Source organism: Halomonas sp. HP20-15 (assembly GCF_033446685.1).
In the GTDB taxonomy this organism is placed as follows: domain Bacteria; phylum Pseudomonadota; class Gammaproteobacteria; order Pseudomonadales; family Halomonadaceae; genus Modicisalibacter.
Genome location: NZ_JAWQLY010000001.1, coordinates 57,086 through 283,948, shown reverse-complemented (window position 1 = coordinate 283,948; position 226,863 = coordinate 57,086). Strand labels below are relative to the sequence as shown.

General features: G+C 62.3%; 221 protein-coding genes, 1 tRNA gene and 1 pseudogene (1 of these 223 running past the window's edge). 81 read left to right on the top strand and 142 right to left on the bottom strand.

Features of this window, described 5'->3' with window-relative positions:
* Nucleotides 1–825 carry the 5' portion of a Glu/Leu/Phe/Val family dehydrogenase gene (locus R6258_RS01385; protein WP_318446494.1) on the bottom strand. It extends 237 nt beyond the left edge of the window, so the window shows 825 of its 1,062 coding nt (coding positions 1–825); the start codon lies at nt 823–825; the stop codon falls past the left edge of the window.
* A 236-nt stretch (nt 826–1,061) separates the two neighbouring features.
* On the opposite strand from R6258_RS01385, the gene R6258_RS01380 reads away from it, so the two are divergent.
* Nucleotides 1,062–1,337, top strand: a complete 276-nt coding sequence (locus tag R6258_RS01380; protein ID WP_318446492.1) for an acylphosphatase — start codon at nt 1,062–1,064, stop codon at nt 1,335–1,337.
* A gap of 28 nt (nt 1,338–1,365) precedes the next feature.
* Here the strand turns inward: R6258_RS01380 and R6258_RS01375 are convergent, their stop codons facing one another.
* From R6258_RS01375 to R6258_RS01365, 3 genes are all read right to left on the bottom strand, one after another.
* Entirely contained in the window at nt 1,366–2,307 is a 942-nt protein-coding gene (locus R6258_RS01375) for a nucleoside hydrolase (protein WP_318446490.1), read from the bottom strand.
* 38 nt (nt 2,308–2,345) lie between these two features.
* Nucleotides 2,346–3,266 (bottom strand): ribokinase, encoded by a 921-nt coding sequence (locus R6258_RS01370; RefSeq protein ID WP_318446488.1) that lies wholly within the window; start codon nt 3,264–3,266, stop codon nt 2,346–2,348.
* A 191-nt stretch (nt 3,267–3,457) separates the two neighbouring features.
* Nucleotides 3,458–4,396 carry a D-2-hydroxyacid dehydrogenase gene (locus tag R6258_RS01365; protein WP_318446486.1) on the bottom strand — a complete coding sequence of 313 codons (939 nt, stop codon included), beginning with the start codon at nt 4,394–4,396 and terminating at the stop codon, nt 3,458–3,460.
* Nucleotides 4,397–4,622: 226 nt separating this feature from the next.
* On the opposite strand from R6258_RS01365, the gene R6258_RS01360 reads away from it, so the two are divergent.
* The 14 genes from R6258_RS01360 (at nt 4,623) to R6258_RS01295 (ending at nt 16,021) form a co-directional block, all read left to right on the top strand.
* The gene (locus R6258_RS01360) at nt 4,623–4,913 is read left to right on the top strand and encodes a zinc ribbon domain-containing protein (protein ID WP_318446484.1); all 291 of its coding nucleotides are present in this window, start codon (nt 4,623–4,625) and stop codon (nt 4,911–4,913) included.
* A 59-nt stretch (nt 4,914–4,972) separates the two neighbouring features.
* Entirely contained in the window at nt 4,973–6,754 is a 1,782-nt protein-coding gene (gene aspS, locus R6258_RS01355; RefSeq protein WP_318446482.1) for an aspartate--tRNA ligase, read from the top strand.
* A gap of 105 nt (nt 6,755–6,859) precedes the next feature.
* Nucleotides 6,860–7,609: a YebC/PmpR family DNA-binding transcriptional regulator gene (locus R6258_RS01350; protein WP_318446480.1), complete on the top strand. Its 750-nt coding sequence runs from the start codon at nt 6,860–6,862 to the stop codon at nt 7,607–7,609.
* Between the two features lie 37 nt (nt 7,610–7,646).
* Nucleotides 7,647–8,186 carry a crossover junction endodeoxyribonuclease RuvC gene (gene ruvC / locus R6258_RS01345; protein WP_318446479.1) on the top strand — a complete coding sequence of 180 codons (540 nt, stop codon included), beginning with the start codon at nt 7,647–7,649 and terminating at the stop codon, nt 8,184–8,186.
* A gap of 78 nt (nt 8,187–8,264) precedes the next feature.
* Nucleotides 8,265–8,870 (top strand): Holliday junction branch migration protein RuvA, encoded by a 606-nt coding sequence (gene ruvA, locus R6258_RS01340; protein WP_318446478.1) that lies wholly within the window; start codon nt 8,265–8,267, stop codon nt 8,868–8,870.
* A 6-nt stretch (nt 8,871–8,876) separates the two neighbouring features.
* Nucleotides 8,877–9,914, top strand: coding sequence for a Holliday junction branch migration DNA helicase RuvB (gene ruvB, locus R6258_RS01335; RefSeq protein WP_318446477.1), 1,038 nt, complete (start codon nt 8,877–8,879; stop codon nt 9,912–9,914).
* Nucleotides 9,911–10,306 (top strand): tol-pal system-associated acyl-CoA thioesterase, encoded by a 396-nt coding sequence (gene ybgC / locus R6258_RS01330; RefSeq protein ID WP_318446476.1) that lies wholly within the window; start codon nt 9,911–9,913, stop codon nt 10,304–10,306. The genes ruvB and ybgC overlap by 4 nt, the downstream gene beginning before the upstream one ends.
* 24 nt (nt 10,307–10,330) lie before the next feature.
* The gene (tolQ, locus tag R6258_RS01325; RefSeq protein ID WP_318446475.1) at nt 10,331–11,020 is read left to right on the top strand and encodes a protein TolQ; all 690 of its coding nucleotides are present in this window, start codon (nt 10,331–10,333) and stop codon (nt 11,018–11,020) included.
* A gap of 15 nt (nt 11,021–11,035) precedes the next feature.
* Nucleotides 11,036–11,476: a protein TolR gene (tolR, locus tag R6258_RS01320; RefSeq protein WP_318446891.1), complete on the top strand. Its 441-nt coding sequence runs from the start codon at nt 11,036–11,038 to the stop codon at nt 11,474–11,476.
* Between the two features lie 9 nt (nt 11,477–11,485).
* Entirely contained in the window at nt 11,486–12,583 is a 1,098-nt protein-coding gene (tolA, locus tag R6258_RS01315) for a cell envelope integrity protein TolA (protein ID WP_318446473.1), read from the top strand.
* Entirely contained in the window at nt 12,580–13,863 is a 1,284-nt protein-coding gene (gene tolB, locus R6258_RS01310) for a Tol-Pal system beta propeller repeat protein TolB (RefSeq protein ID WP_318446472.1), read from the top strand. Before tolA ends, tolB begins: the two co-directional genes overlap by 4 nt.
* Before the next feature lie 54 nt (nt 13,864–13,917).
* On the top strand, nt 13,918–14,451 hold the full coding sequence (pal, locus tag R6258_RS01305; protein ID WP_318446470.1) for a peptidoglycan-associated lipoprotein Pal: 534 nt from the start codon (nt 13,918–13,920) through the stop codon (nt 14,449–14,451).
* 18 nt (nt 14,452–14,469) lie between these two features.
* A complete protein-coding gene (ybgF, locus tag R6258_RS01300; RefSeq protein ID WP_318446467.1) occupies nt 14,470–15,240 on the top strand; it encodes a tol-pal system protein YbgF in 771 nt (256 codons plus the stop codon).
* A 19-nt stretch (nt 15,241–15,259) separates the two neighbouring features.
* Nucleotides 15,260–16,021, top strand: coding sequence for a YciK family oxidoreductase (locus R6258_RS01295; RefSeq protein WP_318446466.1), 762 nt, complete (start codon nt 15,260–15,262; stop codon nt 16,019–16,021).
* 39 nt (nt 16,022–16,060) lie between these two features.
* On the opposite strand, the gene R6258_RS01290 is transcribed toward R6258_RS01295, so the two are convergent.
* Genes R6258_RS01290 through R6258_RS01280 form a run of 3 tightly spaced genes read right to left on the bottom strand, consistent with a single transcriptional unit; the run spans nt 16,061 to nt 18,812 of the window.
* A complete protein-coding gene (locus R6258_RS01290) occupies nt 16,061–16,735 on the bottom strand; it encodes an HAD-IA family hydrolase (protein ID WP_318446464.1) in 675 nt (224 codons plus the stop codon).
* On the bottom strand, nt 16,732–17,463 hold the full coding sequence (ubiG, locus tag R6258_RS01285; protein ID WP_318446462.1) for a bifunctional 2-polyprenyl-6-hydroxyphenol methylase/3-demethylubiquinol 3-O-methyltransferase UbiG: 732 nt from the start codon (nt 17,461–17,463) through the stop codon (nt 16,732–16,734). The genes R6258_RS01290 and ubiG overlap by 4 nt, the downstream gene beginning before the upstream one ends.
* Nucleotides 17,460–18,812 carry a TRZ/ATZ family hydrolase gene (locus R6258_RS01280; RefSeq protein WP_318446460.1) on the bottom strand — a complete coding sequence of 451 codons (1,353 nt, stop codon included), beginning with the start codon at nt 18,810–18,812 and terminating at the stop codon, nt 17,460–17,462. Before R6258_RS01280 ends, ubiG begins: the two co-directional genes overlap by 4 nt.
* A 240-nt stretch (nt 18,813–19,052) precedes the next feature.
* Between R6258_RS01280 and galU the strand changes: the two genes are divergently transcribed.
* Nucleotides 19,053–19,943, top strand: a complete 891-nt coding sequence (galU, locus tag R6258_RS01275; RefSeq protein WP_318446458.1) for a UTP--glucose-1-phosphate uridylyltransferase GalU — start codon at nt 19,053–19,055, stop codon at nt 19,941–19,943.
* A 5-nt stretch (nt 19,944–19,948) separates the two neighbouring features.
* Nucleotides 19,949–21,241, top strand: coding sequence for a nucleotide sugar dehydrogenase (locus R6258_RS01270; RefSeq protein WP_318446456.1), 1,293 nt, complete (start codon nt 19,949–19,951; stop codon nt 21,239–21,241).
* A 128-nt stretch (nt 21,242–21,369) separates the two neighbouring features.
* On the opposite strand, the gene R6258_RS01265 is transcribed toward R6258_RS01270, so the two are convergent.
* On the bottom strand, nt 21,370–21,948 hold the full coding sequence (locus R6258_RS01265; RefSeq protein WP_318446454.1) for a superoxide dismutase: 579 nt from the start codon (nt 21,946–21,948) through the stop codon (nt 21,370–21,372).
* 224 nt (nt 21,949–22,172) lie between these two features.
* On the opposite strand from R6258_RS01265, the gene R6258_RS01260 reads away from it, so the two are divergent.
* From R6258_RS01260 to R6258_RS01250, 3 genes are all read left to right on the top strand, one after another.
* Nucleotides 22,173–23,021 (top strand): hypothetical protein, encoded by an 849-nt coding sequence (locus tag R6258_RS01260; protein ID WP_318446452.1) that lies wholly within the window; start codon nt 22,173–22,175, stop codon nt 23,019–23,021.
* A 114-nt stretch (nt 23,022–23,135) separates the two neighbouring features.
* Complete coding sequence (locus R6258_RS01255; RefSeq protein ID WP_318446450.1) at nt 23,136–25,010, top strand: autotransporter assembly complex family protein; 1,875 nt, start codon at nt 23,136–23,138, stop codon at nt 25,008–25,010.
* The gene (locus R6258_RS01250) at nt 24,974–29,059 is read left to right on the top strand and encodes a translocation/assembly module TamB domain-containing protein (protein ID WP_318446448.1); all 4,086 of its coding nucleotides are present in this window, start codon (nt 24,974–24,976) and stop codon (nt 29,057–29,059) included. The genes R6258_RS01255 and R6258_RS01250 overlap by 37 nt, the downstream gene beginning before the upstream one ends.
* Here R6258_RS01250 and R6258_RS01245 read toward each other — a convergent pair.
* Nucleotides 29,028–29,510 carry a YchJ family protein gene (locus R6258_RS01245; RefSeq protein WP_318446446.1) on the bottom strand — a complete coding sequence of 161 codons (483 nt, stop codon included), beginning with the start codon at nt 29,508–29,510 and terminating at the stop codon, nt 29,028–29,030. The genes R6258_RS01250 and R6258_RS01245 overlap by 32 nt on opposite strands.
* A gap of 18 nt (nt 29,511–29,528) precedes the next feature.
* Here R6258_RS01245 and msrA point away from each other — a divergent pair, with 18 nt between their 5' ends.
* The gene (msrA, locus tag R6258_RS01240; RefSeq protein ID WP_318446444.1) at nt 29,529–30,164 is read left to right on the top strand and encodes a peptide-methionine (S)-S-oxide reductase MsrA; all 636 of its coding nucleotides are present in this window, start codon (nt 29,529–29,531) and stop codon (nt 30,162–30,164) included.
* 15 nt (nt 30,165–30,179) lie between these two features.
* Here msrA and R6258_RS01235 read toward each other — a convergent pair whose 3' ends face one another.
* The 9 genes from R6258_RS01235 to can all read right to left on the bottom strand — a co-directional run bounded on the left by R6258_RS01235 (nt 30,180) and on the right by can (nt 40,383).
* Nucleotides 30,180–31,202, bottom strand: a complete 1,023-nt coding sequence (locus R6258_RS01235; protein WP_318446442.1) for a hydrolase — start codon at nt 31,200–31,202, stop codon at nt 30,180–30,182.
* Nucleotides 31,203–31,360: 158 nt separating this feature from the next.
* Nucleotides 31,361–32,665, bottom strand: coding sequence for a Xaa-Pro dipeptidase (gene pepQ, locus R6258_RS01230; protein WP_318446441.1), 1,305 nt, complete (start codon nt 32,663–32,665; stop codon nt 31,361–31,363).
* Nucleotides 32,662–33,573, bottom strand: a complete 912-nt coding sequence (locus R6258_RS01225; RefSeq protein WP_318446439.1) for a LysR family transcriptional regulator — start codon at nt 33,571–33,573, stop codon at nt 32,662–32,664. Before R6258_RS01225 ends, pepQ begins: the two co-directional genes overlap by 4 nt.
* A 142-nt stretch (nt 33,574–33,715) precedes the next feature.
* On the bottom strand, nt 33,716–34,774 hold the full coding sequence (locus R6258_RS01220; protein WP_318446437.1) for an oligopeptide/dipeptide ABC transporter ATP-binding protein: 1,059 nt from the start codon (nt 34,772–34,774) through the stop codon (nt 33,716–33,718).
* A complete protein-coding gene (locus R6258_RS01215) occupies nt 34,771–35,820 on the bottom strand; it encodes an ABC transporter ATP-binding protein (protein ID WP_318446435.1) in 1,050 nt (349 codons plus the stop codon). The genes R6258_RS01220 and R6258_RS01215 overlap by 4 nt, the downstream gene beginning before the upstream one ends.
* Before the next feature lie 4 nt (nt 35,821–35,824).
* A complete protein-coding gene (locus R6258_RS01210) occupies nt 35,825–36,772 on the bottom strand; it encodes an ABC transporter permease (RefSeq protein WP_318446433.1) in 948 nt (315 codons plus the stop codon).
* The gene (locus R6258_RS01205) at nt 36,769–37,815 is read right to left on the bottom strand and encodes an ABC transporter permease (RefSeq protein WP_318446431.1); all 1,047 of its coding nucleotides are present in this window, start codon (nt 37,813–37,815) and stop codon (nt 36,769–36,771) included. Before R6258_RS01205 ends, R6258_RS01210 begins: the two co-directional genes overlap by 4 nt.
* Nucleotides 37,816–37,948: 133 nt before the next feature.
* A complete protein-coding gene (locus R6258_RS01200; RefSeq protein WP_318446429.1) occupies nt 37,949–39,538 on the bottom strand; it encodes an ABC transporter substrate-binding protein in 1,590 nt (529 codons plus the stop codon).
* Nucleotides 39,539–39,726: 188 nt separating this feature from the next.
* On the bottom strand, nt 39,727–40,383 hold the full coding sequence (can, locus tag R6258_RS01195) for a carbonate dehydratase (RefSeq protein WP_318446427.1): 657 nt from the start codon (nt 40,381–40,383) through the stop codon (nt 39,727–39,729).
* Nucleotides 40,384–40,524: 141 nt separating this feature from the next.
* On the opposite strand from can, the gene gorA reads away from it, so the two are divergent.
* The 9 genes from gorA to yidD all read left to right on the top strand — a co-directional run bounded on the left by gorA (nt 40,525) and on the right by yidD (nt 50,553).
* A complete protein-coding gene (gorA, locus tag R6258_RS01190) occupies nt 40,525–41,886 on the top strand; it encodes a glutathione-disulfide reductase (RefSeq protein ID WP_318446425.1) in 1,362 nt (453 codons plus the stop codon).
* Between the two features lie 313 nt (nt 41,887–42,199).
* On the top strand, nt 42,200–42,778 hold the full coding sequence (gene ectA, locus R6258_RS01185; RefSeq protein ID WP_318446423.1) for a diaminobutyrate acetyltransferase: 579 nt from the start codon (nt 42,200–42,202) through the stop codon (nt 42,776–42,778).
* A 104-nt stretch (nt 42,779–42,882) separates the two neighbouring features.
* Complete coding sequence (gene ectB, locus R6258_RS01180) at nt 42,883–44,148, top strand: diaminobutyrate--2-oxoglutarate transaminase (protein WP_318446421.1); 1,266 nt, start codon at nt 42,883–42,885, stop codon at nt 44,146–44,148.
* A gap of 99 nt (nt 44,149–44,247) precedes the next feature.
* Nucleotides 44,248–44,643, top strand: coding sequence for an ectoine synthase (locus R6258_RS01175; RefSeq protein WP_318446415.1), 396 nt, complete (start codon nt 44,248–44,250; stop codon nt 44,641–44,643).
* Between the two features lie 313 nt (nt 44,644–44,956).
* Nucleotides 44,957–46,099 (top strand): efflux RND transporter periplasmic adaptor subunit, encoded by a 1,143-nt coding sequence (locus R6258_RS01170; RefSeq protein ID WP_318446413.1) that lies wholly within the window; start codon nt 44,957–44,959, stop codon nt 46,097–46,099.
* Nucleotides 46,099–49,164: an efflux RND transporter permease subunit gene (locus tag R6258_RS01165; protein WP_318446411.1), complete on the top strand. Its 3,066-nt coding sequence runs from the start codon at nt 46,099–46,101 to the stop codon at nt 49,162–49,164. The genes R6258_RS01170 and R6258_RS01165 overlap by 1 nt, the downstream gene beginning before the upstream one ends.
* A gap of 120 nt (nt 49,165–49,284) precedes the next feature.
* Nucleotides 49,285–49,737, top strand: a complete 453-nt coding sequence (locus R6258_RS01160) for a Fur family transcriptional regulator (RefSeq protein ID WP_318446409.1) — start codon at nt 49,285–49,287, stop codon at nt 49,735–49,737.
* Between the two features lie 65 nt (nt 49,738–49,802).
* A complete protein-coding gene (hisI, locus tag R6258_RS01155; protein WP_318446407.1) occupies nt 49,803–50,252 on the top strand; it encodes a phosphoribosyl-AMP cyclohydrolase in 450 nt (149 codons plus the stop codon).
* 4 nt (nt 50,253–50,256) lie between these two features.
* Nucleotides 50,257–50,553, top strand: coding sequence for a membrane protein insertion efficiency factor YidD (gene yidD, locus R6258_RS01150; protein ID WP_318446405.1), 297 nt, complete (start codon nt 50,257–50,259; stop codon nt 50,551–50,553).
* 42 nt (nt 50,554–50,595) lie between these two features.
* Here yidD and R6258_RS01145 read toward each other — a convergent pair whose 3' ends face one another.
* Together R6258_RS01145 and R6258_RS01140 are read right to left on the bottom strand one after the other, a co-directional pair.
* Nucleotides 50,596–51,015, bottom strand: a complete 420-nt coding sequence (locus tag R6258_RS01145) for a SufE family protein (RefSeq protein ID WP_318446403.1) — start codon at nt 51,013–51,015, stop codon at nt 50,596–50,598.
* Nucleotides 51,016–51,082: 67 nt separating this feature from the next.
* Nucleotides 51,083–52,165 (bottom strand): tyrosine-type recombinase/integrase, encoded by a 1,083-nt coding sequence (locus tag R6258_RS01140; RefSeq protein ID WP_318446401.1) that lies wholly within the window; start codon nt 52,163–52,165, stop codon nt 51,083–51,085.
* Nucleotides 52,166–52,550: 385 nt separating this feature from the next.
* Between R6258_RS01140 and R6258_RS01135 the strand changes: the two genes are divergently transcribed.
* A complete protein-coding gene (locus R6258_RS01135) occupies nt 52,551–53,516 on the top strand; it encodes a DNA-binding protein (RefSeq protein ID WP_318446399.1) in 966 nt (321 codons plus the stop codon).
* Between the two features lie 143 nt (nt 53,517–53,659).
* Here the strand turns inward: R6258_RS01135 and nfuA are convergent, their stop codons facing one another.
* Nucleotides 53,660–54,247 (bottom strand): Fe-S biogenesis protein NfuA, encoded by a 588-nt coding sequence (gene nfuA, locus R6258_RS01130; protein ID WP_318446397.1) that lies wholly within the window; start codon nt 54,245–54,247, stop codon nt 53,660–53,662.
* A 270-nt stretch (nt 54,248–54,517) separates the two neighbouring features.
* Between nfuA and metH the strand changes: the two genes are divergently transcribed.
* The 4 genes from metH to R6258_RS01110 all read left to right on the top strand — a co-directional run bounded on the left by metH (nt 54,518) and on the right by R6258_RS01110 (nt 61,900).
* Nucleotides 54,518–58,249 carry a methionine synthase gene (metH, locus tag R6258_RS01125; RefSeq protein WP_318446395.1) on the top strand — a complete coding sequence of 1,244 codons (3,732 nt, stop codon included), beginning with the start codon at nt 54,518–54,520 and terminating at the stop codon, nt 58,247–58,249.
* A 2-nt stretch (nt 58,250–58,251) separates the two neighbouring features.
* A complete protein-coding gene (locus R6258_RS01120; RefSeq protein ID WP_318446393.1) occupies nt 58,252–59,580 on the top strand; it encodes an MATE family efflux transporter in 1,329 nt (442 codons plus the stop codon).
* A 180-nt stretch (nt 59,581–59,760) separates the two neighbouring features.
* Nucleotides 59,761–61,413 (top strand): nitrite/sulfite reductase, encoded by a 1,653-nt coding sequence (locus R6258_RS01115; protein ID WP_318446392.1) that lies wholly within the window; start codon nt 59,761–59,763, stop codon nt 61,411–61,413.
* Nucleotides 61,406–61,900 carry a DUF934 domain-containing protein gene (locus R6258_RS01110; RefSeq protein ID WP_318446390.1) on the top strand — a complete coding sequence of 165 codons (495 nt, stop codon included), beginning with the start codon at nt 61,406–61,408 and terminating at the stop codon, nt 61,898–61,900. Before R6258_RS01115 ends, R6258_RS01110 begins: the two co-directional genes overlap by 8 nt.
* A gap of 91 nt (nt 61,901–61,991) precedes the next feature.
* Here the strand turns inward: R6258_RS01110 and smrA are convergent, their stop codons facing one another.
* Nucleotides 61,992–62,588, bottom strand: coding sequence for a DNA endonuclease SmrA (smrA, locus tag R6258_RS01105; protein WP_318446388.1), 597 nt, complete (start codon nt 62,586–62,588; stop codon nt 61,992–61,994).
* Between the two features lie 135 nt (nt 62,589–62,723).
* Between smrA and R6258_RS01100 the strand changes: the two genes are divergently transcribed.
* From R6258_RS01100 to pdxH, 6 genes are all read left to right on the top strand, one after another.
* Complete coding sequence (locus tag R6258_RS01100; protein WP_318446386.1) at nt 62,724–63,146, top strand: gamma-glutamylcyclotransferase family protein; 423 nt, start codon at nt 62,724–62,726, stop codon at nt 63,144–63,146.
* Nucleotides 63,147–63,236: 90 nt separating this feature from the next.
* On the top strand, nt 63,237–63,590 hold the full coding sequence (gene arsC, locus R6258_RS01095; RefSeq protein ID WP_318446384.1) for an arsenate reductase (glutaredoxin): 354 nt from the start codon (nt 63,237–63,239) through the stop codon (nt 63,588–63,590).
* A 30-nt stretch (nt 63,591–63,620) separates the two neighbouring features.
* Nucleotides 63,621–64,244 carry an NAD(P)H:quinone oxidoreductase gene (wrbA, locus tag R6258_RS01090; RefSeq protein ID WP_318446382.1) on the top strand — a complete coding sequence of 208 codons (624 nt, stop codon included), beginning with the start codon at nt 63,621–63,623 and terminating at the stop codon, nt 64,242–64,244.
* Nucleotides 64,241–64,630 (top strand): DUF2069 domain-containing protein, encoded by a 390-nt coding sequence (locus R6258_RS01085; protein WP_318446380.1) that lies wholly within the window; start codon nt 64,241–64,243, stop codon nt 64,628–64,630. Before wrbA ends, R6258_RS01085 begins: the two co-directional genes overlap by 4 nt.
* A 44-nt stretch (nt 64,631–64,674) precedes the next feature.
* On the top strand, nt 64,675–65,880 hold the full coding sequence (locus R6258_RS01080) for a hypothetical protein (RefSeq protein WP_318446378.1): 1,206 nt from the start codon (nt 64,675–64,677) through the stop codon (nt 65,878–65,880).
* Between the two features lie 166 nt (nt 65,881–66,046).
* The gene (pdxH, locus tag R6258_RS01075) at nt 66,047–66,688 is read left to right on the top strand and encodes a pyridoxamine 5'-phosphate oxidase (RefSeq protein WP_318446376.1); all 642 of its coding nucleotides are present in this window, start codon (nt 66,047–66,049) and stop codon (nt 66,686–66,688) included.
* 81 nt (nt 66,689–66,769) lie between these two features.
* On the opposite strand, the gene R6258_RS01070 is transcribed toward pdxH, so the two are convergent.
* From R6258_RS01070 to R6258_RS01055, 4 genes are all read right to left on the bottom strand, one after another.
* Nucleotides 66,770–67,654: a glycine betaine ABC transporter substrate-binding protein gene (locus R6258_RS01070; RefSeq protein ID WP_318446374.1), complete on the bottom strand. Its 885-nt coding sequence runs from the start codon at nt 67,652–67,654 to the stop codon at nt 66,770–66,772.
* Between the two features lie 95 nt (nt 67,655–67,749).
* Complete coding sequence (locus R6258_RS01065) at nt 67,750–68,592, bottom strand: proline/glycine betaine ABC transporter permease (RefSeq protein WP_318446372.1); 843 nt, start codon at nt 68,590–68,592, stop codon at nt 67,750–67,752.
* On the bottom strand, nt 68,593–69,795 hold the full coding sequence (locus R6258_RS01060) for a glycine betaine/L-proline ABC transporter ATP-binding protein (RefSeq protein WP_318446371.1): 1,203 nt from the start codon (nt 69,793–69,795) through the stop codon (nt 68,593–68,595).
* A 211-nt stretch (nt 69,796–70,006) separates the two neighbouring features.
* Nucleotides 70,007–72,754 (bottom strand): bifunctional acetate--CoA ligase family protein/GNAT family N-acetyltransferase, encoded by a 2,748-nt coding sequence (locus R6258_RS01055; RefSeq protein ID WP_318446369.1) that lies wholly within the window; start codon nt 72,752–72,754, stop codon nt 70,007–70,009.
* A gap of 107 nt (nt 72,755–72,861) precedes the next feature.
* On the opposite strand from R6258_RS01055, the gene R6258_RS01050 reads away from it, so the two are divergent.
* From R6258_RS01050 to glp, 5 genes are all read left to right on the top strand, one after another.
* Entirely contained in the window at nt 72,862–73,812 is a 951-nt protein-coding gene (locus tag R6258_RS01050; RefSeq protein ID WP_318446367.1) for a histone deacetylase family protein, read from the top strand.
* A gap of 140 nt (nt 73,813–73,952) precedes the next feature.
* Nucleotides 73,953–74,582 (top strand): XRE family transcriptional regulator, encoded by a 630-nt coding sequence (locus tag R6258_RS01045; protein ID WP_318446365.1) that lies wholly within the window; start codon nt 73,953–73,955, stop codon nt 74,580–74,582.
* Nucleotides 74,583–74,657: 75 nt separating this feature from the next.
* A complete protein-coding gene (locus R6258_RS01040; RefSeq protein ID WP_318446363.1) occupies nt 74,658–74,972 on the top strand; it encodes a DUF1244 domain-containing protein in 315 nt (104 codons plus the stop codon).
* Entirely contained in the window at nt 74,969–75,499 is a 531-nt protein-coding gene (gene moaB, locus R6258_RS01035; RefSeq protein WP_318446361.1) for a molybdenum cofactor biosynthesis protein B, read from the top strand. Before R6258_RS01040 ends, moaB begins: the two co-directional genes overlap by 4 nt.
* On the top strand, nt 75,492–76,709 hold the full coding sequence (gene glp, locus R6258_RS01030) for a gephyrin-like molybdotransferase Glp (protein ID WP_318446359.1): 1,218 nt from the start codon (nt 75,492–75,494) through the stop codon (nt 76,707–76,709). Before moaB ends, glp begins: the two co-directional genes overlap by 8 nt.
* Here glp and R6258_RS01025 read toward each other — a convergent pair whose 3' ends face one another.
* The 9 genes from R6258_RS01025 to R6258_RS00985 form a co-directional block, all read right to left on the bottom strand.
* Nucleotides 76,710–77,270, bottom strand: coding sequence for an ACP phosphodiesterase (locus R6258_RS01025; RefSeq protein ID WP_318446358.1), 561 nt, complete (start codon nt 77,268–77,270; stop codon nt 76,710–76,712).
* Nucleotides 77,271–77,280: 10 nt separating this feature from the next.
* Entirely contained in the window at nt 77,281–77,634 is a 354-nt protein-coding gene (locus tag R6258_RS01020) for a TusE/DsrC/DsvC family sulfur relay protein (RefSeq protein ID WP_318446356.1), read from the bottom strand.
* Nucleotides 77,634–77,924: a sulfurtransferase complex subunit TusB gene (tusB, locus tag R6258_RS01015; protein ID WP_318446354.1), complete on the bottom strand. Its 291-nt coding sequence runs from the start codon at nt 77,922–77,924 to the stop codon at nt 77,634–77,636. Before tusB ends, R6258_RS01020 begins: the two co-directional genes overlap by 1 nt.
* A gap of 27 nt (nt 77,925–77,951) precedes the next feature.
* Nucleotides 77,952–78,317 carry a sulfurtransferase complex subunit TusC gene (gene tusC / locus R6258_RS01010; protein WP_318446352.1) on the bottom strand — a complete coding sequence of 122 codons (366 nt, stop codon included), beginning with the start codon at nt 78,315–78,317 and terminating at the stop codon, nt 77,952–77,954.
* 12 nt (nt 78,318–78,329) lie between these two features.
* Entirely contained in the window at nt 78,330–78,722 is a 393-nt protein-coding gene (gene tusD, locus R6258_RS01005) for a sulfurtransferase complex subunit TusD (RefSeq protein WP_318446350.1), read from the bottom strand.
* Nucleotides 78,723–78,885: 163 nt separating this feature from the next.
* On the bottom strand, nt 78,886–79,554 hold the full coding sequence (locus R6258_RS01000; RefSeq protein WP_318446349.1) for a Bax inhibitor-1/YccA family protein: 669 nt from the start codon (nt 79,552–79,554) through the stop codon (nt 78,886–78,888).
* A gap of 131 nt (nt 79,555–79,685) precedes the next feature.
* Nucleotides 79,686–80,360 (bottom strand): metallophosphoesterase, encoded by a 675-nt coding sequence (locus tag R6258_RS00995; protein ID WP_318446347.1) that lies wholly within the window; start codon nt 80,358–80,360, stop codon nt 79,686–79,688.
* A gap of 137 nt (nt 80,361–80,497) precedes the next feature.
* Entirely contained in the window at nt 80,498–80,773 is a 276-nt protein-coding gene (locus R6258_RS00990; RefSeq protein WP_318446345.1) for a hypothetical protein, read from the bottom strand.
* Between the two features lie 46 nt (nt 80,774–80,819).
* The gene (locus tag R6258_RS00985; protein WP_318446344.1) at nt 80,820–81,017 is read right to left on the bottom strand and encodes a CsbD family protein; all 198 of its coding nucleotides are present in this window, start codon (nt 81,015–81,017) and stop codon (nt 80,820–80,822) included.
* A gap of 215 nt (nt 81,018–81,232) precedes the next feature.
* On the opposite strand from R6258_RS00985, the gene R6258_RS00980 reads away from it, so the two are divergent.
* Both R6258_RS00980 and R6258_RS00975 read left to right on the top strand, forming a co-directional pair.
* A tRNA-Ser gene (locus R6258_RS00980) sits at nt 81,233–81,323 on the top strand.
* A gap of 378 nt (nt 81,324–81,701) precedes the next feature.
* The gene (locus tag R6258_RS00975; protein ID WP_318446342.1) at nt 81,702–81,971 is read left to right on the top strand and encodes a hypothetical protein; all 270 of its coding nucleotides are present in this window, start codon (nt 81,702–81,704) and stop codon (nt 81,969–81,971) included.
* Between the two features lie 145 nt (nt 81,972–82,116).
* Here R6258_RS00975 and R6258_RS00970 read toward each other — a convergent pair whose 3' ends face one another.
* Nucleotides 82,117–83,823 carry a potassium/proton antiporter gene (locus R6258_RS00970; RefSeq protein ID WP_318446888.1) on the bottom strand — a complete coding sequence of 569 codons (1,707 nt, stop codon included), beginning with the start codon at nt 83,821–83,823 and terminating at the stop codon, nt 82,117–82,119.
* Between the two features lie 217 nt (nt 83,824–84,040).
* Here R6258_RS00970 and R6258_RS00965 point away from each other — a divergent pair, with 217 nt between their 5' ends.
* Nucleotides 84,041–85,198, top strand: coding sequence for an ABC transporter substrate-binding protein (locus R6258_RS00965; RefSeq protein WP_318446340.1), 1,158 nt, complete (start codon nt 84,041–84,043; stop codon nt 85,196–85,198).
* A 28-nt stretch (nt 85,199–85,226) separates the two neighbouring features.
* Here R6258_RS00965 and R6258_RS00960 read toward each other — a convergent pair whose 3' ends face one another.
* The 6 genes from R6258_RS00960 to R6258_RS00935 all read right to left on the bottom strand — a co-directional run bounded on the left by R6258_RS00960 (nt 85,227) and on the right by R6258_RS00935 (nt 89,477).
* A complete protein-coding gene (locus R6258_RS00960) occupies nt 85,227–86,024 on the bottom strand; it encodes an alpha/beta fold hydrolase (protein WP_318446338.1) in 798 nt (265 codons plus the stop codon).
* Nucleotides 86,025–86,077: 53 nt separating this feature from the next.
* Nucleotides 86,078–86,743, bottom strand: coding sequence for a 7-cyano-7-deazaguanine/7-aminomethyl-7-deazaguanine transporter (locus R6258_RS00955; protein ID WP_318446336.1), 666 nt, complete (start codon nt 86,741–86,743; stop codon nt 86,078–86,080).
* Between the two features lie 109 nt (nt 86,744–86,852).
* Nucleotides 86,853–87,629 (bottom strand): NAD(+) diphosphatase, encoded by a 777-nt coding sequence (nudC, locus tag R6258_RS00950; protein ID WP_318446335.1) that lies wholly within the window; start codon nt 87,627–87,629, stop codon nt 86,853–86,855.
* The gene (dnaQ, locus tag R6258_RS00945) at nt 87,629–88,387 is read right to left on the bottom strand and encodes a DNA polymerase III subunit epsilon (protein WP_318446333.1); all 759 of its coding nucleotides are present in this window, start codon (nt 88,385–88,387) and stop codon (nt 87,629–87,631) included. Before dnaQ ends, nudC begins: the two co-directional genes overlap by 1 nt.
* 39 nt (nt 88,388–88,426) lie before the next feature.
* On the bottom strand, nt 88,427–88,885 hold the full coding sequence (rnhA, locus tag R6258_RS00940; protein WP_318446332.1) for a ribonuclease HI: 459 nt from the start codon (nt 88,883–88,885) through the stop codon (nt 88,427–88,429).
* Complete coding sequence (locus R6258_RS00935) at nt 88,878–89,477, bottom strand: class I SAM-dependent methyltransferase (RefSeq protein WP_318446330.1); 600 nt, start codon at nt 89,475–89,477, stop codon at nt 88,878–88,880. Before R6258_RS00935 ends, rnhA begins: the two co-directional genes overlap by 8 nt.
* Before the next feature lie 301 nt (nt 89,478–89,778).
* On the opposite strand from R6258_RS00935, the gene gloB reads away from it, so the two are divergent.
* From gloB to R6258_RS00905, 6 genes are all read left to right on the top strand, one after another.
* Nucleotides 89,779–90,546, top strand: coding sequence for a hydroxyacylglutathione hydrolase (gloB, locus tag R6258_RS00930; protein ID WP_318446328.1), 768 nt, complete (start codon nt 89,779–89,781; stop codon nt 90,544–90,546).
* 94 nt (nt 90,547–90,640) lie between these two features.
* Nucleotides 90,641–91,879, top strand: coding sequence for a LysM peptidoglycan-binding domain-containing protein (locus tag R6258_RS00925; RefSeq protein ID WP_318446326.1), 1,239 nt, complete (start codon nt 90,641–90,643; stop codon nt 91,877–91,879).
* Between the two features lie 132 nt (nt 91,880–92,011).
* Nucleotides 92,012–93,847, top strand: coding sequence for an extracellular solute-binding protein (locus R6258_RS00920; protein ID WP_318446324.1), 1,836 nt, complete (start codon nt 92,012–92,014; stop codon nt 93,845–93,847).
* Nucleotides 93,848–93,856: 9 nt separating this feature from the next.
* On the top strand, nt 93,857–94,933 hold the full coding sequence (locus R6258_RS00915) for a microcin C ABC transporter permease YejB (RefSeq protein ID WP_318446323.1): 1,077 nt from the start codon (nt 93,857–93,859) through the stop codon (nt 94,931–94,933).
* Nucleotides 94,934–94,938: 5 nt separating this feature from the next.
* On the top strand, nt 94,939–96,057 hold the full coding sequence (locus R6258_RS00910; RefSeq protein ID WP_318446322.1) for an ABC transporter permease: 1,119 nt from the start codon (nt 94,939–94,941) through the stop codon (nt 96,055–96,057).
* On the top strand, nt 96,054–97,637 hold the full coding sequence (locus tag R6258_RS00905) for a dipeptide ABC transporter ATP-binding protein (protein WP_318446320.1): 1,584 nt from the start codon (nt 96,054–96,056) through the stop codon (nt 97,635–97,637). Before R6258_RS00910 ends, R6258_RS00905 begins: the two co-directional genes overlap by 4 nt.
* 3 nt (nt 97,638–97,640) lie before the next feature.
* Here R6258_RS00905 and R6258_RS00900 read toward each other — a convergent pair whose 3' ends face one another.
* The 3 genes from R6258_RS00900 to R6258_RS00890 all read right to left on the bottom strand — a co-directional run bounded on the left by R6258_RS00900 (nt 97,641) and on the right by R6258_RS00890 (nt 99,865).
* Entirely contained in the window at nt 97,641–98,294 is a 654-nt protein-coding gene (locus R6258_RS00900) for a hypothetical protein (RefSeq protein ID WP_318446318.1), read from the bottom strand.
* A gap of 66 nt (nt 98,295–98,360) precedes the next feature.
* Entirely contained in the window at nt 98,361–99,062 is a 702-nt protein-coding gene (locus R6258_RS00895; protein WP_318446316.1) for a pseudouridine synthase, read from the bottom strand.
* Nucleotides 99,062–99,865 carry an amidohydrolase gene (locus R6258_RS00890; protein WP_318446314.1) on the bottom strand — a complete coding sequence of 268 codons (804 nt, stop codon included), beginning with the start codon at nt 99,863–99,865 and terminating at the stop codon, nt 99,062–99,064. Before R6258_RS00890 ends, R6258_RS00895 begins: the two co-directional genes overlap by 1 nt.
* A 196-nt stretch (nt 99,866–100,061) precedes the next feature.
* Here R6258_RS00890 and rarD point away from each other — a divergent pair, with 196 nt between their 5' ends.
* Nucleotides 100,062–100,970, top strand: a complete 909-nt coding sequence (gene rarD / locus R6258_RS00885) for an EamA family transporter RarD (protein WP_318446312.1) — start codon at nt 100,062–100,064, stop codon at nt 100,968–100,970.
* Nucleotides 100,971–100,988: 18 nt separating this feature from the next.
* Here the strand turns inward: rarD and R6258_RS00880 are convergent, their stop codons facing one another.
* The 8 genes from R6258_RS00880 to R6258_RS00845 form a co-directional block, all read right to left on the bottom strand.
* Nucleotides 100,989–102,032: a hypothetical protein gene (locus R6258_RS00880; RefSeq protein ID WP_318446310.1), complete on the bottom strand. Its 1,044-nt coding sequence runs from the start codon at nt 102,030–102,032 to the stop codon at nt 100,989–100,991.
* A gap of 167 nt (nt 102,033–102,199) precedes the next feature.
* A complete protein-coding gene (locus R6258_RS00875) occupies nt 102,200–103,792 on the bottom strand; it encodes a methyl-accepting chemotaxis protein (RefSeq protein WP_318446309.1) in 1,593 nt (530 codons plus the stop codon).
* A gap of 153 nt (nt 103,793–103,945) precedes the next feature.
* Nucleotides 103,946–105,445: a CoA-acylating methylmalonate-semialdehyde dehydrogenase gene (locus R6258_RS00870; RefSeq protein ID WP_318446307.1), complete on the bottom strand. Its 1,500-nt coding sequence runs from the start codon at nt 105,443–105,445 to the stop codon at nt 103,946–103,948.
* Nucleotides 105,446–105,529: 84 nt separating this feature from the next.
* Nucleotides 105,530–106,810: an aspartate aminotransferase family protein gene (locus R6258_RS00865; RefSeq protein WP_412176346.1), complete on the bottom strand. Its 1,281-nt coding sequence runs from the start codon at nt 106,808–106,810 to the stop codon at nt 105,530–105,532.
* Nucleotides 106,811–107,053: 243 nt separating this feature from the next.
* Complete coding sequence (locus R6258_RS00860; protein ID WP_318446304.1) at nt 107,054–108,196, bottom strand: sulfotransferase; 1,143 nt, start codon at nt 108,194–108,196, stop codon at nt 107,054–107,056.
* Nucleotides 108,193–108,912 (bottom strand): hypothetical protein, encoded by a 720-nt coding sequence (locus R6258_RS00855; protein ID WP_318446303.1) that lies wholly within the window; start codon nt 108,910–108,912, stop codon nt 108,193–108,195. The genes R6258_RS00860 and R6258_RS00855 overlap by 4 nt, the downstream gene beginning before the upstream one ends.
* An 85-nt stretch (nt 108,913–108,997) precedes the next feature.
* Nucleotides 108,998–109,342 carry a hypothetical protein gene (locus tag R6258_RS00850; RefSeq protein WP_318446301.1) on the bottom strand — a complete coding sequence of 115 codons (345 nt, stop codon included), beginning with the start codon at nt 109,340–109,342 and terminating at the stop codon, nt 108,998–109,000.
* A 4-nt stretch (nt 109,343–109,346) separates the two neighbouring features.
* Nucleotides 109,347–110,684 carry an arylsulfotransferase family protein gene (locus R6258_RS00845; RefSeq protein ID WP_318446299.1) on the bottom strand — a complete coding sequence of 446 codons (1,338 nt, stop codon included), beginning with the start codon at nt 110,682–110,684 and terminating at the stop codon, nt 109,347–109,349.
* Nucleotides 110,685–110,980: 296 nt separating this feature from the next.
* On the opposite strand from R6258_RS00845, the gene R6258_RS00840 reads away from it, so the two are divergent.
* Entirely contained in the window at nt 110,981–112,723 is a 1,743-nt protein-coding gene (locus tag R6258_RS00840) for a sulfate permease (RefSeq protein ID WP_318446297.1), read from the top strand.
* 3 nt (nt 112,724–112,726) lie between these two features.
* Here the strand turns inward: R6258_RS00840 and R6258_RS00835 are convergent, their stop codons facing one another.
* The 7 genes from R6258_RS00835 to R6258_RS00805 form a co-directional block, all read right to left on the bottom strand.
* Nucleotides 112,727–113,848: an ABC transporter ATP-binding protein gene (locus tag R6258_RS00835; RefSeq protein WP_318446295.1), complete on the bottom strand. Its 1,122-nt coding sequence runs from the start codon at nt 113,846–113,848 to the stop codon at nt 112,727–112,729.
* A gap of 21 nt (nt 113,849–113,869) precedes the next feature.
* Nucleotides 113,870–114,748 carry a carbohydrate ABC transporter permease gene (locus R6258_RS00830; RefSeq protein ID WP_318446294.1) on the bottom strand — a complete coding sequence of 293 codons (879 nt, stop codon included), beginning with the start codon at nt 114,746–114,748 and terminating at the stop codon, nt 113,870–113,872.
* The gene (locus R6258_RS00825) at nt 114,741–115,670 is read right to left on the bottom strand and encodes a sugar ABC transporter permease (RefSeq protein WP_318446292.1); all 930 of its coding nucleotides are present in this window, start codon (nt 115,668–115,670) and stop codon (nt 114,741–114,743) included. The genes R6258_RS00830 and R6258_RS00825 overlap by 8 nt, the downstream gene beginning before the upstream one ends.
* Nucleotides 115,671–115,734: 64 nt before the next feature.
* Nucleotides 115,735–116,988 carry an ABC transporter substrate-binding protein gene (locus R6258_RS00820; protein ID WP_318446290.1) on the bottom strand — a complete coding sequence of 418 codons (1,254 nt, stop codon included), beginning with the start codon at nt 116,986–116,988 and terminating at the stop codon, nt 115,735–115,737.
* Between the two features lie 339 nt (nt 116,989–117,327).
* Nucleotides 117,328–118,761, bottom strand: coding sequence for an ATP-binding protein (locus tag R6258_RS00815; RefSeq protein WP_318446289.1), 1,434 nt, complete (start codon nt 118,759–118,761; stop codon nt 117,328–117,330).
* A complete protein-coding gene (locus R6258_RS00810; protein ID WP_318446288.1) occupies nt 118,758–119,471 on the bottom strand; it encodes a response regulator in 714 nt (237 codons plus the stop codon). The genes R6258_RS00815 and R6258_RS00810 overlap by 4 nt, the downstream gene beginning before the upstream one ends.
* 201 nt (nt 119,472–119,672) lie before the next feature.
* Nucleotides 119,673–120,236, bottom strand: coding sequence for a fasciclin domain-containing protein (locus R6258_RS00805; RefSeq protein WP_318446286.1), 564 nt, complete (start codon nt 120,234–120,236; stop codon nt 119,673–119,675).
* Nucleotides 120,237–120,415: 179 nt separating this feature from the next.
* Here R6258_RS00805 and R6258_RS00800 point away from each other — a divergent pair, with 179 nt between their 5' ends.
* Nucleotides 120,416–120,970, top strand: coding sequence for a sigma-70 family RNA polymerase sigma factor (locus tag R6258_RS00800; RefSeq protein WP_318446285.1), 555 nt, complete (start codon nt 120,416–120,418; stop codon nt 120,968–120,970).
* On the top strand, nt 120,949–121,659 hold the full coding sequence (locus R6258_RS00795) for an anti-sigma factor domain-containing protein (RefSeq protein WP_318446283.1): 711 nt from the start codon (nt 120,949–120,951) through the stop codon (nt 121,657–121,659). The genes R6258_RS00800 and R6258_RS00795 overlap by 22 nt, the downstream gene beginning before the upstream one ends.
* Nucleotides 121,660–121,671: 12 nt before the next feature.
* Here the strand turns inward: R6258_RS00795 and lhgO are convergent, their stop codons facing one another.
* A complete protein-coding gene (lhgO, locus tag R6258_RS00790; RefSeq protein WP_318446281.1) occupies nt 121,672–122,868 on the bottom strand; it encodes an L-2-hydroxyglutarate oxidase in 1,197 nt (398 codons plus the stop codon).
* 221 nt (nt 122,869–123,089) lie between these two features.
* On the opposite strand from lhgO, the gene R6258_RS00785 reads away from it, so the two are divergent.
* Nucleotides 123,090–123,809 (top strand): hypothetical protein, encoded by a 720-nt coding sequence (locus R6258_RS00785; protein WP_318446278.1) that lies wholly within the window; start codon nt 123,090–123,092, stop codon nt 123,807–123,809.
* The gene (locus tag R6258_RS00780) at nt 123,806–124,879 is read left to right on the top strand and encodes a glycosyltransferase (protein ID WP_318446276.1); all 1,074 of its coding nucleotides are present in this window, start codon (nt 123,806–123,808) and stop codon (nt 124,877–124,879) included. The genes R6258_RS00785 and R6258_RS00780 overlap by 4 nt, the downstream gene beginning before the upstream one ends.
* An 80-nt stretch (nt 124,880–124,959) precedes the next feature.
* Here the strand turns inward: R6258_RS00780 and R6258_RS00775 are convergent, their stop codons facing one another.
* The 6 genes from R6258_RS00775 to R6258_RS00750 form a co-directional block, all read right to left on the bottom strand.
* Complete coding sequence (locus R6258_RS00775) at nt 124,960–126,378, bottom strand: mannose-1-phosphate guanylyltransferase/mannose-6-phosphate isomerase (RefSeq protein WP_318446274.1); 1,419 nt, start codon at nt 126,376–126,378, stop codon at nt 124,960–124,962.
* Between the two features lie 81 nt (nt 126,379–126,459).
* The gene (locus R6258_RS00770; protein ID WP_318446273.1) at nt 126,460–127,470 is read right to left on the bottom strand and encodes an Ldh family oxidoreductase; all 1,011 of its coding nucleotides are present in this window, start codon (nt 127,468–127,470) and stop codon (nt 126,460–126,462) included.
* Nucleotides 127,467–128,396: a hydroxyacid dehydrogenase gene (locus R6258_RS00765; protein WP_318446271.1), complete on the bottom strand. Its 930-nt coding sequence runs from the start codon at nt 128,394–128,396 to the stop codon at nt 127,467–127,469. Before R6258_RS00765 ends, R6258_RS00770 begins: the two co-directional genes overlap by 4 nt.
* 19 nt (nt 128,397–128,415) lie before the next feature.
* On the bottom strand, nt 128,416–128,901 hold the full coding sequence (locus R6258_RS00760; protein ID WP_318446269.1) for a tripartite tricarboxylate transporter TctB family protein: 486 nt from the start codon (nt 128,899–128,901) through the stop codon (nt 128,416–128,418).
* Complete coding sequence (locus R6258_RS00755) at nt 128,898–130,415, bottom strand: tripartite tricarboxylate transporter permease (protein WP_318446267.1); 1,518 nt, start codon at nt 130,413–130,415, stop codon at nt 128,898–128,900. The genes R6258_RS00760 and R6258_RS00755 overlap by 4 nt, the downstream gene beginning before the upstream one ends.
* Before the next feature lie 53 nt (nt 130,416–130,468).
* Nucleotides 130,469–131,455 (bottom strand): tripartite tricarboxylate transporter substrate binding protein, encoded by a 987-nt coding sequence (locus R6258_RS00750; protein ID WP_318446265.1) that lies wholly within the window; start codon nt 131,453–131,455, stop codon nt 130,469–130,471.
* Nucleotides 131,456–131,686: 231 nt separating this feature from the next.
* On the opposite strand from R6258_RS00750, the gene R6258_RS00745 reads away from it, so the two are divergent.
* On the top strand, nt 131,687–132,412 hold the full coding sequence (locus R6258_RS00745; RefSeq protein WP_318446263.1) for a GntR family transcriptional regulator: 726 nt from the start codon (nt 131,687–131,689) through the stop codon (nt 132,410–132,412).
* 39 nt (nt 132,413–132,451) lie between these two features.
* Here the strand turns inward: R6258_RS00745 and R6258_RS00740 are convergent, their stop codons facing one another.
* The 7 genes from R6258_RS00740 to R6258_RS00710 form a co-directional block, all read right to left on the bottom strand.
* The gene (locus R6258_RS00740) at nt 132,452–133,441 is read right to left on the bottom strand and encodes an alcohol dehydrogenase catalytic domain-containing protein (RefSeq protein WP_318446261.1); all 990 of its coding nucleotides are present in this window, start codon (nt 133,439–133,441) and stop codon (nt 132,452–132,454) included.
* A 37-nt stretch (nt 133,442–133,478) separates the two neighbouring features.
* Nucleotides 133,479–134,240 carry an SDR family NAD(P)-dependent oxidoreductase gene (locus R6258_RS00735; protein ID WP_318446259.1) on the bottom strand — a complete coding sequence of 254 codons (762 nt, stop codon included), beginning with the start codon at nt 134,238–134,240 and terminating at the stop codon, nt 133,479–133,481.
* Entirely contained in the window at nt 134,241–135,554 is a 1,314-nt protein-coding gene (gene hisD / locus R6258_RS00730) for a histidinol dehydrogenase (RefSeq protein WP_318446257.1), read from the bottom strand.
* A 140-nt stretch (nt 135,555–135,694) separates the two neighbouring features.
* Complete coding sequence (locus R6258_RS00725) at nt 135,695–137,002, bottom strand: TRAP transporter large permease (RefSeq protein ID WP_318446256.1); 1,308 nt, start codon at nt 137,000–137,002, stop codon at nt 135,695–135,697.
* 27 nt (nt 137,003–137,029) lie between these two features.
* Nucleotides 137,030–137,575, bottom strand: a complete 546-nt coding sequence (locus tag R6258_RS00720) for a TRAP transporter small permease (protein WP_318446254.1) — start codon at nt 137,573–137,575, stop codon at nt 137,030–137,032.
* A complete protein-coding gene (locus R6258_RS00715; protein WP_318446252.1) occupies nt 137,568–138,752 on the bottom strand; it encodes a TRAP transporter substrate-binding protein in 1,185 nt (394 codons plus the stop codon). The genes R6258_RS00720 and R6258_RS00715 overlap by 8 nt, the downstream gene beginning before the upstream one ends.
* 71 nt (nt 138,753–138,823) lie before the next feature.
* On the bottom strand, nt 138,824–139,021 hold the full coding sequence (locus R6258_RS00710; protein WP_318446250.1) for a hypothetical protein: 198 nt from the start codon (nt 139,019–139,021) through the stop codon (nt 138,824–138,826).
* A 200-nt stretch (nt 139,022–139,221) separates the two neighbouring features.
* Between R6258_RS00710 and R6258_RS00705 the strand changes: the two genes are divergently transcribed.
* The gene (locus R6258_RS00705) at nt 139,222–140,253 is read left to right on the top strand and encodes a LacI family DNA-binding transcriptional regulator (protein ID WP_318446248.1); all 1,032 of its coding nucleotides are present in this window, start codon (nt 139,222–139,224) and stop codon (nt 140,251–140,253) included.
* Nucleotides 140,254–140,299: 46 nt separating this feature from the next.
* Here the strand turns inward: R6258_RS00705 and suyB are convergent, their stop codons facing one another.
* The 3 genes from suyB to R6258_RS00690 all read right to left on the bottom strand — a co-directional run bounded on the left by suyB (nt 140,300) and on the right by R6258_RS00690 (nt 142,916).
* Entirely contained in the window at nt 140,300–141,469 is a 1,170-nt protein-coding gene (gene suyB / locus R6258_RS00700; RefSeq protein ID WP_318446246.1) for a (2R)-sulfolactate sulfo-lyase subunit beta, read from the bottom strand.
* Nucleotides 141,470–141,471: 2 nt separating this feature from the next.
* Nucleotides 141,472–141,756 carry a UxaA family hydrolase gene (locus R6258_RS00695; protein WP_318446245.1) on the bottom strand — a complete coding sequence of 95 codons (285 nt, stop codon included), beginning with the start codon at nt 141,754–141,756 and terminating at the stop codon, nt 141,472–141,474.
* A gap of 269 nt (nt 141,757–142,025) precedes the next feature.
* Nucleotides 142,026–142,916: a LysR substrate-binding domain-containing protein gene (locus R6258_RS00690; protein WP_318446243.1), complete on the bottom strand. Its 891-nt coding sequence runs from the start codon at nt 142,914–142,916 to the stop codon at nt 142,026–142,028.
* A 108-nt stretch (nt 142,917–143,024) separates the two neighbouring features.
* On the opposite strand from R6258_RS00690, the gene R6258_RS00685 reads away from it, so the two are divergent.
* Nucleotides 143,025–144,023, top strand: a complete 999-nt coding sequence (locus R6258_RS00685; RefSeq protein ID WP_318446241.1) for a YeiH family protein — start codon at nt 143,025–143,027, stop codon at nt 144,021–144,023.
* A gap of 100 nt (nt 144,024–144,123) precedes the next feature.
* Here R6258_RS00685 and R6258_RS00680 read toward each other — a convergent pair whose 3' ends face one another.
* The 6 genes from R6258_RS00680 to R6258_RS00655 form a co-directional block, all read right to left on the bottom strand.
* Nucleotides 144,124–145,467, bottom strand: coding sequence for a UDP-glucose/GDP-mannose dehydrogenase family protein (locus R6258_RS00680; protein ID WP_318446240.1), 1,344 nt, complete (start codon nt 145,465–145,467; stop codon nt 144,124–144,126).
* Nucleotides 145,468–145,490: 23 nt separating this feature from the next.
* Entirely contained in the window at nt 145,491–146,498 is a 1,008-nt protein-coding gene (locus tag R6258_RS00675; RefSeq protein ID WP_318446238.1) for an NAD-dependent epimerase, read from the bottom strand.
* Between the two features lie 80 nt (nt 146,499–146,578).
* Nucleotides 146,579–147,070, bottom strand: a complete 492-nt coding sequence (locus R6258_RS00670; RefSeq protein ID WP_318446236.1) for a hypothetical protein — start codon at nt 147,068–147,070, stop codon at nt 146,579–146,581.
* A gap of 329 nt (nt 147,071–147,399) precedes the next feature.
* Nucleotides 147,400–147,966 (bottom strand): hypothetical protein, encoded by a 567-nt coding sequence (locus R6258_RS00665; RefSeq protein WP_318446234.1) that lies wholly within the window; start codon nt 147,964–147,966, stop codon nt 147,400–147,402.
* Nucleotides 147,967–148,157: 191 nt separating this feature from the next.
* Nucleotides 148,158–148,955: an HAD-IIB family hydrolase gene (locus R6258_RS00660; protein WP_318446232.1), complete on the bottom strand. Its 798-nt coding sequence runs from the start codon at nt 148,953–148,955 to the stop codon at nt 148,158–148,160.
* Nucleotides 148,956–149,008: 53 nt separating this feature from the next.
* Nucleotides 149,009–149,815, bottom strand: a complete 807-nt coding sequence (locus R6258_RS00655) for a DeoR/GlpR family DNA-binding transcription regulator (RefSeq protein ID WP_318446230.1) — start codon at nt 149,813–149,815, stop codon at nt 149,009–149,011.
* 172 nt (nt 149,816–149,987) lie between these two features.
* Here R6258_RS00655 and phnD point away from each other — a divergent pair, with 172 nt between their 5' ends.
* The 4 genes from phnD (at nt 149,988) to phnE (R6258_RS00635) (ending at nt 153,482) form a co-directional block, all read left to right on the top strand.
* Nucleotides 149,988–151,010, top strand: coding sequence for a phosphate/phosphite/phosphonate ABC transporter substrate-binding protein (gene phnD, locus R6258_RS00650; RefSeq protein WP_318446228.1), 1,023 nt, complete (start codon nt 149,988–149,990; stop codon nt 151,008–151,010).
* Nucleotides 151,011–151,090: 80 nt separating this feature from the next.
* Complete coding sequence (gene phnC / locus R6258_RS00645) at nt 151,091–151,885, top strand: phosphonate ABC transporter ATP-binding protein (RefSeq protein ID WP_318446226.1); 795 nt, start codon at nt 151,091–151,093, stop codon at nt 151,883–151,885.
* Nucleotides 151,882–152,685 (top strand): phosphonate ABC transporter, permease protein PhnE, encoded by an 804-nt coding sequence (phnE, locus tag R6258_RS00640; protein WP_318446224.1) that lies wholly within the window; start codon nt 151,882–151,884, stop codon nt 152,683–152,685. Before phnC ends, phnE (R6258_RS00640) begins: the two co-directional genes overlap by 4 nt.
* Entirely contained in the window at nt 152,682–153,482 is an 801-nt protein-coding gene (phnE, locus tag R6258_RS00635) for a phosphonate ABC transporter, permease protein PhnE (protein WP_318446222.1), read from the top strand. Before phnE (R6258_RS00640) ends, phnE (R6258_RS00635) begins: the two co-directional genes overlap by 4 nt.
* A 117-nt stretch (nt 153,483–153,599) precedes the next feature.
* Here phnE (R6258_RS00635) and R6258_RS00630 read toward each other — a convergent pair whose 3' ends face one another.
* The 4 genes from R6258_RS00630 to R6258_RS00615 form a co-directional block, all read right to left on the bottom strand.
* Entirely contained in the window at nt 153,600–153,833 is a 234-nt protein-coding gene (locus R6258_RS00630; protein WP_318446220.1) for a hypothetical protein, read from the bottom strand.
* Between the two features lie 110 nt (nt 153,834–153,943).
* Nucleotides 153,944–154,900, bottom strand: a complete 957-nt coding sequence (locus R6258_RS00625) for an OmpA family protein (protein ID WP_318446218.1) — start codon at nt 154,898–154,900, stop codon at nt 153,944–153,946.
* Nucleotides 154,893–155,714 carry a motility protein A gene (locus R6258_RS00620; RefSeq protein WP_318446216.1) on the bottom strand — a complete coding sequence of 274 codons (822 nt, stop codon included), beginning with the start codon at nt 155,712–155,714 and terminating at the stop codon, nt 154,893–154,895. Before R6258_RS00620 ends, R6258_RS00625 begins: the two co-directional genes overlap by 8 nt.
* A gap of 176 nt (nt 155,715–155,890) precedes the next feature.
* Entirely contained in the window at nt 155,891–156,229 is a 339-nt protein-coding gene (locus tag R6258_RS00615; RefSeq protein ID WP_318446214.1) for a hypothetical protein, read from the bottom strand.
* Nucleotides 156,230–156,510: 281 nt separating this feature from the next.
* Here R6258_RS00615 and R6258_RS00610 point away from each other — a divergent pair, with 281 nt between their 5' ends.
* Nucleotides 156,511–157,491, top strand: coding sequence for an isoaspartyl peptidase/L-asparaginase (locus tag R6258_RS00610; protein ID WP_318446212.1), 981 nt, complete (start codon nt 156,511–156,513; stop codon nt 157,489–157,491).
* Between the two features lie 50 nt (nt 157,492–157,541).
* Here R6258_RS00610 and R6258_RS00605 read toward each other — a convergent pair whose 3' ends face one another.
* From R6258_RS00605 to R6258_RS00575, 7 genes are all read right to left on the bottom strand, one after another.
* A complete protein-coding gene (locus R6258_RS00605) occupies nt 157,542–157,937 on the bottom strand; it encodes a hypothetical protein (RefSeq protein WP_318446210.1) in 396 nt (131 codons plus the stop codon).
* A 188-nt stretch (nt 157,938–158,125) separates the two neighbouring features.
* Entirely contained in the window at nt 158,126–159,088 is a 963-nt protein-coding gene (locus tag R6258_RS00600) for a C-terminal binding protein (RefSeq protein WP_318446209.1), read from the bottom strand.
* 12 nt (nt 159,089–159,100) lie between these two features.
* Nucleotides 159,101–159,859 (bottom strand): SDR family NAD(P)-dependent oxidoreductase, encoded by a 759-nt coding sequence (locus R6258_RS00595; RefSeq protein WP_318446206.1) that lies wholly within the window; start codon nt 159,857–159,859, stop codon nt 159,101–159,103.
* Nucleotides 159,856–160,875, bottom strand: coding sequence for a zinc-dependent alcohol dehydrogenase (locus R6258_RS00590; protein WP_412176341.1), 1,020 nt, complete (start codon nt 160,873–160,875; stop codon nt 159,856–159,858). Before R6258_RS00590 ends, R6258_RS00595 begins: the two co-directional genes overlap by 4 nt.
* A 254-nt stretch (nt 160,876–161,129) precedes the next feature.
* Nucleotides 161,130–162,365 (bottom strand): nucleoside permease, encoded by a 1,236-nt coding sequence (locus R6258_RS00585; RefSeq protein WP_318446202.1) that lies wholly within the window; start codon nt 162,363–162,365, stop codon nt 161,130–161,132.
* An 86-nt stretch (nt 162,366–162,451) separates the two neighbouring features.
* On the bottom strand, nt 162,452–163,522 hold the full coding sequence (locus R6258_RS00580) for a sugar phosphate isomerase/epimerase (RefSeq protein ID WP_318446200.1): 1,071 nt from the start codon (nt 163,520–163,522) through the stop codon (nt 162,452–162,454).
* 2 nt (nt 163,523–163,524) lie between these two features.
* Entirely contained in the window at nt 163,525–164,709 is a 1,185-nt protein-coding gene (locus R6258_RS00575) for a Gfo/Idh/MocA family oxidoreductase (RefSeq protein WP_318446198.1), read from the bottom strand.
* A gap of 211 nt (nt 164,710–164,920) precedes the next feature.
* Here R6258_RS00575 and R6258_RS00570 point away from each other — a divergent pair, with 211 nt between their 5' ends.
* Nucleotides 164,921–165,916: a LacI family DNA-binding transcriptional regulator gene (locus tag R6258_RS00570; RefSeq protein WP_318446196.1), complete on the top strand. Its 996-nt coding sequence runs from the start codon at nt 164,921–164,923 to the stop codon at nt 165,914–165,916.
* Nucleotides 165,917–165,998: 82 nt separating this feature from the next.
* Here the strand turns inward: R6258_RS00570 and R6258_RS00565 are convergent, their stop codons facing one another.
* The 17 genes from R6258_RS00565 to R6258_RS00485 all read right to left on the bottom strand — a co-directional run bounded on the left by R6258_RS00565 (nt 165,999) and on the right by R6258_RS00485 (nt 182,060).
* Nucleotides 165,999–166,214: a hypothetical protein gene (locus R6258_RS00565; RefSeq protein ID WP_318446194.1), complete on the bottom strand. Its 216-nt coding sequence runs from the start codon at nt 166,212–166,214 to the stop codon at nt 165,999–166,001.
* 265 nt (nt 166,215–166,479) lie between these two features.
* Nucleotides 166,480–166,863: a histone-like nucleoid-structuring protein, MvaT/MvaU family gene (locus R6258_RS00560; protein ID WP_318446192.1), complete on the bottom strand. Its 384-nt coding sequence runs from the start codon at nt 166,861–166,863 to the stop codon at nt 166,480–166,482.
* 139 nt (nt 166,864–167,002) lie between these two features.
* Complete coding sequence (locus tag R6258_RS00555; protein ID WP_318446191.1) at nt 167,003–168,388, bottom strand: Na+/H+ antiporter family protein; 1,386 nt, start codon at nt 168,386–168,388, stop codon at nt 167,003–167,005.
* Nucleotides 168,389–168,795: 407 nt separating this feature from the next.
* On the bottom strand, nt 168,796–169,734 hold the full coding sequence (locus tag R6258_RS00550) for a branched-chain amino acid transaminase (protein WP_318446189.1): 939 nt from the start codon (nt 169,732–169,734) through the stop codon (nt 168,796–168,798).
* A 39-nt stretch (nt 169,735–169,773) separates the two neighbouring features.
* Complete coding sequence (locus R6258_RS00545) at nt 169,774–171,057, bottom strand: D-amino acid dehydrogenase (protein WP_318446187.1); 1,284 nt, start codon at nt 171,055–171,057, stop codon at nt 169,774–169,776.
* Nucleotides 171,058–171,117: 60 nt separating this feature from the next.
* The gene (locus tag R6258_RS00540) at nt 171,118–172,281 is read right to left on the bottom strand and encodes a class II histone deacetylase (RefSeq protein WP_318446185.1); all 1,164 of its coding nucleotides are present in this window, start codon (nt 172,279–172,281) and stop codon (nt 171,118–171,120) included.
* Nucleotides 172,278–173,228, bottom strand: a complete 951-nt coding sequence (locus R6258_RS00535; protein WP_318446183.1) for an ornithine cyclodeaminase family protein — start codon at nt 173,226–173,228, stop codon at nt 172,278–172,280. Before R6258_RS00535 ends, R6258_RS00540 begins: the two co-directional genes overlap by 4 nt.
* Nucleotide 173,229: 1 nt before the next feature.
* Complete coding sequence (locus R6258_RS00530; protein WP_318446181.1) at nt 173,230–173,586, bottom strand: RidA family protein; 357 nt, start codon at nt 173,584–173,586, stop codon at nt 173,230–173,232.
* 67 nt (nt 173,587–173,653) lie between these two features.
* A complete protein-coding gene (locus tag R6258_RS00525) occupies nt 173,654–174,688 on the bottom strand; it encodes a histone deacetylase family protein (RefSeq protein WP_318446179.1) in 1,035 nt (344 codons plus the stop codon).
* Between the two features lie 2 nt (nt 174,689–174,690).
* A complete protein-coding gene (locus R6258_RS00520; RefSeq protein ID WP_318446175.1) occupies nt 174,691–176,118 on the bottom strand; it encodes an APC family permease in 1,428 nt (475 codons plus the stop codon).
* A 93-nt stretch (nt 176,119–176,211) separates the two neighbouring features.
* Entirely contained in the window at nt 176,212–177,489 is a 1,278-nt protein-coding gene (locus R6258_RS00515) for a TRAP transporter large permease (protein WP_318446173.1), read from the bottom strand.
* Nucleotides 177,486–178,043, bottom strand: a complete 558-nt coding sequence (locus R6258_RS00510; RefSeq protein ID WP_318446171.1) for a TRAP transporter small permease — start codon at nt 178,041–178,043, stop codon at nt 177,486–177,488. Before R6258_RS00510 ends, R6258_RS00515 begins: the two co-directional genes overlap by 4 nt.
* A gap of 80 nt (nt 178,044–178,123) precedes the next feature.
* Nucleotides 178,124–179,206, bottom strand: a complete 1,083-nt coding sequence (dctP, locus tag R6258_RS00505; RefSeq protein WP_318446169.1) for a TRAP transporter substrate-binding protein DctP — start codon at nt 179,204–179,206, stop codon at nt 178,124–178,126.
* Between the two features lie 186 nt (nt 179,207–179,392).
* A complete protein-coding gene (locus R6258_RS00500; protein ID WP_318446167.1) occupies nt 179,393–180,160 on the bottom strand; it encodes an AraC family transcriptional regulator in 768 nt (255 codons plus the stop codon).
* A 115-nt stretch (nt 180,161–180,275) separates the two neighbouring features.
* The gene (locus R6258_RS00495; RefSeq protein ID WP_318446164.1) at nt 180,276–180,464 is read right to left on the bottom strand and encodes a hypothetical protein; all 189 of its coding nucleotides are present in this window, start codon (nt 180,462–180,464) and stop codon (nt 180,276–180,278) included.
* Nucleotides 180,465–180,636: 172 nt separating this feature from the next.
* Nucleotides 180,637–181,410 carry a DUF2182 domain-containing protein gene (locus tag R6258_RS00490; protein WP_318446163.1) on the bottom strand — a complete coding sequence of 258 codons (774 nt, stop codon included), beginning with the start codon at nt 181,408–181,410 and terminating at the stop codon, nt 180,637–180,639.
* Between the two features lie 17 nt (nt 181,411–181,427).
* Nucleotides 181,428–182,060 (bottom strand): DUF1326 domain-containing protein, encoded by a 633-nt coding sequence (locus tag R6258_RS00485; protein WP_318446161.1) that lies wholly within the window; start codon nt 182,058–182,060, stop codon nt 181,428–181,430.
* 276 nt (nt 182,061–182,336) lie between these two features.
* On the opposite strand from R6258_RS00485, the gene R6258_RS00480 reads away from it, so the two are divergent.
* The 5 genes from R6258_RS00480 to R6258_RS00460 all read left to right on the top strand — a co-directional run bounded on the left by R6258_RS00480 (nt 182,337) and on the right by R6258_RS00460 (nt 189,278).
* Nucleotides 182,337–183,506 carry an isovaleryl-CoA dehydrogenase gene (locus R6258_RS00480; RefSeq protein WP_318446159.1) on the top strand — a complete coding sequence of 390 codons (1,170 nt, stop codon included), beginning with the start codon at nt 182,337–182,339 and terminating at the stop codon, nt 183,504–183,506.
* 104 nt (nt 183,507–183,610) lie between these two features.
* Complete coding sequence (locus tag R6258_RS00475) at nt 183,611–185,218, top strand: carboxyl transferase domain-containing protein (RefSeq protein WP_318446157.1); 1,608 nt, start codon at nt 183,611–183,613, stop codon at nt 185,216–185,218.
* 97 nt (nt 185,219–185,315) lie between these two features.
* A complete protein-coding gene (locus tag R6258_RS00470; protein ID WP_318446155.1) occupies nt 185,316–186,200 on the top strand; it encodes an enoyl-CoA hydratase-related protein in 885 nt (294 codons plus the stop codon).
* On the top strand, nt 186,197–188,254 hold the full coding sequence (locus tag R6258_RS00465; RefSeq protein WP_318446154.1) for an acetyl/propionyl/methylcrotonyl-CoA carboxylase subunit alpha: 2,058 nt from the start codon (nt 186,197–186,199) through the stop codon (nt 188,252–188,254). Before R6258_RS00470 ends, R6258_RS00465 begins: the two co-directional genes overlap by 4 nt.
* 124 nt (nt 188,255–188,378) lie before the next feature.
* Nucleotides 188,379–189,278, top strand: coding sequence for a hydroxymethylglutaryl-CoA lyase (locus R6258_RS00460; protein ID WP_318446153.1), 900 nt, complete (start codon nt 188,379–188,381; stop codon nt 189,276–189,278).
* 164 nt (nt 189,279–189,442) lie between these two features.
* Here the strand turns inward: R6258_RS00460 and R6258_RS00455 are convergent, their stop codons facing one another.
* The 3 genes from R6258_RS00455 to R6258_RS00445 form a co-directional block, all read right to left on the bottom strand.
* The gene (locus tag R6258_RS00455) at nt 189,443–190,180 is read right to left on the bottom strand and encodes a DUF4336 domain-containing protein (RefSeq protein ID WP_318446152.1); all 738 of its coding nucleotides are present in this window, start codon (nt 190,178–190,180) and stop codon (nt 189,443–189,445) included.
* Nucleotides 190,181–190,205: 25 nt separating this feature from the next.
* Nucleotides 190,206–191,198, bottom strand: a complete 993-nt coding sequence (locus R6258_RS00450) for an IS30 family transposase (RefSeq protein ID WP_318446150.1) — start codon at nt 191,196–191,198, stop codon at nt 190,206–190,208.
* Nucleotides 191,199–191,693: 495 nt separating this feature from the next.
* A complete protein-coding gene (locus tag R6258_RS00445; RefSeq protein WP_318446148.1) occupies nt 191,694–192,527 on the bottom strand; it encodes an oxidoreductase in 834 nt (277 codons plus the stop codon).
* A 114-nt stretch (nt 192,528–192,641) separates the two neighbouring features.
* On the opposite strand from R6258_RS00445, the gene R6258_RS00440 reads away from it, so the two are divergent.
* Nucleotides 192,642–193,598: an AraC family transcriptional regulator gene (locus R6258_RS00440; protein ID WP_318446146.1), complete on the top strand. Its 957-nt coding sequence runs from the start codon at nt 192,642–192,644 to the stop codon at nt 193,596–193,598.
* Nucleotides 193,599–193,734: 136 nt separating this feature from the next.
* Here R6258_RS00440 and R6258_RS00435 read toward each other — a convergent pair whose 3' ends face one another.
* The 10 genes from R6258_RS00435 to R6258_RS00390 form a co-directional block, all read right to left on the bottom strand.
* On the bottom strand, nt 193,735–193,959 hold the full coding sequence (locus tag R6258_RS00435) for a BrnA antitoxin family protein (RefSeq protein WP_084649498.1): 225 nt from the start codon (nt 193,957–193,959) through the stop codon (nt 193,735–193,737).
* The gene (locus R6258_RS00430) at nt 193,937–194,230 is read right to left on the bottom strand and encodes a BrnT family toxin (RefSeq protein ID WP_318446142.1); all 294 of its coding nucleotides are present in this window, start codon (nt 194,228–194,230) and stop codon (nt 193,937–193,939) included. Before R6258_RS00430 ends, R6258_RS00435 begins: the two co-directional genes overlap by 23 nt.
* A 66-nt stretch (nt 194,231–194,296) precedes the next feature.
* Nucleotides 194,297–194,890, bottom strand: a complete 594-nt coding sequence (locus R6258_RS00425; protein WP_318446141.1) for a GNAT family N-acetyltransferase — start codon at nt 194,888–194,890, stop codon at nt 194,297–194,299.
* A complete protein-coding gene (locus R6258_RS00420; RefSeq protein ID WP_318446139.1) occupies nt 194,856–195,149 on the bottom strand; it encodes a HigA family addiction module antitoxin in 294 nt (97 codons plus the stop codon). The genes R6258_RS00425 and R6258_RS00420 overlap by 35 nt, the downstream gene beginning before the upstream one ends.
* On the bottom strand, nt 195,149–195,427 hold the full coding sequence (locus R6258_RS00415) for a type II toxin-antitoxin system RelE/ParE family toxin (protein ID WP_318446137.1): 279 nt from the start codon (nt 195,425–195,427) through the stop codon (nt 195,149–195,151). The genes R6258_RS00420 and R6258_RS00415 overlap by 1 nt, the downstream gene beginning before the upstream one ends.
* A gap of 104 nt (nt 195,428–195,531) precedes the next feature.
* Nucleotides 195,532–195,810, bottom strand: coding sequence for a helix-turn-helix domain-containing protein (locus R6258_RS00410; RefSeq protein WP_412176345.1), 279 nt, complete (start codon nt 195,808–195,810; stop codon nt 195,532–195,534).
* A gap of 267 nt (nt 195,811–196,077) precedes the next feature.
* Nucleotides 196,078–196,416 (bottom strand): SH3 domain-containing protein, encoded by a 339-nt coding sequence (locus R6258_RS00405; RefSeq protein WP_318446133.1) that lies wholly within the window; start codon nt 196,414–196,416, stop codon nt 196,078–196,080.
* A gap of 84 nt (nt 196,417–196,500) precedes the next feature.
* Entirely contained in the window at nt 196,501–197,049 is a 549-nt protein-coding gene (locus R6258_RS00400; protein WP_318446131.1) for a hypothetical protein, read from the bottom strand.
* A 604-nt stretch (nt 197,050–197,653) separates the two neighbouring features.
* Nucleotides 197,654–203,320, bottom strand: a complete 5,667-nt coding sequence (locus R6258_RS00395; RefSeq protein WP_318446130.1) for an AAA family ATPase — start codon at nt 203,318–203,320, stop codon at nt 197,654–197,656.
* 681 nt (nt 203,321–204,001) lie between these two features.
* The gene (locus tag R6258_RS00390) at nt 204,002–204,715 is read right to left on the bottom strand and encodes a hypothetical protein (RefSeq protein ID WP_318446128.1); all 714 of its coding nucleotides are present in this window, start codon (nt 204,713–204,715) and stop codon (nt 204,002–204,004) included.
* 232 nt (nt 204,716–204,947) lie between these two features.
* Between R6258_RS00390 and R6258_RS00385 the strand changes: the two are divergent.
* A pseudogene (locus R6258_RS00385) lies at nt 204,948–205,849 on the top strand (integron integrase).
* A gap of 413 nt (nt 205,850–206,262) precedes the next feature.
* A complete protein-coding gene (locus R6258_RS00375; RefSeq protein WP_318446124.1) occupies nt 206,263–206,661 on the top strand; it encodes a GFA family protein in 399 nt (132 codons plus the stop codon).
* A gap of 131 nt (nt 206,662–206,792) precedes the next feature.
* Here R6258_RS00375 and R6258_RS00370 read toward each other — a convergent pair whose 3' ends face one another.
* From R6258_RS00370 to R6258_RS00345, 6 genes are all read right to left on the bottom strand, one after another.
* Entirely contained in the window at nt 206,793–207,344 is a 552-nt protein-coding gene (locus R6258_RS00370; protein ID WP_318446122.1) for a YdeI/OmpD-associated family protein, read from the bottom strand.
* Nucleotides 207,345–207,591: 247 nt separating this feature from the next.
* Nucleotides 207,592–207,936, bottom strand: coding sequence for a GFA family protein (locus R6258_RS00365; protein ID WP_318446120.1), 345 nt, complete (start codon nt 207,934–207,936; stop codon nt 207,592–207,594).
* 180 nt (nt 207,937–208,116) lie between these two features.
* A complete protein-coding gene (gene katG / locus R6258_RS00360) occupies nt 208,117–210,315 on the bottom strand; it encodes a catalase/peroxidase HPI (protein WP_318446117.1) in 2,199 nt (732 codons plus the stop codon).
* A gap of 406 nt (nt 210,316–210,721) precedes the next feature.
* Nucleotides 210,722–211,405 (bottom strand): DNA-3-methyladenine glycosylase I, encoded by a 684-nt coding sequence (locus tag R6258_RS00355; protein WP_318446115.1) that lies wholly within the window; start codon nt 211,403–211,405, stop codon nt 210,722–210,724.
* A gap of 300 nt (nt 211,406–211,705) precedes the next feature.
* Complete coding sequence (locus R6258_RS00350) at nt 211,706–212,347, bottom strand: DUF2268 domain-containing putative Zn-dependent protease (protein WP_318446111.1); 642 nt, start codon at nt 212,345–212,347, stop codon at nt 211,706–211,708.
* 45 nt (nt 212,348–212,392) lie between these two features.
* Nucleotides 212,393–213,055, bottom strand: a complete 663-nt coding sequence (locus tag R6258_RS00345) for a TetR/AcrR family transcriptional regulator (RefSeq protein WP_318446109.1) — start codon at nt 213,053–213,055, stop codon at nt 212,393–212,395.
* 92 nt (nt 213,056–213,147) lie between these two features.
* Between R6258_RS00345 and fabF the strand changes: the two genes are divergently transcribed.
* Nucleotides 213,148–214,413 carry a beta-ketoacyl-ACP synthase II gene (fabF, locus tag R6258_RS00340; protein WP_318446107.1) on the top strand — a complete coding sequence of 422 codons (1,266 nt, stop codon included), beginning with the start codon at nt 213,148–213,150 and terminating at the stop codon, nt 214,411–214,413.
* 145 nt (nt 214,414–214,558) lie between these two features.
* Here the strand turns inward: fabF and R6258_RS00335 are convergent, their stop codons facing one another.
* A complete protein-coding gene (locus R6258_RS00335; RefSeq protein WP_318446105.1) occupies nt 214,559–215,128 on the bottom strand; it encodes a polymer-forming cytoskeletal protein in 570 nt (189 codons plus the stop codon).
* Between the two features lie 190 nt (nt 215,129–215,318).
* Between R6258_RS00335 and R6258_RS00330 the strand changes: the two genes are divergently transcribed.
* Nucleotides 215,319–215,861, top strand: coding sequence for a polymer-forming cytoskeletal protein (locus R6258_RS00330; protein ID WP_318446104.1), 543 nt, complete (start codon nt 215,319–215,321; stop codon nt 215,859–215,861).
* A 109-nt stretch (nt 215,862–215,970) separates the two neighbouring features.
* On the opposite strand, the gene R6258_RS00325 is transcribed toward R6258_RS00330, so the two are convergent.
* From R6258_RS00325 to R6258_RS00315, 3 genes are all read right to left on the bottom strand, one after another.
* Nucleotides 215,971–216,609 (bottom strand): glutathione S-transferase family protein, encoded by a 639-nt coding sequence (locus R6258_RS00325; protein WP_318446102.1) that lies wholly within the window; start codon nt 216,607–216,609, stop codon nt 215,971–215,973.
* Between the two features lie 197 nt (nt 216,610–216,806).
* The gene (locus R6258_RS00320) at nt 216,807–217,178 is read right to left on the bottom strand and encodes a VOC family protein (protein WP_318446098.1); all 372 of its coding nucleotides are present in this window, start codon (nt 217,176–217,178) and stop codon (nt 216,807–216,809) included.
* 111 nt (nt 217,179–217,289) lie between these two features.
* On the bottom strand, nt 217,290–217,928 hold the full coding sequence (locus R6258_RS00315) for a class I SAM-dependent methyltransferase (RefSeq protein ID WP_318446093.1): 639 nt from the start codon (nt 217,926–217,928) through the stop codon (nt 217,290–217,292).
* A gap of 148 nt (nt 217,929–218,076) precedes the next feature.
* Between R6258_RS00315 and R6258_RS00310 the strand changes: the two genes are divergently transcribed.
* A complete protein-coding gene (locus R6258_RS00310) occupies nt 218,077–219,669 on the top strand; it encodes an ArnT family glycosyltransferase (protein ID WP_318446090.1) in 1,593 nt (530 codons plus the stop codon).
* Between the two features lie 74 nt (nt 219,670–219,743).
* Here the strand turns inward: R6258_RS00310 and R6258_RS00305 are convergent, their stop codons facing one another.
* From R6258_RS00305 to R6258_RS00275, 8 genes are all read right to left on the bottom strand, one after another.
* A complete protein-coding gene (locus R6258_RS00305; RefSeq protein ID WP_318446089.1) occupies nt 219,744–220,295 on the bottom strand; it encodes a cytochrome b/b6 domain-containing protein in 552 nt (183 codons plus the stop codon).
* A 3-nt stretch (nt 220,296–220,298) separates the two neighbouring features.
* The gene (locus R6258_RS00300) at nt 220,299–220,565 is read right to left on the bottom strand and encodes a PepSY domain-containing protein (protein ID WP_318446086.1); all 267 of its coding nucleotides are present in this window, start codon (nt 220,563–220,565) and stop codon (nt 220,299–220,301) included.
* A 187-nt stretch (nt 220,566–220,752) separates the two neighbouring features.
* Nucleotides 220,753–222,954: an OsmC domain/YcaO domain-containing protein gene (locus tag R6258_RS00295; RefSeq protein ID WP_318446084.1), complete on the bottom strand. Its 2,202-nt coding sequence runs from the start codon at nt 222,952–222,954 to the stop codon at nt 220,753–220,755.
* 426 nt (nt 222,955–223,380) lie between these two features.
* Nucleotides 223,381–223,872, bottom strand: a complete 492-nt coding sequence (locus R6258_RS00290; protein WP_318446082.1) for a DUF2269 family protein — start codon at nt 223,870–223,872, stop codon at nt 223,381–223,383.
* Between the two features lie 78 nt (nt 223,873–223,950).
* Nucleotides 223,951–224,619 carry a glutathione S-transferase family protein gene (locus tag R6258_RS00285; protein WP_318446080.1) on the bottom strand — a complete coding sequence of 223 codons (669 nt, stop codon included), beginning with the start codon at nt 224,617–224,619 and terminating at the stop codon, nt 223,951–223,953.
* Nucleotides 224,620–224,854: 235 nt separating this feature from the next.
* Nucleotides 224,855–225,193: a GFA family protein gene (locus R6258_RS18845; protein WP_412176344.1), complete on the bottom strand. Its 339-nt coding sequence runs from the start codon at nt 225,191–225,193 to the stop codon at nt 224,855–224,857.
* A gap of 391 nt (nt 225,194–225,584) precedes the next feature.
* Nucleotides 225,585–226,037, bottom strand: a complete 453-nt coding sequence (locus R6258_RS00280) for a hypothetical protein (RefSeq protein WP_318446078.1) — start codon at nt 226,035–226,037, stop codon at nt 225,585–225,587.
* 312 nt (nt 226,038–226,349) lie between these two features.
* Entirely contained in the window at nt 226,350–226,835 is a 486-nt protein-coding gene (locus R6258_RS00275; RefSeq protein WP_318446076.1) for a VOC family protein, read from the bottom strand.
* Between the last annotated feature and the right edge of the window lie 28 nt (nt 226,836–226,863).

Sequence of the window (226,863 nt, the reverse complement as noted above, 5' to 3'; positions counted from 1 at the left end):
CGCGAGCAGTTGCTCGGCGCAGGCCGGCTCCGCGAGCTGATCGTTGGCGGCGCCGACCACGATTCGCGCCTGCAGGCGGCGGCAGACCTCGGCGTTGAGGACCGCGCCCATCGCACAGGGCGCGAAGATATCCGCTTCGACATCGAAGATCGTCTTGGGGGCGACTACCCGGGCGTCGAGGTGGCGGGCCAGGCTGTTGACGGCATGGCTGTCGACATCGCTGAGCACCAGCCGCGCTCCGGCCTCGTGCAGATAGCGGGCGAGCCGGGCGCCGACGTGCCCGACGCCCTGGATCGCCACCCGCAAGCCGCAAAGCTCCGTCTTCCCCAGCGTATGGCGGACCGCGCCGCGCATGGCATTGAAGACGCCCCAGGCCGTATAGGGTGACGGGTCGCCGCCGGCGCCGGCGGGGTTCCTCAAACCCACGACATGCGGCGTGACCCGCGCCAGTGCCTGCATGTCCGCTGCATCGCTGCCCTGATCCTCGGCGGTGATGTAGCGGCCGTCCAGTGAATCTATCAGGCGCCCCATGGCCTCGAGCAACGACGGTGTCTTGTCGTAACGCGGGTCAGCGATGACAACCGCCTTGCCGCCGCCGTGGGGTAGATTGGCCAGCGCTGTCTTGTAGGTCATGCCTCGCGAGGATTTCAGTGCTTCGCCCAGCGCCTGAGCGTCGTTGCGGTAGGAGTGTATGTGCAGGCCGCCGAGCGCCGGACCACGGTAACTATTGTGAATGGCGATGATGGCCTTGAGTCCGCTGACCGGGTCGTTGGCGAAGATGACTTGTTCATGGTCGGAAAACTCGGCGTGATCGAAGATCGACATTATTGTTGTCCCTCTCTCATGGAGGTTTTTGCCTGGGACCGGTGATGGCAAGGGTAGTTGCCTTTACGCCCGCCTGCTCAATCAAGCCTAGGGCAGCGGCGGCCTTCTGTCCCGGTTTGGGCCGATAGTGGCGGCGATGCTACAACTATCGGCTATAAGTCCGCATCGATGCCGGATCGTTGGCAGTGAGCGAAGCAAGGAAGAGAGCCAAGGCAAGTCAGTCACGGGAGACCGCCATGGAGTCGAGCTGTTGTGTAAAGGCCTATGTCAGTGGCCAGGTGCAAGGGGTGAGCTATCGGGCGGCGGTTCAGGAGCGCGCGCTCACCACGAAGGTGACGGGCTACGCCCGGAACCTGCCCGATGGGCGCGTGGAAGTGCTGTTGTGTGGAGATCGTGATGCGGTCAACGCGCTCACGCAATGGCTCTGGCAGGGGCCACCGGCGGCGCGGGTGGCCCATGTCGAATTGCAGCGCGTGGAATGGCGGGATCGAACCGGTTTCGTGACCCGCTAGCCGCGGGGATGTCGCTTCAGCTCACTTTTCAGCTCAGAGTCTCGACGATCCAGTCGATGACCGCCGGGCCGTCGGCATTCAGGCATACCTGTGCCTTCGGCGTGCGCGACCAGTGCTCGGCAATGAACGGGCGATCCGCCGGCGCGAAGATCGTCTGGCCCTCGGCATCGCCCTCGGTGACGACCGTGAGATGCCCGTCGACCGTAGTGAACAGTTCGGGCTTCATCAACCAGGCCAGTGCGCAGCTGTCGTGGGGGCAGCAGCCGTCGATACCCAGCGCCTGCTGATAGAACGCCTTGTAGAAATCGTAGCTACCGGCGAGCACTTCACCGAGTTTGCCCTGGCCGGCGGCGATCCTGGTCATGGCATCGGGGTCGAGCACACACCGATGCGTGGCATCCAGCCCTACCAGCGTCAATGGCCAGCCGGCGGTCAGCACGCGTTGCCCGGCGTGAGGGTCGTTGAACAGGTTGGCTTCGGCGACCGGCGTGACGTTGCCGCCTTCGCGGATCGAGCCACCCATCACCACCACCCGCTTGACGCGCTCGACGATGCTCGGATCGAGTTGCAGGGCCGCGGCCAGGTTGCCCAGCGGACCGACCGCGACCAGCGTGATCTCGCCGGGACGGGCGTTGACCTGATCGACGATGAACTGTGCGGCGCTGACGGCTTCGGCATGGCCCTGGACGGCGGGCAGGTCGATGTTGCCCAGGCCGTTGGCGCCATGGATGTGCTTGGGCGGCGGAAAGCGCGTCTTGACCATGGGAGCGGCCGCGCCCTGGGCCACCGGGATGCGTTGTCCGGCCAGTTCGGCAAGCAGCAGGGCGTTATGGGTCGCCGTGGTGACATCGACGTTGCCGTAGGTGGTGGTCATCCCGAGTAGTTCGATATCCGGATGGGCGAGGGCGAGAGCGATGGCCTGGGCGTCGTCGACCCCCGGGTCGGTATCGAAGATGATCGGTGTTGCCATGTCGGAATCCTTTGATGGAAGTGTCGCGGTACTCGTGCTTAGTCGGTATCTATCGTCAGCTCATCCCAGTGGCTGGCGGCGTCCTTGACCTCGCTGAGCACGGGAATGCTGGGCGCGGCGCCCTCACGCTGCACGCACAGCGCCGCGGCGGCACTCGCCAGCCGCAAGGCGGCGCCAGTGTCATGAGCGTGCTGAAGGGCGGCCATGAAATAGCCGATGAAGGTGTCACCGGCGGCGGTGGTGTCGCGCGCCTCGACCTTGTGAGCCGCGAGTCTCAGGCGCTGGCCATCGCTCTGATAACAGACCCCGTCACCGCCCAGCGTGAGCACTATCTCGCTGCCCGGCAATTTTCGCTGAAGCGCATCGAGCAGGCGCTCGACGTCATCGTGTTCGTCGAGTTCGACCAGCGCGGCCGCTTCGCCGCGGTTGAGAAACAGCAGTCGGCAGCGGTCGAGGGGCAGACGCAGCACATTGGCGGCCATGGGGGCGGGGTTGAAGGCGATCCGCATGCCCTTGTCGGCGGCGTTCGCCATCAGTTTGCCGAGTGCGTTGCACTCGTTCTGCAGCAGCAGCCAGTCGTCTTCGGCGACCGAGGCGAGCAGGGCCCCATGCTGGGCATCGGTAAAGCCATGATTGGCGCCGGGATGGAGGATGATCGAGTTCTCGCCCTGATCGTCGACCTGGATCAGCGCATGGCCGCTCGGCTCGGCGGTCAACTCGATGTGTGCGGTGTTGACGCCGGCCGAGGAGAGCGTTTCCAGGGCCCAGCGATCGGTCTGGCCGAGCCGGCCCCAATGGGTGATGTCACCACCGGCGCGGGCGACGGCCAACGACTGGTTGGCGCCCTTGCCGCCCAGTACCTGGCGATAGCCGTGGCTGGTCAGGGTTTCTCCCGGGCGAACCAGGTGAGGGACGCGATAGACATGGTCGATATTGATCGAACCATAGTTGTAGAGCATGGATCCTCCAGATAAAGACCAAGCGTGCGGTGACGGGTAAGGCGTTGATGCAACTGTTTGTCGAACAGGGATCGAAAGCCTGGCCTGCCGCTGTGCCAAGAGTATTGGCATTCGTTTCGATGGATGCAACTGTCGTTTTTATACCGTTATCTTTCTTATACCAACAAATTAAATAACGCCCAATTTGGTTTTCAAGTCTCGATTTTCCAGCGCTTCAGGTTCTCGACCGTCAGTTTGACGACGTTGGCCCGAGCCTCGGGACTGATCCAGGCATTGTGTGGGGTGACGATCAGATTGAGCGGCTCGCCGAGCGCATCGAGTAGCGGGTGACCATCGCGCGGGGGCTCGGAAGGCAGTACATCGACGCCCAGCCCGCCGATCCTACTGGCCCGCAGGGCATCGAGAGCGGCCCGTTCATCGATGACTCCGCCGCGCGCGCAGTTGATCAGCAGGGCTTCGGGCTTGAAACGAGCCAGCATCGGCGCGTCGATCAGGTGTCGGGTTGCCTCGGTCAATGGGCAATGCAGACTGACGATATCGGCGCTGCCGGCCAGCTCGACGAGCGGGGGGCGCGTATCCAAGGCCTCGTTCCCGGGGCGGGCGGCAAACATTACTTCGACGTCGAAGGCTTCGGCGAGTCTGGCCACGGCCCGTCCGAGTTCACCGCTGCCGACGATCACCAGGCGCTTGCCGGCGAGCTGCAGGGTGCGGTGACCGAGCAGGCAGAACAGCGGACTACGCTGCCACTCGCCGCTGGCGACGTCCCGCTGATAGCGGGGCAGGCGGTTGGCCAGGGCCAGCATTAGCATCAAGGTGTGTTGAGCCACGCTGGCGGTGCCGTAGGCGCTGACGTTGCGAACGGTGATACCCTGGCGCTCGGCGGCCGCCATGTCGATGTTGTTGGTGCCCGTGGCCAGCACGCAGATCAGCCTGAGTTCGGGCAGGCTGGCAAGCAACTCGGCATCGAGCATCACCTTGTTGACGATCGCCACCTCGGCCCCGGCAAGCCGCGGCTGGCGTTGCTCGCTCGCCGTGGTCGCGTGGACATCGAGCGTATCGACTTCGCATCGGATCGGTTCCAGGTCGGTGTCGTCGCCCAGCGTGGCGGCATCCAGAATCACGGCTTTCATACAGGGCTCCTTGGTCGGAGAAAGGGTGAGCGGCGACCGCCGGAATCCAAGAAGCGGATAAGCTCGCCCGGGCGCGCTGACAACTTGCCCGCGAGGGGCCGCTACACGCTATAATATGCGGCTTTCATGGCAGGCTTGGAAAGCGCGTCGCGTGGCCACATATCGTTATCGCCGCACATTGCCAAGATGCCTGCGGACGCCGTTCAGTCACAGAGTGATAAAAACCATGCCCATCTATGAATATGAGTGCAAGGCTTGTGGCCATCGTCTGGAAAAGCTCCAGAAAGTCAGCGCGGCACCGTTAAGCGAGTGCCCGGCGTGCCAGACCGAGTCACTGTCGCGGTTGATTTCGGCGGCCGGTTTCCGGCTAGCGGGGGGCGGCTGGTACGAGACCGATTTCAAATCGGGCGGTACCAAGCGCAACCTGGCCGGAGATGGCAATAGCAAGGCGCCCGCCAGCGGCGACAAGCCCGCGCCGTCTTCGACTCCGGCATCCGACGCCAAGGCGTCCGCCTGATACCGCTGCCGGCGCGGGCCGGCAGCGTTACCTTTTACAGCAACGAAACAGGATGTGACATGCGCAGCCATTATTGCGGCCAGTTGAACGAGACCCTGGTGGATCAGGAGGTCACGCTTTGCGGATGGGTGCATCGTCGCCGTGACCACGGGGGCGTCATTTTCCTCGACATGCGCGATCGCGACGGCATCGCTCAGGTCGTGGTCGACCCCGATACCCAGGACGCGTTCGCCACCGCCGATCGTGCGCGCAGCGAGTTCGTGCTGCGCATCCGCGGTCGCATCCGGTTGCGCCCCGAAGGCACCCAAAACCCCAACATGCCCACCGGCATGATCGAGGTGCTGGCCAAGGACGTCGAAGTCCTGAACACGGCGGCCACGCCGCCGTTCCAGCTTGACGAACATGGCAAGGTCGGCGAGGAGGTGCGGCTCAAGCACCGCTATATCGACCTGCGCCGTCCCGAAATGATCGACAAGCTGCGGCTGCGCTCGCGGATCACCCACAGCGTGCGCGCCTACCTCGAGAGCCAGGGTTTTCTGGATATCGAGACGCCGATCCTGACCCGCGCAACGCCTGAAGGCGCCCGCGATTACCTGGTGCCCAGCCGTACCCATGAAGGCCACTTCTTCGCCTTGCCGCAGTCGCCGCAGCTATTCAAGCAGCTGCTGATGGTGGCCGGGCTGGACCGTTACTACCAGATCGCCAAGTGCTTTCGCGACGAGGACCTGCGCGCCGACCGTCAGCCGGAATTCACCCAGATCGACCTCGAGGCCTCGTTCATCGACGAGGATGCGATCATGGGTATCACCGAGCGCATGATCCGCCAGCTGTTCCAGGAGGTGCTCGAGGTCGAGTTGCCCGAGTTCCCGCGCATGCCCTATGCCGAGGCGATGCAGCGCTACGGCTCCGACAAGCCGGACCTGCGTATTCCGCTGGAACTGGTCGATGTCGACGACCTGATGAAGGATGTCGATTTCAAGGTGTTCTCCGGCCCGGCCAACGCCGACGACGGTCGCGTCGCGGCGCTCAAGGTCAGCGGCGGTGCCAAGCTGACCCGCAAGGAGATCGACGAGTACACGCGTTTCGTCGGCATCTACGGGGCCAAGGGGCTGGCCTGGATCAAGGTCAACGAGCGCGCCAAGGGCCTCGAAGGCCTGCAGTCGCCGATCGTCAAGTTCATGGACGGCATCGTCGAGACGCTGCTGGACCGGCTGGGCGCCGAGGACGGCGACATCATCTTCTTCGGGGCCGACAAGACGCGCATCGTCAACGAGGCGATCGGCGCGCTGCGCGTGCGGCTGGGTGAGGATCTCGACCTGTACACGCAGGCCTGGGCGCCGCTGTGGGTGGTCGACTTCCCGATGTTCGAAGCCGACGACGCCGGGCGGCTGTCGGCGCTGCACCATCCGTTCACCGCGCCCTCGTGCAGCCCGGAAGCGCTCAAGGCCGACCCGGCCAGCGCCCTGTCGCGCGCCTACGACATGGTGCTCAACGGTACCGAACTCGGCGGCGGCTCGATCCGTATTCACGATCAGGGCATGCAGCGCACGGTGTTCGAGGTGCTGGGCATCGGCGAGGCCGAAGCCGAGGAAAAGTTCGGTTTCCTGCTCGATGCGCTGCGTTTCGGTGCGCCGCCGCATGGCGGCCTGGCCTTCGGCCTCGACCGTCTGGTGATGCTGATGACCGGCGCGCGAACCATTCGCGAAGTGATCGCTTTTCCCAAGACCCAGAGCGCCGCTGACCTGATGACCGACGCCCCAGGCGAGGTCAGTGCCGATCAGCTCAAGGAGCTCAACATTCGGCTGCGCCAGAAGGCCAAGGTGGCGACGGGCGACGAGTGACGCGACACCTGGCGTCGTTGCGCCAGGTGTGCGGGACAATCCGCTTTTCAATGAACCCGGCGGCGCTCTCAGCGCCGCCGGTTTTGCTGAACGAGGAGGCTTTCGATGGCAGGCCACAGCAAATGGGCGAACATCAAGCACCGCAAGGCGGCCCAGGACGCCCGGAAGGGCAAGGTCTTCACCAAGCTGATTCGTGAGCTGAGCGTGGCCGCGCGTCAGGGTGGCGACGAGCCCAACGATAATCCGCGGCTGCGCGCGGCGATCGACAAGGCGCTGGCCAACAACATGACCAAGGACACCATCCAGCGCGCCATCGATCGCGGTGCCGGCAATGCCGACGGCGATGCGATGGAGGAGACCGTCTACGAAGGCTACGGCCCGGACGGCGTCGCGGTGCTCGTCGAGTGCATGACCGACAATCGTAACCGCACCGTCTCCGACGTGCGTCATGCCTTCACCAAGCACGGCGGCAACCTGGGCACGTCCGGGTCGGTGGCCTTCCTGTTCAGCCAGCAGGGACGCTTGAGCTTTGCCGCGGACTGCGACGAGGAAGCGATCATGGACGTCGCCCTCGATGCCGGTGCCGAGGATATCGTCACGCTCGACGACGGCGCCATCGAGGTGGTGACCACGCCCAAGGCATTCGGCGGCGTCAAGGATGCGCTGGACGCGGCCGAGCTGGCTCCCGAGCGCAGCGAGGTCGGCATGTTTCCGGACAGCTATGCACCGGTCGAGGACGTCGAGGTGGCGCGCAAGATCGTCAAGCTGTTCGATAGACTCGAGGATCTCGACGACGTGCAGAACGTCTACTCCAACGCCGACTTCGCCGATGCGGTGCTGGCCGAACTCGAATGAAACCACTCAGCGTATCCGGGCGAACCGGGGAGGCCACTTGATCATCCTGGGCATCGATCCCGGCTCGCGCATCACCGGCTACGGGGTGCTCGACGTCAGTACGCTGCGACCGCGCTACATCGCCAGCGGCTGCATTCGCATCCGAGCCGATGACCTGGCCCAGAAGCTGGCCCAGGTCTATGCCGGGGTCGCCGAGCTGATCATTCAATACCGCCCTCAGGAACTGGCCATCGAACAGGTGTTCATGGCGCGCAACCCCGATTCGGCGCTCAAGCTGGGCCAGGCCCGCGGCACGGCGATCGTCTGCGCCGCCAATCACGGTCTTCCGGTGCACGAATACGCGGCGCGGCAGATCAAGCAGGCGGTGACCGGCACCGGCGCCGCCGACAAGACCCAGGTGCAGCATATGGTCACCGCGCTGTTGTCGCTCAATGCGCGGCCACCGGCGGATGCCGCCGATGCACTGGCGATTGCGCTCACGCATGCCCACGCCCGAGCCGGGTTGCTCGGCCAGAAGGACAGCCGCCGGCGGCGCTCGCGGGGTGCGGGTTGGCGCGACTTTCGGCCCGAGTCCTGACGCCGCAAGGTGGGCGCTGGTCAGTCGAACGGGTGATGAGTATAGTGACTACCCAGTCAGCCCGAGGAACGTAACTGCATGATTGGACGCCTGCGTGGCACCTTGCTGGAAAAACAGCCTCCATGGCTGGTGATTGACGTCGGCGGCGTCGGCTACGAGCTCGAAGCCTCGATGAACACGCTGCTGGCCCTGCCCGGTATCGGCGAAACCGTGCAGCTCTATACCCACCTGAGTATCCGTGACGACGCGCATCTGCTCTATGGCTTTGTCCGTGAAGCCGAGCGCGCGCTGTTCCGAGCGCTGATCCGGGTCAATGGCGTGGGCCCCAAGCTGGCACTGGCGATTCTTTCGGGAATGGAACAGGACCAGTTCATTCGCTGTGTGATGGACAGCGACGTCAAGGCCCTGACGCGGCTGCCGGGTGTGGGGCGCAAGACCGCCGAGCGGCTGATCGTCGAAATGCACGATCGTTTCCCGCATTGGGCCGGCGAGCAGGCCGATGGCCAGGCGAGCGCGCCGCCTTCGACCGCACGAGCGCACGACCCGCTGGTCGATGCCGAAGCGGCCCTGGTGTCGCTCGGCTACAAGCCGACCGAGGCGGCACGCATGCTCAGCGGACATGACGAAGGGCTGTCCACCGAGGCGCTGATCAAGGCCGCACTCACTCGCAAGCTGGCAGGGTAGCGACGAATGATCGAAAGTGACCGACTGATTGCCGCCGAGCCGCAGCAGGGCGAGGTGCACCATGATCATGCGATCCGCCCCAAGACCCTGGCCGATTACATCGGCCAGCCACGCGTCCGCGAGCAGTTGGATATCTTCATCGCCGCGGCGCGGGGGCGCGGCGACAGCCTCGACCATACCCTGGTCTTCGGCCCTCCGGGACTCGGCAAGACCACACTCGCCAACATCATCGCCGCCGAGATGGAGGTCGACATCAAGTCGACCTCCGGTCCGGTGCTGGAACGCGCCGGCGACCTGGCGGCGATGCTGACCAATCTGCAGCCGGGCGACGTGCTGTTCATCGACGAGATACACCGTCTGCCGGCCGCGGTCGAGGAAGTGCTCTATCCGGCCATGGAGGATTTCCAGCTCGACATCATGATCGGCGAGGGACCCGCGGCGCGCTCAATCAAGCTCGACCTGCCGCGCTTTACTCTGGTCGGCGCGACCACCCGCGCGGGGTTGCTGACTGCGCCGCTGCGCGATCGTTTCGGAATCGTCCAGCGTCTGGAGTTCTATGCGGTCGACGAACTCACCGAGATCGTCACGCGCTCGGCGCGGTTGCTGGGTGTCGAGGCCGAGGTCGAGGGTGCCGCCGAAGTGGCGCGCAGGGCTCGCGGCACGCCGCGCATCGCCAATCGCCTGCTGCGCCGGGTGCGCGACTATGCCGAGGTGCGCGCCGACGGCCGGCTGACCAAGGATATCGCCGACCAGGCGCTCAACATGTTGCACGTCGACCGTCACGGCCTCGACCATATGGATCGCCGGTTGCTGTTGGCGATGATCGAGAAGTTCGATGGCGGGCCGGTGGGGGTCGACAGCCTGGCGGCGGCGATCAGCGAGGAGCGCGACACCATCGAGGACGTGATCGAGCCCTACCTGATTCAACAGGGCTTCATGCTGCGCACCGCGCGGGGACGCATGGTCACCCGGCAGGCCTATCTGCATTTCGGCTTCGCCGCCGGCGACGCCACACCCGAAGCCAGCGGCGAGGGGCGGCCATGAGCGGCTTCACGATTCCCGTGCGGGTCTACATCGAAGACACCGATGCCGGCGGCATCGTCTACTACGTCAATTACCTCAAGTTCATGGAGCGGGCGCGCAGCGAGTGGCTGCGCGCCAGCGGCCTCGATCAGCGCGCATTGCTCGAGGCCGGCATCCAGTTGGTAGTGCATAGGCTCGATTGCCGCTATGCCAAGCCAGCACGTCTTGACGACGAGCTTTCGGTCAGTGCCGAGGTCGTCGAGCATTCGGCCTGCCGGATGCGTTTCAGGCAACAAGTGAGCGCAGCAAAGGAACCCTTGTGCGAAGCCAGCGTCGATATCGCCTGTGTCGACGCTGACCGGCTTCGTCCAATACGCTGGCCGGCGGCGATTGCCTCGGCTCTGAACGGATAATCTGAACCACTGACGAGGACACCCGTGAACGAATCCCTGTCCATTCCTCACCTGATCATGAACGCGAGCCTGGTGGTACAACTGGTGATGCTGTTGCTGATCGTGGCTTCCATCGCCTCTTGGGTGGTGATCTTCCAGCGCAGTTTCGTGCTGCGCCGGGCTCACAAGGCGCACCGCACGTTCGAGGATCGCTTCTGGTCGGGCGTCGATCTCAACGAGCTCTACCGCGAGACGCCGGCCGAGCAGGACGTGCTCGGCGCCGAACACATCTTTCGTTCCGGCTTTCGCGAGTTCAACCGGCTGCTGCCCAAGACCCGCAGCAACCAGGCGATCCTCGACGGCGTGCAGCGTGCCATGCGCGTGGCCTGGTCGCGCGAGGAAGAGCGCCTCAACCAGCACCTGATCTTCCTCGCCACGGTCGCCTCGTCGAGCCCTTATATCGGCTTGTTCGGCACCGTCTGGGGCATCATGGGCTCGTTCATGAGCCTGTCCATGGCCCAGCAGGCGACACTGTCGACCGTCGCGCCATGGATCGCCGAGGCGCTGATCGCCACCGCCATGGGGCTTTTCGCGGCGATTCCCGCGGTGATCTTCTATAACCGCCTATCCGCGCAGTCCAACCGCTTGCTCGGTCAGTACGAGGATTTCGCCGAGGAATTTCACTCCATTCTGCACCGCAACCTGCAAGGGCGCGGTGACCGGGAAGCAGCCTGAGGAGGCGCCTTTATGATGCATGGCCCCTTCAATCGCGGCCCACATCGCAAGCCGATGGCCGAGATCAACGTCGTGCCGTTCATCGACGTCATGTTGGTGCTGCTGGTTATCTTCATGATCACCGCGCCGATGATGACCCAGGGCGTACAGGTCGAATTGCCCAAGGTCGCCTCCGAGCCCATCGATGTGCCCGAGGACAGCGAGCCGTTGGTCGCCTCGATCAACGGCGATGGCGAGTACTTTCTTTCCATCGGCGATGGCGAGACGCCGCTGAGCCTCGATGAGCTCAGCAACAAGGTCATCGCGGTACTGCAGCGCAAGCCGCAGACGCCGGTGATGGTCAAGGGCGACCGGAATGTGCCCTATGGCCAGGTCGTGACCCTGATGAGCACCCTGCAGGTCGCGGGCGTGCCCAATGTCGGCTTGATTTCCGACCCGCCTTCCCGGGAGCAGTGAGGACGCACGATGGCGAAACAGGAAAGGCGGGTCGGCTACGGGCTTCCCGTAGTGCTGGCGGTAGGCCTGCACGTCGGTATATTGCTGTTGAGCGTGCTGCGCTGGCCGGTCAGCGAGCCCGAGGAGACATCCTCGGCGATCGTCCAGGCGACGCTGGTGAGCACTGAAACGGCCACCGACCAGGCTCAGCGGGCCAAGGAAGCCCAGGCCCGCGCCGCCGAAAGCCAGGCCGACGAACGGCAAGAGCAGCAACAGGCCGAGCAAGAGGCCCAGCAACAGGCCGAACAGCAGCGCCAACAAGCCGAAGTGCAGGCGCGAGAGCAGCGCGAGGCCGAGCAGCAGGCATTGCAGGAGGCCCGGCGACAGGCCGAGCAGGAAGCTCAGCGGCGTGCCGAGCAGGCCGAAGCGGCCGAAAATCAGCGTCAGCAAGAAGCCGAGAAGCAGCGCAAGGCCGAGGAGGCTCGCAAGCAGGCCGAAGCCGAGAAGCAGCGCAAGGCCGAGGAAGCCCGCAAGCAGGCCGAAGCCGAGAAGCAGCGCAAGGCCGAGGAAGCTCGCAAGCAAGCCGAAGCCGAGAAGCAGCGCAAGGCCGAGGAAGCCCGCAAGCAGGCCGAAGCCGAGAAACAGCGCAAGGCCGAGGAGGCTCGCAAGCAGGCCGAAGCCGAGAAGCAACGCAAGGCCGAGGAGGCTCGCAAGCAGGCCGAAGCCGCCGCCAAACGTGCTGCCGAAGCCGCTCGGCGTGCCTCGGAGCAGGCCCTGGCGAGCTCGATCGCCGGCGAAGAGCAGGCGATTGCCAATGCCAAGCAGGCGGCTCAAGCGGCGAACGGCTTCAAGAATCTGGTCAAGCGGGCGGTCGAGCAGGCTTGGAACATTCCGCCCGGGGCCACTAATCAGATGCGTGCCGTGGTCAGCCTCGAGTTGCTGCCGACCGGTGAACTGGTCAATGCTTCAATTCGCAACAGTAGCGGTAACGCCAGCTTTGACCGCTCGGTCCTCCAGGCCGTCGAACGTGCCGCGCCGTTTCGCGAAATGCGCGAACTGCCAGCCGCCGCGCAGCGGCAATTCCGTGAATTCAACCTGGATTTCAATCCTGAGGATGTGCGCCGATGAAACGACTAGCTCCGTTCATGCTCGGCTGGCTGATGTTGCTGGTTGGCAACCTGGCCAGTGCGGACCTGACCATCGAGATCACCAAGGGCAGCGATGAGGCGATTCCGATCGCCGTCGTGCCCTTCGGCGGGCAGCAGTTGCCCGAGGATATCGCCCAGATCGTCAGCGACGACCTGGCCCACAGCGGTCAGTTCGATCCGCTGTCGCGCAGCACGCTGATCGCCTCGCCGACTACCAGCGACGAGGTTCGCTATCGTGACTGGCGCGCCGTCGACAGCAATTACCTGGTCGTCGGCCAGGTCAGCCAGACCGGCCAGGGCTATCGCATCCAGTTCGAGCTGATGGATATCTACGGCGAGCGGCGCATGCTCGGCGAGGCCGTCAACGTCAGCGCCAACCAGCTGCGTTCCGGCGCCCATTACATCAGCGACAAGGTCTACGAGGCGATCACCGGGGTACGCGGTGCCTTCTCGACGCGCATCGCCTACGTCACCGCCGAGGGCGCCGCCGATAACCGGCGTTTCGCCTTGCACGTCGCCGATGCCGACGGGCACAACAGCCAGCAGATCCTGACCTCGCGTGAGCCGATCATGTCGCCGGCCTGGTCGCCGGACGGCAACAAGCTCGCCTACGTGTCTTTCGAATCGGGAAACTCGGCGATCTACATCCAGAACCTGGCGACCAGCCAGCGCGTCCAGGTGACCTCGTTTTCGGGCATCAATGGCGCTCCGGCCTGGTCGCCGGACGGTCGCAAATTGGCGATGTCATTGTCGAAGGATGGTCAGCCGGAAATCTACGTCATGGATATCGGCTCGCGCAGTTTTCAGCGTCTGACCCGTAACGAGTCGATCGACACCGAGCCTTCCTGGGCACCGGACGGCAACAGCCTGGTCTTCACATCGGATCGCAGCGGCGGACCGCAGCTTTACAGCTATTCGCTGGGCAGTGGCGAAAGTCAGCGGCTGACCTTTACCGGCAATTACAATTCGCGTGGACGCTACTCGCCGGACGGCGAAACTCTGTTTATGATCCACCGTGGCAACAGTGGTTTCAGTGTCGCCAAGCAAAACCTGAGCAACGACCGGCTGACGATACTCACCGACTCGCAGTGGGATGAGTCGCCTAGTGTTGCGCCGAACGGGAGCATGGTAATCTTCGCCACCCAGCAGGGAAACAGCGGGGTGCTGAGCGTGGTGTCGGCCGATGGCAATGCCTCGTACCGCCTGCCCTCAGCCGAAGGCGATGTGCGGGAGCCCGCGTGGTCGCCGTTCATGAACTAAGCCTGAACATACAGTAACAACTGTGTCATTCGCATTTTGAGCAAGGAGTTGACGATGAAGTTTAAACCGTACGCCAAAAGCCTGGCCGTCGCTGTGTCCCTCGCTGTCATGGCTGGCTGTTCCAGCAGCGGTGGCACACAGGACGGCAGCATGGATGGCGCGACAGCCGGCGGCCAGGGTCAGGGCGGTGTGACCACCGGCCAGGGCCTGGGTGGGCAGGCCAACGGCTCTCAGATGGGTGCCGACCAGCTTGCCGGCGTGCCCGATGTGCGTACCATCTATTTCGACTACGACAAGGACACCATTCGTCCCGAGTTCGAGTCCGTGCTGAACGAGCACGCTGCCTACCTGCGCAATCACTCCAATGCTCAGATCGTCCTGCAGGGCCATGCCGACGAGCGCGGTACCCGCGAGTACAACCTGGGTCTGGGCGAGCGTCGTGCGCAGTCGGTGGAGCGCTACCTGAGCGTTCAGGGAGTCTCGTCATCGCAGGTCGATGTCGTCAGCTACGGTGAAGAGCGTCCGGCCGTGCAAGGTCACTCCGAACAGTCCTACGCGAAGAATCGTCGCGTGGTCATCGCTTACTAAGCTTCGGCGGAGTCAAGCATGAAACACAGTCTGAAAGGACTGTGCGGCGCGGGGGCCCTGGTGCTCCCGCTGTCCGTATGGGCCGCCCCCGTGGTCGAAGATCTATCGGCCAACCAGCAGAGCAATCTCTACCAACAGACCCAGGTTCGTCCGGAAGCTGGCGGCAACTTGGTGCTGTTCAATCAGTTGCAGGACAATCAGCGTCAGATTCAGGAATTGCGAGGGCAGATCGAAGAGCTGCGCTATCAACTCGAGCAGCAGAAAAATTTCGCCCAGGAGCGTTATCTGGAACTGGAAAAGCGTATCAGTGGCTTTGCCGCGTCCGGTGGCGGCAATACCGCCCAGGGCGGCGGCACTCCCAGTTCGGCCGAACAGGGCGACAATAGCGATGCGGCGGTGGCTGCCGCCGACCAGGAAGATCGCCAGGCCTACCAGGCCGCTTTCCAGAAGGTTCAGGCGCGCGACTTCGATGCCGCACTCACGGCGTTCGAGTCCTTCGTCAAGAATCATCCCGATTCGCCACTGCGTGCCAATGGCTATTATTGGTTAGGAGAGCTCTATTCGGCGCGCTCCGAGCTGGAACCGGCCGCCCAGGCGTTCACCACCGTGATCGAGGACTATCCGCAAAGCAACAAGGTCCCCGATGCGCTCTACAAGCTGGGACTGCTCAAGGCGCGCCAAGGCCAGCCGGAGGCCAGCAAGCAATTGCTGAATCGCGTTCAGCAGGAGTATCCGGATAGCAATGCGGCCAGCATGGCCGGCGATTTCCTCAACCAGTCCGGGCTCTGACCGGCAACGAGGAGTCACGATGAGTTGCAAGATCGATTACCAGGCTCCCGCGGATCTGCTGGCGGGGCGGGTGATCCTGGTAACCGGCGCCGGTGAAGGCATTGGCCGCACCGCCGCCAAGTGTTATGCCCGCCACGGCGCCACGGTGATACTGCTGGGGCGCACGATCGCCAAGCTCGAGACCGTCTACGACGAGATCGAGGCCGATGGCGGACCGCAGCCGGCGATCTTCCCGCTCAACTTCGAAGGCGCTACGCTCAAGGATTATCAGGACATGGCGGCGACGCTGAGCAAGGAGTTCGCTTGCCTCGATGGCATTCTGCACAATGCCGGCCTGCTGGGACGGATCACTCCGTTCGAGCAGTACGATCCTGAGCTCTGGGAACAGGTCATGCAGGTCAACATCAATGGGCCGGTATGGATGACCCAGGCGCTGCTGCCGCTGCTCAAGGCATCCGACGACGCCTCGGTGGTCTTCACCTCGTCCAGCGTAGGCCGCAAGGGGCGGGCATTCTGGGGCGCCTATGCGGTCTCCAAGTTCGCCACCGAGGGCTTCGTGCAGGTGCTAGCCGACGAGCTCGAGAATCTTTCCTCGGTGCGCGTCAATAGCCTCAACCCCGGCGCCACGCGGACGCGGATGCGCCAGGCTGCCTTCCCCGGTGAAGATCCGGCGACGCTGCGTACCGCCGACGAGATCATGCCGACCTATCTATGGCTGATGGGCGCCGATAGTCAGGGCCATACCGGCGAGCGTTTCGACGCCCAGCCGGCCCGTAGCTAGGCAATACTGACGACTTGGTTCTCCCCGTCGAGCCTCGGCTCAGCGGGGCCGATCGATCAATCCGACAAGCGCAGCGGTAAGGTCCTGGGGTTTCTCGAACCAGCGATCCGCTCGCCAGCTGTGCCGATCCTCGGCCTCGTCGATATACCCGTAACCGACCGCGATCGCGGTCATGCCGGCGGCGTGGGCGGCCTGCATGTCGCGCACGTGATCGCCAATGTACCAGCACTGGGCGGCATTCAACCCCAGGCGCTGCGCCGCTGCCCATAGCGGTTCGGGGTCGGGCTTTCTCACCGGCAAGTCATCGGCGCACAGCAAGGCGCCTGGCTCGAGGCCCAGCGCCTCGATCAGCGGCGCGGCGTATGCGCGCGGCTTGTTGGTGACGATGCCCCAGGCCCGCGGCGGCTGCGACCAGGTTGCGAGTAGCGGCTCCAACCCCGGGAAAACCCGGCTCTCGGCCGCGACGTCGCGGGCATAGCTGTCGAGCAGGAAAGCGCGTGCCGCGGCGTGTTCGGGGTGCGTGGCCTCGAGTCCCAGCGCCAGCGTCACCAGGGCGCTCCCCCCGTTGGAGACCTGGGTGCGTATTACCTCGAAGGGCAGCGCGTCGAGACCGTGATGCGCGCGCAGGGCATTGGTCGCGCGGGCCAGATCCGGTGCGGTGTCGACCAGCGTGCCGTCGAGGTCGAACAGCAGGCCGAGCGGCGCATGGCTCACGGCGCCTCCATCGAACAGTGCATCATGTAGTTGACCGAAACGTCGCGCGGCGCCAGGCGGTAGGTGCGGGTCAGCGGATTGTAGGTCAGTCCGCTCTGTTCGCGTACGCGCAGGCCGGTGGCCCGGCACCAGTTGGAAAGCTCCGAGGGCCGGATGAACTTGCGATAGTCGTGGGTGCCGCGCGGCAGCAGGCTGAGCACGTATTCCGCACCGATGATGGCAAAGGCATAGGCCTTGGGGTTGCGGTTGATGGTCGAGAAGAAGACATGGCCGCCGGGGCGTACCAGCGTCGCGCAGGCGCGCACCACCGCGGCCGGATCGGGTACGTGCTCGAGCATCTCCAGGCAGGTGACGACGTCGTACTCGCCGGGCTGCTCGGCGGCCATCTCTTCGGCACTGATCTGACGGTAGTCGACCGTCACGCCGCTCTCCTGCTGATGCATGCGCGCGACTTCCAGTGGCGTCGCCCCCAGATCAATACCGGTCACTTCGGCGCCGCGGTGCGCCATTGCTTCGCTCAGGATGCCGCCGCCGCAGCCGACGTCGAGCACGCGCTTGCCGGCGAGCCCGGCCCGCGCGTCGATGAAGTCCAGGCGCAGCGGATTGATCTCGTGGAGCGGCTTGAATTCGCTGTCAGGGTCCCACCAGCGGCTCGCCAAGGCCTCGAATTTGGCGATCTCGCTGGGATCGACATTGCCGCGCTGGGTATCGCGTTGTGCCGGGTTCATTGCGCCTCTCCCTGTTGGCGGGTGTGAGACATGGCACGCTGACGAGCCGCGGCCATGCGCTTGAGTTCCTGGACGTCGATGTCGCACAGTTCGCCCTCGACGAGCTTGGGCCGGCCGGCGACCCAGACATGACTGACCTGGCGGCTGTTCATGGCGTAGACGATCGCCGAGGCCGGGTGATGGACCGGCTGGGTATTCAACTCATCCAGGTCGACGGCGATCAGGTCGGCCTCGTAGCCTTCACGGAGTTGACCGACGCGCTTGCCGAGCCCCAGCGCATGGGCGCCGTCGCGGGTGGCCATGGCCAGTGTCGCCATCGCCGGCAAGGCCGCCGCATCGCCACTGACGCCCTTGGCGAGCAGCGCGGCGCAACGCATCTCGTCGAACATGTCGAGGTCATTGTTGCTGGCCGCACCGTCGGTACCCAGCGCGATGTTGACGCCCATTGCGCGTAGTCGTTCGACCGGACAGAAGCCGCTGGCCAGCTTGAGGTTCGACTGGGGACAGTGCACGAGCTGGATGCCGGTCTCGGCGATGATCGCCAGGTCCTCGTCGTCGATCTGAGTCATGTGCACCGCCTGGAAGCGTGCGTCGAGCAGTCCGGCTTCGAACAGCCGACGCAGCGGCCGCTTGCCGTGTTCGCGCAGGCTCTGTTCGACTTCGTCGGCCGTCTCATGGACATGCATCTGGATCGGCAAGTCGAGGCGTTCGCGCGCCTCACGCAGCCGCTTCAGGCTGTCGTCGCCGACCGTGTAGGGCGCGTGCGGGCCGAAGGCCAGGCCAATCAGCGGATGATCCTGGCAACGCGCCACCAGCGCCTCGGTGCGTGCCAGTCCTGTGCCGAAGTCCTCGGCCCAGGGGGTGGGGAAATCGATCAGCGGCGTGCACAGCTGGCTGCGGATGCCGGTCTCGCCGATGACGTCGGCGGCGGCCTCGGGAGCCAGGTACATATCCGCGAAGGTGGTGGTGCCCGAGCGCAGCATCTCGGCGATCGCCAGCCGCGTGCCATCGGCGACGAATCCGGGGTTGATATGAGCGGCTTCGGCCGGCCAGATATGCTCGTTGAGCCAGGTCATCAATGGCAGGTCGTCGGCGAAGCCTCGCATCAGGCTCATGCCGGCATGGTTGTGCGCGTTGACGAGCCCCGGCAGCAGGGCGTGGTGATCGAGGCGCAGCACGCGCTGGGCGTTGACCCGCTGGCGGGCGATGGCGATCGGCCAGGGGCCGAGCAGGCGTCCCGCCCGTATCGCCACGGCATGATCGGCCAGGGTCGGCAAATCCTCGCTCATCGGCAGCACCCAGCGGGCTTCGATCAGCAACTCGACGTCGAAAGGGGCGTCGGGTGGCATGGCGCATCTCCTCCGGTAAGATGCCCGCATTCTACTCTTTCTCGACAGGCTTTGGGCAAAGATGCCACCGTAGCACCCGATGGCCTGGGCCGGCAGGGCCCAGCATGCCCGAGCGGCGGCGGCGTGCCGGCGGATGATGCTCGTAGTGGGCATGCAGCTATTACACTTGGCCATGGCGGGGCTCACTTCGGGGCCTCTCTATGGCATACTTATTGTTACATTCATGCAGGAGGGACCCCCATGATTCGTAAGGCCGTACTACCCGTTGCCGGCCTCGGCACCCGTTGTCTGCCGGCCTCCAAGGCCATTCCCAAGGAAATGATCACCATCGTCGACAAGCCGGTGATCCAGTACGTGGTCGAGGAAGCGGTGGCCGCCGGGATCAAGGAGATCGTGCTGGTCACGCACTCGAGCAAGGGCGCCATCGAGAATCACTTCGACAAGCACTTCGAGCTCGAAACGATGCTCGAGGCCAAGGGCAAGGACGAGATGCTCGCCGAGGTACGCAAGATCGTTCCCGCCGACGTCAGTATCATTGCGGTACGCCAGCCCGAAGCGCTGGGCCTCGGCCATGCCGTGCTCTGCGCGCGCTCGGTGATCGGCCAGGACGAACCCTTCGCGGTGCTGCTGCCCGACGTGCTGGTCGATGGCGAAGGTCTGCCGCGCAACGACCTGGCCGGAATGATCGATGCCTACCAGCGTACCGGCGATGCCCAGATCATGGTCGAGAACGTGCCCCGGGACATGGTCCACAAGTATGGCATCGTCGCCCTCGAGGGCGATGTCCCCGAGCCCGGCAAGAGCGCCCTGATCAGCGACATGGTCGAGAAGCCCAAGGTCGAGGAAGCGCCCTCGACGCTGGCGGTCATCGGTCGTTACCTGCTGCCCGGCTCGATCTTCGAACTGCTGGCCAAGACCAAGCCCGGCGCCGGCAACGAGATCCAATTGACCGATGCCATCGATGCGCTGCGCGCGCAGCAGGGCGTGGCCGCCTACCGCATGCAGGGCGAGACCTATGACTGCGGTCACCAGCTGGGCTACCTGGAAGCCACGCTGGCCTTCGGCAAACGCCATCCCAAGTTCGGCGAAGGCTTCAATGCCTTGCTCAAGCGTTACGCCAACGAGGGGTAAAGCCGATGCGAATCATCGTACACGGCAGTGAGTTGGCCGCGGCAACTGCCGCCGCGGCACTGGCCTCGGTCGGCCACCGGGTCGACTGGTACCCGCATCCCGACGCCAGCTGGGCGCAGCTCGCATCGGCCGACTGGCTGAGTGGCGAACCCTTCGTCGCCGACGAGCTGACGAAGAGCAGTGAATCGGGCGCCTTGCGCATTCACGATGCACCAGACCTCGATACGCAGGCGGAGACGGATATCGTCTGGCTGGCCCTGGCGCCCGACCAGCGTGACGCCGCCGAGCAGTTCGTCGATGCCGTCGCCGGCGTACAGAGTTCGCCGCTGGTGGTGGTCAACAATTCGACGTTCCCGGTGGGCCAGACCGAGGCGCTGGAAGCGCTGCTGCGCCATGCCTCGCAGGTGGCCGTGGTACTGCCGGACATGCTCGAGGAGGGGCGTGCCTGGCAGGTGTTCACGCGCCCCACGCGATGGCTACTGGGCTGCGAGGACGACTGGGCGGCCGATCAGGTTCGTGAATTGCTGCGCGCCTTCAACCGCCGGGCCGAGGTCTTCCAGCGCATGCCGCGCCGCGCCGCCGAGCTGACCAAGCTGGCGATCAACGGCATGCTGGCGACGCGCATCAGCTACATGAACGAGGTCGCCGGACTGGCCGATTCGCTGGGCGTCGATGTCGAGCATGTCCGTCAGGGCATGGGCGCCGACACCCGTATCGGTTACGAGTACCTGTATCCGGGGATCGGCTTCGGCGGGCCCAATTTCTCCCGCGATCTGATGCGTCTGGCCGACGTCCAGCACCAGACGGGGCGCGAATCGCAGCTGCTCGAGCAGGTGCTCGACATCAACGAGGGCAAGAAGGAAACCCTGTTCCGCAAGTTGTGGAATCACTTCCATGGCAAGCTGGAAGGGCGCACGGTGGCCATCTGGGGCGCCGCCTTCAAACCCGGCACCACGCGCATCGATCACGCGCCCGTGTTGACGCTGCTGCGCGCGCTGTGGGCCCAGGGCGTCCATGTGCGCCTGCACGACCCGGCGGCACTACCGGCGCTGCGCAAGGAACTGGGCGACCATCCGCTACTCAGCCTGCACGAGGATGATCCTTACGCCGCCTGCGAGGGCGCCGATGCCTTGATGCTGGTCACCGAGTGGAAGTGCTACTGGAATCCGGATTGGCGCCGTCTTGCCGAAACGCTCGGCGAGCGGCTGATCCTCGACGGTCGCAATATCTACGATCCGGTCTATGTCGCGGCTCGCGGGCTGGTCTATCGGGGCATCGGGCGTCGCGCCGATCCCTGACACGGCTGTGCCCGACGTAGACACGACAACGCCCCGCTTTCGAGCGGGGCGTTGTCGTTACAGGCTGGCGACGGCTGCGCACGGCAGCTAAGCGTCGCGCTCAGTTGAAGCTCTTCAACTCAAGCTCTTCAACAGAAGTTCTGGGCGACGAAGTCCCAGTTTATGACGTTCCACACCGCATCCAGGTACTTGGGGCGCGCGTTGCGATAATCGATGTAATAGGCGTGTTCCCACACGTCGATGGTCAGCAAGGGCGTCTGGCCATGGGCGATCGGAGTGTCGGCATCGTCGGTATTGACGATATCGACTCCGCCATCGGCGGTCTTGATCAGCCAGGTCCAGCCCGCGCCGAAATTGCCTGCGGCCTTGGCGCTGAACGCGTCCTTGAACGCATCGAAGGAGCCGAACTTGACGTCGATGGCCTCGGCCAAGGCGCCTGAAGGCTGGCCACCACCGCTGGGCGACAGGCAGTGCCAGTAGAAGGTGTGGTTCCATACCTGAGCCGCCTGGTTGAACAGGCCGCCGGAAGCCGACTTGATGATCTCCTCGAGCGACCTGTTCTCGTCGTCGGTGCCCTGGACCAACTCATTGAGCTTGGTTACGTAAGCCTGGTGGTGCTTGCCGTAATGGTACTCGAGTGTTTCCGCGGAAATGTGCGGCTCCAGGGCATTCCGTTCATAGGGAAGCGCGGGCAATTCGAACGCCATTGGTTAAGCTCCTGTGCTTTTTTCTTCTGTCCGGTAACCAGCGTGGAATACAGAGCGAGTAAAAAAACCTTACAATACCAAGCATCTGCGTTAGCTGAGGTCGCATCATATTATCAGCCTGGGGTATGCTCGCCAATTCCGTCCGCTGCTGCTCGGCGCGGTCGGGAGCGTAGCGAAGCAACGATGGCGAACCCGCTAACGCCAGGCATAGACGAGGAGAACCCATGGTGGATCGCGCTGACGAACCACGCCTGACAACCCCGATCGTCCCGGGGCCTGGCGATGAACTGACCACGCATCGCCCGCCGGGTAACAATGCCCGGGGAGCGCGCGTCTGGCCGCTATGGCTGTTGGTCTGCCTGTTGCTGGCCGGGCTGACGGCGCTGGCCTGGCTCTACTGGATGGATCGTCAGAGCTGGCAGACGACCCAGCGTGAGCTCGAAGGCCAGGTATCCAACATGCATGCCAGGCTGGATGGCCTCGACGACGGTCGCAGCATGTCGCCCGAGCAACTATCGAACAAGCTTGGCGCCCTCAACGAGGACCAGCAATCGCTGGCCCAGCAGCTCGGCGAGCTGCGCTCGACCCTCGAAGGCCTCGAGGAGAGCACGGCCGACAGCGCGCGAATCGACGACCTGGTCCAGCGACTCGACGGTCTCGAAGCGCAGGGCGACACACTGGTCGCCACCCTCGATGCAACCCGCCGTTCACTGACGGCCCTCGAGAAGCAGGGGAACGAAGCCCGCCAGGGGTTGTCCGACCGCCTGTCACGTCTCGCTTCCGAACAACAGCAGGCGGCCCAGCGCCGCGAGGCGCTGGCGGAACGCACCGAGGAACTGGCCCAGGCTCAGCGCACCACGCAGCAGCAGCTCGAGGCGCTGGGCGAACTGGAAACGCGCATCGCGACCCTCGATGAGCGTGTCGGCTCGTTGAACGAGACTAGCCAGTCACGCCAGGGTCAGCAGGAGCAGCTCCAGGCGCGGATCGACGAAATCCACACCGCAATCACCGAATTGCGCCAAAATCAATTGGCGATCAATGCCAGTCTGGAGAGCTTGAGCGCGGGCAACTGATCACCAGTGATGTTTTTCAGGGAGCTAGAGACACGAATGGACGCAGGCCTATTCAATCGCCGGGGTGACCGCGCTCTTGCCGACACCTACCCGCGGCCTGGCGAGCGCTAACCCATGCAGCGGCGCTATCTCGTTCCCCTGTTGGCCGCCCTGCTGGCCGCCACTGGCGGTCGGGCATGGGCTATCGAGACCCGTGTCGAGGGGCTCGAAGGGCCGGTGGCCAACAACGTCGTCAATTACCTGGCAGAGCTGGAGGCGGCGGATTACGGCAGGGCGCGCCTGGAATCGGAAATCCGCCGACGCAGCCGCGAAGCGCTCAAGGCCTATGGTTATTACGACCCCACGATCGACGTGAGTCTGGAAACCGGGGACGACGCGGAAGCCATCGAGCGCGCCGTCGTCACCATCGAGCCTGGCCCGCGGGTCACCATCGAAACCCTGGATATTCAGTTGGTGGGCGATGCGAGCGACGATCGTCATTTCCTGGATGCCATCGACGCCATGCCGCTCAAGGAGGGCGAGCCGCTCCTGCACGCGCCCTACGAGGGACTGCGCAGCCAGCTTTCGACATTGGCGGCTGAGCGCGGCTATTTCGACGCGGCATTTCCCCGCCATCGTATCGAAGTGCGCCCCTGGCAACAGAGCGCTCGAATCTACCTGACGCTGGATAGCGGCGAGCGCTATCGCTTCGGTCGGGTCAGCTATTCAGGCAGCCAGATCGACGTCGCCAAGTTGCGTAACATGTTGCCGTTCGACGAAGGCGACCCCTACCTGGCCGGGCAACTGGCCGAATACAACCAGCGGCTCGGCCAGACCGACTGGTTTCGTGGCATTAGCATCAGGCCGCGTATCGAAACCGGCGCCTCGCTGGCCCAGGCCCAGCTCAATTGGTGGCAGGCCGTCGATCACCGCCCGGCCGGCACCGGCCCGGCGGAATCAAGCGGCCAACAAGCGCAGCCGGTGCTCAGTGCGCTGGCTCTCGACGCGGCACGCAACGTTGCCACCCCGGGGCCACCGCGGGTCCCTGTGGACGTCAGCCTAATTCCCGCCGATCGCCATCAATTCGAAGTGGGTATCGGCTACGCGACCGACGTCGGCCCGCGCACCCAGTTCACCTGGGATCAGCCATGGCTCAACGAGGACGGCGACAGCCTCTACCATGAATTGTACCTGTCCGCCCCGGAGCAGCAATTCAGTGGCACCTACCGCATGCCGCTAGCCGATCCGCTGCGCGACAGCTACGAGTTGCAATACGGCCTCAGGAACCTCGACAACGAAGACACCCAGAGCCTGGAAGCCTCGGTGGAGCTGGCCCGGGAATGGGTCTTCGACAACGGCTGGACCCAGCGACTCTACGTGCGCTCCACCTACGAGGACTTCAAGCAGGCCGATCAGAACGAGCAGGTGCTGCTCTACTACCCGGGCATCAGCTGGTCTCGCACGCGTACCCGCAACCCGCGCTTTCCCTCCTGGGGAGATAGCCAGCGACTGTCGCTGGCCGTCTCGGATACCCTCTGGGGCTCGGACGCCACCTTCGTGCGGGGCACGCTGGATTCGCAGTGGATTCGCATGCTCGGCAGCGATTACCGTTTCATCGGCCGTACCAGCGTCGGCGCGATGAGTACCGACGATTTTGACAAGATCCCGCCGTCGTTGCGCTTCTTTACCGGCGGCGATCGCAGTGTCCGCGGTTACAGCTACGAGAGCCTCGCACCGAGGAACGAAGACGGCGAACTGCTGGGCGGACAGCAGAAATTCGTCGCCAGCATCGAGGCCCAGCGTCGCTTGACCGGCGACTGGTGGGGCGCGGCCTTCGTCGATACCGGTAATGCCTTCAATGACTGGTGGCCGCAGGATCTAGCGACCGGCGCCGGCCTGGGGGTTCGCTGGGTCTCTCCGGTCGGCCCCATTCGGCTGGACATCGCGCACCCCTTCGACAGCGAGGAGGACTCGTGGCGGCTGCATTTCGCCATAGGGCCCGAATTTTGATCATTCCCTTTCTACGCTTGCTGCTCTGGTTACCGTTCTGGTTGCTCGGGCTGATTTTCCTGCTGGTGGGCCTGGGGCTCTCGCCCTGGGGAACCGCCTGGTTGGCCGAGCAGGGCGAGCAGCGCGGCTTATTCGAGTTCGAACGCATCAGCGGCTCGCCGCTGGAGGCCTTCACGCTCGAGGGCTTCGTCATGCAGGCCGGCCCGGCGCACGTGCGCGTCGGGCGCCTGCACTTGGCCTGGGCCGAGGATTGCCTGCTCGATGGCCGTCTGTGCCTGGATGCGCTCGAACTCGAGAACGTCGACGTCAGGCTCGCGCAATCCACCCCCGCGCCGGCCGAAGAGCAAGCCCCCGCCGAGTCGGGCGGTCTGCCGTCGATCGTCGTGCCGTTTCCGGTCGAAGTGCGCGCGCTGTCGGTCAACGACGTGGCGATACGGCTCGCCGACGGCACGCATCTCGAGTGGCAGCGCTTCACCAGCGGGGCGCGGATAGCCGGCAACGAACTCACGCTGTTGCCGACCCGTCTGGCGCATGTCCGCTTGCGGTTGCCGCAATCGCCCGGCCAGCAACTCGGCGCGCCGGATGGCGAAGGGGCGAGCGGTGATCGGACAATCGGCGCCGCAGCGATCGACGCAAGCATTGCGCTCACGACAGCCGATTCCGCCGCGTCGGTTGACGACAGGGCCACCGCGGATTCGCTGGCGTCGGACGATTCGACGTCCCCCCTCGAGGCGCAGCCGCGGCGTTCGTTACCCGCGATCGAACTGCCGCTGGCGATACGCGTTCCGAGCCTGATCGTCAGCGATTTCCGGCTTGCAGGGCCCACACCGCGGCGCATCGATCGCCTGGCCCTCAGCCTGGAGGGCGAAGGGCATGACGTGCGCCTGCACAGCCTGGCCCTGACGGCGCCGGACGCCGACGCGCAACTCTCGGCATCGGTTACCTTGCGCGATGACTACCCCCTGACGGCCAGTCTCGAGGGTGTCATCCACCAGTCGCCACTCGCCGGGCAGCGACTGAATCTAGACGTTTCCGGCTCGTTGGCCGACCTGGCCGCCGATATCGAGGCCAGCGGGCCGGTCAGCGCCTCGCTCAGCGCCCAGGCCGACCTTCTTGCGCCCACCGTGCCCTTCGAAGTCACCGTCGATGCCGAGCGGCTGGCCTGGCCGCTGACTCCCGCCGTCAATGTCGATGTCGAAGCCGCACTGGCCGTGAGTGGCGTCACGCTAAAGTCAGGCGATACCAAACAGGCGGCGTTGATCACCGCGCCCGAGTATCGCGTGGACGCCCTCCAATTGCGCGCCGAAGGCGATCTCACCGGCTATCGCGTGGCGCTGCAGGGCCGGGCCTCGGGGCAGGCGCTGCCCGCCAGCGTCGAGATCGGCCTGGTGGGTAACGGCGATCTCGAACACTTCGCCTGGCTGCCATTGTCGCTCTCCGCCGCCGAGGGTGCGCTGATCAGCCGCGGGGAGGTGCATTGGGCGCCGGCCCTGACGGTCGACGCCACCATCAATCTCGAGAACTTCGCGTTGGGCGCCGTCACCCAGGCGGTCGACGGGACGCTCAACGGCGACGCCCGGGTGCGTTTCACCCAGCGAGAACAGGGCTGGCGGCTAGCGGTACCGACGCTGGCGATCGATGGCACGTTGCAGGGGCGGCCGCTCTCGCTGCAGGCCAAGCTCAGCGGCAATAGCGACATGCGCTGGCAGATCGACACGCTGGATCTACGCCAGGGCCGCAATCGCCTGACCGCACAGGGCAAGATGGCCGATACCCTCGATCTTTCCGGGCGCCTCGACGCCCCCGCGCTGGATTCGCTACTGCCTGCGCTCGGCGGCTCGGTCAATGGGCGCTTCAGTCTGGGCGGGACGCTTGAGGCGCCGCAGATCGCCGCAGCTTTGCAGGGCAGTGATCTGCGTTATGCCGACAATAGCATCGGCTCGCTGAGGCTGGATGCCGACGTCGCCGGTCTTGATGATCCGAAGCTCGACATCGACCTGGGCCTCGAGGAGGTCCTGGCGGGCGGGCAGCGTCTCAGCCAACTGGATCTCGGAGTCGATGGGCGGCTCTCGCAGCATCGTCTGAACCTATCGCTGCAGGCCGGCGAGAACATGCCGCTATCGCGCGCCTCGCTGCGCATCGACGGTGGCCTGAATGCCGAGCGGAGTCGTTATCGCGGTCGGCTGGCGGCGCTCGAGATCGATAGCGAGCAGACCGAGCTGCGGCTTGCCGAAGCGACGCCATTCGCCGTCGACCTGGCCGCCAGTCGGCTCACCATGCAGCCGTTCTGCCTGGTGCGCCGGCAGGGCGGGCGGCTGTGCGCCACGCAGGAACTGCAAGCCTCGCCCGGCCAGGGCCGCGTGGTCATGGCCTTGCAACAGGTGCCTATGGACCTGCTGGGGCTGGTACTGCCCGAGGACTGGAGCGCCGCCGGTAAGAGCGACGGCCAGTTCGAATTCTCGTGGTCGGCCGGGGCCAGCCGTTGGCAGGCCAACGCCGAGCTGCAGAGTCAGCTCGACCTGGAGGGGCTCGACGCCTACGGCAAGCCCTGGAGCCTGCCGACGACGCAACTCGAACTGAGTCTGGACGCCAATCCCTCCCAGGCAAGCGTCGACGCCCGGGTGGGCGTCGACGGGGCCGGGGCTATTCGCCTGCAGGCGGATATCGACGACCCCACCGGCAAGGCGGCACTGGATGGCCAATTGAGCATCGCCGAATTGGACCTGGCGCCCTACCAGGCGCTGGTGGCGGGCGTCGACACGCTCGAGGGCACGCTCGACGGAGACATCGCCCTGGCCGGTGCGCTGGCCAACCCCGAACTCGACGGCCAACTCGTCCTCGATGGGCTGCGCGCCCAGGGCGGCGAAGTCCCCGTCGAGGTGCGCGACGGCCGGCTGACGGTCGCGCTGAGTGGACACCAAGCGGATATCCAAGGCTTCGTCGCCGCCGAACGGGGCCGCTTGGAGTTGTCCGGCGACGCGCGCTGGCCCGAGCCCGGCCAGTGGCAGGCCGACTTGGCGCTCGAGGGCGTCGAGGAGCCGCTGGAACTGACGCTGCCCGAGTTCGGCCGCTTGCGGGTAGCGCCGGACTTGCAGATCTCCGCCTCGCCGGACCTGTTGCGTATCCGCGGCCGGGTCGATGTCCCGTGGGGACGCCTGGAAGTCGGCCAGTTGCCGGCCTCGGCGGTATCGCCGAGCAGCGATGAGGTGATCATCACCCGGCGCGACGAGCAGCGCGCCCAGCGCGAGGCGGCCAAGGCCGTCGATGAAGCGGCCAAGGGCGCCGACGAAGCGACCGCTCAGGCGCTGTCGGAAGCCGGCATGCGCCTCGATGTGCGCATCGACCTGAGTATCGGTCCCGATGTACGCATCGCGGCCTATGGACTGGAGGCCGAACTGACCGGCAACCTGCAAGTGCGTCAGGGCAGCGGCCCGGTACAGCTGTTCGGCGACGTCAATCTGGTCAACGGCGAGTACAGTGCGTTCGGGCAGGACCTGCTGATCCGCAAGGGGCAGGTATTGTTCAGCGGTCCGGCATCGCAGCCGCGCCTGCAATTCGAGGCGATCCGCAACCCGGAAGCCACCGAGGATGGCGTGATCGCCGGGTTGCGTGTCAGCGGGCCGGCGGAACAGCCCAACCTGAAGGTGTTTTCCGAGCCGGCGATGGCCGAGAGTCGTGCGCTGTCCTACCTGCTGCGCGGACGCGCGCCGGACGACAGCGGCGGCGACGGGGCGCTGACGTCGGCATTGATCGGCCTGTCGCTGTCGCGTACCGGCAACGCGGTCGGCCGCCTGGGGCAGACCTTCGGCGTGCAGGACCTGACGCTGGACACCGCCGGTAGCGGTGAGGATAGCCAGGTGGTGGTCAGCGGCCAGCTGTTCGAGGATCTCGAGGTCAGTTACGGCGTCGGAGTGTTTTCACCGATCGCCGAACTGACGCTACGCTACAAGCTGATGCAGAACCTCTATCTGGAGGCGGTGACCGGGGCGGCCCAGGCCGTGGACCTGATCTACAGTTTCAGCCTCGGGCGCAGCAGCGCTTCGCCTTGAGCCCGCTGCCGCACGGGCAGGGCGCGTTGCGGCCCACGCGGAGCCGTTGCCAGTCGGCATCGCCGTCGAGATAGAACCACTGTCCATCGATGCGACGAAAACGGCTGGTTTCCTCGAGCGCGAGCCAGCCATCCGCTTGCTGGGCAAGCGCCCGGAAGCGCACCCAGCCGTGATCATCGTCGTTCTCGCTGGCCGCGACGATCAGCCGCCGCCAGCGCGGCCCGGAGTCTTCGCCAGAGCCTTCGAGTTCGGCGCGCATCGGTCGGGTGTCCGGGGCCCAGCTGGCGATAAGAAAATCACTGTCGGCGAGCACGAAGGCGCTGAACCGGGCACGCATCAGCGCTTCGGGCGTCGAGGCGCGGGCCGGAGCGGCATGAATCGGCGCACAGCAGGTTGCGTAGGATGACTGGCTGCCGCAGGGGCAGACGGTGGTCGGATCAATTTCCATCATTCAAGAGAGATAGACGTCATGTGGAGTCGAGACAAACAGCGCATGCCTACGCCGGACCAGGCCCTGCCGGGGCGCGACCAGGCGATGGCGATCAGTGGCGTTCACGCCGTCACGCAGCACTCGATGCTACCGCCTTTCCCGGCCGGTCACGAGGAGATCGTGCTCGGCCTGGGCTGCTTCTGGGGCGCCGAGCAACTGTTCTGGGAGTTGCCCGGGGTCCATGTCACGGCGGTGGGCTATGCCGGGGGCTACACGCCCAACCCGAGCTATGAGGAGACCTGCACCGGCATGACCGGGCATGCCGAAGTGGTCAGGGTGGTCTTCGAGCCGACCGTGATCGGCCTGCCCGAATTGCTGCAGGTGTTCTGGGAGGCCCACGATCCCACCCAGGGGCTGCGTCAGGGCAACGACATCGGCAGTCAGTATCGCTCGGCGATCTACACCACCGACGCTGATCAGCAGGCGATCGCCGAGCAGAGCCGGGCGCGTTATCAGCAGGCCCTGGATAGCGAGAACATGGGGCCGATCACCACCGAGATCGCGCCGCTCAAGGCGTTCTACTATGCCGAGGAGTACCACCAGCAATACCTGATGAAGAATCCCGGTGGCTACTGCGGGCTCAAGGGGACTGGGGTGAGCTGTCCGATCGGCTGACAGGCAAAGAGACGGTTACGAGCGGCTGGCCTCGGTCCTGGCGGGGGCCGGAAGGCTCGCCCAATCCTTGAGCTGGCGACCCACGCGATCGGTCAGCCAGGGATTCAGCCGACCATTGCGCATTTCGATGAAACCGACGTGGCCGCCCTGGCGGGCGAGTTCGATACGCACGGCATCGCTGGCTGCCGGTAGCCGCGAGAACAGATCGCCCGGCATGAAGGGGTCGTCGTCGGCGTGCAGGATCAGCATCGGTAGCTCGATATCACCGAGCAACCGACCGGCCGAGGCGCGGCGATAGTAGTCGCTGGCCGAAGCGAATCCATGCAGTGGGGCGGTGACTTCGTTGTCGTAGGCCCAGAAGCTGTCGAGGCGTTCGAGCTGATGGGCGGCGAGACGGATCGGCAGCGGACCGCTGGCCATCTTGGTGGCGATCTTGTTCTTGAGCGTCTTTAGCAGGTGACGCTGGTAGAACCGGGCAAAGCCGCAGTTCAGGGCATCGGCGCTGGCGGCCAGGTCGAGCGGCGCGCTGATGACGATGGCACCGGCCAGGTCGAGCCCGTCGCCGCCCTGTTCGGCGACCAGCTTGGCCAGCATGTTGCCGCCCAGCGAAACGCCGGCGGCGACCTTGATGGCGCGTGGATAGCGCAGCGCCAGTTGGCCGATCAACCAGTAGGCATCGGCGGTATCGCCGGAATGGTAGGCCCGCGGCAGGCGATTGGGTGCCTGCCCGCAGCCGCGATAGTGCATGAGCAGCGCCCGCCAGCCAAGGCGGCTGGCCATGCCCAGCAGATCGCGGGCGTAGGGGGAGTCGAACGAGCCCTCGAGGCCATGGAACAGGATGAACAGCGGTGCGTCGTCGGCGAGCGGGGCAGGGCGAGCCCACGCCAGTTCGACGAAATCGCCGTCGGGCAGGTTGAGAATCTCGATGTCGCGTTCCAGCGCCGCAAGCGGCCGCATGCGCGGCAGCAGAGTCTGGACGTGGCGGTTGCCCAGACCGCGCGCGGCGGTAAAAGTGGCTGGAACGATGGTGCGTGCCATGATGACCGCTTCCCTAGGATCGCTTCTCCAGCATATCCCGACCACGGCTGCTTACAAGCCGTCGATAGCAGGCCTTTAGACTTTTTTGTGCCCGCCATCCCCGGCGGGCACCTTCGGCCGTCGCCGGGGCGACGTCAAAAATCGTTCCCGACGATTTTCTAATCGCGCGTCAGATTGATCGGCCCACCATGGCCGATGGCGATGTTGTCCTCGATGCGAATGCCGCCATGCGGCGCCAACCGCGCGATACCGGTCCAATCGATGCTGCGTCCTGCCGGTCGGTCGCGCAGCGGTTCCAGCAGCATGGGGATCACGTAGAGCCCGGGTTCCATGGTGACCACCATGCCGGCTTCCAGGGTGCGTGTCAGGCGCAGCGCCGGGTCGCGCTCGGGAGCGGGCAGCGGCCCGCCGCTGGAATCTCGCCGCCCGGCGACGTCGTGCACCTGCAGACCCAGCGAATGGCCCAGTCCGTGGGGGCAGAAAGCCCGAGTAATGCCGCTTTCGACTGCCGCCTCGGGGGAGCACTCGATCAGCGCCTGCGCGTTCAGCAGGCGACCCAGTTCGAGATGCATCTGCTCGTGCAGGGCGACGTAGTCCAGCCCCGGACGCAACTCGGCGATCAGCCGTTGCTGAAACTGCTCGACGCCTTCGATCAACGCCGCGAACTGGGGATCGGCGTCACTACCGGCCCAGGTACGGGTGATGTCCGAGGCATAGCCGGCGACGCGTCGTCCGGCGTCGAGGAGCAGGCTATGACGACGCGGTGCCGCCTCGATGTCGTAATGCTGATAGTGCAGCACTCCGGCATGCTCATTGAGACCAACGATGTTCTGATACGGCACTTGCGACTCGCGCTGACGGCTGGCCTTGAGGTAGGCAAGCTGGATGTCGAGCTCGGCGGCGCCGGCGTCGAAGGCCTGGCGGGCCGCTTCATGGCCGGCCAGCGCCAGCCGATTGGCCTCGCGCAGGCAGGCGATCTCGTAATCGCTCTTGCGAACGCGCAACTCATCGAGCGCCTGGCAGAGCGCCGGCGGGTTGAGCGCCGCTCCCAGCCGTTCGGCGGTGTCGGCGTCGACCTCGCCGACGATGGCCAGCCGACCCCGGGGGAGCTGCGGCGGCGCAGTCTCGGCGGTGGTCTCGATGGCGAAGCGCCGGCTCCAGGCGGCCTCCGGCAGCGACGGAGTGAGGTGCCAGAAGTCGGCCGGGGCATGAAAGCGCAGCAACGGCCGCTGTCCAGGACGGATCAGCAGCCAGCTGTGCTCGATGCCGGCGAGCGGCACCCAGTGCAGGAAGTGCGCGAAGGTCGCGAAGCTGGCTTGCTGGTCGTCGCCGAAGAAGTGCCGTGGTGCGCCGCTATAAAGCAATACGCCATCGTAGCCCTGGGCCTCGAGCAGTCGGGCGTAGGCGTTTTCCAGGCCCTCGAGATGGGCATCGTGCTGGGCGTCGAGACGCGTAGCGTTCATGACGGAGTCTCCTGTAGTTGTTGCCACAATTCATCGAGGCCGGGATGGCGGTGTGCTCGGCGCCGATAGAGGCGAACCTCGAGCGGAACGTTCCAGCGCGCGGGCCCGGCTAGAACCAGCTCGCCGGAATCCAAGGCGCGTTGGGCGACGCGCTGGGGCAACCAGCCGAGCCCATAGCCCTGTATCACCAGCTCCTTGATGTTGGCGGTCTGCACGTTCTCGTTGAGCGTGCTCAGATAGCATTGTTGAGTGAGGCGCATCAGGTGCGCTTCGATGACCTTCTGGATCAGCCCGCGCGGGTGATAAGCGATGCACGGCAACGGCTGGCGGCGCTGGCCGGGCAGCGCGAAGCGCGGCTGGCCGCTGTCGTCGGGCGCGCAGACCGGCACCAGTATCTCCGTGTCGATGGGCAGGTATTCGAAGCCGCTGGTATCGACATCCAGCGCTACCGTCTGGCGAGGCCAGTAGCACAGCGCAAGATCGCACTCGTCGCGATCCAGGGCCTGGAAGTAATCGCTCAGCAGCCAGCTGGTGGCGCGCAGGTAGGGCTCGACACGCTGTTGCAGACCATGCTGGTTCAGCCAGTTGGGCAGGATGTAGGACAGCACGCTCTGGGGGGCGGCGATCACGATACGCCGAGCCTGGTCGTCGACGATCTGGCCGATACGCTCGCGAGTCAGCCGCACCCGCTCGGTGATCTGCTCGCACAGGCGCAGAAACTCCTCACCGGCCGGGGTCAGCGTGAGCGGCAGGGTCTGGCGGTCGACGAGCGTGGTGCCCATCTCTTCTTCGAGCAGTTTGATGCGTCGCGAAAAGGTCGGCTGGGTGACGTTCTGTGCTTCGGCGGCCCGCGAGAAATGACGCGTCTTGGCCAACGTGATGAAGTCTTCCAACCAGCGAATCTCCATCGATTACCTCGTTTGCTAGCACGCGTGTTGAGTCGACGGGACAGGGCAGGCAGGGACCTGCGCTAATGACAGCGCCTGTCCCGAGCGAGCCGGGGCAGGCGCTGATTGTGCCATGTCGACACGCGTTGCCATAGCGAACGGCTTATATACGTCCCTCTTCGACACCATGACAAGCCACTTGGCTGCCCTGGGACTCGATCAGTTGCGGTATTTCGCGCCGGCAACGTTCGTTGGCGTGCGGGCAGCGGCCGTGGAATACGCAGCCCGACGGCAGGTTGACCGGCGTCGGCACTTCGCCGGAAAGCTTGATGTGATCGGGGCCGTCGTCCTCGAGGCGCGGTATCGCCGACAGCAGCGCCTGGGTGTAGGGGTGACGCGGACTGTCGAACAGCGAGCGGGTTTCGGCCACTTCGCAGACGCGCCCCAGGTACATCACCACCACGCGGGTACCGAAGTGCTCGACCACCGCCAGGTCATGGGTGATGAACAGGTAGGTGAGGTGATGGGCTTCCTGGGCGTCCATCAGCAGGTTGAGCACCTGCGCCTGGATCGACACGTCGAGCGCCGAGATCGGTTCGTCGGCGACGATGAACTCGGGCTCCACTGCCAGCGCCCGGGCGATGGCGATGCGCTGACGCTGGCCGCCCGAAAACTCGTGGCCGAAGCGCTTGCCCCATTCCGGATCGATGCCTACCGAAGCCATCACCTCGCCGATCTTGTCGAGGATCTGCTGGCGACTCCAGTCGGGATGGTGAAAGCGCAGCGGTTCCTCGAGCGTCTGCTGGATGCTCATGCGCGGGTTCAGCGAGGCATAGGGGTTCTGGAAGATCATCTGCATGCGCCGACGATAGGGCAGCAGCTGGCGTGGGCTGAGATCGTCGATGCGCTGGCCGTCGTAGCGGATCTCGCCGGCGCTGGGATGCAACAGCCCCATCACCATGCGCGCCACCGTGGACTTGCCGCAGCCGGACTCGCCGACCACGCACAACGTCTCGCCACGCTTGACGTCGATGTCGACGCCATTGATGGCGTGCACGAATTCCTGTCGACGCTTCAGCTTGCCGCCCTCGAAACGCAACTGCTCGAGGAAGTCGCCGGATAGCGGAAAGTGCTTTTCGAGACCGCGAATCTGGAGCAGCGTTTCGCCGGCCTGCGCCGAGTCAGCGGTGGGACGCTGGGATGGTTGCATGACCTCGCTCATAGGGCCTCCCGTTGTTCGCTGGGGCCGTTTTCGCTCGCGTCACGCTCAGCCGGACGCGGCTCGACCAGTTCACGCACCATGTGGCAGGCGACGTCACAATTGCCCGACCGCACGAACGCCGGGATCACCTCGCGACAATCGCGCCGGCGTTCGCCGCTGGCGTCGACCGAAAAGCTGCAGCGCGGGTGAAAGGCGCAGCCGGGCGGGGTATTGGCCAGGCTGGGCATCGAGCCGGGGATCTGGTTGAGCCGCTGCCCGGGGGTGGCCATCTGCGGCAGGGCATTGATCAGCCCCTGGGTGTAGGGGTGCTGCGCGTCGTTGATGATCTCGCGGGTCGGCCCCTGCTCGATCACTCGGCCGGCGTACATCACCAGCGTGCGCTGGGTGACCTGGCTGACCACGCCCAGGTCGTGGGTGATCAGGATCAGCGCCACGTTGTGCTTCTCGCACAATTCCAGCAGCAGTTCCATGATCTCCGCCTGGATGGTCACGTCGAGTGCGGTGGTCGGCTCGTCGGCAACGATCACGTCGGGATCGAGCAGCAGGGCGATGGCGATGATGATGCGTTGCCGCATGCCGCCGGAAAGCTCGTGCGGGTACTGGTCCAGACGCCGCTCCGGCGAGGGAATGTAGACCTGGCGCAGCTTGTTGAGCGCGATCTCGCGGGCATCGCGACTGCGGATGCGGCGGTGGGCCTTGAGGCATTCGATCATCTGCTCGCCGATGGTCAGCACCGGATTGAGCGTCATCATCGGATCCTGGAAGATCATCGAGATCTGATTGCCGCGAACCTGCTGCAGCTGCCGCGGCTTCATGGTGGTCAGCTCGCGACCGTCGAAACGGATGCTGCCGCCGGCGATGTAGCCCGGCTTGGCGATCAGGTTGAGAATGGTGAACGCGGCCACCGACTTGCCGGCGCCGGACTCGCCGACGATCCCCAGGCGCTCACCGCGATCCAGCGAGAAGCTGACGCCGCGTAGTGCCTTGACTTCGCCCTGGCGCAGGGCGAAGCGCACATCGAGATTGGAAACTTCGAGTAAAGCCATGCGATCAGCCCTTGTAGAGTCGCGGATTCATGACGTCGCGCAGCCAGTCGCCGAGCAGGTTGATCACTAGCACCAGCACCACCAGCACGGCACCGGGTATCAGCGTGATCCACCAGGATCCCGACTGCAGGTAGTCGAAGCCGGACTTGATCAGCGAGCCCAGCGACGGCTGGGTTTCGGGCATGCCCAGGCCGAGGAACGACAGCGCGGCTTCCGAGATGATGGCGTTGGCGATCTGCACGGTCGAGATGACGAAGATCGGCGACAGGGTATTGGGCAGGATGTGCCGGAACATGATGCGCTTGGCGCGAAAACCCATCACCCGTGCGGCATCGACGTACTCCTTGCTGCGCTCGGCGAGCACCGAGGCGCGTACCGTGCGCGCATATTGCGGCCATTCGGCGAGACCGATGATCAACACCAGAATGAACACTGCGTACTCACTGTAGATGGCGCCGCCGAAACTGGCCTTGATTACCGCACCGACGATGATCGCCACCATCAGCGTGGAAAACGACAGCTGGATATCGGCCATGCGCATTAGGAAGGCATCGACGCGTCCGCCGAGGTAGCCCGCGAGCAGACCGAAAGTCACTCCGAGCAGGGCCTGCATGATCACCGCGCCGAAGCCGATGATCAGCGATACGCGGGCACCGTAGAGGATCGTCGAGAGCAGGTCACGGCCCTGGGCGTCGGTGCCCAGCAGGTATTGGGGATCGCTGCCATCGATCCAGAACGGTGGCAGCTCGGAGGCGAGAATGTCGATCTGCGCCAGGTCGTAGGGGTTCATCGGCGAAAGCCACGGCGCCAGGATCGCTGCCGCCACTAGCAGAACGAAGACGACGAAGCAGACCTGGGCGATCCAGTCCCGCTTGAAACTGTAGAGCAGATAGGAACTGCGAAAGCGCGCCCAGCGAGAGGGGGCCGGGGACGAAGTCGAGGCGGTAGTCATGCGGGCTTCCCTGTGAGTTTCACGGTGGGATTGACCAGGCCGTAGATCAGGTCGACCAACGTATTGGTGATCACGAAAATCAGCCCGACGATCATCAGGTAGGTGACGATCAGCGGGATGTCGGAGCGCTCGATGGCATCGAGGAACATCAGCCCCACACCCGGCCATTGGAAGACCGTTTCGGTGAGGATGGTGTAGGCGACCAGCGTACCGATCTGCACGCCGCCCACGGTGATCACCGGCAGCATGGTGTTCTTCAACGCATGCAGGAAGTAGATGCGGCGCATGCTGATGCCCTTGGCCTTGGCGAACTTGACGTACTCGGACTGCAGTACCTCGAGCATTTCGGCACGGATCAGGCGAATGAACAGCGGCAGCATGATCGAGGCCAGCGATATCGCCGGCAATACCAGATAGGTCAAGCCCTCCAGCGAGGCGAAATTGGTATTCCAGGTGCCGATCACGTGAACCACGTCGCCGCGCCCATAGGCGGGCATGCCACCGTCGGTCGACAGGACACCGTTGAGCCAACTGCCCCAACCGGTATCGGCTGGAAAGGGCGTAACCTGCACGCCGATGGCAAATATCTGGATCAGCACGATGGCGGTCAGGAACACCGGAATCGAAATGCCGACGATCGAAATTCCCATGAACAACCGCGATAACGGCGAGCGTGGTTTGATGGCGCTGTAGACACCGATCGGCACCGACAGCAGCATGATGAGCAGCGTCGTGGCGAACACCAGCTCAAGCGTCGCCGGCAGGTGGCGCAGAACGACGTCGATGGTCGGCTCGCCATAAAAGTAGGAGTAGCCGAAGTCGAAGTGCGTGGCATTCTTGGCGAAGCGCAGGTATTGCACCATGAACGGGTCGTTGAGGCCCAGTTCCTCGCGTAATTCGGCGCGTTCACTCTCGGGCACCGACTGACCGACCATCTGCTGGATGGGGTCGCCGAGGTTGTCCTGGATGGCGAAGCTGATCACGCTGATGATGAACATCACCAGGAAGGCGTGAAACAGGCGCTTGATCAGAAAGGCAATCATGGATTGCGGGTCCTGTCGGCAGACGAAAGGCGCCCGCGCGGTCATCGACCGTCAGGACGCGCTTCCTTGGCATGAGTTTCGAAACGGCTGCCCCTCGCCGACTTGGCACCGGCGAGGGGCGGGTGGGTACGGCTTATTCCGGCTTGACGACCACGTCACCCAGGTAGGGGAAGTTCATGACGTTGAGAACCGGTTCGATCTGAACGTTTGTATCGGCGGCCCAGGCCAGATCCTGCCAGTGCAGCGGGATAAAGGCGGCATCGTCGTAGAGTCCCTTTTCCACCGCCTGGAGCATCTTGGCGCGCTTCTCGCGATCGGTCTCGAGGTTGGCCTCGGCGACCTTCTCGTCGAGTTCGGGGTTGCAGTAGTTGCCGGAGTTGTACTGGCCGGCGCCGGTGTCGGCGTTGGGACATTCGGTCAGGTACTGGAAGAAGTTCGCCGAGTCCTCGGTGTCGGCGTGCCAGCCGATCAGCATCATATCCGCGGCACGGTCGTCGAACTCGGACCAGTACTGCGCCTTGGGCAGCGTCTTCAGATCCACCTTGACGTTGATCCGCGCCAGCATGGCCGATACGGCCTGAGCGATCTGCGCGTCGTTCACGTAGCGGTTGTTGGGCGCCATCATGGTGATGCTGAAACCGTCCTCGTAGCCGGCTTCCTTCATCAACTGCTTGGCTTTCTCCAGGTCGTAACGCGGCTTCAGATCCGGGTTATGACCGTCGTAGCCTTCCGGCGAGAGCTGCGCGGCCGGCGTGGCGAAGCCTTTCATCAGGCGATCGGCGATCGCTTCCTGATTGACGGCATAGGCGAAGGCCTGGCGGACCTTGGGATCCTTGAAGGCTTCGACGCGCTTCTGGTTCATCTGCATCATGATGATGCGGGTACCCGACATGGTTACCAGCTTGACGTCGTCGGCCGCGCGGACCCGCTCCAGATCGTTGGGCGGCACCGGGGCGATGAAGTCGACGTCGCCGGAGAGCAGGGCGGCCACGCGGGTAGCGTTCTCGCTGATCGGGGTCATCACGATGTGATCGACGTTGCCCGGCGACTGCTTATCCCAGTAGTCGTCGAAGCGCTCGAAATCGATCTTGACGCCCTGCTGCCTTTCGGTGACCTGGTAGGGGCCGGTGCCCGATACGTTGCGAGAGGCGAAGGAGTTGCCGTTCTTGACGATCTCGCTCTTGTCCTTGCCATTGTCGGTCTTGCCGGAATAAAACTCGCTATCCATCGGGAAGATGTAGGTCGCGAGGTTGAGCAGCAGCGGATAGGGCTTCTTGGTGTGGAACTTGACGGTGTGCTCGTCGACCACTTCGACGCTGTCGATCGGCTCGAAGATCGCCTTGAAGTCGGCACTGCGCTTCAGGCGCTCGACGGTCCAGGCGACATCCTTGGCGGTGAAGGGGTTGCCGCTATGGAACTTGACGCCTTCGCGAAGCTTGATCTGCAGCGTGGTGTCGTCGAGCTGTTCCCATTCGGTGGCCAGGCGCGGCTCGAATTCAAAATCCTGCGTCCAGCGGACCAGGGGATCGAAAACCAGATGGGAGAGTTGCAGCATGCCGCCGGAAAGCTGCTCGTGAATGTCCAGCGACACCGGATCGGCATCGTAGGCGACGCGCAATGTGACGTCTTTGCCGTCACCAGTCACGTCTTGGGCGATTGCCGCCATGGGCAGGCTCAGCGAGGCACCCACCAGGGTGGCAAGCAGTGTTTTCTTGAAAATCATGTCAAAACCCGAAATGGTTGATTGTTCGTTGTATGACCCTTGGGTCCCCGTATCACCATAGAGAGCGGGGCGGGGCGGGACAATCGAAAAACTGACAGGCGCCATACGCGTCGCGTATGGCGCCTATGTTCGATGTTGCCCGCCACCCCGCTCGGCGATGCTTTAGCGTCCGCCTGAGTATGGCCTGCTCAGTCAGTCGACGGCGCCGGCTCGACGCGGTCGACCCGGTATAGTTGCGAGACCTGGTTGAGGCCCTCGATCGTGCATTCGAGATCGGTGACGCGCCCATCGCTGAGACCGTAGACCCAGCCATGAACGGCGAGCGATTGGCCACGCAGCCAGGCGCGCTGAATGATCTTGGTCTGGCACAGGTTGGCGACCTGGGCGCGAACGTTGAGCTCGCACATGCGATCGACCTGGGTATCGAGCGGCAGCTCCTTGAGGTTGTCGCGATGGCGGCTGTAGAGCTCGCGTATCGAGTGCAGCCAATAGTCGACCATGCCGAATTCACCGCCGGTAATCGCCGCCTTGACGCCGCCGCAACCGTAGTGGCCGACCACCATGATATGCCTGACCTCGAGTACGTCGACGGCGAACTGGACCACCGACAAGGCGTTCATGTCATTGTGCTGGAGAAGGTTGGCTACGTTACGGTGGACGAAGACTTCGCCGGGGGGGAGATCGATGATCTGGTTGGCGGGGACCCGGCTGTCCGAGCAGCCGATCCATAGATAGTCCGGGTTCTGCTGTTGCGACAGGCGTGCGAAGAAATCCGGGTCCTGGCGACGCACGTTCTCTGCCCACTCGCGGTTGCGTTCCAGCAGACGCTTCATTTCGGTTTTCATATAGGGGACTCCTTATGGTCAGACCGCTCGGCGACTAGCATTCTTTATCAACGACATAGAGAGGGTCAATGGCAAGGGCCTCCCGGCAGGCCGACACGGCTGTTATCATCGCCGCCAATAAGTAAACAGGAGAGGAAGCAAGTGGCTGAGTTCGATTACGATCTGTTCGTCATCGGCGCCGGCTCGGGGGGCGTACGTGCCGCACGTACCGCCGCCGCGACCGGTGCCCGAGTTGCCATCGCCGAGGACCGCTATCTCGGGGGCACCTGCGTCAACGTGGGTTGCGTACCCAAGAAGCTCTATTCTTACGCCGCGCACTTTCATGAAGCCTTCGAGGACAGTGCCGGTTTCGGTTGGCAATTGCCCGGGGCGCCGCGCTTCGATTGGGCCACCCTGCGTGACAACAAGATCGACGAAATCAAGCGCCTCAACGGCATCTACAACCGGCTGCTCGATAACGCCGGAGTGACGCTGATCAATGCACGCGCCAAGGTCGTCGACGGCCACCGCGTCGAGGTCAACGGCGAGACGGTGAGTGCCGAGAAGATCCTGGTTGCGGTCGGCGGCTGGCCGTGGATTCCCGACTTTCCCGGCAACGAGCACGTGCTCGATTCCAACCGGGTATTCGATCTCGACGAATTTCCCAAGCGTTTCCTGGTCTTGGGCGGCGGTTACATCGCCGTCGAGTTCGCCAGCATCTTCAATGGCCTGGGCAGCGAATCGCACCTGGTCTATCGCGGTGCGCTGTTCCTGCGCGGCTTCGATCATGAAGTCCGCGAATTCACCCGCGACGAGATGGCCAAGAAGGGCGTCAACCTGCATTTCGAAACCACCATCGAGGCCATCGAGAAGCAGGGCGAGGTGTTGCAGGTGACGCTGACCAACGGCGAGACCCTGGAAGTCGACGCCGTGCTCGCGGCGACCGGTCGCCGCCCGCATTTGGCCGGCCTGGGGCTGGACGCACTCGATGTCGCCCTCAACCCCGATGGTACGCTCAAGGTCAACGAACGCTACGAGACGTCGGTTCCTTCGATACTCGCGCTCGGCGACGTCACCGGTGGCCCCGAACTGACCCCCGTGGCGCTGGCCGAGGCCATGCACATGGTTCAGCACCATTTCACCTCGAATCCGCCGGGACCGCTGGACTATCGCAACATTGCCACGGCGGTGTTCTGCCACCCCAACATCGGCACCGTGGGACTCAGCGAGGAGGAGGCGCGCGCCGAGTTCGACGAGGTACGCATCTATACCGCCGACTTCCGTCCCATGAAGCACACGCTCTCGGGAAGCGATGAGCGCTGCCTGATGAAACTGGTCGTCGACGACACCAGCGACCGTGTCGTGGGCGCGCACATGGTCGGCGAGGAAGCGGGCGAGGTCATCCAAGGCATCGCCATCGCCGTGCGCGCCGGATTGAGCAAGACCGATTTCGACGCCACGGTCGGTATTCATCCGACCGGCGCCGAGGAGTTCGTCACCATGCGCACCCCCAGCCGGCGCTGATGCGAAGACGGGCGCGAAGTGTGAAGGCGCCTGTCGGCTAAAGAACCGGTTAAAGACGTATGTTCAAGCACAGGCCACCCACGGGTGGCCTGTGCTTTTTGCAGCATCGTCAATTCCGCATGAGGCGTTCGGAGCACTCGCTGGATTCATCGACCGATAACAGCGCGTGATTGGTCTAGACTTGCAGTAGCGAATTATTTGACCAATTAATAACTATCCATTATGGAGTGCGCCCCAAGTAATAACCGGTTCTTTGATTTATCCCTAAGTGCCTGTTAAAATTCTTCCAAATTCGCAACGGCGAACCGAACTCATGAACATGACAACGCAGCCTTTCATCCCCTCGGCCGACCTGGCGAAACCCAGTGTTGCCGATGCCATAGTGGGTCATGATCACAACCCGTTGTTCATTCGCAAACCCACCACTGACGATGGCTGGGGTATCTACGAACTCGTCAAGTCCTGCCCGCCGCTCGACGTCAATTCCGCCTACGCCTATCTGCTGTTGGCGACCCAGTTTCGTGATAGCTGTGCCGTTGCCACGGATGAAGAGGGCGAGGTGGTCGGCTTCGTCTCGGGTTACCCCAAGCGCAACGCGCCGGATACCTATTTCCTGTGGCAGGTCGCCGTCGGTGAGAAGGCGCGTGGCACGGGCCTGGCCCGGCGCCTAGTCGAGGCCGTGATGCGCCGCCCGCAAATGGCTCAGGTGCGGCACATGGAAACCACCATCACGCCGGATAATCAGGCATCGTGGGGATTGTTCAAACGCCTCGCCGATCGCTGGCAGGCGCCGCTGAACAGCCGAGAGTACTTTTCCACCGACCAGCTCGGTGGCGAGCACGATCCGGAAAACCTCGTGCGTATCGGGCCCTTCGATCCTGAACGCATCTAATCGCGCCCGGTTGCCGACGGGCCATGTTTCTACTGACGTCACCGCTCTAGACGCCATGTCATCGCGCGTCGCTCTTCCTATTCTCTATCGACCCGGAGGTCGTAATGCAGACACAGATTCTCGAACGCATGGAATCCGAAGTCAGGACCTATTCGCGCTCTTTCCCGGTGGTTTTCACCAAGGCGCAGAATGCCCGCCTGACCGATGAAAGCGGCCGTGAATACATCGATTTCCTGGCCGGTGCCGGCACGCTCAATTATGGGCACAACAACCCGCACATCAAGCAGGCGTTGGTCGACTACCTGGCCTCAGACGGCATCGTCCATGGCCTGGATTTCTGGACCGCCGCCAAGCGCGACTACCTCGAGACCCTCGAGGAGGTGATCCTCAAGCCCCGCGGGCTCGACTACAAGGTGCATCTCCCGGGACCGACCGGCACCAACGCCGTCGAGGCGGCGATCCGTCTGGCACGGGTGGCCAAAGGACGTCACAACATCGTCACCTTCACCAACGGCTTCCACGGCGTGACCATGGGCGCGCTGGCCACTACCGGTAACCGCAAGTTCCGCGAGGCGACCGGCGGCATTCCCACGCAAGGCGCTTCCTTCCTGCCATTCGACGGTTACATGGGCGAGGCGACCGATACGCTGGATTACTTCGAGAAGCTGCTGGGCGACAAGTCCGGGGGTCTCGATACGCCGGCAGGCGTGATCATCGAGACGGTGCAGGGCGAGGGCGGCATCAACGTTGCCGGCCTCGAGTGGCTAAAGCGTCTGGAGAGCATCTGCCGAGCCAACGATATCCTACTGATCATCGACGACATCCAGGCGGGTTGCGGGCGTACCGGCAAGTTCTTCAGCTTCGAGCATGCCGGCATCAAGCCCGACATCGTCACCAATTCCAAATCGCTGTCCGGCTATGGCTTGCCGTTCGCGCATGTGCTGATGCGCCCCGAGCTCGACAAGTGGAAGCCCGGCCAGTACAACGGCACGTTCCGCGGCTTCAATCTGGCCTTCACGACCGCCGCCGCCGCCATGCGCAAGTATTGGAGCGACGACGTCTTCGAGCGTGACGTTCAGCGCAAGGGTCGGATCGTCGAAGAGCGCTTCCAGAAAATCGCCGCCTGGCTGGGCGAGCAGGGCATCGAGGCCAGCGAGCGTGGCCGCGGCCTGATGCGCGGCATCGATGTGGGCAGCGGCGACATCGCCGACAAGATCACCCACAAGGCGTTCGAGAACGGTCTTATCATCGAAACCAGTGGCCAGGATGGCGAAGTGGTCAAGTGCCTGTGCCCGCTGACGATTACCGACGAGGATCTGCTCGAAGGTCTGGATATTCTGGAATCAAGTACCCACCAGGCCTTCAGCTGATACTCTGGAGTCACCATCGCGCCGCTCGCAGCGAGTTGGCGAATGGTGACTCAGTCACCCGTCGACACCCAGTCGGCTTGTCATACCAAGGAGATCACTATGATCGTTCGCAATCTCGAGGAAGCGCGCCAGACCGACCGGCTGGTTACCGCAGCGAATGGCAACTGGGACAGCACGCGGTTGTCGCTGGCCGATGACGGCGGCAAATGCTCATTCCACATCACACGGATCTTCGGTGGCACCGAGACCCATATCCACTACAAGCATCACTTCGAAGCGGTCTATTGCATCGAAGGCAAGGGTGAAGTCGAGACGCTGGCCGACGGCAAGATCTGGCCGATCGGTCCGGGCGACATATACATTCTCGACCAGCACGACGATCACATGCTGCGCGCATCGGAAACATTGGTGCTGGCCTGTGTCTTCACTCCGGGCTTGACCGGCAAGGAAGACCATCGTCCCGATGGCTCCTATGCGCCGTCCGAAGAGCTCTGAACCTGGCTCGCCAACGGTTATAGACGATAGCTACACGAGACGGCTCCGTAACAGACGGGGCCGTCTTGTTTCGTACCTGCAGCCATCTCATGAGCGCAAGCCTGAATTCGCATAATATATATTATGTTAAATCAGTGATGCGGATCATTCGATTCGTTCGTTATCACGCCTTTTGCCGCTCTTGTCGTGCAGTCGTCTCCTTCCCTGTTTGATCTTATGCGCGTTGATACTTGCGACTTCCGACTACTGGCTTTCGGGATGCGTTACTCGCATGATACGCGGTTACCCGCTCAGCTTGATTCGGAAATCGCGCATGAAAACCGCCGTACGCATGATCGTCGTCCTGGCACTGCTGGCCGTGATCCTCGGAGGGATCTTTGGCTGGAAGTTTCTGCAGATGCAGAAAATGGGCGAACAGATGTCACAAGCCCAACCACCGACGCCGGTCGATAGCGTCACCCTGGACGCCAAAGCTTGGCGGCCGGAGATCAAGTCGGTCGGTTCGCTGCGTGCGATCAACGGCGTGGCGGTTTCCAACGAAGTCGCCGGTGTGGTCAGCGAGATCGCCTTCGAATCCGGCCAACGGGTTGCACGTGGCGATATCCTCATCAAGCTCGAGGACAGCGTCGATCGGGCCGCGTTGGCGGCCCTGGAAGCCCAGGCCCGTCTGGCCAACGAGACGTTCCGCCGTTACTCCGACCTGTTGCCGCGCAACGCCATCTCGCAATCGCAATACGACGAGGCCCAGGCCAACTACCAGGCCGCCCGGGCTGATGTTGCACAGCAACAAGCGCAGCTCGACAAGAAGACCATCCGTGCGCCGTTCGATGGCGTGGTCGGGCTGCGTCAGGTCGACCTGGGGGAATACATTGCCGTCGGCACGCCGATCGTCGAGCTGAACATGCTCGACCCGATCTACGTCGACTACAGCGTGGCCGAAAAACAGCTCGACCAGGTGCAGGCCGGTCGCCAGGTACAGATCCATGTGGCGGCGTTTTCCGAGCGGGCTTTCGACGGCGTAATCGAGGCCGTGGCACCGACCGTCGATGAAAGCAGCCGAACGCTGGATGTCCGGGCCAAGCTCAGCAACGCCGAGCACCTGCTGCGTCCGGGGATGTTCGCCGACGTACGCACCCTGGCGCCGGACACCGTCAGCGTGCCGACGCTGCCGCGTACCGCCCTCGCCTTCAATACCTATGGCGACTACGTATTCAAGATCGTCGAGAACGATCAGGGCCAGACGATCGCCCAGCGCGCCCAGGTCAGCATTGGTCAGTTGCGTGGCGACCAGGTAGAGATTATCGAAGGACTCGAGCCCGGCGACCGTGTCGTCGCCACCGGTCAGCTACGACTGCGCGACGGTCAGCCGATTCAGGTCAAGGGCGGCGACAGCGAGGGCAACGCAGACGCGCCGGCCGCTGACACCGAGGTGTCGAACGCGGAGGCGCAGGGCTGATGAAGTTCACAGACATCTTCGTCCACCGGCCGGTTCTGGCCACCGTGATCAGCCTGCTGATCCTGTTGATGGGCCTGCGCGCCGCGATGGATATGGAAGTGCGCCAGTACCCACAACTGGAAAGCACCGTGATCACGGTCACCACGTCCTATCCCGGGGCCAGTTCCGAACTGGTGCAGGGCTTCGTGTCCACCCCCCTTCAACAGGCCATCGCCGAAGCCGACGGCATCGACTATATCGATTCGCAGAGCATCCAGGGCGCCTCGACCATCGAGGTGCATATGACGCTCAACTACGATGCCAATGCCGCGCTGGCCGAAATCCAGGCCAAGGTGGCGAGTCAGCGCAGCGTGCTGCCCGAAGCCGCGGAGAGTCCGGTCATCGAGTCCTCTACCGGCGACTCGACGGCACTGATGTACCTGGCGTTTTATTCCGGCGAGATGCCGGTGCCGCAGATCACCGACTATCTGACCCGCGTCGTCCAGCCCAAGCTGCAGGCGCTGTCCGGGGTCGCCAAGGCACGTATCTACGGCCAGGGTTTCGCCATGCGCATCTGGCTCGATCCCCAGCGCATGGCCGCGCTCGACGTCACGCCGCAAGAGGTCGTCGCGGTGCTCGAGAGCAACAATTACCAGGCCGGCGTCGGCAAGACGCGCAGCGAGTTCGTGGCCGTCAATCTGACCGCCAACACCGACATCATCGATCCCGAGCAATTCGAGGATCTGGTGGTGCGCAACGACGACGGCGACCTGGTGCGGCTGCGCGACATCGCCCGCACCGAGCTGGGAGCGGAAAGCTATGACAGCACCGCCTGGTACAACGGCACGCCGGCGAGTTTCATGGCCATCGAACAGGCGCCGGGCGCCAACCCGCTGGACGTGGCCCGGGCCGTGCGCGAAACGATGCCGGAGATCCATCGCCAGCTACCGAGCGGGCTCGACGTGGTACTGCCCTACGATGCCTCCGAGTTCATCGAGGATTCGATCAACGAGGTAGTCAAGACGCTGCTCGAGGCGCTGGTGATCGTGCTGGTGGTTATCTTTCTCTCGCTGGGTTCGTTCCGTGCGGCACTGGTTCCCGCCGTGGCGGTTCCGCTGTCGTTGATCGGCGCCGCGTTCGTGATGCTGTTGATGGGCTTCTCGCTCAATCTGCTGACGCTGCTGTCAATGGTGCTGGCGATCGGGCTGGTGGTCGATGACGCGATCATCATCGTCGAGAACGTCCATCGTCACATCGAAGCTGGCGAAAGCAAATTCGAGGCCGCCCTGAACGGCGCCCGCGAGATGGCCACGCCGATCATCGCCATGACCACCACGCTGGTCGCCGTCTATGCGCCGATCGGTTTCATGGGCGGGCTGGTCGGCTCGCTGTTCACCGAGTTCGCTTTCACCCTGGCCGGTGCGGTGGTGATCTCGGGGATCATCGCCCTGACCCTCTCGCCGATGCTGGCCGGCAAGGTACTCAAGCCGCACGGCGATCCGTCGCGCTTCGAGCGTGGCGTCGAAGCCACGTTCAACGGCCTGGCCAACGGCTACCGTTCGCTGCTGTCGCGGGCGCTTCAGACGGTCTCGGTGCTGGTCGTTTTCGCCGTAGTAGTATTGGTGTCGATCTACTTCATGTTCATTACCAGCCAGAGCGAACTGGCGCCGAACGAGGATCAGGGCATCATCTTCTTCCAGGGAACGGCGCCCCAGACCGCAACGCTGGACTACCTAAAGCGCTTCGCCAACGACATACAGGCCGGAGCCGAGCAGATCGACGGCTACGACGAGACCTTCATGATCCTCGGCGGCACCAGCGCCGATACGGTATTCGGCGGCTTCAAGATGAAGCCCTGGAGCGAACGCGACATTTCGCAGATGGAAGTCATGCCGCCCCTGCAGGCGGCACTGGGCAGGGTGACCGGCCTGCAGACCGCGGCCTTTGCGCCGCCCTCCCTACCCGGCTCGAGTGGCGGCCTGCCGATCCAGTTCGTGCTGACCTCCGCCAACAGCTTCGAGGAGCTCAATGCCACCGCCGACGAGCTGCTCGGCAAGGCCATGGCCAGCGGCAACTTCGCCTTCCTGCGCAAATCGATCAACCTCGACCGGCCGGTGACCAACATCCGCATCGACCGCGACCGCGTCGCCGACCTGGGCCTGACCATGGCCGACGTTGGCCAGACCCTGGCCACGTTGCTCGGCGAAGGCTTCGTCAACCGCTTCAGCATGGAGGGCCGCAGCTACAAGGTGATTCCCCAAGTCGACCAGTCCTACCGGCTCGACGCCTCGATGATCGAGAATTACTACATCACCGCCGACTCGGGGGACCAGGTGCCGCTCGGCAGCCTGGTCAGCTTCGAGCGCGGCGTCGAACCCTCCAAACGCACCCAGTTCCAGCAGCTCAACGCTCTGACGCTGGAAGGCGTACCGCGCCCCGGCGTGGCCCTGGGCGATGCCCTGGCCTGGCTCAACCAGAGTGCGGCCGAAACGCTCACGGCGGACTACTCGGTGAATTATGCCGGCGCCTCGCGGCAACTGATGAATCAGGGAAGCGCCTTGATCCTGACCTTCTTTCTGTCGCTGTTGGTGATCTATCTGGTTCTCGCCGCGCAGTTCGAAAGCTGGCGCGACCCACTGATCATTCTGGTCTCGGTACCGATGTCGGTGGCCGGCGCGATGGCCTTCATCACGCTGGGGGTCTCGACGATCAACATCTATACCCAGGTCGGGCTGATCACGCTGATTGGAGTCGTCGCCAAGAACGGCATCCTGATCGTCGAGTTCGCCAACACGCTGCAGCACGAGCGCGGCCTCGACAAGCGTCAGGCGGTCATCGAGGCGGCGACGATTCGCCTGCGGCCGATCATCATGACCTCGGTGGCCTTGATCGTGGCCATGGTACCCTTGCTGATCGCCACCGGTGCGGGCGCCGTCAGCCGCTTCGACATCGGCCTGACCATCGCCTCGGGGCTCGGCATCGGCACGCTGTTCACGCTGTTCGTCCTGCCGGCGTTCTACATCCTGCTGGCCCGCGATCACAACGCGATTCGCGATGCCGGCCACGAGGTGCAGCCCAGCCACTGAGCGCACGAGCCCCCGCGCTGTTCGCGCGGGGCTCGGTCCCGGCCGCCTCACCCACGCGCCTGGCCGCTCATCGTTCAGGAGCGTAGAATAGGTGTCCCACGATTTGCCGATGCGCTGCAGATGCCCGATACCCAGACCCTGACACAGCAGGCCGAGCGCCAGTGCCACCAGCGTGGCGTACGCTTCACGCCGATCAGGCGTCGCGTGCTGGAAATGATCTCCGCCTCGCCCGGCGGCCTCAAGGCCTATGACCTGCTCGACAAGCTGGCGGCGGAGCATGCCGCGGCCCGGCCGCCGACGGTCTATCGCGCGCTCGACTTCCTGATCGAACAGGGCTTGGTGCATCGCATCGAATCGCTCAACGCCTACGTCGCCTGCCCCTGCCCCGAGCACCGCCACGGCTTCCAGTTGCTGATTTGCCGCGACTGCGGCCGGGTCGAGGAGCTGCACCTCGACGAAGTCAGCGCGCAACTCAGCCAGCGTTCCGCCCAGCTCGGCTTCCGCGTCGACCGCCAGACCATCGAGCTATTGGGCACCTGCGACGCTTGCCAGTTGGCGCTGGCCGAATCCTGATAGGCGCGACGAGAAACCCCGATCCCGCCGCCCCCAAGCGGCGTCCTGAAACGTAACGGAACCCCATGAGCGAATTGTTCAAATCCCTGGAGTCCGCTCCGCGTGGCGAGCGCCTGACCGCCGATGCGCTCCTCGATGCAGTGCGCTGGAACGACGCCGGCCTGATCCCGGCGATCGCCCAACAGCACGACAGTGGCGAAGTCTTGATGATGGCCTGGATGAACCGTCAGGCGCTCGAGGAGACCTTGGCCAGCGGGCGGGTCTGCTATTGGTCGCGCTCGCGCGCGAAACTGTGGCGCAAGGGCGAGTCCTCGGGCCAGGTGCAGAATCTGCTAAGCGCACGAGTGGACTGCGATGGCGACGCCTTGCTGCTCGGCGTCGACCAGGCCGGGCCTGCCTGCCATACCGGTCGGCGTAGCTGCTTTTATATCGCCCTCGACGCGCAAGGTGGCGAGGTCGACGCCGAGCCGCTGGTGGATCCGGCCACGCTTTACCGCAATGGCGGCAAGCGGTAAACGCATGGCTCGCCTGCTGCGAAGAATCTCGACGGGGCTGCTGGTGGTTCTGCTACGCGGCTATCAATACTTGATCAGTCCCCTGCTCGGCCCGCGCTGTCGCTTCTGGCCGAGCTGCTCGAACTATGCGATCGAGGCGTTGCGCCTCCACGGTCCGGCCCGGGGTGGCTGGCTGGCACTCAAGCGCATCGCCAAATGCCACCCTTGGCATGCCGGCGGCATCGACCCGGTGCCGGAATGTCCGGGCTGTCGACAGCCGGCGTCCGGCGAGTCCGCCTCGACGACGAACGATACCCGCTAGAACGGCCTTGCGCGCGGTCGATCACCCCGGATACCGCTTGAATCAGCCCGATACCGCTTGCCGCTCGGCGACGGCGTAGATGCGCTTGAGCATCGCGTGCAGGCCGTTCGAACGGGTCGGCGACAAGTGCTTGTCGAGCCCCAGCTCTTCGAGGAACGTCGGCTGAGTGGCGACGATCTCGCTGGCTGGACGATCGTTGTAGATGCGCATCAATACGGCGATCAGCCCCGACACGATGGCGGCATCCGACGTCGCCTCGAAGTGCACGGCGTCGGCGCGGTTTTCATGATGGATCCATACGTTCGACTGGCAGCCCTGGATCTTGGTCTCCGGTGTCTTGAGTTCTTCCGGAAACGCCGGCAACTGCTTGCCCATGTCGATGATGTACTGGTAGCGATCCATCCAGTTGTCGAACAGACCGAACTCCTCGATCAGCTCGGCCTGGGCTTGTTGAGCGCTCATGGTCTCTCCTCGATCGGTCGTATTGCTGATTATAACGCGTCAGTCCGGGCGGCGTCCGCCACGGCGCTCATTGCTCGCCCAATCGATGGGCGGCTACCTGCTGCTGCCATTCGTCGGCCTCGGCATGCAGGTAGCGGGCGGTGGTATCGAGCCGTGAGTGGCGCGCAGTCTTGGCCAGGTAGCGCAGTTCCACCCCGGCCTGCGCCTGATGGGTGAGCGCGGTATGCCGCAGCCAGTGCGGCGTGGCGCGGGCCAGCTGGCGGCTCAGGGGGCGCGTCCCGCCATCGCTGGCCTCGCTCTCGAGAGCCAGCGCCGCCTCGGCGAAGGTGGCCTTGATCAACCGGTAGAGCTGGTTATCGCCGATCGCCCGATGCCCATCCAGCGCACGGATCAGCGGCGTCGGGTCGTCGCCCGCCGGTTGCGCCGCCAGCCCCAGGCCTTCGCGCCACTCGCCGAGCAGCGCGATCATGTCGGCAGGCACCGGGATGCGCTCCGTACGCGCGCCCTTGCCCGTCACGCGCCACCACCAGCGCCCTTCCCGATAGCTGAAATCGCCCATCCGCGCCGTGGCCATCTCACTGATGCGCGGGGCCAGCAGGTAGGCGAAGCCGAAGATCAGCCGACGACGGCGGTGAAGATATCTCTCCCGGGACGTCGCCGAGTCCGCTAGCGGCCGATTGAGCCAGTTCCACAGCCACTCCCACAGCGGCCGCTCGAGATAGCGTTCGATCGGCGCCTGGCGATTGTCGAGGCGCCGACGCTTGTCGCGCATCAGCCGGAAAGGATTGTGCGAGAGCCAGCCGGCCTCTCCCAGCCAGGCGAACATCCCCTGCAGGATGACCAGGCTCTGACGCCGACTGGCCGCCGACAACGGCCGGCGAAACGGACGCCACTGGGGGTGCTGGCGCGGGCGTGGCGGCCCGACCCAGCGCTCGTGAGGCTGCGGGTCGGCGAGAAACGCCTCGAAACGTTGCAGCTGGCTTCGGTCCAGCTCGGCAAGCGTCAGCCCGCTTGCCGCCAGCCACAGCATCAATCGCTCGGCTTCCTTGCGATAGGCTCGCTGGGTCTGCGGCGACGCCGCATATTCGCTCAGCCACTGGGCGATCGCCTGCGCGTCACTTTCGGCCCGAATACGAGAGGCAGCCGGCACGTTCCGATTGGCGAGCCAGGCACCGCCCTGCGCCGGTAATCGCCGCTTATCCAGCGTCGACGGGTCGATTTCGCTTGTCGTGCTGGCTTTGACCTCAGTCTTCGGGGTTTTTCCTAGCCTTTGAGGCTCGCCCCCTCCTCCCTTGCTGCACATATTCGCCGCCTACCTGCTTGTTTCGCGGTGGCGATTATCGAATAACTTCTAAAGTTTATCAAGATAATGCGCGTAATCATGAATTATTTAACGATATCGTAACGTATTACTAATATTACGTAATATGTAATAATGTATTTATCAGGCGATGAATGTACAGGATTGAGTTAAAATTGGTCGGTCGAGCAAGCGGGTCGCTTGGACCAGGCGTACACACATCGAGGAGACCGTCATGGCGCGCAGTGGAGTGCAGTTCGAGGATGTCCAGCGAGCGATCGATGTGCTGCTCAAGCGCGGCGAAGCCCCGGGAATACAGAAGATTCGCGATGTCCTGGGCACCGGGAGCTTTACCACCATCAGCGAGCACTTCCGTGAGTGGCGGGAGCAGCGCGACGCCAACCGCGACCAGCCCACTTGGCAGGACATTCCCGAGCCCGTCGAAACGCTCGTGCACTCGCTGTGGGAACAGGCGCAGCAGCACGCCAGCGACGGCCTGAGTCACTATCGCGAAGAAGCCGATCGACTGGTCGAAGAGGCGCGTGAGCAGGCGCAGCGTTCGCGGCGCGAAGCCGAGGATGCCCTGCAGCGCGAAGCGGCGATCAACGAACACTGGCTTCAAGCGCAGACACGCCTGCAGGAACACAGCGCGCTGATCGCGCGCCTCGAGGCGGCCCAACAGGCCGCCGAGCAGCGCGAGAACGAGCTGAACCAGCGGCTGGCGGCGGCCGAGCGTCAGGCGGGCGAAGCGCGGCAATCGTTACGCGACGAGCAGACCCAGCACCAGACGGCCCTGAAGGCACGCGACGAGCATTGGAGCGAGCAGCTCAAGCAGGAAGAACAGCGTCACGAAGCGGCCGAAGCGCGACTGATGGCCTTGCTCGACGATGCGCGCCAGGAAAAGCAGCGTAGCGAAAAGACCCACAACCAACGCCTCGAGACACTCGAGAAACGGCTTGCTGAAGCCGACACGGACAGACAGGCCCTGCGCCGCAGCCTGAGCGAGGAGCAGGCCAACCATCGCGAGACCCAGTGGTCGCTGAGCAAGGCCGAGGACGCGCTCAGCGAAAGCGAGCGTCGGGTCCGGCAGCACCTCGCCGATCGCGCGGAGAACGAGAAAGTCGTGGCCCAGTTGCGGGAGCGCTTGCAGGACGCTGAAGCACGCTTGGCGCGGGTCAACCTGCCGCCCTTCGTCTACTGACATAAACCGCCGGGCCTCGGCCGAACGCAAAAGAGCCGCCTAGATCAACGAGGCGGCTCTTTTGCTAGCTACGTTCTTACGGGCTACATGATGACTCTGCAGCCTGCCGTCGCGCCGCTGTCATCGGGCGCGAAGCGAAGCGATCAGTAATAGGCGTTGGTGGTATCGGTGTGGTCGGTGACGTCGCGGATCCCGGCAAGCTCGGGGATGCGCTCGATCAAGGTCTTCTCGACGCCCTCCTTGAGGGTCAGGTCGACGGCCGCGCAGCCCTGACAGCCGCCGCCGAACTGCAGGATCGCCATGTTCTCCTCGGTCAGTTGGATCAGCTTGACCTCGCCGCCATGGGCGGCCAGCCCGGGGTTGATCTCGCTATAGAGGATGTAGTTGATGCGATCCTCCATCGGACTATCGGCGTTGACCTTGGGCATCTTGGCGTTGGGCGCCTTGATGGTCAGCTGCCCGCCCATGCGGTCGGCATTGAAGTCGACGACCGCCTCCTCGAGAAACGGCACGCTGTGCGTGTCGAGGAAAACCGTGATCTTGCCCAGCGCCAGGCGCTCGTCGCTGGGCTCTTCCTCGCCGGGACGGCAGTAGGCCAGACAGGTCTCGGCATACGGCGTACCCGGCTGGGTGATGAAGATGCGCACCGCGATCCCTTCGACATTCTGCTTGGCGAGCAGCTCGGCAAGGTAATCCTGGGCGCTATCGGTGATCTGGATGTTCTCGCTCATGAATCTCGACCCATCAAGACAATACGGTGATTTACCCCAATGGTATGCAAAAACGCCGAACGGCACAATCCTGACTGAAATACTCGGATTTGTGGGCCATCTAGGGTTGCCAGGCATGAACGACGGGTGGGAGTCCCCTGGTCGGGCGCGTTTCTGGTAGCATGGTCGGCCATTGCCAGGCCCGCGGCCAGGCGCTTTGGGCCCGCCATCGGCGTACAGCCGAGGCAACGACAACCGAGAACGATCGATCGCTGGAGACAGATGCCGACCATGGCTACCGCGCCCCCTTCCTCATCGCTTTCTTCCGCGCTTCCCGCCAGTACGCCCGAGGCGCTCGTCAGGACTCTCGAGCAGCGCATCGTGCTGCTCGACGGCGGCATGGGCACCATGCTGCAGAACGCTCAGCTAAGTGAAGCGGAATTCCGCGGCGAGCGTTTCAGCGACTGGGCGACGCAATTGCAGGGCAACAACGATCTGCTGGCCCTGACCCAGCCCGCGCTGGTGGAGCGCATCCACCGCGATTATCTCGAAGCCGGCGCCGACATCGTCGAGACCAACACCTTCAACAGCACGCGGCTCTCGCAGGCCGACTACGGCATGCAGGAACTGGTCGTCGAACTCAACCGCGAGGCCGCGCGGCTGGCACGGCGGGTCTGCGACGCGGTCGGAGAGGAAACCGGCGTGCCGCGCTTCGTGGCCGGGGTGCTCGGGCCGACCAGTCGTACGGCGTCGCTGTCGCCGGACGTCAACGACCCGGCCAAGCGCAACGTGACCTTCGACGAACTGCGCGAGAACTACTACGAAGCCGCGCAGGCGCTGATCGAGGGCGGCGCCGACCTGATCATGATCGAGACGATCTTCGATACGCTGAACGCCAAGGCGGCGATCTACGCCCTCGAGGAGCTGTTCGACGACCGCGACCAGCGCCTGCCGGTGATGATCTCGGGCACCATCACCGACGCCTCCGGCCGCACCCTCTCGGGGCAGACTACCGAGGCGTTCTGGAACTCGGTACGCCACGCATCGCCGCTCTCGGTGGGCCTGAACTGCGCGCTCGGCGCCGCCGAACTGCGCCCCTACCTGGAAGAGCTGTCGACCAAGGCCGATGCGCTGGTCTCGGCCCACCCCAACGCCGGATTGCCCAACGAGTTCGGCGAGTACGACCAGACTCCCGAGGAGATGGCGACGATCGTCCGCGAATTCGCCGAGAGTGGCCTGGTCAACATCATCGGCGGTTGCTGCGGCACCACCCCCGAGCACATCGCGGCGATCAAGGCTGCCGTCGACGGCCTGGCGCCGCGCCGCCCTGCCGAGATCGCCGCGGCCTGCCGGCTGTCGGGGCTCGAGCCTTTCAACATCGGCGCGGACTCACTGTTCGTCAATGTCGGCGAGCGCACCAACGTCACGGGCTCGGCGCGCTTCAAGCGCCTGATCAAGGAAGAGGACTTCACCACGGCGCTGGAAGTGGCGCTCGAGCAGGTCGAGAACGGCGCCCAGTTGATCGACATCAACATGGACGAGGGCATGCTCGACTCGCAGGAGGCGATGGTGCATTTCCTCAACCTGGTCGCTTCCGAGCCGGACATCTCGCGGGTGCCGATCATGGTCGACTCCTCCAAGTGGTCGATCATCGAAGCCGGGCTCAAGTGCATCCAGGGCAAGGCGGTGGTCAACTCGATCTCGCTCAAGGAGGGCGAGGAAGCCTTCCGTGAACAGGCGCTGGCCTGCCGTCGCTTCGGCGCCGCCATCGTGGTGATGGCCTTCGACGAACAGGGCCAGGCGGATACCTTCGCGCGCAAGACCGAGATCTGTCAGCGCGCCTATCGGCTGCTGGTCGACGAGATCGGCTTCCCCGCCGAGGACATCATCTTCGACCCCAACATCTTCGCCATCGCTACAGGCATCGAGGAGCACAACAACTACGCCGTCGACTTCATCGAGGCGACGCAGTGGATCACCGACAACCTGCCTCACGCGATGGTGTCCGGCGGCGTCTCCAACGTGTCGTTCTCGTTTCGCGGCAACAACGCGGTGCGCGAGGCGATCCACTCGGTGTTCCTTTATCACGCCATCAAGGCCGGGCTGACCATGGGCATCGTCAACGCCGGCCAGCTGGCGGTCTACGATGACCTGCCCGCCGAGTTGCGCGAGGCGGTCGAGGACGTAGTGCAAAATCGCCGCGAAGACAGCACCGAGCGGCTGCTCGATCTGGCCGAACGCTACAAGGACGACGGTAGCGGCGCGGCCAAGAAGGAAGATCTCGAGTGGCGCGGCTGGGCCGTCGAGAAACGCATCGAACATGCCTTGGTCAAGGGCATCACCACGCATATCGAGGAAGACACCGAACTCGCACGGCAGCGCTTCGAGCGCCCCATCGAGGTGATCGAGGGGCCGTTGATGGACGGCATGAACGTGGTCGGCGATCTGTTCGGCGAAGGCAAGATGTTCCTGCCCCAGGTGGTCAAGTCGGCGCGTGTGATGAAGCAGGCGGTCGCCTATCTGCTGCCCTACATCGAGGCGGAGAAGACCACTGACACCCAGGCCAAGGGCAAGATCGTCATGGCCACGGTCAAGGGCGACGTCCACGACATCGGCAAGAACATCGTCGGCGTGGTCCTGCAGTGCAACAACTACGAAGTCGTCGATCTCGGCGTGATGGTGCCGGCCGAGAAGATCCTGCAGACCGCCCGCGAGGAAAAGGCCGACATCATCGGCCTGTCGGGGCTGATCACCCCCTCGCTCGACGAGATGGTGCACGTCGCCAAGGAGATGCAGCGCCAAGGCTTCGACCTGCCGCTATTGATTGGTGGCGCGACCACTTCCAAGGCGCACACCGCGGTCAAGATCGACCCGCAGTACGAGCATCCGGTGATCTACGTCACCGATGCCTCGCGTGCGGTCGGCGTGGCCAGCCGGCTGCTCTCGACCGAAAGCAAGCCGGACTATGTCCAGGCCATCCGCGACGAGTACGTACAGGTCCGCGAACGCAACGCCAAGCGTCGTCCCAAGGCCGCCGATCTTTCCTATGCGCAGGCCCGCGAGCGTCGCTTCGTGCCGGACTGGCCGGCTTATACGCCCCCGGCGCCGGCCTTCACCGGCTTGAAGACCTTCGAGGACTACCCGCTCGACGAACTGATCGAACGCATCGACTGGACGCCGTTCTTCATGAGCTGGCAGCTGGCCGGCAAGTACCCGAAGATCCTCGACGACGAAGTGGTCGGCGAGGCCGCGCGCAACCTTTTCGACGACGCCCAGGCGATGCTGCGCAAGCTGCTCGACGAGAAACACGTCACCGCGCGTGGCGTGATCGGCCTGTGGCCCGCCAACAGCGTCGATGACGATGTCATCGAAGTGTATGCCGACGAATCCCGCGAGACGGTCATCGAGCGCCTGCACCACATTCGCCAGCAGACCACCCGCAACCGCGACGGCATCTGCTACAGCCTCGCCGACTTCATCGCGCCGCGCGACAGCGGCAAGCCCGACTGGATCGGCGGTTTCGCCGTGACCACCGGGCATGGCGTCGACGAACTGGCCAAGCGCTACGAAAAGGCCGGCGACGACTACAACGCGATCATGGTCCAGGCCCTGACCGACCGCCTTGCCGAGGCCTTCGCCGAACGCATGCACGAACGGGTGCGCAAGGAATACTGGGGCTACGTGCCCGGCGAGGCGCTCGACAACAACGCGCTGATCGCCGAGAAATACCAGGGCATTCGTCCCGCGCCGGGCTACCCGGCCTGCCCCGATCATACCGAGAAGGCCACGCTGTTCCGGCTGCTCGAGGCCGAGGCCCGCACCGGGCTCAGGCTGACCGAGAACTTCGCCATGTGGCCGGCGGCGGCAGTGTCGGGCTGGTATTTTGCGCATCCCGAATCGAAATACTTCGCCACCGGCAAGATCACCCGCGATCAGGTCGAGGCGCTGGCCGACCGCAAGGGCATGACGTTGAGCGAACTGGAACGTTGGCTGTCGCCGGTGTTGAGCTACGACCGCGACTGAAGATGTGGCCGGATCCACGACGTAGCCTGACCATCCTCAGGCTGGCCGGACCGATCATCAGCGGGATGCTTTCGCAGAGCCTGCTCAATCTGGTCGATGCCGCACTGGTCGGCCGGCTTGGCGAGGTCGCGCTGGCCGGCGTCGGCCTGGGCGGCTATGCGATGTTCATCGTCACCGCGCTGGTCTTCGGCCTGTCGTCGGGCGTCCAGGCGCAGACCGCCTGGCGACAGGGCGAGTGCGCCGAGGCCGAGCGTGGCCGGGCACTCAATGCCGGGTTGGCGATCGCCGTCATCGTCGCCCTGCCGCTGTCGCTGGTCTGCCTGTGGCAGGCCCCCCGCTTGTTGGCGCTGCTCACCCAGCAGCAGGCCGTGCACGAGGTGGCCGTGGCGTATTTTCGTTGGCGGGTCGTGGCCCTGTTGGCCGTGGCGATCTGTTGCTGCTTCCGTGGCTATTGGAATGGTGTCCAGCAAACCGCGATTTACCTGCGTATCGTGCTGGCGACCCATCTGGTCAATGTGCTGGCGAGTGCCGGGCTGATCTTCGGACTCGCCGGGTTGCCGCGCCTCGGTGCCGCGGGCGCCGGAGCCGGCTCGGCGATCGCCGTGTCGACGGCGGCGCTGGCCTGGGCCGCCTACACCGCACGCGCCAAGGGGCCGTCTGCTTTTTCATGGCAATGGCCAAGCCTCACCGCGCTGCGCGCGACCCTCGCGCTCGCCGTCCCGCACTCCCTGCAGCAACTCTGCTTCGCCGCTGGCTACGCGGTACTCTTCGCGATACTTGGCCAGTTGGGCACCGCCAGCGTGGCGGTGGGCCATGTGCTGGTCAATCTTTCGCTGTTACTGATTCTGCCCGGGGTCGGCCTGGGCGTGGCGGCGATGAGTCTGGTCGGGCAGTCTCTGGGCCGGGCGACACCGGACGAGGCGCACCGCTGGGGCTGGGACGTGGTGCGCGTGGCGTGGCTGGCGCTGGCCCTGCCCGCGTTGCCGATGCTGGCATTTCCCGAGGCGGTCCTGGGGCTGTTCCTGTACGAGCCGGCACTGGTCGAACTTGGGCATGCAGCGCTGCAGTTGACGGCGTTGATGATCGTGCTCGACGCGGCCGCGATCGTGCTCGGGCAGGCCCTGCTCGGTGCCGGCGCCAACCGCACGGTAATGGGCGTGACGCTGGCCCTGCAATGGCTGGTCTTCCTGCCACTGGCCTGGTGGTGCGGGGTGGCACTGGGCTATGGTCTGCTGGGCATCTGGTGGATGCAGCTCGCGTATCGCTGCCTCAACTCGCTGAGTTTCGCCTGGATCTGGCAGCGGCGTCGCTGGCAGCAACTTGTGCTGTGAAGCGCCGGCCTCGATCATGGCATGCTCTACCATGTCGAACGCGTCTTTAAGCGGATTTTTAATAACATATCGTCCAATAAAATATGACTATTTATTCTTTCATAGAATAAACGAAACGGAGTATGGTCTCTGCCATAAGGCACAGATCCCATTTCGCCCTGACTAGCAGGACACCCCGATATGTATCGGTACGACACCTACGATCAGACGCTCGTCGACGAGCGCGTTGCCCAGTTCCGCGATCAGATGGACCGCTATCTGGCCGGTCGCTTGAGCGAAAGCGAGTTTCTCCCGCTGCGACTGCAAAATGGCCTGTACATTCAGCGCCATGCCCCGATGCTGCGCATCGCGATTCCCTACGGCATGCTCTCCAGCCACCAGTTGAGAACGCTGGCCGGTATCACTCGGCGTTATGATCGTGGCTACGGCCACTTCACCACTCGCCAGAACCTGCAGCTGAACTGGCCGAAGCTTGAGGACGTGCCGCAGATCCTCGCCGAACTGGCCGAGGTGCAGATGCATGCCATCCAGACCAGCGGTAACTGTATTCGCAATACCACCAGCGATCAGTTTGCGGGCATCGCCAGCGACGAGATCGAGGATCCGCGGCCGTGGTGCGAGCTGATCCGCCAGTGGTCGACGTTGCATCCCGAATTCGCCTTCCTGCCGCGCAAGTTCAAGATCGCCGTCACCGGCGCCGATCATGATCGCGCCGCCATTCAGGTCCACGACATCGGTCTGCGGCTATGGCGCAACGAGGCGGGCGAGCTGCGCGTCCGGGTGCTGGCCGGGGGTGGCCTGGGTCGTACGCCGATGATCGGCGACGTGGTGCGCGAGGACCTGCCCTGGCAGCACCTGCTGACCTATCTGGAGGCCTGCGTCCGCGTCTACAACCAGTTCGGACGCCGCGACAACAAGTTCAAGGCGCGCATCAAGATTCTGGTCAAGGCGCTGGGCATCGAGGAGTACCGCCGTCGCGTCGAGGAGGAGTGGGCGCACATCAAGGATGGCCCGCAGACGCTGACCGAGGCCGCGGTCGCCGCAGCCCGAGCGCACTTCCCCGAGCCACCGCGCCGCGCGGTGAGCGAGGCGGCGATCGCTACCTACGAAGCGCTGCGCCGCGACAATCGCGACTTCGCGCGCTTCGTAACCAATAACGTCATCGATCACGTCGACCCCGGCTACAAGGCGGTAACGCTGTCGCTCAAGCGTCGCGAGCACGCCCCGGGGGATGTCACCGCCGATCAGATGGAGGCCATCGCCGATCTCGCCGACGCCTTCAGCTTCGGCGAGATGCGCGTCACCCACGAGCAGAACGTGGTGCTTTCCGACGTGCCGGTCGACGAGATCGAGGCGCTCTGGCACAAGCTTCGGGACCTGGGCATGGCCAACCCTACGGTGGGCACGCTCAACGACATCATCTGCTGCCCGGGCGGCGACTACTGCGCGCTGGCCAACGCCGTGTCGATCCCCATCGCCCAGGCGATCCAGGAGCGCTTCGAGGATCTCGACTTCCTCTACGACCTGGGTCCGCTGGACCTCAACATCTCGGGCTGCATGAACGCCTGCGGCCACCATCACGTCGGCAACATCGGCATCCTCGGCGTCGACAAGAAGGGCGAGGAATACTATCAGGTCTCGCTGGGCGGCAATTCCCGCGACGACGCCTCGCTGGGCAAGATCCTAGGCCCCTCCTTCTATCGCGAAGACGTACCCGAGGTAATCGACAAGGTGCTGAAGGTCTACGTCGAGCAACGCCATGACGACGAGCGCTTCCTCGACACCTACCGCCGCATCGGCATCAAGCCGTTCAAGGAGCGTGTGTATGCCTGACACCAGCCTGATCAAGCTCGGCCAGCCGGAGCAGGACACCTGGGCACTGTCGCGCGACGAGGAAGCCCCGCCCGCAACGCGCCCGACCATCGTTCCGCTCGGCGTGTGGCGCGAGCACCGCGACGACACCTCGCTGGCGCCCTGGCTGCCCAGCGACACCCAGCTCGACCCGGCGCTTTACGACGAACTGCGCCGGGCGCCGTTGATCGCCATCGACTTCCCGAGCTTTACCGACGGCCGTGGCTATTCGCTGGCGCGACTGCTGCGCGAGCGCTATGCCTATACGGGCGAGATCCGCGCCATCGGCGACGTGCTGGTCGATCAACTGTTCTACATGACCCGCTGCGGATTCGATGCGCTGGCATTGCGCGAAGATCAGCGCCTGGACGATGCGCTGCGCGCGCTCGGCGCCTTCAGCGTCAGCTACCAGCCCGCCGCCGACGTCAAGGAAGCGCTCTTCGAGCGCCGACTGCGCGAAACGACCTGAACCCGTCCTTCGTCGCGACAGCGCCGCCCTTGGGCGGCGCTGTCGTTTAGCCTCTCTCCTTGACCTTTAGTGCGCCTTCTCACCATCGCGCTCAACCGCGACGTTTCTGCTGGCGCTCGCGATTGCGCGCGCGGGCGCGCTCGGACTTGCGCAGCATCACGTAGGTGGCGCCGATTCCGCCGTGTGACGGCACCGCCGAGGCATAGGCCTGGACCTGCTCGAACTGCTGCAACCATTTGGCGACATACGAGCGCACCACGTTGGCGTGGCTATCCACTGCCCTGCCGCGACCGTGAACGACCAGCAGGCAGCGCAGGTCGCCGGCGGTGGCGTCTTCAATGAAGCGAAACAGCTCCTGGCGGCAATCGCGCAACGGTCGCTTGATCAGGTACAGCCGCGCTTCCGGGTTGTAGCCGCCCTGGCGCAGACGATCGAGCACCCCGGTCTGGATACCGTCGCGGCGGTATTCGATGGGGTCGATCGGCGGCAGCAGGTCGACGAACTCATCGCTCAGAAAGTTGGCCGTCTCCGCCGCGGCCGCGGCGCTGGCCCGCCTTGCCAGTTGTGCCTCGCTGGGCGTAGCGGGCTGGGTATCCAGGCTGGCCTTGTCGCGCCCCTTGGAAACCGGACGTACCTTGCCCGCCATCAATTGCGTGAAATCGCTGTCCTCGTCGAGCTGACGATTCATGGCTACGCCCTCCGGCCGCTCATCGTAAGGCCACTATAACAAAGCCGCAGCCACAGCCTTAAGCGCCACGCTGTCACCGCCCGCTGTCGGTATGGCATGATCGGCCACGTTTGTCGTGTCTTACAGGACGTAGCCATGAAGTTGATCAAGCGCCTGGCCCTGGCGCTGGTACTGATGACCGTGCTGGCCGTCGGCTATCTCTGGGTCGTGTTCGCCAGCCCCTACGGCTACACGCCACCCGAGAACCTGCCGGCCATCACCCGCGAGGAGCCCCACCGTGTCTTCGTCTATGGCACGCTACGTTTCGGCGCCGTGCGCTGGCTGGTTTACGGTCGCTGGGGCGATCCGCGGCCGAGCGTCCTGCCGGGCTACGACCGCGAAGGCCTGGATATCGAGAAACAATCCGGTGCCGAAGTCGCAGGCTACGTGCTGAGCGTCTCCAGCGAGGAACTGGCGAATCTCGATCGCTACGAGCGACTCGGCGTACGTTACAACCGGCATCGCCTTACGCTGGCCAATGGTAAGGGCGCCTGGGTCTACGCTCGGATCCAATCCTGAGCAGGCTGACGCGACGCGGGAACGCGAGTTGTGGCAAGCACTTGGCGCGCTTTACAATGCATGACCCACTCCCTTCCGGTAAGGCTGCGTATGTCGCCCCTGACCCTGTATCACAACCCGCGCTGTTCGAAGTCACGCCAGGCGCTCCAGTTGCTGGAAGAGCGTGGCTGTGATTTCCACGTTCGCCGCTATCTCGACGCCCCCCTTTCCCGTGAAGAACTCGAGGCGCTTGCCGCCCGCCTGGATGGCGACGTCGCCGATCTGGTCCGCACCCAGGAAAGCGACTGGAAGGCCCTGCAACTGGCAACGCCGAGTGCCGACGACTATCTCGCGGCGCTAGCCGCTCACCCGCGCCTGATGCAACGCCCACTACTCGATCGTGGCGACCGGGCGGTGATCGGCCGTCCTCCTGAAAACATCCTCGCCCTGATCGATGCCTCCTGAGCGGTCGATTGCAGTCAACAAGGAGCTGTCATGAGCGATTCACGTCCCTACGTGCTGGTCCTCTATTACTCGCGCTTCGGGGCCACCCGCAGCCTGGCCGAACAGCTGGTGGCCGGCATCGAAAGCCAGGCTGGCATCGACGCCCGGCTGCGCACGGTGCCGGCGGTCTCCGCGGTCAGCGAAGCGGTCGAGCCGGAGATCCCAGCCGAGGGCGCGATCTACGCGACGCTCGATGACCTGCGCGGCTGCGCCGGCCTGGCGATCGGCAGCCCTACGCGCTTCGGTAACATGGCCGCGCCGCTCAAGTACTTCCTGGACGGCACCAGTGAGCTGTGGCTGAACGGGACGCTGGTCAACAAGCCGGCGACCGGCTTCACCTCCACCGCCAGCCTGCATGGCGGCCAGGAAGCGACCCTGCTGACGATGCTGGTTCCCCTGCTGCATCACGGCATGGTGTATGCCGGCGTTCCCTACAGCGAACCCGGACTCGTGGCGACGACTTCCGGTGGCACTCCGTACGGGGCCAGCCATGTCGCCGGCGCCCGCGGCGAGCGCAGCGTCGACGATACCGAACGGGAGCTGGCCTATGCCCAGGGCAAGCGTATCGCACGATTGGCGCTGGCCTTACAGACGACCCAGGGAAGCACCCGATGAGCGGACTCGAACGGCTCGAGGCGCGCCACGGGCTCGAATCGCTGACCCGGAACGCGCGTCAGGCCGTCCTGATCAGCTTCGTGCTGCTCATCGCACTGCTGTTGATCAGCGGCTGGCAACTGCGTAGCAACCATGGGATCGAGTGGCTGCCGGTGCTGGTCCGGGCCTTGCCGCTGGTGCTCTTCCTGCCTTCGATCCTGACTCGACGGCCGCGCGGCCACGCCTGGCTGGCCTTCGTCAGCCTGCTGTACATCGCCCAGGGGGCGATGCTCACCACGCTACCCGGCCAGGCCTGGCTGGGCTGGCTCGAGGTGCTGGCGGCGCTGGTGCTGTTCTTCGCCAGCGCGCTGTACGCCCGCTGGCAAAGTCGCCTGCTGCGCCGGTGAAGCCCTCTAGCGCGCTGATCCTGGCCATGCTCGCGACGAGCATCGTGAGCACCCTGGCTGGCTGGCCGATGTGGCCGGCGGCGGCGCTCAGTTGGCTGGCCACCCTGCGCCTGGCCCGGCAACTACCGCGGGCATCGCGTCATCAGGTGCTGTGGCTGGGTGGCGCCGGGGCCCTGATATGGCTGGCGGCGTTGCTTCGCGATACGCCCTACGCGCCGATTCAGGCACTGACCATCAACCAGGCCCTGCTGATGATGTTCGCCGGGGTCAGCTTTCTATCGATGGCGACACCCGCCCAGCCTGCGGACGGACGCCCGCGCAGCGGCAGCCTCTGGGGGACGCTGTTCGGCGTTCATCTGTTCGGCGCGGTGATCAATCTCTCGGCGCTGTTCCTGTTCGCCGATCGCATGCAGCGCGACGGCAAGTTGAGCCGGCGTCAGGCGATGGTGCTGGGTCGGGCATTCCCGGCCGCCGCCGCCTGGTCGCCCTTCTTCGTGGCCATGGGGGTCGCGCTTACCTACGCACCGGGGCTCGACTTCACGGCGCTGCTGCCGTGGGGCGCGGCTTGCGCCTCGCTGCTGTTGAGCCTGGTGGCCCTGGACGTGCTGCGCGTTCGAGGCCCGTTCGTCGGCTATCCGCTGAACGCCGGCGCCCTGGTTCTCCCTGGTGTCCTGGCGGCCACCGTGATGGTGATGCACTGGTGGCGGCCGGAGATGTCGATCCCGTTGATCATCAGTATCGTCTCGCCCATCGCCGCCCTGCTGCTGGCTCCCCGGCACGAACGTCGTGCACGGTTGCGACAGCAGCTCGACCACGGCCTGGCGCGGCTGGTGCCCCAGTTCGCACTGTTTCTGGCCGCCGGGGTGCTATCCAGCGGTCTGAGCGCGCTGCTCGCCAGTTATCCCGCCGGGCTCTCGCTGCCGTTCGTCGACTACGGTCATTGGCAGGCCTGGCTGAGCCTGGGGGTCATCGTGGTGGTGGCGTTCGTCGGCATCCACCCCCTGGTCAGCGTGACCACGCTGGCGCCGTTGCTGACGACCCTCGATCCTGACCCGACGCTACTGGGCATGGTCTTCCTGATGGGCTGGGCGCTGGGCACCGGAAGCAGCCCGCTATCCGGCAGCAATCTCGTGCTGTGCGCCCGCTATGGCGTCAATGCCCGCGACATGCTGAGTTGGAACCTGCCTTATGCGGTACTCGGCTGGCTGGCCTGCGGGCTGATCTTCGCGGCCCATGCGCAATGGGGATGACGGCCTTTCTCCCTATTTCCCGACACTGGCCATGCCGCCTCTTTATACCGATCATGGGAGTAACGTCGCCACACTTCGCGATGCGCCATCGACAGCGTTTTGCCTCGATCGCCTTGAGTGCGGCCGGCTCAGCAGCGATCATGAAGAGAAATACCAGGAGAACGCCATGAACACCGATATCGCAGACGTCAGACGCAATTACAGCGGTGACCACCTCGACGCCAGCAGTACGCCTGACGAGCCATTGCAGCTGTTTCAGCAGTGGCTCGCGCAGGCGCTCGAGCGCGAAGCCGACGACGCCAATGCCATGACCCTGGCAACCGTCGACAGCCTGGGACTGCCCCATGCGCGGATCGTGCTGCTCAAGGGCATCGATGAGCGTGGCTTCGCTTTCTACACCAGCTATCAGAGCCACAAGGGCGCGGAACTTGCCAATGTCCCGCACGCCGCCCTGGTCTTCTGGTGGCCGGCTACCCAGCGCCAGGTGCGTGTCGAGGGGCGAGTGGTTCAGGTCGACGAGAGCGAGTCGGATCACTACTTCCAGAATCGCCCACGGGCCAGCCAGTTGGGTGCCTGGATATCGCAGCAAGGCGTCGAGATCCCCGACCGGACGTGGATCGAGGAGCGCAAGGATCGCTTCGAGCGGCTCTACAACGGCCAGGAGGTGGATCGCCCACCGCACTGGGGCGGTTATCGCGTCGTGCCGGAGATTGTCGAATTCTGGCAGGGTCAGACCGATCGTCTTCACGACCGGCTGCGCTACCGGCGTCACGACGACAGCTGGAACAAGGTGCGTCTGGCGCCCTGAAGCCGTCACGAGCCCTATACGAAAAAGCGCCCGGCCTAGGCCGGGCGCTTTCGCGTCAACGGATCTCGCCGGAGCGAAGGCTTAGCTCTCGCCTTTCCATTCGTTGACGACCTCGGGGTGTTCCTCGACCCATTTCTGGGCGTTGGCGTAGGGGTCGGCACCCTCTTCCTGATTCATGAGCATGACTTCGCCCATCTGCTCCGGTGTCCATTCGAAGTTGTCGAGGACTTCGTAGACTGCCGGCATGTCCTTCTCGAGGCCCTGGCGGACGATGGTATGAATCTGCTCGGCATCGCCATAGACGTTCTTGGGATCGTCGAGATACTTGAGATCCCAGCGCGAGAACATCCAGTGCGGCGTCCAGGCAGTAACGACTATGTCGTCCTTGTTCTGGATGGCCGACTGCAGCGCGGCGGTCATGGTGGCGCCGCTCCCGCTGCGTAGCTTGATGTCGCCCTGAAGGCCATACTCGTCGATGACGTCCTCGGTCAGGCCCATCAGACCGGCGCCGGGATCGATACCGATGATTTCGCCATCGACGAGGTCGGCCTTCTCGCCGAACTCCTTGATGGAGTCGATGTCGGTATAGGCCGGTACTGCGAGGCCGAGCTTGGTGCCGTCGAGGTTGGTGCCCAGATCGACGACCTTGTCCTCGGTCTGTGCAAGGTAGTTCTTGTGGGTCGTCGGCAACCAGGCCGCGACCATGCCATCGGCATCGCCGTAGGCCACCGCCTGCCACATCGCCGCCGCCGACAGCGACGACATTTCGACGTCGTAGCCCATGTCCTCGAGTACCGCGCGAACCACGTTGGTGGAGGCGACTTCGGATGACCACTCGACGTATGCCAGCGTCACCGTGCCCTTGCCTTCCTCCTGCGCCTGGACGACGCCACTGGCGCCCAGCCCGGCGACCATCATCAACGAACCGAAACGTACGGCACGTGACATAGCATTGACCGTTTTCATCACTTTCCCCTTCTTTTTGGTTGAGAATCCGGGTGCCGATCACCTGCCTCCGAACGGCACCCGCCGGGCCCATCCAGGGCACCGGCTGCGACGTCTTAACGCGCCTTCGTGGGTTTGCGGAACGCCTGGGTCAGGCGATCCAGCAGCATGGCCAGGATGACCACGGCGATACCCGCTTCGAAGCCGTCGCCCGGGCGCAGGCGCTGAATCGCTTTCCAGACCTCGCTGCCCAGACCATCGGCACCGATCATGGCGGCGATCACGACCATCGACAGGGCCAGCATGATGGTCTGATTGATGCCCGCCATGATGGTCGGCAACGACAGCGGTAACTGTACCTTGAACAGTTTCTGGCTACGTGTCGAGCCGAAGGCATCGGCCGCCTCGATGAGTTCCTTGGGAACCTGACGAATACCCAGGGTGGTGAAGCGGATCGCCGGCGGCATTGAGAAGATCACCGTGGCGAAGATCGCCGAGACCGAACCGATTCCGAAAAAAGGAATCGCCGGAATCAGGTAGACGAAGGCCGGCATGGTCTGCATGAAGTCCAACACCGGCATGATCAGGCTATACAGCCGGTCGGACAGCGCCCCGAGTATGCCCACCGGCAACGCGATGACCACGGCCACCAGGGTGGCGAATACCACTAGCGTCAGCGATTCGATCATGGGGTACCAGAGGCCCATGTTCCAGATCAGCGCCAGGCCGAGTAACGAGCCAATCGCCAGGCGGATGCCCGATACACGCCAGCAGAGCAGTGCGAGGAGCGCCATCAGCGCCCATTCCGGCATCCAGGCCAAGCCATCGTTGATGGTGTTGATCCCGCCCTGGGTGAATCGTGAGATGCCACGGGTCACGGACGAATACTCGGTCGTCAGGAAGTCCAGGCCGGTCTCGATCCAATCGCCGAGCGGTATGCGGGGAATATCGATAGCCATTTAGTGTTCTCCAGCTTCAGCCAGTTCCGCCAGCACGGCGCCCTTGACCACCACGCCGAGCAGGCGCTGGTCTTCGTCGATCACGGCGATCGGGTAGCTCTTCTCGTTGAACATCGCGAACAGATTGTGCAGCGGTTCATCCGGGCCAACCTTGGGGAAGTCGTTGTGAATCAGTTCCTTGATGGACTGAACACCCTCCTTGGCCGCCCGGTCGGCGGCGTCGGCTTCGACCAGCCCGAGTAGCTTGCGCTCGCGGCTGGTGACATAGATCGAATCCAGGCTGTTCTCGCTGAGCTTGCGCAGTACCGTGCGCGGACCGTCGTCCTCACGTGCGGTGGCGCGTACCGGACGCATGGCACTGCGTGCGGTAAGGATGCGCGACATGTCGACCCCTTCGATGAAGCGGGCGACGTAATCGTCGGCGGGATTGGTGAGGATCTCCTCGGGTTTGCCGATCTGAACGATCTCGCCATCCTTCAACAGGATGATGCGGTCGCCGATGCTCAGGGCCTCGTCGAGATCGTGGGTGATGAAGATGGTGGTCTTCTTCATGCGGTGCTGCAGCTCGAGCAATTCCTGCTGCATGTCCTTGCGGATCAGCGGATCGAGCGCCGAAAAGGCCTCGTCCATCAACATCACGGTCGAATCGTTGGCCAGCGCCCGTGCCAGGCCGACGCGCTGTTGCATGCCCCCGGAAAGCTGGTTGGGCAAGGCGTCTTCCCACCCCTCGAGGCCGACTTGCTTGAGGGAATCACGGGCACGCTGGATACGCTCCTGCTTGTCTATGCCTCTAATCTCGAGGCCGTATTCGGCGTTCTGCTGCACGGTACGGTGCGGAAAGAGCGCGAAATTCTGGAATACCATCGAGAAATGGCGACGTCGGCAGTGCAGCAACTCTTTCTCGGAGAGCTTGGGAATGTTCTCGCCGCCGATGACGATCTCGCCTTCGGTCGGCTCTATGAGGCGATTGAGGCAGCGGATCAGCGTCGACTTTCCCGAGCCCGAGAGGCCCATGATGACCAGCAGTTCACCCTCGTAGACATCGAAGCTGACATTCGAAAGGCCCAGTGTCTGACCGGTCTGCTCGAGGATTTCCCCGCGACTCTTGCCCTTGTCTCGCAGTTCCAGTGCCTTCTTCGGCTGGTTGCCGAAGACCTTGCTCAGGCCGCGTACCTGAATCTTGGTCTGTTGCGTTTCGCTCATCGGCTTTGCCTGTATGTCGTGATCGTTTTGTTTGATACGAAACGACGCGTCGAAGATTTCTCTTCGCAATCGCAGCGCCGCAGTTCCATAACGAGTGATTATAATTCTTGCCGCATCATACAATCTTATTAATATAGCTTCAAATCAGAACTACTGATGATTGATCAACGGTTCAACTTCCCCGGAAGCCTGCTTCGGCTTCCAGAACCGCTCAGTAGGGCTGGTTCTCGAGGCGATGACGCTGCCAATCGCTGGCGGGTTCGTTGAGCCGCAGGACGGCATCGACGACCTGCTCTTCCATGTTGTAGTGACTGGTGAAGCCGAGCCGTTTCATCAACGAGCGCATCGGGCCGTTATCGACCATGATCTTGCCGACCATTTCCAGGGTGCCCAGGCCCCGGCTGTAGCGGATCATCTTTTCCATCAACAGTCGCCCCAGGCCATGGCCATGCATGTCGTCGCGAATGATCACCGAGAACTCGGTACGGATGTTGTCGGGGTCGTTCCAGACCCGCACCACGCCGAGCATCTCCTTGCTGCCGTCGGCGCGCTGATGCTCGGCGATGAAGGCCATTTGGCGGTCGTAATTGATCTGGGCCAGCCGCGACAGGTCGCGCTTGCTGAGATCGGCCTTGTTATGGAAGTAGCGAAAACGAATGCTCTCTTCGGAAAGCTGGGCATGGAATTCCGAGATCAACGGCGCATCCTCGCCGCGGATCGGGCGAATCTCGACGCGCATGCCGTTGCTCAGTTCGACCCACTCACGCAGCTCTTCGGGATACGGCATGATGGCGTGGCGTGCCGGCTCGCCGAGATCCATCGCGAAGTCGACGGCCACCAGGCCCTCGCTGTTGAGCAGTAGCGGATTGAGCTCCAGGCCCTTGAGCTCGGGCAGGTCCGAGGCCATCTGGGAGAGCTTGACCAGCAATTGCCCGAGCCGCTCGATATCCCGCTGCGGATCGCGGGAATGCTCGCCGATCAGTTTCGCCGCGTGGGTGCGCTCGATCAGCTCGTTGGCCAGGGTCATGTTCAATGGCGGCAAGGCGACCTGCCGGTCGGCCAGCACGTTGACCTTGTAGCCGCCGATACCGAAGACAATCACCGGTCCGAAGATCGGATCGCGGGTGATGCCCGCACACAATTGCAGCGAATGCTTGCCGCGCTGCATTTCCTGCAGACAGTAACTATAGATGCGACTGTCGGGAAACTTCTCTTCGACCTTGGCGCCGAGACGGCGGACGCCGTCGGCGACCTCCTCGGGAGTCTGCAGGTCCTGCAGCAACCCGGCCGAGAGCTTGTGCGGGTGCTGACGATAGCGAAACGGCACGCAGTTGCGTTCATGGACGATCTTGAGCGCCATGCGCCCCGACAGGGCGCTGGCCGCCTCGGCGGCCTGCTGCGGGGTGAATACGTAGCGGCTCGGCGCCGCCGGAATACCGTAGGCGGCCAGCACCTGGGCGGTCTCCTCGTGGGTCAATCGATCGCGCTGGCGCGTCTTGGCCTCACCGATCAAGCGATGGCAGCGTTCGCGAATCGCCGCGGTGGTGGTAAACGGCAAGCTCGGCGGCGTTTCCTGCAACTGCGCCTGGACCCGCTGATAATCCACCATGTGCATGAAGGCCTTGACCGCCTTCTCGGGCGATATGTAAGTCGGGATCCCGGCCAGGTTGCATTCGTGGCGGGCCGACAGCGCCTCTTCCAGCCCCATCCAGCTGGTCAGTAGATTGCGCTTGAAGCGCCGTCGGTTGGCGACGACCGCCTGAGCGGTCGCCCGCGACGGTGCCAAGCGGGTCGGCGCATGAACCACCAGTACGGCATCGGTATTGGGATCCGCGGCGACGACCTCCAGCGCCTCGACGAAACGCTCGGGGGAAGCGTTGCCGCCCAGATCGACCGGGTTGCGACCCGGCAGGCTGATGTCGAATTCGCCGTCGGTCAGTGCCCGACGTGTCTGCTCGGAAAACTCCGCCAGCCGTCCGCCGGCATCGATCAGCTTATCGATTGCCAGCAAGGCCGGCCCCAGGCCGTTAGCGACGATCGCCAGGCGATCCCCGCGCAGCGGCTTCATGCGCGACAGCGTTTCCAGCGCGTCGAACAGCTCGTCGGAATCGTCGACCCGGACCACCCCGGCACGGGCCAACGCGGCATCGACGATCACGTCGCGGTTGGCCACGCCCGGGGTCGGCGGCGCACCGGACAAATCGGAGCCCGGCGTGCGGCCACTCTTGATGGCCAGCACCAAGCGATTGCGCGACGATTCGCGCAGCGCGGTCATGAAGTGCTGGGCGTCGTGGATGCGCTCCAGGTGCAGCAGCATCGCCTGGCAGGGTGAGTACTGGTTGATGTAGTCGATCAGGTCGGCCAGCATCACGTCGACGCTATCGCCCAGCGTAACGAGGTGGGAGAAGCCGATGCCGCGCCCGGCGGCCCAATCGATCATGGCGTTGCCGAGCATGCCCGACTGGCCGAGGTAGGCGACGCGGCCGGCCTTCACCGGCTGGCTGGCGTAGGTGGCGTTGAGATGCCGCCCCGGGACTATCATGCCCAGGCATTCAGGCCCCAGCACACGGATTCCCGAGCGTCGCGCCGAGGCCAGCATGCGTTCACGAATCGAGCCGCCGTCGCCAGTGCGATCATCGAGATGCGCCCCGCCCGAGAGCACCATGGCTGCACGCACGCCGAAGCGCCCGAGTTGCTCGATGAGCCGGGGCAGGCCCGCCACCGGCGAGCAGACGACCGCCAGATCGGGGACTTGAGGCAACTCATGAACACGCCTGACGCACGGCTTGTCGTGAACGCTGGCGTAGCCCTTGGGATTGACGGCCCAGATGCTGCCCGGGAAGCCGCTGTCGATCAGGTTGCGGATCACCAGCCCGCCCATGGAATGGGTCTTTTCCGAGGCACCGATGACCGCGAGGGTCCTCGGTTCGAAGAAATACCGCAAAAACCGCGTGCTCACGCTGCTCTCTCCTTGCCTCGACGTTGTTCACTGTGTACGACTTAAGGACAGTGTCATGCAAGCCTTGCCGCCGTTTACTGTGACCCGCTGCTGGCCGGAGACCCGAGATGATCACAGCCTTTATCAGTCACCCACATTGTGATCGCCACCACATGGGGCCGGATCATCCGGAGAGTCCCAAGCGGCTGGAAAGCATCCGCGCCCACATGGCGCTCGCCGGGGTGCTCCAGCAGACCATGCAGTCCGATGCCAAGCGGGCGAGCGACGAACAATTGGTGCGCATCCACCCGGCGCGTCATCTCAAGGCGCTCGAGCGCTGCGTGCCCGAGCGGGGGCTGATCAACCTCGACAACGATACGTTCATGAACCCGGACAGTCTCGACGCCGCGCGCTTCGCCGCCGGCGCCGTCACGGCGGCTATCGACCGGGTCTTCCGGCATCAGGCCGACAACGCATTCTGTGCCATTCGCCCCCCGGGCCATCATGCCGAGGCCACCGAGGCGATGGGCTTTTGCTTCTTCAACAATGTCGCCGTCGGCGCCGCCCACGCCCGGGCGCGCTACGGCGTTCGGCGCATCGCCATTATCGACTTCGACGTGCATCAATGTAATGGCACGATCGACATCTTCGGTGGCGATCCCGACACGCTGATCTGTACCAGCTACCAGTATCCCTTCTATCCCTGGCGCTACCTGCGCGCCGGTTTCGACAACGTCATCGATACGCCGCTCGATCCCGGCTGCGACAGCGTCACTTACCGCAAGCTGATCGAGCGCGACTGGCTACCCGCCCTGCAAGCACACCGTCCCGAACTGATTCTGGTCTCGGCCGGCTTCGACGCCCATCGCGAAGACCCGCTGGGCGATATCTGCCTGGAAGACGCCGACTACCACTGGATCACCGAACTGATCATGGACGTCGCGCGTAGCCATGCCGGCAACCGGCTGGTTTCGGTGCTCGAGGGCGGCTATGCGCTCGATGCCCTGGGCCGCAGCGCCACGGCGCATGTGCGCGCCCTGCTCGGCCAGCCCTACGTTCCTCTCGCAACGGCGAAGTGAGCGCAATGTTTCCGCAGGCGTGGAAACCGCAACCCGGCAAAGGCGTCGCAATTGGCATTGCCAACGCCGTCGTAGAGGCGATCGGAGCTCCCGCGGTGTGCTAGCATGGGTGAAAATTAATTTCCGATCGTGAACCGCCAATGGCCACTACCGACCAGGACGCCGCCCTGCAGATCGCCTCCGGGCGCAAGCCCTTCGTCGAACCGCTGCGCCTCGGCAAGCGGCTCAAGGAGATCCGCCTCGCCAATCAGTGGACGCTCGAAGACGTCAGTCAGCGTACGGGGCTGGCGCGTTCGACGCTGTCGAAGATCGAGAACAATCAGCTATCGCCGACCTTCACGGTGGTCCAGAAGCTGATCGGCGGGCTGGGCATCGACCTGCCGCAGTTACTGCGCCCGCCGAAGCCACAGACGGCCACCATGGGACGGCGCGACCTGACCCGAGCCGGCGACGGCCAGCGTCATCCGACCCCGACCTACGAGCATGAACTACTCTCCCATCAGCTCGCCCAGAAGCGCATGATCCCCTTCAAGACCATCGTCCGTGCGCGCAGCTTCGACGAGTTCCAGGAGTGGGTGCGCCACGACGGCGAGGAGTTCCTGATCGTGCTCGAGGGCAGCATCCTGCTCTATACCGAGTTCTACGAGCCCGTGGCGCTCGAGCAAGGCGACAGCATCTACTTCGATAGCGACATGGGCCATGCGCTGGTTTCGATCAGCGAGGCGGATGCCTCGGTACTGTCCGTCTGCACCCGTGCCGACGTCGGCTAGCCACCCGGCTATCTGCGCTGCCCCGCGTAGCGCCGGCCTTCTGTCCTTTTTCAGTTTTCCAAGCGGAGCGTTACCATGCGTGAATTAGACGACGCCACACGTACCGAGCTCGAAGCCGCCGCCTTTCGCCGGCTGCTTAAGCATCTCGATGCCAACAAGGACGTACAGAACATCGACCTGATGATTCTGGCCGACTTCTGTCGCAACTGCCTGTCGAAATGGCTGGTCGCCGCCGCCGACGAGCGCGGCGCCGAACTCGACTACGAGGCGGCCCGCGAATACGTCTACGGTATGCCCTACAGCGAATGGAAGACCCACCATCAGGCACCGGCCACCCCCGAGCAGCTCGCCGCACTGGAGGCCCGTCAGCAGCGCAAGGAAAACGCATGAGCGACGAACGTGGAGGCTTGGTGCCGCTCAACGCGGCGGTACTGACGGTTTCGGATACCCGCGACGAATCGACGGATCGCTCGGGAAAGACGCTCGTCCAGAGTCTCGACGAAGCCGGTCACCGGCTGATCGACAAGCGGATCGTCGTCGATGACGTCTACCGCATTCGCGCCGTGGTCGCCGAATGGATCGCCGATCCCGCGATCCAGGTGATCCTGACCACCGGCGGGACCGGCTTCACCGGGCGCGACTCCACCCCCGAGGCGGTCTCGGTACTGCTCGACAAGACCATCGACGGTTTCGGCGAGCTTTTCCGCCATCTGTCGTGGCAGGAGATCGGCAGCTCGACCATCCAGAGTCGCTGCCTCGGCGGGCTGGCCAACGCCACGGTGGTGTTCTGCCTGCCGGGCTCAACCGGCGCCTGCCGGACCGCCTGGCAAGGCATCCTGCGCGAGCAGCTCGACAGCCGACATCAGCCATGCAACTACGCCAATCTGGTGATTCCCGGGCGAGGGACGCATGGCTGACTCACAGGCCGATTTGCAAAGCGTGGAGGCAGCGCTCGAGGCCCTGCTGGCCGATGTCTCGCCGCTCCCCGGCGAGCAGTTGGCGATCGAGGATGCCGCCGGGCGCGTGCTCGCCGATCCGGTGACGGCCATGCGCGATGTGCCACCTGCCGACAACAGCGCGATGGACGGCTACACCCTGCGCGCCGCGGATGCCGGCACGCTGCTGCCAGTCAGCCAGCGCATTACCGCCGGCAGCGCACCGGAACCGTTGGCGCCGCACAGTTGCGCGCGAATATTCACCGGGGGCGAGATCCCTCCGGGCGCCGACTGCGTGGTGATGCAGGAAGAGATCGAGCTGCACGAGGGTGGCGCATTGATACCGGCCGGCGCCGTTCCCGGCGAAAACGTGCGGCGCCGTGGCCGCGACGTGGCGGCCGGCTGCACCCTGTTACCCGCCGGAACGCGCCTCGAGGGCGCAGCCTTGGGACACATTGCCGGCCAAGGGATCGTTTCGGCGAGCGTTCGTCGCCGCCCACGCATCGCCTTGCTGACCACCGGAGACGAGCTCATCGAACCCGGGCAGCCACTCGCGCCAGGGCAGATCTACAACAGCAACCGGCCGATGCTGGTGCGCTTGCTGACCCGCTTCGGGGGCGATGTCGTATATACGGCCACGTTGCCGGACGATTTCGCCATGACCTGTCAGCAGCTGGCCGAGGCGGCGCAACGGGCCGACGTCGTCGTCTCCTGCGGCGGAGTGAGCGTCGGCGAAGAGGATCACGTCAAGGCCGCGCTGGAGCGCCTCGGCAGGCTCGATATCTGGCGCCTGGCGATGCGCCCGGGCAAGCCGTTGGCGCTGGGCCGCTTGCCTCATGCCGATGGCGAGGCCCGGTTCGTCGGCCTGCCCGGCAACCCCGTTTCGAGTTTCGTCGGTGCCTGGCTCTACCTGCGCCCGCTGATCGGCGCCCTACTGGGTTGCGACGAGCTTGCTGCGTTGCCTCGCCTGCCCGCCCGCGCTGGGTTTTCGACCCGCACCCAGGCGCGGCGTCACTTCATGCGCGTGAAGCTCGAGTTCGGCGCTGGGGGAATCGTCGCGCACGCCTTCGCCGATCAGAACTCGGCGGTGCTGTCTTCCTGTGTCGGCGCCGACGCTCTCGCCGATATTCCGGCCCACAGCGACATCAACGAGGGGGATCGCATCAGTTGCCTGTGGCTGACCGAGGGATAACTACGTTTCGCGCGTGATAGCCAATTCGCGGTTGAGCGCAGGCCATAGCGTGAGAAAATCCCGCTCCAGGCCTGCGTAGTCGGCCTCGATCCAGGGCACTAGCTCGGCGAGACGATTGGGGCCCTGCAAGCGCCGGCCCAGGTTGGCGATGGCCGTACAGGTGAAGTCGAGATCGGCGTAGCGCGACAGCCAATCCTGCTCGATGAGCACCGGCACCATCGTTGCCAGGCGAGCCGGTGCGGTGCGCACCGCCAGGACCCGATAGCAGCGATCGATCAGCGCTGGGTCGAGATGATCGCGGGCGACGAAATGATCCCAGACCATGTCCAGCGCGATCCCTGCATAACGACGTCCCGCATCCGGCGCCCGCGAGCGGGCCCCGCGCACCACGCGGTGCTGGTCCACCCAGGCGTCCACCCGACGATGATGGCGTATTCCGGCAGCGATGGCAGGACTCCATTCGCTGAGATCGACTCCCTTGACCCCATCGGCGATCAGGTTGCCATACAGGAACTCATCCGTACCGCCGCGGGCCAACCAGCCATGTGCGAGAAAGTTCACGGGCGTCGCCCTACAGGCAGTTGGTGGGCTTGGGCAACCCCGCCAGCCGCGCGGCGACCTTGGCCGGGCTGTCGGGAAACAGGCGCATGAGATGGATCGAACGCCCCTTGTCGGCTCCCAACTGCTGGCCGACCGCCTTGACCAGGGGGCGCATCGCCGGCGCCATTTCGTAGCGTCGATAGAAGTCGCGCAAAATCTCGATCACTTGCCAGTGTTCGTCGGTCAACTCGCGCCCCTCCTCAGTGGCCAGCGCCTCGGCGACGGCGGGCGACCAGTCGTCGAGGTCGACGAGATAGCCTTCCGGATCCAGCGCCACTCGGCGCTGGTCGACGTCAAGATGTCGTGCGGGTGTCGTAGTGGCCATCAGAACCAGCTCACCGTGCGTTGGGTTTCTTCCGTCAGCATGACGAAGCCCTGCATGTCCAGAACCGTTATCCAGTCTGCGCAGCATTCGCTCAAGCCCCGCGAGGCGAGGTCATCAGCCAGCGCGAAGCAGCGTCCATGCAGCGCCGAAAACAGCGTTGCCTGAGGACCTACCGCGCCATAGACCCCCGACTCTATCAGCAGCAACCGATCGTCGGGGCCCATCGCGCGCAACACATCGTGCGCCACGCCGCTCGAAGCCGGAGAGCGATTAAGCAGGTGCAAAAGCATGGCCAAACGGCTCCTCGCCGGACGACATCAGAAATTGAAAACCGACGCGCTCGCTGCAAGCAGGCCGGGCAAGGCGTCGTTCGACAGCAGTGCCGCCGGCCAGTTGAGCTGCTCCACGGTGAGCCCCCGCCTGGTCAGCGACTCGAGATCGACGCGGATATCGTCGATATCGTACATGGCCAGCATGTCGAGCGTGGCATGGCTGCCCTTTTGCCCGAGCGGCCCGGCCTGCTGACCATCACGTAGCGCCTCGACACCGTCGCCGAGAAACAGCAGGGTCACGTCCTGGCCGAGGGCAGCAGCGACCAGCGCGACGTCGAGACCTTCACGCAGCCAACTGCTGTCGTGGGGAGCGTGGCGCAGCATCACCAGTATCGTTTGCGGGTTATCCATGCAACCTCCGCGTCAGGGCGAAAATGTCACCAGGCGGTCATGGGTCATGCCGGCCTCCACCAGTTGGCCCAATCCGGCAAGTTCGAAGGGAGGCTCGACATTGTAGGCCGGCTTGCCGTGGCGCCGCGCCTCGCGCTCATCGATCATGCCTCGCCGCAAGGCCGCCGCCACGCATACCAGTAACTCGGTGCCCTGAGATTCGGCCAAGCGCAGCCAGGCATCGCCCAGGTGCGGCTCATCCTGTGGCGGCGCACTCAACCGCGAGGCATTGTAGACCCCGTCGTGATAGAAGAACACGGTCTCCAGCCGGTGGCCGCGGTCGACTACGGCTTGAGCGAAGCGCAACGCCGAATGCGACGCTTGATGAGAATAGGGTCCGCCCATTACGACCAGGCCATAGCGCATATCGATCCCCTTCTGAATCAGCGCTCATTGTCGGGTACGCCCTGCGATGAAGGCAACGATTGTAACCGCCCTGTCCCCATGGAGTTTCTGGGTACGAGTCCTATAGATAGCAAGAACCCTCGCCGGTAACCCGGCGAGGGTTCTTTCATCGCAAGGGCCAAGCTCAATCGTCGTTCATGACGCCCAGCAGCGTAAGCAGGCTGAGGAACAGGTTGTAGATCGAGACGTAGAGCGTCACGGTCGCCAGAATGTAGTTGGTCTCACCGGCGCGATGCACGATCTCGCTGGTCTGGTAGAGGATGACCGCCGAGGAGAACAGCACGAACCCGGCGGAAACCGCCAGTGCCAGGGCGCCGATATTGAAGATCATCGCCACGACCATGGCCAGGATCAGCACGATGGCGCCGGCCATCAGGAAGTTGCTCAGGAAGCCGAAATCCTTGCGCGTGATCAAGGCCACGGCGGACAGCCCCACGAAGGTCGCCCCGGTCATGGCGAGCGCTGTCATGACCAGTTGGCCGCCGTTGGGGATCGACAGGTAAAGATTGATCACCGGGCCGAGGGTGAAGCCCATGAAGCCGGTGAAAGCGAAGGTGGCCAGCAGACCCGCCGCCGAGTTGGCGGTCTTGTGAACCAGAAACATCAGGCCATAGGCGCCAATGAAGAAGATCAGGATATTCATCTGACCGACGCCCATGGCGACGGCTACGCTGGCGGTCACTGCCGAGAACAGCAGCGTCATCGACAGCAACATGTAGGTGTTACGCAATACCTTGTTGGTCGCTAACGCCGACGTGTGGCGATCGCTGACCTGCGATGACTGATAGGCCATGATTTCAGGCTCCTGTCGTTAAAGGGAACGAGTGTTGAAGGGAAACTATGAGTATGACCTAGCATGCCGCCTGCGGGTTCCCCGCGCAAGCGACAACGACGCGTTTTCGAGGGCTTATCTCGTTCGCTGGCTTATGTATTGCTAGAAAAATGGCAAGCGCTTTCGCGCAGCGCTTCGATATGCAGGACGTGGGTACTGAACGCCCCCAAGTCGATGTATCTTACGTTTCCCAGGTTCGTCGGCTCGGCAAGGATGGTGTGGCCAACCACCACGCCATCGATATGGGCGATGCGCGCTTCATGGCGAGTGGCGATACGCCGGCGAGACCAGGTCAGCTGTTGCTTCAACGCATGACCCTGTCGCTCTATGGCCAGCCAGTCGCCCGGCGGTTCGGCATGCACGATTCCGACCCTGGCATCACCGAGTGCCACCTCGATGGCGTAGGGCATGCGGGACAACGCCTCTTCCAGCAATCCGGCTAACTGGCCAGGCTCTTCACTCAAGGCCCAGCCTCCACCGTTCTCGATCCACAGCGCCCAGTCGCCGCTTTGCAGGGCCTTGGCGGCAAGCTCTTCATGGTTGCCGCGCACCGCGTGGAACCACGGCTCGAAAACCAGCTCCAGGCAGGCCCGCGAGTCGGGGCCGCGATCGATCAGATCGCCGACACAGAACAACCGATCATGGGCGGCATCAAAACCCTTGCGAGCGAGTGTCGCCTGCAACAGCCCGTAACAGCCATGGATATCGCCCACGATATAATCCGTGCCTGTCCTATTGATGGCAAAACGCTGGAGTATCTCGCTCATCGACTCCACTCCGGACACGGCCCTGGCATGACTCGCAATATCCTCGTCGCCGTTTGCAGGCATGTCCTTTCGTAAAGACAAGCCCCGGCATGCCGGGGCTTGGTATATTGCTGCACCTGGTTATGAGGCAGCCTGATTCAAGTCTTCTTACTGCCTTGCAGATTAAGGCGCAAGGCAACGCCAGAATCCTGACGCACGTTGACGACTTCCAGCGCATGAGTCGTCATATCCGCTTCGAGCTGGCTCAAGGCGTCGGGCTCGTCCTGTTGCATCGCCAAAAGCTGGTTCTCGGAAAGCGCGCGCTGCCCGATATAGTCCTTGCCAGCCTTGCGTAGTGCGGTTCCTACTTCACCCGCGACCGTATCGTGAAAGGCTGTCTCGTCCTCGCCTGCGTTCAGGATCGTGATTTCCATGTCTTGCTCCTGCTTGCCTGTATGGCTTTGTGGCTCGTTACGCCAATCAAAGCTTGCCGTAGAAGTCATCGACCTCTTTCTTGGCTTCTTCGCGGGCCATGCCATGGCGCTCCTGGAGCACGCCGATCAGGCGCTCGTATTCGCCGTCGACGGTATCCAGGTCGTCATCGGTAAGCTTGCCCCAGCGCTTCTTGGCTTCGCCCTTGACTTGTTTCCAGTTGCCCTTTACCTGATCGCTATTCATCTCGCTCTCCTTGTATCGCTTCCATGCAAGCGCCTTAACGCTCTCCCCCAACCGTAGCAGTCACTTTGAGAAAGGCCAAAAAACGCAGCGGACATACTGCGCGACCGCGCGGCCACCCACATGCCCAGCCACCATTCGCTTATAAGGCTTTGTATTGATTGCCGCCAAGGAGTTGACGACCGAGAAAAAAATGGTAGTATACGCCTCCGTAAGCCGGAGGGATGGCAGAGCGGTTGAATGCACCGGTCTTGAAAACCGGCGAAGGTTTATAGCCTTCCCAGGGTTCGAATCCCTGTCCCTCCGCCAAGCCTCGCAAAAGGCCCCGCTCAGCGGGGCCTTTTCGTTACTGCTTCGTTACTGCAAGTTCCGTTATGCGGCTTTCTATACTATGTGCCGTACGGTCTTTTGCAACCTGGCTATCGTTAGGTGGTTCTAAAGAGAATAAGCAGCTCATCCCTTGGAACGTCATCGTCGATAGAGCCAACGTTGACCGACTTATAATAAATAAGCAAAAAAACCATAAGCATAAATGATAGCAATTGCCACTAAAGAGAGACGTTCTTTTTAACTAAACGTTTACTCTCGCATGGTCTTTACCGGGCTCGATACAATAGGTTTGATAGACCACTGTAAGTGAATGTATCGTAGTCATGATCAATAAATACACTAGCGCAGGGTGCCCTTATGCCCATTTTTTCAGTTCATTACGACCTTAATCTCCCCGATGAATATGCCGCCTTCTACGATGCGCTGGAGACCTATAAGCATCTGCATGTCATGGATGGGTGCTGGCTAATCGAAGCGCCATGCAACGCAACGGATATTCGCGATCAGCTTCGGCCACACCTGACGAGCCAGGACGCGTTGCTCGTGACGCACGTAAACGAGGACTGGGCTGGGGCCGGTACTCAATGCGGCGACTGGCTGAATGAAAACCAGCGCAGTTTCGGCTAAATCTCAAAAAAGCCTGTGCCCGCCCGGCTCGGCTCCTGAAGCGGCCGGAAGCGGGCCTGCCTATAAAGACTTCACGCCCTTGAGCGGGGCAACGCTTTGCTCCGCGCGTTCTCTCCCCCTCTTACCTGCCTTCATGGCGTTTTGATCAGTACAGGCGCAAACCCACGCGCTTGACGCGATTACCGTCCATTTCGCTGATGACCCATTGAAAGCCGTGCCAGTCGATATCGTCGCCGATAACGGGATGGCCACCGACGCGCAAGGATACGAACTCGCCAAGCGTCATCTCCTGCTCACCAGGGCTCAACGTCAAACCGTAAGCATCCGCCACGTCGCGCATCAGGGCGCCTGCATCGAGGGTGAAGGTGCCGAAGAATGCGCGCTCCTGCTTCAGGCGTGCATCGCCGTTGAAAAGCCGATTCAGCGCGGGTAGATCATCACTGCGGCCGATGATGCAAAGCACATCGCCCATACGCAGCCGGGTATTGCCCTTGGGGTGCAACATCGCATGCTGCCGGAACAGTGCCGAGATCATCGCCCCAGAAGGAAAACGCAACAAGCGGATGGGCGTGTCTTCAAGGGCATCGTTTTCGACCTGGTAGACAAACATCTCGTAATCGTTTTCCGGCAGGACGCCCAGCGGGCCGCGCCGGTTGGGGGCAGTTCGTGCAGGCACCAGGACCCTGGTGAGCCGGGCCGCGGGAGAGAGGCTGCTACCCTGGACGAGCAGCGATATCAGTACCGCGAAAAAGGCCACGTTAAAGTACAGCTCGGCATTTTCCACGCCGCCGATAACCGGAAAAATCGCCAGTACGATCGGCACTGCGCCACGCAAACCGACCCAGGATATGAAGGTGAGCTCTCGCCAGCGAAAACGAAAGAATGGCTTGATGGCCACGATAACCGCCAGCGGACGGGCCACGAAAATCAACACCAGCGACAGCAAGGTAGCCGGAACCGCATAGTTCATCATCTCGCTTGGCGTCACCAGCAAACCCAGCACGAGGAATAGCCCGATTTGGCTGAGCCAGGCCAGGCCATCGTGTACGGGTAGAATGAAGCTGAGATGTCGTCCCGGTTGATTGCCGACCATGAGCCCGGTCAGATAGATCGCCAGAAAGCCGCTACCATCCAGCGCGCTGGTGAGCCCAAAGACGCAGAACCCCAGCCCCAGGGTCAGTAACGAATATAGCCCCGGGGCCAGATCTAGCCAACGCAGCAACCTGCCGATGAGCCAGCCGCCGCCCACACCGATCAGCAACCCCAACCCGAACTGGTTGACGAACAGCAGCAAGGTATCGACGGGACCACCGATCTCGCCGGTCAGCACCTCGACCAACGTCATGGTCAGGAAAATGGCCATCGGATCGTTGGTGCCGGATTCGATTTCCAGCGTGGCCCCGACGCGCTCATTCAGGTTGAGCCCCCGCCCACCGAGCATCGAGAACACCGCCGCGGCATCCGTCGATCCGACTATCGCCCCCACCAACAAGCCTTGAACGAGACTGAGATCGAGAAGCCACATGGCGCACAGCCCAACGACGCCGCTGGTCAGAAAGACCCCCAGCGTCGCCAGCGATAGCGCCGGCTTGAAGCCGACGCGAAAGGTCTTCAGGCGGGTACGCAGCCCGCCGTCGAGCAGGATCATCGCCAGGGCGAGATGACCGATGATGAAAGCCAGCGAGTAGTTGCTGAATTCGATGCCCAGCAAGCCATCCTCGCCGACGAGCATGCCCAGCCCCAGGAATATCAACAGCAAGGGAAGGCCGAACAGCGACGACAGGCGGCTCGCCAGGATGCTGAGTGCCAGCAAGGAGCCGGTGAACAGGAACAGCGTGTTGATACTATCCATTGTGGTCCATGTCGGATTGCTGATTCCCGTTAGTATGTCATGCGTTCCAGTAGCCGCGTAGGCGCCCTTCGGCGTCGCTCGCGCATTGCCAAGGGGCCGTTTACAACGCCGAATCAACGGCTTCGCTAGCCAGTCCAATATCCTCCGGGCTAGACTGGAGCGCCGCCCTCGCCGCTACGCGGGCCATCTCATCGCGCGTTAGAAGGAATCGTAAGTGATGCTGGAGAGCCGTTTTCCGGCCATCCTGTTAGGTCTCGTCTTGGCGCTCGTCGCCCACCTAGCGCAGGCCGAACCGTCACTCGCCAAGAGCGCCGTCGAAACTGCGCTGCAATTGGTGACCGGCGAGTCCGATGATGTCGCAGCGAGCAGCACTGTTCGCGACAACCTGCTGATTCAGCAACTCTCCGAAGGTAGCGAGGCGCCGCTACTCGTCCCGCCCAAGCCACGCTTCGTCCAAAGCGAGCCGGAGGCCATCACGCCGCCGCCGACTCATAGCCTGCATGTGATGCTCGACTGGTACATCAACCCCTACCACGCGGCACTGATCGTTGCCCGCGAGCGCGGCCTGCTCGACCAGGAGGGACTCGACGTCACCTTCAACGCGCCGGCCGACCCTAACGTGCCGCCCAAGCTGGTGGCGGCCGAGCGTGCCGACCTGGCCCTGATGTCTCAGCCGACCTTGCATCGCCTGGTCGATCGCGGCCTCCCCCTGGTCAGGGTCGGCACGTTGATTCCCGTGCCGCTCAGTGGAATCCTGGTCCGTGCGGACCGCGGCATCGCATCGCTGGCCGATCTCAAGGGCAAAACCATCGGCTATGCGGTGGAGGACGAGGCCCGGGTGCTGCTCGATGGTTTGCTCGAACAACAGCGCTTCGGCCTCGAGGAGATCAAGCTCGAGCGTGTCGACTTCTCGCTCAGCCAGGCCCTGGCCCGCGGCGAGGTCGATGCCGTGGTCGGCACGTTGAGACCGCTGGATCGTCGCCAGAGCGCTCAGCAGGGCGTAGCCACCCGTGAATTCTCCATCGACGACAGCGGCATACCGCTACACGACGCGCTGATCCTGGTCGCCAATCGCGACGATCTCAGCGAACATCGCCGTGACATCAGTCATTTCCTGGATGCCCTGGAACGGGCCACCGCCTGGCTGGTCAAGCACCCACAAGCCGGCTGGGAGTTGATCAGCACGGCCGAACCGGCGCTCGATACGCCAGAGAACCGTGCCGCCTGGCCTGACGTGCTGCGATTCATGGCGCTGCGCCCCAGCCTGCTTCAACCCCAGCGCTATGCGCGCTTCGAAGCGTATCTGAAAGCCCGTGGGCTGATCGAGCAAATCACCCCGGTGTCACGCCTCGCCGTGGAGATCCAGACGCCCTGACGGCCCCTGCCAACGAACGGAATCGCCTTTACCCCTCCCCTTGATCACGTTCGGCCAGGAACTCATCCACGGCCTCATGGAAGGCTTCCGGCGCCTCGGCATGCAGCCAATGCCCGGCATCCAAGGTAACCACCTGCGCTTCGGGCAATACCGCCTTGACCTGCGACAGCAGCGCGTCGTCGACGTAGTCCGAGCGGCTTCCGCGAACGACCAGGGTCGGCCCCGAATAGCGGTCCTCACCGGCCGGCTCGGCGGCGATGTCGGCATACGCGGCCTCGATCTCGTCGAGCCCGACTCGCCAGCGCATGACACCGTCATCGCCACGCTCCAGATTGGTTGCCAGAAACATGCGGATCGCCGGCGTCTCGACATGCGTGGCCATCGCCGCATCGGCCTGCTTGCGTGACTCAGGCGCGTCGCGCTCGACCTGACGCATGGCCTCGAAAATGTCCTCATGGCCATGGTCATAGGCTATCGGGGCAATATCGGCGACGATCAACGATGCCAGACGCTGCGGCTGAAGGCGCGCCACGCTGATGGCGACCTTGCCGCCCATTGAGTGCCCCAGCAGATCGCAGCGTTCTATTCCCAGTCGATCGAGCAGTGCAACGACATCCTCGGCCATAGCCGCGTAGGTCATGGTCGCCGCATGCGGCGAGCGGCCATGATTGCGCAGATCGACCACCACCACACGACGCTGCTCCTGCCATTGTTTGGCATGCGAACGCCAGTTGTCGGCACTGCCGAACAGGCCATGGAGAATCACCAGCGGCACACCCTGCTCGGGGCCGCTGACCTGATGATGCAAAGCGATGGTGTGGGTCATGCGAAGCCTCTCCTTGTGTCAACGCGAATGGAGGAATCTCGATAGTCTCGGGGCTAGACACCCTCGCGGGTCGGCTGCGCGCCCCAGACCAGCAGACGACGCGTCAGCCACCCCAGCAGCAACCCGTACATCGGCAAGAATAATAGTAATGAAATGCTCAGCTTGACGGCGTAATCGACCCAGGCGATTTCCACCCAGTGACTGGCCATGAAGGCATCCGGCCCGTCATGAAAGGCGATCGAAAAGAAGGCGAAGGTATCGGCTAGATTGCCGACGACCGTCGACAGTGCAGGCGCCACCCACCAGCGGGCGCTGCGTCGCAGGCGATCGAAGACCTGGATGTCGAGCAACTGGCCGATCACGTAGGCCATGAAGCTGGCCAGAGCGATGCGCGCGACGAACAGGTTGAACTCGCCCAGCGCAGCCAGGCTGCGGAACTCGCCCTTCTCGAACAGCACCGAGAGCAGATAGGAAATGATCAATGCCGGAAACATCACCCGGGCAATGATCTGGCGCGCCGGTGTCTTGCCGAACAGTCGAACGGTAAGGTCGGTCGCCAGGAAGATGAACGGGAAGCTGAACGCGCCCCAGGTGGTGTGCAATCCGGCGATCGTGAAAGGCAACTGCACCAAGTAGTTGCTGGCGGTAATGACGACGATGTGCAACGCCACCATGGCCAACAGGCAGCGCCGATGTTGATAATCGGTCAGGGCAAGCATTCGAGGTCCTTTTTACTGACGATGGTTATCCGAGGGGTGAGGGAACCCTCGCAAGCGATGCGCGATTGGCGCGGGCCGGGATTATAGCCGATAGCTGCCTCGCGGTCGCCTACCTTGCCCTGACACCTTGCAGATGGGCCTCGATCAGCGCCCGCGAGATCGAATAGGCCGGTGGCAACTGCGGCAGGCGGCGCGGGGTGAACCACGCCGCATCGGCGATTTCCACACCATCGATGCGAATGCGCCGGCTGGCGGCTTCGGCGAAGAAGCCCAGCATCAGCGAGTGCGGAAAGGGCCAGGGTTGACTGCGGAAGTAGGTGACACGTCCGACGCTCAGCCCGACTTCCTCGTAAACCTCGCGGCGCACGGCGTCTTCAGCGGCCTCGCCGGGCTCAATGAAGCCGGCCAGGGTCGAATAGCGTCCGGCGGGAAAGCGCGGACTGCGTGCCAACAGCAGATCCTCGCCGTGCGTGACCAGCGTGATGATGCAGGGTGAAATACGTGGGTAGTTACGCTGACCGCAGCTATCGCAATGCATGGCGAATTCACCGGCAATCCGCCGAGTCTGGCTCGCACAGCGGCCACAAAAGCGATGATCGCGTTGCCAGGTCACGACCTGCAGCGCGGTAGACAGCAACATGAAGTGCGACTCGCCCAGTTCGCCGAGCCATTGCCGCGCCGAAGGCCAGTCGTGTTCCGCCGCTTCGACGAGCACGGCAACGGGTTGATCGTGCCAGAAACCCAGCGGCTGGACGCCGTCGGGCCAGGTCGCGACGCTCTCGAGAAAGCCGCCGTCTCGTCCCGGGGCGATGCGCCCTCGGGAGTCCAGCCGGATGTACACTCCGCCGCTGTGGCGTTCGGCGGCAGGCAGATCGCGGCGAAACATCAGTGTTCGGCCGGCCGCGGGTTCCAGTCGCCCATCGCGTCCCAGCGGCACTCGCCCGCCGTTTCGCGGATGCTCGCCAGCTTGGCCTGGTGGGCGGCCCACTCCTCATCGCTGGGCAACGGCACGGCGAGCCGCGGGCGATCCGCCGCCAGGCGGCGGATACGGCTGGCCGCAACGCCCCCTTCAGCCGCTTCGCCGGCGTCGGCATCGAGAGTCAAGGCCGTCTGGCCGCCGGTCATCGCCAGATAGACGTCGGCCAGTATTTCGGCATCGAGCAGGGCGCCGTGCAACACCCGGTGGCCATTATCGATCTCGTAGCGCTTGCACAGCGCATCGAGACTATTGCGCTGGCCAGGGTGCCGGTCGCGCGCCATTTTCAGCGTATCGAGAATCCCGCAATGATCGGCGACTGGGCCCAGCACCGGTTCGCCACGCAGCGCCCGCAACAACTGGAACTCATGGTCGATGAAGCCAACGTCGAAAGCCGCGTTATGAATGACCAGTTCCGCGCCGAGGATGAATTCCCAGAACGCATCGGCAATCTCGGCGAAGCGCGGCTCGTTGGCCACGCGCTCGTCGGTGATGCCGTGGATCTGGACGGCTTCGGCCTCGATGCTTCGCTCGGGATTGATGTACTGATGGTAGCTGCGACCGGTCAGCCGCCGATTGATCACTTCGACGGCGCCGATCTCTATCAAACGATGCCCTTCCTTGGGGTCTATACCGGTCGTTTCGGTGTCGAGGACGATCTGACGCATGACAATCTCGATAGTTGTTGAGAGGAACGAAGCGTTGGTTCAGCCAGCTAGCGTTGCCGCGTCGATGGCCGCATTGGCCAAGGCATCGGCGCGTTCGTTGCCGGGATGGCCACTGTGTCCCTTGACCCAGTGCCATTCCATCTGATGGCGTTGCGACTCGGCCAGCAGTTCCCGCCACAATTCGGCATTCTTGACCGGCTGCCGGGCGGCCGTCTTCCAGCCGCGCTTCTGCCAACCGTGGATCCACTCGGTGATGCCCTTGCGCAGATATTCCGAATCGGTGTGCAAGGCGACGCGGCAGGATCGCTTGAGCTCGCGCAGCGCCATGATCGCGGCCGTCAACTCCATGCGGTTGTTGGTGGTTTGCCGCTCGAAGCCGTTGAGCGTCTTCTCGTGTTCGCCGGAGCTGAGCAGTGCGCCCCAGCCACCCGGGCCGGGATTGCCGCGACAGGCGCCGTCGGTATAAATGGTTACCCGGGGTAAGTCGTGTTCAGTCAACCTCGGTCATCCTTTCGCGTTCATGGTCATTGCTTGCCACCCGCGGGGCGTGTCCCAACAGCGAGCGTCCCACCACAGGTGTTCTTAACCGCGGCCGAACGACCTGCGCCCACTGGCTGCGGCGTCGCGCACGAATCATGTAGGTATCGCCTAGAGGCAGGTTGTGGCGCCGTCCGAAAGTCTCCAGGCCGGCGTTGCGCGGGTATCCGCCGGGCAGGCGAAACCCGCAGTAGTCTACCCGCTCGATCTCGAAGTCGACAAACGTCAGCCAGTCCTTGAGCCGCCCCGGCGTTCGCCACTGGCCACGCCAGGGCAGGACCTTGCGGTGCCCGGCCCAGGGCCGGCGACACCCCTCGAAGCTCCAGGGCGACCAGCCGAACAGGACCAGTCGGCCGTCGTCGGCGACCAGCCGCGTCGCCTCCTGAAGAAGCCGATGCGGCTCGGGTATGACTTCTAGCAGATGATGTATGACCACGAGGGTCATGCTTTCGTCGTCTAGCGGCAGGCTGTCGGGAGCACTGATCACTGTCGCCGCATCGCTGGCGAGTTCGCGGGTTGGTGACCAGGTCAGAGAGTGGCGAATGGGACACATGTCACTGAGCCGCGGCGCCATTCCCAGCTGTAAGCTATGGGCACCAAAGAGATTTTCGCATATCGGCCCCAGGCATGCCCGCTCGGCCTGCCAGTGTGCCAGGCCGGCTTGCGTCGACCAGTAGCGACGTCCCTCGCGTACCAGTCGAGCCAATTCGACCGTTGACTGCGAATTTGACACAGCGGCTCGATCCCCCCAAGGTTGGGCCATTTTACGCAGCCGGAGTTGCGCCGCGCACGCGCGGGTAACGGTTAATCACACACTTCTGGCTGCCAACAACCGCGCCGAGGATAAACTCTTCATGTTGAGCGTGACACCGATTCCGGCTTTCAGCGACAACTATATCTGGCTGTTGCGCCAGGATACCAGCAGCGATGTTACGGTCGTCGATCCCGGCGACGCCGCACCGGTGATCGAGCTGCTCGAGCGTGAGGGACTCAACCTGACGACCATCCTGATCACTCACCATCATCACGACCATACCGGCGGCCTCGCGGAACTCGCCAAACGCTACGCCCCCCACGTCATCGGCCCCGCCAATCCGGATATCCAGGCGCTCGACGAGCGCCTTGGCGACGGCGATGAATGTCGCGTCATGGGGCGTCGCTTCGAGGTCATGGCGGTTCCCGGCCATACCCTCGATCACATCGCCTTCTTTGCTGCCGGAACCCCTCCGCTGCTGTTCTGTGGCGATACGCTGTTCTCCGGTGGCTGTGGCCGTCTCTTCGAAGGCGCGCCCGAGCAGATGCACGACGCGCTGACCCGTTTGAGCGCCCTACCGGATGACACGCTGGTCTTCGCCGCACACGAATATACGCTGGCTAATCTGCACTTCGCCCAAGCCGTAGAGCCCGACAACCCGGCCCGCGACCGCTATCTGAGCGAATGCCAGCAGGCTCGCGATCTCTCGCGACCGACCCTGCCCAGCAATATCGCTCGCGAACGCCAGATCAATCCCTTCCTGCGGGTCTCCGTCGAGGCCGTGCGTGCGCGAGCCGCGACACAGGGAGCGGCAGATACGCCATTGAACACATTCGCTACATTGCGCTCCTGGAAGGACCGCTTTTGAACCCCATGGACGCCCCCCTTCGCGCCCACGAGGAAATCCCGAAATGACTCACCGATCGCCCCGCCGCCGGACTCAAAGCCTGGCGGGTGGCTTGATGTTAGCCCTGACCGTTGGTGCCGTGCAGGCACAACCACAAACGACCCCGATCTTCTGGAACGAACTGGCACTGGAACCCGCCGTGAGCAAGGACGCCTGGCAGCGTCTGCGCGGCGGTTTCCAGTGGCAGGTCGATGCAGACGAACCGCGCGTTCAGCGCTGGCTTAAGTACTATCGCAAGCACCCCCACAGTGTGGCCGCGATCGCCCAGCAGGCCAGCCCGTGGCTTTACTGGGTCATGGAGGAGCTCGAACGCCGCGACATGCCCGGCGAGATTGCCCTGCTGCCCTTCATCGAAAGCGCCTACGACCCTACTGCCCAGCACGCTGGGGGCGCCACCGGGCTGTGGCAATTGATGCCCGGCACCGGCGACGCCCTGGGATTGCGGCGCGACTGGTGGTACGACGGCCGGCTCGACGTGATCAGTTCGACGCGGGCGGCGCTCGATTACCTCCAGCAACAGGCCGATCAGTGGTATGACGGCGATTTCGAGTTGGCGCTGGCGGCCTACAATGCCGGCGCCGGCACCGTCAACCATGCAATACGCAATGCCCTCGCCCAGGGCAAGTCGGGAAGCTACTGGGACCTTCGACTGCCGCGCCAGACGATGAACTACGTGCCCAAGCTGCTGGCGCTCTCCCTGATCATCGCCCGCCCCGACTACTACGGCATCAACCTGCCCGCCATCGCCGACAAGCCGGCCTTCGCGCGCGTCGAGGTGCCGGGTCAGATCGATCTCGAACAGGCCGCCAAGCTGGCCGGCGTGAGCGAAGCCAAGCTGGAAGCGCTCAATCCCGGGCTGCTCCAGAACGTTACGCTGCCACGCCGCGCTCCGACCTTGTTGGTCCCGACCAAGGCGCGCGAAACGTTGGTGAGCGCGCTCGCCAATCAGCCGCCCCAGGCCATGGCCAGCTGGCAGCGCTATCGGGTGAAACGCGGCGATACCCTGTCGGCGATCGCCGCCCGCCATTCGGTCCCGGTCAGTGTACTGCGCCAGGAGAACAGTCTGAGTGGCGACACCATCCGTATCGGCCAGACCCTGCGGGTTCCGCTGGGTCGCGAGACGCTCGACACCCGCGCAGACACCCTGGTGGTACAGGTCCAGCCCGGCGACAGTCTCAGCGGTATCGCCCAGCGTCATGACGTCGCCGCTTCGGATATTGCGCGCTGGAACGCCCTCGACAGCAGCCAGTATTTACAACCCGGTCAGCGCCTGACACTGTATCTGGCAAACTAGCGTTCGGCTTGCGGTGACGTCGCACGATAGATACGGCGTACGTCCGCTAGCCGGTGGCGCGAGCCGATCAGGCTCAGGCCGGCTCATCTTCAGCAAGGCGCGACATGTCGCGCGATCAGAAGGATCTCGTCGATGTTACGTAATCGCCTGGCCGCGCTGCTGGCGGCCGCCGTGTTGGCGTTCCCCGGGACGGTCTTGGCCGCCGACGCCGCCCAGGTTCCGACGGTCCATGGCCTGGCGCTCTACGACACCCCCGCGCTGCCGGCCGATTTCGAGCACTTTCCCTACGTCAATCCCGATGCCCCGAAGGGCGGCGAGCTGGCCCGCGCCGCAATGGGCAGCTTCGACTCGACCAATCCATTCATCATCAAGGGCACACCGGCCAGTGGCCTTAACGGCATCTACGATACGCTGATGGTCAGCAATCCCGATGAGCCCTTTTCGATGTACGGGTTGCTTGCGTCGGGCATCCGTCTCGATCCTGAGCGCCGCTGGATGGAATTCGACATCAATCCGGCCGCGCGCTTCCACGATGGCACGCCGGTCACGGCCGATGACGTGGTGTTCAGCTTTCGCCTGCTGCGCGACGAGGGCGAGCCCTTCTATGCCGGTTATTACGCCGATGTCAGCTCGGTTCAGGCCCTCGACAAAGACACCGTGCGTTTCGAGTTCGCCGCCGAAAACTCCCGCGAGTTGCCGCTGATCCTCGGGCAGTTGCCCGTGTTGCCCGAGCATTATTGGGCAAGTCGCGATTTCACCACGCCGACGCTCGACAAGCTGCTGGGTTCCGGGCCTTACCGCATCGCCGAGGTGGTACCCGGCCAGCGTATCGTCTATCAGCGCGTCGACGACTACTGGGGCAAGGACTTGCCGGTCAATCGCGGTCGCTACAATATCGATCGCCTGGTCTTCGACTACTATCGCGACCAGTCCGTGGCTCTCGAAGCCTTCAAGGCCGGCAATGTCGACATGCGTATCGAATCCAGCGCGCGCAACTGGGCCACCGCCTACGACTTCCCGGCATTCGCCAACGGCTTCGTCGAGAAGATGCTGGTCGCCGATGGCCAGCCTGCCGGCATGCAGGCTTACGTCATGAACCTGCGGCGCGACAAGTTCAAGGACGTGCGGGTTCGCGAGGCCATCAATCTGGCCTTCTACTTCCCATGGCTCAACGAGCAACTCTTCTATGGGGCCTATGAACGCACCCACAGCTATTTCGAAAGCTCGGACATGGCCGCCAGTGGCCTGCCCGGCGACGCCGAGCTCGAGCTGCTCGAGCCCTACCGCGAACAGCTTCCCGAGCAACTCTTCGACGAGCCGCTGCCGATAGAGCAGCCGGAAGACCTGCGCCCACGGCTGCGCAAGGCACTGGGCCTGCTGCGCGATGCCGGCTATGAAGTGCAGAAGGGCCAGCTGGTCGACCGTGAGACCGAGCAACCCTTCACGCTCGAGGTCCTGCTCTACGACACGCAGTTCGAGCGCATCGTCCAGCCCCTGCTCCAGAACCTCAAGCGGATCGGCATCCAGGGGCGGATTCGTACCGTCGACGTCAATCAGTACCTCAACCGGCTGCGCAATTTCGATTTCGACATGATCGTGGGTAGCTTTCCCCAATCGGCCAACCCGGGCAACGAGCAGCGCGAATACTGGACTTCGGCGTATGCCGACCAGCCCCAGAGCCGCAACCTGATCGGCTTGAAGAACCCGGTAATCGATGCGCTGGTCGAATCACTGATCCGCGCCGACTCCCGCCAGGCGCTGGACACCGCGGCCAAGGCGCTCGACCGGGTGCTGCGCTGGGGCTTCTACGTCATTCCCCAGTTTCATCTCGATGGCACGCGTATCGCGGTATGGGACAAGTTCGGCTATGCCCAGCCCTTCCCCCGGTACAATCTCGATCTCGATGCCTGGTGGGTCGATCCGCAGCGCGCCAAGACGATCAACCAGCGTCAGCACGGCGGGGGCTGATAGACACCCGTGGCTGCTTACATCCTGCGACGCATTCTGTTGATGATCCCCACGCTGCTGGGGATCATGCTGCTCAATTTCGTCATCGTCCAGGCCGCCCCGGGCGGCCCCATCGACCAGATCATCGCTCGCTACCAGGGGCTCGACAGCAATGCCAGCACGCGGCTCGACGGCGGCGGCGGCGACCCGTCCGGCGATACTCAGGCCTCGCGCGGCTCGCGTGGCGTCGACCCGCGTTTCATCACCCAGCTCGAAGAGCAGTTCGGCTTCGATGAGCCGGCCTACGAGCGTTTCCTGGGAATGATCGGCGATTACGCCACTTTCGATTTCGGCGACAGCTTCTTTCGCGGTCGCCCGGTCGTCGATCTGATGCTCGAGCGCCTGCCGGTATCGATCTCGCTGGGGCTCTGGACCACCTTGCTGGTCTATCTGATCTCGATCCCGATGGGCATCCGCAAGGCGCTCAACCACGGCTCCCGCTTCGACGTATGGACCTCGGGGCTGGTCATCGTCGGCTATGCAATTCCCGGCTTCCTGTTCGCCATCCTGCTGATCGTGCTGTTCGCCGGCGGCAGCTATTTCGATCTCTTCCCGCTGCGCGGACTGACCTCGGCCAACTTCGACGAACTTTCGCCCCTGGCCAAGGTCGGCGATTACCTGTGGCATATCACCCTGCCGGTGATCGCGGCAGCGATCGGCAGCTTCGCGACGCTGACCATGCTGACCAAGAACAGCTTCCTGGACGAGATCCACAAGCAGTACGTGCTGACCGCACGGGCCAAGGGGGCCAGCGATCGCCGCGTCCTCTACGGGCACGTGTTTCGCAACGCCATGCTGCTGATCATAGCCGGGCTACCGGCCGCGCTGGTGGGCATCTTCTTTACCGGCTCGCTGCTCATCGAAGTGATCTTCTCGCTCAACGGCCTGGGCCTGCTGGGCTTCGAGGCGGTGATGCAGCGCGACTATCCGGTGATCTTCGGTACGCTCTACCTGTATACCCTGATCGGCCTGGTACTCAAGCTGATCTCTGATCTGACCTACGTGTGGGTCGACCCACGCATCGACTTCGATACTCGGGAAGCTTGACCTCAATGTCGCAGAACAAGCGGGTACGCCTGTCACCGATCATGCGGCGCCGGCTGGCGGTATTTCGCGGCAACCCACGGGCCCGCTGGTCGCTGTGGATGTTCGCCGTGCTGTTCGTGCTCAGCCTCGGTGCCGAGCTGATCGCCAACGACAAGCCGCTGATCGTGCACTATCAGGACGGCTGGTACGCGCCCTTGCTGGTGGACTACCCGGAAACCGAATTCGGCGGCTTTCTGCCCACGTCCACCGACTATCACGACGAGTTCGTCCAGGACGAAATCCGCGAACACGGCTGGATGCTATGGCCGCCGGTCCCCTTTTCCTACGACACGCTCGATCGGCAACTCAACCAACCGGCCCCCTCGCCCCCGGATCTTCGTCATTGGCTGGGCACCGACGACCAGGGCCGAGACGTACTGGCCAGAGTGATCTACGGCTTTCGGCTCTCGGTCTTGTTCGCGCTGGCGCTCACCGGCGGCTCGCTGATCCTCGGTGTGACGTTCGGCGGCATCCAGGGTTACTTCGGCGGCAAGGTCGACCTGGTCGGCCAGCGTCTTTCCGAGATCTGGTCGGGACTGCCGGTGCTGTTCTTGCTGATCATTCTCGCCAGCCTCGTCGAGCCCAACATCTGGTGGCTGCTGGGCATCATGCTGCTGTTCTCGTGGCTGGGACTGGTGGATATCGTACGCGCGGAATTTCTGCGCGCGCGCAATCTCGAGTACGTGCGCGCGGCGCGCGCCATGGGACTGCCCTCGCGGCTCATCATGCGGCGCCATGTGTTGCCCAACGCGATGGTCGCCACCCTGACCTTCATCCCCTTCCTGTTCACCGGGGCGATCACTACCCTGACCGCGTTGGATTTTCTCGGCTTCGGCCTGCCGCCCGGCTCGCCGTCGCTCGGCGAACTGGTGGCCCAGGGCAAGAACAATCTACAGGCGCCCTGGCTGGGCATCACTGCCTTCGTCACGCTGAGCCTGATGCTGTCGTTGCTGGTCTTCATCGGCGAGGGCCTGCGCGATGCCTTCGATCCCCGGCACATCCAGGCCTCGACCGGCGCCATTCAACCGACCCCCGCCGCACACGACGAAAAGCGCCGCACCGACAGCACGGAGACCAGCCGATGAGCAGCGACACAGTGCTGTCACTCGAGAACTTCTCCATCGCCTTCGGTGGACTATCGGTCGTCGAGCGGCTCTCGTTGAGCGTGCGCGCCGGGGAGACCCTGGCAGTGGTCGGCGAGTCGGGCTCGGGGAAGTCGGTCACTGCCCTGGGAGCGATGGGGTTGCTTCCCGGCAACGCGCGGGTCGATGGAAGCCGCAAGCTGGCGGGACGCGACCTGTCAGAGCTTGATGCTACCCAGTGGCATCGGCTGCGTGGTAATCAGGTGGGATTCATCTTCCAGGAACCGATGACCTCGCTGAATCCCCTGCACACCGTCGGCAAGCAGGTCAGCGAGGCGCTTCGCCTGCACCATGATCTCGCCAAGGGCACGGCGCGGCGAAAGGCCCGTGAGCTCCTCGAGCAGGTACGCCTGCCGCGTCCCGACGAGCTCCTCGATGCCTGGCCACACCAACTATCCGGCGGCCAGCGACAGCGGGTCATGATCGCCATCGCCATCGCCAACCGGCCACGCCTGCTGATCGCCGACGAGCCTACCACCGCGCTCGACGTCACCGTTCAACAGGAGATACTGCAGCTGTTGCGCGACCTTCAGAAGAGCCACGGGATGGCCATGTTGTTCATCACCCACGATCTCAACCTGGTGCGTCGTCACGCCGACCGCGTCTGCGTGCTCTACCGGGGACGCGAGCAGGAAAGCGGAGAGGTCCACGAGGTTTTCGAGCGGCCGCGCAGCGAATATACGCGCATCCTGCTGGCCGCCGAACCCGAAGGACGCCCTGCCCCCTGCCAGACGCAAAGTACGCTGCTCACGGCTCGCCAGCTTTCGGTCGCTTTCCCACGGCCGCGTCGCTTGTTCGCCCGTCGCCGTGCGCCCTTCGTTGCGGTACAGCCGCTCGACCTGAGCCTGGCCCGCGGCGAGACGCTGGGCGTCGTCGGCGAGTCGGGCTCGGGCAAGACCACGCTGGGCATGGCGCTGCTGCGCCTCAATCGCGCAACCGGCCAGATCACCCTCGGCGAAACACGTCTGGACACCCTCACCGGCAATGACCTGCGCAAGCAGCGCCGCAACATGCAGATCGTGTTTCAGGATCCCTATGGCTCGCTCTCCCCACGCATGCCGGTGGCCGAGGTCATCAGCGAGGGACTGCGCTTTCACAACCCGCACCTGACCGAGCAGGCGATCAGGGAACGTGTCGCCACCACCTTGCAAGAAGTCGGCTTGCCGGAAGACGTGGCATCGCGCTACCCGCATGAGTTCTCGGGTGGGCAACGCCAGCGTATCGCCATCGCCCGCGCGATCATCCTCGAACCGGAACTGCTGATACTCGACGAGCCGACGTCGGCACTCGATCGCACCGTCCAGAAGCAATTGATCACGCTGCTTCGTGAGCTACAGGCCCGTCGCGGACTGAGCTACGTGTTTATCAGCCATGACCTGGCGGTCGTCAGGGCCATGGCCCATCGTGTGCTGGTCATGAAAAACGGCGAGGTAGTCGAATATGGCGACTGCGAGCAGGTGCTGCGGCATCCGACGAGCGACTACACGCGCGCCTTGCTGCAAGCCGCGGCACTGGATAAGTAACGGTCAGGCGTCCTTGAGGATCTGCTTATGATCCTTGGCCAACTGGCTACGCACCAGGGCCGCAACGAGCCGACAGTAAACCTGCCTATCGCCGTTCACGTGCCTGGCGAGCGCCTCGGCGTCGTCGCCGAGCCCCAGTTTGGCGCTGGACTTGAGTGCCATCTTGTCGGCAAAGGGACCTAGCTCCTCCCAGCAGACCTGCACTTCCCGCAGGAAGATATCCGCGCCCACGCCGCCGATGCCCTTGAACTCCTTGAGCAGGCTCCGCGCCGCGCTGGAATCGCCATTTGCCCGCTCGCGCAGCTTGCGCAGGTCCCCGGCATATTCCGTCTGGAGATGGTCGGTCAGGACCTCCAGCTGACTGGCGGTCTTCTCGTCATAACGGGCATAGCCATTCTTGTTGAGCACCTCGACCCGCTCTTCCCAACGAGAATCGGCCATCTTGCGTGGCGTAGTCAGGCCGGCCTTGCCAAGCGCCCTGCAGGCACGCATGGCCTGGTTGGCTCCGACCGGGGTGCTGGTCAATAGCGCCAGGCAGAGCACGCGAAACAAGGGAGTCGGTGTGTTGCGGGAAAGTTCCACACCCAGTTCATGGGCGAATGTCTCGCCATGACGATCGAGCAGGATCTCGATGATCTTGTCTTGCTTCTTGGCCATGCGAACCTCTCTTGGCTCGGAGCGTTCAATTGTTATGTGTTTGTATTTAAGATAACGGTATAAATACTAGAAAGCGGCAATTTCTTCGCCTCGCAGCATGCGACACTCCCCCGGCTCGAGGTCCGGGTCCAGAACCAAGGGGCCTATCGACTCGCGATGCAGTGTCTCGATACGGTTGCCAATCGCGGCGAACATGCGGCGCACCTGGTGGTATTTTCCGTCGGTCACGGTGATGCGGAAACGCTCGGGTGAAAGCGCTTCGAGCCGGGCCGGGCGTGTCGGTTTCTGTTCGCCATCCAGCAACATGCCCTCCGCGAAGGTAGCTATCGCGCTCGTCAGCGCATCGCCCTGTAGGGGCTCGGCCAGTGTGGCCAGATAAACCTTGGGGCGCTGGGTTCGCGGTGATGTCACCCGATGCGACCACTGGCCATCGTCGGTCAGTAGCACCAGCCCGGTGGTGTCGACATCCAGCCGCCCCACCGAATGCAGGCGCTCGACCTTGGGCAGGTCGATCAGCTCGAGCACCGTCTGGTAGCGCCCCGCTCGCGTGGTGCATTCGACCCCAAGGGGCTTGTTCATCATCAGATAGCGCAGGCCGAAAGGCGTCAATCGCTCCCCCAGCCAGTCGACGGCGCTATCCTCGCCGACATGCACGGCGGGATTCTTGGTCACTTCGCCGTCGACACTCACCTCGCCTCGGTGAAGCGCCTTCTTGGCCAGGCTGCGGGTCAAATCCGTGGTCTCGCAGAGAAACTTGTCGAGGCGCATTACATCTCCAACGTGAAGCGATCGGCATCCATCCAGGCGGGAAACTTATCGCGAAACTGGGCCAGTGTGTCGCTGTCGAGCACACCGGTACGAATGAAGGGTTGATCGCGGGGCTCATCGATCAGCGGCTCGCCCTTGAAGTCGACAAGCATCGAATCGCCGGAATAGGCCAGCTTCTTGGCGTCTTCACCGACACGGTTGACGCCGACGACGTAACACAGGTTCTCGACCGCTCGCGCCTGCAGCAGGATACGCCACGGCTGACGACGCGGCGCCGGCCAATTGGCCACGCACAGCAATGCATCATACTCGAAGTGCGCATCCGCACGCGGCTGCTGGCGAAGCCAAACCGGGAACCGCAAGTCATAGCAGACCGTCAGTAACAGGCGAAAACCCTTGAGCTCGACGATGACCCGCTGATCGCCCATGCCGTAACGTTCATGCTCACCGGCCATCCGGAACAGGTGGCGCTTGTCGTAATAGGCCAGCTCGCCGTCGGGCGTCGCCCAGATCATGCGATTGTAATATTCGCCGTCGGCGAGTATCGCCACGCTACCGGTCACCACGCAGCCACGTTGCGTCGCCTGGCGGCGCATCCACGCGACGCTTCGGCTGTCTTCCATCAATTCGGCCATTTCGCGGGAATTCATGGTGAAGCCGGTAGCGAACATCTCCGGCAGCACGATCAAGTCAGTCTCCGCCTGCCCCAGGTCGCCAAGCTGCTGCTCCAGCAAGCGGCAATTGGCCTCTGGATCTTCCCAGCGCAGGTCCGGTTGGACGAGGGTCGTCCGTAGCTCGCTCATGGTGTCCTCCTGTCGCGGCTTCAAGCCGCCATGTGGGTCATGGCCATTAGCCTAACCGAGGGACCGGCAGGGTGCAGCCGCTGGGGCCAGCGACATGCTAACATTAGCGCCCGCTTCACGCTGAGCCATGACCTACTCAGGACGACACGACACGCCCTGAGTGGCGTCATCTACGCCAACTGCACCAGGAAAAGTCATGAGCCTGCACGTCCAGCCCGACAAGGAAGCCACCCAAGGGGTACTTTTCGGCCTTTGCGCGTACTTGATGTGGGGCTGCTTTCCGCTGTTCTTCGCCCTGTTCGAGGGCATTCCGGCCTGGGAAATACTCATCCACCGCGTGCTGTGGTCGTGCGTATTCCTGGTCGTTCTGGTGAGCCTGCTCAGGCGATGGTCGCCGATTCGGGCGGCGCTGGCCGAGCCGCGTCGTCTGGGGCGGGTACTGGCGTGTGCGGTGCTGATCGGGCTCAACTGGGGCATCTACATCTATGCCGTCGAGAGTCGCCAGGTCTTTCAGGCAAGCCTGGGCTATTTTCTCACGCCGCTGGTCAACGTGGCGTTGGGGATGTTCTTTCTCAAGGAGCGCATGTCGCCGCTGCAGGGTGTCGCCGTGGCTATCGCCGCGGTAGCCATCGCCATTCAGCTGGTGCTGTTGGGGACCCTGCCCTGGATCACGCTGGTCCTGGCGACGACCTTCGGCACCTATGGGCTGCTGCGCAAGCAGGTTCCACTGGATGGGCTTTCGGGGCTGTTCGTCGAGACGCTATTGCTGTTCCCGCTGGGCTTGCTGGCCATCGCCTGGTTGAGCAATAGCGGCCAATCGCACTTCCTGCAGGGCGATAGCCAAGCCTCGCTCCTGCTCATCGCCAGCGGCGTGGTAACGGCACTGCCGCTGATGGCGTTCGCCGGGGCCGCGAGGCGACTGCGCCTGGCTACCCTCGGCTTTCTCATGTACCTGAATCCCACCATCCAGTTCTGCATTGCGCTGCTGGTCTTTAACGAGCCGCTCTCGTCGATCCAACTGGCGACGTTCGTGCTGATCTGGATCGGCCTGGCAATGTACTCCTACTCCGCCTGGCAGCAGCGTCCACACGAACGGGCCGCTTGAACGGCGCGCCCATCGGGCTCAGCCGAGCGAAGCCTCGCCGACCAACATCACCTGCGGCTCGGCAAGGCGCAGACGCTCGATCAGCGTGCCGAGCACGGCCATCGTCGGTACTTGGCATTGCCATAGCGTCTCTTCACCGCGCAGCGCCAGCGCCTCGCGATGCATGGTCGCGGAGGGGTCCGCGCTGCGATCGTCGAGCGCCTCCAGGCCCAGCCCCGACAACTGCACGCTATCCACGCCGGGCAGCAGCACGACGCAGCTACGCACGCCCTCGGTGTTCAGGGCGATGCGCTGACGGCAATCGGCGAGTTGCCAGATCGACAAGCGCAGACGACTCACCGAACGTTCCAACACCACGCTGTCGCTGGCGGCAAGCCATTCTGCAGCCAGACGACCGTTGATCCGGCGGTCTCGTGTAGCGGCGTTGATATGCGGGTAGAGAAAGCCGCTGCGCTGGACCATCCAGTCCAGAGCGTCGTCGAAACCCACGCCACGCTGCTTGGAGAAAGGCATCTCGCGGCGCGACACGGCGTTGCGCACGGTCGATAACTTCAGGCTGCACAGCGCGGCTATCTCGGTGACGCTCAGCCCATGCTCGGCGGGATGCGGGACCAGGTAGGTAGGCAGCACACTGGACAGGCCGGCGTGCTGCTCGAGGCGTGCCCTGACCCTGGCGACGCCTAACAGGTGCAGTAGCCGCAAGGGCGGCGTGCGCCCCGCCAGCTCGCCCAGGCTGTGTGTCATCAGAACCAAGTGCCAGAAATCGCTGAGACCGGCTGCCCCGGCGCCAAGACTCGGCATGATCCGCGGTTCGAGTACCCAGTCGTGCAAGGCTTCCAGCGGCTGCGTCATGCGCTCGACCAGCGCATCGGCCGTTAACCCCGGGACCGCTGCGCGCGAGGCCATGTTGCCCAGGTAGAGACGCTGCAACGGGCTGACCATCGCCTGACAAGCAGCCACGAGCTCCGCCTTCAACCGTGGCAATGCCAGCACGTCCGTCACCGCCTGACCGAGTAGCGACTCCTGTAGAAGCCCCGTCGAGGCCATGGCCACTGTGGTCATTGAATGTACTCCTGCGTACAGACGAGACCGTGGCAAACGACCGCTCGATGACGTCTTGGCCCGGCCCCATTTTTAATGGGTTATAGTTGCCCTATGTTAAAGAGGTTAACGGCGTGAACGTAGACTTCTTTAGCTGGGGCCGAAACGCCAACAGCCTTAGAAGGCGCTCAGCTCGCGACGCTCTCGGGTTGGTAGCCGACCCGAAAACCGCCCCAGTGACGGCCGTTGACGTGAATGGGCACGGACAGATCGTGCATCACCTCACCGGTGTCACGCTTGTAGGTCTGTACCAGCAAGGCGCGGGTGTGCGAGCCACAGCGACGGCCGGTGGGATCGTCGAAGATTCGCTTGCTGCGACTGTATTTCAGGTCGGTCTCATAGTCGCCACTCGGTGGCTTGCTGACATGGCGGTTATGCGTGGGGACGTAGCCACGCCGATCGCAGGCGATCGCGTAACTGGCCTGTAAGGCAGCGAGGAGCGGCTCCTGGATGCTCGGTAGATGCTGGTCGGTGTATCTGTCGTAGGTCGTTCGATAGAGCGGTGGCCGAGTATCTGAGATAACGGTATATTTATCGCTGAAGAGTGCCTCTTCTCGCAGCTCGCCTCGCTTGATGGCCTGCTCGAGCAGTGCAGCGATCCGATCGGCGGCGCGTCTCGCCTCGCCGAAGACCTGCTGATGGCGGCTGGCCAGGCGCTGCTGGGCAAGTTCGCCGTCCACTGCCTCCGCGGCATCCATCAAGGCGCGGGCCTGCTCGGCCAGATCGTGCATATCGCCCAGGCCGTCGTCGACGTGCGCCTTGAGCGTGGTCAGCGTCTGCGAGACCTGCTGACTATGGCCGCGGGTCTGCTGCATCGAGCCGGCGATCTCGGCGACCTGGCTTTCGACGCTGTCGAAATCCTCGGTCATGGCCGAGAGATGGCCGCCCACCGCTTCGATCTCGCTCGCACTGTCGCCCACCCGACGCATCAAATGGCCGATCGTCTCGACGACCCGGTTACTGCTGTCACCGATCTCGTCGACCAGCGATTCGACCTGCCGGGTCGCCTCTGCGGTGCGTCGCGAAAGCTCACGAACCTCACCGGCCACCACCGCGAAGCCACGGCCATGTTCGCCGGCACGCGCCGCCTCGATCGAGGCATTGAGTGACAGCAGATTGGTCTGCTCGGCGATCTCTTCGATCATTCCGGTTACGTCGCGGACGCGATGGGTCTTGCCCGCCAGCGACTCGAGCAGCTCCAGGGCCTCGTCCGAGCGACTGGCCAGCAGCGTCATCTCCCCAATAACGCCGTCGAGCGTCTGGCGATTGCTCTGGTTGGCCGATTGCGAGGCGCTCGCCTGGGCGGCGAGTTGGCTGGCGCTGGCCGAAACGGCCTCTATGGTTGCGGTGATCACCGCCATGCTCGTCACTGCCTCGCGGACGATGGTCTCCTGCTCGGTGAGCCGCCTGTCGAGCCGGTCGGCGTGATGCGATACCTCGGCGGAGGCGATGGCCGTTTTTCCGGCGCGCTTGACGAGCCGTTGAGCCATCTGCCGTAGCGACAGGTAGTCGCGTCCCGACACCGGCAGTCCGCGCTGGCTCATGGCATCGAGCTCATCGGGATCGGCACCGTAGATCCGCGCGCAACGATCGAGCGAAAGCCCGGCCAACAACCCCAGCGCAGTCGTCAGGTAAGGCACCCATGGCGTGTCGAGCCACAAGCTGGCGGTTATGGCAGCGGCCAGAAAGGCCCCCAACAGGCCCAGATTCACGATACGCATCAGCGAACTCCCTCACCGAATTTCTAAGCCGATATCGGCTTGGTGGAGGGCTAACTGAAGTGAACTTTGGCCTGAGAGACCATCGTCGAGGATGCGGGAGACATGCTGGCAACCGGCCCGCAAGCGGACCGGTTTGCTCGCCCCGCACAATCGTCAGTGACCGCCGGAGGGGAAGTTGAATTCGGCCTGAGTGGTTTCGAAAGCCGAAGGCCAGCGCTGGGATACGGCCTTGCGACGTGTATAGAACCGCACCGAATCGGGACCGTAGGCATGTAGGTCGCCGAACAGCGAACGCTTCCAGCCGCCGAAGCTATGGTAAGCCACCGGTACCGGCAGCGGCACGTTGATGCCGACCATGCCCACTTCGATACTGTCGGCAAAACGCCGCGCCGCTTCGCCATCGCGAGTGAACAGACAGGTTCCGTTGCCATACTCGTGATCGTTGATCAGGTGGATGGCCTCGTCGAGACTGGCGACACGCACCACGCATAAAACCGGGCCGAAAATCTCCTCGCGATAGATCCGCATCGTCGGGGTCACCCGATCGAACAGGCAGCCGCCGAGGAAGAAGCCGTTCTCGCAACCGGCCACCGTCAGCCCACGGCCGTCGGCCACCAGCTCGGCGCCGCTGGACACGCCCTCCTCGATGAAACCCAGTACCTTGTCGCGGTGCGCGCCGGTCACCAGCGGTCCCATGTCGAGCCCCTTGTCGGTCCCCGGGCCGATCTTCAGCGCGGCGATCTTGGGCAGCATCGACTCGACCAACCGATCCGCCGTCTCGTCGCCCACGCAGACCGCCACCGAGATGGCCATGCAGCGCTCGCCACAGCTCCCGTAGGCGGCGCCCATCAGGGTGTTCGCTGCGTTCTCGATATCGGCATCGGGCAGCACCACGGCATGATTCTTGGCGCCGCCGAGGGCCTGGACACGCTTGCCGTTGGCCGCACCGCGGCTATAGATCGACTCGGCGACCGGAGTCGAGCCGACGAACGATAGCGCCTTGACGTGCGACGACTCGATCAGCGCATCGACCGCCTCGCGACCGCCGTTGACCACGTTGATGACACCCTTGGGCAGCCCGGCCTCCTGGAGTAGCTCGGCGATTGCCAGCGCCGAACCGGGATCGCGTTCGGAGGGCTTCAAGATGAAAGTGTTGCCGCAGGCGATGGCCATCGGGTACATCCACAGCGGCACCATCGCCGGGAAATTGAACGGCGTGATGCCTGCGACCACGCCCAGCGGCTGGAAATTCGACCAGGCGTCGATCGCCGGCCCAGCATTGTGCGAGTACTCGCCCTTGAGCAACTCGGGCACGCCGCAGGCGTACTCGACGTTTTCGATGCCGCGGCGCAACTCGCCCCCGGCATCCTCGAAGGTCTTGCCGTGCTCCTCGCTGATCAGATAGGTCAGCCGCTCGGCATGGTCCTCGAGCAGCTTTTTGAAGCGGAACATGACCTGTGCGCGCTTGGCAGGCGGCGTATCGCGCCACGCCGGATAGGCGGCCCGTGCCGCCTCGATCGCCCGTTCGACGGTCGCGGCGTCGGCACTGGCGACACGACGCACCACCGCACCGGTCGAGGGATTGGTCACCTCGAGCGTAGCCCCCGGGGCATCGCTCGGCTCACCGCCGATCAGATGACTGATGAATTCCATGAAGACTCCTTGCCGATTGTTCTGGATCGCGCCTGCGGACTGCAAACGCGCTGTAATAAGGGTTACAAAAACGCTCGCGCAGCGTCAGGCCAACGTATCCAGGGCGGTGGCCACGGCATCGAACAGGCGCTCGAGTTCCGCTTCGGTGGTCGCGAACGGCGGGCCGAACTGCAGAGTATCGCCACCGTAGCGAACGTAGAAACCCGCCTCCCACAGCGCCAGCGCGGCATCGCGTGGACGAATCGCCGGGTCGCCCTCGCGCGGCGCCAGCTGGATGGCCCCGGCGAGGCCGTAATTGCGGATGTCGACGACGTGCGGACGCCCCTGCAGCGCATGCAGGCGCGCTTCGAAAGCTGGCGCGATGGCCCGCACCTGGCCGGGGAAGTCCTCACGCTCGAACAGCTCGAGTGCCGCCAGTGCGGCGGCGCAGGCCACGGGATGGGCGCTGTAGGTGTAGCCGTGGGGGAATTCGATGCCATGCCCGGGGCCACCGGCCTGCATGAAGGTGGTGTGGATCTCGCGCGAGGCGATCACCGCGCCCATGGGGATCGTACCGTTGGTGATCTGCTTGGCGACGTTCATGATGTCCGGCGTCACGCCGAAGGCCTCGGCCCCGGTGGTCGCGCCGCAGCGCCCGAAGGCGGTGATCACCTCGTCGAAAATCAGCAGGATGTCGTGTTCATCGCAGATCGCCCGCAGACGCTCCAGGTAACCCTTGGGCGGCACGATCACCCCGGCCGAGCCCGACATCGGCTCGACGATCACCGCGGCGATGTTGGCGGCGTCGTTGAGCGCGATCTGGTCGAGCAGCGCATCGGCGAGCTCGGCGCCCTGCTCGGCCTGACCACGGGTGAAGGCATGCCCCGGCTGCAGCGTGTGCGGCAGGTGGCCGAACTCCAGCAACTGTCCGTAATGCTTGCGATTGGCGACGATGCCGCCGGCGCTGGTGCCGCCGATATTGACCCCATGATAGCCCTTGAGGCGGCTAATCAGGCGGGTCTTCTCGGGTCTGCCCTTGAGCCGCCAGTAGGCACGCGCCATCTTCAGCGCGGTATCGGCGCTCTCCGAGCCGGAGTTGGTGAAGAAGACATGATCGAGCCCTTCGGGCGTCAGCTCGGCGATCCGCTCGGCGAGCTCGAAAGCCAGCGGATGGCCGACCTGGAAACCCGGTGCGTAATCGAGGCTGCCGAGCTGGCGCGCCACGGCCTGCTGGAGTTCTTCGCGGTTATGTCCCGCGCCGCAGCACCACAGTCCCGATAGGGAATCGAACAGCCGCCGACCGCGCGTATCGATCAGATAGCGCCCTTCGGCAGCGGCCACCATACGCGGGTGGGCGCGAAAGTCGCGATTGGCGGTAAAAGGCATCCAATAGGCATCGCCGAGCGAATCGGATCCACCCTGTGGCGCGGCGTCGGCCGCCCTGCTATCCGTCTGGGAGTCGAGGCTGAACATGGCTGTTTCCTGTCGTTGTACGTGGCCGCGAATGAAAGCTCGATGGACAGCTTGGCCCAGTGCAAAGCGTTTGAATACGCAAATGTATCAACCTTCACATTGGGAATTGTTAACCTAATCGCGGTGCGCGGGCTTGGTCGACATCGCCATGCGTGGCTAGTAACCAAACAATGCCGCGACCGGGCCGGTCACCTCCTCGATCAAGGCCCTCTCCCGGTCGCTGAAGTCGGGTCGGTAGTAGCCCGGGAAATGCAGCTGGGCCGCGCCCTGCGCGAGCGTCTGGCTGTCGACTTCCAGCCGGCTATGCGCGTACACCGCGGCCAGCGTCTCGGCGGGGCGTTCGCACAACGCTTCGTAGCGCACCACCAGACAGGCTTCGCGTAGCGCCGCGTCCGTCGCCAAGGTCTCGGCCACATGGCGATAGAGGCCCGCCCAGTAATGTGCCCAGCCCGCCACCTCCTCTCCGGCGCCCCATAGCGCGTCGATACGTCCCGCCAGCTCATCGTCGCCGACGTGGATGGCCCGACGGTCGAGGCCGAACTCGAAGTGACCGACCCGTCGCATGTGCTCCAATGCCCGGGGGTAAGCGGTTTCGCCGCGAGCGAACAGCACTTGCTGCTTCATCAGCGAGGCGATGTGCCAGAGCGGATCGCGAATCGCCAGGACGAAACGCGCCGCTGGATACAGCGCATGCAGGTAGCCCAGGCGCACCAGGTTGTAGTTACCCTTGGCGACGTAGCGCTGTCGCTTGCGAACCGCCAACAGCTTGCGGATATGCTCGTCGTAGAATTGCGCGAAGGCCGGATTGTCGGTTTCTCGAGAGAGCACCGAGCTGCGCCTCGGGTCGTGCGCTGTGGGAAAAAAGGCCATCCACAGCATCTCCTCGAAAGCCTCCGGGCTCTGCGCGGTCACCGCAATGCCGTCGTTGTGGGCACGCTGCCTGGCTTGATCGCCGGACTGCGGCACCAGCGCCAGCCAGCGATTCCACCAATAGGGCGTGGCGACCAGCGGGAAATCGATGTAGCGGTGACTGCCCACGCGTGGATGCTCGGCCAGCCGTTCGAGCAGAATCGTCGTTCCCGAACGCGCCAGCCCGGCGATGTAGATCGGCCGATCGACCGTCAGATCGGCGATGGCCTCGCGGATCACGCGGGTCTCCAGATTGCCCAGCCGAATCGCCGCCTGCGGATGGCGATGCACCCAGCCGCCCAGGTGGTGCATCCAGCCGGGAACCGCAAAGCTTTCCAGCGCGTCCGACGAAACGCTCGGCCGGGTTGGAGAGGATTCGGGGGCGGTCATTGCACTTTCGCCCAGCGAAACATCAGCAACGACACGACGAGCATCACCGGGAAGAAGATCGTCAGCCAACTGCGCATCCAACCGGGACCGTAGGCCAGGTACTCACGCTCGGGAAAGGCGATCTCGATGCGCTCGATCCCGCTGTCTGCCGGTAGATAACCCAGCGGATTGGCGAACAGCCAGTTCCACCAGTGCCGGTGCTCGACGATCGGCACCGGCGAGGAGACCAGCACCTCGGCGAGCAGCTCCCCCCCTCGGCTCACCTGAACGCGAGGCGGCTCGTCACCCAACTTCACCCAGCGTGACTCCAGATGTCGGGGCGATGTCGTCACGACGGGCGCCTCGCTGGCGACGGGATAGCTTCGTGCGTAATGACCGTCGAGCCAGACCAGCAACGCCAGCAAGGGTAGTATCGACAGCAGCGTCCCGGGTATCACCAGCCCCAGGTGCCGAAACGCCGCCACGAACTGGGCGCGAATCAGCGGGCCGGCCTCGCTCAGTTCGCCATCGAACGCATTGAGGCGCTGGCGGGCTTCACGCGCGGCGCGCTTGGCCTGCCCGATCCGCTGCTGCGGCGACATCAGCTTGTAGAGCATGAGCGTCCCGGCCCCCGCCAGCGCCGCCCAGCAAGCCAACCGCCAGGCTGGCGACAAGGCCATGGCCATCGCCCTGTCGATGGCCGCGAACAAGGGTCCAGGAAGATCGAACAGTCCCATTCATTGCCTCGTCGACGAGTGCCTTAGGGAGCGCGCCCCGGCTCGGCGGACGCACCGATGTGCATTGCCGGGCCGGGGACTGGCGTCATGAGCGCGGCGGGATCGGAGGCTTCGTCGACGTGGTCTCGATACCTTCGGGAGGGCCCGCGTCGCCGGCCTGGGTGGCGGCGAGTTCATCGGCGCGGCGCGCCCTGTGCCGCCGGCGCATGCGCCGGATCGGCCACATCACCACGAACAGTACCGCGACAGCGATGGCCGCGATGACTCCCCACAGGGCGCTCAACAGGCTGAGCCCGGCCCCGGGCCCGACATAGGCTTGCGCGGCCAGGGGCAGGCTGGCGGCAAGGACCGCCAACAGCAGGCCTGCCGGCCGTAGGCCCTGCTTGAAAAGCGCGTGGCTGGAAAAAGAGTGCTTGGCTTGACGCATCATGGTTTCACCTCCCAGGTGTAGCGAGAACGGCGCGGAAATCCGCGTCGAAGGCTTCCGGAGCGATGCGCTGGCCCGATGAGACAACGGGGATGAACTGATCCTTGTCGCCCCCGCGAACCGGATTGACGAACTCCCAGACGAGCGATCCGTCGGGGCTCACTTCCAGCAGTCGACCGCCATCCGACTCGGTGATCAGACGATTGCCGTTGGGCAGCGTTTCGGCCGCCCCGCGTAAACCGCTGTCGAACGGATGAGCGTCGTTCCCAGTATAGCGCCAAACCACGGCATCGCTCGTGGGGTCGATTTCCATCATCCGTGTGCGGTTGCCGGGCTGGAAGTTGCCCAGATTGTCGAAGATGGTGAAGTGGCCGTTCGTCAGGGCCCGGGCATAGTGCTGGCCCAACCAGGGACCGCGGGTCGCCCAGCTCATCTCGCCGCTGGCCGGGTCGACCAGAGCGATGCTGCCGGGGTGACGAAACGACAGCAAGACCTGCCCCGGGCGGCCGTTCGCCGGCGCGAAGGCGGCGGTGGTCGCCTCGTCGATGAATTGCACGCTGTTGGTATGCAAGGGATCGGCCGTGGCGAAGTTGGGCGTCGAATACAGCAAGTCGCGGAACGGGGACTCGAGGAAGCTATGAAACAGCGGCACCCGACTCAACTCCCGGCCGTCGTCGCCCGCCAGAACGACCAGAAAGTCGTCGAGCCAGGGCTTTTGCAGTTGCGTAAAGGACTCCACGGCCTCATCGCTGAACTGGTGGGTCAGGGTGATGACACGGCCATCCGCCGCGATATCCAGGTCGTGATGGACGTGTGCCTTGTAGCTCCAGATCAGCTTCGAATCGCGATCGATCTTGACCAGGCCATAGCCCCAGGGCGTGTCGTTGGCGGCGATGTAGATCGCCACCAGATCGCCGTTGGGCAGCACGCGGGCCTTGCGCCAGTACATCAATTCGTCGGGCTGCGGCTTGCGGCCGCTGGCCGTTTCCTGCCAGACCGCGCTGAACGGCAACTCCCAGCGATGGACGACCTTGCCGGCCATGTCGACCAGTTGTGCATAGGTACCGTCACCGGAGGTATACAGGGTATAGCCCTGGTAGGCCCGCTGGGGATCGTGGATCGTCACTCCGCGATCGTCGCGACGGGCGCGCCGCCACAGGTCGGTCTGGGTATAGGGGTCGACCACGGCGCGCTGGGCGCTCAGCGCCTTGGCGGCCTTGAAGGCATCGTTGAAATAATCGTAGGGAAAGATCTTGGCCAGCGTGACGTAAGCGCCGGCAAGGAAGGCAAGAAAGGCGATCGCCACGCAGAAGATCACCAGTCCGGTACGATCCGTCTTATCCATATCCAGGCTTCCCTAGGCTCTCGTCGGTCGACGCCCTGCAAGCAGGCGGTCGCCATGCCATACGCTGGGCATTTCCAGCATAGGCGATCGACGCACAATTGCCCGTTTATTCATGGCGGGGCGCTAATCAAGCCGTCGCTTGCAGGCAGCCAGGCCGCTCAGCCTTGCGCCGCTTCGGGTAACCCCTCATCATTTCTAGGAAATTCGTCGCACCGATTTATCAAGTCAAGGCGCGCGGCCACCTCACGGACGAACGTCGCGGACGAACGTCGCAAGCCTGTTGTCACGAGATACCGATGCTCAAGCGTTACCTGCCATTGCTGCAATGGCTACCCTATTATCGACGCGAGCTATTCAGCCATGACCTGACCGCCGGGCTGATCGTAGCGATCATGGTGATCCCCCAGTCGCTGGCCTATGCCCTGCTGGCCGGCCTGCCCGCCGTGATGGGCCTGTATGCCAGCATCCTGCCGGTCTTTGCCTATACGCTGTTCGGTTCGAGCCGCACCCTGGCCGTGGGACCGGTGGCCATCGTCGCCCTGATGACCGCCGCCGCGCTGGCCGACGTCGCCACGCCGGGCAGCGGCGAGTACATCGCGGGTGCCCTGGTTCTGTCGCTGCTGTCGGGTTTGATGCTCACCGTGATGGGCTTCCTGCGGCTGGGGTTCTTCGCCAACTTCCTTAGCCACCCGGTTATCTCGGGTTTCCTGTCGGCTTCGGGGATCCTGATCGCCGCCAGCCAGGCCGCCCACCTACTGGGCATCGAAGGCGCCGGCTTTACCCTCCCCGCCCTGCTCGGCAATCTTGCAAGTCAGCTGGCCGAAACCAACCTCGTCACCCTAATGATCAGCGTCTTTGCGCTGACCTTTCTGCTCGGCATGCGACGCTATGGTCGCCGAGCCCTGAAGCGAATCGGCCTACCCGCCAAGCTTGCCGACCTGGTCGCCAAGGCCGGTCCGGTATTCGCCGTCGTGCTGACCACGCTGGCGACCTGGCATCTGGACCTGACGGCCCGCGGGGTCGCCGTCGTCGGCGAGGTGCCCGCTGGGTTGCCGCCGCTGACGCTGCCCGACTTCGCGCCGTCGCTGTGGTACTCGCTGCTGGTACCGGCGCTGTTGATCAGCATCGTCGGCTTCGTCGAGTCGGTATCGATGGGCCAGATGCTCGCCGCCAAGCGCCGCGAGCGGATCTCGCCGGACCAGGAGCTCATCGGACTGGGTACCGCCAATCTCGCCGCTTCGGTTACCGGTGGCATGCCGGTCACCGGCGGATTTTCGCGCACGGTGATCAATTTCGATGCCGGCGCACGCACGCCGATCGCCGGGATCGTCGCCGCACTGGGCATCGGTCTGGTCACACTGTTCTTCACCCCGCTGATCCGCTACCTGCCGACCGCGACACTGGCGGCCACCATCACGGTATCGATACTCACGCTGGTGGACATTCCGGCGATGCGGCGCACCTGGCGCTACTCGAAGAGCGACTTCGCCGCGCTGCTGGCGACGCTGGTGCTGACCCTGGTGGAAGGTGTCGAGGCCGGGATCATCGCCGGCGTGAGTCTATCGGTGGCGCTGTTCCTGTACCGCACCAGTCGCCCGCACAGCGCCCTGGTGGGCCGCGTGCCCGGCACCGAGCATTTTCGCAACGTCGCCCGGCATCAGGTGGAAAGTCACGAGCAGGTCGCTCTGTTGCGCATCGACGAAAGCCTCTACTTCGCCAATGCCCGCTATCTGGAGGATACGCTGTATACGCTGGTTGCCGAACGCCCGCAGCTTCGCCACACGGTGTTGATCTGCTCGGCGGTCAATCTGATCGACGCCTCGGCGCTCGAGAGTCTCGAGGCGATCAATGCACGGCTCAAGGACTCCGGCGTGACGTTGCATCTCGCCGAGGTCAAGGGGCCGGTCATGGATCGTCTCAAGCACAGCGATTTTCTCGAGACGCTGACCGGCCGGGTGTTCCTGAGCACCTACGCCGCCTGGAGCGAGTTGCGGCCCTCGATGACGGGCAGCGGCGAGCCCATCCGACCGCTCGGCTGATGTCTAGGCCAAGCGCTGCTCGGTCTCCGGCTCGAACAGCACCGCACGACTCATGTCGATCCGCAGCGCGATCGGCTCGCCGGCCACGACGCAACTCTTGGGCCCGAGTCGTACGGTGACCTCGCTGTCGCCCAGCGAGACGCGCAGCAGCAGATCGGCACCGGTCGGCTCGACGACCGTGGTGGTGGTATTGAGCAGCGTGCCTTCGACCTGGTCGCCGAGTCGCGCGTCCTCTTCGCTGAAATGCTCCGGCCGCAGCCCCAACGTCACCGGCTCGCCGACGTGCCGGATGAGCGCAGGTGTCTCGCGCGCTTCGGGCCACGGCAGCACCAGCGGCTGTTCGCCGCCGACATCCACGCTCAGTCGGTAGCTGCCGGGCTGGCCGGCCAACGTGGCGCGAATGAAGTTCATCGACGGCGAGCCCATGAATCCCGCGACGAAGATGTCGGCCGGATCGTTGTAGACCTCGTCGGGTGTACCCAGTTGCAGGATCTTGCCATCGCGCATCACCGCAATGCGATCGGCCAGCGTCATGGCTTCGATCTGATCGTGGGTGACGTAGACGATCGTCGTTCCCAGTCGCTGGTGCAGCTTCTTGATCTCGGTGCGCATCTCGACGCGCAGCTTGGCGTCGAGGTTGGACAGCGGCTCGTCGAACAGGTAAATCTGCGGCTCGCGGGCCAGCGCGCGGCCCATGGCGACACGCTGGCGTTGGCCGCCGGACAACTGCGACGGCTTGCGATCGAGCAGCGGCGTGATCTGCAGCAGGTCGGCGACCCGCGCCACCGCCTCCTCGCGCTCGGCCTTGGGCACCTTGCGCATCTCCAGGCCGAAGACGATGTTCTGACGCACCGTCATGCTCGGGTAGAGCGCATACGACTGGAAGACCATGGCGATGTCGCGCTCGGCCGGCGTACGCCAGGTGACGTCGTCGCCGCCGATGAGGATCTCGCCAGCAGTGACCGGCTCCAGGCCGGCGATGGCGTTCATCAGCGTCGACTTGCCGCAGCCCGAGGGCCCCACCAGGATCAGGAACTCGCCGGAATCGATCGCCAGCGAGATGTTCTTGAGTACCTCGGTATTGCCGAATGTCTTGTGTACGTTACGAATTTCCAATGCGGACATAATAACCCCTGAAACCTGTGCTCAACCCTTGACGGATCCCGCGGTCAGCCCGCGAACGAAGTATTTTCCGGCCAGGACATAGACCACCAGCGTCGGCAACGCGGCGATCATCGCCCCCGCCATGTCGACGTTGTACTCCTTGACCCCGGTCGAGGTGTTGACCATGTTGTTCAGCGCCACCGTCACCGGCTGCGAGTCGAATCCAGCAAAGGCCACCCCGAACAGGAAGTCGTTCCAGATCTGGGTGAACTGCCAAATCACCGATACGGTGATGATCGGCCCCGAAACCGGCAGCAGAATCCGCCAGAAGACCCGGAAGAACCCGGCGCCGTCGAGCTTGGCGGCGGAGATCATCTCATCGGGGACCGAGACGTAATAATTGCGGAAGAACAGCGTGGTGAAGGCGATGCCATAGACCACGTGGACCAGCACCAGCCCGCTCGTCGAGCTCGCCAGTCCCAACCAGCCCAGCGTCCGGGCCATCGGCATCAGCACCACCTGAAAGGGTATGAAGCAGCCGAACAGCAGCAGCGCGAAGCACAGGTTGGCGCCACGAAAGCGCCACTTGGTCAGCGCGTAGCCGTTGAGCGCACCGACCAGCGTGGAGATCGCCACGGCCGGTATCGCGATGCTCATCGAATTCATGAAGTAACCCGACAGCCCCTCGCAGCGCATCCCGGTGCAGGCCGTGCCCCAGGCCTTGATCCAGGCCGCGAACGTCAGCGAATCCGGCAATGACAGCAGCGCGCCGGCGCGGATCTCCTCGAGCGGCTTTATCGAGGTCAGCAACATCACCACCAGCGGCAGCAGGTAGACCAGCGCCATCACCAGCAGCAATGCATAGAGCCCTGCGCGCAGCATGCGGGCGCCTAGCGTGCGGCGCCGAATGACGTTATCCATGCTTGCTTCCTCGCAGTTCGGAATACAGGTACGGCACCAGGATCGCCAGCACCCCGCACAGCATCATGATCGCGCTGGCCGAGCCCAGGCCGATCTGCCCGCGGGTGAAGGTGTGGGCGTACATGAAGGTCGCCGGCAGGTCGGTGGCGTAGCCCGGTCCGCCGCCGGTGAGCGCCATGACCAAGTCGAAGCTCTTGATGGCGATGTGCGAGAGAATCATCACCGCACTGAACACCACCGGCCGCAGGCAGGGAATCACGATCCGCCAGTAGACCTTCGGCAGGCTCGCGCCATCCAGCGCCGCAGCCTTGAACAGGCTGTCGTCGATGCTGCGCAGCCCGGCCAGGAACAGCGCCATGACGAAGCCCGAGGCCTGCCACACGGCGGCGATCACCAGCGCATAGATCGCCATGTCGGGGTTGACCAGCCAGTCGAAAGTGAAGTCCTCGAAGCCCCAACCGCGGACCAGCGACTGGATGCCCAGTCCGGGATTGAGGATCCAGCGCCAGACCACCCCGGTGACGATCAGCGACAGCGCCATGGGATAGAGATAGATGGTGCGCAACGCGCCCTCCTGGCGGATGCGCTGGTCGAGCAGGATTGCCAGCATCAGCCCGAGGAACAGGCAGATGACGATGAACAGCCCGCCGAATACCACCAGGTTGGTGGCGGCGACGTTCCAGCGCTGGTTGGCGAACAACCGCGCGTACTGCTCGAAGCCGACGAAATCGTACTGCGGCAGCATCCCCGAGTTGGTCAGCGACAGAACGAACGTCCACAGCATGTAGCCGTAGACGAAGAACAGCGCCACCGCGAGCGAGGGCGCCACCACCAGGCGCGGCAGTACCCGCTCCAGGGTACCGGACAGCGAGTGCCGGCCCGCGTTCGCGCGCCGGCGCGGCAGAGAATCGGTTTGCGACATCGGAGTGTCCTTGAATGAAACGACGACAAGCCGCCGCTCGCAGGGCGCGAGCGGCGGCGGCAGCTCAGCCCGCGGCGCGAACCGCGCTGGCCAGGCGTTCGGCGGCGGTTTCCGCCTTCATTCCGGGATCGTTGAAGAAGTTGGTGATCACGTCGAAGACCGCTCCCTGAACGCTCGCCGACACCGCCATGCCATGCGCCAGGCTGGGTACCAGGCCATTGCCTTCGCTGGCCGCATCGAAGGCCTTGCGCGATTCCTGGGCACACTTATCGAAGCCTTCCAGCGGCACGTCGAGGCGCACCGGAATCGAGCCCTTGGCCTTGTTGAAGGTGGACTGGAAGTCCTTGGACAGGATCAGGCTGGCGAGGTCCCGCTGGGCCTGCTGCTTGCCCCCGTCATCGACCTTGAACATGGCGAAGCTGTCGACGTTGTAGGAGAACATGTGCTCGGTCATCGGCGCCGCTTCGCACAGGTAATCCTCGCCGGCGGTCAGGCCCGCGGCGGTGAACTCGCCCTTGGCCCAGTCACCCATGATCTGCATCGCCGCCTCGCCGTTGATGACCATCGAGGTGGCTTCGTTCCAGTCCCGGCCGGCGATGTTGGGATCCATGGTCTCGCGCAGTTTCTTGAAGGTCTTCAGCGACTCGATCATGGTGTCGCTGGTCAACGCCTCGGGGTCGAGTTCGACGAAGGCCTTGCGGTAGAAGTCCGCCCCGCCGATGCCCATCATCACCACCTCGAAGACGGTCGCGTCCTGCCATGGCTGGCCGCCGTGCGCCAGCGGGATGAAACCGGCCTCGCGAATCTTCTTGGCGTCGGCGAAGAACTCGTCCCAGGTGGCCGGCAAGCCATCGATGCCGGCTTTCTCGAGCACCTCGGGGTTGGCCCACAGCCAATTGATGCGGTGGATGTTGACCGGCACCGCGGCGTAGTGGCCATCGACCTTGTCATCGGCAGCGAGCTGGGGGGTCAGGAAGGAATCCCAGTTCTCCTCCTTGGCGATCTGGTCGATATTGCCCAGAAAGCCCATATCGCCCCACTCCTGAATCAACGGCCCCTTGATCTGGGCCACCGCGGGTGGATTGCCGGAAATCGCCCGCGACTTGAGCACCGTCATGGCACTGTCGCCGCCGCCACCGGCTACGGCGAAATCCTTCCAGGTATGCCCTTTCGCCTCCAGCTTCTCCTTGAGCATGTTGGCCGCCTTGGCCTCCCCGCCCGAGGTCCACCAGTGCAGTACTTCGATTTCGGCGGCCTGGGCCTGGGAGACGGCGACCGCCAGTGCCGCACCGGCGGCCAGCGTATGGATCTTTTTCATGACGTGTGACTCCTTGGTTGTTATGCGTTGCTTACACGGACTGACCACGAGGCAACGAGGCCTCGCCCATCGGAAATCGGCAGGTTGCTGTCATGACAGGGGCGACACCGCGGGCGGCACGGTACACCGTCGACTCGACGATGTGCGCCCACGGCTGACGCGGATCGGCAAGGAAGTTGCGAGAGGCATGGCGGGTCCTGCAAGCGTGTCGTTATGTTGTGATTGTCATTCGGCGCTGGCGCAACGCCTCAACTGAGGCTAGCGCATATCGTCGGAGCGGGGGATTACCAAAGACTGCAAAGCATTGCCGAATCTTACAATGCCGTAATAAACGCGCTTTCAGCACGGCAATCGCAGCACGACCAGCAGACCGCCGGCCGCCGCCTGGTCGAGAGCGATATCTCCACCATGAGCACGCGCAATGTGGCGAGCGATCGACAGCCCCAAACCGCTCCCTCCGGTATGCCGGCTACGCGAAGGCTCGAGTCGTACGAAAGGCTCGAATACCCGTTCGCGCTGTTCGAGGGGTATCCCCGGGCCATCGTCGCTGAGCGCGACTTTCGCCATTCCCGCTTCACGACACAGCGAGACCTCGACGCGCTCGCCGTAGAAAACCGCATTCTCCAGCAGGTTGCCCAGGCAGCGCTTGAGCGCCAGCGGCTTGGCCTCGATCACCCCCGCTTGGCCCTGCACGTTGATCGTCTCGCCGAAGATGGCCAGCTCATCCACCAATGTCGCGACCAGCGCATCGAGATCGAGTGGTCCCGTCTGTTCGTGCAGGTCTAACCCCTTCACCGAAGCCAGTGCCCCCTTGACCAGTTGGTCCATCTCGTCGAGCGTTCGCACGAAGGCTTCGCGCTGACGGGAATCGGCGAGCATCTCGGCGCGTAAGCGCAACCGGGTAATGGGCGTCTTGAGGTCGTGCGAGATGGCCGAGAACAGCCGCTCGCGCTCGTCGACCTGCTGGCGAATCCGCTCGCTCATGCGGTTGAACGCGGCGGCGGTGTCGCGCAGTTCCCGTGGGCCGCGTTCGGCCAAGGGCGGCGACTCGAGATCATCGCCCAGCCGCCGGGCCGCTCTCGCCAGCACCGAGAGCGGCCGGGTCAGCCAGCGAATCCCCAGCAGCGACAGGCCGATCACCGTCAACAGTACGGCCAGCGAGACGAACAGCCGGTCGCCCGAAAGCCACATCGGCCCCTCCAGCAATCCGGCGATCGGCAGCGTGGTCGCCACGTACAACCAACTATTGGCCTCGAGCGGCATTTGCACCACCAGGATCGGCGTCGACAGGGGCGCCATGGCCAGGCTGTGGTGCGCCCAGTGCGCCGGCAACTCGATCAGCGGGACTTCGTTGTTGAAGACCTTGAGCTCGTCCGGTCGCGAGAAACCGATATGCAGCTCCTGGCGGCCCAGTTCCCGCTCCAGTCCCTCGCGCAGATTGCCGGCGACCAGTTCGCGGGCCCGGCCGCCATCGGTACGATCAAGCACGATAAGGTGATCGTTGACGCTGACGAAAAAGCGCGTGCCCCCCATGTCGCGCAACTGGTCGAGGACGATGTGCCGATACTCGTAGGGCAGCGAACGAAAATAGCGCACCGTCGCCGCCAGGCTCTCGGCGAGATTGCGCGACAAGCTGTCCAGTTGCGCCAGGCGCTCGCGGTCCTGTTGCCAGCCCCATAGGCTGTAACTGGTCACCTGCGCGCCGAGCACGCCGAGCAACATGATCAGTACGAAGCGTCCACGCAGGGTGCGCGGTCGAAACCAGCCTCTCACCCCAGCGTTTCCACCGGCGCGGCGAGTACATAGCCCGCCCCTCGCACGGTGCGGATCAACTGCGAATGCTGCGCGTCCTCACCGAGGCGCTGGCGCAGCCGGCAGATGTGCACGTCGATAGAGCGATCCAGCGGCGGCGCCCGCCTTCCCCGGCTCAGGTCGTAGAGCTGCTCGCGGGACAGCACCTGCTCGGGATGATCGAGAAAGACCGTCAGGAGCAGGTAATCGGCGCCGGACAGCGCGCTGCGCTGCCCGTCACGGTCGATCAGTTCACGGGTGATGCGATCCAGTTGCCAGCTACCGAAGCGCACCAGCCGCGCCGACTCCGCCGGGGCCACCCGGACACGGCGCAGCACGGCCTTGATGCGCGCCAGCAATTCACGCGGGTTGAAGGGCTTCGCCAGATAATCGTCGGCGCCCAACTCCAGGCCGAGAATCCGATCGGTCTCGTCGGCGCTGGCGGTCAGCATGATGATCGGCACGTCGCTGGTGCGGCGCAGGTCCCGGCACAACGACAGGCCATCCTCGCCGGGCATCATAATATCCATGACCAGTAGGTCGGGCTTTTCCTGTCGCAACAGGCCATACAGTGCATCGCCATCCTCCGCGAGCAGCGCGCGATAGCCATGCTGTTCCAGATAATCCTTGAGCAGTTCGCGAATTTCGCGGTCGTCATCGACCACCACTACCGTCGAAACATTCATCGTCATGGTGAAAGAGGGTTCCTTGCGAACCGGCGGGGAAAAGGAGTTGTTATCGTCACAGGATTGTTATCGGATAAGTCCGATCATGCGGCGTACTACCGAGGGCATCAAGCGTAGGGCGGGAAAGCGCGACCAAAGTGGCAGGCTACAGGGATGAAGAGCGTCGCTGCGCACGGGCAGCGACGCGATGGGCAAGGCCCACTCGACTTAACTATGTGGCATCAGGACACGGTCGATAACGTGAATCACGCCATTGGCTTGGCTGACATCATAGGTACTGATGTTGGCAACATTGCCGGCCTGGTCCTCGACCACCAGATTATTTCCATTCTTCATTACTGTCAGCATGGCCCCATTAACGGTCTCGAGCTGGGCACTGCCGCCAGCTTCCATGACCGCCTCATTCAATGCCTGGTGGTCCATATTGCCGGGCACTACATGATAGGTCAGAACGCTTTGCAACTGGCTCTTGTTCTCCGGCTTGAGCAGCATGGGAACCGTACCGCTAGGCAGTCTATTGAAAGCACTATCGACCGGCGCAAACACCGTAAAGGGACCTTTGCCTTGTAATGTATCAACGAGCCCCGCCGCCTTGACCGCAGCCACCAATGTCTCATGATCTCCTGAGTTCAAGGCATTCTCGACGATGTTTTTAGTCGGATACATGGTTGCGCCCCCAACCTCGGTCGGACCATGGGATGCCCAGGCAGGAAGGCCGGTTAACAGCGTAGCCGTCAGTAACGTACCGCCCAGCAAATTGTGCATCTTCATCGTTACTATTCCTTATTCTGAAGGGTGTCGTCGACCTCTCAAAGAGGTCTTAAGGAGTCATACGCAAGGCACAATCAACCGGATGCATCGGTTTGCTAGAACGTCAGGCTTTACACGCGCTAACCATTGACGAAGACTGGTGTCGGCGTACCTGCCAACCAATTGCCTACGGGACGCGCATGCAGAACAACACGCAGGACCACCTCGTCGATTACCTGATGGCGTGTGCCAACGGCGAGGCAAAGGGGGTCGAACGGCTCTATCGTGCCACCAGTGCGCGTCTATATGCTCAATTGCTACGTATAGTCCGAGACGAGAGCGCCGCGCAGGATTGCCTGCAGCAAGTCTATCTGCGCGTATGGCAGACCGCTGGACGCTACGATGCCGGCCAGGCCAAACCCATGACCTGGCTCAGCACCATAACCCGCAACATCGGCATCGACTGGCTGCGCAAACGCCATCGGCACGTGGAGGACGGCGGTGAGGCACTGGACATGCTGGCCCATTATGACGATATGGATGCGGCCACCGACCTGGCGCACTCGACCCAGCGCTTGCACGAGTGCCTGGAGGCCCTGTCCGGCGACCAACGACGCGCGCTTGAAAGAGCCTATTTCGAAGGGTTGACCCACGGCGAGTTAGCCAGCGCCCTGGCCCAGCCGCTGGGAACCATCAAAAGCTGGATACGGCGTGGACTGGAGAGGCTGAAGGTATGCATGAGCAGTGGGATCTGAGCGACCCCGACGAGCGTGAGCTCGCTGCCGGCGAGTACGTGCTGGGTACCCTCGACCGTAATCAGGTGGCCGCTTTCGAAGCGCTCCTGGCTGTGAGCCCGGCGTTGCAGCAGCACGTTGCCGCATGGCGCGAGCATCTGCAGATACTGAACGATCAATTGCCGCCGGTCCCCCCGCCCGCCTCGCTATGGCCCCGCATCGCGCAGCGTCTCGGTGTCGGGCGACGGCCCTGGCTGCAACGCCTGGGCGTCTGGCGCTCGCTGACCGCCGGCTTGGCCATCGCCAGTCTGAGTCTCGCCCTACTCTGGTATCAGGCGCCCGGCCAGCCGATGATCCCGGGCGACGCGGTCTTCGTCGTTCTCGACGAGAATCAGGTGCCAGGTTGGATCATCAGCGCCAGCGTCAGCGGCGAGCTGATGGTGCAGGCCGTGCAGCCTGGCGACATGCCGGCCGGCATGGGCGGCGAGCTATGGATGATGGATGACGGTCAGCCGGTCTCGCTGGGGATGCTGCCGAGCCACGGCGAAGCGCGAATGATCATGCCGCAACGGCTGCGCGCCGCCCTCACTCACGCCGACCTGGCAGTCAGCATCGAGCCCGCAAGCGGCGCGCCCCACGGCCAGCCGACGGGACCGGTGATCGATCACGGCAAGTTGATCCCGATGCGCAATAGCAGCGTTCAGCTGTAGGCCCTGCACAGCTCACGCTTCGACCAGTTCTTTGACCTTGGCGATGACGTGCGCGCCGATGGGAATCGCCGAGGTCGCCGCCGGCGAGGGAGCGTTGCAGACGTTGACGGTACGCTTGGTATTGACGAAGAGGAAGTCGTCGATCAGCTTGCCACCGTCGGACACCGCCTGGGCGCGCACCCCGGCCGGATACGGCTGAAGATCGTCGAGGGTCAGATTCGGGCAATACTTGCGCACCTCCTGCAGATAGCCCTTCTTGAACAGCGAGTTCTTCATCTCGATCAGCCCGGGCCGCAGATTGGCCATGAGCACCTTGAGCACGCCCGGGTTGGCGAGCATCGTCAGACTGTCGCGCACCGACACGTCGCGCTTGTGATAGCCCTCGCGCTTGAAAGCCAGCACGGCGTTGGGCCCTACCGTCACGCTGCCGTCGATCATGCGCGTGAGATGGACGCCGAGAAACGGCATCGAGGGATCGGGAATCGGGTAGATCAGATGGTTGACGATGTCGTTGTGAGCCGGGGGCAGCCTGTAGTACTCGCCGCGAAACGGGCAGATCGTGAAACCGGGCTTGACGCCGAGCATGCGCACCACGCGATCCGCCATCAGCCCGGCACAGGAGATCAACTGGCGGGTGGTGAAACTACCCCGCGAGGTTTCCACCACGACCTCCTCGCGACGCTCCTCGAGCCCGGTCACCGCCGTCGAGCAGCGGATCTCGCCGCCGGCCGCCTCGAAGCGCTCGCCCATGGCAGCCGCCACCCGGGCGTAATCGACGATACCGCTGGACGGCACGAAGATCCCGCCGACGCCGGTGATGTTGGGTTCCCGTTCGCGCAGCGCTTCGGCCGACAGCCACTCCCGTTCCAGGCCATTGGCCGCGGTGCGCTCCCATAGCGCCTGCATGCGTTGCATCTCGAGCTCGTTGGTCGCAACCAGCAGCTTGCCGCACACCTCGAAGGGAATAGCGTGCTCCTCGCAGAACGCCTTGGTGGCACGATTGCCCTCCAGGCAGAAGCGCGCCTTGTGGCTGCCCGGCGTGTAGTAGACACCGGCATGGATGACGCCGCTGTTGTGGCCGGTCTGGTGCTGCGCCGGCCCGCTCTCCTTTTCGACCACCAGCATTCGCCGGCCGGGATAGGCCTTGATCAACTGCATCGCGGTGGAAAGACCGAGAATACCGCCGCCTATGATGATGAAATCGTACACGCGCGCCTCTGCATCGGGTTTGAGCCAGAACGACGAGTCTATCCTATTAGCGGTTGCGTGCGGCCGCTATAGCATTGGCTTGATGCCGGCGTCGCCCGGGCATCGGGCATCGCCAATCGCCAGGCAACCGGCGTCCACTACCCGCTTCCTGGCCGGCTTGACTTTCCCCGGCGGGGTCACGAGGATTGCCGACTCCTTTAATAGCCTATCAAGCGAAGCCCATGACCTTTCACCGAGTCAGCCTGGATGGTGTGTCGCGCTGGTACCTGATACGCAATCTCGCCTCGCTGCCGGCGAAGGCATCTCTGAGCCACCCGGCGGCGATGGTCACGCTCGAACAGGTCGGCAGCAGCGCCTTCTATCTCGACGAAGCCGGCGGCTCGCTGTACAAGCTGGTCCGCGACAAGTACGACTGGCGCAAGCAGACCGCCAAGTGGCTATTGCGCGATCTGCTCGATAAGCGGCTGAGTGGACGCTCCGCGGCCGCGCGCGAATACCGCAGCAACCGCATCATTCGCCGCGCGGGACTGAGGACGATCGCTTGCCGGGGCCACGGGATAGCGATCAACCCCTGCAATCCGCTGGGCTCGTTATATGCCATGGAGTATCTCGACGAAGCCCGCTCGGGCGAGCGTCATTTCCTCGCACAGGACGAAGACGGCCGTTGCGCTTTTCTACTACGCATGTGCGATGAAGCCCTTCGGTTGATCGCCCATGGCTATGCCCACCGCGACTTCCATTTCGGAAATGTACTGGTCGACGCCCAGGGCGAATTGATCTGGATCGACACGCATGTTCGTCGACTCCCGCAAACCCACGCCCGGCGGCAGGCCTGTCTCGAGGCGATGCTCAGTCCCACCAAGCTAAAGGGCGAGAAGTATCGCCAACTCGCTCTCGAACATATTCGCGGCGCGCTGGAAAACACAAAGGGCCCTCTATGAATACGCAACGCTTCGCCTTCGTCATCGAAGATCTTTACGGAGGGGGCGCCGAGAAATCGCTGCTCTATACCGCCGACGGCCTGCGTCAGCGAGGCAATCAGGTCAAGGTGTTCATCCTGCGCGAACGGATCGAGCATCGCATCCCCGAGGGGCTGGAGATCGTCAATCTCGAAGCCGTCAACCGCTTCACCAAGTTGTTCTCGAATCCGCTGGTCGAGCAGTGGCAGGCACGCCGCATCGCTCGCGCCCTGGATGCCTTCGCCCCCGACGTGATCATTTCCTGCTCCTGCGACAAGATCACCCGCCACCTGCGCGACCCGAATCTGCATTTCTGGATAAAGAGCGACATTTCGGCCAAGTTCAGCGATCCCAAGCAGCGCGCCAAGGCCTTCGCCAAGGTGCATCGCTTCTATACCGGGCGCAAGGTCATCGCCGTCTCCCAGGGAGTGAAGAACAATCTCGTCGATGTCATCGGCCTCGAGGCCGGCGAGATACGCGCGATCTACAATCCCTACGAGCGGGAGCCATTCCTGGCGATGGCCGACGAGCCGGCGGAGTTGCCCGAGGGCGACTATCTCATCAACGTCGGCACCTACGAGCCGCGCAAGCGCCATGACAGGCTGCTGCGCGCCTACAAGGCCAGCGGCGTGACCACGCCGCTGATGCTCCTGGGCAAGGGCAAGGGCGATCAGGAAGCCCGGCTGAGGGCCTTGATCGATGAGCTCGGCCTCACCGAACGGGTCATTCTGCCCGGCTACCAGACCAACCCCTATCCGTTCATCCGCCACGCCAAGGCGCTGGTGCTGAGCTCGGATTCCGAAGGGCTGCCCCGTGCGCTGATCGAGGCGCTACTACTGGGCACGCCGGTGGTCAGTGTCGACTGCCCCTCAGGCCCCCGCGAGATCCTGCGCGGCACGCTGGCGCCGTTCCTGGTGCCGATGCACGACGAGGCCGCTCTCGCCGAGGCCATCGCCACCATGGACGCGGCGCCGATCACGGTCACCGAGGAGCACTACCGGCCCTTTCTCAAGGAAACCGTATTGCCGCAGTTCGAAGCGTTAGCCACCTAAGAGAAAACCAACCTTGAATGCAGACGCGACGCTATGGGACGCCCACGCCTCGCGGCTCGTCGACCCACTCACGTTACTCATTATTCCCGTCGGTAGCTGTCGTCAAGACGCTGGATGTCGTCTTCACCGAGATAGCTGCCGCTTTGCACCTCGATCATTTCAAGGTCGATGTGCCCGGGATTTTCGAGCCGATGCACCATGCCCAGCGGAATATAGGTCGACTGGTTTTCGGTGAGCAGAAAGCATTCGTCGCCGCGCGTGACTCGCGCCGTGCCGGAAACGACGACCCAGTGCTCGGCGCGATGATGGTGCTTCTGCAGCGAAAGCCGGCCGGTCGGACGGACGCGGATATATTTGACCTGAAATCGCGGCCCACGGTGCAGACGCTCGTAGGAGCCCCAGGGACGATAGACGCGGCGGTGGATCTCGCCCTCCTCGCGCCCTTGGGCCCGCAAGCGAGCCACCAATCCCTTGACCGCCTGGCTCTGTTCTCGATCAGCGACCAGTACCGCATCGGCGGTCTCGACGACTATCAAACCGCTGACACCCAACGCCGCCACCAGCCGCGACTCGCTGTATATCAACGACTCCTCGACCGCCTCGATCAGCACGTCGCCAGCCAGCGCATTGCCGTGCTTGTCATGCTCGGCACTCTCCCATAGCGCCTGCCAGGAGCCCACATCCGACCACCCCGAGGCCAGCGGTACCACCGCCACCCGATCGGTACGCTCCATGACCGCGTAATCAATGGAGTCGGCCGGGCAGGCAAGGAATCTCGTCGTCTCGACACGCATGAAATCGAGATCCACATGCAGCCCGTCCCAGGCGGCAGTCACGGCGTCGAAAATGGCTGGGCACCAGCTCGAGAGTTCCTCGAGGTAGCGATCGGCGCGCATCGTGAACATGCCGCTGTTCCAAAGATGGCGACCCTCGCGAACGAAGCGTTCGGCAGTTTCGCGATCCGGCTTCTCGACGAAGCGCATGATGGGGCGAGCCTCCGTCGCTTCGATGGCCGTGGCGATGTCGCCGTCGATCTCGATATAACCGTAGCCCGTCTCCGCGGTATGGGGCCTCACCCCCAGTGCCACCAGTTGCCCTGAGCGGGCCGCCGTCTCGGCCGGTACCAGAACGGCGTGCAGCGCTGCGGGATCGGCCAGATAATGATCCGCCGGCAACACCAACAGGCAGCCCTCGGGATCGCGCCTACTCTGGCACAGTGCCGCCAGGGCGATCGCCGGTGCAGTGTTGCGCCCTTCTGGCTCGAGAATAATGTCGGCCGTGACACCGATCTCGCGCAACTGCTCGGCGACCAGGAAGCGATGGTCCTGCTGACAGACCACGATGGGCCGCGCCATGGCCTGACCGGCAAGACGCTCGAGGGTCGCCTGAAGCAGGCTTGACGCGCCCAACAGCGGTTGAAACTGCTTGGGGTGTGCGGCGCGTGACAGTGGCCAGAGACGGGTGCCGCTACCGCCGGCGAGTAAGACGGGCGTAAGCATGACAGTCTCCTTATCGGCCGGGCTCGAAAGTTTTCTCGACACTAGCCCGGCCGGCTCTTCCCTGCCAATCCGTCTTTGCTGTCAGGTAGGTCGGACGCGTCCATTTTCTTGATAGCCCGCCACCTCCTCGACCAGGGCGTCGGGCAGTTCGATCGTCTCGCTATGCCTGGCGCGGGTGGCGAAGCGCCGCGCCCCCGGCAGCCGTACGCCGGGCTGAGCCAGCATCTCGTCGAACAGCGCTTCGGCATGCGCGAGATAACCGGCGGCGAACCGCTCCGGATCGAACACCAGCAGCAGATGGGCCACACTGGGTGGCTCGCCCTCGGCGTCAAAGAACGAACCGGCCTGGAAGCCGAAGTGGCTGCCGGTCAGCCCGGCGGTCAGCAGCTCCACCATCAGCGCCAGCGAGGCACCCTTGGCGTCGCCGGCCGGCACCATGCTGCCGGCGATGGCCGCATCGGCATCGGTCGTCGGCCTTCCCTGCGTATCCAGCGCCCAGCCCTCGGGTATGGGCTCGCCGGCTTTCTTGGCCAGCATTACCTTGCCGCGCGCCACCTTCGACAGCGACAAGTCGATGACCAGTGGCTCGGCATTTGCTCGCGGCGCGGCAAAGGCGATGGGATTGGTGCCGTAGAGCGGGCGGTTGCCGCCCCAGGGCGCCATCGCCGAGGGCGCGTTACTGAAGGCCATCGCCATCAGCCCCTCGCGGGCCAAGCGTTCCACCGGGTAGCCCGCCACTCCGAAATGGTGCGAACGGCCAATCGCCACGGCGACCATGCCCAGCTCGCGGGCCAGCGGGATGGCGCTTTCCACGCCCCGGGCGATCGCCGGAAAGGCCAACCCGTGCTGGGCGTCGATACGGATCACCGAGCCTTCGATGGCGACTTCGGCCCGTGCCCCGGCGACGATCTTGCCGCTGCGCGCCTGGTCCAGATAGAACGGCAGCCGCGACAGCCCATGCGAGGCCAGGCCGTCGCGATCGGCCATCACCAGAGCGCCGGCAGTGACCTCGGCTTCCCAGCTCGGCACGCCGACCGCGCTCAGCGCGGCGATCGCCAGCGCATGGGCCGCGTCGATCGACAGCATGGTCATATAGTCACCCCCAGCGCACGGCGTACATTGTCGACGGTTATCCAACTGATGCGCTCGTTGGATTCATGGGTGACCCCGGCAATGTGCGGCGTGGCGATCAGCCCCTCGAGGCCGGCCAGCGGCGATCCTGCAGCCAGCGGCTCCTGCTCGAAGACGTCGAGCATCGCTCCTCCCAGGTGCCCGTCGCGCAGGCTCTCGGCCAGCGCCGCTTCATCGACCACACCGCCGCGCGCAGTGTTGATCAATACGCTGCCCGGTTTCATGAGCGCCAGCGCCTCACGCCCCAGCAGATGATGGGTTCCCTCGCTCAGCGGCACATGCAGGCTCAGCGCGTCGACTCGCGGCAACAGCGCCTCGAGCGTGGTGGCACGCTCGGCCTCGTGCCAAGCGCTGTCCCGCTCATCGACGAAGGGATCGTAGGCGATGACCAACATGTCCAGGCAACGAGCGCGCCGCGCCACTTCCCGGGCGATCGCCCCGAACCCCACCAGGCCGAGGATCGAGCCCTGGGTCTCGCGGCCCATCAGCGCCTGGCGCGGCCATTCGCCGCCCACCACCCTGGCCGTCGACAGATAGGCACCTCGGCGCAACATCAACACCCCGGCCAGCACATATTCCACCACCGAGACGGTATTGCCGCCCTGGGCAGGCAGCACCTCGATGCCCCGTTCCCGGCAGGCATCCAGGTCGATATTGTCGAGCCCCACTCCCAACCGGCCTACCGCCTGCAGGTCGGGGAATTGACCGAGCAGCGCCGCATCGACCCGGGTACGGTTGCGTACGATCAGCCCGCGTACGCCCTCGCCCGAGGCCATCAGACGCTCGCGATCCTCCACCAGCGTCGGGTCGAAGCCCACCGCGAAGTCGCGCTCGAGGTCGGCCACGGCCGCCCCGTCCATGAATTCCGTGATCAGGATGTCGATCATCCGTTACCTCGCTTGTCTGTCATAGGGTGCGCCAAAGCAGACCAACCGGCAGCGGCACGTTGAGTATGATGGCGAATAGGCCGTAGAACAGGCCGATGATCAGCAGCAGCACGATCGCGTAGCCAGCGACACGCTTCGGCGTCCAGGCGTGATAGTGCGAGAGCATTACCAGGCACACCGCGCTCAATAGGCTCGACGCCAGGAATCCCAGCCACTTGAGCGCCAGGCTCCAGACCAGCAACACGGCGATCAGCCACAGCCGCCGCGCGACGCTGCCCGGCTCGGGACGCGGACGTGTCGGTCGCATCAACAGGCTGCGCAACAGCAAGGCCACGCTGAAGGCCGCCACCAGCGCGGCGATGGTGCGTGGGAAGACGCTGGCCATGATCGACATATCCTGGCTGAACCACAGCGCGCCCAGTGAAATGACCAGCATCACGAGGGCCAGGCTGGCATCGGAGCCGCGCGCCGCGACCCTCTCGGTGGGCTCGATGGATGGCTTCATGGCCGGGCCTCCTCGGATTCTTTGGGCAGCCGCCGGGCGCGGTACGTACGCCATACCGGATACAGCACCGACAGCAGCACCATCGCGATGATCGCCAATGACAGCGGCCGGCCGAAGAAGGCGCCGAAGACCGAGCCCGAAGCGTTGCCTATCAGATAGCCCTGGACGAAGCCCTGTTCGGCGATGGGCCCCAGGATCAGCCCCAGCACGATCGGCGATGGCTTGATTCCGTAACGTGCCAGCACCCAGCCGATCACTCCCAGCGCCACCATTACCACCACGTCGAACGGGTTGTTGCGGATGGCATAGGTACCGATCACCGTCATGAAGGCAATGCTCGGCACCAGCAACGCCTTGGGAATGCTGACGATCGACTTGAAGGCATAACGTCCGATCAGCAGTCCCATCGGCAGCATCAGCAACGTGGCGATGACCAAACCGCCGATGAAGGTATAGGTCACGCTGGCGTTGGTGGTGAACATCTCCGGGCCGGTCCGAAACCCCTGAACCAGCAGCGCCCCGAGAATCACCGCATCGGGCGGCGTGCCAGGAATGCCCAGCACGAAGGTGGGAATGAAACCGCCGCCCACGGTGGCGTTGTTGGCCGTTTCGGTGGCGATCACGCCGTCCGGCTCGCCATGGCCGAAGCGCTCGCTACGCTTCGAGGTACGTCGCGCCTCGGAGTACGACACCAGGCTGGCGATGGAACCACCCGCCCCCGGCAGAATGGCGACCAGCGTGCCGATCACCGCGCTGCGCGCGGCATTGAGCTTGCCGCGCCATATCAGTGCCAGCCCCTCGCCGAGGCGAATCCCCCGGCCCTTCTCGGGCGGCTGCAGATGAGCGCTGGGTGTGGCGACCAGATCGATCAAGACCGGTATGCAGTAGAGGCCGATCAGCGCCGAGATGGTCTCGATTCCGCCCAGCAGGAATTGCGAGCCGAAAGAGTAGCGAATGTCGCCGCCGATCACCGACACCCCCACCGTCGACAGCAACAAGCCGACGCCGGCGCCGATGAAGCCCTTGAGGGTCGAGCCTTCCGAGAGTGCCGAGATCAGTGTCAGGCCGAAGATCGCCAGCCAGAAGTATTCGACCGGCCCGAACCTCAGCGCGATCTGCGCCAATAGCGGCGCGAGAGTCAGCAAGGCCAGCGCCCCGACCAACCCGCCGATCACCGACGACAGCGTCGACAGGGTGACCGCCAGATCGCCGTCGCCGCGCTGGGCCATGGGATAACCGTCGAAGGTGGTCGCGATCGCCGAGGGGGTACCCGGCGTATTGACCAGTATCGCGGCATACGACCCGCCGTAGATCGCCCCGGTATAGATGGCACCGAGCATGATCAGCGCCGCCTCGGGGGGCATGCCGAACGTGACCGGTACCAGCACTGCCACGGCCATGGTCGCCGACAGGCCGGGCAAGGCGCCGATGACGATTCCGGCAGCGACACCGATGACTGCCAGCAGCAGGTTGAGGGGGGACAGCGCGGCGGCCATGAAACTCAGTGTTTCCATGAACTACCTCCGTTGAGGAACGAGTCCGCCCGGGAAACCCGGGCGGATGTCGGTCACTCGATGATCCCCATTTCGCGGGCGACCTGCTCGTATTCCTTGCTGCGCTTGGCCATGAAGGCGTCCATCTCTTCGTAGGGCACGTCGATCAGTACGAAGCCCAGATCTTCCATCTTCTGCCGGAATTCGGGGTTCTGGTTGATCTGTGAAAAGATGTCGGACAGCTTTTTGGTGATTTCCTCGGACGTTCCCTGGGGAACCGCGATGCCGCGATAGGCGCCGCCGGTCATGTCATAGCCCAGCTCCTTGAAGGTCGGCACATCGGGAAACAGCGGATGACGCTCTTCGGAAGCCACCGCCAGCATGCGCACCTTGTCGCTGTGGTTGGCGGCGGTGGTGGTGTAGCCCCACTCGGCCTTGACCTGATCGCCCAACAAGGCGGTCACTGCCGCGCCGGTGCCCTTGAACGGGATGTAGGTGGTCTTGACGTCGGCCAGCGATTCGAACCGCTGGTTGGCGATGTCGTTGGCGGATTGGGTGCCGCTACCCGAGACGGTGACGCTGCCTGGGGCCTTCTTGGCGGCGGCGATAAGATCGTCGAGCGTCTTGTAGGGGCTGTCGTTGGTGACGATCAGCGCGTCCGGTGAGTAGTGGAAGTAGTGGAAGTTCTTGAGCTCCTCGGTCGTAAAGCCCGGATCCTTGCCCATCGGCTTGAGGATGATATGCGGCAGGTTGGTGCCCATGATGGTGTAGCCGTCGCTCGCCATCTCGTTGAGCTGCGACCAACCCACGGCGCCACCGCCGCCGGCCATGTACTGGATGATCAATTGCTGGCCGGTCAACTCCTGGAAATACTGCTGCTGCAATCGGGCGCTGATGTCCGACTCGCCGCCGGGGCCGAAGGGAATGATGTATTGCACGTTGTGATCGGGATAGCCCTCGGCATCGGCTGCCAGCGCCGGGCCGGCGAAGGCAGACGCACCGAGCATGCCGGCGACCAGCGTGCTCAATCCTAATGTCTTGAAGCGTGAAGTCTGGCGCATGGTGTTCTCCGATGTTGCTGTTGTTGTGATGAGACCCTAGGGCCATTTTGGCCCCTTCCGCTGCCATTGGCCTTGGTTGTCGCTAGTTCTGGCACATGGCATCTCACTCGCAACTCATATATATGACATACTATATAAAACAGTCAAGGAGATGTCGGAATGCGCCTCCCTCGGTATAATTCGCTCAACGAATCTTCCTCCTCGCCGCTCACGAACAAGGATGTTACCTCCATGACCGCGCCGAAAGGCCCGACATTCCAGCCGCTGTACAAACAAATCAAGGACTTGCTCCTGGAACGAATCGCTTCGGGTGAGTGGCCGCCGGGGACGTTCATCCCCAGCGAAGCGGCGCTAGCGTCGAGCTACAACGTCAGCGTCGGCACCCTGCGCAAGGCACTCGACGAGTTGGCCAGTGACAATGTGGTCGTCCGCCGCCAAGGCAAGGGTACTGCTGTCGCGACCCACGATGCCGATCGGGCGCTGTTCCGTTTCTTCAACATCGTGCGCCATGACGGCGAGCGCAGCCTGCCCGTCTCGCGGGTCTTGAGTCGCCAGCGGCGTCCGGCCAACGCCGCCGAGCGGGACCTGCTGGAGCTCCCGGCCGATGCCGAAGTGATCCATGTCCGCCGGATTCGCGAACTTGCCGGGAACCCGACGCTGCTCGAGGACATCGTGCTCGACGCCGCCACCTTCGCCGCCCTCGAACAGCAACCGGAGGTCCTGCCCAATACTCTCTACAACCTCTACCAGCACCAGTACGGCGTTACCGTGGCCCATGCCGATGAGCAACTCTTCGCGGTGAGCGCCAGCGAGCGCGATGTCGCCCATCTGGGCGTCGAGATCGGCGAACCGCTGATCGAGATCCGCCGCGTCGCGCGGGACTATCAGGACACCCCGCTCGAGCTGCGAATCTCAAGGCTGACGACCCAGCAATACTGCTACGCCAGCCGCTTGTAGATACGCGGCACGGCTGACGTAAAAGACAGCCGCCGCCCCTCAGGGTGTAAGAACGATCTTCGCCGCCGCGGTCTGCCCGGCGACCAGATCGGCGAAGGCGCCCGCGCCGGCGTCCAGTGCCCGCGTCTCGACCCAGTCGAGTGGGCCCAGCGCCCCTGACGCCAGCAGGTCGACCGTGGCACGGAGATCATTCGGCGTGTAGGTGTAGGCGCCCAGCACGATGAGTTCCTTGAGGGTGACGCTGCGCATGTCGAACCGACCCTCGTTGTCCTGGAGCCCCAGATGCATCAGCGATCCGCCAGGGCGCGTCGCCTGGACGGCCATCGCACGGGTTGCCGATGCCCCAACGCAATCGAACACGGCCTCGATGCTGTCGGCATCGAGCGGCGTTTCGCGCGGATCGATCACCGTCAGCCCCGCCTTCTCGGCGGTCTCGCGCCGTAACGGATTGGTATCGGCAAGCGTCAAGTGGCGCACGCCGCGCTGTCTCAGCATCAACCCCGTCAACAGGCCGACGGCACCGGCACCGATAACCAGTGTGCTGGCCTCCGCGAGCGGTCGCGTCAGGCTGCGCTCCAGCCGGTTGATGGCGTGCAGCGCGGTCGCCGCCGGCTCGGTCAATGCCGCGGCTACCGAAGACAGGCCGTCGGGCAACTCGATCAGGCATTGATCGGGGACCACCACGCTCTCGGCGAAGGTGCCGGGCCGGTTCATGCCGAGCATGGTGCGATTGCTGCACAGGTTCTGGCGTCCCTCCAGGCAGTAGTCGCAATGACCGCAGACCACCAGTGGGTTCATGGTCACCCGCTTGCCGGCCAGCGGACCTTCGATGACCTCACCGGCTGCCTCATGCCCGAGAATCATCGGCGGCACCCGGCGCGGATCGTGACCGTGATAGGCATGCAGGTCCGAGCCGCAGATCCCCGTCGCCAGCACTCGAACTCGCGATTCGCCGACGTTGAGCGATGGCAACTCGGTATCGCGAAGTTCCATCTGCTCGGGACCGGTATAGAAAAGCGCTTGCATCATGAATGTCTCCAGTAAGCGGTAAGTAGGCCTTGCCTGCCTAACGCGCGGTGAAACCGCCATCGACGAACAGCGTCTGTCCGGTGATGTAGGCCGAGGCCGGTGAAGCCAGAAAGACCGTGGGACCGGCGATATCCTCGGCGGTGCCGTTGCGGCCGATCGCCGTGCGGGCTGCCAGTTGCTGCGCCTTGAGCGGATCGTCGAACAGGGAGGCGGTCAGCTCGGTGGGAAAGAAGCCCGGCGCGATGGCATTGGCGTTGATGCCGTCGCGCGACCAGGCCTCGGCCATGGCCCGGGTCAACTGCACGATGCCACCCTTCCCGGCCCCGTAAGGAACGCTGTCGGGAAAGGCCCGCTGCGACTGCAGCGAGGCCAGATTGATGATCCGGCCGTAGCCGCGCTCACGCATGCCAGGGACCAGCGCTCGGGCGAGAAAGAACGGCGTGCCCAGATGCAGTTGCAGGGTCAGATTCCAGCTGGCCAGGTCGACGTCGTCGACCGGCTGGCGCAGGTTGACGCCGGCGGCGTTGATCAGAACCGTCACCGCACCGAACGGTTCGGCGGCCTGACGAGCCACCGTCTCCAGCGATGTGGCATCGGCCAGGTCGGCGACCAGGACGGCCGCGCGGCCGCCTTGTCGCTCGATCTGCGCGACCGTGTCGTCGAGTGCGGCGCGACGCCGCGCCGCGACCACTACCGCCGCACCCGAGGCGGCCAGGGCCAGCGCCATGCTGCGCCCCAGCCCGCTGCTGCCACCGGTGACCAGTGCAACCTGGCCCCCAAGGTCAAAGCACGGCTTCATCTAGACCTCCTCGGTGATCGTCAGATCGAAGGTCTCGTCCGGGTAGTACTTGGCCAGCCGTACATCACCGCTGCGCGCATGCCCTTCCATACCCTCGCAGCGCGACAGCCGCGCCGTCGCCGCGGCGACGGCGCGGGTCGCCTCGCGTGACTGGCGTTGGTAGGTCACGACCTTGAGAAACTTCTCGGCACACAGGCCGCCGGTATAGCGGGCCGCGCCCTTGGTCGGCAGGATGTGGTTGGTGCCCGAGCACTTGTCGCCGAAGGCCACCGTGGTTTCCTCACCGACGAACAGCGAGCCGTAGCTGCTCAGGCGCTCGACCCACCAGTCGAGATCCTCGACCTGAAGTTCCAGATGCTCGGACGCGTAACGATCGCTGATCTCGACCACCTCGTCGCGGCTGGAGCAGATCACGATCTCGCCGTAGTCGCGCCAGGCAGCGTCGGCGGCCTTGGACTGGGTCTCCGGCAAGTCCGCAATCAACGCGGGAATTCGCGCGCTGACCGCATCGGCCAAAGCCCGCGAGGTAGTGAATAGCCAGGCCGGCGAGTCCGGACCGTGTTCGGCCTGGCCGACCAGGTCGGTGGCGACGATATGCGGGTCCGCCGAATCGTCGGCGATGATGCCGATCTCGGTGGGCCCGGCGAACATGTCGATGCCGCAACGGCCGAACAACTGCCGCTTGGCCTCGGCGACGAAGCGGTTGCCCGGCCCCACCAGGATGTCGGCGGGCTTGCCGGTGAACAGCCCGAAGGCCATCGAGGCGATGCCCTGCACCCCGCCCATCTGCAGGATGGTGTCGGCGCCCGCCAGATCCATGGCATAGAGAATCGCCGGATGAATGCCGTTCTCGTCACGCGGCACCGAGCAGGCGATCACGTTCTTGACCCCGGCGGTGCGGGCCGTCGCCACGCTCATGATCGCCGAGGCGATGTGCGCATAGCGTCCGCCCGGCACGTAGCAACCCGCGGTTTCCATGGGGATCAGCTTCTGGCCGGCGAATAGTCCCGGCGACAGCTCGGTCTCGAACTCCTGGATACTGTCGCGCTGCGCCGCGGCGAAGCGCGACACCCGCTCGTAGGCGAACTGGATGTCGGCCTTGAGCTGCTCCGGCACCTTGGCCTTCGCCGCGTCGATCTGCTCGCGACTGACCACCACGTCGCCTTCCCAGCCGTCGAGCTTGCGACAGTATTCCTTGGCCTTCGCCTCGCCCTCGGCCTCGATCTCGGCCAGCATCCGCGCCACGGTTTCCTGGGTCTGGTCGTAACCGGTCGAGGCGTTCTTCTCCGCTTTCTTGTAGTAATCGATAGTCATGCCATTGCTCCTTTGATGCTTGTCGCTATCTGTTGTGGGTCGCGCGATGCGCTTGTTGACGTTGTCGATGGTTGCGCCTTTCTCTTTATGTAAGCGCTTACATTATTGCCTGATAAAACCGGCTCCAGGCGCTCACCGGCCTAGAGCGCCCAGGTCGACAGCCAGGGGACGAAGGCCACCAGCAAGACGACCACCAACATCCCGATGACGAACGGCACGGCGTGCCGGGCCACCGCCAGTACCGAACAGCGGGTCAAGCCGGACACGACGAACAGGTTCAGCCCCAGGGGCGGCGTGATGAAACCCAGCCCCAGCGTCGTCACCATCAGGATGGCGAAGTGGAAGTCGTTCATGCCCGCCTGGTGCGCCAGGGGCAGCAGCAGCGGTGAAAGGATCACGATATTGGGAGTGGTCTCCATCACGCAGCCCGCCAGCACCAGGATGCCGATCATCAGCAGAATGATCAGGGTCGACGAGTCGGTGAAGTCGCTCACCGCGCCGACCATGGTCTGGGGAATATCGAGGCTGGCCAGCGTCTGGGCCAACGGCAGCGAGACCGCGATGATCGGCACGATCACCCCGCAGACCCGGGCCGAGGATTCCAGCATGCGCGGAATGTCGCCAAGCACCAGGCGCTTCTGCATCAGGCCGATGATCACCACCACCACCACCGCGACGGCCGCCGCCTCGGTGGGCGTGAAGATCCCCGAGTAGATGCCGCCGAGGATCACCACCGGCACGAACAGCGCCCAGCGCGCTCCCCACACGGTGATCAGCCAGTGCCGCCATGAAAAGCGGGCCTTGTCCGCCTCGTAGCCGTAACGCCGGTTGAGCAGCATGTTGGTGAACATCACCGAGAACATCACCATGACGCCGGGGATCGCCGCCGCCAGAAACAGCGTGGAGGCCGACATGCCCAGCACCAGGCCCATGACGATGTAGGCGATCGAGGGCGGGATCAGGATGCCGGTACAGGCACCCGAAGCGACCAGCGCACAGGCGGCCGGCAACGGGTAGCCGCGATCGACCAGCCGGTGGATGGTCATCCGCCCCACCGCCGCCGCCCCGGCAGCATCGGACCCCGAGATGCAGGCGAAGAAGCCGCAGCCCAGCGTGGTCGAGTTGCCCAGCCCGGTGCGCAGCCCGCCGACCGTGGCCTCGGCCACGTCGAGCAGCTTGTCGGAGAGCCCCGAGCGTACCAGGGCGTCGCCGGTGAGGATGAACAGCGGCACCGCGATCAGCGCAAAGGCGTTGATTCCGTCGAAAAGCGCCTCACCGAACACCGACTGCGGCAGCGTATCGGTGAGTGTCAGCATGCCCAGGGCGCCCAGCCCGATCGACACCCACACCGGCACCCCGAGAGCAATCATCACGATGAGCAGCGAGCAAGGCACAAAGAAGGTCCAGTCGAGCGACGACACGGCCTGCTGTGCAGCGAGGAATTCCATGGTTCACCTCCTCAGTCGAACGGCTTGTCAGTCGAACAGCCGGTTGCCGTCGAACGGTGGCAGGCCGCGGCGCATCCGAAGGATATCCGCCACCATCGATTGCACGACACGTCCCGCCACGACCAGGAAGCCCAGCGGGATCGCGGCCAGGAAGATCGCCTGCGAGACACGTAGTCCTGGCGTCACCGAGCCGAACTGGATCGACGTCCAGACTGGCAGTAGCGATAGCCACAGGGCCCACACGGCCAGCACTAGGGTGGCAATATCCGCCAGCCACCAGGCCAGCCGCTGGATCCGCGGCCCGCCCAGGTTCACCAGCACGTCGATACGGATGTGGGCGCGGTCGCGCACCGCCGCCCCCGCAGCGATCCAGGCCAGGTAGATGAAGGCGTACCGTGACAGCTCTTCACCCCACACCGAGGAGTAGTCGAGCAGGAAACGGCGCAGCACCTCGACCGCCACCGTGGCGATGATCAGCGCGTAGAAGGTCAACAGGACCCAGCGCTCCACGCCATGGTCGAAGGCAGCGAGCCGCTCGTGCCAGCGCGGTGGCCCCTTTTTGACCTCAAGCATTGCTGTCGACGTAATAGCCATTCGACACCTCCGTTGCGGCCAGCAGCTCATTGAACTTGTCCAGCGAACCGGCCAGCTCGGTCTTCAGGTCGTTCCAGGTCTCCAACTGGTGGCCACACTTCTCCTTCCACTGGCCGATTTCAGCGTCGCTGGGCGCATAGATATCGATGCCGGCATGGCGCATCTCGTAGTAGGCATAGGCTCGAGCCGCCGGCACCTTGGCCAGGTTTTCTCGGAACGTCACATCCGAGGCCTGCATGATCGCCTCGCGAACATCGGCCGGCTGTGCGTCGAACCAGCGCTTGTTGCAGGTATAGACCTGGGCGTCGGGCACCGACTTGATCGTCGAGATGGATGCCAGCACATCGGTGAAGCCGAACACGTAGAGCGCTTCGACGCTGGGATCGAGGGCATCCGCGACGCCCTGCTTCATCGCCGAAGAGGTCTCGCCCCAGGCCACCGGGGTGGGGTTGGCGCCGGCCAGGCGATAGACCTTCTGCAGGATCTGCGACGAGGGCACGCGGAACTTGATGCCGCGGATGTCGTCGGGGGTGCGGACCGGGTGATCGAGCAGGCCCTTGCGCACGGCGACGGTGCGCGGATCGATGCAGATATAGCTCAACACCTTGAACCCGCGGTCCTCGACCTTGCCGTGCACCACATCCTTCCAGGCGCTGGAAGTCACCAGATTGACCAGATGCTGATTCTCGCCGCACCAGTAGGGGATGTTGATCAGGTCGACCTCGGGCGCAAACGCCGAGAGGTTCGAGATCGAATGCTGAGCCATGGCGATGGTGCCGTTCTGCACCTTGGTGATCAGGGCGCCGCCGGCCCCCAGCTGACCGCCGGGCTGCAAGCGCACATAGAGCTTGCCGCGGCTGAAGTTCTGCAGGTTCTCCTTGAAGTTGAGCTGCATGATTGGATAGGCCCTTGAAGCGCCAAGGCGATACCCGGTGGCCATGACCAGGACAGTGTCCGCGGCCTTCTCGCGCTCATCTTCTTCTTGGGAAACGGCGGCCATCGCCGATTCGGAGAACAGGGTGCCCCCCAGGGCGCCGATCAGCGCCGTCGTGAAGCCATAGCGCCCCACCATATTCAGGAAGTGGCGGCGCTCGGGACGCTCCGGTTCGCGGTTCTCTAAGGCATGACTGTTGGGCTTGTTAGCGTGGCGTAGCATGCTGGAACTCCTGTCTTGTTGTGTCGTGGTCTCGACAAGGCGCCCTGACCGGGGCGCTAATCTCGAGCCGGTTATTCGAGTCGAATACAGGCCGTGATGAAGCAGGCGACCGTGGCGACGAGCAACGTCGCCTCCGCCGCGGGTGATAGCGTGAAAAGCGGCATGTTCCAGCTTTCCAGCGCCAACCGGGCGATAAAGATCGCCATCAGAAGCGCGGACAGAGCGATCAGTCCCCACCCCCAGCGGCGTCTTTTGTCAGTGGTTTGCATGGCCTCCTCCTGTCGTTGTTGTCCTTGTTATCGCGCTGTCCTTGTCAGCTCAGCGTTGCCGGCAAAATTGTAAGCGCTTACAATCAAGCTGATCTAAAGCTAGTCAACCCTTGTCACACTGTCAGTACGACCTTGGTATTAGACCCTGGGGCAGCTCGTCAACCAGTGATACGCTGACCGAAACAATCACGAGTCGATTCATGAACAAGGACGTTAAACGCATATTGCTCGAGGATGTCGCCCGCGAGGCCGGCGTCTCCACGGCGTCGGTTTCTCGTGTGCTCAACCGCGCGCCCCATGTCAGCGAGCGACTGCGCCTGAAGGTCGAAACGGCGGTCGACCGTCTTGGTTACGTGCCCGATGGAACGGCCAGGGCGCTGGCCTCCCGACGGATCGGGGCGATTGGCGCCCTGGTGCCGACGCTGGACAACCCCGTGTTCAGCGCGATGATCGACAGCCTCGAGCGGCGACTCAAGCAATACGACTGCCGATTGCTGATCGCCACTTATCGTTACAGCCTCGCCGAGGAAGTCGAGTCGCTGCGCACCCTGATTCAGCAGGGCATCGACGGTGCGGTGCTGATCGGCCACGATCACCTGCCCGCCACGCTGCGCCTTTTCCAGCAATACGAGCTGCCTTACCTGACCTGCTGGCACAGCGAGGAAGACCCCGACTGGCCGAGTATCGGCTTCGACAACGCGGCGCCGGCACGCGGGCTGGCCGAACACCTTGTCGCGCTCGGTCATTGCAATATCGGCGTCGTCACGGCCCCCGTCGAGGGCAACGACCGTGCCCGAGCGCGCCTGCAGGGCTTTCGCCAGGCTATCGAGGCGGCCGGACACACCCTGCCCGACGACCATGTGGTCACCGTCGAATACGGCATCGAGGAAGGGGCCGCGGCGTTCGCCAAGCTGATGCGCCTCGCGCCGCGTCCCACTGCCATTCTCTGCGGCAACGATGTGCTGGCGTTCGGGGTCATGTTCGCCGCCCAGCGGGCCGGCATCGCGATTCCCGAACAACTCTCGGTGACCGGCTTCGACGACCTGACACAGGCACGCTTCATGCAACCAGCGTTGACTACCGTCGCCACACCGGCCGACGAAGTCGGCCGCCTGGTTGCCGACGCCCTGGTGACACGCATCCAGGGTCAAGCGACGCCGCACCGCCAGGTACTCGAGGCGCGGGTGGTGCTGCGCGACTCCACGGCACCACCCCGGCCCGCTTTCGCCTGAGGCACCGTCTGGCCGCGCCTTCGACGAAACACCGTCTTCCCTATCCTCAGGCGCTCTCGTAGAGCCGTGTCAGCACGAACTCCCGATGACCCAGCGCCTCGGCATTGGTATGCCGGCCGTTGGCGGTGCGCAGCAACATCTCGAGCAGTTGGTCCCCTGCCTGCGGCATGTTGATCTCCCGGCGCAGCACTCCCGAAACATCGACGTCGATATGCTCGCTCATCGTGCGCACCGTGCGCGGATTGGCGCAGAGCTTGATCACCGGCAGGATCGGGTTGCCGATCACGTTGCCCTGTCCGGTTGGGAAAAAGTGCGCCACAAAGCCCGAAGCCGCGCATAACGTGACCATTTCGGCGGCCGCCGACGAGGAATCCATGAACCACAGGCCCGGCCCCGTGGGCGTCTCGGCCTTGTCGAGCACGCCATCCACTTGGCAGCGCTTGCCAATTTTCTGGATGTTGCCCAGCGCCTTTTCCTCGATGGTGGTCAGTCCGCCCTCGATGTTGCCCTTGGTGGGCTGCGACTCGGAAAGGTCGCTGGTCTTGTGGCGGTCGATCATCGCGCTGTAGCGGTCGAACATCGCCTGAAACTGCTCGCGCACGCTGTCGTTGGCGCAGCGTGCCGCGACCAGATGTTCACCGCCGGTGAGCTCGGAGGTTTCGCCGAACACCAGGGTGCAACCCTCGTCGTAGAGCTTGTCGAAGGCTTCGCCGACGGTGGGGTTGGCACCACAGCCGGAAGTGGTATCGGATTCGCCGCACTTGGTCGACACCCACAGCTCGCCGATGTCGCACGGCTCGCGCTGCAGTTCGGTGGCGTACTGGACGAATTCACGGGCCTTGCGCGAGGCGGCGGCGATAGTGTTGTGGTCGCCATTCTGCTCGATCCAGAAGCCCTCTACCGGCTTGCCGGTGGCGCGGATGCCATCGACAACCTTGCCGGTCCAGCCAGGCTCGATACCGATCACGATCACCGCGGCGACGTTGGGGTTGGAGCCGGTGCCGATTAAGGTACGAAAGTGCAGGTCCAAATCGGCGCCGAACTGCAGCCGCCCGTAGGGATGCGGCAGCGCCAGCGTGCCCTTGATGTTGTTGGCCACCGCTTCCGCCGCGGCGTTGGAGATGTCATCCACCGGCAGCACGATCACGTGATTGCGGATGCCGACCCGGCCATTGTCGCGCCGGTAGCCTAGGAAAGTGCTTCCCTTGAGTTCCATGCTTACCACCTCTTGGTTTTGACGTTATGGACGTGGACATGCTCGCCCTGATGGATCGGCTGGACCACTCGGCCGATGTCGACGCTGTACTTGATGACCGCGTCGCCCTCGGCGAGGTCGCGGATCGCCAGCTTGTGGCCGATCGGAATCGCATCCTTAACCTCAAACTGCAACGTCTTGTCCTGGTCCATAACCCACCCGGTCAGCGTCTGACCCGCCTGGACTCCTTCCACTACCACCACGCCGACCGCGTCGTCGGCGTCATGGACCACGAAATCGATGCTCATGCTCCTCTCCTTCGTTGTTCTGATCGACGGGCTCTCAGTGACCCGGCAACTCATGTATATGACATAGTATATATGATAGTCAAGCAAGCGAACGCATTCACCCTCATCTGGACAGCGTCACGCGAGACAGCGACGCGCCGAGAAACCGTGGGTAAGCGGAAACGGTCGGGGGTAAACGGTGGGGAAAGAGTGGAGTGAGAAGAAGACAGCGACGCGTGGCAATAACGGGGCCGGGCCCGCCTTATCTTCAGCGAAGCTGGCAGCAAAGCTTATTCGGATTCCTGCAGGAAGACCTTGAAGGCCTGCCACAGCGGGCTGCGGTAGCGCTCGGGATGCCAGACCAGCGAAAAGGCCCGGGACAGGCTCAGCGGGGTTTCCAACGCCACCAGTTCGCCGCGTGCGAGTTCGCCGGCGACACTCAATCGTGACAGGCAGGCCAGCCCGAATCCGGCACGTACGGCCTGCTTGATCGCCTCGTGCTGGTCCAGTTCCATGCGCACCTGAATGCGTTCGACGTGGGGATGAATCGCCGCCTCGAAGATCGCCCGGCTACCCGAGCCCGGCTCGCGCAGGATCCATTGAGCCGACTGCAATGCATCGTTATCCAGCTGTCCCCGCCCGGCCAACGGATGCTGGGGCGAGGCGATGATCGCCATCTCGTCGTGACGCCAGACCTCGCTGACCAGGCGCGATTCCGTGCACTGCCCCTCGATCAGCCCCAGATCGGCATCGAAGCGCAGGATGTCGCTCATCACCTCCTGCGTGTTGCGCAGGCGCAGCTGCAGATCGACCCCTGGATGGCGCTCGCTGAAGCGTCCGGCCAGCATCGGCAGCAGATAGGTACCAATCGTCGCGCTCGCCGTCACGTGCAGCGTACCGCGTAGCGCTCCCTCGGGCTCCCGGGCGGCATCGACCAGTTCGGTCATGCCCTGCAGCAGCTTCTCGGCATGCGCCAGCAGACGGCTACCGGCATCGTTGAGCTCGAGGCGACGACCCAGCCGCTCGAACAGAACCACGCCCAGTTGGCGCTCTAGATCGCCCAACGCCTGGCTCGCCGCCGATTGTGACAAGCTGAGCTGCCTGGCAGCCGCGCTCACCGAGCCACCCCGCGCAACGCCGACGAATACTTGAAGCTGGCGAAAGGTCACGTGCGTCGGCATATCGGTTTCACTTAATAGTCATATCGTTATTACCCAATAACACATAACGCCATCGCCGATTAGTCTATCGAGACAATTCGAACCTTTCAGCTTCGATGGAGGCGTCTCATGTGGCAGGGCATCGTGTTGTGTGCCGGCTTGACCCTGGGGGGATTTGCGCTGACCCAGCTCCCCGGGATCGTCGAAAGCGGCGTCAGCCCGCTGGTATTCTCGCTGCTGCTCGGCCTGGTGGTGGGCAACCTGCCGTTTATCGGTCGCGTACCGCAGGCGCGCCCGGGGCTACAGTTCGCCACGCGCTGGTTGTTGCGCGGCGGCATTGTGCTGTTCGGCCTCTCGCTGACCCTGCAGCAGATCCTCGGGCTCGGCCCCAAGGTGATCGTGCTGGACACGCTGGTCATCACCACGGTACTGGTCATCGGCTACTGGCTGGGCACGCGAGTGCTCAAGCTGGATGCCGAAACGGCATTGCTGACCAGCGCCGGCAGCGCCATCTGCGGTGCCGCGGCGGTACTGGCGACGGAAACGACGATTCGCTCGAAGCCCGCCGCAACGGCGATGGCGGTGGCCACCGTGGTGCTTTTCGGTAGCCTGGCGATGCTGCTCTATCCGCTGCTCTACCCGCTAACCGGCATGGACGAAGGACTCTACGGAATCTATATCGGCGCCACCATCCACGAAGTCGCCCAGGTGGTCGCCGCCGGCGACGCCGTGGGACCCCAGGCACTGGCCAACGCAGTGATCGTCAAGTTGGTGCGGGTGATGCTGCTGGTGCCCTTCCTGCTGATCGTCGGCCAATGGTGGCTGCGCCGCGACACCCAAGATAACGATGACAGCACGGCGCGCCCCGCGCTGGTGATTCCCTGGTTCGCGTTCGGCTTTTTGGTCATGGTCGTGTTCAATAGCTTGGTCGCCCTGCCCGCCGTGCTGCATGCCGGGCTGGTGACGGTGGGCCAGGTCTCGCTGGCCATGGCCATGGCGGCACTGGGCTTCGAGACGCGCCTGGAAAAGCTCAAGGCCCTGGGCGTCAGGCCCTTCCTGCTGGCGCTGTGCCTGTTCGTGCTACTGCTGGGAGGCGGATGGGCGCTCACGCCGTTGCTCATGAGTTGAGCGTGACCTGACGGCCACATCGGTGGCCACCAGGAAGCCCCGCGTCAATGCGAACGCCCGCCATCATGAGCGGGCGTTCTCGCTGGCGAGCTGGCAGCGCTCAACGAGGCCGCATCAAGGACTCGCCACGACCGACGGCAAAGTACAACAGCCCCGCCGCCTTGACCGCCTCGGGATCGTAGAGGTTGCGGCCATCGACCACCACCGGCGTGGCCAACTGAGCCTTGAGCCAGGCGAAATCAATACTGCGAAAGGCCTTCCATTCAGTGCAGATCACCAGCGCATCGGCGCCGGAAACCGCCTGCTCGCGACCGTCGACCAGCACCAGGTCGTCGCGCTCGCCGTAGAGCCGGCGGCACTCGGCCATCGCCTCGGGATCGAAGGCCCGCACTCGCGCGCCGGCCGCCCACAGCGCTTCCATCAACGTACGGCTGGGCGCCTCGCGCATGTCATCGGTGTTGGGCTTGAAGGCCAGCCCCCATACCGCCACCGTCTTGCCTGCCAGACTTCCATCGAAGGCCTGGCTGAGCTTGGTGAACAGGGTGGTCTTCTGGCGATTGTTGACCGCTTCGACGGCTTCGAGCAGTTCCGAGCGATAGCCGATCTCGCTGGCGGTGCGCGCCAGCGCCTGAACATCCTTGGGAAAGCACGAACCACCGTAACCGCAGCCGGGGTAGATGAAGTGGTAGCCGATACGCGGGTCGCTGCCAATGCCATGGCGCACCTGCTCGATATCGGCGCCTAGCCGCTCGGCCAGGTTGGCGATTTCGTTCATAAAGCTGATCTTGGTGGCGAGCATGGCGTTGGCCGCGTACTTGGTCAGCTCGGCGCTGCGCACGTCCATGAAGATCAACTTTTCATGGTTGCGATTGTAGGGTGCGTAACACTCGCGCATCAGCGTCCTGACGCGCGGCGATTCGGTGCCCACGACGATCCTAGCACCCCGGGCGAAGTCCTCGATCGCCGCCCCTTCCTTGAGGAATTCAGGGTTGGAGCAGACATCGAAAGCCGTTTGCAGCCCCCGCGCGGCGAGGGTGGCGGTGATCTCGGCGTGGACCTTGTCGGCGGTGCCCACCGGCACGGTGGACTTGTCGACGACGACCTTGTAGTCCGTCATGTGTTCGCCGATGCTGCGCGCCACCGCGAGAACATACTGCAGGTCGGCGCTGCCATCCTCGTCGGGGGGCGTCCCCACGGCGATGAACTGCAGGGTACCGAACGCCACCGCGGCGGCGGCATCGGTGGTGAAGCGCAACCGGCCCTCAGCCACGGTATGGCGCACCATTGCCTCGAGACCGGGTTCGTAGATCGGCAGTTCGCCGCGCTCGAGCCGGGCGATCTTGTCGGTATCGACGTCCACGCACAGTACATCGTGACCGACATCGGCCAAGCAGGTGCCGGTCACCAGACCCACGTAACCGGTGCCGAAGATGGTGATTTTCATGGCGCGTTATCCCTGAACCAGTCTCATACTTGATAGAAATCGCGATACCAGGCGACGAAACGCGACACCCCTTCCTCGACCCCGACCGCGGGTCGGTAACCGGTGACCGCAAACAATGCCTCGGTATCCGCCCAGGTCCGTGGCACGTCGCCCGGCTGCATCGGCTGGTAATCGTACTGCGCAATACGCCCGGTGGCATTCTCGATCGCGCGGACGAAATCCATCAGCGCCACCGGACTGCCATGCCCGATGTTGTAGAGCGCGATCGGCGCCCGCCCGCTATCGGGCACCATGGCCTCGTCAGGCCATTCGGGATGACCGTCGGGAATCACGTTGAGGACCCGCACGACGCCTTCGACGATGTCGTCGATATAGGTGAAATCCCGCGACATGTCGCCGTGATTGTAGATCGGCAGCGGAGCCCCTTCGAGAATAGCCCGGGTGAACTTGAACAACGCCATGTCAGGCCGGCCCCAGGGGCCGTAGACGGTAAAGAAGCGCAGGCCGGTGGTGGGCATGCCATAGAGATGCGCATAGGTGTGCGCCATCAGCTCATTGGACTTCTTGGTCGCCGCGTACAGGCTGATGGGATGATCGACGTTGTCGCACGTCTCGAACGGTATCTTGCCGTTCATGCCGTACACCGAACTCGAGGAGGCATAGACCAGATGCGCGACCTGCTGGTGGCGACAGCCTTCCAGCACATTGAGGTGCCCGATCAGGTTCGACTGCGCATACACCATCGGGTTTTCCAGCGAATAGCGCACCCCGGCCTGGGCGGCCAGATGAATCACCCGGTCGAAGCGTTCACCGGCAAACAACCGCTGCATGCCCTCGCTATCGGCAATGTCGAGTTGTTCGAAGCGTACGTTGGAGAAGCCGATCAAATCGTCGAGTCGCGCCCGCTTCAGGGAAACGTCGTAGTACTCGTTGAGATTGTCGATGCCGACGATGGCATGCCCATCCTCGGCCAATCGTTTGGCGACAGCATGGCCAATAAAGCCTGCCATGCCGGTGATCAGAATGTTCATGAACCTTCCGAATCGCGTGTAAAGAGCCGCGTGAAAAATTGCGCGCACTATACCATGCGGGCGCCCCCCCAGGGCTAGCGCTAGGGCTTGCGACGATAGGCGGCGATGGCCCCTATCAGCCCTAATACCACCAGCGCCAAGGCCGCCACACCGAGATAATCCAGGGCACCGTCGAAGGCGGCCAAGCGTGAATCCTCGGCTGCCCCCTGCCGAGACTGCTGGAGTCCATATAATGCTAACTGCCCCGCGCCAACCATCAAGGCAAAAAGCAGGCCCAGCGGCAGACACGACGACAACCCCGGCGGGATCGGTATGCTCGGCAGGCGAATCCGCCGGCGGGGTTCGCCGGTCTTGCGGGTTTTGCTGCTCGCGGCGCGGCGCGATTTCGCCGCGCCGCCACCAGCCTGGCGTGGTTGACGCTTCTGGCGCGGCTTGCGCGTTGCCTGACCGGTCTTGGTGCCACTCTTGCCAGTCTTGTCACCGCGTGCGCCCGAGAACAGACCGCTTACGGCCGTTATCGACAATAGCGCTACCAGCAGGAACAGCGACGTAAAAAAAACCAGTGCGGCCATCACCTCTCCCTTGTTGCGATACTCGCCCGGCCCTGCCCCTGGACCTATAGGCGAGTGTCCAGCCAATCTCGCTTGGCAAAGCCCAGTGTCGCCTTAACCCGCGTCACCGCGCGCCCAATCGAGCGTGCATGGTACGCCCGTGGCTTAGCGATGGCGATTCAGGCAATACGATAGGAGATACAACGACCGATTGGAGAGATGAAAGCGTAGCGTCAAGGACGCGGGTTCAAGACGCACGCCAATGCAGCTTTACCCTGCGCGATACGAGCGACGCCCTGACGCCCTTACGTGACGGACCAGGCAAGCCAGCTTGAAGACCGCCGTGAGCGCTAGGCTTCACCTTTCAGTGACGGAGGTTCGACTTGCTCGAACTGGGCCTGCAAATCATGTTCCCGGGTGGTGAATCGGGTATGTCGCAACTCGCCCTTGGGGTCTATCCACTCGACTTCGTTGAGGCCCTCGACCAGCGCCCGATTGGCTTCAGCCGCCGTGGTCGGCGTGACATCGTTCACCGAGTAGATCAGCGCCTGTTCGCTGACATGGCCACGCAGTGGACTGCGTCGTGACATGCGTAGAATCTTGAGTACCGCGCTGCGGCTTTTTTCCGCGCCCTCGGCTCCTCTTCTATTCATTGCCTTCGATTGCGAGCGATCCGCATCGCCGGTTTCCTGGAGCACATCAAGATCGGCGCACAGCCGCGAGACGAACAGCGCCATCAGAAAGAGCAATGCATTGACCGCAATGGCGCCGGCGGGCACTAAGTACAGCCGGGCCAGCAGTGTATGAGGTTGCAGGGTGGGGTCGAATTCGATCGCCAGAAGCGTCGTGTAAGGAGTCGACACCAGCGCGACCAGCCAGATAACGATTTGTAGAATGTTTCGCTGTTGGCGTTCCATCGAATATCCTCGCCTGTTTTTTAGTCTTATCGGAATAGCTCCCGTTATTCCGTCATAGGCAGCGGAGAATCTTTTAGGCAATTGATTTACACATATAAGCAACTGACTTATATGCGTAATTATGATTTTTTACTCATTTAACATTCGAGTCAACCTCGGCTTATAATAATCGACTTCAACTGCCGGCCAAACTAGCGACGCAACATTAAAAGCCGCTCGGCCATTTCCATGAAACCCTCGCCATGACTGGCTTCGCACAGCCACCGGGGGTGCGCCTGCATGGCATCCAGATGCGCAGCGATGTTAGCGACGCCGACCGAGGCGGGGTAGCTGCGAAATAGCGACTCGTCGTTGGGTGCATCGCCAATGAACAGTACTCGCTGGCGCTGCTCCACGGCCGACAGTCCGAAGTCCTGCTCGAGCACTCGCGAGGCCATGCTGGCCTTGTCATGGTCGCCGAACCAGGCGTTCACATGTATCGAACTGGCGCGCGCGCGGGCCCCGCCCTCACGCATCGTGCCGATCAGGCGCTCGATTGCCTCACGACCCAGCGATGGCACTACATCCTGCGCATGGTCGATCGCCACATCGGCCAGACGATAAGGCTGATCGGCCGCCAGGCGCGCCTGGGGTACGGCCGCCAATGCGTGCCCGGCCAGTTCCAGCAAACGCCGCTGCTCGTCGCGCAGTTGCTCGCGCGGCCGAACGAAGCATTGATCGAGCCCGCCGCCACGGGTCTTGCGAAAACGAAAGGCGCCGCTCTCGCCGATCACCGCCGCCACCGGCCAGGCACGCACGATATGATCGCACCACCCCGCACAGCCGCCCGTGACCGGCACTACATGGATACCGGCATTCTCGAGCCGCTCCATGGCGGCCAGAGTGGCAGCGTCGAGCCGGCCATGGCGGGTCAGCGTGTCGTCGACATCGGTCAGAACCACTTCGATAGGCCGCAATGCCTCATTATCAGCGTCCAGCAATCGCTGCATCGTCATCTCCTTATGGGGCTGGGGCGAATGCCCGCTGCCGATAGTGCCCACGCCTATAGATTCACGGCTGCGCGGCCCGCCGATGAGACCTGCGGCGCGAGATGGACCTCGACCTCGGCCTTGCGCAGCTGCTCGGCCAGCGGCCCCTGCGGCGCTTGATCGGTGACGATGCCGTCGAGATGATCGAGCGGCGCCACCACCTCTAATACCCGCACGTTGAACTTGGTGTGATCGACCAGCAGATAGACGCGTTCGCAACGTGCCAGCATCACTCGCTTGACCCAGGTGGCTTCCCGGTTGACGTCGGAAATACCGTCGGCGGCAATGCCGCTGGCGCCGATAAAGGCCACATTGCCGTGAAAGCGCGACAGGAACTCGCTGGTATCCTGACCGAAGACGCCGCCCTCCCGGCCATTGAAATCGCCGGGGCAGAGAATCGAGCGCAGCGACCCCGCGGCCAGCGCCGAAGCCACGGGATAGCTATTGGTGATCACCGTCAGCCCCTCACCGGTGGCACCCAGCTGCCAGGCCAATTGCGTGGTGGTCGAGCCGGCATCGATCATCAGCACCTGGCCGGGGGAAACCAGTCCTGCCGCCGCGACGGCTATCCGCCGCCGCTCGTCCACGGTCGACTGTTCGCGCTCGCTGATCGAAGGCTGAATGCCCATCGGCCGCGCGACGGCGCCACCATGCGCGCGATCGACCAATCCCATTTCGCTGAGCGCATCGAGATCGCGCCGTACCGTTTCGGTGGTTACTGCAAATTGTTGTGCCAGCGAGGCGATGCGCAAATGCGGCGTATAGCGCAGGGCATCCAGAATCCGTGCGCGTCGCTCATCCTTCTGCAGACGACGAGCCATGCTCTATTCCTCGCAGGCAATCGATACGACCAATGGATAATGTGGTTAAGGCCACATTATGCGTGGCTATAACCACATTCTGGCCTATATTTGTGGTGAAAACCAATTTTAATACACACATCCGGTTGGGATTACCACGATAAAAGCTCCAACCGGAATTGGGAGCCACGCAATGACAATAACCAAGACCGCCTTTCATACGACGCTCAGCCAGACCTGCCGACTGGCGTTGGGCATCGGGACCGCCCTGGCGCTCTATACGGGCGTCGCCAGTGCCCAGGAATCGCAATCGTGCGAGAACCGTGGCGACCTGGCCGACATCTACTGCGACGCCAATGGCGACCTGGTGGCCGATACCCCCACCAACCCCGATGAGCTGCTCGATCCGGATACTCTGGTATTCGCTTACACCCCGGTCGAGGACCCCGCCATCTACGCCGACATCTGGGAACCGTTCATCGAGCACCTTTCCGAGGCCACCGGCAAGGACGTGCGCTTCTTTGCCGTGCAGTCCAACTCCGCGGAAATCGAAGCGATGCGTAGCAACCGTATCCATATCGCCGGCTTCTCGACCGGCCCCACGCCCTTCGCGGTCAACCTGGCCGGCGCCGTGCCCTTCGCCATCATGGGCTCCGAGGATGGCGAATTCGGCTACACCCTGCAGGTCTATACCCGCAAGGACAGTGGCATCGATGAGTTGAAGGATCTCAAGGGCAAGCGGGTCGCGCACACCTCGCCGACCTCCAACTCCGGCAACCAGGCGCCGCGCGCGCTGTTTCCCAAGCAAGGCATCGTGCCCGGCGAAGACTATGAAGTGGTCTACTCCGGTTCGCACGACCAGTCGATGCTAGGTGTGGTCGCCGGCGATTACGATGCCGCCCCGGTAGCTTCCGAGGTCGTCGATCGCATGGCCGAGCGCGGCCTCTACGACCCCAACGAGGTCAAGATCATCTTCGAGTCCAAGCGCTTCCCGACGACGTCCTACACCTACGCGCATAATCTCAAGCCCGAGCTGGCCGAAAAGATCAAGCAGGCGTTCATGGATTTCGATTTCCAGGGCACCGCATTGGGTGAAGAGTTCAGCGGCGTGACGCAGTTCGTGCCGATCACCTATAAGGAAGACTGGGAAGTGATCCGCGATATTCAGGAAGCCAACGGCGTTACCTACACCCCCGAGAACCTGGACAAGAGCTGAGCCTTGGCCAATGCCACTGCTGACGGCCGGGCCGGCGTGATCGACGCCGGCCCGGCTCAATCGGGTTATGGAGGTTACCCATGTTGCGAATATCCCACCTGGTCAAGCGCTACGGCAATAATCCGCCGGTGCTCAAGGATCTGGAACTCGAGGTGCCCGGCGAGTCGGTCACCTCGATCATCGGCGCCTCGGGTGCCGGCAAGAGCACCCTGCTCCGCTGCATCAACCGACTCGTCGAACCGACATCCGGCAGTATCGAGCTCAACGGCGTGGAAATAACCACGCTAAAGCGTGAAGAATTGCGTCGGACACGCCGGCGCATCGGCATGATCTTCCAGGGCTTCAACCTGGTCGACCGACTCTCGGTCATGGAAAACGTCCAGTGCGGACGTCTCGGCTACATTCCCTATTGGCGCGCCGCGCTACGCCGCTATCCGCAGGAAGACATCGACCGCGCCTTTCATCTGATGGAACGGGTGGGCATCGCCCAGTACGCGAACAAGCGGGCCGACGAGCTATCCGGCGGCGAACGCCAGCGGGTCGGCGTCGTCAGGGCACTGATGCAGGACCCCGAGATCCTGCTCGCCGACGAACCCACCGCCTCGCTGGACCCGGTCACCTCGCGGCAGATCATGGAACTCTTGCAGAAGCTTGCCGCCGAGCTGCATCTGCCCGTGCTGATCAACATCCACAACGTCGGTGAAGCACGCGAATTCACCGAACGTATCGTCGGCATGCGCTTCGGCAAGCTGATCTTCGACGGCAAGCCCGAAGATCTCGACGAGGCGGCGATGGATGCGGTCTATAGCGGGACCAGCGAGCACGACGCTTCTCGGCGCAGCTCACCTCACGATCACGAGGCGGTGACGTCATGAGCGCTGCCGTCGATGCGCCACGCCGCTGGCGCAAGACCCCCTTTATCGCCAATCCCTGGCTGCGCTGGACATTGCTGATCGGCGCACTGGTCTACGCGATCTGGGCCTTCACCACCCTGCCCTTCGACTGGCAGCGGGTCGCCCAGGGCGTTGAGCGGGCGTCGCGCATCTTTTCAGGGGCTTTTCCGCCGAGCTTCGCCCGTCATGAGCTGCTTATCGATGGCTTTTTGGAGAGTCTCAAGATCGCGATCCTGGCGACATTGCTGGGGGTCGGTCTGAGCGTGCCGATCGCCTTCATGGCGGCTCGCAACATCGCCATCAAGCCCATCTACGCCCTGGGCCGGGCGATCATCATCATCGCCCGCAGCTTCCACCCGGTGATCGTCGCCATCCTGTTCGTCAAGGCGGTGGGCTTCGGGCCGGTGGCCGGCATTCTCACCCTGACCATCTATTCGATCGGCTTCGTCGCAAAGATGCTCGCCGAGCGTATCGAGGAGATCGACTGGGGTCAGGTAGAGGCCCTGCGCAGCAGTGGCGCCAGCTATATCGCCGTGCTGCAGTTCGCCGTACTGCCGCAGATCATGCCGCGCCAGATCGGCCTGGCCATGTACCAACTGGACAGCAACCTGCGCGCCTCGGCGGTGGTGGGCATCGTCGGTGCCGGCGGTATCGGCGCGACGCTGATGAATGCCTTCGGCCGTTACGACTATGACTTCGCCCTGGCCATCACATTGGTGATCATCGGCGCGATCTTGATCAGCGAAGCGGTCAGCGGCCGCATCAGGAGGACGATCTGGTGAACGATTCAGTCACCGAGCGCGTATGGACGCGCTACAGCTCAAGCCAGCGCTGGTGGCGCTTTGCCAGCCTGATGATCGTCGCCGTGGCGGTCGCCTGGTCGCTTTCCACCATCAACATCGTCTGGCCCTGGGTGTGGGACGCCCCCAACCAGATCGGTGATCTGTTCAGCCGCATGGTGCCGCCCGACGTCTCGCAACTGGGCACCATCCTCTGGGTCCTGATCGAGACACTCAACATCGCCACCATCGCCACGTTCTTCGCGGTCTTCCTGTCGCTGCCGGTGGCCTATATCTCCGCGCAGAACACCACCCCCAACCGCGCCACGCTCTGGCTGGGTCGCTTCATCCTGGTCTCGAGCCGGTCGGTGAACACGCTGATCTGGGCATTGCTGTTCGTGGCGATATTCGGCCCCGGAGTGCTCGCCGGAATCGTCGCGATCATGTTCCGCTCGCTGGGCTTTCTGGGCAAGCTGATGGGCGAGGCGATCGAGGAGATCGACCGGCGACCGGTCGAGGCACTCGAGGCCACCGGCGCCTCGCGCGCCAAGGTCATCCTGTACGCCATAGTGCCCCAGGTGGTGCCGACGTTCTTTGCGGTGAGCATTCTGCGCTGGGACATCAACCTGCGCGAATCGACGGTGCTGGGCCTGGTCGGCGCCGGCGGGATCGGCATGATTCTACAAGGTGCCATCGATACGCTGGACTGGCGTACGGTGGCGACCATCCTGCTCGCTATTCTCGTGCTGGTCATCGCCGGTGAAGCACTGGCCGCCTGGCTACGCAAGAAAGTGATTTAGCCATCCCATGCAAACGAGGCCGGGGGCGAATTCGCCCCCGGCCTCGTTTCTGGCTACCTACGATCGAGCCGATCGCTGTCGAATCAACCCGAGCAATGCGCTCGGCCGACGGCGGGATCATTCCAGACCGGCGCCCTTGAGCTCGGCTGCAAAGGAATGTGCGACCCGGTTCAACTGGATCGGGTCGACGCCGGGCAGCATCCTGCGCAACTCGCCAAACAGGCTCTCGGCCGTATCATGGCGCCCCGAGTAGATGAGCAGGAAAAGGTAATGCTCGATCTGGGAGTCGTTGTATTCGACCGCATCGCGCTTTGCCCTATCTTTCTTGGTACTGATTCTCTGGATTGCCATCGCCCTGCCCAACCTTCCCTTCGTTCCATTCGATCACGAATCGTGCGGCCCGATCACTATTCGCGCTGTCCAACGCTAGCATACAATATTCATCAGGCTTGCGGGGTTCATCAGGCTTCGGGGGCATGAATAATCAGCTCGACGCGCCGGTTGGCGGCCCGGCCCCGGGCCGTGTCATTGGACGCGAGGGGACGGGTGTCGGCATAGCCCACCGAGCGCAGGCGTTCGGGATCGATTCCCGCCGCGACCAGATAGCGCAGGATCGCCGTGGCGCGGGCGCTCGAGAGCTCCCAATTGGACGGATAGCGCTCGGTACTGATCGGCACGCTATCGGTATGCCCCTCGACCGAAACCGTGCCCTCGTACTGACCGAGCAGCGACACCAGGCCCTGCACCACATCCTGACCGGGGTCGGTCAACTCGGCGTCGCCCGAGCCGAACAATAGATGATCCTGGATGCGCAGGTTGATGCCGCCCTTGATCCGCGACACCTCGACGCCGTCGATCACCGGCAAGGGTCGGGGTACCTTCAATTGCCATTCGCCGGCAACCTGAATGGCCGCCGCCTGGGCGCTGCCACTCACCCAGTGCGTAGCGGCTATCGCTCCTGCAGCCTGGCGAGCGTCGGTATGGATCTTCGGCAATACGGGGACCTGCGGCGCCAGCATACTCCGCCCGGCAACGCGCTGGGCCGCCGCCAGCGCATCGCGGCTCAAGGCTGGCGGCGCGAGCAGTGCATCCAGGCGCACTCCGAGCGGCGACGTCAAGGGCCGCGCGCCGGCGATTGGCGACACCGTCATGGCGCGCGCGGCACCGATCGCCTCGGTCGAGATTCGCGCACTCGACGGCATGGGCGCTTGCGCAGGCGCACTCGCCGCCAGGGCGCCACGCACGGCGCCTGCCCAATCCCCCGCCTGGCCGCTGACCGTTAGTAACAGGACGAACAGCGCCACCAGCAACGTCATGATGTCCATGTAGCTGATCATCCAGCCCTCACCTTCGCGCTCGTCGGTATGTATGGAGAGCAAGCGCTCGTGGTGGTGATCGTAGCGATGGCTCTCAAGCATTGGCGTTCGCGCCCTGCTGCGGCTCACTCAGCGACTTGCGGACAGGGTCGCGAATTTCATCCTGGTAACTGGCCATGAACGAGTTGAGCGTTTCCTCGATGAACGATGGCAGGCGGCGCTTGGAAATCAACGCTACGCCTTCGAGTACCATGTTCATGGCGATCAGGCGCTGCTCGGTCCGGCGCTCGAGCTTCACTGCGATGGGCTTGCACACCAGATTGGCGAGCAGAATGCCGTAGAACGTGGACAGCAGGGCCACCGCCATCCGCGGGCCGATGGTGGCGATATCGCCGACCTGCATCACCTCGAGCATGTTGACCAGCCCCACCAGCGTGCCGATCATGCCGAAGGCTGGCGCATAGGCCGCCATGGTCCGGAATATCTGCGCTTCGGCCAATTCGCGCGCCTTGAGCCTGGCGATTCGCCAGCGCAGCAGATCGGTGATCTCCGATTCGCGCGTGTTATCGATGACCAGTTGAACACCGGTACGCAGGAAAGGGTTGCGGGTCTGCTCCAGTGCGCGCTCGACCGAACGGATGTCGCCCTTGAACCACAGGCGCGCCATGTCCACCAGCTCGCGCGTATCTTCCTCGACGTAGCTGTCCTCACGGCGAAAGACCACGCCGACGAGACGTACCACACGGATGACTTCGCGCAACGGGTAGCTGATGAAGGTCGCCGCCAGCGTACCGGCGAGGACGATCGCCAAGCCCGGCAGGTTGACGAAGCTCATCGCCGTGTCCGCGCTCAGCAACACGACGCAGGCCAGCAGCAGCACACTGGCGCCTATGCCTATCAGGGTAGAAACATTCATGTAAGACGAGTCCGTTCGGAGCCCAGGATGGCACCATGATAGCGGCGGATCGCGGAGGCAAAGCCATGAAAAAGGGCTACAAATCGGGCTGTTCGAGCCTTCGTGAATCGCGCGAGCCTCTCCTCGTCCCGCTGTGATGGCGACGTGGCGCAGACGCCTGTCCTACCGTCTGGGCCTCAGAGGGGTTTGATGTCGATGACATGACCGATGATGCGAAAGCCGGCCTTGCGCGCCGCCTTCTCGGCTTGGAGTTGCGCTTCGAGCTTGGAAATACTCGTCGATTGGTGCTCGAAGACGGTATCCCACTCGAGGGGTTTGTTTCGGACCGCGAGCTTGACGACATAACCTGTCTTGATTGAATCACCCTTGGTGGGCGTTCGCTTGGCCTTGGCAGCCAGTGTACCGGCGCGATCTTCTGTCGCCTTGTCGCGTTGTGGCTTGCTGGCCGCTGGGCCAAGAAAAGCATTTATCTCCCGCTGCATGTTCTGTTCGAAGTCGTCTAGCTCTGTTGCCATTGATTCAATTACCTTTTTTGGCTTCTAATATTGCGCATTGTACCATACTCGCCCCCCAGCCCGGCAGAGGAGTCCTGGGCGCACGTTACTGTTAATCATGCCCAGCATCGCTGACCCTAGCTACGAAGACGCCGACTAGTTGGCAATTGCTATTATATTTTCAACTCAAGCGAAGTCGCCAAGACTTTTGTGAGTATCTTATCAAGCCAGAGTTTCTTTAATCAGAGTTATCTGCCAAAACAATTAGACATTCCAACCTCCGACCAAGGAGTCGCTGCAGCATGAAAGAGGCCCCTATCGCCATCGCGATTCATGGCGGCGCCGGCGTCCTGACGCCTGGCTTGTTGAATGCCCAGGACGAAAACGGCATTCACGAAGCCCTAAGACAAGCCCTCGACGCCGGACACCGTGTACTGGAAGCGGACGGAAGCAGCCTGGACGCCGTGGAAGCCAGTGTCGTCGCATTGGAAGAATGCCCATGGTTCAACGCCGGCAAAGGCGCCGTATTCACCGACGAGGGCCACCATGAACTCGATGCCGCGATCATGCAGGGTGTCGACCGCAATGCCGGTGCCGTTGCCGGCGTGCATCACGTTCGCAACCCGGTTCGTGGCGCGCGCGCCGTCATGGAGCACAGCGAGCATGTGATGCTCATCGGCGAAGGCGCCGATCGCTTCCTGGAGGAGCAGGGGCTACCCCAGGTCCCCAACGACTGGTTCGATACGGAAATCAGACGTCGGCAATGGCAGGACAATCGCCTCAATGCCGGCACACCAAGCCTCGAGCCCGGCCACGCCGCTCATCGCGACGGGCAGGACGACCCACCCAAGTTCGGCACGGTCGGCGCCGTCGCGCTCGACCGCGACGGCCATGTCGCTGCGGCAACCTCCACCGGCGGCATTACCAACAAGCGCTACTCGCGGGTCGGCGATACGCCACTGATCGGAGCCGGCACCTGGGCCGATGATCGAAGCGCAGCGATCTCCGCCACGGGGCATGGCGAGTATTTCATCCGCGCCGCCGTGGCTCACGACATCGCTGCCCGCATGCGCCATGCCGGGCATGATCTCGAAACGGCCTGCCATGACGTCATCCTTCAGGAATTGAAAGCGTTTGGCGGTCAAGGTGGGGTCATTGCCGTCTCACCCGATGGCAGTACCGAGCTGGTTTTCAATACGCCGGGCATGTACCGCGCCTGGCGAGACGAGCAAGGAAGGCTCCATACGGCGATCTATGCGCAAGATGACAGGGTGCACTCCTGAACGAAGCGGCCGGCCCATTCCAAGGGCTAGCCGCTCACCCTCGATTGAGCTTATTTCTTAGCCGTTAGCAGAAGTTCGAAGCCTTTCAGGATGACGAAAGCCAATAATGCGATGACGAAAACCACCAGGTACATCCAAGCGATGCTCTGAAGCGTCTCGATGATGGTTCGATAGATCTCCAGGGTCCATCGCTCGGAGGTCAGTACCAGTATCTGAGTGTCCTTGTCTAGCGCACTGATATACCGCTCGAGGTCATACACTCGCACACCGCCTGAGATACCCACTACCAGGCCGGCGAACGTCACGTAACGATGCCAGGCCCCACTGATGTCCTCTTCCACGATCCGTTGAAAGATCCGGGCGACAGGACGATAGAACAGGGCAACTACAGCCGCCGATACGGCAGCGGCGATGCAGAAGGTTGACAGCAATAAAGAGAAGAACATCCCTTACCTCAAGTGTCGACAGCTCACGAAGAGCCCTGTGTACTATTCGGCAACCAGGCGAAGTAGCACCAGGCCCGAGCGCGATTACGACATGCTAGCGGGATAAGCCAGGGTCGGCACTGCACCGATCGAGGCCGATTCGAACAGAACAAAAGGCTATTTCCGCATCAAAAACGACCATTATGGCTTTAGCGCACGACCTCGTTGACTGGCCAGTTCACCGCCTCTCCGCTTGCAAAGCGTACGGCCTCCTCGGCGACCTTGCGCTTTAGTTCCTCTGCCGCGTCCTCGGAATACCAAGCCATGTGCGGCGTAACGAGACAGTTGTCCAGGGTCCAGAGCGGGCTCTCCTTGGGCAAGGGCTCCTGCTCGGTGGTATCCAGCGCCGCACCCGCGATGGTTCCCGACGATAACGCCTCAGCCAGCGCGGCCTCATCGATGATGCCCCCGCGCGAGGTATTCACGATATAGGCATGGGGCTTCATCCCGGCAAAAGCCCCGGCACCGACCATATGGCGTGTCTCGTTGGTCAGCGGGCAGAAGATGGCGACCACGTCCGACCGTGAATAAAGTTCTTCCAGTGTGACGGCATCGATGTAATCGGTATTGTCCGCAGCGTTTGGCTGATAGAAGGGATCGTAGCCAATCACGCTGAAACCCAGTGAATGGGCCTTGTGTGCGTAAAGCTTGCCGATCCGGCCCAAGCCAATGAGCCCTACCGTCATCTGTGATTGTCGGCGAATGGGAATGGCTTCGGCATATTCCCAACGTCCGTTGCGGCAGGAGGCATTCATCTGTACCACCTTGCGCACCATGGCCAGTGTCAGCGCCAGCGCATGGTCGGATACTTCATGCATGCCGTAGTCCGGCACATTACAGACTTGCACGCCTGCCGCGGTCGCCGCCGCCAAGTCGACGTTATTCACCCCCACCCCATAGCGAATGACCTGTTTCAATCTAGGCAAGGCATCGAAGACCCGCTTGGTAAAGGGTGCGTACTGGTTCAGAACGATATCCGCATCGGCCACTTGCTCGATCAGATCCACCTCACTTCGGCAGTTCAGTAACGGCACCTCGAAGCCGGCCTTGGCGAAGATTTCGGCTTCGATGTCATGCGAGGCATGATCAAGGTCGGAAAATACGATTCTCATTGCAACTCCTTGTTAACGGCCCAGGTAGCCGCCATCGACGGGCAGAGTGACACCGTGGACGTAATCCGCTGCACTGGAAGCCAGGAACAGTAACGGTCCCTTCATATCGTCACCGCTCCCCCAACGCTTGGCCGGAATGCGTGCCGTGATTTCCGCATTGCGTGTCTCGTCAGCAAGCAGCGCCGTGTTCATGTCGGTCGCCATATAGCCCGGCGCAAGGGCGTTGACGTTGATACCGCGCGAGGCCCACTCGTTGGCCAGTGCCTTGGTCAACTGCATCACACCGCCCTTGCTGGCGGCGTAGGCCGGTACGGTGATACCACCGAAGAACGACAACAGCGAGGCGATATTGATGATCTTGCCCTGTCCCTGCTCGAGCATGACATTGGCGGCCAACTGACACAGTTCGAAGACCGCGGTCAGATTGACTTCGAGAACCGCTTCCCATTCATCGATGGGAAATGCTTCCGAGGGATGGCGGCGCTGGAGCCCGGCCGCATTGACCAAGATATCGAGCCTGCCACCCAGCGTCTCGAGAGCGGCATCGAAGCCATCGCGACGTTGCTGTTTATCGGCCAGGTCGATCACGGCACCCTGACAGGCGTGACCCCGCGAGGAGAATTCGTCCGCAACCTCGTGCACGCTCGCCGAGGCGCCCACGATCACGACTTCGGCACCGGCCTCTAGAAGCGCTTCGGCCATACTGAACCCCAGGCCGCGAGTGCCTCCGGTAACGATGGCCTTGCGGCCGGAAAGATCGAATAGCTTCATGATTGACAGTCGACCAGTATCTTGACGGTGTTGATGGAAGGAGCCGCGATCATGTCGAAGATGCCGGCGGCATCCGACAGCGGGACCACCTGGGTGATGGTCTTGCGCAGCTCTGCGGCAAGCGTCTCGGCCAGGGCCAGCGCACTGCCGAATTCAGTCTGGGTATAGACGCGTGAGCCAATCAGCGTGATCTCCTTGAAGTTCACATCGATCAGGTTCATTGCGTGGGGTGACTTGTGGGTTGCGGTCAGGCAGATGGTGCCACCCACTCGAACCAACTTGGTCATGTCCAGTGCCGCGCTTTCGACGCCGGAGCATTCGAACACGGTGTCGACACCATCGCCCCGAGTGACCGCCTCGACATGCTCGACCAGGCTCGCGTTTCGCACATCGACCGTCTCGAAGCCCAGCTCCTGGCACAGCGCCAGGCGACCGGGGTCCACATCCGAGATGATCACATTGGACGCGCCGGCATGGCGCAATACGATGGCGGTCAGCATGCCAATGGGGCCGGCCCCCATGACAACGGCACTCTGGAGAAGCGCGAAGCGCGCCTGGTGGAGCGTTCGCACCACCACCGCCAGCGGCTCGACCAATGCCGCCACTTCATCCGAAAGGCTATCCGGCACCTTGAACAATACGCTCTCTTCGATCCACTGATGGTCGGTCATGCCGCCGTCCCGATCGATACCGATCAGGCGCAGGTTGGCGCAGACATGAGGAGTACCATTGCGGCAGGGATGACAGTGGCCACAGGAGATCAGCGGATAGGCGACCACCCGGTCACCTTCAGCGAAGCGCGACCCCTCGACACTCTGCTCCACCCTTCCCACGAACTCGTGCCCTAGCACCAGCGGCGCCTGGGCGCGCGGATGCTTACCGGAGTAGATGCCGATATCGGTGCCGCAGACGCCACAGTAGGCCATACGCACCTTGACCGCCCCTTCCCGAGGCTGAGGCGCCGGTACGTCTCGGACTTCGACGCTCCTAGAGCCTGTATAAACCAATGCTTTCATCGTGCCTTTCCCATTGTTGCGCGACCAGTAGTGCGACGCGAATACACTCACAAGCATGCTCAAGGGTATGCCCAGGCACAGTAGCCTTCCAGTCGCGATTCGTTCAGTGATTCCGGCCTGGGCATTCCCGCAGTGCGGGCGGCCGAACAGCCGACCAAGGGCAGCTCAGGCGCCCTCGGTTGGGCTACGTCCCGCTGCAAAAACGGCGCCACGCCGTAATGACGTGGCGCCGTATGACACGCTAGCAGCGCGACTCAAGCCTGCTTTGCTTTCGCCGGTGATGTCTGGGCCTTCTTGTCACGGAACAGCAGTGAGAAAAGCACCAGAACGCCCAACGCGAAGGCGGCGGGAAACAGCCAGATGCCCTGCCAATCGTGACCTCCATCGACCACGTAATAGTCGGTGATATGCCCCGCGACCCAGAATCCGATTAGCATGCCGACACCGTAAGTCGCCAGGGTAATCATGCCCTGCGCCGAGCTCTGAAAGCGTTCGCCGGCCCTGGCATCGGTATAGATCTGTCCAGAGACGAAAAAGAAGTCGTAGCAGATCCCATGCAAGGCGATGCCGATCAACAGCATGAATACCAGCCCCTCGGCATCGCCGAAAGCGAACAAGGTATAGCGCAGCGCCCAGGCGAGCATCCCCAGCAGCAGCGTCTTCTTGATGCCGAAGCGGTGGATGAATACCGGCAACAGCAGCATGAACAGCACTTCCGAAATCTGTCCCAACGTCATCTTGCCGGTGGGGTTGGTCACACCGATCTCGGCCAGGAACGGATTGGCGTTCTGGTAGTAGAAGGCCAGCGGAATGCAGATCAGGATCGAAGCGACAAAAAAGATCGTGTAGTTCCTGTCCTTGAGCAGCCGAAGCGCATCGAGCCCGAGAATCTCCTTGAGGCTGGTGGCGCCCGTCGCCCGGGGTGGCGTCTTGGGCAAGGTAAAGCTATACACGCCCAGCACCAGCGAAGCGATCGCGCACATCAGGAAGGTATTGCGCAGCATGCCGGCCGCAATGGCCTGCTGGGAGTCCCAGGAAAACACGAAACTGATGGCGAGCCCGGCGACAATCCAGCCGATCGAGCCCCATACCCGGATACGCGCGAATTGCCGGGACGGATCGCTCATCTGACGGAAGGACACCGAATTGACCAAGGCCAGCGTGGGCATGTACAGAACCATGTAGAGCAGCACCAGCGGATAGAACGTCGCGAAGTCCTGGGACCGGTAAAGCCCGAACATCAGCGCGGCGCCCGCCAGGTGCAGCACCACCAGGATACGCTCGGCATTGAAGTAGCGATCGGCGATCAACCCGATGATGAAAGGCGCGATGATCGCCCCCCAGGATTGGGTGGAAAAGGCCATGCCGATCTGACCGCTCGAGACACCGAGATTCTGCGCCAGGAACGTTCCCAGGGTGACGAACCAGCCGCCCCAGATGAAGAACTGCAGAAACATCATGATGGCGAGCCGCGTGCTTGTCATGCTCATGGTGAACCTCTCGTTCGTTATGGCTTTATTGTCGTTATGACGTCGAGCGTCCTTGGATTCCGCCGATCAAGTGACCGCCAAGTCCATCAAGGGTCACCAGGTAGCCCGAGGATGCGGCGATTGCGCTCAAGGCTGGGCGCCGCCCCGGCGAAATCGTCGAATGCCCTCCCCGCCCGGCGAATCAGATGCTCCTCGATGAAGCGCGCGCCCTCCTCGGCCCCCTGCGCGGCGTCCTTGAGGCAGCACTCCCACTCGAGTACGGCCCAGCCCTCGTAGCCGTACTGGGTCAACTTGCTGAAGATGCTCTTGAAATCCACCTGACCGTCGCCCAGCGAGCGGAAGCGCCCCGGGCGGTCGATCCAGCCCTGATAGCCGCCGTACACGCCGCTGCGGGCATCGGGACGGAACTCGGCATCCTTGACGTGAAACATGCCGATGCGTTCGTGATAGCGATCGATGAACGCCAGGTAATCCAACTGCTGCAACAGCAGGTGGCTGGGGTCGTAAAGGATGTTGGCGCGTGGATGGTGATCGACGGCCTCGAGAAAACGCTCGAAGGTGGCACCGTCGTGCAGGTCCTCGCCGGGGTGGATCTCGAAGCACAAATCGACGCCGGCTTCGTCGAAGGCGTCGAGAATCGGTCGCCAGCGTCGGGCGAGTTCGGCGAAGCCCTCCTCCACCAGGCCCTCGGGGCGTTGCGGAAAGGGATAGAAGAACGGCCACAGCAACGCACCGGAAAAGGTCGCGTGTGCGGTCAGTCCCAGCCGCTGGCTGGCCTTGGCGGCCAGGTGCAGTTGTTCGATGGCCCAAGCCGTGCGTTCGCGAGGCTTGCCGTGCAGATGCGCCGGCGCGAAGTTATCGAAGAGTTCGTTGCAGGCGGGATGTACCGCCACCAGTTGCCCCTGCAGGTGGGTGGAAAGCTCGGTAATCTCGACGCCGGCCTCGGCGCAGCGACCCTTGAGTTCGTCGCAATAGGTCTGGCTCTGTGCCGCCAGCTCGAGATCCATGCAGCGCGGGTCGCTGCTGGGAATCTGCACGCCGTTATAACCCTGGGAGGCGGCCCAACGGGCGATCGTATCCAATGAATCGAAAGGCGGCGTGTCGTCGAGGAACTGGGCGAGGAAGATCGCCGGGCCGCGAATGCCGGTCGTGGTCATGGTTATTTGCCCCCCTGAATGGACGGGTCGATGTCGAGTTCGGTCCACTTGGATTCGCCGGCCTGATTCGCCGTTACCGCCTCGATGAACGCCATGCCGCGCAGGCCCGCCTCGATCCCCGGCACTCCCTCGGCCGTGCCACTGCGTCCCTGGCGAATCGCCTCGGCGAAGTCCTTGTACAGGTTGGCCAGCGCCTCCAGGTAGCCCTCGGGATGGCCGCCGGGCAGGCGCAATCGGTGCCTGGCTTCGGTTCCCAGCCCCGGCTGATCGATGCCCGCGCGAAGGATCGTCTGCGGTGCGTGCAGCACGCGATGGATCAGGCTATTGGGCTCCATCTGCCGCCACTCGAGAGCGCCCGCCTCGCCATACAGGCGAATTTTCAAGGCGTTCTCTTCACCGGTGCACACCTGGCTGGCGATCAGCGTGCCGCTGGCCCCTTCGGCCGTGCGAAACAATACGTCGCCGTCATCGTCCAACTGACGACCATCGGCATGTATACCGAGCGCGGCGCACAGCGTGGCGATGCGCTGCCCCGAGATGAACTCGGCCAGGCCGAAGGCATGCGTGCCGATGTCGGCCATGCAGCCGCTGATGCCGGTGCTTGCCGGGTCGGTTCGCCAGGCCGCCTGCTTGACGCCCCGGGTCTCGGGACGATCGGCAAGCCAGCCCTGCGGGTACTCGACATGAATCTTGCGAAGGGCACCGATTCGACCTTCGCGCACCATGTCGCGAGCTTGCCAAACCATCGGATAGCCCAGGTAAGTGTGTGCCAGTCCATAGAGCCGGCCGCTACCCTCGAGCGTCTCGGCCAGGCGTCGGGTTTCCGCCAGGCTCACACCCGCGGGCTTTTCCGACATGACGTGGAAGCCCGCATCGAGAGCCGCCCGGGCAATTGGTACGTGCAGGTGGTTGGGCGTGGCGATGATCAGCATCTGCATGCGCCGATCGACGGGCAGTTGCGCTTCCGTCGCGAGCAGCGCCTGCCAGTCGCCGTGCACCCGCTGCTCGGAAAGCCCACACAGAGCGCCGGTCCGCCGGTTGTTCTCGGCATCCCGGCTGAAACTGCCGCAGACCAGTTCGAAATCGCCATCCAGAGCGGCAGCCAAGCGATGGACGCGTCCGATGAAAGCGCCCTTGCCGCCGCCGATCATGCCCATGCGGACACGGGCCTGGCCAAGTGAAGCCATGTCTTCCCTCCCCTAAGGGCGATTACACCGCGTGAAACAACGCATGTAACCGGTTACATTTAGCGATAAAGCTAGAGCGCTCACCCGTCGCGGTCAATCATACGAAAGTCATGCGGCTGGCTGCGGTCACTGAGCGCAGCCGAGGAATACGGTAAGCTAGTCACTCGCGAGCGCGGGCTTACCAGCGGGATTGAAAAGAGGAATAGAGACGGTGTCGAACATACGTAGGGTCGCCGAGTTGGCGGGTGTCTCCGTGGCCACGGTGTCGCGCACCCTGAGATCGCCGAATATCGTCTCGCCGAATACCCGCGCCAAGGTTCTGGAAGCCGTTCGCGATGCAGGCTACAAGCCCAATCTGATGGCGGTGAAATTCCGTGCCCAGCGCACCCACAACCTGGTCGTCCTGGTGCCGACCATCGCCAACACCTTCTTCGCCCGGGTCATCAGTGGCATCCAGGCGGCGGCCCAGGAGCGCGGCTACAGCGTGTTGCTGTGTAACACGCTAGGCGACGAGAGCGCAGAGCGAGCGTATGCCCGCATGGTCACCTCGCGCCAGGCGGATGGCCTGATCCAACTGCGGGCTTTCAACCCCTTCCCGGCCGATGCGTTCAGCGCCGGCACGCTGCCCATGGTCAACGTCTGCGAGGTGCTGGATGACGTGGCCTGCCCGACCATCAAACTCGACAATCGCCTGGCGGCACGCACACTGACCGAGCACCTGATCGAGCTGGGTCACCGGCGAATCGCCATGATCAAGGGCCCCAGACGAAGCCCGCTGACGCGCGACCGGCTTCTCGGTTATCAGGATGCGCTGAAAAGCGCCGGAATCGAACTCGACGACAGCCTGTTGAGCCCTGGCGACTTCACGCCCCAGGCCGGTTTTGATGCCGCCGATGCGCTCATGCAGTGCCGCCGGCCGCCGACGGCCATCTTCTGCGAGAATGACGAAATGGCGCTGGGGGCCGTCAAGCTGATCAAGCGGCTGGGGCTGAAGGTACCCGAAGACGTATCCATCGCCGGTTTCGACGATATCGCCTTCGCCTCTTATAGCGATCCGCCCCTGACGACCATCGCCCAGCCCGCCGAAACTTTCGGCCGCCAGGCTGCCATCACACTCATCGAGCGGCTCGACGGCAAGCAGGACGTAACGCATACAATATTGCCTTATGAACTCGTCATACGCGGCAGTACTTCAAAGGTCCGGTGAGACGAGCGACAGGTCAATTGGTTGGATTCGGGGTGAGCGGATAAAAGCGTTCTACTCGGCTACCGGATAGGCGGGTTCGCTTTCAAGCGATGCGCCCCAGCTCGAGTAGCGTCTTGAGCAGTTCATTCACATCCGCATCGCTTTGCTTGAAATCGCCCATCAATACACGCAGACGCTGTTCGAAATTTTGCTGCGGGTGGTTGGCGGGTTCCTTCGATGGCGTTTCTATCTCTTTCAAGGCCTTGGCAAAGGCATCGTCGAGCTCACGGAACTTACGCAGCTTCTCGCGTTCGTCCATCTGGTTTGAATGCTTGGGATTCGATGCTTTCATTTATGAAAGTAATAATTCATGAGCAGTGATCGAGAAAACCGTGCTGAGATGAAAAAACCTGGCTTTTCGGTGCAAGCCAATTGCTGCACACCGCGCCTGCGCATACTAACGCGAAGGGCAATGTTTGCAAACACACCCACGGGAAGGCGGATGTGAAAGGTCTTGAAACACCGGGCTGAGGGTCAGCCCGGGCAATGCTAACGACCGTTTGACACGATTTCGCTATGAAAATTCAGTCTTCAGTACGCACGAGCCAGGATTCGACGGTATCGGCACCGTGCTCATCCTTCCAAACCTTGAGCGTTTTCTGATTGCCGCCACGGGTTTCAACGACTTCACCGGTATGCGGGTTCTTGTAGATTTTCAGCTTGCGCTTGCGACGACCGCCGGCACTGGTCGCTTTCGGCTTGCTGGCGGAAGCGGAGTCTTGCGGCTTGGGATCAAGCATATCGATCACGTCGCTAGCGCTCTTGTTGAACTCTTTCATCAAGGCTTCGAGGCGCTCCTTGAATTCGAGTTCTGACTTCAGGCGCTGATCACCTTCAAGCTGCTTCAACTCGTCGCTCAGCTGCTTGAGCAGCTGTTCTTTCTTCATGTATTCGCTTAACAGTGACATGCGCTACTAACCTTCCATATGTTTCTGGGGTGCCTCTCCATTATCAGCATTACGAAGCTATTTGCCAAGTGCCCTATTTATCTCTTGTTCAAAACTTTTAATTTATTTCTTCAGTGGAATTAATCGAAGCCCGACTGGCTTACAGCCACATGGCTGCCAACCAGCCAAACAGGATCAGCGGTATGTTGTAGTGAATGAAAGTCGGCACTACGGAATCCCAGATATGATCGTGCTGGCGGTCGACATTCAGCCCGGCGGTCGGTCCCAGTGTCGAGTCGGATGCCGGCGAACCGGCATCGCCGAGTGCCGCGGCAGTGCCCACCAACGCAATCGTTGCCAGGTCGGAAAAGCCGAACTGCACGGCCAGGGGAACGTAGATGGCGGCGATGATCGGTATCGTCGAGAACGACGAGCCGATGCCCAAGGTGATGAACAATCCCACCAGCAACATGGCCAGCGCCGCCAATCCCTGATTGTCACCGATCACCGCGAATGCTTGCTGGACCAACGTATCTATCTCGCCGGTGGCCTCCATCACGGCGGCAAATCCCGCGGCTGCGATCATGATGAAACCGATCAGCGCCATCATGCGCATCCCCGCGGTGAACAGATCATCCGCCTCGCGCCACTTGAAGATCCCGCCCAGCGACAACAGGCCGAAGCCAACCAGTCCACCGAGAATCATCGAACCGCTATAGAGCTGAATGCCCAAGGCGGCGACGATCGCCACCACCGACATCGCGAGCCCCAGTGGGCGTATCGCCGTCTCGCTGTCAGGGTTCGGCGTCGCGTGCGCCGCGCGCTGCTCTTGCTTGGTCGGTTGCGGGTGGCTAACAGCGAGCGCCTGTTCGGGATAATCGCGGGGCTTGCGATAACTGAACAGCAGCGCGATCAACAAGCCCACCGCCATCCCGGCGACGGGCACGCCCATCGCCAGCGGCACCATGCCCCGCGACACCTCGAGCCCCAGCGCCTGGCCGGCATCGTTGATATTGGCCAGCAGGATGTCGTTGAGAAAGATCGCCCCGAAGCCCACCGGCAATAGCATATAGGGCGCGGTCAAACCGAAGGTCATGGCGCACGCCACGGCGCGGCGATCGATGCGCAGCCGGTTCATTACCGTGAGCAATGGGGGAATCAGGATCGGGATGAAGGCGATATGCACGGGAATCAAATTCTGAGAGGAAATCGCCACCAGCAACACCGCGCTCAACAGCAGTGCCTTGACCATGGCCTGACGCCGCTCCGTGGCTTCCTGCCCCAGCAGACGGATCAGGCGTTGCGCGAGCAGTTCCGGCAGGCCGGCCCGCGAGATCGCCACCGCGAATGCCCCCAACGTGGCATAGGCCAGCGCCACCTTGGCGCCTCCGCCGACGCCCTCGTTGAAGGCCGTTATGGTGTCCGCCAACGACAGCCCCCCCGTCAGGCCACCGACCAGTGCACCGACAATCAGTGCGAAGACCACCGACACCCGCGCCAGCGACAGCCCCACCATGACCAGTACGGCCAGTATTACCGCGTTCATCTCCATCCCCTGTCAGCCCGATGTTGCAAAAGCCGGGGATTCTATCAGAGAGCGCCGGACAATGACGGTCGCCGTCGGTTGCGGCTTGGTATCGCTGCGGTTGGCATCGCTGTCATACAAGGTTCAAGAAAGCGTCGCTCCGATGCAATCGGCGGCGCGCACCCTGTACTCGGGATCAGTCATTGTCGGCAGCAAATGGTCCGCGATTCAGACAAGGGAAACTGTCGTTCAGCGCGCCACGGAAGCGAGGCGCAGGAAGCGCCACAGGAGCGGCCCGGCCGGGAGCAGCCAACGAAACGGTCAGCGCCGCGCGGCAGGATGCCGTTCAGGGAGATCGTCACCTTAACGCCACGGGGCCCGTCAGGGCCGACCGTGGCGTCTTTATGCCGATTATGGGTCTTAAGAGGCTATACGGCTTGCAGCCAGTCGTCGTATGCCGCCAGATCGCCGGCCAACTCGCCACGCACCAACCGCCGATAGAGCCCCTGGAGTTCGCGGGTGACCGGGCGCTGGTCGGCACGGCCGATGCGCCGACCGTCCAGTTCGCGAATCGGCAGGATCTCGGCGGCGGTACCCGTGAAGAACGCCTCGTCGGCGGTATACAGCTCATCGCGGGTAATACGTCGTTCACGCACCGTCATGCCCAGCCGCTCGCGGGCGAGCGTGATCACGCTGTCGCGGGTGATGCCCTGCAGGCACGAAGTGACTTCGGGGGTATGCAGCACGCCGTCGCGGACCAGGAAGACGTTCTCGGCCGAGCCCTCGGCGACATAGCCTTCGGGGTCGAGCATCAGCGTCTCGTCGAAGCCCGCCTTGACCGCGGTGTTCAGTGCCAGCATCGAATTGACGTAGTGGCCGTTGGTCTTGGCCCGGCACAGGCTGATGTTGACGTGATGGCGGCTCCAAGAGGAAGTCAGCACACGCAACCCCTCCTCGGCAGCACTCGGCGAGATGTAGTGCGCGAGGTGCCAGGCGGGAATCATTACATGAGTGGTCAAGCCCTCGGCGCGCAGGCCCATGCCTTCGGCGCCCAGGAACACCGTCGGCTTGAGATAGGCATCGCCCAGCGCATTGCGGCGCAAGGCCTCGCGTTGCGCGTCGAGCAGTGCCGCGGCGCTGAAATCGAGCGGAATATCCAAGGCGTGGGCGCTATCCAGCAGCCGCCGGGTATGCGCATCGGCGCGGAACAGGTGAACCCCATTCGGGCCATCGTAGGCACGTACGCCCTCGAAACAGCCCATGCCGTAATGCAAGGTATGGGTGAGCAGATGCATCCTCGCATCGCGCCACGCCAACCACTCGCCATCTAGCCAGAACCAGCCATCGCGATCACTGATCGACTGCATGTCACTCTCCCCTACACATTGAACGATATTCGTGACCAGTCACTTGCCGAATCGCCCCGGACGAAACGGCGCAATATTCAGTGCCGGCATGTCGCCGTCGATCAACTGAGCGATCAGTTGCGCGCTGCCGGCCGAGAGTGTCCAGCCGAAGGTACCGTGGCCGGTATTGAAATACAGGTTGTCGAGCTTGGCCTGGCCGATGATCGGCGGCCCGTCGGGTGTCATCGGCCGGAAGCCGGTCCACGACTCGGCCTGGTCGAGATCGGCGGCGCCGGGAAAGCGCGACTCCACCGCGTGACGAATGGTCGCCAAACGCGACTCGGGAATGCGCCGGTCGAACTCGTCCAGCTCGACGAAGCCGGTAGCCCGCAGACGATCGCCCAAGCGCGTCGCAACGACCTTGTAGCGATCGTCGATCACCGTCGAGCGCGGCGCCCGTTCGGGGTCCTTGAGCGGCGCCGTCAGCGAATAGCCCTTGACCGGATAGATCGGCAACTTGACGCCAACCGCCTCGGCTAGCCCCGGCGACTGGCAACCGGCCGAGACCACCAGCGCATCCACCTCCAGCGTCTCGCCGCCGCCCGCTGAGGCGGCGGTCGCAGGCACCAGTTGCAGGGCCCGCACCACGCCACGCTCGCGCACGATTTCGCGCACTTCGGTGGCATAGCGGAAGGTGACGCCGAGCCGCTCGCACTGATCGGCCAGCGCCTGGGTAAAGCGCTGGCAATCCCCCGTGCCGTCGCCGGGCAACCGTAACGCGCCGACCAGCGGCGCCTCGCCGCGCAACCCGGGTTCGATCTCGGCCAGTCCCTCGGGCGTCAACCACTCGTGATCGATCCCCATCTCGCTGAGCAGCCCCGCGGTGGCCTTGAGCCCCGCGGCGGTTGCCGCGTCGCTGGCCAGATCGATCAGCCCGCCGTGGCCGCCATCGAAGGCCAGGTCCAGGCTTTCCTCGAGTTCGAGAAAGCACTGCCGGCTATACGTGCCCAGGCGCAGCATCGCCCGCTTGTTGTCCTCGAAGACGCCCGGCGCGTTGGCGAAGCGCCAGGTCGCGGTCAAAAAACGCAAGGTCCATGGCGTCGGCGGTATCCGCATCTTCAGCGGGCCACTGGGCTTGACCAGCCATGGCAAGGCCTTCTTGATCATCGCCGGCGAGGCCCACGGATAGACGTAACCGTAGGAGCGCTGGCCGGCGTTGCCGCGGCTGGTCTCGAGCCCGGCGGCGTCGAGACGTTCGATCACACTGACCCGATGACCACGGCTGACCAGCGCATGCGCGGTCGTCACCCCGACCACCCCGGCGCCGATAATGGCGATATGCATGGCCACTCCCTCTATTCGGTATGCGGCCGCCCTCGATCGCCGGCGACCCATTCGATGAATTCACTCGGGCGCTTTCAGCACGTCGTCGACAATGCCATCCGCCGCATCGAGATCGGCGTAGGCGGCCCAGCCCCGGCGCCAGTCGTCGATCAAATCGCGCTGGTGGGACTGCAGCGCCTGATAGCCCCAGGCGGCGATCTCGGCATCCTGCGGGTCGGGCACGTCAATGGCGCTGCCGGCCAGCCGGGCGATGACCGCATGGCCGCATAACGGTACGTAGCCCTCGGAATAGCCGCCCTCGTGGACCAGCACCAACCGCCCTTCGCAGAGTCGCTCGGCCAAGCCCTTGAGTTGCGCGGTCATCGCCGCGAAGGCGCTACTGTTGAGCAGCATCTTGCCCAGTGGATCCTTACCGCAGGCGTCAAAGCCGCAGGCGACGACGATCAGCTCGGGCCGGAACGCCGCCAGTGCCGGCAGCACCAGCCGCTGCATGGCGTATTCATAGGCCTCGATGCCGCAGCCCGGCGGCAGCGGCAGATTGAGGTTGCCACCCAGGCCCTGCCCCTCACCCTGCTCGCCGAATTCGCCGGTGTCCAGCGGGTAGTTGCCGGCCTGATGCAGTGAAATCGTCAGCACTTCCGGGTCGTCGTAGAACGCCGCCTGGCTGCCATTGCCGTGATGCACGTCCCAGTCGAGTATCGCGACCCGCCCCACCTGGCCCAGTGCGCGGGCGCGCCGCACCGCAACGGGGATATTGCCCAGCAGGCAGAAACCGCGACCGCGGTCGGCCTCGGCATGATGACCGGGCGGACGGCACAGCGCATAGGCGTTGCTCCGCCGGCCCAGCGCGACATCCTCGATGGCGGCGATCGCCAGCCCCGCGGACTGTTTGGCCGCCGCCAGGCTGCCGGCGGTATACGGCGCGCAATCGCCGCCATCGCCCAGGCCACGGCGACTGCCGGCTTCGAGCGCGTCCAGGTAACGCGGCGTGTGGAAGTGCTCGAGATCCTCGCGGGTGGCCGGCGGCGGCTTGCTGACCGCCAGCTCGTCGATCAGTCCCGAGACCTCGAGCAGGTTCTTGAGCCGACGCTTGCTCTCCGGGCTTTCCGAGGCCGGCTGCGGCTGCAGGAACTCACCGGGCGCCGAAAACACCCCGATCGCCCCCGGGTCGTGCCAGAAGCAGCGCTCGTGCCAGTAGAACCCCGTCGTCGTCGCAAGCGTCATGAGGCGCCTCGCCCGTCCGCCAGGCGCTCCCAGACTTCAATCGCCGCGGCCAGATCCTCGAGCGAGGCCCCGACCGACTTGAAGACGGTGATCGCCTGGTCATCGCTGCGCCCGGGGCGCTCGCCGCGCAGCAATTCGGCCAGTTCGCCGCGAATCGACGCGAAATCGAAGGCACCTTCCTCGATCGCCTGGTGAATGTCCCCGGCCTCGCCCCGCGCCCCGGCGTAGGTATCGACGAACACCTCGCCCCGGGTCAGGCAGGCGGCGTCGCTCTCGCGCATATTCGGGCGAAAGGCGCCAATCAGATCGAGATGGGCGCCGGGCTTGAGCCATTCGCCGCGCACCAGCGGCTCGCTGGAAAGCGTCGCACAGCTGACGATATCGGCCTTGCCCACCGCCGCGGCGAGTTCGTCGACCACCGCGCAATCGAAGCGCGATGCATACTCCTCGGCCAGGCGCGCCGCCTTCTCCGGATTGCGGCCCCAGATGCGCACCCGCTTGATCGGGCGCACGGCGGCGTGCGCCTCGATCAGCATCGGCGCCAGCTTGCCGGTGCCGACGACCAGCAACGACTCCGCATCCTCACGGGCCAGTTCACGGCAGGCCAGCGCCGAGGCCGCCGAGGTCCGCCGGCGGGTCAGCTCGCTGCCCTCGATGCAGGCCAGCGGACGGCCGTGATCGCCCTCGCAGAGCAGATAGACCCCGGCGATCGCCGGTAGCCCGTGTGCGGCATTCTGCGGGAAGACGTTGACCATCTTCATGCCGATGTAGCCATCCTTCTCCCACGCCGGCATCAGCAGCATGGTCGCCTCGCCATCGTCACGCTGCATCGCGTGATGGTGACGCGGCGGCGCCACGACCCCCTCGACGAAGCAACGCGCCAGGCGATCGACCAGCGGCACCCAGGGCATCGCCCCGGCCACCTCCTGCGCGGTAATCATGCGCATGTCAGCTCTCCGTCTGGGCGGCCGTCACCATGATCTCGACCTTCCACTCAGGCTTGGCCAGCCGTGCCTCGACACAGGCACGCACCGGCGGACGGCCCGGCGCGACCCAGGCATCCCAGGCGGCATTCATGGCGTCGAATTCGGCCATGTCGGTGACCCAGATGGTCGCCGAGAGCAGATGATCCTTGGCCGAACCGGCCTTTATCAGCTTGGCCTCGATGGTTTCGAGCACCTGGCGGGTCTGGCCCTGCATGTCGGCGCTCGCATCGTGCGGCACCTGACCGGCCAGATAGACGGTACCGTTGTGCACGGTGGCCTGGCTCATGCGCTGGTTGGCGTCGCTGTATTCGATGGTCATGGCGTGTTCCCTCGCTAGTGAAATGAAACGATTAACAAGACGCACGGCACCTAAGGTACGTGCCGGTTCAATTTCCGATGAAGCCGCGCAGGAACGCGGCGAGATTGTGTTCCAGGCTGGTGGTCGGGTAGCCGCCCTCCTGGACCAGTACGCACGGCAGGCCGAGCGCGGCCAGCCGTGCGCCGATCGGCGTGAAGTCGGCGGTTTCCAGGCTCAACCCGGCCAGCGGATCGTCCTTGTGGGCATCGAGGCCCAGCGCGATGACCACGGCCTCGGGGGCAAAGGCCTGCATACCGGCCAGTAAGCGTTCGAGGGCATCCAGAAAGACACTCCCGTCGCTACCAACAGATAACGGTATATTTAGATTACTACCCAGTCCTTCACCCTCGCCTCGCTCATCGGCGCCACCCCAGAAGAACGGGTAGAAGCCGCTGGGATCGGCATGCAGCGAGCCGGTCCAGACGTCACCGCGAGTATAGAAAATGTCCTGGGTGCCATTGCCGTGATGCAGGTCGACGTCGACGATGGCGACCCGGGCGAAGCGTTCGCGCAGCACGCTCGCCGCGAGTGCCGAATTGTTGAGAAAGCAGAACCCCCCGGCGCGCTCCGGCCCGGCGTGGTGTCCCGGCGGGCGGCACAGCGCATACGCCGTGCCGTCGCCGTCGATGACTGCTTGGGCGGCGGCCTCGGCGCACGCCGCACTGGCCAGGATGCCGGCGAAACTGTCGGCCCCGATCGGACAGGCCATGTCGTGCATGTGCCAGCCGGCCTGGCCGATCGGATGCTCGGGATAGTGATGCCCGCCGCCGGTCGGGTGCACGTTGGGCGCGACCCGCTCGGCGGCACCCGGCAGCGCCTGCCAGCGGGCATGGATGGTCTCGAGAAAGGCCAGGTAACGCGGCGTGTGGATTTGTCCCAGCCGCTCGCGCAGGCGCGGCGTACCCGCCGCATCGGGCGCCTCGAGGCGTCCGCCGGCCACGTCGACGGCACGGGCCAGCAATTCGGCGCGCACCGGCCCCTCGGGCGATGGTGCCGGCGCGCCACGCAGCAGGAAGGTTTCCGGGGCATGGCAATCCTGCCGTGCCGAGTAGAAGTAACGCATGTTCACCTCGCGCGACGCTTGTCGATGGAAGGTTCGTCGAGCACTCCGGGAACCGTCGCCAGAATCGCCGCCACGTCGTCACCGCGACGCCGCCCCAGCGCCCAATAGACGGAGAAAACCAGCAGTCCGATCGCCAGCCACGGCAGATAGATGGCGAGGGTCGAGAGCTCGGCGAAATTGCCGCTGAACAGCGCCCCCCAGTTGGCGGCCTGAAAGAGGATCGCCAACGAGCCGAGCACGCCGACCAGAATCGGCAGCCAGAACCAACCGCCCGGCTGGAACGCGGCCCGCGAACGAATATCGCCCCGTCGGAGGTAGACGTAGCCCACCGTCAGCGACACCGTCAGGTAGGCGATCAGATAGCTGAACGTGGCGATGGACAGGGCCTGATCGAGGCCGGCCGACCAGAAGATCAGCGCCGATGAGACGACGTAGAGCGTCAGCAGCGACCAGTGCGGGGTATGAAAGCGCCGGCTGACCACCGAGAAGCATTGTGGGAAGACCTCGTCCCAGGCCCAGGCATATGGCATCTTGATCCCCGCGGCCATCACCGCGTGGACGCTCGAAGCCGTCGCCAGCAGCCCGCCGAAGGCGACGATCGCCGTGCCGTACTCGCCGAGAAACGCCTGCGAGGCGGTCGCCAACGGGCGTTCCGAATTCGCCAATACGCGATAATCGTCCACCACCCCGTAGAGGACCACCGCGGTCAGCGTATACAGCACGATGAGAAAGCCGGTTCCACCGACCATGGCCAGCGGCAGGTTGCGATGCGGGCGCTTCACTTCCGCGCCCATCTGCGCCGCCACGGCGATGCCGATGTAGGCGTAGAACATGGGCACCGTGGCACTCGCCATCCCCGCGAGTCCACCGGTAAAGAACGGCTGGTAGTTCGCCACCCGAATGTGACCGATGCCCGGCAGCACCAGGACCAGCACGGATACGATCAACAACAGGAAAATCGCGTTCTGGACCACGCTATAGCTCTTGGTGCCGATCAGGTTGATCACGAACAGCACACTCAGCAGTACGAAGCCCGCCATCGCCGGATCCACCGCCGGATAGAAGACCTTGAGATAGCTGCCGAAACCCAGCGCCAATACCGCATCGGCGGCCATGTAGCCCAGCCACTTCGACCAGGTGACGATAAAGCCGGGCAGACGGTTATCGAAGGTCCGCGAGATGTAGGTGTAGGCGCCTCCCGCCCCGGGGAACACGCTGGCGATCCAGCTGTAATTGGTAGCGATCGCCATCGCCAATAGCCCGGTCGCCACGACGACCACGATGATGCTCGGCCCAGTCGTGGAGCTGGCCGTGCCCAGCGTGACGAACAGCCCCGCGCCCAGGGTGCCGGCGACGACTGTGGCAATCGCCCCGGTGAGCCCCATGCTGCGCTCGAGATGATGAGATCTGGCCATCGAGGTTGGGCTCATGGCGGTCCCTCCTGGAGATCGTTGTTGTATGTGGTCTCGCTGTCAGGCTAGACGAGTCGCAAACCCGCCGCTTCGGCCTGACTCGCTCGCGAATCAGTCGAGCAAGCTGGGGATCCAGGTCGACAGCGCCGGAAACAGCGCCAGCAACACCACGACGCTGATGAAGGCGGCGTAGAACGGCAGCGAAGCGATGATCGCCCGTTCGTAGGGCACCTGGGCGATGCGCGCCGCGGTCATCAGCGTCATGCCCACCGGCGGCGTGACGTTGGCGATGTTCAGCGTGACGATCATGACGATGGCGAAATGCAGCGGGTCGAAGCCCAGGCTGACCATCGCCGGCACGACCACCGGGCCGATCACCACCAGCGCCGGCAGCACGTCCATCACCGTGCCGATGATGATCAGCAGCAGGCAGACCAGCATGATCTGGACGAAGGCCACGTCGCTCAACGTGGTGATCAGCTCGGCGGCGTCGCGGGCGATCCCCGAACGGGTGACGAACCAGCCGAGCACCGCCGAGGTGGCGAGCAGGAAGAACACCACCCCCGAGAAGCGCACCGTGGTGACCAGCGAGTCCCATACCTTGCGCAGCGTCAGGTTGCGATAGAACACGAAGCCGATGGCGATGGCATAGACCGCGGCAAACCCCGACGCCTCGGTGATGGTGGTCATCCCCGAAAGGATGCCGCCGAGGATGATCAGCGGCACCAGCAGCGCCGGCAGCGCCGAAAGGAAGGCCAGGATCGCGACCTTGAGCGGCGTGGCACCCTGCTTGGGATAGCCGCGCAGCCATGAGAGGACCATGCTGACGATCAGCAGCGCCACGGTCATCAGCACCCCGGGCAGGATGCCGCCGGCGAACAGGTCGATCACCGAGATGTCCCTGAGCAGCGTGGCGTAGACCACCATCACCACGCTGGGCGGAATGATCGGACCGATGATCGACGAACAGGCGGTGATCGCCGCGGCATACTCGGCGTCGTAACCCTGCTTCTTCATCTCGGGGATCATGATCTTGCCGATCGCCACGGTATCGGTGATCGCCGCGCCGGTGAGCCCGGCGAAGAACAGCGATACCGTGACGTTGACGTGGCTAAGCGCCCCACGCACGCGGCCCAGCAGCGCATTGTTGAAGGTAATCAGCTTCTGCGTCAGCCCGCCCTGGTTCATCAGTTCGGCGGTGAATATGAAATAGGGTACGGCGATCAGCATGTAGCCGGACACCCCCGAGAACATGCGGTCGGCGATGATGCCGACCATTCGCTCGCCGCCCAGTGAATAGACCCCGGCGACCCCCGAGATCGCCATCACCACGGCGACCGGCGCGCCGATCAGCAGCACCACCAAGAAAGCCACGATCGCAAAGCTCATGTCCGGACCTCGCTGTCGCTATCCAGTTCAGGATCGCCGAGCGCCTCGTCGATCACCGCATTCTCGTCGCTGAAGTGCTCGAGCAGGTCGAACCCATAGACCAGGTGCAGCAGAAAGATCAGCCCCGTCAGCGGCACGGTCACCGCCGTCCAGTGGTGCGAGATCTGGATGTTGTCGGAAACCATGTAGACCTGGTTGGCGTTGAGGAAGAATCCCCAGCCATACCAGACCATCAACAGCGCGAAGAACGCCATCACCATCAGCGTGGCAACCGCCGCGGCCTTGACCAGCGGCGCGGGCAGCAGCCTCACCAATAGCGTCATCGCCACGTGCTCGCCGGAGCGCAACGCGATGGTGATCGAGATCAGGCCGATCCACGGCAGGAACAGCCGCGCCAGCGAATAGGTCCAGCTCAAGGCCGAACCGGTGGCCAGGGTATAGATGAAGCCGACGAAGGAGATCGCCAGCATGCCCAGCACACAGCCTACGCAGAGCACGATGCAAGCCGTGTTGACGACGTCGCTGAGGCGGCGCGCGGTTGTCAGTATTGCCATGGAATCGCCCCGAATGCTGCGCTCAGGCAGCGAAGAAGGTAACGACCGGGGCATCTGCACGCCCCGGCCGTTGCTGCGGCTTACTGGCCGTAGCGCTGGTACGCCTGATCGGGCAGCGATTCACCCAGCGACTCGACTTCGGCAAGCATGTCGTCGACCAGTTGCGCATCCATGCCGTACTCGCCGACGATCCACTTCTTCCACGCCGGCCGGGCGATCTCGGCCATCTTGGTGCGCTCCTCGGTGGGCATGATGTAGCACTCCTTGAACAGCTCGCAGGACTTCTGCCAGCTGGCCGTGGCCAGTGCCGCCGAAGCGCCGTGACTGAGCGCTATCGCCTCGCGGGCCGATTCGGTGATCGCCCGCTGATACGCTTCCGGCAATTCCTGGTACCAGGCTTCGCTGACCACCCAACTGGCGCTGTTGTAGACGTGGCCGGTAAGCGTGGTGTAGTCGGTGACCTCGTCGAGCCCATAGGTGGTGTTGATCACCGGGGCGTTGAACTGGCCGTCGGCCAGCCCGGTCTCCAACGCCGTGATCAGCTCGCCCCACGGCAGCGGCGTGGCCGAGGCGCCCAGCGCACGCATGGTGGCGACGTGGGCCGGATTCTCCTCGGTGCGGATGTTGAGGCCCTTGAGGTCGTCGACGGTCTTAATCAGATGGTCGTTGTTGGTGAAGGCGACGAAGCCGCCGCCATCGTCGAAGGTTCCCAGGTAGCGCATGTCGGCGGCTTCGACGGTGCCCTTCATGAAGTTGGCGAACCACTCGCCGTCGAAGAACGCCCAGGCCTGGCGCCAGTTATTGAACAAAAACGGCGCGGTGACCACCTGATAGTCGCCGTAGAACGACGACATCGCTCCCGAGGTGAGAATCGTCGACTGCAGGGCGCGGCCGCCGGCCTGGACCTGCGAACCGGTTTCGACCTCCGAGCCCAACTGGCCGCTGCCGAAGATCGAGACCGCGACCTCGCCGTCGGTGCGCGACTCGACCAGTTCCTTGAAGTGGACCAGGGCCGGATAGATGCTGTTGTTGCTCAGGTTCTCGGGGATCAGCGTGGCGATCGCCATCTCGTATTCCTGGGCCTGGGCGGCGGTGCTCAGCGAGATGGCAAGCGGCAGTGCGGCCACCGCGGCACCGGTAGCGAAGAGATTGCGTAGCGACATGAGGGATTCCTTGCTTGGCTTGTTGTTGTAGCGTTCATCGAGAACGATTGTCTTTTAGACTAGCCAATCACGGCGCCCGAGACTTGCCCGGGCCTCGGCAGTTTTTGCCCCAGACTCTTGAGTTGTGCCGCTCATGTCAGGAAATGCGCCTCGCCGGCGAGCGCGGACAGTACCAGTCCGCCTCGCTCAGTGGCGCCGATGCAGCGAGGGCGGCACACCATAGATGCGCCGGTAGGCGCGCGAGAAGCTGCCCTGGTCGAGGAAGCCGACCTGGGCGGCGATGGCGCCCAGCGAGAGTGAGGTGCATTCGATCAGGCCACGCGCATGGGCCAGGCGGCGCTGCTGGACGTAGGCCTGCGGCGTCATGCCCAGCGACTCGCGGAAACAGGCGTGGAAGTGGCCGGGGCTCAGCGCGCAGAGTGCCGCCAGGGCGTCAACGCGGATCGACTCGCTAAGATGGGCGTCGATGTAGCGCTCGATGCGCGCCAGCTCGATGCGCTCGCGCCCCTCGCTGCACGCCGAAACCGCTGCCAGCGTCTCGTCGTGCAGGTTGAGATACAGCGCACGCAAAATCAGCGTGGCGATCTCGCTGTGCAGCGCCGGATGCAGTGCGACCTGGGGTAGAACGCCCTCGGCCAGGCGATGCAACTGCGGAGGCACGGCGAAGAAGCGCGGACTTTCGAACAGCCGCTCGACCTCGCCGGCGCACGAGACCCGCGCCAGGTCGACCAACGGCACGTCGAGTACCAGGGTCTGGTTCTGCCCGTCGCCGATGTACTCGTGATGATAGGTCGAGGGAATCAGGCAGCCACGCTCACGGGTGATCCGCTCGCCGCGGCCCTCGATGGTCAGTTCGGTTACACCCGACGTCGCCAGTATCAACTGGTGAAAGGCATGTTCGTGTGCAACATGATGTTGTGTCAGCGTGCAGGCACGCAGATTGAAGAACGCCATGACAGTGGGAATTCCACATCGCCGACCGAAGCCAATCCTCTCACCATACCCCCGCCGGCCCGGTGACAGAAGCCGACGGAAATTCCACGCTCGCCAGCCAGCTGGCTACTACTACTCAGCAATTGCCCTTCTTGGCCTGGCCCGGCGGACAGAAGCCACCATGACGGTGATCCCGGTCATGGTCGTGGTGGCCATCGCCGATTTCGACGATCGGCTCGGGATCGATCCGCGCCGGCGTGTAGCTGCACCCGGCCACGATCAACCCAGTCAGTAGAACAAGAGTCACGGCCATCCAATGTCGCATGAGGTTCTCCCCTTTTTCGTACGAATTTCGTATGAGCAGTGCCCGGTAAGCTTACCTGTAAACACACCGTTACCGGGAGTCGCCAAGCAGCGACAGAGAATGCGGGAATTCGTCGGCGAGACCGCGTGCGTGAGCACGGCGCTTGGTTGCAAGCTACCGAAACCGGAGCAGATCAGTAAACCGTCATTAGAACGACGCTGCCCCACACCACCAACGCAGCGCCGGTGGTCCAGCCTAGCCAATGCCCGGCTGGAGCCAGCTTTTCCATCAGCACCAGAAGCGCGAGCCCGGCGATCCACAGCAGATTCATGACGCCGCCGACGAATAGCAGCAACATGAGTACCCAACAGCAACCGAGGCAGTAGATACCGTGGCGAAAGCCCATCGCGAACGCGCCACGCAGCCCTTCACGCCAATGTGTGAGCACGAAGTCCAGGGGCGAGCGGCAATGCCTGAGACAGGCATGCTTGAGTGGCGTCCATTGGTAAATGCCGGCAGCGATCAACACCGCACCCGCCAAGGCCGTGCTGGTCGTCTGCATCATCGGTGAAAGCAGTGCGGCCCTCTCCAGGGCGAACTGCAGCACGACAGCCGCCAGGCTGAACGCCGTCCAGATCGCGATATAGCCCAGCGAGAACATCCCCGATGCGGCCATGCGCCACGCCGATGAATGCCTCGCTCGGCCGATGGCCACGAAGAGCAGCAGCAGCGGCGCAGCGCCAGGCAGCATCATCGCGACCATCATGATGGCCCACATGGCCAGCAGCGTCAGCGCATGGGCCGGCGTCCACGCGACAGGCGCCATGGCCATTTCGCCTGCCATTCCCGTCATGACACCTGCGCCCACAACCAGGTAGGCCCAACACAGGACGACGACGACCAGCAGCACGGAAGCCACGAGAGTACGGTCGTGTCGTAGCGCCCTTTCTAATAGCGACGTCGCCATTGCCGATCTCGCCTACGCTATGCTTCGACGCCCTCGGGTGTCTGCACGACATGCGCCAGCGTGCTGTGCGCCCCCTGCGTGGTGAACGCAATCGCACCGCTGCTTTGGATAGTGGCGCAGGCGACCTCGCCCTTGTTGTGCTCGAACCCTTCCGGCATGACGACCTGGATACGGTGGGGCTTGTCGGTCACGGGATTCCTGATCGGTTCCACATCGCTTTCGAGTATGCCGGGGATGGAAAGACGTGCGGTTCGAGCATCCTCATCGAACTCGAAGATTACCGGAGCAAACACCGGGTCGTGCATCGTCGTCACGATGAGACTGAAGATATGGAACAGCGTCCCTTCCGCAGAGTGTTTTCCGGACATGATTTCAAGCAGCGCCTCGCGCTGTTCCGGGCTGGCTCGCTCGTCGATGATCGGCTGTGCCTGGCCGTTTCCTTCATGTAGCGGCCCGGGGAAATGCACGACGACGGAGAAACTCAGATCGTCCAGGCGGGTGCGTTCGTAATGCCCCTTGGTAATGTGCATGCCCAGTAGCCCCTTGCACTCACCGTTTGTCGGCGGTGCATTGAAGTCGCAGGGACAACCGAATGCGCAATTGCAGTTCTTGAGCCACTCTCCTTCTAGACGCCAATCTATCTGTGCCATGTTCGAAACCTCCCCCGACTTAGGGTCGAGTTTCCAGCGCTCGGCACGGTCGGAGCATATTGTTGTAAGGGATCGATGGACCTTGCGTCCATCGAAGCCAGTATAGTTCGTCCCTTCCGATCCGCCCGATTCCAGCAGGCAAATCGCGGCACTCCATCCCAGAATATGGGGTGACATTTGCGACCAAAGCTCTACTTTACGTTAACGTCAACCAAAACTATGCTGGCCGAAATGGACAGCCGGCCAATGCGGCCAGCCGATGCACAGGAGTCGACTATGTACGCCCCCTACTCGCCGCTGGATTTCGGTCTCGATGAAACCCTCGACATGCTGCGCGATCAGGTCAACGCCTTCGCCCGCGACGAGATCGCCCCGCGCGCCGCGCAGATCGACCACGACAACGTCTTCCCCGACGACCTGTGGAAGAAGTTCGGCGACATGGGCCTGCTCGGCATCACCGTGCCCGAGGAGGACGGCGGCAGCGGCATGGGCTACCTCGCCCACTGCATCGCCATGGAGGAGATCTCGCGGGCCAGCGCCTCGGTGGGCCTGTCCTACGGCGCGCATTCCAACCTGTGCGTCAACCAGATCAAGCTCAACGGCAGTGCCGAGCAGAAGGCCAGGTACCTGCCCGGGCTGATCAGCGGCGAGCAGGTCGGCGCGCTGGCGATGTCCGAGCCCGGCGCCGGCTCCGACGTGGTGTCGATGAAGCTGCGCGCCGAGAAGCACGGCGACAAGTACGTGCTCAACGGCAACAAGATGTGGATCACCAACGGGCCCGACGCCCATGTGCTGGTGGTCTACGCCAAGACCGACCCCGAGGCCGGCTCCAAGGGCATCACCGCGTTCATCATCGAGCGCGACTTCCCCGGTTTTTCCACCGCGCAGAAGCTCGACAAGCTGGGCATGCGCGGCTCGAACACCTGCGAGCTGGTGTTCGAGGATTGCGAGGTGCCGGCGCAGAACATCCTCGGCGAGGAGAATCGTGGCGCCAAGGTCTTGATGAGCGGGCTGGACTTCGAGCGCACCGTGCTCGCCGCCGGGCCGATCGGCATCATGCAGGCGGCGATGGACGTGGTGGTGCCCTACATCCACGAGCGCAAGCAGTTCGACCAGGCCATCGGCGAGTTCCAACTGGTGCAGGGCAAGGTCGCCGATATGTACACCACGCTGAATGCCTGCCGCGCCTACCTGTACGCCGTGGCCGGCGCCTGCGACCGCGGCCGAGCCTCGCGCAAGGATGCCGCCGGGGTGATCCTCTACTGCGCCGAGAAGGCGACCCAGGTGGCCCTGGATGCCATCCAGCTGCTCGGCGGCAACGGCTACATCAACGAGTACCCCACCGGGCGGTTGCTGCGCGACGCCAAGCTCTACGAGATCGGCGCCGGCACCAGCGAGATACGGCGGATGCTGATCGGGCGTGAAATTTTCAATGAATCGGCATAAACCCAGCCCCGCGCCACGGGCTTCGGGCCACGAACCGCTCGTAGCTCGTAGCTCGTAGCTCGTAGCTCGTAGCTCGTAGCTCGTAGCTCGTCAGAGGATCTTTCATGGCCATATTGAGCACCCAGATCAACCCACGCAGCGAGGCCTTCCAGGTCAACGCCGCGGCATTGCGCGGCGAGGTCGACAAGCTGCGCGAGCTGACCGCGACCATCGCCCGGGGTGGCGGCGAAAAGGCCCGCGAGCGGCACGAGTCGCGGGGCAAGCTGTTCGTGCGCGACCGCATCGACCATCTGCTCGACGAGGGCTCGGCGTTTCTCGAGATCGGCGCGCTGGCCGCCCACGAGGTCTACGGCACCGAGGTGCCCGCCGCCGGCGTGGTCGCGGGCATCGGCCGGGTCTCCGGGGTCGAGTGCGTGATCGTCGCCAACGACGCCACGGTCAAGGGCGGCACCTATTTTCCGCTGACCGTGAAGAAGCACCTGCGCGCCCAGGAGATCGCCCGCAAGCACCGTCTGCCGTGCATCTATCTGGTCGACTCCGGCGGCGCCCACCTGCCCCACCAGGACGAGGTATTCCCCGACCGCGACCACTTCGGGCGCATCTTCTACAACCAGGCCACGCTCTCCGCCGAGGGCATTCCGCAGATCGCCGTGGTGATGGGCTCGTGCACCGCCGGCGGCGCCTACGTGCCGGCGATGGCCGACGAATCGATCATCGTGCGCAACCAGGGCACCATCTTCCTCGGCGGCCCGCCGTTGGTGAAGGCCGCCACCGGCGAGACGATCAGCGCCGAGGACCTGGGCGGCGCCGACGTGCACGCCAAGATCAGCGGCGTCGCCGATCACTACGCCGACAACGACGCCCACGCCCTGCAACTGGCGCGCCGCGCGGTGTCACGCCTCAATTGGCAGAAGCGCGGCGAACTGACAATGAAGGAGCCCAAGCCGCCGCGCCTCGACCCCGCAGAGATCTACGGCATCGTCGGTACTGACCTCAAGAAGCCCTATGACGTGCGCGAAGTGATCGCGCGGCTGGTCGACGATTCAGACTTCGACGAATTCAAGCGCTACTACGGCGACACCCTGGTCACCGGCTTCGCCCACCTGCACGGCCACCCGGTGGGCATCGTCGCCAACAACGGCGTGCTGTTCTCGGAATCGGCGCAGAAAGGCGCGCACTTCATCGAGCTGTGCGCCCAGCGCAAGATCCCGCTGGTGTTTTTGCAGAACATCACCGGCTTCATGGTCGGCTCGAAGTACGAGCAGCAAGGCATCGCCAAGCACGGCGCCAAGCTGGTCACCGCGGTGGCCTGCGCCAAGGTACCCAAGTTCACGGTGCTGATCGGCGGCAGCTTCGGCGCCGGCAACTACGGCATGTGCGGGCGCGCCTACGAGCCCAATCTATTGTTCATGTGGCCCAATGCGCGCATCTCGGTGATGGGCGGCGACCAGGCCGCCAACGTGCTGGCTCAGGTCAAGCGCGAGCAGCACGAGCGCGCCGGCAGCGAGTGGAGCGAGGACGACGAGACCGCCTTCAAGACGCCGATTCGCGACCAGTACGAGCACCAGGGCCACCCCTATTACGCCAGTGCGCGGCTGTGGGACGACGGCGTGATCGACCCGCTGCAGACCCGCGACGTGCTGGGCCTGGCGTTGAGCGCGGCGATGAATGCCGAAATCGAAGAAACCAAATTCGGCGTATTCCGGATGTAAGACCGCAAGCGAGGCAGCGAGCTGCGGGCCACGGGCTCCGAGCAGCTCGAAGCTCGAAGCTCGAAGCTCGAAGCCAACATGAAGATGAGAGGCCGTCATGGCAGCCATACAAGATACTTTCACCCGGTTGGAAATTGACTCCCGCGGCGTCGCCTGGCTGACACTCGACAAGCCCGACGTTCACAACGCCTTCGACGATGCGCTGATCGATGAACTCAACGCCCATCTCGATCGCCTGCATGGCGCCGCCGAGCGTGGCGAGGTGCGCGTGGTGGTGCTGGGTTCGCAGGGCAAACACTTCTCCGCCGGCGCCGATCTCAACTGGATGAAGCGCATGGTCGACTACGGCGTCGATGCCAATCTCAAGGATTCGCGCCAGTTGTCGCGGCTGATGCACCGCCTCGATACCCTGCCCTGCCCCACGCTCTGCCGGGTGCAGGGCGCGGCCTACGGCGGTGCCGTGGGGCTCGCCGCCTGCTGCGACCTGGTGATCGCTTCCGAGGCGGCACGCTTTTGCCTCTCCGAGGTCAAGATCGGCCTGTCGCCGGCGGTGATCAGCCCCTATGTGCAGCGCGCCATCGGCGAACGCCAGATGCGCCGCTTCGCGCTGACCGCCGAGGTGATGGACGTGACCACCGCCCAGGTGCTCGGCCTGGTGCATGAAGTGGCCGGCAGCGACGAGCTCGACGAGCGCGTGGCGGTCTACATCGACACCCTGCTCGTTGCCTCGCCGCAGGGCCAGCGCGCCACCAAGGCCCTGCTCGCCGAGGTCGCCCGCGAGCCGGACTCGGACGCCACCCGCGAGCGCTGCTGCCGCACCATCAGCGAGCTGCGCGTCAGCGACGAGGGCCAGGAGGGCCTGAGCGCCTTCTTCGACAAGCGCGCCCCCGCCTGGCAGCGCGGCGACGACTCTTCAGATGACAGTCACGACGCCAGTCACGACTCCACCGATGCTAGTCATAGAAAGGAGCCGCGCTCATGAGCCTGGCCAACGCGCCGCGAGCGCTGAACAAGCTGCTGATCGCCAACCGCGGCGAGATCGCCTGCCGGGTGATCCGCACCGCGCGCCGCCTGGGCATTGCCAGCGTGGCGGTCTACTCCGATGCCGACGCCCTGGCGCGGCATGTGCGCGAAGCCGACGAGGCGATACGCGTCGGACCCGCCGCCGCCCGCGACAGCTACCTGAACGTCGAAGCGGTGATCGAGGCCGCCCGGCGCACCGGCGCCGACGCCATCCACCCGGGCTACGGGTTCCTCTCCGAGAACGCCGACTTCGTCGCCGCCTGCGAAGCGGCCGGCATCGTCTTCGTTGGCCCGCCGGCCAGCGCCATCGCTGCGATGGGTGACAAGTCCGCCGCCAAGGCGCGCATGGACACCGCCGGCGTGCCCCTGGTGCCGGGTTATCACGGCGGCGACCAGGCGAACGAGCACTTGCAGGCCGAGGCCGAGCGCATCGGTTACCCGGTGCTGCTCAAGGCCAGCGCCGGCGGCGGCGGCAAGGGCATGCGCGTGGTCGAGCGCGGCGCCGATTTCCAGGCCGCGCTGGACGGCTGCCGGCGGGAATCCCGCGCCGCCTTCAACGACGACCGCATGCTGATCGAGAAATACCTGACCCAGCCGCGCCACGTCGAGGTTCAGGTGTTCTGCGATAGCCACGGCCATGGCGTCTACCTGTTCGAGCGCGACTGCAGCGTGCAGCGCCGGCATCAAAAGGTGCTGGAAGAGGCGCCCGCGCCGGGTATGAGCGAGGAACTGCGCCGCGAGATGGGCGAAGCCGCGGTACGCGCCGCCCAGGAGATCGGCTACGTCGGCGCCGGCACCGTCGAGTTTTTATTAGACGCAGATGGCCGGTTCTACTTCATGGAGATGAACACCCGCCTGCAGGTCGAGCACCCGGTCACCGAGATGATCACCGGCGAGGACCTGGTCGAATGGCAACTGCGCGTGGCCGCCGGCCTGCCGCTGCCCAAGACCCAAGACGAGCTCACCATCAGCGGGCACGCCTTCGAGGCGCGGCTCTACGCCGAGGACCCCGAGCAGGATTTCCTGCCGGCGACGGGCACGCTCGCGCGCTTCGGGCTGGACCTGGCCGGTGCAGGGCTGGACGCCGAGCGCGTGCGGCTCGACAGCGGCGTCGAAGCCGGCGATGCGGTGTCGATGCACTACGACCCGATGCTCGCCAAGCTGATCGTCCACGGCGACGACCGCGCCCAGGCGCTGGCCACGCTCAATCGCGCGCTGGCCGCGCTGGATGTCAGCGGCGTGGTCACCAACCGCGCCTTTCTACAACGCCTGGCGAATCACCCCGCGTTCGCCGAGGCCAAACTCAGTACCCGCTTCATCGAACATCATGAACAGGCACTGTTCGCTCCGGCAACGCTCGACGAAGCCGACTACGCGCGTGCCGCCCTGGTCGCGCTGGATTGCCTGCATAACGAGGCCGCCAGCGATTCGCCCTGGCAGCGCCGCGACGGCTGGCGGCTCAACGCCCCCGCCCGGTTGCGCATCGCCCTCGCCGCGCCATCGCATGGTCGCGATGCCGCCGACAGCGAGACGATCGTCACCGTGCTCGCCGAACGGGAACCGAGCCAGAACGACTGGCAACTGACGGTACGCGACCGGCGCTTTAGCGGAAATTTGCAACGCCTGGAAGGCGATAGCGTCGCGCTGACCCTCGACGGCCATCGCCGCCGGTTGCTGGCACGCCGCGACCGCGACAGCCACGGCGAGACGCTGGTACTCGCCGATGCCCACGGCGAAACCCGCCTCGCCTGGCGCCGGCTCGACGCCGTCGACCACGGCCAGCACGAAGTCGACGCCACCCTCACCGCGCCGATGCACGGCACCGTAGTCGCGTTGCTGGTCGAGCCCGGCCAGCGCGTCGAGAAAGGCCTGCCGCTAATGGTGATGGAAGCGATGAAGATGGAACACACCCTCACCGCCCCCGCCGATGGCGCGGTCGAAGCATTTCATTTCGCCGCTGGCGATACGGTGGGACAAGGGGAGGTATTGCTGGAGTTCGCCGCGGACGAATAGCGCCGAGTAATGCCGGGTCTCGTGGGAGGGAACTTGTTCCCGATACAACGCCTCGCGTTGCCCGCACAATGAATTCAGCGCCAAAATCGAGTCGTCAGCGCGATAGACCTATCAGGAGGTACCCATGCCCTTCCCCAAAGCCGTCCGCCTGGTCGAGGTCGGCCCCCGCGACGGCCTGCAGAACGAGCCCGAGCCGATCGATACCGCCACCAAGCTCGAACTGATCGACCGCCTCGGCGCGGCGGGCATCCGGCATATCGAGGCAGCAAGCTTCGTCTCGCCCAAATGGGTGCCGCAAATGGCCGATCACCGCGAGGTGATGACCGGCCTCACCCGTCGCCCGGGCGTCATCTACTCGGCACTCACCCCCAACCTCAAGGGGCTGGAAGCCGCGCTGGAATGCGGCATCGAGGAAGTCGCCGTGTTCGGCGCCGCCAGTGAGAGCTTCTCGCAGAAGAACATCAACTGCTCGATTGCCGAATCGCTGCAACGCTTCGAACCGGTGCTGGAACGCGCCAAGGCCGCCAATGTACGCGTGCGCGGCTACGTCTCCTGCGTGCTCGGCTGCCCCTACGAAGGCGAGATCGCCCCGGCCAAGGTCGCCGACGTCTCGAAGGCGCTTTATGAGATGGGCTGCTATGAAATCTCGCTCGGTGACACCATCGGCACCGGCACCCCGCTCAAGGCCAAGCGAATGATCGAGGCCGTGAGCCGCGACATCCCCATGGAGAAGCTCGCCGCCCACTTCCACGACACCTACGGCCAGGCACTCGCCAACCTCTATGCTGTGCTGAAAGAAGGCATCGCCGTGATCGACAGTTCGGTCGCCGGCCTCGGCGGCTGCCCCTACGCCAAGGGCGCCTCCGGCAATGTGGCGAGTGAAGATGTGGTGTATCTGCTGGATGGGCTGGGTATCAAGACGGGGATTAACCTAAAAAAGCTAGCGGAAACCGGCACCTGGATCACTCAGGTTATTGAGAGGCCTAACCGGTCGAAAGTGGGCATAGCATTGGCCGCGAAGTAAGTGTCCATGGAAATAAAAAAACCCCGAGTCAGTGGTCAGACTCAGGGCTTTGATTGTCATGGTGAAGTTTTTCTTGCTGATAGTGATTAACGCAGAATTCAGCGGCTCGTCCGCTGTAATGCTTTGTTATCCACAGCGCCGAGGTAAACTTACGCCAAATAGCTCTAGACCAAAAATTTGCGAAAAGCACGCTTCAACTCCCTTACACCGTTGCTCTCGAACCACTTTCCATGAGCAAGAATTATTCTGTCGGGCTTCCAGGAAATCATTTCCATAACCAGTTGTGATAGATGCTCGCGACGCCGTTTGAAGCTTGCCGCCATATCGCGGGGCATTCCACCATTTGGGGCACAAACACCGCCAAGCTTGAGCAAAGGTCGTGTCCACCAAGGCATTTTGTGTTTTTCAAAATTTTCAATGAGGTCGGTCAGAATGAGTGTCCGGGTTGCCCGGTGAAAGAAAACCACCTCTCGATGATAACCCGACTCGGCGATTCTTTGATCAATTTCGTTTGTCCAATACGCAGCGGATTCGTTGCTCAGTTGCTCATCAAAAAGCAATTGAACTCCTCTGCTCACAGCTCGTTCCACAACGCCAGGACTAACGAACGTCAAAGCACCAGGAAAACGCTTCTGCCAAATCGGAACCCATGAATAGTGTATCCAGTTTGGTGCAATCAGGTAACGCACAGGACCAATAGTGGATATCGCCTTATCGAGTTCATCGTGGATAGCTATGGGTGAATGCACCCAAACATCGCCGTTGGATAAACGAACAATAGTCATTCTGGTAGGAAAAGGAATCCCATAAAACCTGACCCACGACCCATCTACAATCCAAATGTCTGGTGCAACCGCTTTTAGGTTATAAAGCGGTTCATAGCCTGTGGGATAGTCAGCCACTCTTTTCCCTCCTTAGAACTTGGATTCAACCAATAAGCGCAGCACCTGCGGTTTTCACTGCACCTGAATATTCACCGAGAAATACCTGGGCCGGTGTCCGATAACCCAGGCGCTTCCTGGGTCGGTTATTGAGCTGCTCTACCACGCGTCGTAGCTCGGCATCGCTCACCCTCCGGAAGTCGGTACCCTTCGGAAAGTACTGCCGAATCAGCCCGTTGGTATTTTCGTTTGTTCCCCGCTGGCTGGAACGGTAGGGGTCGCAGAAATAGACATCAGCGCTTATGGCCTGGGCCACTTGCCGATGTTCGGCGAACTCCGAGCCGTTATCCAAGGTGATGCTTTTTACGGCACCCCGGCGAGGCGTTAACAGCCGAATCATGGCTTTGGCGGTTCCCCGTGCCGCCATGTGCGGCAACCTGGCGGCCAGCAGGTAGCCATTACGGCGCTCAACCAGCGTCACCAGCCCGGAAGCTTTGTGCCCCTTGAGGATCGTATCGCCTTCCCAGTGGCCGATATGCAGGCGGTTCTCCACCTCAGCGGGGCGGTGTTCAATGCCCACACGATAAGGGATCTTGCCGAGCCCGGCTCGTTTAGCCAGATGCCGATGATAACGACGCTGTTGAGGTAGCCGCAGCGCCTTCCAGAGATTGCCGCCATGGGCCTTGTCATCTCGAATCAGCGAATAGATCCATTCATGGCTGACTCGGGTGCCATTGGCGTTGGCCATGAAACCGCTGATCTGTTCAGGACTCCATTCGTCCCGCAGCTGTCGGGTTATCCAACGGATCAGGCTGGGCAAGCGCTTGGTCGTCTTCCAGGCAAGCCGGCGTCGCCGGTCGCTGAGGGGCTGGGCCTGCTCCGGATCATAACCATGGCAGACAGCGTTGCGACGAATCTCCCGACTGATCGTGCTGCTGTGGATGCCAAGCTCACTGGCGATCTGGCGCTGGCTTGCCCCGGCCTCAAGACGGGCGAATATCTGATATCGTTGCTTCTGGGTCAGCTGTCGGTATCCCATGCTCTGCTTCACTTTGGTCGGTGAGCCGAGAAGGGTACCGGCGCTGGCCCTCCTGCCTCTACCGTGTGGTCCAAAGTGCTGCGGTTATTCTATGAATCCAGGGAATTATTTCTTATAACTTATGGACTGCTCAGTGGTTGCCCCCGCTAACGCCCCCAACACGCGCAGCTTTGTGGTGAGGGCGAAGCCGGAACAAAAAAACTGTCGCTGTGCTTGGCATTGTTAGGAGCTCTTTGAGTAAAGCATCGATGCTCCATTCAGGAACCTCCCTCGAGTAGCTCTTTTAACGTTTGGAGGTCTTTAGTAACTGCTTGCTCATCGTCCGCGAATTGATCTTCGGACATCCCAGGTTACCTCAATAAGGTGACTATGAATTCGCCTCCATCACCGTTCGGTACGACCCGCATCGGGTTGTGAACTACCAAGCCTGAATCAAGTTCAACATCATGATCCATGCGGGTCTATGTGCGGGGTGGAGCACATTGTGCTGCGCCTTCAGCCATCGGTTGAGCGTGTTAGCGTTTCCCATTCTCTGATTTCGTCGGTAAGCGCCGACAATTTTTTGCGCACCAGTTCCAGCGCATCACTTCCCAGCAACAGATGCTCCGGCGGCGTGTCGCTGGCTATTGCAGCCAGCATTGCACGCGCGGCTTTTTGAGGATCACCCAGTTGCTGACCGCTTTTCTCCTCGCGGGCGTTACGGATTGGATCGAACTGCGCGTCGTAGTCAGGGATGGAGCGTGGCGTGCGGGACATCGAACGGCCAGCCCAATCGGTGCGAAACGAGCCGGGCGCCACAGCGGTGACGTGAATGTTGAAGGGTTTAACTTCTTTGCCAAGTACCTCGGAAATACCTTCCAGCGCAAATTTACTGCCACAGTAATAGGCAATGCCCGGCATCGTGATAAAACCTCCCATCGACGTGATGTTGAGGATGTGGCCACTCCGACGTGTGCGCATGTATGGCAACACAGCTTTCGTCACGGCGACCGCGCCGAATACATTCACATCGAACTGTCGACGCATCTCGGCTATCGGGGATTCCTCCATAATACCTTCGTGGCCATAACCGGCATTGTTGACGAGAATGTCGATCGCGCCAACGTTCGCCTCAATTTCGGCTACGACACCATCAATGGCATCGAAGTCGGTCACATCAAGCACACGGCCCACTGCCTTCGCGGGATCGAGCTCTTCGAACGCTTGCCTGGCCCGTTCGCTGCGGACCGTGCCGACCACGTGATGGCCGCTAGCAAGTGCTTCCTGAGCCAGCGCCTGGCCAAAGCCGCTGCTAACCCCGGTGATAAATAAGAGTTTGCTGTTAGACATTACATATAGCTCCTGTGCCTCAGTAGAAGATGCACATTACGCTGTTGCATTGCCTTATTTTAGGCTCATAATTCTTATACTATTGCCTATTCTAATAATTCCAGTTGGTATCGCATGGAAAAGACTTTTCCCTCTCCGCAGGCGGCTGAACAGCGGGACATGGTGACGTTGCTTCAGGCGCTGGCGCCGGAAGAAGGATACAACCTCACGGCCCTGCCTGATGTACGCATCCTGCGTTCGGATCGCCCCTTGTCGCGTACCCCCGTTCTATACGACCCCGGTATCGTGATAGTTTGCCAGGGACGAAAGCGGGGTTATTTCGGCGATCAGGTTTATCTTTACGATGAGCAGCACTATTTGGCAGTCGCGGTGCCGGTGCCCTTCACGATGGAAACTGAGGCGACACCTGAACACCCACTGTTAGCCATTTACATGCATCTGGATTTTCAGCTCGCAGCGGAACTGATGACCCAGATCGACCACCATCAGGCCCTCGCCCAGGAAAACGCGGCCCAGAGTCTAATGTCCAGCCCCATGGATGCTGCTTTGCGGGTGTCCGTGACACGTTTTCTCGAAACAATGAGTCAGCCGCTTGAGGCGAAGATTCTCGGCCCCGCGCTGGTGAGAGAACTGTATTTTCGTGTGCTCACCGGTGCGCAGGGCAATGCCATGCGTGCAGCGCTAGCAATGCAGGGGCAGTTCGGGAAAATCGGCAAGGCGTTACGTCATATCCACACGACCTACGCTCAGCCGCTAAATCTGTCGCAACTGGCCAGCGAGGCCGGTATGAGCGTTCCGACGTTCCTTAATCACTTCAAAGCCATTACGCACACCTCACCAATGCAGTACGTTAAATCCACGCGACTGCATCAAGCGCGACTGCTGATGGTTCGTCAGGGCATGACGGCAGAGGCCGCCTGCCATGCCGTCGGCTACTTGAGTGCTTCGCAATTCAACCGGGAGTTCAAACGGCTTTTCGGCTTGACGCCCGCCGCCGAAACGAAGCGGATGCGGGAGAACTTCGCGTTGCCGCCAGCTTTTGCCAAGTCTGATTACGTCTCGTCACATTGAGGTGGATCTGAGTTTAGGCGCACCACTAAGCTTATGCAGCCTTGCCTCTTAACGCTCGGCTCTGCGGCGGGCAGAAGTGGAGGCCATTTTTTGGCCGGAGCTTTTGCCTGTCCGACAGCAGCCGTTTGTTAACAGTTTATTGCCACTCAATTTTGAGGTCTTTATGTGACTGTGCGCAGTCGCGCAGATAGAGATTGATGAGGCTCTGATACGGAAGGTCTTTTTCCTCAGCCAGATTCTTGAAATACGCGACGGTATCTTCATCCAGCCGGATCGTAACCTGCTTCTTAAGCTTCTTGGCGTATGGGTTCTTAACGGATTCTGAAAAATCGTAATGATCACGCATGTCTGTACCCTTCATAAGTCTTTCGTTCTCGCTTGTCCGCTTTCCGCGCAGAAATGATGCGAATGGTCTCACCGTCTCTAACGCAGTGGCACACCACCAGCAAACGAGAATGGATGCTCGTACCGAGAAGTATGAACCGATCCTCCTCATCAGAATGGTCTGGATCCGCTATAAGTCGGCCGAACTCGTCTGTAAAGGCGGTTTTGGCCTCGTGAAACGAGACGTCATGCTTCTTGCGATTAGCGGCATCCTTGCGAGGATCCCAGTCAAAGGTAAGATGGCTCATGCATTACATTGTAGTTATACTGTACGTATTGTCAAGGCGCCGTGTCAGATACTGTTAACGCCCAACTCAACCGCCGCCGAAGGTGGTCGGTTGCAGTTGCTTGTTAGCGCGGCCGGGCTCCCGAAGCATGAAATAGTGAATCTCGTTTTCGGACACCACACGGAAGCCATGCCTCTTGTAGAGTGAGCCTACCGGGTTCCACTTAAGGTACTCTAACCGAATCTTTTGCCTTGACCCGTCACACCCAGCGATGACTTGCTGAAGCACCTCAGTTCCTAGTCCTTTGCCACGGAACGCGGCGGCTATATAGAATTCGCCGAAACGCAAAGTATCTCCTTCATCCGTGAGGGATAACGTTCCTATTCGGTTATCCCCACACATGATTACCGACCATGGTTTCTCGGACCATCGTTGGTGATGAATAGAGCGTTGAAGATCGTCATCCCATCCCCATCTTGCCGAAATGTGAGAGCACATCGCATCTTTCTTTACCTGGTACGCGAAGTCAAATTCGTCGGCCTGTGCCGGTCTTAGGTTTAGATTCATACTTTCAATCGCTAACGCTTGGCTTGCGGCGTCCGTGCGCGCCAGCGCAGGCGCAGGCGCGCACGGCAACAGCCACTGGTTAAGCTGCTTCGAAGTCCAGGGGATGGATTCCATCCAGGTTGACCGTGTTGCGGACCACCCAAAGGTCGTACATGTCCTGCATCGCCAACCAGCTCTCAGGAGTACGCCCGAGAACCTTGGATAGCCGAAGCGACATTTCCGGGCTAATACCACTATCCCCTTTGAGCAGCCGAGACAACGTGGAGGGTGAGACCCCCAGACTGGACGCAAGCTGACGGGAACTGATACCGAAAGGCTCCAAGTATACTTCCCGAATGAATTCACCAGGATGCGGCGGACTATGCATAGTCATTAGTGATAATCCTCATAATCAAGAATGTAGGCGTTGCCGTCATGAAATTCGAACGTCATGCGCCAATTTCCGTTAACCCGAATCGACCACCGCCCTTTGTCTCTACCCCTCAATGGATGAAGCCTAAAACCAGGGATGTCCATGTCTTCCACCGAAGTGGCGGTATCCAAAGCAGCCAGCTGCATGCGCAGCTTCTTGGCGTGATCCAGCTGTATGCCAGACGTGCTGCCGGTCGAGTAGAACCGTTTCAGTCCTTTGTGACGGAAGGATTTAATCATGAGAGAATGCTAGCATGTTGCGCACCACGCAACAACCAAGCTTAACGCCTGGCCTTGCAGCGGGCCGGAGCGCCAGCGCAGGCGCGTCCGACAGCAGCCGCTTGTTAACTCCTGAGCTCGAGGTCTTCCCGGATGACCTCTGGATGGCGGAAAGCGATCTCGATGAGCACTTTTGCCGGGCCGGAGGGTTTACGCCGACCTTGCTCCCATTCCTGCAAGGTACGCGGAGAAACATGCAGTACCTCAGCAAACTCTATCTGGGTCAGACCAGTTTTCCCGCGGGTCTCTGCAACCTCGTTAGGCTTCACGCGACTGACTCGTGCAGCTTTGTAGTGAAGGCGAAGCTGCAACGAAAAAGCTGTCGTCGTGATTGGCTTGGTTATGCATTCCCCTACGCTCTTATTCTCGCGGCAAGTTCTGCTAAGACATCATCGTCTTCACGTTTATAGTCATGAGACGAAATGTAACCTTCGTAGTGGTCGAAGTATTTGTTCACACTAGAAGCGATAGGTTTGAACTCTGAGCCTTGGCCCGTGCCGTGCATAGGAAATAGTTTCGCGTGCAAATGACTGCAATTTGTAACGCCCGCATCAACGGCGTCCGGAACGCAGTGTAGGGCGTCCGGCCGCGTGGCGAATTGCGTGCGTTTGTTATGCATGTTTTAGCACCGCTGTTGGGAGCCAGCCATACTGCCCTCTGATGTTCAGGCACCACGCCCAGCCATCAAGCTGTTTCAGCGCTTCTACCAACTCTCCTGCCTCTGCGTTTCGCTCTTTAGCGGAGTAGCCCGTGTTTGCGATCGCCGCCTTGGGTCCCGAGAGCTCAAGATATTTCAAAGGAGCCCAACCTGTGTTCCCGTCTGCTGTCGTGACCCTGACCCAGCCAGGGTATTCGTCATCAATATCACCGAGGCAGACCACATCACCTTCCTCGAAAGCGATGGGACTAGGATATGCCGACCTATATGTTTTCAGGACTTGAGTTTTCATGTTGGCAATGCATAAAGCTTGGCTTTGCGGCGTACCGGAGCGCAGCGTAGGTACGTCCGACAACAGTCACTGGTTAGGCACTTATTAGATTGGCTCTTTATCTTCATTTATCTTAAGCACCCCGCCTTCATATACGAAAAAAGCTGTTGTCACGTCTACAAGTTGACGGGCAGCCGGGTGAGCCGAGGAATACTTGGTGACAACGCGGAGTACGAAGTCAGTTTCATTAGGATCATGCCGCTTCAGAATTGGAGCGAAATCCGAGACACACTGATTTATCTCGGGAGGATCTAACTCTTTAAAGGACGCAGGCGGGATTTGGCCTACCTTTATTTCGCCAGCCTCTTCGGCAGAGTATTTATTCCCAGCCCACATTCGAAGTACGAAATCGACCTCGCATTCTGGCGCTGAAATGTCACTTTTGTTTCTTATGATGATTTTTACCTTGTCTTCACCCGGCAAAAGTTCCGCAGAAAGAATCGGATAGTATTCCATCATCTCCTTCCGCTGATGAAGCTCAGTGTACTCTCTTGAATTACGATTGGTGTCTCTCCGCGCAAGGTAAGAGTTCCAAAGCGCAAATATCGATACAGCGAGCGGAACGATAAACTTCCAATCTATAAAGTTTTCCAAAACTCCTCCTGCCTAACACCCGGCGCAGCGGGCAAATTAAAGCGAGGAACGAGCGGCAATTTGATCCACCTGCCACCGCTTGTTAACTCTGCACCAACGAAATAGCCCTCGTCACTTTGTAGCTAATGCTCTTTCGAGGTCTCCTATATCTAGGCAAAGGGTCATAATAGAGCCCGCCTTGACGAACTACCCAGTGCCTATATTTTTCTTGGTACACCACAAATAACAGGCAAATTGCCTCAGTCCTCGGCTCTGAATTATGAAGAGTTGTATTGCCATGACCTAATGCGGCCTGCATTTGCTTAACCTGGACATTGCCATTAGGCAGCACCCAGTCGCGTTTCTTCATCTTGGCGAACGAGGATTCGTAGTCAGAATAACCTTGCACCATTGCAAAGCATGCTACTCCGCAACCAGTATCTGTACTTGGCTGATTGATAAGCTTCATAGAGTTAACGCCGCCAACTCGCGCAGCTTTGAAGTGGAGGCGAAGCCGCAACGGAAAAGCTGTCGCTGTGCTTGGCTTTGTTAGCGCCAGTATCTAGCTCAATGAACATTAATAATCAACTTTAAAGAATAAACTATACTAAATATTCTCATAAAACTAAACTGGCGAAATAGCAAACGTTTTAATTGGCTCCGAAGCGTGAGCAAAATCACGCCTGTCAACACAAGTCATCTCGGCAATTAGATAATAATTTCCGCCAGTTTGTCTTTTGAATTTTTCAAAAAAATCTTTCGATACTGAAAAATAGGTTCCAAGAGAGTTGCCTATGTCTCGGTGATGGACTGGATACCATTGGTTTACCCAGTATCTCCAAGCGCCATTACTTATGCTGCCGCCGAAATACTCTACGCTAGATTCGCTTTGGTTTACTGTGATTATTGGTAAGTTTCCTACGGAATATGTAGGTCGAAAATAGCCTCTCGATAGCCAATCAGTTTCCCACCTACCAAAGGAGGAAGGCCAGGTCCATTTGGCTAAAGGAAATATGCCTAGCTCAGAATTCCGTACATGATCAATTGAATCAAAAATCATCCTAGGGTCGTCAATTTCAGAGCTTTGAAGAAGAATTAGAATGACCTTTAGATCAAGGCATACTCCAGTGTGGTTTCTTAAGATGGGGCCGTTGGCATGAAGCAATATTTCATTAGGAGAAGCAGCAAAATCTGCTAAATATCGCTCAAGTTCATTCTGCCCGGGCAAAGAATCATCTTTGCTCAAATTACCTAATACTGGCCAACTGTATGGTGGATCGGAAGGAGATAGATTTACAGCAATAGAGCCAAATGGTAATGCCTCTTGTGCATATGAATAGCAAACCTCGGAAGGGATGGAGTGCTTGTGCATAGCATAAGCTAATGTACGAAGGAATGCAGACACTATGGAGGTCTCTGCACGCCATGAGAAGCTTATTTGGATTCTATCCTGACGGTAAAACTGATCACCGCAAAAATCATATGGGTCAAACATGTAGCATGGCCTTCTCTCCCATACTTTCTCCCATTCAAGAAGGAAATGCTTCTCAAGCGGTATATTGTGCTTCTGTTCAAGCTCTTGAATAATACCTATAAATCTCAGGGGAACGCCGTTGGCATACTTGTCATACTTGGCTTTATTTGGAGTTAAATTATCGGAGAAAATAGAATATAGAATTGATAAGTCACCTCGCTCTTCATCCATCAAATCTAATGACTTCAATAGTGCATCAGAAATAGGTGAAGGGTATTGAATTACTTCTGTAACCTCTTCTTCGGTAAAGGGGGGAGTTTCGACAAGTAACAATACAGATAAAAAATCTACGATATCAGCCTCGTAGGTCTGCTGATTCAAATAATGTAAGTATAAGTCACGAAATTCGATATTTGAGTCATCTTGTAATAGGGCTGCTATTTGCTTGGCTGTTAGGAGTCGGGCGTATCTATCGGGCCACTTGAAGTGCAATAGAGTTAGATGGAATGGAATATTCTGGATTGATACAGGGTCGTCATACCAATACAGTTTGGTCAAAGGAAGATGCGCTATATCACCTTCAAGGCTAGTTACCATAGTTTCAGTAATCTCGGCAGCTAGGGCAATCTGTCCCGCTGAGACCAAATATGTAACAAGCTGAGTAGAAGGAACGACTATATTCTCATCCCTCTGTAGGCTGGAAGAGCCTGGTGCCATCGTATCGCGAAGGAGGTTTTCCCAATGCATGCTGTAAGTATTGCCATACTCCCTTAATGCCTCTTCTGATCCAGAAGAAAAATAAGGGTTCCAGCAATTGTTTAGTTTGATATTCCTGACAGCCCACTTATAAGCTGCATTCTTTCCCTCGGTTTTTTTGCTTAGCAAGAAAATTTGATGTAAGCACCTATTCAGTTCGTAATCTGATTTGCTTTGGTCATAGTAGTCGCTGAATGCAGTGAGGATGGAGCTCGCTTGGCCTTGATCAGCCCAATAGTTAATCCAGTCCGAAATAAACTTTTCACGAATCTGGTATGAAACTGAATGTAAGGCTGCCGTAAAATCAGTAAGGTTGGCGGGGTGTATAGTGGATGCTTCAGGACATCCTGTGTTGACATCTTCGTTAGTGGAAGAGCGCTCTCTTGGCGGTGGAGGCATGCCTCCAAGAATGTGGCACTGGTCTTCGTAAATACCTCTCAGAACATCATTATCTTTGCTTCTTTCATCTAATGCTGTCATTGCATCAAATGTTGTCATGCACTTTAAAAATGAATGCTCTGGCTGCGTAGAAAGTGAAGATGACTTTACGAAACTCTCAAGTATAAGATGTGTTTTATGCCAATTTTCTTCTGATAGATGATAATCAAATTCGTCTACAAGGCGTTCTGGGTTGTGCTTTGCCAATAATTTAGTGAACCATCCGGGAATATGTCGAATTTCTCGCTCTGAAAAATCAAAGACATCAGTTGTGAAAGTTGTTACTCGTTTTAGCCAATAAGAAACTTGTGAGCAGTTTGAATCAGAGCATTCCTGTATCGCTTCAAATACCTCATGTAAAGTAATGTCTTTTCTATGGCCATAACCGACTGTATTGAGCGCGGTACGTTCTAGAAATTTCGCGGCTTCATCGTAAAAGCCAAGGTTGACTGCCAACTTTGCCAGATCAAGACTGTCATTTGCCAATGTTGCAGTATCATCTCTCCGGAGCATCTCGGCATCAAACAATTTGGAGAATTCTAGAGATGCAGCTTCTTTAGGGAAATTGAAGATTGAGTTTTGAGTGGCAAGATCAAAAAACACGCGAGAATCCCACCAAATACTTTTGGACAGGGCGCCTAGCTGATCTTGATTAAGGTTTCCGAATTCATCAACAGAGTTGCATAAGATGTTTAGATGAATCGAGATTTTGGCTAATGCCTTTCTAATCCGGAAAAGGACTGCGGTGATTTGATAGCCCATTAAAAAATTATCTGGGCGTTCGAGAATGACAAAAGAATCATACAAATCAGATATCTTGAATTCTTTGCCTTGCTTGAGTGTTTTAGCAGTATTGAATGATGCAAAACGGAAGGTTAACCATGCGTTTTTGAGAAATTCCTGAAGATTCGTTGGAATGGTGAACTTCGGAGTTTCAATATCTGGGCAATTATTGAAGTTTGATACAAGTGTGCTAAAAAAGTATTCATAAAACGGAAGATGGCGGGTGTCTTCATACTCAACAGGGCATTCAATTTCTTCAAGTTCGCCTATTTGAGGTTCGTTTCCAGCTAAAAGTTGATAGAGCAAATACATGCTGGACTTCGCGTCTCCAACTTTAGGGTTAGTGGCTTCGAGTGCGGCGCCTTCAATACTTGCCGCTAAAACTATTTCATCGTAGATGGCCGGAGCAATATCTTCTGGAATTTCAAAGCGGGATAAATCAAGGAGTAAGTGCCTATGCCCGTATTGAACAAGTAGTTCAACGATTTTTAGGAAGGAAGAAGCCTTATCATTCAGCCTTCCATAGAAATCGTTTATGCGCTCTAAATCAGGATTGTTATAGCTAGTCAGCGTATGAAGATAGTCATCGACTAGGGTGTTTAGAGTCTGGTAATGATTTGAGTCTTCCTGGCGGGCATAAAAACGAATTCTTCGATAGATTTCCTTGGCGCAGGCATCAACGACCCTTTCGTCTTTGTCCTGGAAATGTTTGGCTACGATTGCGATTTCATTGTCTGAAATAATTCTTAGGTTGTCGGCTCGCCAAAGAAGCCCAAAATTGTCTTGCGAGATACTAAGTGAGCAATCGAGAAAATCACTGAAGTCCTGAATCTGAAACTGCGGTCCATTCAGCAGTCTCATTTTTAATATCCGTAGTCTTAATAGTTCTGGATATAGACTTCTTTCAAAAGCGATGCGTTCGGCGATGTTAAAAATGTGCTCGATGTGCTCTAAGGGGTAGCCCTTACAAAGCGATTGTACCAGCCAGTCTCTAGTGGCTCCTTGTAATAGCGGGGCTGCATTCCCTAGATTGGCTTCAATAATCCACTCCCAGCCCCACTTCCAATACTCAGGCGCATGTGTATTGATCCAGGTTTGAGAGATTCTATTTAGCCTATCTTTTGATTGAGCGAAAACATCCTTACGCTTTAAATATACGAATAGACTGCTATGAAAAGGATTTATACCACTTAATCTCTGCTCAACGAGGTGTTGAATTTCAGAAAAGCTGTTTTGAAAAATAAGGCTGTCGTGAAAGCAGTAGCCTAGGTGGGTTTTGTCTGGCCAGGAAAAATCGGCATTCGCTATAAGAAGAAGAATTTCTTTTGCGCTCTCAGAAAGCTGCACCCATAAATTCTCGTAGTACGCATGTATGTCTCCGTCTGGGCAGGTCGGAAGTTTCTCCACATCATATTTATTTGTTTTGTCATTTGTTAGCTGCAGGCTGTTCAGGGAATAAAGAATATGGAGAGGGTATCCATGAGAAATGTCCAACAACGCTTGTGATATTTCTACAATTTCACTACGTTGATGCTCATCATCACCAATTACATTAAGTTCTTCGCCAGACACTAGGAAGTCAATTCTTGACTTAATGGCTTCAAGACCCATGGAGGGGATGTCTAGCCAGGATTTATCCCTTGGTGCTGAGCGTAACAGTGAATTGGGGAGGTGCGCGTCGCTTATCGGCTGCGTTCCGAATAGCAAACAAACCTTATCTTTGAAGGGGATAATCCGATTAACTAAGTGTTCGAGTTGGCTTATATCCGATCTTTCACGATAAACATGATCTAACCCATCAATAATGATAACTAGAGTTTTGTTGTCTTCCGCAGCTTTATCTGCCGCTTTACTTATCCAGGTCTCAAGCTGCTGGGGGTCAAATTTGTCACTATCGAAGTCGTTGGGATAAAGGGTTTTGATCTGACTTTGTAAAGACTGAGCTGCATTATTAAAAGCAATTCTGTCGCCTATAAATTGGGGTGATAAATAGTAGTGGTGTCTAATTACAGGTGTCTTCTTCTCAATTAGTTCGTCAGTTAAGAATGATAAATATGTGCTCTTGCCCATGCCCGGTAGGCCTGAGATAACTGAACTACCTTGCTTGGCTGTTCTATTCAATATTTCGGTATGAAAATCGTCTGTGGGAGGTGTATACCCGCCTGGAATTTCAAAAAACTGGGAAATTGTTTTTCTAGTTCCCAGAGATAAGATTTCGTTTATATGTCTAAGATAAATTTTGCCATCTGGTGATGGTTCGTTTTTTCTTGTAGCCCAGCGTTCAATAGCTTTCAATAATTGGAGCCAGCTTTCATTGCTAGCATGGTCTGGTACAAGCGAGTCATGCAGTTTAAGTTCTAAGTCGTCAATTGCCTTTTGGCTATGTTCAAAAATTAGTGTTGCGAAAAAATCCCTTGCCTTTTGCTCTGTTCCTAGCTGGCCAGATATTTTGGACTTAATATCATCGGGTATGAGGGAGTAGTCTATTTTGTCTTCTTTTAGACAATTTGAAATAATCTGGTCAGGTATTCTGTTTGTAATAAGCTTCGCAATGGATATTGTACTGGAAGTACCAAACTTCTCGATGTCGGCTGACCATTTTTCTATAAGAGATGTGCCATTGCCCTTCTTCTTGAGTAGCCAGTCAAAATCTAAACGCAAATCTTCACGTTCAAAATCAATTGTGAATTTGACTTGGTAGAGCTCATATTTTCCACTGGCTGTGAAGCAAATAACATCATCAAGGCTCTTTACATGGCCAAGCCCTTGATTACCCTCTATGCTTATCCATTGATACTTCTCTGGTTCGTGAAACCAATTTATCAGTGTACGAATACACATAAGGTCTTGGTACGTGTACCCGACTCGAGTTAGTTGCGTTGGTTTAATTTTGGAGGTTGTGACCAAAAGAAGTATCCTACTTATGACTTCGGCTCGCTAACGCCTGTAGCTGCGGCAAATTGCGAGCGCAGCGAGTAATTTGTCCGACAGCCTACACTTGTTACGCGCTGCCACTTTCAGCTAAAACCTTGATGATAGCGACTGCACCACCTATAACTGCCACCCATATTGGTATTAGCACCGTCCACCTTTGACTGCGCCGAATTTGCCTATCATGTAGTTCTATTGCCGAATTTAATAGCGCCTGGGTATGCTCGGGAGATAGTGGTGGTCGCTTTTCCCCGCTTTCATTCGATACGTGTCGAGTTACCAATGATATTGGATACTTTCGCCCTTCAACAACGCGAAAGAATTCCTGATGTTCTTTGGCTAGTTGAAGCCAACTATCTGCCGAGTTTGGCAACGCTGGAAGCTCCGATTTCACACCTTCCTCGCTCCGATGCGAGTCCTTATCGAGAGCCAAGACTTGTATCAATGCCAGTACATCTTCAAGGCGACCATCTTTAACATACTTATAATCTTTTCTACGGAAGCACATGCGCTGGTCCCTTTGATGCGTAACGCCGCGCTCTGCGGCAAATTTGGAGTGCAACGGAAAATTTGTCCGACAGCAGCGCTTGGTTATGTGCCATGAGTTCGATTTTCTCTCGCAGCTTCAATTTTGTCTTCCATTATCTTTATCGTGTTTTGTATTACTCGCTGCGTACCTTCTTTAGACGTATACTTTAGAGTTTCCGGATACTGACCGCTATCAATCAACTGCTTGAAATACCCATCTCTTTCAGATTCAGGAATGTTTGCTTTATCACACAACTCATCAAACGGGCTAGATGCACCAGTGAGAGCGACAATTTCGCTCCCCTTAAGTGGGGAATTTAATATTACTTCCCCTTGAGAGGCCTTGAATTGGAAAATCGCATCTGCATTCTCTCTGCCATTGTCTTGGTACTTTTTAGCCGCACTTAAAAAGGACTCGGATTCCCAAAGTGCACATATATTCAGAATCACTTCGTCAGGCTTTGGTGCATGCTCGAAAATTGCCGCAGATACGGCATCTGGCTTATGAAGGCCCTTGAAGTTTTCCGCATATTTCTGAAAGAGTGTCCAGCTAGTCAGGCCTTCGTCTTTTTCATCAACCATGATGATTTCAAAAAGCTCACCATAGTGAAGGAACCTTTTCCTATAGCAAGGTTCATTTACCTGTTTGAATTCATCAGGCAGACCTTCGACGCTTCTCATAAGCTTTTCGGCAAGTTTTAAGCGAGTTCCCTCGTCTTCATTCCATCCTCTTTGCCATGCTCCCAAGATACTCAGAAACTCGTCATCAAAATCCATAATCATTCACCCTGAGTGTCCGGATACGTACAGCACATAACAGGTATTAGATAGCGCGCTCGTTTTGCCACTTGAACGAGCACACGCGTTCAATAATCTTATCCAGCCCGCCATTTTTCACCTAACCCATTGATTTTTAATCATGCTCAGAATAATCCGGCGCGTTATGCAGAATTCGCGCGCTTGCGCGTTTTGCTAAATCTGATATTACTGTACATAAATACAGCATTCTATGGGTGAGCGCATGGATACGCATAGCCGGCCACCAAAACTGATGGATCGCGTGAAAGCCATCATGAGGGTGAAGCGCTACAGCCCTCGCACCGTGAAGACCTACTGCTACTGGATTCGCTACTTCATTCGCTTTCATGGGGTCCGGCATCCAGCTGGCATGGGTGGCCTCGAGGTGAAGATTTTTCTGGAGCACCTTGCGGTACAGCGCCATGTGGCTGCGGCCACGCAGAATCAGGCCCTGAATGCTCTTGTTTTTCTTTATCGCCATGTGCTTGAGCAGCCCTTGGGGGATATCGGGGAGTTCTCGCACGCCAAGCGCCCGCGCCGATTACCGGTGGTGTTGTCACATCATGAAGTCATGCACGTGCTGAATCAGCTATCCGGTCCCATGCATCTGATGGCAACCTTGATGTATGGCTCGGGATTAAGGGTACTCGAAACCTGCCGTTTACGTGTTCGTGATATCGATTTCGAGCGTCAAATTATCACGGTGAGAGCTGGCAAAGGGGACAAGGACAGAACCACCCTGCTCCCTGAAATCTGCATCCCTTCCTTGCAGCATCAAATATCCATTGCCAACCAGCAGCTAGACCATCGCCTGAATCATGGCAGTGTTCCCGTGACGCTTCCCCATGCGCTAGATCGCAAATATCCCAATGCCGGAATCTCCCTGGCGTGGCAATGGCTATTCCCCGCCAGCCGCCCCTGTTTTGATGAGACCAGCAAGGTGGTGCTTCATCATATCCACCCATCGGCGGTACAGAAGGCCGTCAAGCAGGCAATGAGAGCGGCATCGTTACCGCGCGCCGGCTCTGTCACACATTGCGCCACAGCTTCGCCACCCAACTGCTGAGTCAGGGCTCGGATATCCGTACCGTACAAGAACTGCTGGGACACTAGAGTGTGGAAACCACCCAGATTTATACACATGTGCTGGGCAAAGGCTTTGCCGGCGTACGTAGCCCATTGGGCTGAGGCCTGTGCATAGCCTTCAGCCACGCTACCGCCCCTACCTGTGCACGCGGCGATGAGCGGCTGCCATCCATGCGATAGTCTCTGCGTACTGCTTGGTCATAAGTCTTCTTAAGTAGTCTTTGCTGTACCGTAACCAGCCGTTACAGGGAGAGCAATGCCCACGAAAGCATGAGGCGGCGCTAAGCCGCGTTTCTTGATCTGAATCTGCAGCACGAAAAACCCCGAAGCCTGGTTGCCAACCTTCGTGGTTCATTCACTAGCGGAGACACCGCATCGCGGTGATGGCGACGCCACGTTCGATTAAGCTGAAGTGGTTCGAGCCATTAAGGAGCCTGCTCGTGTTTAAACGTATCGGTAATGTCGATATCAAGCTACGCCACCGGGCCAGCTGTCATTGTGGAGCGGTGGTGCTGGAACTGGAGCTTCCGCAGGGCGTGGTCGACCCGCGTCGTTGCGACTGTTCGCTCTGCCGGCGCAAGGGGGCGATCGTCGCCGGCGTGCCACTGTCGGGGCTGCATGTCATCGCCGGCGAAGACGATCTGCGTTGCTATCAGTTCAATACCTTCACCGCGAAGCATTACTTCTGCGGCCACTGCGGTATCTATACCCATCACCAGCGTCGCTCTAACCCTGAAGAATACGGCTATAACGTCGGTTGCCTGGAGGGCGTCAACCCCTACGATCTTGGCGAGGTCGTCGTCAACGACGGGGTGAATCACCCAGATGATCGAAAATGAAGAAGGCTCGACTAGTGAACTGGTCGGGCCTCACGCGGACAGGTGGCTGAAGCGCGTTCGATGAAAGCTCGCTGGGCCAGAACGAGCCCAATCGAGTCGTTTAGATGCCACCAACGACGTTGAAGGTTTATTCAACCGGCTTCCTGGGGCGCACTTAAGCTCTTGCTATAGAAGCCGGACGGATCGAAACAGCAGACCCGTCGTTTCCCCGAAGCAAGCATGTCGCATGCGTTAGCTACCCGGCGCTTGCGAGTCTGTGGCTGTTTGGCAGATTCAATCCAGTGAATCCAATCCAGGCGTGCAATGCTCGTCGTCTCGTCCCACACAGCCTTCGCTTCGGGGAAGGCGGCAAGGGCTTCATGCAGGTCATCCGGCACCTTGGGTTCTGGCTCTTGCCCCACGGGGGCAATCTCCAGCGTCACCATGTCGCCAGCGTGCGCACCGCAAGCTTCACCCAGCTCCCTGCTCACTCTCAGCCAATGGCTCAGTCGGCCATCCGGTTCGAGCGTGGCCTGAAAAGGATGACCGTTGATGGTGCCCTCCACTGTCGTCCTGCCACGCCTGGGCAGCCCGTCGCTCGCAGTCTTGGGCAGTACCAGAAAGGTCCAGGAAGCGTCTTTGTCAGGTTTGGCCGGTTGAAGCAGCTTTGCCTTGAAGCGAATTCTTGCAGCTAGTCTATCCATTCGATGGTTTCCATAACTCGGACGCCTAACGCTTGATCCAAGCAGCGACAACGGCCAGGTCCGGCCCGGAGGGCTGCTACGCTTTGTCTGAAAAATGTCTGCGCTCGCCCATACGGCGTTAAAAATCGGTTCAAAATGCTCATTTACACCACGTAAACTCCGCTTTCTCGCCGATTTTTGCCTTGTCTGGCCATCGCTCGCCGATTTTTCAGACAGAGCTTAGTGCCTGGCAGTCAAGCATCTGACGCTAAGTGGAGCGGCCATCGACGAATTCTTTCTTGACGGAGCCCAGGTCGACGTTTTCCAAGCAGCGAGCGTTGATTGCAGCCATTTCAACGCCCCCGTGCTCGGCAAAACCAAACGGAGCACAACCACAATTTGAACAGAAATGATGGTTTATCTTATGGGTATTGAATGTATAGGTGGACAACGCACCATCCTCCACCTGCATGGATAGGTTGCTCTTCGGCAGGAACCACAATAAGTAGCCTTTGCGACTGCAATGGCTGCAGTTGCACTCCGTCACGGAGTCGAGTTCGCCCTCTACTTCGAATTGAATTTTCCCACAGTGACAACTTCCCTTATGGCTCATTATCCAAGCGCCTCTTGTCGTTGGTGATTTGGCACGCTCTGCAAACCGGTCGCTGGTAGGGAGTATAAATACGAAGCAGGCAAAGCGCTTGCCTGCAGCACGAAAAAACCCGAAGGCTGGATGGCCAACCCTTCGGGTCAGTTTGAAGCAAAGTCCGCATTACCGCCGCGGACCTGGAGCTCAGCGGTGCAGGTCGAAGCGGTCGTTCTCCATGACCTTGACCCAGCCCTTGACGAAGCGGTCGATCATCCGCTCCTCGCCACCGTCGGCGGCGTACTCCTCCGCAATGGCGCGTAGCTGCGAGTTGGAGCCGTAGATGAGATCGACGCGGGTCGCGGTCCACTTCTTCTCGCCCGTCGCCCGGTGCTTGCCTTCGAAGCGTTCCTCGTTCTCGTCGAGGGGCTCCCAGACGGTGCCCATGTCGATGAGATTGGCGAAGAAGTCGTTGGTCAGTTGCCCGGGGCGGTCGGTGAGGATTCCCTCATTGCTGTCGCCGACATTGATGCCCATGACTCGCATGCCGCCGAGCAGCGCCGTCATCTGCGGTACGCTGAGGTTGAGCATGAACGCGCGGTCGATCATCAGGTGCTCGGCGGGGATGGAGGTCACCTGCGGTTGCATGTAGTTGCGGAACGCATCGTGCCTCGGCTCGAGGTAGGCGTGGGCATCCACCTCGGTCATCTCCTGGCTGGCGTCGGTACGCCCCGGGGTGAACGGCACCGTGATGTCGTGCCCGGCCGCCTTCGCCGCCATCTCGACGCCGACACTGCCGCCCAGCACGATCATATCCGCCAGCGAGATGTTCGCCTCGGAAGCGTTCCTGATCTGCTCGAGCCGGTCGAGCATCTCCGGCACGCCGGAGCGCACGTTGATGTCCCAGCCGATCTGCGGCTTGAGACGAATGCGCGCACCGTTCGCCCCGCCACGGTGGTCGGTCTGGCGATAGGTGCAGGCCGCGGCCCAGGCGGTGCCCACCAGTTGCTTGACGGTGAGGCCGGAGTCGGCGATCTGCCGCTTGAGCGTGGCGATCTCGCCTTCACTGATCAGCGGTCCTTTGTGCTCGGGCACCGGGTCCTGCCAGACGAGAACCTCGGCGGGCACCTGCGGGCCGAGGTAGCGGGCGCGCGGCCCCATGTCACGATGCAGCAGCTTGTACCACGCACGGGCGAACTCGTCGGCGAGCACGTCCGGGTTCTCGTGGAACTCCTTGCAGATCTCGAGGTAGGCGGGGTCGGTGATCATCGCCATGTCGGCGGCGTTCATCACCGGCGGGTTCTTCTTGCCCTCGACGTGGGCGTCGGGAACCCAGAAGCCCTCCTTCACCTCGACCGGCTCCCACTGGTTGGCGCCGGCGGGCGACTTCTTGACCTCCCACTGGTGGGCGAAGATGGTGTTCAGGTAGGAGTTGTCCCACTTGGTCGGCGTCGGGGTCCAGGCACCCTCGAGTCCCGAGGTGACCGTGTATTCACCGAGGCCGGTCTCGTGCTTGTTGGCCCAGCCGATCCCCTGCTGGTGAATCTTCGCCCCTTCGGGCGCCTCGCCGACGGCATCCGCCGGGCCGTTGCCGTGCATCTTGCCGAAGGTGTGGCCACCGACGGTCAGCGCGGCGGTTTCACGGTCGTTCATGCCCATGCGCGCGAAGGTTTCACGCACGTCCTGGGCGGACTTCATCGCGTCCGGAACGCCGTTCGGGCCTTCGGGGTTGACGTAGATCAGCCCCATCTGGACCGCGGCGAGCGGATTGTCCAGTAAGCGGTTGCCGTCCTCGAAGCTCCCGTTATAACGCTCGTCCTGGGTCCCGAGCCACTCGGTCTCGGGGCCCCAGTAGATGTCATCCTCGGGCGCCCAGATATCGGCGCGACCGAACCCGAAGCCGAAGGTGCGAAAACCCATCGTCTCGAGCGCGCGATTGCCGGCGAAGACCAGCAGGTCGGCCCAGGAGAGCTTCTCGCCGTATTTTTTCTTGATCGGCCATAGCAGGCGGCGAGCCTTGTCCAGGTTGCCGTTGTCGGGCCAACTGTTGAGCGGCGCGAAACGTTGCGCACCGGTGCCGCCGCCACCGCGGCCGTCGACCGCGCGGTAGGTGCCGGCCGCGTGCCACGACATCCGGATGAAGAACGGCCCGTAATGGCCCCAGTCGGCGGGCCACCAATCCTGCGAGTCGGTCATCAGCGCATCGACATCGGCGCTCAGTTCGTCGACGTCGAGCTGCGAGAACGCCTCGCCGTAGCGGAAGTCCGCGCCGAACGGGCTGGCGTCGGGGTGCTTCTGGTGCAGAATGTGAAGGGTGAGCTGATCGGGCCACCAATGCTCGTTGCCCTGCAGACGGGGCGTGGTACGTGCAGCCCACTCCGGGCGTGTAGGCTTGATATCGGACACGGTCTTCTCCTCGACTGGATGGTGGCCTACAGGGGATGGCGCCGACGATTCCGTATCGCCTGAGGTTTCAGAACACCCTCAGGCCCATACAGGCGGCATTGGAATTCTTATAGGCCGTCAGGTTGAGTGAAGGATTACCAAGCGAAGCCGTCAAGCGGAGAGAAGCTTTAGCTACAATAGGCACAGCCTATAAGAGCTGTCACCTGGGTAGCGGAGGGCTCGAACGATAAGTTTTGCCACGGACAGTGATCAAGGCAAGGGGTGATGGTTACCGCACGGACAAGTGAAGCTAGCATGATGCTGGGCTTGTCGGCGATGACGACGCAGTTGTCATGGGCATATTGGCCAATTTCATGACCTGGCCGATGGAAACCTTCTCGAAGCTTTTGCGACTGAATCGCGTGCCTTAAAACCTTGGATTGATACTCAACGACAGCATGGCCGATAACTGACACAACGGCCTTCCTGAAATCTGTTGCAGCTCATTGAAAGCGCTCTGTACGACTTGCATATCGCGCTGACTGATGGGGGTTTTGTCAACGATGCCTGCGGCCATCAGGCGTGCGACCACGTCGCTGGTCAACAAGAACGTATCCTTTCCGACTAAGCGCAAAAATGCGGCGGCCGAGCGCCCGCCCAGGCGAGCGCCGCGTTTGGCCAGTAAACGCCACAGGCCAATGATGTCAGTGCTCGGCCAGTCGGCAATGAATTCGCCAAAACTGCTGCCCTGTTCCTGGCGAATATCCAGTATGAATTGGGCATTTTTGGGGATGGTCTGCAGTTTGGTGCGGTGGCGGATGATTCGGACGTTTTTCATATAGCCTTCGATTTGCTCTGGGCTGAGCAACACCATTTTGTCAGGTATAAAACCCCAGAATGCTTCTTCAAAGGCAGGCCACTTGGCATCGACCACCGAGTGTTGCATACCGGCCCGAAAGACCCGCCGGCTCATGGCGGAAAGGTAACGATCATCGCCCTTCTGTTTCAACTCTTCGGAAGCAAGCGCTTTTGGCAGGAAAGCCTCCATGGCTTCGTCAGATTCAAAACGCCTTCGTACGGTGTCGTGAAGCCAGCGGTAGTCAAGTGTCATGCTTGCCTCAACGGCAGTAACGGAATCAGTACTTTCCAAGCTCGCCCTGCTCCAGCGGCACGGGCGTGTCGGGTAGCTCTGGATCAGGCGCTGATGCTACCCCAGGCATTGCAGTTTCAGCCTACGAAACTCAGGGCGATTCACTGAGCATACTATCCAGCTCGCTTTCGTTGACGCCGAGCATCTGCAGGATGTTGCGCTGAGCGGCGTTGAGGATAGCCTAACGTTCCAGCTCACAGGGCATCGCCTAACGAGAATGGCGTTTCATTGCAGTATGATTTCCCTACTTGAGGGTTAACATTATAGAAAAGGACAGAAACTTTCAGCGGGTTCATTCACCAACGAAGCCGCACTCTTGCCATCGTTGTGCTGCAGATACCTTGCGACCATAACATAGCCGAGACTATAGCCAGCCCAACGAGGGAGACCTCCTTGGCCAAAGAACCATTCATCATGCCGGTAAGATTGGGCGAACCACTGCTGCTTTGCCTTCATGGCGCAAGCAACAGTCTCTGTCTCACTTAACGCAGATTCCCAAGGCTCGGGTGCTGAGGCATAGAGCTGGCGACAAAAATGGCCCGCCAATCCCTCGGATACCAGAGCCTCTCCCAACGTTCTCCCGTAGCCGGGTCCTCGCCAACGCATAACGTGGTGGAGCTCATGTGCCACCATTCGTTCAAATGGTTCGCCCATGCAGCTTGAGAAGTTAGCATTACCAGAGTCAAGCGTTAACTGCATCATTGTTCCAGTGGGCGCATAACCGACAAAACCTCTACAATCGATGACTTGTCCGGGCCAGACTTGGACTATCACATCCAGACTGATCGCAGTCGACACTTGCTCTGCTCGGTAACGTGCTTCCGCTATCCCCTCGCTTATGCGTTCGATCCAACCATTGAGCTGCCCACATGCATTCGCATAATGCACTAACCATTGTGCCATGCTGCCTCCTGCTTGATTGACGTGCCCTCTTGGCTTTTGCAGAGCCTACGCGGGACTCTGCTCCTGGCCAACGTCGCCCAGCATGCCGTCCAGCTCGTTTTCGTTGACCCCGAGCATCTGCAGGATGTTGCGCTGGGCGGCGTTGAGGATGTGCTGACGCTCCTGCTCGCCGGGTAGGCTCTTGGCGATGGCCACGGCGCCAACCAGCGAGGCGAGAATGACGCGGGACTTGTCGGCGATGACGTCGCGATCGGGTTCGAAGGGCAGTTTCTTGAGGCGACTGAGGGCAATGAGACGGGTTTCCAGCATCTTCTTCATGCGCAGGTAGGACGCTTCGAACAGCGTGCGGATCTCGGCGTTCTCGTTGCCGATCTCGTTGAACAGCACCGTCTCCGGGCCCGGCTTGTGCTTGCGCTCCAGCTCCTGGAGATTCCAGCAATTGGATACCAGTTCCGTGAGGTGCTTCACCGATAACGGCCCCTTGACGAGTCTGGCCGCACGGCTGCTCTCCAGGGTTTCCCGCACCGAGGCGTGATAGAGCGCTTCCTTCGAAGCAAAGTGCGCATAGAAAGCGCCATGGGTCATCTTGGCCAGTTTCATGATCTGGCCGATGGAGACCTTCTCGAAGCCCTTGCGACTGAACAGCTCGATCGCCGACTTGAGAATGCGCTCCCGCGATTTGGCCTTGTGGTTCGTCGAATAGGGCATGGCTGCCTCACATTCCCACGCTGAATATTACCTTGATCATATCAAGCCCGATGCTAGCTTGGCCCAAATCCCAGACTCTTCAGGAAATCGCCATGCAATCACCACTCGTCATCACCGGCATGGGCATGATCAGTCCCCTCGGTTGCGGCGTCAAGGCAAGCTGGGAGCGCCTGCTGGGCGGCCGCTCCGGCATCTCGCCGATCACCCGCTTCGATACCGATGAGCTGCCGATCAAGGTCGCCGGATCAGTACCCGGCATCGCCGACGATCCGCAAGCCGGCCTCGACCCGGACCGCGTGGTCGACGCCAAGGAGCGTCGCAAGATGGAGCTGTTCAGCCTCTACGCGATGGCCGCCGCCGAAGAAGCGCTTACCCAGGCCGGATGGTTCCCGTCGAGCGATACGGACCGACTGGCTACCGCGACCATCGTCGGCTCGGGTATCGGCGGCTTCCCTACCATCACCCAGGCGCAGAATACCCTGTCGACGCGCGGCCACCGCCGGCTTTCCCCGTTCACCGTGCCGGCCTTCCTGGCCAATCTGGCAGCGGGCAACGTGTCGATTCGCTATGGCTTTCGCGGGCCGCTGGGCTGTCCGGTAACCGCCTGTGCGGCGGGCGTTCAGGCCATCGGCGACGGCATGCGGCTAATCCGCAGCGGCGAGGCCGACGTAGCGCTGGTGGGCGGCGCCGAGGCCTGCATCGACCCGCTCTCGCTGACCAGTTTCCACGCCATGAAGGCGCTCTCCACCGAACAGGACGATCCCGCCAGGGCGTCGCGGCCCTTCGACCGGGCACGCAACGGCTTCGTCATGGGCGAAGGCGCGGGGCTACTGGTGATCGAAAGCCTGGCCCACGCCGAGGCGCGCGGGGCCACGCCGCTGGCCGTGCTCAGCGGCTATGGCACCAGCGCCGACGCCCACCACATCACCGCCGGACCGGAAGACGGCGCCGGTGCCGCGGCGGCCATCCGGGCGGCGCTGAAGATGGCGGGACTATCGCCCGAGGCGATCGATCACATCAATGCCCACGCCACCTCGACGCCGGTCGGCGACCGCGCCGAGATCGCATCCCTGCGCAACGCCTTCGGCGACGCCCTCGCCGGCATCCCGATCTCCGCCACCAAATCGGCCACCGGTCATCTGCTCGGTGCGGCCGGCGGCGTGGAGAGCATCTTCTCCGCCCTGGCGGTAATGCACGACCGCTTGCCACCTACCCTGAACCTGGAAAATGCCGACGAAGACCTGCATGACCTGGATTTCATCACGGGCGCGGCGCGCGAACATGACACGCGGCACGTGCTGTGCAATGGCTTCGGCTTTGGCGGGGTGAACGCTACGCTGATCGTTAGCAAGATCTAGCGGCACACACAGACAATCATCGGACATGATAAACGGCAAACCCCGAGCCAGAGGATTGGCTCGGGGTTTGCGTGGCATGAATTCCAGAGCCCGGCAGGTGTCTCTACCTGCAGGTGTCTATATTAACCTGGCGATTTGCTATGAATCAGACGCTATCTTCGCGACGCATTCTTGTCTCAGCCGTCACGGCCTCTTCCTGGTCGACCTCGGCAGACGCCTCGTCGTCGCGATCAACAGCCTGACTAGCCACCTCGCTATCGACCTCCTTGAATGCCGAGATCAATACCTCGTTCTCGCTATTCATGTCGATGTCACCACGAAAGACCGCGCCGTCTTCCAGTGCCAGGCAGGGGGTGATGATGGTACCCACGATATGCGCCGAGCGTTGCACGGTGACCTTGTGCGAGGCTATCAGACGCCCTTCGACGCTACCGGCGACATGCAGCGTCTTGGCATAGATATCCCCCTCTACGCGCCCGGCTTTGCCAATGCTGACACCGTTGCGCTTGAACTGCACCGTGCCCGTCACCTGGCCATCGATGATCAGTTCCTCCTCCCCGATGACACTACCCTCGACGCTGGTATGTACGCCGATGATGGCGGGTCGCGTACCGCTACCACGCGACTCATCCGCGCTGGGGGAATGCTGTGGCCGTGCATGAGGCGACACCGTATGGTCGGCAGGGACACTGGCGGGCTTGTGCTTGCTGAACATAGGGAAAGGCTCCGGGTAGCATGAGGGAAACGCATTTCGGCGAATACTACCTGGCCCGCATTGGATCAAAGGGAGGATTAACCGGCGAAAATGCTGGGTAGTCGCCTTCTACCGGCGTCTGGCGACTCCCATATACTGACGATGGGCATCCCACACCGATCGAGGGGTTACTATGGGGGGCGGGGACGTATTGTTCATCCTGAGCGTTGTGGCGCTCATCGTCATCATGCTGGACGGCAAGCGGCGCATCGGCAAGCGTGCCCAAGCGCCCCAGCCGACCGCCACGGATACTGCCCAGGATCGAGCGGCTCTACTGCCAGGGCCCATCAAGTTGCCAAGTCCAACGAAAAGCCCGATTAATGTTCCCTTGCCGGCGCGTCCCGCTGCCGCGAGCCCCCGCGAGCTCCCCATACGTGCAGAAAGCAGGATCGGCCCATCGTTGCGTATCAAAGGGAAAGTGGAATCCCGGGAAGCGCTGGTCATTCACGGTAGCATCGAGGGCAGCGTGACGGCCCAGGCGCATGGCGTGACCGTAACCGCTTCGGGGCGCGTATCCCAATGCATCGAGGCACGCATCATCAGCGTCGCGGGGAGCGTTACGGGACGGCTAGTCGCCGCGGATCAGGCTCTATTGCTGTCCAGCGCGCAGGTCTTCGGCAGCATCGACGCCAAACGTCTCAAGTGTGAGACCGGCGCCTGGCTGAAGGCTACCGTCAACATCGCTTCACGTTAGGCCTCGATGCAGTTCTGCCAGCACTTTTTACCTTGCGCTTGAGCCATCCATCCAGTGCTTACAGCGCGCGGGGGCATGTATTGTCCACCCTGTCGTCTGGAAATAATGCTCAGTCTGCCGCCGCGAAATGCGCCATCTGGTCGGCGTGCGCCTTGACGAAGGACGGTCGGGCCGTGGCGCGCGCGACATAACCTCGACAGGCCGGGTGACGAGTCAGCCCGTCGAACCGATCGGCCAGCCGCAGCACATCCGCCATGAGGATGTCGGCGACGGAAAAGGCCCCTGCTAGCCATTCGCGTTCAGCCAGGACCGTCTCCATGTGCTTGAGTCTGGTATCGAGAAACTTGTCCAGCATCTTCCGGCCCGGCGTCTCTTCGGTATCGCCAGTGAACATGATCAGCGCCCAAGGCAGGACCGCCATCTCGACCGAGTTGAGCGCCGCGAAAAGCCATTCGATAACCTCGCTGCGAGCGCGTGGGTCGACAGGCATCAGCGCGTCACTGTACACGCCCAGATGCAGCAGGATCGCGCCGCTCTCGAAGATCGAGAAGTCGCCATCGGTCAGCCACGGCACCTGCCCGAAAGGCTGGTGCGAGAAGTGCTCCGCGCCGCGATCACGAAACGGCACGCTCTCGACGCGATAAGGCAAGCCGGCTTCTTCCAGCGCCCAGCGCACACGCAAGTCACGCACAAAGCCCCGTGGCATCTCGGGAACCCAGTCGAAGGTCGTGAGGATCAGATCGGTCATTTGGCCCCTCCTTGGGGAGATAGGACTCACCCTTTCGGTCACCGCCCTCTCCAAGCCCCACGGCTAAACGAATCGTCGAGATTTCCCGAGAGAGCGCCGCATATGATCAGTAGACGAACAGCCCACTTCGATTTCGACACATCCTCTTCGCTACCTGCGCAATGGTCCCGGGTTCGCAATGCGTAGGGCTAAGCCACCTATTCCCTATAGGTCTCCTCAACGAATTCAATAAGGCAAAAACCATGACCAAATGGATCTGAAAAAGTTAGACATTTTGAGCCTCTCCATTCAATGCATTCGCTTTCTTGGATGGCGCCTGCCTTTATGGCCCGATCGGCGGCCTTCGCAATATCGTCTACGACAAAATCAACGTGCACTGGCGTCCAATGCCGCGAGTAGCGGCGCACTTGTGGAGCCGCCTTGAAGGGAGTCGTTTCGGCAGCATTTTCAAGAAGATAGATCATTGAAGAGCCACCGGTCAGCTCTGCCACATCAGCATCAATGATACGGCTGACATTTAAACCCAGAGCAGCGCTGTAGAACTCTATAGCTGGTTCGAGTTTCGGCACGTCTATGTTCACTATCATTCGCATGTGCGCAACACCAGTTGGAGTGAGGCCTGATAGCAATTTAGCCTATACGCTCGCCTTTACTGGCTTGAACGTACGGGCAGCAGACGCTTAGTTCGCACCAACCGACCTGGCCACGGCAAGACACGACGCTCGGCTGCCATGCTGAGCCAGGAAGGTGAACTCCTCCAGCTCCAGGCCGGCGGCGCGAAGCTGGGTCCTGAAGTCTTCCTCGTAGGTCACGCGCCCGAAGTCGATGCTCGTGAAGCGCTTCAATACGGGTTTTAGCGCTTCCATCCAGCGGGATGGGCGCGTTTGAATGGTTTGCGTGAAGTAGAGGCGCCCGCCCGGGCGCAATAGGCTGCAGCAATGCCGCAGCGCCTGATCAGGCTCGGGCAAGAGCATGAAGCTTGCCGCGAAGTAGACGGCGTCATATGGCCCGCCCCGATGCTCGTAGACCGACTCGAGACGCACCTCGGCATGGTCAGCCAGCGAGGAATCCTCAAGCCGTTGCCGGGCACGCTTCATATAATCGGCATCGATATCGATCCCCGTCACATACAGGCGCTTTCGCCTGACCCGTTCAGCATTGGCCAGCAATGCGCCCGCCGTGCCAATACCGACATCCAGGACAGCAGCTCCCTCGGGCACGCGCTTCAGCACCTCCGCATACCACTGGGAAGTCAGCCTGAGGATAAGCGTGTCGTAGATGAAGCTGCGCATCATGGGCTCCTTGGTCGTCTCGCTCAATCATCACTCGTGTTAAGAACCTGGTACACCAGACGATGCTGAATGGCATCGGACCGAGAGTTGAATGACGCTATCTGTCGGCTCGGTAAGGTACTCGTAAGCAACGCTGAATATGCTGATGGCCCGCTCACCATTCCTCAGACGTGCCATGCGCCTACCCCGACTTAGCATTCCCGACCGGCTCGCCGCACTCACCAGACCCGGGGCCACGCTGGCGGTCATGCTGGCCGCACTGTTCTGCGTGCTGCGAATAGGCCATCTGCCGCTGATGCCCATCGACGAGACCCGCTACCTGTCGGTGGCGTGGGAGATGTGGCAGCACAACAGCCTGCTGGTGCCATTGCTCAACGGCGAACCCTACCCTCACAAGCCGCCGCTACTGTTCTGGGTGATCCAGTCGGCCTGGGCGCTGCTGGGCACCTCGGATTGGGTGTCGCGACTGGCGGTCCCCGCGCTCGGGCTGCTGAGCTACACGCTGCTGGCGGCGATCCTGCGCCAGTTCGACCCCAAGGCCCACCGTGAAGCCCGCTGGGCGCCACTGGTACTGATGAGCCTGACGCTCTGGTTCGTCTACCAGGCGTTGAGCATGTTCGATGTCCTGTTCACCACCTGCTTTCTGGTCGCAGTGCTGGGCTGGGTGCGCTACGTACGTTCAGGCCAGGCGATGATGGTCCTGCTGGCCGGCGCGGGTATCGGCCTCTGCGTACTGGCCAAGGGGCCGGTGATCCTCCTCTACTGGCTGCCGCTGGTGCTGGGTACCCGCTTTTGGCAACCGACCGGCATTGAGCTGCCCCGCCACCATCTGATCGGCGCGCTCGCCGCCACTTTAATCGGCGCGGCGATCGGGCTGGCCTGGGCGATTCCCGCCGCGATGAGCGGCGGCAGCGACTACGCCGAGGCAATCTTGTGGGGGCAATCGGCCGGGCGCATCGCCAATGCCTTCCAGCATGCCCGTCCGTGGTACTGGTATCTACCGTGGCTGCCACTGCTTATTCTGCCCTGGTCAAGCGTGGGGGTTTGGCGTCGGCCCTGGCTGGCCACGCCGCTGCAGCGTTTCGCGGCTTGGGGGAGCCTGCCACCGCTGCTGCTGCTGAGTTTGGTCAGCGGCAAGCAGATTCACTACCTGATGCCGACCCTGCCTTTCCTGGCAACCTGGATCGCCGTGCGGCTGGCCGAAGGGGCTCCGCGCCGGGCCTGGGCGACCTGTATCATACTGGGGCTGGTCACCGCCCTGCTGGCGGCCCTGCCGGAGATAGCCAATCACTTCTATCCAATGACTCCGCTGCCCAGCACAACACGCCTGGCGGCGCTGGTGCCGGCGCTCTTTGCCGTGCTGCTATGGCAACGTACCCGCCGCCTGACGTTGGCTCTCGCCTGGCCCTTGAGTCTGCTGGCGCTGTTGTTGGCGATCTCACCGGCGATCCGCGGCTATTACGACATCCAACCTGCCGCCCGTGAGTTGGCGCGCCTCGAAGCCCGAAACTTGCCTATCGCCTATCTCGGACACTACGCCGACCAGTTTCGCTTTCTCGGTCGCACCCACGAGGACATAACCTCGTTCGACTCCGACGCTGCCTTCGCCGCCTGGCGCGAGACCCACCCCCAGGGCGTGATGATCGAAGTGCTCAAGCGGCCCGACGCTGCCCTGCTCGAGGCGGCTATCTATCATCAACCCTACCGCGGCAGCCACCTGCTACTGATCCCGGTCAGCGCCTGGCCGCTGCTCGACGCAGCACGCTGACTGGCCCAGCGTCGACAGGGGGCCTGACATGTGCGAACCCGGCGGGTACCGCCGGGTTCGCTCGCTCGTGTCACTCAGACAATGTCATCAGGCCCCGGGGAACGCTTGCGGCCGGTGATCATCGCTCGCGCCAGATTTTCCCGATGCAGCCAACTCGAGGCCACGACACCGGCCACATGCAGGCCAACCAGCGCCAATAAGAGATTGCCCAGGAAACCGTGAGCTTCCTGGAGCCATTCCACGCCCCAGAAGGCGTCGGTGGTGGACAGCCAGCCGCTGAATGTCTGTAACGCCAGGCCGAACAGCAGGACCACGATCATCCAGCCGCCTGCAGGGTTGTGGCCCAGGTAACGAGGCTCCCGGCCGTAGCGCATCGCCTTGAGATGATTCCAGGCGACTGTCGGCGAACGCACGAAACTGCTGAAACGCATGCGGCGTGGCCCCACCAGACCCCAGATCACCCGCCAGGCCACCAGCGCGGCGACCGAGTAACCGGCCCACTCATGAACGCTCTGCCAGGTTCCCGAAGTCAACCAGGCGGTGGCAAAGCACACCGCCAGACTCCAGTGAACCAGCCGCGTCCACAGATCCCAGACCCCAACCGTGGCGTACTTGTCAGCGGCCATGGTTCAGTCGTCCTCGCCCACCGACTCGAGGGTCGCGGGATCGAAGTAAACCTCGCGGCGCTGGCCATCGGCATCGAGCGCGTAGACCTCATAGCAGCCTTCGTCGTGCTTGACCCGCTTGATGTCCCAGCCCATCGCCGAGAGTTTCTTTTCCAGTGCGGCCTGAGGTTGCCACTGATCCTCGGGCACATCGCAGCGCTCGCCGGCCAGCGCACTGCCGGCCACGCCCAATAATGCCAGTGCGGCAATGCTCATCAACTTGGCTTTCATGGACTTCTCCTCATGAATTGTTGGAATCGTCACCGGTGGTGACAGCTCCACGCTAGAGCGCAAAGCTGAAGGAGAACTTAACGCCCATGAAAGGTCTGTGCCTTCGTCGGCGCATGCCGAGCGCCAGAACGATAAACCCCCGAGCCAGGCAACTGACTCGGGAGGTTATAGTGCAGGCGGATAGCGGCTAGGCGGGGGACGGGGCCATCCCCGCCCTGGCAGCCCGCGCCGCGTGCAGCTTCTTGTAGCTCTCGATCAGGCGCTGGTGCCGGTCGATCCCTTCCAGCTTCATGCTGGTGGGCGTCAAACCATGGAAGCGCACCACGCCGGTCACCAAGCCAACCGCAGCATCCATGGTCTCGGCGCCGAACATGCGCCTGAAATTGTAGAGGTAGTCGTCCAGTTCCAGTTCGTCATCCAGCGTGACCTCCAGTACCGCCAGCACCGCCTGGTAGAACAGACCACGTGCAACGGTGTTGTCGTTGAACTGCAGGAACATCTCGACGTGATCCAGCGCCTCCTCGTGCTGTCTCAGCGCCAGGTGAATCAATAGCTTCAGCTCCTGGATGGTCAACTCGGACCAGACGGTGTTGTCGTCGAACTCGATGCCGATCAGGGTGACGATCTTCATCTGCTCGTCGAGCTCGCTCTCATCCAGCCGCTCCAGCAGATCGGTCAATTGCCCATCGTCGAGCGAATGGATATTGAGGATATCCTCCCGGAACGCTAGCGCCATGTTGGTGTTATCCCACACCAGATCCTCCACGGGATACACCTCGGAATAGCCCGGCACCAGAATGCGGCAAACCGGCGCGCCCAGGTCCTCGTGAACGGCCACATAGGCTTCCAGACCTTCCTCTTCGAGGATACCGAACAGCCGGGCCGCTTCCTCGTCGGTCGAGCCCGAGAAATCCCAATCGCAGAACTCGACATCGGCCCGGGCACTGAAGAAACGCCAGGAGATCACCCCGGAGGAATCGATGAAGTGCTCGACGAAGTTGTTGGGCTCGGAGACTGCCTGAGAATTGAAAGTCGGCGCCGGCAGGTCGCTCATGCCCTCGAAGCTGCGCCCCTGCAGCAGCTCGGTGAGGCTGCGCTCGATCGCCACCTGCATGCTCGCATGCGCACCGAACGAGGCGAAGACACCACCGGTCTTGGGGTTCATCAACGTAACGCAGGCCACCGGGAACCGGCCGCCGAGCGAGGCATCCTTGACCAGCACCGGGAAGCCCTGCGCCTCCAGCGCCTCGATGCCCTCGACGATATCGGGGTATTTGGCCAGTACGTTCTGGGGCACGTCGGGCAGCACGATCTCCTGCTCGATAATCTGCCGCTTCACCGCCCGCTCGAAGATCTCCGACAGGCACTGTACCTGCGCCTCGGCCACCGTATTGCCGGCGCTCATGCCGTTGCTCAGATATAGGTTCTCGATCAGATTCGACGGAAACCAGACCGTCTCGCCGTCCGACCGGCGCACGAAGGGCAAGGAAACGATGCCGCGATCCGTGCGGCCGGAATTAGTGTCATACAGGTGCGAACCGCGCAGCTCGCCGTCGGGATCGTAGATCGCCCGGCAGTGGTCATCCAGAATCTCCGCCGGCAGTTCGTCGTTGGGCCCCGGCTGGAACCATTTCTCGTTCGGGTAATGGACGAACGCGCTATTGGCGATCTCCTCGCCGAAGAACTGGTCGTTGTAGAAGAAGTTGCAGCTCAGGCGCTCGATGAACTCGCCCAGTGCCGAGCACAGCGCGCTCTCCTTGGTGGCGCCCTTGCCGTTGGTGAAGCACATCGGCGAAGCGGCGTCGCGAATATGCAGCGACCAGACGTGCGGCACGATATTGCGCCACGAGGCGATCTCGATCTTCATGCCGAGCTTTTCGAGGATGCCCGTCATGTTGGCGATGGTCTGCTCCAGCGGCAGGTCCTTGCCCTCGATCCAGGTCTCGTCGCTCTCCACGGTACCGCTCATCAACAGCGCCTGGGCATTCTCGTCGATGTTCTCGACCGCCTCGATCTGGAACTCAGGGTTGTTCTGGATCACCCGCTTGACCGAGCAGCGCTCGATGGAGCGCAGGATGCCGGTGCGATCCTTCTCGGAGAGATCCTCCGGCAGCTCCACCTGGATCTTGAATATCTGGTTGTAGCGGTTTTCCGGATCGACGATGTTGTTCTGCGACAGCCGGATGTTCTCGGTGGGAATCTCCCGCGCGTTGCAGTAGACGCGCACGAAGTAGGCCGCGCAGAGCACGGTGGAGGCCAGGAAGTAATCGAACGGGCCCGGCGCGGAGCCATCGCCCTTGTAGCGGATCGGCTGATCGGTGATGACGGTGAAGTCGTCGAACAACGCTTCTTGACGCAGGTTGTCGAGATAGTTGACCTTGATTTCCATGGAAAAGAGCCGGATTGGTAAATGGCAGCGCCCCGAATTTTGAGCAAAGGCGGATTGGCCGCCATTATCCGGATTTTGGCGCCCACCGTCTTGGGTGGTAGACGAAATCGGGTTGGCCGCCCTGCCCCGCAGCCGATCGGACCACTTGAAGCACTTACGCTCCAAGCGCTTATACCAGACCGCTACCAGAACAGTAGCTTCACCTTGTCGCGCTCACGAACACCGTCTCTTCGAAGGGGTTGAGCTCCATAGCCCCCCTGAACCAGTAGAGCCAGCCGATCGATCTGCTTTCGTATGTCGATCGGCTCGCGGCACAGAGAGGCCCGCAACCCGGTGTCGGACCGGCTCATTGGATGACGAAGCACGACGGTAGATGACGCGGCGGCACCGGCACATCCTGCACTATTAACGTCCGCCTCCAATGAATTATTGGGCGGCAGGCTTGGATGACCATCGTCCACTTGGTTTGAAAACCGCGATGAAGGTGGCTGCTGCTAGGGCGAAGACGTCATAAGCCGCTCCCGCGATCAGTTTGCCTTCGGCGCCGCCGCTCCCGCTGAGCATAGCGTCCATCTCTCCGTCGAGTACAAGTGCTCCGACGGCGATAACCGAAATGATCAATAGGAGCTTCGTGGTGACCCAGGGGTAACGGAACACACCCCAATTCGTACCGAGCCCCAGCAGAAGTCCTGTTAGCAACCCGGCAAAACTAAGCGGAATGCCGAATACGTAACTAAACATTCGGAGCGTCTGGTAGGACGCCTCGGCGATCGCCGGATCCGTTGCCGCCGCTCCACGGATCGCGACTGCGAGAAAGCCCGCGGAGTCGCCCAGCAAACCGACCGAGACGATGATATGCACCGTCAGGACTACCTTTCGCTGGAGCGAAGAGAGTGCAAATCGCGAGCCTTTGAACATTTCTTCTCCTCAGTTTAGGGTGCCGCCCAACGGCGGCCATCAGCCGCACGAGGTACGAGCGTCGGCTGAATGGCATGGTTAGGCATCGCATTTCCCTCGGCCGAATCCCCTGTCAGTGAAAACAGCCAACTGAGCGGCGAAGGCGCGCTTGTAGGCAGGACGCCCTTCGCCGCGGGTGACATAGGTAGCCAGATTCGGAAATTCGTCCAGAATTCCCGAGGACTTCAGCCTGAGCAGCACTGAAACCATCATCAGGTCGCCCGCGCTGAACGCACGATCGAGCCACTCGGCGTTACCTAAGCGAACAGAAAGTTGATCCAGCCGATTGCGGACGCGAGCCTCGACCAGCGGCAAGCGTTCCTGACTCCATGATCGATCACTCTCCAGAAGCTTGGCGTTTGCAAGCTCCAGGATCGGTGGCTCCACGGTGTTAAGCGCGGCAAATATCCATGTAATCGCACGAGCCCGGGCATTGGCATCTTCCGGCAGAAGACCCGCATGGCACTCGGCGATATGGAAGACGATCGCGCCCGTCTCGAACAAGGCGAGATTGCCTTCCTCATAGGTTGGAATCTGGCCGAAAGGATGACGGCCTAGATGCGAGGATTCCTTCATCGCACGGAACGAAACCAGGCGAACCTCGTAGGGTTGGCCCACTTCTTCAAGAGCCCAGCGAACGCGCGTATCACGAGCCAGCCCCTGACCGCGATCGGGCGACTGTTCAAAGGCAGTTATGATGGGGATCACTATATTCCTCCTAGTCGATTTCGCAGTAACACCAATAGTCGAACGGTGAAAGAGCAAATCGACAGACCATCGCGTATATTACTACTCGCCGCCATTCCGATGCCCGATGCCTAACGGCGACGCTCAGCCGCGCAGCTTTGCTGCGTGAACTTCTTATCAATGGCGCTGTTATATGTCTCAGCCGCAGCGAAACTGCGCAGCAGTTTTGACGTCGGCTGGAGCCTCTTGTTGGGCCTCATGGCTCAGGTTCCTCTGGGTACTGAGGGAGTTGATCACATATCTCGAACCAACGTGCTTTTGAAGCAGTATAGATATGTTCCGTTGGCCGAACCGTTAAATCATCGTCAATGGTGCCACAGCGCACTGATACTATCCCCTCTCGTGCTTGTGCTTTTGAATATATCGGTGACCCGCATTCTGAACAAAAATATCGGCTTTCTCCGGGACTGGATTGAAACGCCTTGATCACAGAGCGGCCAGTTTTCACGGTAAAGTCAGTCTCTCGCACTAGCATGTTGGTTGCGAATGCACTTCCCGTAGCTTTGCGACACATACTGCAATGGCAGTAGTACATTGCGTGTGGCCGGCTACAAATCTCATAGCTGACCGTGCCACATAGACAAGAACCTTTCATCATCTCACTCACCTTTTTGTCGCCCAACGCTAAGTTAACTGTCAGAAAACTTCAACTAAACGGCCCTCTTCATAGTGACTCTCAGCATGGCTGAATTTAATTGATGCGACGTAGTCAAGAAGACTCAGCTGATGCGCAATTTAAGCCACTTGTCATAAGCTGCGATAGCCGCACTGTGGTCGCGAGAGAAGTCGCCCAATGCTTCCCATTGCAACGGATGGTCCCAGTCACCGCCATCATTGCGATCACAAAGTGCTTTTAGTTGGGCATACGCCGCGGCGCCCTCCTCTAAAGACCGCCGCTATGAAGAGGTTGGTGACCTAACCTGCTCTCATTTCACTGCGATAGAGATCTGGCAAAAAGTTCTCCAGGTTACCGATTTCCTCAATGTGATGCCGCGCCCAGTTGAGCCCCATTTCCCCCACAAAATCTTTGAATTCAAAACTTTATTGAGGCCAAGATGGCGTGGCCATGAAGTGGTACCGATGGTCATGGTAGAAATGTAGTTTGTACCATTTGTGGTTGGCTCAAGCTTATTAACAAGCTCGACAACCACCATACCGGCAACACGTTTTTCAATAATCGCCGTCTCTTCATTTCGCTGCCGCACCTGTACGTTAATCTGCAAATAATTATCTGATTTGCGTTGAAATTCTTCGGTAATACGCAGCCGCGTGCCCTTCCCGACGCTACCGTCGGGTTGAGCATTAGAAACTTCGTATGAAATGTGATCAAGTGGATGCCATACCAAGTAACGCGGGTAGGTTTTTCCGGCGTACTCCATTTCCCTTTGACATGCCCGTACCACCAACCCAACATAGTCGGCGTGACGCCCGCCAATTCTTGGTGTCTGATAGTGATCTGCCGACGTCCATCAGACAAAAATTGATCATTCACCTCCGCGCTCGAAGCTGGCCGCAACGGCCACAGCACCGGCCGAGGTTCTGGCAGTTTGAGTTTATGTTTGAAAAAGCTCATTGTAGAGCCAAACCATGTATTTCGTCATGTGGCGCTTCTGGGCTCTGAGCCATGTGGTGTAACTGCGCTCAGCGCCCGAAGGGCGCAAACTGCCACTGTTTGTTAGGCCGCCCACATTTCAACCGCGAAACGCTGCCTCGATCACAGCTATGTCGATTTTTCTCATCGTCATCATAGCATCGAACGCGCGTTTGGCGGCTGCGCGGTCGGGGCTGGTATATGCTTTCGTCAGCGCGATCGGCGTAATCTGCCAAGAGATGCCCCACTTGTCCTTGCACCACCCGCACTCGCTCTCCTGACCGCCGTTGCTGACGATCGCGTTCCAATAGCGATCAGTCTCATCTTGGTCTTCGGTTGCAATCTGAAACGAGAATGCTTCGCTATGCTTGAAGGCGGGTCCGCCGTTGAGTCCGAGGCACGCAACGCCTAGCACGGTGAACTCGACCGTTAATACGCTCCCTTCCTTCCCCGATGGATTATCCCCAGGTGCGCTGTGCACTGCGCCGAGTGACGAATCGGGAAATGTCTCGGCATAAAATCGCGCGGCTTCCTCAGCAGCGTCATCGTACCAAAGGCAGATTGTGTTCTTTGCAATGCTCGTCATGATCAGTCCTCCTGTCTGGATAAATTGT

Excerpts from the sequence above, each read along its gene's own strand:
- R6258_RS00710 (WP_318446250.1), bottom strand. The coding sequence starts at position 139,021 with ATGCAAACCACTGACAAAAGACGCCGCTGGGGGTGGGGACTGATCGCT.
- R6258_RS00665 (WP_318446234.1), bottom strand. The coding sequence starts at position 147,966 with ATGGAACGCCAACAGCGAAACATTCTACAAATCGTTATCTGGCTGGTC.
- R6258_RS01280 (WP_318446460.1), bottom strand. The coding sequence starts at position 18,812 with ATGCCACCCGACGCCCCTTTCGACGTCGAGTTGCTGATCGAAGCCCGC.
- phnC (WP_318446226.1), top strand. The coding sequence starts at position 151,091 with ATGTTGCGAATATCCCACCTGGTCAAGCGCTACGGCAATAATCCGCCG.
- dctP (WP_318446169.1), bottom strand. The coding sequence starts at position 179,206 with ATGTCGCTACGCAATCTCTTCGCTACCGGTGCCGCGGTGGCCGCACTG.
- R6258_RS00485 (WP_318446161.1), bottom strand. The coding sequence starts at position 182,060 with ATGGCACAGATAGATTGGCGTCTAGAAGGAGAGTGGCTCAAGAACTGC.
- R6258_RS00690 (WP_318446243.1), bottom strand. The coding sequence starts at position 142,916 with ATGCCGACGCACGTGACCTTTCGCCAGCTTCAAGTATTCGTCGGCGTT.
- can (WP_318446427.1), bottom strand. The coding sequence starts at position 40,383 with ATGAAAACCGAAATGAAGCGTCTGCTGGAACGCAACCGCGAGTGGGCA.
- R6258_RS00660 (WP_318446232.1), bottom strand. The coding sequence starts at position 148,955 with ATGCAGCGATTGCTGGACGCTGATAATGAGGCATTGCGGCCTATCGAA.
- R6258_RS00325 (WP_318446102.1), bottom strand. The coding sequence starts at position 216,609 with ATGACCGATCTGATCCTCACGACCTTCGACTGGGTTCCCGAGATGCCA.
- R6258_RS00925 (WP_318446326.1), top strand. The coding sequence starts at position 90,641 with ATGTTAGCCCTGACCGTTGGTGCCGTGCAGGCACAACCACAAACGACC.
- R6258_RS00425 (WP_318446141.1), bottom strand. The coding sequence starts at position 194,890 with ATGGAATCCATCCCCTGGACTTCGAAGCAGCTTAACCAGTGGCTGTTG.
- R6258_RS00550 (WP_318446189.1), bottom strand. The coding sequence starts at position 169,734 with ATGCAGTCGATCAGTGATCGCGATGGCTGGTTCTGGCTAGATGGCGAG.
- ruvB (WP_318446477.1), top strand. The coding sequence starts at position 8,877 with ATGATCGAAAGTGACCGACTGATTGCCGCCGAGCCGCAGCAGGGCGAG.
- R6258_RS00830 (WP_318446294.1), bottom strand. The coding sequence starts at position 114,748 with ATGGATAACGTCATTCGGCGCCGCACGCTAGGCGCCCGCATGCTGCGC.
- R6258_RS00840 (WP_318446297.1), top strand. The coding sequence starts at position 110,981 with ATGCTCAAGCGTTACCTGCCATTGCTGCAATGGCTACCCTATTATCGA.
- R6258_RS00740 (WP_318446261.1), bottom strand. The coding sequence starts at position 133,441 with ATGATGCAAGCGCTTTTCTATACCGGTCCCGAGCAGATGGAACTTCGC.
- arsC (WP_318446384.1), top strand. The coding sequence starts at position 63,237 with ATGTCGCCCCTGACCCTGTATCACAACCCGCGCTGTTCGAAGTCACGC.
- R6258_RS00445 (WP_318446148.1), bottom strand. The coding sequence starts at position 192,527 with ATGTCTAACAGCAAACTCTTATTTATCACCGGGGTTAGCAGCGGCTTT.
- R6258_RS00970 (WP_318446888.1), bottom strand. The coding sequence starts at position 83,823 with ATGGATAGTATCAACACGCTGTTCCTGTTCACCGGCTCCTTGCTGGCA.
- R6258_RS00835 (WP_318446295.1), bottom strand. The coding sequence starts at position 113,848 with ATGTCCGCATTGGAAATTCGTAACGTACACAAGACATTCGGCAATACC.
- R6258_RS00900 (WP_318446318.1), bottom strand. The coding sequence starts at position 98,294 with ATGGCCAAGAAGCAAGACAAGATCATCGAGATCCTGCTCGATCGTCAT.
- fabF (WP_318446107.1), top strand. The coding sequence starts at position 213,148 with ATGCAATCACCACTCGTCATCACCGGCATGGGCATGATCAGTCCCCTC.
- R6258_RS00495 (WP_318446164.1), bottom strand. The coding sequence starts at position 180,464 with ATGCGACATTGGATGGCCGTGACTCTTGTTCTACTGACTGGGTTGATC.
- R6258_RS00290 (WP_318446082.1), bottom strand. The coding sequence starts at position 223,872 with ATGTTCAAAGGCTCGCGATTTGCACTCTCTTCGCTCCAGCGAAAGGTA.
- R6258_RS01270 (WP_318446456.1), top strand. The coding sequence starts at position 19,949 with ATGCGAATCATCGTACACGGCAGTGAGTTGGCCGCGGCAACTGCCGCC.
- R6258_RS00545 (WP_318446187.1), bottom strand. The coding sequence starts at position 171,057 with ATGCATATCGCCATTATCGGCGCCGGGGTGGTCGGGGTGACGACCGCG.
- R6258_RS00470 (WP_318446155.1), top strand. The coding sequence starts at position 185,316 with ATGGCAGCCATACAAGATACTTTCACCCGGTTGGAAATTGACTCCCGC.
- R6258_RS00345 (WP_318446109.1), bottom strand. The coding sequence starts at position 213,055 with ATGCCCTATTCGACGAACCACAAGGCCAAATCGCGGGAGCGCATTCTC.
- R6258_RS01115 (WP_318446392.1), top strand. The coding sequence starts at position 59,761 with ATGTATCGGTACGACACCTACGATCAGACGCTCGTCGACGAGCGCGTT.
- R6258_RS00750 (WP_318446265.1), bottom strand. The coding sequence starts at position 131,455 with ATGCGCCAGACTTCACGCTTCAAGACATTAGGATTGAGCACGCTGGTC.
- R6258_RS00685 (WP_318446241.1), top strand. The coding sequence starts at position 143,025 with ATGTGGCAGGGCATCGTGTTGTGTGCCGGCTTGACCCTGGGGGGATTT.
- R6258_RS01365 (WP_318446486.1), bottom strand. The coding sequence starts at position 4,396 with ATGAAAGCCGTGATTCTGGATGCCGCCACGCTGGGCGACGACACCGAC.
- R6258_RS00935 (WP_318446330.1), bottom strand. The coding sequence starts at position 89,477 with ATGTGTCCCATTCGCCACTCTCTGACCTGGTCACCAACCCGCGAACTC.
- ruvA (WP_318446478.1), top strand. The coding sequence starts at position 8,265 with ATGATTGGACGCCTGCGTGGCACCTTGCTGGAAAAACAGCCTCCATGG.
- R6258_RS00335 (WP_318446105.1), bottom strand. The coding sequence starts at position 215,128 with ATGTTCAGCAAGCACAAGCCCGCCAGTGTCCCTGCCGACCATACGGTG.
- pepQ (WP_318446441.1), bottom strand. The coding sequence starts at position 32,665 with ATGAACGCTACGCGTCTCGACGCCCAGCACGATGCCCATCTCGAGGGC.
- R6258_RS00625 (WP_318446218.1), bottom strand. The coding sequence starts at position 154,900 with ATGCTTGAGAGCCATCGCTACGATCACCACCACGAGCGCTTGCTCTCC.
- tolB (WP_318446472.1), top strand. The coding sequence starts at position 12,580 with ATGAAACGACTAGCTCCGTTCATGCTCGGCTGGCTGATGTTGCTGGTT.
- R6258_RS00985 (WP_318446344.1), bottom strand. The coding sequence starts at position 81,017 with ATGAATAGCGATCAGGTAAAGGGCAACTGGAAACAAGTCAAGGGCGAA.
- tusC (WP_318446352.1), bottom strand. The coding sequence starts at position 78,317 with ATGGATAACCCGCAAACGATACTGGTGATGCTGCGCCACGCTCCCCAC.
- R6258_RS00280 (WP_318446078.1), bottom strand. The coding sequence starts at position 226,037 with ATGGAGTACGCCGGAAAAACCTACCCGCGTTACTTGGTATGGCATCCA.
- wrbA (WP_318446382.1), top strand. The coding sequence starts at position 63,621 with ATGAGCGATTCACGTCCCTACGTGCTGGTCCTCTATTACTCGCGCTTC.
- R6258_RS01040 (WP_318446363.1), top strand. The coding sequence starts at position 74,658 with ATGCGTGAATTAGACGACGCCACACGTACCGAGCTCGAAGCCGCCGCC.
- nudC (WP_318446335.1), bottom strand. The coding sequence starts at position 87,629 with ATGTTTCGCCGCGATCTGCCTGCCGCCGAACGCCACAGCGGCGGAGTG.
- R6258_RS00355 (WP_318446115.1), bottom strand. The coding sequence starts at position 211,405 with ATGACACTTGACTACCGCTGGCTTCACGACACCGTACGAAGGCGTTTT.
- R6258_RS00975 (WP_318446342.1), top strand. The coding sequence starts at position 81,702 with ATGCCCATTTTTTCAGTTCATTACGACCTTAATCTCCCCGATGAATAT.
- R6258_RS01050 (WP_318446367.1), top strand. The coding sequence starts at position 72,862 with ATGATCACAGCCTTTATCAGTCACCCACATTGTGATCGCCACCACATG.
- R6258_RS01220 (WP_318446437.1), bottom strand. The coding sequence starts at position 34,774 with ATGAGCGAGGTCATGCAACCATCCCAGCGTCCCACCGCTGACTCGGCG.
- R6258_RS00430 (WP_318446142.1), bottom strand. The coding sequence starts at position 194,230 with ATGAGCCATCTTACCTTTGACTGGGATCCTCGCAAGGATGCCGCTAAT.
- R6258_RS00390 (WP_318446128.1), bottom strand. The coding sequence starts at position 204,715 with ATGGATTTTGATGACGAGTTTCTGAGTATCTTGGGAGCATGGCAAAGA.
- R6258_RS00420 (WP_318446139.1), bottom strand. The coding sequence starts at position 195,149 with ATGACTATGCATAGTCCGCCGCATCCTGGTGAATTCATTCGGGAAGTA.
- R6258_RS00610 (WP_318446212.1), top strand. The coding sequence starts at position 156,511 with ATGAAAGAGGCCCCTATCGCCATCGCGATTCATGGCGGCGCCGGCGTC.
- R6258_RS00605 (WP_318446210.1), bottom strand. The coding sequence starts at position 157,937 with ATGTTCTTCTCTTTATTGCTGTCAACCTTCTGCATCGCCGCTGCCGTA.
- R6258_RS00995 (WP_318446347.1), bottom strand. The coding sequence starts at position 80,360 with ATGAGCGAGATACTCCAGCGTTTTGCCATCAATAGGACAGGCACGGAT.
- R6258_RS00620 (WP_318446216.1), bottom strand. The coding sequence starts at position 155,714 with ATGAATGTTTCTACCCTGATAGGCATAGGCGCCAGTGTGCTGCTGCTG.
- R6258_RS00670 (WP_318446236.1), bottom strand. The coding sequence starts at position 147,070 with ATGGCCGCACTGGTTTTTTTTACGTCGCTGTTCCTGCTGGTAGCGCTA.
- ybgF (WP_318446467.1), top strand. The coding sequence starts at position 14,470 with ATGAAACACAGTCTGAAAGGACTGTGCGGCGCGGGGGCCCTGGTGCTC.
- R6258_RS00630 (WP_318446220.1), bottom strand. The coding sequence starts at position 153,833 with ATGGCAATCCAGAGAATCAGTACCAAGAAAGATAGGGCAAAGCGCGAT.
- R6258_RS00365 (WP_318446120.1), bottom strand. The coding sequence starts at position 207,936 with ATGAGCCATAAGGGAAGTTGTCACTGTGGGAAAATTCAATTCGAAGTA.
- R6258_RS00350 (WP_318446111.1), bottom strand. The coding sequence starts at position 212,347 with ATGGCACAATGGTTAGTGCATTATGCGAATGCATGTGGGCAGCTCAAT.
- R6258_RS00680 (WP_318446240.1), bottom strand. The coding sequence starts at position 145,467 with ATGAAAATCACCATCTTCGGCACCGGTTACGTGGGTCTGGTGACCGGC.
- R6258_RS01200 (WP_318446429.1), bottom strand. The coding sequence starts at position 39,538 with ATGATTTTCAAGAAAACACTGCTTGCCACCCTGGTGGGTGCCTCGCTG.
- R6258_RS00395 (WP_318446130.1), bottom strand. The coding sequence starts at position 203,320 with ATGTGTATTCGTACACTGATAAATTGGTTTCACGAACCAGAGAAGTAT.
- R6258_RS00510 (WP_318446171.1), bottom strand. The coding sequence starts at position 178,043 with ATGGCAATACTGACAACCGCGCGCCGCCTCAGCGACGTCGTCAACACG.
- R6258_RS00295 (WP_318446084.1), bottom strand. The coding sequence starts at position 222,954 with ATGGAAATCAAGGTCAACTATCTCGACAACCTGCGTCAAGAAGCGTTG.
- R6258_RS00810 (WP_318446288.1), bottom strand. The coding sequence starts at position 119,471 with ATGACGATGAATGTTTCGACGGTAGTGGTGGTCGATGACGACCGCGAA.
- R6258_RS00855 (WP_318446303.1), bottom strand. The coding sequence starts at position 108,912 with ATGGGACTGTTCGATCTTCCTGGACCCTTGTTCGCGGCCATCGACAGG.
- ubiG (WP_318446462.1), bottom strand. The coding sequence starts at position 17,463 with ATGAACCCGGCACAACGCGATACCCAGCGCGGCAATGTCGATCCCAGC.
- R6258_RS00845 (WP_318446299.1), bottom strand. The coding sequence starts at position 110,684 with ATGGATAAGACGGATCGTACCGGACTGGTGATCTTCTGCGTGGCGATC.
- yidD (WP_318446405.1), top strand. The coding sequence starts at position 50,257 with ATGGCTCGCCTGCTGCGAAGAATCTCGACGGGGCTGCTGGTGGTTCTG.
- R6258_RS00715 (WP_318446252.1), bottom strand. The coding sequence starts at position 138,752 with ATGCTACGCCACGCTAACAAGCCCAACAGTCATGCCTTAGAGAACCGC.
- R6258_RS01235 (WP_318446442.1), bottom strand. The coding sequence starts at position 31,202 with ATGGCACGCACCATCGTTCCAGCCACTTTTACCGCCGCGCGCGGTCTG.
- R6258_RS00460 (WP_318446153.1), top strand. The coding sequence starts at position 188,379 with ATGCCCTTCCCCAAAGCCGTCCGCCTGGTCGAGGTCGGCCCCCGCGAC.
- R6258_RS00905 (WP_318446320.1), top strand. The coding sequence starts at position 96,054 with ATGAGCAGCGACACAGTGCTGTCACTCGAGAACTTCTCCATCGCCTTC.
- ybgC (WP_318446476.1), top strand. The coding sequence starts at position 9,911 with ATGAGCGGCTTCACGATTCCCGTGCGGGTCTACATCGAAGACACCGAT.
- R6258_RS00880 (WP_318446310.1), bottom strand. The coding sequence starts at position 102,032 with ATGACCACAGTGGCCATGGCCTCGACGGGGCTTCTACAGGAGTCGCTA.
- R6258_RS00490 (WP_318446163.1), bottom strand. The coding sequence starts at position 181,410 with ATGGCGACGTCGCTATTAGAAAGGGCGCTACGACACGACCGTACTCTC.
- R6258_RS00785 (WP_318446278.1), top strand. The coding sequence starts at position 123,090 with ATGACCTTTCACCGAGTCAGCCTGGATGGTGTGTCGCGCTGGTACCTG.
- R6258_RS00725 (WP_318446256.1), bottom strand. The coding sequence starts at position 137,002 with ATGGAATTCCTCGCTGCACAGCAGGCCGTGTCGTCGCTCGACTGGACC.
- hisI (WP_318446407.1), top strand. The coding sequence starts at position 49,803 with ATGAGCGAATTGTTCAAATCCCTGGAGTCCGCTCCGCGTGGCGAGCGC.
- R6258_RS00370 (WP_318446122.1), bottom strand. The coding sequence starts at position 207,344 with ATGGATAGACTAGCTGCAAGAATTCGCTTCAAGGCAAAGCTGCTTCAA.
- R6258_RS01070 (WP_318446374.1), bottom strand. The coding sequence starts at position 67,654 with ATGAAAACGGTCAATGCTATGTCACGTGCCGTACGTTTCGGTTCGTTG.
- suyB (WP_318446246.1), bottom strand. The coding sequence starts at position 141,469 with ATGGAACTCAAGGGAAGCACTTTCCTAGGCTACCGGCGCGACAATGGC.
- R6258_RS00560 (WP_318446192.1), bottom strand. The coding sequence starts at position 166,863 with ATGTCACTGTTAAGCGAATACATGAAGAAAGAACAGCTGCTCAAGCAG.
- R6258_RS00655 (WP_318446230.1), bottom strand. The coding sequence starts at position 149,815 with ATGGCTCGTCGTCTGCAGAAGGATGAGCGACGCGCACGGATTCTGGAT.
- R6258_RS00435 (WP_084649498.1), bottom strand. The coding sequence starts at position 193,959 with ATGAAGGGTACAGACATGCGTGATCATTACGATTTTTCAGAATCCGTT.
- R6258_RS00865 (WP_412176346.1), bottom strand. The coding sequence starts at position 106,810 with ATGCCTTTTACCGCCAATCGCGACTTTCGCGCCCACCCGCGTATGGTG.
- R6258_RS00920 (WP_318446324.1), top strand. The coding sequence starts at position 92,012 with ATGTTACGTAATCGCCTGGCCGCGCTGCTGGCGGCCGCCGTGTTGGCG.
- aspS (WP_318446482.1), top strand. The coding sequence starts at position 4,973 with ATGCGCAGCCATTATTGCGGCCAGTTGAACGAGACCCTGGTGGATCAG.
- R6258_RS00780 (WP_318446276.1), top strand. The coding sequence starts at position 123,806 with ATGAATACGCAACGCTTCGCCTTCGTCATCGAAGATCTTTACGGAGGG.
- R6258_RS00600 (WP_318446209.1), bottom strand. The coding sequence starts at position 159,088 with ATGAGAATCGTATTTTCCGACCTTGATCATGCCTCGCATGACATCGAA.
- R6258_RS01065 (WP_318446372.1), bottom strand. The coding sequence starts at position 68,592 with ATGGCTATCGATATTCCCCGCATACCGCTCGGCGATTGGATCGAGACC.
- R6258_RS01295 (WP_318446466.1), top strand. The coding sequence starts at position 15,260 with ATGAGTTGCAAGATCGATTACCAGGCTCCCGCGGATCTGCTGGCGGGG.
- R6258_RS00555 (WP_318446191.1), bottom strand. The coding sequence starts at position 168,388 with ATGAACGCGGTAATACTGGCCGTACTGGTCATGGTGGGGCTGTCGCTG.
- pdxH (WP_318446376.1), top strand. The coding sequence starts at position 66,047 with ATGAACACCGATATCGCAGACGTCAGACGCAATTACAGCGGTGACCAC.
- R6258_RS01205 (WP_318446431.1), bottom strand. The coding sequence starts at position 37,815 with ATGATTGCCTTTCTGATCAAGCGCCTGTTTCACGCCTTCCTGGTGATG.
- R6258_RS01020 (WP_318446356.1), bottom strand. The coding sequence starts at position 77,634 with ATGGCCACTACGACACCCGCACGACATCTTGACGTCGACCAGCGCCGA.
- hisD (WP_318446257.1), bottom strand. The coding sequence starts at position 135,554 with ATGACTATCGATTACTACAAGAAAGCGGAGAAGAACGCCTCGACCGGT.
- R6258_RS01175 (WP_318446415.1), top strand. The coding sequence starts at position 44,248 with ATGATCGTTCGCAATCTCGAGGAAGCGCGCCAGACCGACCGGCTGGTT.
- R6258_RS01110 (WP_318446390.1), top strand. The coding sequence starts at position 61,406 with ATGCCTGACACCAGCCTGATCAAGCTCGGCCAGCCGGAGCAGGACACC.
- R6258_RS01000 (WP_318446349.1), bottom strand. The coding sequence starts at position 79,554 with ATGGCCTATCAGTCATCGCAGGTCAGCGATCGCCACACGTCGGCGTTA.
- tolR (WP_318446891.1), top strand. The coding sequence starts at position 11,036 with ATGCATGGCCCCTTCAATCGCGGCCCACATCGCAAGCCGATGGCCGAG.
- tusB (WP_318446354.1), bottom strand. The coding sequence starts at position 77,924 with ATGCTTTTGCACCTGCTTAATCGCTCTCCGGCTTCGAGCGGCGTGGCG.
- R6258_RS01370 (WP_318446488.1), bottom strand. The coding sequence starts at position 3,266 with ATGCTCTACAACTATGGTTCGATCAATATCGACCATGTCTATCGCGTC.
- R6258_RS01145 (WP_318446403.1), bottom strand. The coding sequence starts at position 51,015 with ATGAGCGCTCAACAAGCCCAGGCCGAGCTGATCGAGGAGTTCGGTCTG.
- R6258_RS01160 (WP_318446409.1), top strand. The coding sequence starts at position 49,285 with ATGCCCGATACCCAGACCCTGACACAGCAGGCCGAGCGCCAGTGCCAC.
- R6258_RS01210 (WP_318446433.1), bottom strand. The coding sequence starts at position 36,772 with ATGACTACCGCCTCGACTTCGTCCCCGGCCCCCTCTCGCTGGGCGCGC.
- R6258_RS01260 (WP_318446452.1), top strand. The coding sequence starts at position 22,173 with ATGGTGGATCGCGCTGACGAACCACGCCTGACAACCCCGATCGTCCCG.
- R6258_RS00805 (WP_318446286.1), bottom strand. The coding sequence starts at position 120,236 with ATGAAGATGCACAATTTGCTGGGCGGTACGTTACTGACGGCTACGCTG.
- R6258_RS00745 (WP_318446263.1), top strand. The coding sequence starts at position 131,687 with ATGACCGCGCCGAAAGGCCCGACATTCCAGCCGCTGTACAAACAAATC.
- R6258_RS00615 (WP_318446214.1), bottom strand. The coding sequence starts at position 156,229 with ATGGCAACAGAGCTAGACGACTTCGAACAGAACATGCAGCGGGAGATA.
- R6258_RS00580 (WP_318446200.1), bottom strand. The coding sequence starts at position 163,522 with ATGACCACGACCGGCATTCGCGGCCCGGCGATCTTCCTCGCCCAGTTC.
- R6258_RS00585 (WP_318446202.1), bottom strand. The coding sequence starts at position 162,365 with ATGAGCATGACAAGCACGCGGCTCGCCATCATGATGTTTCTGCAGTTC.
- R6258_RS00575 (WP_318446198.1), bottom strand. The coding sequence starts at position 164,709 with ATGGCTTCACTTGGCCAGGCCCGTGTCCGCATGGGCATGATCGGCGGC.
- R6258_RS00540 (WP_318446185.1), bottom strand. The coding sequence starts at position 172,281 with ATGACGCTTGCGACGACGACGGGGTTCTACTGGCACGAGCGCTGCTTC.
- metH (WP_318446395.1), top strand. The coding sequence starts at position 54,518 with ATGGCTACCGCGCCCCCTTCCTCATCGCTTTCTTCCGCGCTTCCCGCC.
- R6258_RS01350 (WP_318446480.1), top strand. The coding sequence starts at position 6,860 with ATGGCAGGCCACAGCAAATGGGCGAACATCAAGCACCGCAAGGCGGCC.
- R6258_RS00955 (WP_318446336.1), bottom strand. The coding sequence starts at position 86,743 with ATGCTTGCCCTGACCGATTATCAACATCGGCGCTGCCTGTTGGCCATG.
- ectA (WP_318446423.1), top strand. The coding sequence starts at position 42,200 with ATGAACATGACAACGCAGCCTTTCATCCCCTCGGCCGACCTGGCGAAA.
- R6258_RS00960 (WP_318446338.1), bottom strand. The coding sequence starts at position 86,024 with ATGACCCACACCATCGCTTTGCATCATCAGGTCAGCGGCCCCGAGCAG.
- R6258_RS00705 (WP_318446248.1), top strand. The coding sequence starts at position 139,222 with ATGAACAAGGACGTTAAACGCATATTGCTCGAGGATGTCGCCCGCGAG.
- R6258_RS00990 (WP_318446345.1), bottom strand. The coding sequence starts at position 80,773 with ATGGAAATCACGATCCTGAACGCAGGCGAGGACGAGACAGCCTTTCAC.
- R6258_RS01045 (WP_318446365.1), top strand. The coding sequence starts at position 73,953 with ATGGCCACTACCGACCAGGACGCCGCCCTGCAGATCGCCTCCGGGCGC.
- R6258_RS00530 (WP_318446181.1), bottom strand. The coding sequence starts at position 173,586 with ATGACCATCGAATACAGCGACGCCAACCAGCGCATGAGCCAGGCCACC.
- R6258_RS00310 (WP_318446090.1), top strand. The coding sequence starts at position 218,077 with ATGCGCCTACCCCGACTTAGCATTCCCGACCGGCTCGCCGCACTCACC.
- R6258_RS01265 (WP_318446454.1), bottom strand. The coding sequence starts at position 21,948 with ATGGCGTTCGAATTGCCCGCGCTTCCCTATGAACGGAATGCCCTGGAG.
- R6258_RS00675 (WP_318446238.1), bottom strand. The coding sequence starts at position 146,498 with ATGAACATTCTGATCACCGGCATGGCAGGCTTTATTGGCCATGCTGTC.
- R6258_RS18845 (WP_412176344.1), bottom strand. The coding sequence starts at position 225,193 with ATGTACTACTGCCATTGCAGTATGTGTCGCAAAGCTACGGGAAGTGCA.
- R6258_RS00305 (WP_318446089.1), bottom strand. The coding sequence starts at position 220,295 with ATGGCCGCTGACAAGTACGCCACGGTTGGGGTCTGGGATCTGTGGACG.
- moaB (WP_318446361.1), top strand. The coding sequence starts at position 74,969 with ATGAGCGACGAACGTGGAGGCTTGGTGCCGCTCAACGCGGCGGTACTG.
- msrA (WP_318446444.1), top strand. The coding sequence starts at position 29,529 with ATGTGGAGTCGAGACAAACAGCGCATGCCTACGCCGGACCAGGCCCTG.
- R6258_RS00595 (WP_318446206.1), bottom strand. The coding sequence starts at position 159,859 with ATGAAGCTATTCGATCTTTCCGGCCGCAAGGCCATCGTTACCGGAGGC.
- R6258_RS00765 (WP_318446271.1), bottom strand. The coding sequence starts at position 128,396 with ATGATCGACATCCTGATCACGGAATTCATGGACGGGGCGGCCGTGGCC.
- R6258_RS01255 (WP_318446450.1), top strand. The coding sequence starts at position 23,136 with ATGCAGCGGCGCTATCTCGTTCCCCTGTTGGCCGCCCTGCTGGCCGCC.
- ectB (WP_318446421.1), top strand. The coding sequence starts at position 42,883 with ATGCAGACACAGATTCTCGAACGCATGGAATCCGAAGTCAGGACCTAT.
- R6258_RS01215 (WP_318446435.1), bottom strand. The coding sequence starts at position 35,820 with ATGGCTTTACTCGAAGTTTCCAATCTCGATGTGCGCTTCGCCCTGCGC.
- R6258_RS01170 (WP_318446413.1), top strand. The coding sequence starts at position 44,957 with ATGAAAACCGCCGTACGCATGATCGTCGTCCTGGCACTGCTGGCCGTG.
- R6258_RS01100 (WP_318446386.1), top strand. The coding sequence starts at position 62,724 with ATGAAGTTGATCAAGCGCCTGGCCCTGGCGCTGGTACTGATGACCGTG.
- R6258_RS01085 (WP_318446380.1), top strand. The coding sequence starts at position 64,241 with ATGAGCGGACTCGAACGGCTCGAGGCGCGCCACGGGCTCGAATCGCTG.
- R6258_RS00910 (WP_318446322.1), top strand. The coding sequence starts at position 94,939 with ATGTCGCAGAACAAGCGGGTACGCCTGTCACCGATCATGCGGCGCCGG.
- R6258_RS00795 (WP_318446283.1), top strand. The coding sequence starts at position 120,949 with ATGCATGAGCAGTGGGATCTGAGCGACCCCGACGAGCGTGAGCTCGCT.
- R6258_RS00760 (WP_318446269.1), bottom strand. The coding sequence starts at position 128,901 with ATGAAGCCATCCATCGAGCCCACCGAGAGGGTCGCGGCGCGCGGCTCC.
- R6258_RS00475 (WP_318446157.1), top strand. The coding sequence starts at position 183,611 with ATGGCCATATTGAGCACCCAGATCAACCCACGCAGCGAGGCCTTCCAG.
- R6258_RS00770 (WP_318446273.1), bottom strand. The coding sequence starts at position 127,470 with ATGACCATGCTGTCGATCGACGCGGCCCATGCGCTGGCGATCGCCGCG.
- R6258_RS01380 (WP_318446492.1), top strand. The coding sequence starts at position 1,062 with ATGGAGTCGAGCTGTTGTGTAAAGGCCTATGTCAGTGGCCAGGTGCAA.
- phnE (WP_318446224.1), top strand. The coding sequence starts at position 151,882 with ATGAGCGCTGCCGTCGATGCGCCACGCCGCTGGCGCAAGACCCCCTTT.
- dnaQ (WP_318446333.1), bottom strand. The coding sequence starts at position 88,387 with ATGCGTCAGATCGTCCTCGACACCGAAACGACCGGTATAGACCCCAAG.
- R6258_RS01245 (WP_318446446.1), bottom strand. The coding sequence starts at position 29,510 with ATGATGGAAATTGATCCGACCACCGTCTGCCCCTGCGGCAGCCAGTCA.
- phnD (WP_318446228.1), top strand. The coding sequence starts at position 149,988 with ATGACAATAACCAAGACCGCCTTTCATACGACGCTCAGCCAGACCTGC.
- R6258_RS00480 (WP_318446159.1), top strand. The coding sequence starts at position 182,337 with ATGTACGCCCCCTACTCGCCGCTGGATTTCGGTCTCGATGAAACCCTC.
- glp (WP_318446359.1), top strand. The coding sequence starts at position 75,492 with ATGGCTGACTCACAGGCCGATTTGCAAAGCGTGGAGGCAGCGCTCGAG.
- nfuA (WP_318446397.1), bottom strand. The coding sequence starts at position 54,247 with ATGAGCGAGAACATCCAGATCACCGATAGCGCCCAGGATTACCTTGCC.
- R6258_RS00860 (WP_318446304.1), bottom strand. The coding sequence starts at position 108,196 with ATGACCGCCCCCGAATCCTCTCCAACCCGGCCGAGCGTTTCGTCGGAC.
- R6258_RS00735 (WP_318446259.1), bottom strand. The coding sequence starts at position 134,240 with ATGAAGCCGTGCTTTGACCTTGGGGGCCAGGTTGCACTGGTCACCGGT.
- R6258_RS01225 (WP_318446439.1), bottom strand. The coding sequence starts at position 33,573 with ATGGAGATTCGCTGGTTGGAAGACTTCATCACGTTGGCCAAGACGCGT.
- R6258_RS00590 (WP_412176341.1), bottom strand. The coding sequence starts at position 160,875 with ATGAAAGCATTGGTTTATACAGGCTCTAGGAGCGTCGAAGTCCGAGAC.
- R6258_RS00535 (WP_318446183.1), bottom strand. The coding sequence starts at position 173,228 with ATGCGCATGATTACCGCGCAGGAGGTGGCCGGGGCGATGCCCTGGGTG.
- R6258_RS01120 (WP_318446393.1), top strand. The coding sequence starts at position 58,252 with ATGTGGCCGGATCCACGACGTAGCCTGACCATCCTCAGGCTGGCCGGA.
- gloB (WP_318446328.1), top strand. The coding sequence starts at position 89,779 with ATGTTGAGCGTGACACCGATTCCGGCTTTCAGCGACAACTATATCTGG.
- R6258_RS00440 (WP_318446146.1), top strand. The coding sequence starts at position 192,642 with ATGGAAAAGACTTTTCCCTCTCCGCAGGCGGCTGAACAGCGGGACATG.
- R6258_RS00450 (WP_318446150.1), bottom strand. The coding sequence starts at position 191,198 with ATGGGATACCGACAGCTGACCCAGAAGCAACGATATCAGATATTCGCC.
- R6258_RS00890 (WP_318446314.1), bottom strand. The coding sequence starts at position 99,865 with ATGAGCGAGCTACGGACGACCCTCGTCCAACCGGACCTGCGCTGGGAA.
- R6258_RS01135 (WP_318446399.1), top strand. The coding sequence starts at position 52,551 with ATGGCGCGCAGTGGAGTGCAGTTCGAGGATGTCCAGCGAGCGATCGAT.
- R6258_RS00525 (WP_318446179.1), bottom strand. The coding sequence starts at position 174,688 with ATGCGTTACTTCTACTCGGCACGGCAGGATTGCCATGCCCCGGAAACC.
- R6258_RS00800 (WP_318446285.1), top strand. The coding sequence starts at position 120,416 with ATGCAGAACAACACGCAGGACCACCTCGTCGATTACCTGATGGCGTGT.
- R6258_RS01375 (WP_318446490.1), bottom strand. The coding sequence starts at position 2,307 with ATGGCAACACCGATCATCTTCGATACCGACCCGGGGGTCGACGACGCC.
- R6258_RS00825 (WP_318446292.1), bottom strand. The coding sequence starts at position 115,670 with ATGTCGCAAACCGATTCTCTGCCGCGCCGGCGCGCGAACGCGGGCCGG.
- R6258_RS00775 (WP_318446274.1), bottom strand. The coding sequence starts at position 126,378 with ATGCTTACGCCCGTCTTACTCGCCGGCGGTAGCGGCACCCGTCTCTGG.
- rarD (WP_318446312.1), top strand. The coding sequence starts at position 100,062 with ATGAGCCTGCACGTCCAGCCCGACAAGGAAGCCACCCAAGGGGTACTT.
- pal (WP_318446470.1), top strand. The coding sequence starts at position 13,918 with ATGAAGTTTAAACCGTACGCCAAAAGCCTGGCCGTCGCTGTGTCCCTC.
- R6258_RS01060 (WP_318446371.1), bottom strand. The coding sequence starts at position 69,795 with ATGAGCGAAACGCAACAGACCAAGATTCAGGTACGCGGCCTGAGCAAG.
- R6258_RS00415 (WP_318446137.1), bottom strand. The coding sequence starts at position 195,427 with ATGATTAAATCCTTCCGTCACAAAGGACTGAAACGGTTCTACTCGACC.
- R6258_RS00965 (WP_318446340.1), top strand. The coding sequence starts at position 84,041 with ATGCTGGAGAGCCGTTTTCCGGCCATCCTGTTAGGTCTCGTCTTGGCG.
- R6258_RS01360 (WP_318446484.1), top strand. The coding sequence starts at position 4,623 with ATGCCCATCTATGAATATGAGTGCAAGGCTTGTGGCCATCGTCTGGAA.
- R6258_RS00275 (WP_318446076.1), bottom strand. The coding sequence starts at position 226,835 with ATGACGAGCATTGCAAAGAACACAATCTGCCTTTGGTACGATGACGCT.
- tusD (WP_318446350.1), bottom strand. The coding sequence starts at position 78,722 with ATGCGCTATGGCCTGGTCGTAATGGGCGGACCCTATTCTCATCAAGCG.
- R6258_RS00875 (WP_318446309.1), bottom strand. The coding sequence starts at position 103,792 with ATGCGTATCGTGAATCTGGGCCTGTTGGGGGCCTTTCTGGCCGCTGCC.
- R6258_RS00405 (WP_318446133.1), bottom strand. The coding sequence starts at position 196,416 with ATGAAAACTCAAGTCCTGAAAACATATAGGTCGGCATATCCTAGTCCC.
- R6258_RS00720 (WP_318446254.1), bottom strand. The coding sequence starts at position 137,575 with ATGCTTGAGGTCAAAAAGGGGCCACCGCGCTGGCACGAGCGGCTCGCT.
- R6258_RS01165 (WP_318446411.1), top strand. The coding sequence starts at position 46,099 with ATGAAGTTCACAGACATCTTCGTCCACCGGCCGGTTCTGGCCACCGTG.
- R6258_RS00755 (WP_318446267.1), bottom strand. The coding sequence starts at position 130,415 with ATGGAAACACTGAGTTTCATGGCCGCCGCGCTGTCCCCCCTCAACCTG.
- R6258_RS00850 (WP_318446301.1), bottom strand. The coding sequence starts at position 109,342 with ATGATGCGTCAAGCCAAGCACTCTTTTTCCAGCCACGCGCTTTTCAAG.
- R6258_RS00870 (WP_318446307.1), bottom strand. The coding sequence starts at position 105,445 with ATGGAATTCATCAGTCATCTGATCGGCGGTGAGCCGAGCGATGCCCCG.
- R6258_RS00520 (WP_318446175.1), bottom strand. The coding sequence starts at position 176,118 with ATGAGCCCAACCTCGATGGCCAGATCTCATCATCTCGAGCGCAGCATG.
- R6258_RS00695 (WP_318446245.1), bottom strand. The coding sequence starts at position 141,756 with ATGAGCATCGATTTCGTGGTCCATGACGCCGACGACGCGGTCGGCGTG.
- R6258_RS00465 (WP_318446154.1), top strand. The coding sequence starts at position 186,197 with ATGAGCCTGGCCAACGCGCCGCGAGCGCTGAACAAGCTGCTGATCGCC.
- R6258_RS00895 (WP_318446316.1), bottom strand. The coding sequence starts at position 99,062 with ATGCGCCTCGACAAGTTTCTCTGCGAGACCACGGATTTGACCCGCAGC.
- R6258_RS00500 (WP_318446167.1), bottom strand. The coding sequence starts at position 180,160 with ATGGCGTTCTTCAATCTGCGTGCCTGCACGCTGACACAACATCATGTT.
- galU (WP_318446458.1), top strand. The coding sequence starts at position 19,053 with ATGATTCGTAAGGCCGTACTACCCGTTGCCGGCCTCGGCACCCGTTGT.
- R6258_RS00820 (WP_318446290.1), bottom strand. The coding sequence starts at position 116,988 with ATGAAAAAGATCCATACGCTGGCCGCCGGTGCGGCACTGGCGGTCGCC.
- R6258_RS00565 (WP_318446194.1), bottom strand. The coding sequence starts at position 166,214 with ATGGACGAACGCGAGAAGCTGCGTAAGTTCCGTGAGCTCGACGATGCC.
- R6258_RS00515 (WP_318446173.1), bottom strand. The coding sequence starts at position 177,489 with ATGAGCTTTGCGATCGTGGCTTTCTTGGTGGTGCTGCTGATCGGCGCG.
- tolA (WP_318446473.1), top strand. The coding sequence starts at position 11,486 with ATGGCGAAACAGGAAAGGCGGGTCGGCTACGGGCTTCCCGTAGTGCTG.
- R6258_RS00300 (WP_318446086.1), bottom strand. The coding sequence starts at position 220,565 with ATGAAAGCCAAGTTGATGAGCATTGCCGCACTGGCATTATTGGGCGTG.
- smrA (WP_318446388.1), bottom strand. The coding sequence starts at position 62,588 with ATGAATCGTCAGCTCGACGAGGACAGCGATTTCACGCAATTGATGGCG.